At 36.4% G+C, this 230,686-nt stretch carries 215 protein-coding genes, 1 tRNA gene, 1 rRNA gene, 3 other RNA genes, 2 pseudogenes, 1 riboswitch and 2 other annotated features (1 of these 225 cut by a window edge); of the genes and pseudogenes, 116 read left to right on the plus strand and 106 right to left on the minus strand.

Annotated elements, in window-relative coordinates:
• Positions 1–558: a sequence feature (23S ribosomal RNA rRNA prediction is too short), on the plus strand; it begins 404 nt to the left of the window's first position.
• An 89-nt stretch (positions 559–647) separates the two neighbouring features.
• The 7 genes from rrf to BW724_RS23255 all read left to right on the plus strand — a co-directional run bounded on the left by rrf (position 648) and on the right by BW724_RS23255 (position 6,099).
• A 5S ribosomal RNA gene (gene rrf, locus BW724_RS11215) occupies positions 648–762 on the plus strand.
• Between the two features lie 810 nt (positions 763–1,572).
• Complete coding sequence (gene ltrA / locus BW724_RS11225) at positions 1,573–2,856, plus strand: group II intron reverse transcriptase/maturase (protein ID WP_088075149.1); 1,284 nt, start codon at positions 1,573–1,575, stop codon at positions 2,854–2,856.
• A gap of 352 nt (positions 2,857–3,208) precedes the next feature.
• The gene (locus tag BW724_RS11230) at positions 3,209–3,763 is read left to right on the plus strand and encodes a hypothetical protein (RefSeq protein WP_088075309.1); all 555 of its coding nucleotides are present in this window, start codon (positions 3,209–3,211) and stop codon (positions 3,761–3,763) included.
• A 136-nt stretch (positions 3,764–3,899) separates the two neighbouring features.
• Positions 3,900–4,847, plus strand: a complete 948-nt coding sequence (locus tag BW724_RS11235) for a M23 family metallopeptidase (protein WP_088075310.1) — start codon at positions 3,900–3,902, stop codon at positions 4,845–4,847.
• A gap of 46 nt (positions 4,848–4,893) precedes the next feature.
• Positions 4,894–5,451, plus strand: a complete 558-nt coding sequence (locus BW724_RS11240) for a bactofilin family protein (RefSeq protein WP_088075311.1) — start codon at positions 4,894–4,896, stop codon at positions 5,449–5,451.
• 180 nt (positions 5,452–5,631) lie between these two features.
• Entirely contained in the window at positions 5,632–5,883 is a 252-nt protein-coding gene (locus BW724_RS11245; protein ID WP_088075312.1) for a sigma-G-dependent sporulation-specific acid-soluble spore protein CsgA, read from the plus strand.
• Positions 5,884–5,946: 63 nt separating this feature from the next.
• The gene (locus BW724_RS23255) at positions 5,947–6,099 is read left to right on the plus strand and encodes a small, acid-soluble spore protein L (RefSeq protein ID WP_140354957.1); all 153 of its coding nucleotides are present in this window, start codon (positions 5,947–5,949) and stop codon (positions 6,097–6,099) included.
• A 49-nt stretch (positions 6,100–6,148) separates the two neighbouring features.
• On the opposite strand, the gene BW724_RS11250 is transcribed toward BW724_RS23255, so the two are convergent.
• Complete coding sequence (locus BW724_RS11250; RefSeq protein WP_176371384.1) at positions 6,149–6,814, minus strand: TerC family protein; 666 nt, start codon at positions 6,812–6,814, stop codon at positions 6,149–6,151.
• Positions 6,815–7,218: 404 nt separating this feature from the next.
• Here BW724_RS11250 and BW724_RS11255 point away from each other — a divergent pair, with 404 nt between their 5' ends.
• From BW724_RS11255 to BW724_RS11270, 5 genes are all read left to right on the plus strand, one after another.
• Positions 7,219–8,502 carry an IS110 family RNA-guided transposase gene (locus tag BW724_RS11255; RefSeq protein ID WP_088074732.1) on the plus strand — a complete coding sequence of 428 codons (1,284 nt, stop codon included), beginning with the start codon at positions 7,219–7,221 and terminating at the stop codon, positions 8,500–8,502.
• 399 nt (positions 8,503–8,901) lie between these two features.
• Positions 8,902–10,200 carry an aspartate aminotransferase type Ic gene (locus BW724_RS11260; protein WP_088075314.1) on the plus strand — a complete coding sequence of 433 codons (1,299 nt, stop codon included), beginning with the start codon at positions 8,902–8,904 and terminating at the stop codon, positions 10,198–10,200.
• Between the two features lie 163 nt (positions 10,201–10,363).
• Positions 10,364–10,501, plus strand: a complete 138-nt coding sequence (locus BW724_RS23620; RefSeq protein WP_088075315.1) for a hypothetical protein — start codon at positions 10,364–10,366, stop codon at positions 10,499–10,501.
• A 13-nt stretch (positions 10,502–10,514) separates the two neighbouring features.
• A complete protein-coding gene (locus BW724_RS23625; RefSeq protein WP_176371385.1) occupies positions 10,515–10,667 on the plus strand; it encodes a hypothetical protein in 153 nt (50 codons plus the stop codon).
• Between the two features lie 126 nt (positions 10,668–10,793).
• Positions 10,794–11,045, plus strand: a complete 252-nt coding sequence (locus BW724_RS11270) for a hypothetical protein (protein ID WP_088075316.1) — start codon at positions 10,794–10,796, stop codon at positions 11,043–11,045.
• Positions 11,046–11,100: 55 nt separating this feature from the next.
• On the opposite strand, the gene BW724_RS11275 is transcribed toward BW724_RS11270, so the two are convergent.
• A complete protein-coding gene (locus BW724_RS11275; protein WP_088075317.1) occupies positions 11,101–11,475 on the minus strand; it encodes a hypothetical protein in 375 nt (124 codons plus the stop codon).
• A 231-nt stretch (positions 11,476–11,706) separates the two neighbouring features.
• A complete protein-coding gene (locus BW724_RS11280; protein ID WP_205160367.1) occupies positions 11,707–12,153 on the minus strand; it encodes a hypothetical protein in 447 nt (148 codons plus the stop codon).
• 239 nt (positions 12,154–12,392) lie between these two features.
• On the opposite strand from BW724_RS11280, the gene BW724_RS11285 reads away from it, so the two are divergent.
• Positions 12,393–12,713, plus strand: coding sequence for a DUF5658 family protein (locus BW724_RS11285; protein WP_088075319.1), 321 nt, complete (start codon positions 12,393–12,395; stop codon positions 12,711–12,713).
• A gap of 178 nt (positions 12,714–12,891) precedes the next feature.
• Here the strand turns inward: BW724_RS11285 and BW724_RS11290 are convergent, their stop codons facing one another.
• Positions 12,892–13,338, minus strand: coding sequence for a DUF2512 family protein (locus BW724_RS11290; protein WP_088075320.1), 447 nt, complete (start codon positions 13,336–13,338; stop codon positions 12,892–12,894).
• Between the two features lie 265 nt (positions 13,339–13,603).
• Here BW724_RS11290 and BW724_RS11295 point away from each other — a divergent pair, with 265 nt between their 5' ends.
• The gene (locus BW724_RS11295) at positions 13,604–15,319 is read left to right on the plus strand and encodes a permease (RefSeq protein WP_088075321.1); all 1,716 of its coding nucleotides are present in this window, start codon (positions 13,604–13,606) and stop codon (positions 15,317–15,319) included.
• 112 nt (positions 15,320–15,431) lie between these two features.
• Here BW724_RS11295 and BW724_RS11300 read toward each other — a convergent pair whose 3' ends face one another.
• A complete protein-coding gene (locus tag BW724_RS11300) occupies positions 15,432–15,674 on the minus strand; it encodes a hypothetical protein (RefSeq protein ID WP_088075322.1) in 243 nt (80 codons plus the stop codon).
• Between the two features lie 147 nt (positions 15,675–15,821).
• Between BW724_RS11300 and BW724_RS11305 the strand changes: the two genes are divergently transcribed.
• From BW724_RS11305 to BW724_RS11320, 4 genes are all read left to right on the plus strand, one after another.
• A complete protein-coding gene (locus BW724_RS11305; RefSeq protein ID WP_088075323.1) occupies positions 15,822–16,079 on the plus strand; it encodes a hypothetical protein in 258 nt (85 codons plus the stop codon).
• Between the two features lie 91 nt (positions 16,080–16,170).
• Positions 16,171–16,914, plus strand: coding sequence for an HAD family hydrolase (locus BW724_RS11310; RefSeq protein WP_088075324.1), 744 nt, complete (start codon positions 16,171–16,173; stop codon positions 16,912–16,914).
• Between the two features lie 158 nt (positions 16,915–17,072).
• Entirely contained in the window at positions 17,073–17,831 is a 759-nt protein-coding gene (locus BW724_RS11315) for a hypothetical protein (protein ID WP_088075325.1), read from the plus strand.
• Positions 17,832–18,025: 194 nt separating this feature from the next.
• A complete protein-coding gene (locus tag BW724_RS11320; RefSeq protein WP_088075326.1) occupies positions 18,026–19,228 on the plus strand; it encodes a CynX/NimT family MFS transporter in 1,203 nt (400 codons plus the stop codon).
• Between the two features lie 53 nt (positions 19,229–19,281).
• Here BW724_RS11320 and BW724_RS11325 read toward each other — a convergent pair whose 3' ends face one another.
• The 4 genes from BW724_RS11325 to BW724_RS11340 all read right to left on the minus strand — a co-directional run bounded on the left by BW724_RS11325 (position 19,282) and on the right by BW724_RS11340 (position 22,942).
• Complete coding sequence (locus BW724_RS11325) at positions 19,282–20,151, minus strand: metallophosphoesterase (RefSeq protein WP_246596086.1); 870 nt, start codon at positions 20,149–20,151, stop codon at positions 19,282–19,284.
• Positions 20,152–20,239: 88 nt separating this feature from the next.
• Entirely contained in the window at positions 20,240–20,698 is a 459-nt protein-coding gene (locus tag BW724_RS11330; RefSeq protein WP_088075327.1) for a hypothetical protein, read from the minus strand.
• 121 nt (positions 20,699–20,819) lie between these two features.
• A complete protein-coding gene (locus BW724_RS11335; RefSeq protein WP_088075328.1) occupies positions 20,820–21,326 on the minus strand; it encodes a hypothetical protein in 507 nt (168 codons plus the stop codon).
• Between the two features lie 209 nt (positions 21,327–21,535).
• A complete protein-coding gene (locus tag BW724_RS11340) occupies positions 21,536–22,942 on the minus strand; it encodes a Na+/H+ antiporter NhaC family protein (protein WP_088075329.1) in 1,407 nt (468 codons plus the stop codon).
• Between the two features lie 405 nt (positions 22,943–23,347).
• Here BW724_RS11340 and BW724_RS11345 point away from each other — a divergent pair, with 405 nt between their 5' ends.
• The 11 genes from BW724_RS11345 to BW724_RS11395 all read left to right on the plus strand — a co-directional run bounded on the left by BW724_RS11345 (position 23,348) and on the right by BW724_RS11395 (position 37,806).
• Positions 23,348–25,714: a hypothetical protein gene (locus BW724_RS11345; RefSeq protein WP_088075330.1), complete on the plus strand. Its 2,367-nt coding sequence runs from the start codon at positions 23,348–23,350 to the stop codon at positions 25,712–25,714.
• Positions 25,711–26,643, plus strand: a complete 933-nt coding sequence (locus BW724_RS11350) for an ABC transporter ATP-binding protein (RefSeq protein ID WP_088075331.1) — start codon at positions 25,711–25,713, stop codon at positions 26,641–26,643. The genes BW724_RS11345 and BW724_RS11350 overlap by 4 nt, the downstream gene beginning before the upstream one ends.
• Positions 26,640–27,512, plus strand: coding sequence for an ABC transporter permease (locus BW724_RS11355; RefSeq protein WP_088075332.1), 873 nt, complete (start codon positions 26,640–26,642; stop codon positions 27,510–27,512). The genes BW724_RS11350 and BW724_RS11355 overlap by 4 nt, the downstream gene beginning before the upstream one ends.
• Positions 27,513–27,619: 107 nt before the next feature.
• On the plus strand, positions 27,620–29,179 hold the full coding sequence (locus BW724_RS11360) for a coiled-coil domain-containing protein (RefSeq protein ID WP_088075333.1): 1,560 nt from the start codon (positions 27,620–27,622) through the stop codon (positions 29,177–29,179).
• 2 nt (positions 29,180–29,181) lie between these two features.
• Positions 29,182–30,180, plus strand: a complete 999-nt coding sequence (locus tag BW724_RS11365) for an AAA family ATPase (protein ID WP_088075334.1) — start codon at positions 29,182–29,184, stop codon at positions 30,178–30,180.
• On the plus strand, positions 30,177–31,043 hold the full coding sequence (locus BW724_RS11370) for a DUF58 domain-containing protein (RefSeq protein ID WP_088075335.1): 867 nt from the start codon (positions 30,177–30,179) through the stop codon (positions 31,041–31,043). Before BW724_RS11365 ends, BW724_RS11370 begins: the two co-directional genes overlap by 4 nt.
• A 34-nt stretch (positions 31,044–31,077) precedes the next feature.
• Entirely contained in the window at positions 31,078–32,934 is a 1,857-nt protein-coding gene (locus tag BW724_RS11375) for a vWA domain-containing protein (RefSeq protein WP_176371386.1), read from the plus strand.
• Positions 32,918–35,752, plus strand: coding sequence for a VWA domain-containing protein (locus BW724_RS11380; protein ID WP_088075337.1), 2,835 nt, complete (start codon positions 32,918–32,920; stop codon positions 35,750–35,752). The genes BW724_RS11375 and BW724_RS11380 overlap by 17 nt, the downstream gene beginning before the upstream one ends.
• Before the next feature lie 37 nt (positions 35,753–35,789).
• On the plus strand, positions 35,790–36,896 hold the full coding sequence (locus tag BW724_RS11385; RefSeq protein WP_088075338.1) for an NAD(P)/FAD-dependent oxidoreductase: 1,107 nt from the start codon (positions 35,790–35,792) through the stop codon (positions 36,894–36,896).
• Between the two features lie 119 nt (positions 36,897–37,015).
• On the plus strand, positions 37,016–37,417 hold the full coding sequence (locus BW724_RS11390; RefSeq protein ID WP_088075339.1) for a hypothetical protein: 402 nt from the start codon (positions 37,016–37,018) through the stop codon (positions 37,415–37,417).
• Positions 37,418–37,482: 65 nt separating this feature from the next.
• Entirely contained in the window at positions 37,483–37,806 is a 324-nt protein-coding gene (locus BW724_RS11395; RefSeq protein WP_088075340.1) for a hypothetical protein, read from the plus strand.
• A gap of 452 nt (positions 37,807–38,258) precedes the next feature.
• On the opposite strand, the gene BW724_RS11400 is transcribed toward BW724_RS11395, so the two are convergent.
• The 3 genes from BW724_RS11400 to BW724_RS11410 are packed head-to-tail and all read right to left on the minus strand — an operon-like array spanning position 38,259 to position 40,676.
• Complete coding sequence (locus BW724_RS11400; RefSeq protein WP_088075341.1) at positions 38,259–39,026, minus strand: ABC transporter permease; 768 nt, start codon at positions 39,024–39,026, stop codon at positions 38,259–38,261.
• A gap of 1 nt (position 39,027) precedes the next feature.
• Complete coding sequence (locus BW724_RS11405) at positions 39,028–39,762, minus strand: ABC transporter ATP-binding protein (protein WP_088075342.1); 735 nt, start codon at positions 39,760–39,762, stop codon at positions 39,028–39,030.
• Positions 39,762–40,676 (minus strand): ABC transporter substrate-binding protein, encoded by a 915-nt coding sequence (locus BW724_RS11410; protein ID WP_088075343.1) that lies wholly within the window; start codon positions 40,674–40,676, stop codon positions 39,762–39,764. The genes BW724_RS11405 and BW724_RS11410 overlap by 1 nt, the downstream gene beginning before the upstream one ends.
• 209 nt (positions 40,677–40,885) lie before the next feature.
• Here BW724_RS11410 and BW724_RS11415 point away from each other — a divergent pair, with 209 nt between their 5' ends.
• From BW724_RS11415 to BW724_RS11455, 8 genes are all read left to right on the plus strand, one after another.
• Positions 40,886–41,848 carry a TRM11 family SAM-dependent methyltransferase gene (locus BW724_RS11415; RefSeq protein ID WP_235848949.1) on the plus strand — a complete coding sequence of 321 codons (963 nt, stop codon included), beginning with the start codon at positions 40,886–40,888 and terminating at the stop codon, positions 41,846–41,848.
• A gap of 132 nt (positions 41,849–41,980) precedes the next feature.
• Entirely contained in the window at positions 41,981–42,994 is a 1,014-nt protein-coding gene (locus tag BW724_RS11420; RefSeq protein ID WP_088075344.1) for a zinc-binding dehydrogenase, read from the plus strand.
• A 284-nt stretch (positions 42,995–43,278) separates the two neighbouring features.
• Positions 43,279–44,238, plus strand: a complete 960-nt coding sequence (locus BW724_RS11425) for a ribose-phosphate diphosphokinase (protein ID WP_088075345.1) — start codon at positions 43,279–43,281, stop codon at positions 44,236–44,238.
• A gap of 227 nt (positions 44,239–44,465) precedes the next feature.
• Entirely contained in the window at positions 44,466–45,686 is a 1,221-nt protein-coding gene (locus BW724_RS11430; RefSeq protein ID WP_088075346.1) for a site-specific integrase, read from the plus strand.
• Between the two features lie 2 nt (positions 45,687–45,688).
• Positions 45,689–46,039 carry a hypothetical protein gene (locus tag BW724_RS11435; protein ID WP_088075347.1) on the plus strand — a complete coding sequence of 117 codons (351 nt, stop codon included), beginning with the start codon at positions 45,689–45,691 and terminating at the stop codon, positions 46,037–46,039.
• Positions 46,040–46,158: 119 nt separating this feature from the next.
• Positions 46,159–47,655 (plus strand): spore germination protein, encoded by a 1,497-nt coding sequence (locus BW724_RS11440; RefSeq protein WP_088075348.1) that lies wholly within the window; start codon positions 46,159–46,161, stop codon positions 47,653–47,655.
• Positions 47,656–47,675: 20 nt separating this feature from the next.
• A complete protein-coding gene (locus BW724_RS11445; RefSeq protein WP_088075349.1) occupies positions 47,676–48,845 on the plus strand; it encodes a Ger(x)C family spore germination protein in 1,170 nt (389 codons plus the stop codon).
• A gap of 226 nt (positions 48,846–49,071) precedes the next feature.
• A complete protein-coding gene (locus tag BW724_RS11455) occupies positions 49,072–50,169 on the plus strand; it encodes a GerAB/ArcD/ProY family transporter (protein ID WP_088075351.1) in 1,098 nt (365 codons plus the stop codon).
• A gap of 107 nt (positions 50,170–50,276) precedes the next feature.
• Here the strand turns inward: BW724_RS11455 and BW724_RS11460 are convergent, their stop codons facing one another.
• Positions 50,277–50,828, minus strand: coding sequence for a hypothetical protein (locus BW724_RS11460; protein ID WP_088075352.1), 552 nt, complete (start codon positions 50,826–50,828; stop codon positions 50,277–50,279).
• Between the two features lie 219 nt (positions 50,829–51,047).
• Here BW724_RS11460 and BW724_RS11465 point away from each other — a divergent pair, with 219 nt between their 5' ends.
• From BW724_RS11465 to BW724_RS11480, 4 genes are all read left to right on the plus strand, one after another.
• Entirely contained in the window at positions 51,048–52,175 is a 1,128-nt protein-coding gene (locus BW724_RS11465) for a YeiH family protein (RefSeq protein ID WP_088075353.1), read from the plus strand.
• A 237-nt stretch (positions 52,176–52,412) separates the two neighbouring features.
• Complete coding sequence (locus BW724_RS11470; protein WP_088075354.1) at positions 52,413–53,651, plus strand: glycosyltransferase; 1,239 nt, start codon at positions 52,413–52,415, stop codon at positions 53,649–53,651.
• A 112-nt stretch (positions 53,652–53,763) separates the two neighbouring features.
• Positions 53,764–54,774 (plus strand): D-cysteate sulfo-lyase, encoded by a 1,011-nt coding sequence (locus tag BW724_RS11475; RefSeq protein ID WP_088075355.1) that lies wholly within the window; start codon positions 53,764–53,766, stop codon positions 54,772–54,774.
• A 96-nt stretch (positions 54,775–54,870) separates the two neighbouring features.
• Positions 54,871–55,326: a VOC family protein gene (locus BW724_RS11480; protein ID WP_088077866.1), complete on the plus strand. Its 456-nt coding sequence runs from the start codon at positions 54,871–54,873 to the stop codon at positions 55,324–55,326.
• A 102-nt stretch (positions 55,327–55,428) separates the two neighbouring features.
• Here the strand turns inward: BW724_RS11480 and BW724_RS11485 are convergent, their stop codons facing one another.
• The gene (locus BW724_RS11485; RefSeq protein WP_088075356.1) at positions 55,429–56,286 is read right to left on the minus strand and encodes a GNAT family N-acetyltransferase; all 858 of its coding nucleotides are present in this window, start codon (positions 56,284–56,286) and stop codon (positions 55,429–55,431) included.
• Between the two features lie 191 nt (positions 56,287–56,477).
• Between BW724_RS11485 and BW724_RS11490 the strand changes: the two genes are divergently transcribed.
• Both BW724_RS11490 and BW724_RS11495 read left to right on the plus strand, forming a co-directional pair.
• Positions 56,478–56,822 carry a toprim domain-containing protein gene (locus BW724_RS11490; RefSeq protein WP_235848950.1) on the plus strand — a complete coding sequence of 115 codons (345 nt, stop codon included), beginning with the start codon at positions 56,478–56,480 and terminating at the stop codon, positions 56,820–56,822.
• Between the two features lie 61 nt (positions 56,823–56,883).
• On the plus strand, positions 56,884–58,671 hold the full coding sequence (locus tag BW724_RS11495) for a glycerophosphoryl diester phosphodiesterase membrane domain-containing protein (protein WP_088075357.1): 1,788 nt from the start codon (positions 56,884–56,886) through the stop codon (positions 58,669–58,671).
• A 309-nt stretch (positions 58,672–58,980) separates the two neighbouring features.
• Here the strand turns inward: BW724_RS11495 and htpX are convergent, their stop codons facing one another.
• Positions 58,981–59,886, minus strand: a complete 906-nt coding sequence (gene htpX, locus BW724_RS11500) for a protease HtpX (protein WP_088075358.1) — start codon at positions 59,884–59,886, stop codon at positions 58,981–58,983.
• 254 nt (positions 59,887–60,140) lie between these two features.
• On the opposite strand from htpX, the gene BW724_RS11505 reads away from it, so the two are divergent.
• The 6 genes from BW724_RS11505 to BW724_RS11530 all read left to right on the plus strand — a co-directional run bounded on the left by BW724_RS11505 (position 60,141) and on the right by BW724_RS11530 (position 67,617).
• A complete protein-coding gene (locus tag BW724_RS11505; RefSeq protein ID WP_088074732.1) occupies positions 60,141–61,424 on the plus strand; it encodes an IS110 family RNA-guided transposase in 1,284 nt (427 codons plus the stop codon).
• Between the two features lie 397 nt (positions 61,425–61,821).
• The gene (locus BW724_RS11510) at positions 61,822–62,718 is read left to right on the plus strand and encodes an acetamidase/formamidase family protein (RefSeq protein ID WP_088075359.1); all 897 of its coding nucleotides are present in this window, start codon (positions 61,822–61,824) and stop codon (positions 62,716–62,718) included.
• A gap of 134 nt (positions 62,719–62,852) precedes the next feature.
• A complete protein-coding gene (locus BW724_RS11515) occupies positions 62,853–64,526 on the plus strand; it encodes a ribonuclease J (protein WP_088075360.1) in 1,674 nt (557 codons plus the stop codon).
• Positions 64,527–64,764: 238 nt separating this feature from the next.
• Positions 64,765–65,607 carry a DUF368 domain-containing protein gene (locus tag BW724_RS11520; protein WP_088075361.1) on the plus strand — a complete coding sequence of 281 codons (843 nt, stop codon included), beginning with the start codon at positions 64,765–64,767 and terminating at the stop codon, positions 65,605–65,607.
• 130 nt (positions 65,608–65,737) lie between these two features.
• Entirely contained in the window at positions 65,738–66,403 is a 666-nt protein-coding gene (locus tag BW724_RS11525; protein ID WP_088075362.1) for a ribonuclease H family protein, read from the plus strand.
• Between the two features lie 494 nt (positions 66,404–66,897).
• On the plus strand, positions 66,898–67,617 hold the full coding sequence (locus BW724_RS11530) for a hypothetical protein (RefSeq protein WP_088075363.1): 720 nt from the start codon (positions 66,898–66,900) through the stop codon (positions 67,615–67,617).
• Between the two features lie 118 nt (positions 67,618–67,735).
• On the opposite strand, the gene ffs is transcribed toward BW724_RS11530, so the two are convergent.
• An RNA gene (gene ffs / locus BW724_RS11535) (signal recognition particle sRNA large type) lies at positions 67,736–68,000 on the minus strand.
• A 215-nt stretch (positions 68,001–68,215) separates the two neighbouring features.
• Here ffs and BW724_RS11540 point away from each other — a divergent pair.
• Positions 68,216–68,986 (plus strand): hypothetical protein, encoded by a 771-nt coding sequence (locus BW724_RS11540; protein WP_088075364.1) that lies wholly within the window; start codon positions 68,216–68,218, stop codon positions 68,984–68,986.
• Positions 68,987–69,137: 151 nt separating this feature from the next.
• On the plus strand, positions 69,138–70,190 hold the full coding sequence (locus BW724_RS11545; protein WP_088075365.1) for an LLM class flavin-dependent oxidoreductase: 1,053 nt from the start codon (positions 69,138–69,140) through the stop codon (positions 70,188–70,190).
• A 101-nt stretch (positions 70,191–70,291) separates the two neighbouring features.
• Here BW724_RS11545 and BW724_RS11550 read toward each other — a convergent pair whose 3' ends face one another.
• Complete coding sequence (locus BW724_RS11550) at positions 70,292–70,591, minus strand: BC1872 family protein (RefSeq protein WP_088075366.1); 300 nt, start codon at positions 70,589–70,591, stop codon at positions 70,292–70,294.
• A gap of 662 nt (positions 70,592–71,253) precedes the next feature.
• Between BW724_RS11550 and BW724_RS11555 the strand changes: the two genes are divergently transcribed.
• The gene (locus BW724_RS11555) at positions 71,254–72,978 is read left to right on the plus strand and encodes an ABC transporter substrate-binding protein (RefSeq protein WP_088075367.1); all 1,725 of its coding nucleotides are present in this window, start codon (positions 71,254–71,256) and stop codon (positions 72,976–72,978) included.
• A 75-nt stretch (positions 72,979–73,053) separates the two neighbouring features.
• Here BW724_RS11555 and BW724_RS11560 read toward each other — a convergent pair whose 3' ends face one another.
• A complete protein-coding gene (locus BW724_RS11560) occupies positions 73,054–74,478 on the minus strand; it encodes a hypothetical protein (RefSeq protein ID WP_088075368.1) in 1,425 nt (474 codons plus the stop codon).
• A gap of 236 nt (positions 74,479–74,714) precedes the next feature.
• Between BW724_RS11560 and BW724_RS11565 the strand changes: the two genes are divergently transcribed.
• A complete protein-coding gene (locus tag BW724_RS11565; RefSeq protein ID WP_088075369.1) occupies positions 74,715–75,932 on the plus strand; it encodes a PcsB-like coiled-coil domain-containing protein in 1,218 nt (405 codons plus the stop codon).
• A gap of 81 nt (positions 75,933–76,013) precedes the next feature.
• On the opposite strand, the gene BW724_RS23630 is transcribed toward BW724_RS11565, so the two are convergent.
• Positions 76,014–76,190 carry a hypothetical protein gene (locus tag BW724_RS23630; RefSeq protein WP_176371387.1) on the minus strand — a complete coding sequence of 59 codons (177 nt, stop codon included), beginning with the start codon at positions 76,188–76,190 and terminating at the stop codon, positions 76,014–76,016.
• Between the two features lie 218 nt (positions 76,191–76,408).
• Between BW724_RS23630 and thiM the strand changes: the two genes are divergently transcribed.
• The gene (gene thiM, locus BW724_RS11570; RefSeq protein ID WP_417891425.1) at positions 76,409–77,224 is read left to right on the plus strand and encodes a hydroxyethylthiazole kinase; all 816 of its coding nucleotides are present in this window, start codon (positions 76,409–76,411) and stop codon (positions 77,222–77,224) included.
• A gap of 440 nt (positions 77,225–77,664) precedes the next feature.
• Here thiM and BW724_RS11575 read toward each other — a convergent pair whose 3' ends face one another.
• Entirely contained in the window at positions 77,665–78,291 is a 627-nt protein-coding gene (locus BW724_RS11575; protein WP_088075371.1) for an FMN-dependent NADH-azoreductase, read from the minus strand.
• A 283-nt stretch (positions 78,292–78,574) separates the two neighbouring features.
• Here BW724_RS11575 and BW724_RS11580 point away from each other — a divergent pair, with 283 nt between their 5' ends.
• Positions 78,575–79,384, plus strand: coding sequence for an SDR family oxidoreductase (locus BW724_RS11580; RefSeq protein ID WP_088075372.1), 810 nt, complete (start codon positions 78,575–78,577; stop codon positions 79,382–79,384).
• Between the two features lie 38 nt (positions 79,385–79,422).
• Here BW724_RS11580 and BW724_RS11585 read toward each other — a convergent pair whose 3' ends face one another.
• Positions 79,423–80,670, minus strand: a complete 1,248-nt coding sequence (locus tag BW724_RS11585) for a glutamate-5-semialdehyde dehydrogenase (RefSeq protein WP_088075373.1) — start codon at positions 80,668–80,670, stop codon at positions 79,423–79,425.
• The gene (gene proB / locus BW724_RS11590; RefSeq protein WP_088075374.1) at positions 80,670–81,788 is read right to left on the minus strand and encodes a glutamate 5-kinase; all 1,119 of its coding nucleotides are present in this window, start codon (positions 81,786–81,788) and stop codon (positions 80,670–80,672) included. The genes BW724_RS11585 and proB overlap by 1 nt, the downstream gene beginning before the upstream one ends.
• Before the next feature lie 70 nt (positions 81,789–81,858).
• Positions 81,859–82,060, minus strand: a binding site (T-box leader).
• Between the two features lie 176 nt (positions 82,061–82,236).
• Here proB and BW724_RS11595 point away from each other — a divergent pair.
• From BW724_RS11595 to BW724_RS11605, 3 genes are all read left to right on the plus strand, one after another.
• Positions 82,237–83,307: a branched-chain amino acid aminotransferase gene (locus tag BW724_RS11595; protein WP_088075375.1), complete on the plus strand. Its 1,071-nt coding sequence runs from the start codon at positions 82,237–82,239 to the stop codon at positions 83,305–83,307.
• Positions 83,308–83,454: 147 nt separating this feature from the next.
• Positions 83,455–84,708, plus strand: a complete 1,254-nt coding sequence (locus tag BW724_RS11600; RefSeq protein WP_235848951.1) for an MBL fold metallo-hydrolase — start codon at positions 83,455–83,457, stop codon at positions 84,706–84,708.
• A gap of 24 nt (positions 84,709–84,732) precedes the next feature.
• Positions 84,733–85,008 (plus strand): DUF3006 domain-containing protein, encoded by a 276-nt coding sequence (locus BW724_RS11605; RefSeq protein ID WP_088075376.1) that lies wholly within the window; start codon positions 84,733–84,735, stop codon positions 85,006–85,008.
• A 62-nt stretch (positions 85,009–85,070) separates the two neighbouring features.
• Here the strand turns inward: BW724_RS11605 and BW724_RS11610 are convergent, their stop codons facing one another.
• Positions 85,071–85,448, minus strand: a complete 378-nt coding sequence (locus BW724_RS11610) for a hypothetical protein (protein WP_088075377.1) — start codon at positions 85,446–85,448, stop codon at positions 85,071–85,073.
• Positions 85,449–86,101: 653 nt separating this feature from the next.
• Positions 86,102–87,586, minus strand: coding sequence for an alkaline phosphatase (locus BW724_RS11615; protein WP_235848952.1), 1,485 nt, complete (start codon positions 87,584–87,586; stop codon positions 86,102–86,104).
• 338 nt (positions 87,587–87,924) lie between these two features.
• Between BW724_RS11615 and BW724_RS11620 the strand changes: the two genes are divergently transcribed.
• Positions 87,925–89,340 (plus strand): MDR family MFS transporter, encoded by a 1,416-nt coding sequence (locus tag BW724_RS11620; protein ID WP_088075378.1) that lies wholly within the window; start codon positions 87,925–87,927, stop codon positions 89,338–89,340.
• A gap of 258 nt (positions 89,341–89,598) precedes the next feature.
• Here BW724_RS11620 and BW724_RS11625 read toward each other — a convergent pair whose 3' ends face one another.
• Entirely contained in the window at positions 89,599–90,324 is a 726-nt protein-coding gene (locus BW724_RS11625; protein WP_088075379.1) for a hypothetical protein, read from the minus strand.
• Positions 90,325–90,472: 148 nt separating this feature from the next.
• On the opposite strand from BW724_RS11625, the gene BW724_RS11630 reads away from it, so the two are divergent.
• The 3 genes and pseudogenes from BW724_RS11630 to speD all read left to right on the plus strand — a co-directional run bounded on the left by BW724_RS11630 (position 90,473) and on the right by speD (position 92,585).
• A complete protein-coding gene (locus BW724_RS11630; RefSeq protein ID WP_088075380.1) occupies positions 90,473–91,258 on the plus strand; it encodes an HAD family hydrolase in 786 nt (261 codons plus the stop codon).
• Positions 91,259–91,421: 163 nt separating this feature from the next.
• A pseudogene (locus BW724_RS11635) lies at positions 91,422–91,616 on the plus strand (ATP-binding cassette domain-containing protein); the annotation flags it as partial.
• A 156-nt stretch (positions 91,617–91,772) separates the two neighbouring features.
• Positions 91,773–92,585, plus strand: coding sequence for an adenosylmethionine decarboxylase (gene speD / locus BW724_RS11640; RefSeq protein ID WP_088075382.1), 813 nt, complete (start codon positions 91,773–91,775; stop codon positions 92,583–92,585).
• A 51-nt stretch (positions 92,586–92,636) separates the two neighbouring features.
• Here speD and BW724_RS11645 read toward each other — a convergent pair whose 3' ends face one another.
• Positions 92,637–92,885: a DNA alkylation repair protein gene (locus tag BW724_RS11645; protein WP_088075383.1), complete on the minus strand. Its 249-nt coding sequence runs from the start codon at positions 92,883–92,885 to the stop codon at positions 92,637–92,639.
• A gap of 169 nt (positions 92,886–93,054) precedes the next feature.
• Between BW724_RS11645 and BW724_RS11650 the strand changes: the two genes are divergently transcribed.
• The 9 genes from BW724_RS11650 (at position 93,055) to BW724_RS11690 (ending at position 103,026) form a co-directional block, all read left to right on the plus strand.
• The gene (locus tag BW724_RS11650; protein WP_088075384.1) at positions 93,055–95,163 is read left to right on the plus strand and encodes a S9 family peptidase; all 2,109 of its coding nucleotides are present in this window, start codon (positions 93,055–93,057) and stop codon (positions 95,161–95,163) included.
• Positions 95,164–95,546: 383 nt separating this feature from the next.
• Positions 95,547–96,395 carry a transporter substrate-binding domain-containing protein gene (locus tag BW724_RS11655; protein WP_088075385.1) on the plus strand — a complete coding sequence of 283 codons (849 nt, stop codon included), beginning with the start codon at positions 95,547–95,549 and terminating at the stop codon, positions 96,393–96,395.
• Between the two features lie 163 nt (positions 96,396–96,558).
• On the plus strand, positions 96,559–97,215 hold the full coding sequence (locus tag BW724_RS11660; protein WP_088077874.1) for an amino acid ABC transporter permease: 657 nt from the start codon (positions 96,559–96,561) through the stop codon (positions 97,213–97,215).
• Positions 97,212–97,934: an amino acid ABC transporter ATP-binding protein gene (locus BW724_RS11665; protein ID WP_088075386.1), complete on the plus strand. Its 723-nt coding sequence runs from the start codon at positions 97,212–97,214 to the stop codon at positions 97,932–97,934. Before BW724_RS11660 ends, BW724_RS11665 begins: the two co-directional genes overlap by 4 nt.
• Before the next feature lie 463 nt (positions 97,935–98,397).
• On the plus strand, positions 98,398–98,661 hold the full coding sequence (locus BW724_RS11670) for a stage VI sporulation protein F (RefSeq protein WP_088075387.1): 264 nt from the start codon (positions 98,398–98,400) through the stop codon (positions 98,659–98,661).
• 185 nt (positions 98,662–98,846) lie between these two features.
• Positions 98,847–99,302: a hypothetical protein gene (locus tag BW724_RS11675; protein ID WP_088075388.1), complete on the plus strand. Its 456-nt coding sequence runs from the start codon at positions 98,847–98,849 to the stop codon at positions 99,300–99,302.
• A 75-nt stretch (positions 99,303–99,377) separates the two neighbouring features.
• The gene (locus tag BW724_RS11680) at positions 99,378–99,734 is read left to right on the plus strand and encodes a YuzC family spore coat inner layer protein (protein ID WP_088075389.1); all 357 of its coding nucleotides are present in this window, start codon (positions 99,378–99,380) and stop codon (positions 99,732–99,734) included.
• 244 nt (positions 99,735–99,978) lie between these two features.
• Positions 99,979–101,445 carry an NADP-dependent isocitrate dehydrogenase gene (locus BW724_RS11685; protein ID WP_088075390.1) on the plus strand — a complete coding sequence of 489 codons (1,467 nt, stop codon included), beginning with the start codon at positions 99,979–99,981 and terminating at the stop codon, positions 101,443–101,445.
• A 222-nt stretch (positions 101,446–101,667) separates the two neighbouring features.
• Positions 101,668–103,026 carry a glycoside hydrolase domain-containing protein gene (locus BW724_RS11690; RefSeq protein WP_235848953.1) on the plus strand — a complete coding sequence of 453 codons (1,359 nt, stop codon included), beginning with the start codon at positions 101,668–101,670 and terminating at the stop codon, positions 103,024–103,026.
• A gap of 173 nt (positions 103,027–103,199) precedes the next feature.
• On the opposite strand, the gene BW724_RS11695 is transcribed toward BW724_RS11690, so the two are convergent.
• Entirely contained in the window at positions 103,200–103,469 is a 270-nt protein-coding gene (locus BW724_RS11695) for a hypothetical protein (protein ID WP_176371388.1), read from the minus strand.
• Between the two features lie 324 nt (positions 103,470–103,793).
• Here BW724_RS11695 and fabF point away from each other — a divergent pair, with 324 nt between their 5' ends.
• Positions 103,794–105,029, plus strand: coding sequence for a beta-ketoacyl-ACP synthase II (fabF, locus tag BW724_RS11700; RefSeq protein ID WP_088075391.1), 1,236 nt, complete (start codon positions 103,794–103,796; stop codon positions 105,027–105,029).
• Positions 105,030–105,130: 101 nt separating this feature from the next.
• Here the strand turns inward: fabF and BW724_RS11705 are convergent, their stop codons facing one another.
• Entirely contained in the window at positions 105,131–105,511 is a 381-nt protein-coding gene (locus BW724_RS11705) for a kinase-associated lipoprotein KapB (protein WP_088075392.1), read from the minus strand.
• Positions 105,512–105,720: 209 nt separating this feature from the next.
• On the opposite strand from BW724_RS11705, the gene BW724_RS11710 reads away from it, so the two are divergent.
• Both BW724_RS11710 and BW724_RS11715 read left to right on the plus strand, forming a co-directional pair.
• A complete protein-coding gene (locus BW724_RS11710) occupies positions 105,721–107,109 on the plus strand; it encodes a TldD/PmbA family protein (RefSeq protein ID WP_088075393.1) in 1,389 nt (462 codons plus the stop codon).
• 3 nt (positions 107,110–107,112) lie between these two features.
• A complete protein-coding gene (locus BW724_RS11715; protein WP_088075394.1) occupies positions 107,113–108,462 on the plus strand; it encodes a TldD/PmbA family protein in 1,350 nt (449 codons plus the stop codon).
• A gap of 71 nt (positions 108,463–108,533) precedes the next feature.
• On the opposite strand, the gene BW724_RS11720 is transcribed toward BW724_RS11715, so the two are convergent.
• Both BW724_RS11720 and uvsE read right to left on the minus strand, forming a co-directional pair.
• Positions 108,534–108,761: a group-specific protein gene (locus tag BW724_RS11720; protein WP_088075395.1), complete on the minus strand. Its 228-nt coding sequence runs from the start codon at positions 108,759–108,761 to the stop codon at positions 108,534–108,536.
• A 29-nt stretch (positions 108,762–108,790) separates the two neighbouring features.
• A complete protein-coding gene (gene uvsE, locus BW724_RS11725) occupies positions 108,791–109,672 on the minus strand; it encodes a UV DNA damage repair endonuclease UvsE (protein ID WP_088075396.1) in 882 nt (293 codons plus the stop codon).
• 159 nt (positions 109,673–109,831) lie between these two features.
• Here uvsE and BW724_RS11730 point away from each other — a divergent pair, with 159 nt between their 5' ends.
• Positions 109,832–111,202, plus strand: a complete 1,371-nt coding sequence (locus tag BW724_RS11730; RefSeq protein WP_088075397.1) for an MATE family efflux transporter — start codon at positions 109,832–109,834, stop codon at positions 111,200–111,202.
• A gap of 67 nt (positions 111,203–111,269) precedes the next feature.
• Positions 111,270–111,533: a hypothetical protein gene (locus BW724_RS11735; protein ID WP_088075398.1), complete on the plus strand. Its 264-nt coding sequence runs from the start codon at positions 111,270–111,272 to the stop codon at positions 111,531–111,533.
• Between the two features lie 74 nt (positions 111,534–111,607).
• On the opposite strand, the gene BW724_RS11740 is transcribed toward BW724_RS11735, so the two are convergent.
• From BW724_RS11740 to dapA, 3 genes are all read right to left on the minus strand, one after another.
• The gene (locus BW724_RS11740) at positions 111,608–112,174 is read right to left on the minus strand and encodes a GNAT family N-acetyltransferase (protein WP_088075399.1); all 567 of its coding nucleotides are present in this window, start codon (positions 112,172–112,174) and stop codon (positions 111,608–111,610) included.
• Positions 112,175–112,189: 15 nt separating this feature from the next.
• Positions 112,190–112,444, minus strand: a complete 255-nt coding sequence (locus tag BW724_RS11745; protein WP_088075400.1) for a hypothetical protein — start codon at positions 112,442–112,444, stop codon at positions 112,190–112,192.
• Between the two features lie 190 nt (positions 112,445–112,634).
• Positions 112,635–113,525: a 4-hydroxy-tetrahydrodipicolinate synthase gene (gene dapA, locus BW724_RS11750; RefSeq protein WP_176371389.1), complete on the minus strand. Its 891-nt coding sequence runs from the start codon at positions 113,523–113,525 to the stop codon at positions 112,635–112,637.
• Between the two features lie 159 nt (positions 113,526–113,684).
• Positions 113,685–113,879, minus strand: a riboswitch (Lysine riboswitch).
• 320 nt (positions 113,880–114,199) lie between these two features.
• Here dapA and BW724_RS11755 point away from each other — a divergent pair.
• From BW724_RS11755 to BW724_RS11780, 6 genes are all read left to right on the plus strand, one after another.
• Positions 114,200–114,835, plus strand: coding sequence for a YgjV family protein (locus tag BW724_RS11755; protein ID WP_088075402.1), 636 nt, complete (start codon positions 114,200–114,202; stop codon positions 114,833–114,835).
• Positions 114,836–115,127: 292 nt separating this feature from the next.
• A complete protein-coding gene (gene trpB, locus BW724_RS11760; protein WP_088075403.1) occupies positions 115,128–116,297 on the plus strand; it encodes a tryptophan synthase subunit beta in 1,170 nt (389 codons plus the stop codon).
• A 132-nt stretch (positions 116,298–116,429) separates the two neighbouring features.
• Complete coding sequence (locus BW724_RS11765) at positions 116,430–117,257, plus strand: PRD domain-containing protein (RefSeq protein ID WP_088075404.1); 828 nt, start codon at positions 116,430–116,432, stop codon at positions 117,255–117,257.
• Between the two features lie 197 nt (positions 117,258–117,454).
• Complete coding sequence (locus BW724_RS11770) at positions 117,455–118,831, plus strand: sucrose-specific PTS transporter subunit IIBC (protein WP_088075405.1); 1,377 nt, start codon at positions 117,455–117,457, stop codon at positions 118,829–118,831.
• A gap of 91 nt (positions 118,832–118,922) precedes the next feature.
• Positions 118,923–119,870, plus strand: coding sequence for an aminoimidazole riboside kinase (locus BW724_RS11775; RefSeq protein ID WP_088075406.1), 948 nt, complete (start codon positions 118,923–118,925; stop codon positions 119,868–119,870).
• Positions 119,871–119,881: 11 nt separating this feature from the next.
• Positions 119,882–121,330 (plus strand): glycoside hydrolase family 32 protein, encoded by a 1,449-nt coding sequence (locus BW724_RS11780; protein WP_088075407.1) that lies wholly within the window; start codon positions 119,882–119,884, stop codon positions 121,328–121,330.
• A 109-nt stretch (positions 121,331–121,439) separates the two neighbouring features.
• On the opposite strand, the gene gdhA is transcribed toward BW724_RS11780, so the two are convergent.
• Entirely contained in the window at positions 121,440–122,816 is a 1,377-nt protein-coding gene (gene gdhA / locus BW724_RS11785) for an NADP-specific glutamate dehydrogenase (protein WP_088075408.1), read from the minus strand.
• A 170-nt stretch (positions 122,817–122,986) separates the two neighbouring features.
• Here gdhA and BW724_RS11790 point away from each other — a divergent pair, with 170 nt between their 5' ends.
• The 9 genes and pseudogenes from BW724_RS11790 to xerS all read left to right on the plus strand — a co-directional run bounded on the left by BW724_RS11790 (position 122,987) and on the right by xerS (position 131,362).
• Positions 122,987–123,892: a glutamate biosynthesis transcriptional regulator GltC gene (locus tag BW724_RS11790; protein WP_088075409.1), complete on the plus strand. Its 906-nt coding sequence runs from the start codon at positions 122,987–122,989 to the stop codon at positions 123,890–123,892.
• A gap of 149 nt (positions 123,893–124,041) precedes the next feature.
• Positions 124,042–125,949: an asparagine synthase (glutamine-hydrolyzing) gene (asnB, locus tag BW724_RS11795; RefSeq protein ID WP_088075410.1), complete on the plus strand. Its 1,908-nt coding sequence runs from the start codon at positions 124,042–124,044 to the stop codon at positions 125,947–125,949.
• A gap of 156 nt (positions 125,950–126,105) precedes the next feature.
• Entirely contained in the window at positions 126,106–127,239 is a 1,134-nt protein-coding gene (locus BW724_RS11800; RefSeq protein ID WP_088075411.1) for a GAF domain-containing sensor histidine kinase, read from the plus strand.
• Positions 127,229–127,888, plus strand: a complete 660-nt coding sequence (locus BW724_RS11805; RefSeq protein ID WP_088075412.1) for a response regulator — start codon at positions 127,229–127,231, stop codon at positions 127,886–127,888. Before BW724_RS11800 ends, BW724_RS11805 begins: the two co-directional genes overlap by 11 nt.
• A 198-nt stretch (positions 127,889–128,086) precedes the next feature.
• Positions 128,087–128,608 carry an NADPH-dependent FMN reductase gene (locus tag BW724_RS11810; protein ID WP_088075413.1) on the plus strand — a complete coding sequence of 174 codons (522 nt, stop codon included), beginning with the start codon at positions 128,087–128,089 and terminating at the stop codon, positions 128,606–128,608.
• Positions 128,605–128,970, plus strand: a complete 366-nt coding sequence (locus BW724_RS11815; RefSeq protein WP_235848954.1) for a VOC family protein — start codon at positions 128,605–128,607, stop codon at positions 128,968–128,970. The genes BW724_RS11810 and BW724_RS11815 overlap by 4 nt, the downstream gene beginning before the upstream one ends.
• A gap of 100 nt (positions 128,971–129,070) precedes the next feature.
• Positions 129,071–129,539: pseudogene (locus tag BW724_RS11820) on the plus strand (VOC family protein).
• Positions 129,540–129,556: 17 nt separating this feature from the next.
• Positions 129,557–130,117 carry a Rossmann-fold NAD(P)-binding domain-containing protein gene (locus BW724_RS11825; RefSeq protein WP_088075414.1) on the plus strand — a complete coding sequence of 187 codons (561 nt, stop codon included), beginning with the start codon at positions 129,557–129,559 and terminating at the stop codon, positions 130,115–130,117.
• A gap of 159 nt (positions 130,118–130,276) precedes the next feature.
• Positions 130,277–131,362 (plus strand): tyrosine recombinase XerS, encoded by a 1,086-nt coding sequence (xerS, locus tag BW724_RS11830; RefSeq protein ID WP_246596135.1) that lies wholly within the window; start codon positions 130,277–130,279, stop codon positions 131,360–131,362.
• A 126-nt stretch (positions 131,363–131,488) separates the two neighbouring features.
• On the opposite strand, the gene BW724_RS11835 is transcribed toward xerS, so the two are convergent.
• The 8 genes from BW724_RS11835 to BW724_RS11870 all read right to left on the minus strand — a co-directional run bounded on the left by BW724_RS11835 (position 131,489) and on the right by BW724_RS11870 (position 143,146).
• A complete protein-coding gene (locus BW724_RS11835) occupies positions 131,489–132,625 on the minus strand; it encodes a Ger(x)C family spore germination protein (protein ID WP_088075415.1) in 1,137 nt (378 codons plus the stop codon).
• Positions 132,622–133,728, minus strand: coding sequence for a GerAB/ArcD/ProY family transporter (locus tag BW724_RS11840; RefSeq protein ID WP_176371391.1), 1,107 nt, complete (start codon positions 133,726–133,728; stop codon positions 132,622–132,624). Before BW724_RS11840 ends, BW724_RS11835 begins: the two co-directional genes overlap by 4 nt.
• A gap of 39 nt (positions 133,729–133,767) precedes the next feature.
• Complete coding sequence (locus BW724_RS11845; protein ID WP_088075417.1) at positions 133,768–135,240, minus strand: spore germination protein; 1,473 nt, start codon at positions 135,238–135,240, stop codon at positions 133,768–133,770.
• 231 nt (positions 135,241–135,471) lie between these two features.
• Positions 135,472–138,009 (minus strand): DNA topoisomerase IV subunit A, encoded by a 2,538-nt coding sequence (parC, locus tag BW724_RS11850; RefSeq protein WP_088075418.1) that lies wholly within the window; start codon positions 138,007–138,009, stop codon positions 135,472–135,474.
• Positions 138,010–138,012: 3 nt separating this feature from the next.
• Positions 138,013–139,983: a DNA topoisomerase IV subunit B gene (gene parE / locus BW724_RS11855; RefSeq protein WP_417891427.1), complete on the minus strand. Its 1,971-nt coding sequence runs from the start codon at positions 139,981–139,983 to the stop codon at positions 138,013–138,015.
• A 426-nt stretch (positions 139,984–140,409) separates the two neighbouring features.
• The gene (locus tag BW724_RS11860; RefSeq protein ID WP_088075420.1) at positions 140,410–140,817 is read right to left on the minus strand and encodes a CoA-binding protein; all 408 of its coding nucleotides are present in this window, start codon (positions 140,815–140,817) and stop codon (positions 140,410–140,412) included.
• A gap of 53 nt (positions 140,818–140,870) precedes the next feature.
• Complete coding sequence (locus tag BW724_RS11865; protein ID WP_088075421.1) at positions 140,871–141,290, minus strand: universal stress protein; 420 nt, start codon at positions 141,288–141,290, stop codon at positions 140,871–140,873.
• A gap of 341 nt (positions 141,291–141,631) precedes the next feature.
• Positions 141,632–143,146, minus strand: coding sequence for a carboxypeptidase M32 (locus BW724_RS11870; protein WP_088075422.1), 1,515 nt, complete (start codon positions 143,144–143,146; stop codon positions 141,632–141,634).
• Positions 143,147–143,305: 159 nt separating this feature from the next.
• Here BW724_RS11870 and BW724_RS11875 point away from each other — a divergent pair, with 159 nt between their 5' ends.
• Positions 143,306–143,614, plus strand: a complete 309-nt coding sequence (locus tag BW724_RS11875; protein ID WP_088075423.1) for an iron-sulfur cluster biosynthesis family protein — start codon at positions 143,306–143,308, stop codon at positions 143,612–143,614.
• Positions 143,615–143,651: 37 nt separating this feature from the next.
• Here BW724_RS11875 and moaA read toward each other — a convergent pair whose 3' ends face one another.
• The 12 genes from moaA to BW724_RS11935 form a co-directional block, all read right to left on the minus strand.
• Positions 143,652–144,659 (minus strand): GTP 3',8-cyclase MoaA, encoded by a 1,008-nt coding sequence (gene moaA, locus BW724_RS11880; RefSeq protein ID WP_088075424.1) that lies wholly within the window; start codon positions 144,657–144,659, stop codon positions 143,652–143,654.
• Positions 144,660–145,241: 582 nt separating this feature from the next.
• Positions 145,242–145,484 (minus strand): DUF2564 family protein, encoded by a 243-nt coding sequence (locus tag BW724_RS11885; protein ID WP_088075425.1) that lies wholly within the window; start codon positions 145,482–145,484, stop codon positions 145,242–145,244.
• Positions 145,485–145,581: 97 nt separating this feature from the next.
• The gene (locus BW724_RS11890) at positions 145,582–146,718 is read right to left on the minus strand and encodes a THUMP domain-containing class I SAM-dependent RNA methyltransferase (protein WP_088075426.1); all 1,137 of its coding nucleotides are present in this window, start codon (positions 146,716–146,718) and stop codon (positions 145,582–145,584) included.
• A gap of 142 nt (positions 146,719–146,860) precedes the next feature.
• Positions 146,861–147,257, minus strand: an RNA gene (gene rnpB, locus BW724_RS11895) — RNase P RNA component class B.
• A gap of 52 nt (positions 147,258–147,309) precedes the next feature.
• Positions 147,310–147,717: a reverse transcriptase-like protein gene (locus BW724_RS11900; protein WP_088075427.1), complete on the minus strand. Its 408-nt coding sequence runs from the start codon at positions 147,715–147,717 to the stop codon at positions 147,310–147,312.
• A 15-nt stretch (positions 147,718–147,732) separates the two neighbouring features.
• Entirely contained in the window at positions 147,733–148,059 is a 327-nt protein-coding gene (gene gpsB / locus BW724_RS11905; RefSeq protein WP_088075428.1) for a cell division regulator GpsB, read from the minus strand.
• 59 nt (positions 148,060–148,118) lie between these two features.
• A complete protein-coding gene (locus tag BW724_RS11910; protein WP_088075429.1) occupies positions 148,119–148,682 on the minus strand; it encodes an SLOG family protein in 564 nt (187 codons plus the stop codon).
• 82 nt (positions 148,683–148,764) lie between these two features.
• On the minus strand, positions 148,765–149,022 hold the full coding sequence (locus BW724_RS11915) for a CotD family spore coat protein (RefSeq protein WP_088075430.1): 258 nt from the start codon (positions 149,020–149,022) through the stop codon (positions 148,765–148,767).
• Between the two features lie 418 nt (positions 149,023–149,440).
• Positions 149,441–150,190 carry a 3'-5' exonuclease gene (locus tag BW724_RS11920; protein WP_088075431.1) on the minus strand — a complete coding sequence of 250 codons (750 nt, stop codon included), beginning with the start codon at positions 150,188–150,190 and terminating at the stop codon, positions 149,441–149,443.
• Between the two features lie 2 nt (positions 150,191–150,192).
• Positions 150,193–152,091, minus strand: coding sequence for a DUF294 nucleotidyltransferase-like domain-containing protein (locus BW724_RS11925; protein ID WP_176371392.1), 1,899 nt, complete (start codon positions 152,089–152,091; stop codon positions 150,193–150,195).
• Between the two features lie 38 nt (positions 152,092–152,129).
• Positions 152,130–153,467 (minus strand): ribonuclease H-like domain-containing protein, encoded by a 1,338-nt coding sequence (locus BW724_RS11930; RefSeq protein WP_088075433.1) that lies wholly within the window; start codon positions 153,465–153,467, stop codon positions 152,130–152,132.
• A 24-nt stretch (positions 153,468–153,491) separates the two neighbouring features.
• Complete coding sequence (locus BW724_RS11935) at positions 153,492–155,780, minus strand: DEAD/DEAH box helicase (protein ID WP_205160369.1); 2,289 nt, start codon at positions 155,778–155,780, stop codon at positions 153,492–153,494.
• Positions 155,781–156,043: 263 nt separating this feature from the next.
• Here BW724_RS11935 and pgeF point away from each other — a divergent pair, with 263 nt between their 5' ends.
• On the plus strand, positions 156,044–156,829 hold the full coding sequence (gene pgeF / locus BW724_RS11940) for a peptidoglycan editing factor PgeF (protein ID WP_088077880.1): 786 nt from the start codon (positions 156,044–156,046) through the stop codon (positions 156,827–156,829).
• A gap of 5 nt (positions 156,830–156,834) precedes the next feature.
• On the opposite strand, the gene BW724_RS11945 is transcribed toward pgeF, so the two are convergent.
• The 4 genes from BW724_RS11945 to BW724_RS23635 form a co-directional block, all read right to left on the minus strand.
• Positions 156,835–157,974 (minus strand): CapA family protein, encoded by a 1,140-nt coding sequence (locus tag BW724_RS11945; protein WP_088075435.1) that lies wholly within the window; start codon positions 157,972–157,974, stop codon positions 156,835–156,837.
• A gap of 173 nt (positions 157,975–158,147) precedes the next feature.
• Complete coding sequence (locus tag BW724_RS11950) at positions 158,148–159,008, minus strand: polysaccharide deacetylase family protein (RefSeq protein WP_088075436.1); 861 nt, start codon at positions 159,006–159,008, stop codon at positions 158,148–158,150.
• Positions 159,009–159,211: 203 nt separating this feature from the next.
• Positions 159,212–160,264 (minus strand): C40 family peptidase, encoded by a 1,053-nt coding sequence (locus BW724_RS11955; RefSeq protein WP_088075437.1) that lies wholly within the window; start codon positions 160,262–160,264, stop codon positions 159,212–159,214.
• 217 nt (positions 160,265–160,481) lie between these two features.
• Positions 160,482–160,652, minus strand: a complete 171-nt coding sequence (locus BW724_RS23635) for a hypothetical protein (RefSeq protein ID WP_176371393.1) — start codon at positions 160,650–160,652, stop codon at positions 160,482–160,484.
• A gap of 136 nt (positions 160,653–160,788) precedes the next feature.
• Here BW724_RS23635 and BW724_RS24270 point away from each other — a divergent pair, with 136 nt between their 5' ends.
• The 4 genes from BW724_RS24270 (at position 160,789) to BW724_RS11970 (ending at position 164,048) form a co-directional block, all read left to right on the plus strand.
• Positions 160,789–160,920: a hypothetical protein gene (locus BW724_RS24270; RefSeq protein ID WP_268876148.1), complete on the plus strand. Its 132-nt coding sequence runs from the start codon at positions 160,789–160,791 to the stop codon at positions 160,918–160,920.
• A gap of 124 nt (positions 160,921–161,044) precedes the next feature.
• Positions 161,045–161,217: non-coding RNA, 6S RNA (gene ssrS / locus BW724_RS11960), on the plus strand.
• Positions 161,218–161,497: 280 nt separating this feature from the next.
• The gene (locus BW724_RS11965; protein WP_088075438.1) at positions 161,498–162,769 is read left to right on the plus strand and encodes an L-lactate MFS transporter; all 1,272 of its coding nucleotides are present in this window, start codon (positions 161,498–161,500) and stop codon (positions 162,767–162,769) included.
• Between the two features lie 127 nt (positions 162,770–162,896).
• Positions 162,897–164,048, plus strand: a complete 1,152-nt coding sequence (locus BW724_RS11970) for an MFS transporter (protein WP_088075439.1) — start codon at positions 162,897–162,899, stop codon at positions 164,046–164,048.
• Here BW724_RS11970 and BW724_RS11975 read toward each other — a convergent pair.
• On the minus strand, positions 163,996–164,955 hold the full coding sequence (locus tag BW724_RS11975; RefSeq protein ID WP_088075440.1) for an alpha/beta hydrolase: 960 nt from the start codon (positions 164,953–164,955) through the stop codon (positions 163,996–163,998). The genes BW724_RS11970 and BW724_RS11975 overlap by 53 nt on opposite strands.
• A 65-nt stretch (positions 164,956–165,020) precedes the next feature.
• Positions 165,021–165,536 carry a type 1 glutamine amidotransferase domain-containing protein gene (locus BW724_RS11980; RefSeq protein ID WP_088075441.1) on the minus strand — a complete coding sequence of 172 codons (516 nt, stop codon included), beginning with the start codon at positions 165,534–165,536 and terminating at the stop codon, positions 165,021–165,023.
• A 256-nt stretch (positions 165,537–165,792) separates the two neighbouring features.
• Here BW724_RS11980 and BW724_RS11985 point away from each other — a divergent pair, with 256 nt between their 5' ends.
• The 3 genes from BW724_RS11985 (at position 165,793) to BW724_RS11995 (ending at position 170,802) form a co-directional block, all read left to right on the plus strand.
• Entirely contained in the window at positions 165,793–167,181 is a 1,389-nt protein-coding gene (locus BW724_RS11985) for a C40 family peptidase (RefSeq protein WP_088075442.1), read from the plus strand.
• A gap of 310 nt (positions 167,182–167,491) precedes the next feature.
• Complete coding sequence (locus BW724_RS11990; protein ID WP_088075443.1) at positions 167,492–168,505, plus strand: 2-oxoacid:acceptor oxidoreductase family protein; 1,014 nt, start codon at positions 167,492–167,494, stop codon at positions 168,503–168,505.
• Complete coding sequence (locus BW724_RS11995) at positions 168,505–170,802, plus strand: thiamine pyrophosphate-dependent enzyme (protein ID WP_088075444.1); 2,298 nt, start codon at positions 168,505–168,507, stop codon at positions 170,800–170,802. The genes BW724_RS11990 and BW724_RS11995 overlap by 1 nt, the downstream gene beginning before the upstream one ends.
• Positions 170,803–171,128: 326 nt before the next feature.
• Here BW724_RS11995 and BW724_RS12000 read toward each other — a convergent pair whose 3' ends face one another.
• Both BW724_RS12000 and yhfH read right to left on the minus strand, forming a co-directional pair.
• Complete coding sequence (locus BW724_RS12000) at positions 171,129–171,890, minus strand: DUF3891 family protein (protein WP_088075445.1); 762 nt, start codon at positions 171,888–171,890, stop codon at positions 171,129–171,131.
• A gap of 159 nt (positions 171,891–172,049) precedes the next feature.
• Positions 172,050–172,181 carry a protein YhfH gene (yhfH, locus tag BW724_RS12005; protein ID WP_088075446.1) on the minus strand — a complete coding sequence of 44 codons (132 nt, stop codon included), beginning with the start codon at positions 172,179–172,181 and terminating at the stop codon, positions 172,050–172,052.
• A gap of 377 nt (positions 172,182–172,558) precedes the next feature.
• Between yhfH and BW724_RS12010 the strand changes: the two genes are divergently transcribed.
• Entirely contained in the window at positions 172,559–172,738 is a 180-nt protein-coding gene (locus BW724_RS12010; RefSeq protein ID WP_088075447.1) for a hypothetical protein, read from the plus strand.
• Between the two features lie 92 nt (positions 172,739–172,830).
• Here the strand turns inward: BW724_RS12010 and BW724_RS12015 are convergent, their stop codons facing one another.
• Positions 172,831–173,646, minus strand: coding sequence for a peptidylprolyl isomerase (locus BW724_RS12015; protein ID WP_235848955.1), 816 nt, complete (start codon positions 173,644–173,646; stop codon positions 172,831–172,833).
• A 112-nt stretch (positions 173,647–173,758) separates the two neighbouring features.
• Between BW724_RS12015 and ric the strand changes: the two genes are divergently transcribed.
• Entirely contained in the window at positions 173,759–174,472 is a 714-nt protein-coding gene (gene ric, locus BW724_RS12020; RefSeq protein ID WP_088075448.1) for an iron-sulfur cluster repair di-iron protein, read from the plus strand.
• Between the two features lie 26 nt (positions 174,473–174,498).
• Here the strand turns inward: ric and BW724_RS12025 are convergent, their stop codons facing one another.
• Positions 174,499–175,443, minus strand: a complete 945-nt coding sequence (locus BW724_RS12025; RefSeq protein ID WP_088075449.1) for a DMT family transporter — start codon at positions 175,441–175,443, stop codon at positions 174,499–174,501.
• A 266-nt stretch (positions 175,444–175,709) separates the two neighbouring features.
• Between BW724_RS12025 and BW724_RS12030 the strand changes: the two genes are divergently transcribed.
• Positions 175,710–176,087, plus strand: coding sequence for a YhjD family protein (locus BW724_RS12030; protein ID WP_088075450.1), 378 nt, complete (start codon positions 175,710–175,712; stop codon positions 176,085–176,087).
• A 44-nt stretch (positions 176,088–176,131) separates the two neighbouring features.
• Here the strand turns inward: BW724_RS12030 and BW724_RS12035 are convergent, their stop codons facing one another.
• From BW724_RS12035 to BW724_RS12045, 3 genes are all read right to left on the minus strand, one after another.
• On the minus strand, positions 176,132–177,001 hold the full coding sequence (locus BW724_RS12035) for an amidohydrolase family protein (RefSeq protein ID WP_088075451.1): 870 nt from the start codon (positions 176,999–177,001) through the stop codon (positions 176,132–176,134).
• A complete protein-coding gene (locus BW724_RS12040) occupies positions 177,002–180,121 on the minus strand; it encodes a GNAT family N-acetyltransferase (RefSeq protein ID WP_088075452.1) in 3,120 nt (1,039 codons plus the stop codon). It lies immediately after the preceding gene.
• Positions 180,122–180,182: 61 nt separating this feature from the next.
• A complete protein-coding gene (locus BW724_RS12045) occupies positions 180,183–180,692 on the minus strand; it encodes a YwpF-like family protein (RefSeq protein WP_088075453.1) in 510 nt (169 codons plus the stop codon).
• A 245-nt stretch (positions 180,693–180,937) separates the two neighbouring features.
• Between BW724_RS12045 and BW724_RS12050 the strand changes: the two genes are divergently transcribed.
• Complete coding sequence (locus BW724_RS12050; protein WP_088075454.1) at positions 180,938–181,771, plus strand: hypothetical protein; 834 nt, start codon at positions 180,938–180,940, stop codon at positions 181,769–181,771.
• Between the two features lies 1 nt (position 181,772).
• Here the strand turns inward: BW724_RS12050 and BW724_RS12055 are convergent, their stop codons facing one another.
• The 16 genes from BW724_RS12055 to BW724_RS12130 all read right to left on the minus strand — a co-directional run bounded on the left by BW724_RS12055 (position 181,773) and on the right by BW724_RS12130 (position 197,401).
• Positions 181,773–182,456, minus strand: a complete 684-nt coding sequence (locus tag BW724_RS12055; protein ID WP_088075455.1) for a TVP38/TMEM64 family protein — start codon at positions 182,454–182,456, stop codon at positions 181,773–181,775.
• A gap of 163 nt (positions 182,457–182,619) precedes the next feature.
• Positions 182,620–184,305 (minus strand): methyl-accepting chemotaxis protein, encoded by a 1,686-nt coding sequence (locus tag BW724_RS12060; RefSeq protein WP_088075456.1) that lies wholly within the window; start codon positions 184,303–184,305, stop codon positions 182,620–182,622.
• 214 nt (positions 184,306–184,519) lie between these two features.
• Positions 184,520–185,698: an MFS transporter gene (locus BW724_RS12065; protein WP_235848956.1), complete on the minus strand. Its 1,179-nt coding sequence runs from the start codon at positions 185,696–185,698 to the stop codon at positions 184,520–184,522.
• Positions 185,699–186,555: 857 nt separating this feature from the next.
• A complete protein-coding gene (locus BW724_RS12070; protein ID WP_140354960.1) occupies positions 186,556–187,635 on the minus strand; it encodes a hypothetical protein in 1,080 nt (359 codons plus the stop codon).
• A gap of 292 nt (positions 187,636–187,927) precedes the next feature.
• Positions 187,928–188,809 carry a PHP domain-containing protein gene (locus BW724_RS12075; RefSeq protein ID WP_235848957.1) on the minus strand — a complete coding sequence of 294 codons (882 nt, stop codon included), beginning with the start codon at positions 188,807–188,809 and terminating at the stop codon, positions 187,928–187,930.
• Between the two features lie 13 nt (positions 188,810–188,822).
• Positions 188,823–189,647, minus strand: coding sequence for an ammonia-dependent NAD(+) synthetase (nadE, locus tag BW724_RS12080; RefSeq protein WP_088075458.1), 825 nt, complete (start codon positions 189,645–189,647; stop codon positions 188,823–188,825).
• The gene (locus BW724_RS12085; RefSeq protein WP_088075459.1) at positions 189,644–189,964 is read right to left on the minus strand and encodes a hypothetical protein; all 321 of its coding nucleotides are present in this window, start codon (positions 189,962–189,964) and stop codon (positions 189,644–189,646) included. The genes nadE and BW724_RS12085 overlap by 4 nt, the downstream gene beginning before the upstream one ends.
• A gap of 150 nt (positions 189,965–190,114) precedes the next feature.
• A complete protein-coding gene (gene tlp / locus BW724_RS12090; RefSeq protein WP_088075460.1) occupies positions 190,115–190,342 on the minus strand; it encodes a small acid-soluble spore protein Tlp in 228 nt (75 codons plus the stop codon).
• Positions 190,343–190,498: 156 nt separating this feature from the next.
• On the minus strand, positions 190,499–190,918 hold the full coding sequence (locus BW724_RS12095) for an acyl-CoA thioesterase (protein WP_088075461.1): 420 nt from the start codon (positions 190,916–190,918) through the stop codon (positions 190,499–190,501).
• Positions 190,919–190,927: 9 nt separating this feature from the next.
• On the minus strand, positions 190,928–193,303 hold the full coding sequence (locus BW724_RS12100) for an AAA family ATPase (protein WP_088075462.1): 2,376 nt from the start codon (positions 193,301–193,303) through the stop codon (positions 190,928–190,930).
• Positions 193,304–193,528: 225 nt separating this feature from the next.
• Complete coding sequence (locus tag BW724_RS12105; protein WP_088075463.1) at positions 193,529–193,753, minus strand: hypothetical protein; 225 nt, start codon at positions 193,751–193,753, stop codon at positions 193,529–193,531.
• A 101-nt stretch (positions 193,754–193,854) separates the two neighbouring features.
• Entirely contained in the window at positions 193,855–194,142 is a 288-nt protein-coding gene (locus tag BW724_RS12110) for a hypothetical protein (protein ID WP_088075464.1), read from the minus strand.
• 19 nt (positions 194,143–194,161) lie between these two features.
• On the minus strand, positions 194,162–194,344 hold the full coding sequence (locus tag BW724_RS12115; protein ID WP_088075465.1) for a hypothetical protein: 183 nt from the start codon (positions 194,342–194,344) through the stop codon (positions 194,162–194,164).
• 104 nt (positions 194,345–194,448) lie between these two features.
• On the minus strand, positions 194,449–194,829 hold the full coding sequence (locus tag BW724_RS12120; RefSeq protein ID WP_088075466.1) for a hypothetical protein: 381 nt from the start codon (positions 194,827–194,829) through the stop codon (positions 194,449–194,451).
• A gap of 74 nt (positions 194,830–194,903) precedes the next feature.
• Positions 194,904–196,214, minus strand: coding sequence for an MFS transporter (locus BW724_RS12125; protein ID WP_176371394.1), 1,311 nt, complete (start codon positions 196,212–196,214; stop codon positions 194,904–194,906).
• 59 nt (positions 196,215–196,273) lie between these two features.
• A complete protein-coding gene (locus BW724_RS12130; RefSeq protein WP_176371395.1) occupies positions 196,274–197,401 on the minus strand; it encodes a winged helix-turn-helix domain-containing protein in 1,128 nt (375 codons plus the stop codon).
• A gap of 179 nt (positions 197,402–197,580) precedes the next feature.
• On the opposite strand from BW724_RS12130, the gene BW724_RS24275 reads away from it, so the two are divergent.
• Together BW724_RS24275 and BW724_RS12135 are read left to right on the plus strand one after the other, a co-directional pair.
• A complete protein-coding gene (locus BW724_RS24275; protein WP_268876149.1) occupies positions 197,581–197,715 on the plus strand; it encodes a hypothetical protein in 135 nt (44 codons plus the stop codon).
• A gap of 143 nt (positions 197,716–197,858) precedes the next feature.
• Positions 197,859–198,353 carry a hypothetical protein gene (locus BW724_RS12135; protein WP_088075469.1) on the plus strand — a complete coding sequence of 165 codons (495 nt, stop codon included), beginning with the start codon at positions 197,859–197,861 and terminating at the stop codon, positions 198,351–198,353.
• Between the two features lie 187 nt (positions 198,354–198,540).
• Here BW724_RS12135 and BW724_RS12140 read toward each other — a convergent pair whose 3' ends face one another.
• A complete protein-coding gene (locus BW724_RS12140; RefSeq protein ID WP_235848958.1) occupies positions 198,541–199,500 on the minus strand; it encodes a DMT family transporter in 960 nt (319 codons plus the stop codon).
• A gap of 257 nt (positions 199,501–199,757) precedes the next feature.
• Positions 199,758–201,044: a glycosyl hydrolase family 18 protein gene (locus BW724_RS12145; RefSeq protein WP_088075470.1), complete on the minus strand. Its 1,287-nt coding sequence runs from the start codon at positions 201,042–201,044 to the stop codon at positions 199,758–199,760.
• Positions 201,045–201,212: 168 nt separating this feature from the next.
• On the opposite strand from BW724_RS12145, the gene BW724_RS12150 reads away from it, so the two are divergent.
• Complete coding sequence (locus BW724_RS12150) at positions 201,213–201,878, plus strand: TVP38/TMEM64 family protein (RefSeq protein ID WP_088075471.1); 666 nt, start codon at positions 201,213–201,215, stop codon at positions 201,876–201,878.
• A 25-nt stretch (positions 201,879–201,903) separates the two neighbouring features.
• Here BW724_RS12150 and BW724_RS12155 read toward each other — a convergent pair whose 3' ends face one another.
• The 7 genes from BW724_RS12155 to acnA all read right to left on the minus strand — a co-directional run bounded on the left by BW724_RS12155 (position 201,904) and on the right by acnA (position 208,362).
• Positions 201,904–202,383, minus strand: a complete 480-nt coding sequence (locus BW724_RS12155) for a VanZ family protein (RefSeq protein ID WP_235848959.1) — start codon at positions 202,381–202,383, stop codon at positions 201,904–201,906.
• Between the two features lie 146 nt (positions 202,384–202,529).
• Positions 202,530–202,679: an acid-soluble spore protein N gene (locus BW724_RS12160; protein WP_088075472.1), complete on the minus strand. Its 150-nt coding sequence runs from the start codon at positions 202,677–202,679 to the stop codon at positions 202,530–202,532.
• 66 nt (positions 202,680–202,745) lie between these two features.
• Positions 202,746–202,880, minus strand: coding sequence for an FbpB family small basic protein (locus BW724_RS12165; protein WP_088075473.1), 135 nt, complete (start codon positions 202,878–202,880; stop codon positions 202,746–202,748).
• A 76-nt stretch (positions 202,881–202,956) separates the two neighbouring features.
• A complete protein-coding gene (locus BW724_RS12170; protein WP_088075474.1) occupies positions 202,957–203,676 on the minus strand; it encodes a DUF421 domain-containing protein in 720 nt (239 codons plus the stop codon).
• Between the two features lie 198 nt (positions 203,677–203,874).
• Complete coding sequence (locus tag BW724_RS24280; protein ID WP_268876150.1) at positions 203,875–204,006, minus strand: hypothetical protein; 132 nt, start codon at positions 204,004–204,006, stop codon at positions 203,875–203,877.
• A 1,236-nt stretch (positions 204,007–205,242) separates the two neighbouring features.
• On the minus strand, positions 205,243–205,437 hold the full coding sequence (locus tag BW724_RS12175; protein WP_088075475.1) for a hypothetical protein: 195 nt from the start codon (positions 205,435–205,437) through the stop codon (positions 205,243–205,245).
• A gap of 201 nt (positions 205,438–205,638) precedes the next feature.
• Positions 205,639–208,362 carry an aconitate hydratase AcnA gene (acnA, locus tag BW724_RS12180; protein WP_088075476.1) on the minus strand — a complete coding sequence of 908 codons (2,724 nt, stop codon included), beginning with the start codon at positions 208,360–208,362 and terminating at the stop codon, positions 205,639–205,641.
• Positions 208,363–208,611: 249 nt separating this feature from the next.
• Between acnA and sspO the strand changes: the two genes are divergently transcribed.
• A complete protein-coding gene (sspO, locus tag BW724_RS12185; RefSeq protein ID WP_088075477.1) occupies positions 208,612–208,761 on the plus strand; it encodes a small acid-soluble spore protein O in 150 nt (49 codons plus the stop codon).
• Positions 208,762–209,249: 488 nt separating this feature from the next.
• Here the strand turns inward: sspO and BW724_RS12190 are convergent, their stop codons facing one another.
• Entirely contained in the window at positions 209,250–209,504 is a 255-nt protein-coding gene (locus BW724_RS12190; RefSeq protein ID WP_088075478.1) for a hypothetical protein, read from the minus strand.
• A gap of 129 nt (positions 209,505–209,633) precedes the next feature.
• Here BW724_RS12190 and BW724_RS12195 point away from each other — a divergent pair, with 129 nt between their 5' ends.
• On the plus strand, positions 209,634–209,771 hold the full coding sequence (locus BW724_RS12195; RefSeq protein WP_088075479.1) for a small acid-soluble spore protein P: 138 nt from the start codon (positions 209,634–209,636) through the stop codon (positions 209,769–209,771).
• A gap of 112 nt (positions 209,772–209,883) precedes the next feature.
• On the opposite strand, the gene selA is transcribed toward BW724_RS12195, so the two are convergent.
• From selA to BW724_RS24450, 3 genes are all read right to left on the minus strand, one after another.
• Entirely contained in the window at positions 209,884–211,341 is a 1,458-nt protein-coding gene (selA, locus tag BW724_RS12200) for an L-seryl-tRNA(Sec) selenium transferase (protein WP_088075480.1), read from the minus strand.
• Positions 211,342–211,668: 327 nt separating this feature from the next.
• Positions 211,669–211,806 carry a hypothetical protein gene (locus BW724_RS23640; protein WP_176371396.1) on the minus strand — a complete coding sequence of 46 codons (138 nt, stop codon included), beginning with the start codon at positions 211,804–211,806 and terminating at the stop codon, positions 211,669–211,671.
• A 259-nt stretch (positions 211,807–212,065) separates the two neighbouring features.
• Positions 212,066–212,302 carry an Rdx family protein gene (locus BW724_RS24450; protein ID WP_417891424.1) on the minus strand — a complete coding sequence of 79 codons (237 nt, stop codon included), beginning with the start codon at positions 212,300–212,302 and terminating at the stop codon, positions 212,066–212,068.
• Between the two features lie 153 nt (positions 212,303–212,455).
• Here BW724_RS24450 and selD point away from each other — a divergent pair, with 153 nt between their 5' ends.
• Positions 212,456–213,475: a selenide, water dikinase SelD gene (gene selD, locus BW724_RS12210; protein WP_417891426.1), complete on the plus strand. Its 1,020-nt coding sequence runs from the start codon at positions 212,456–212,458 to the stop codon at positions 213,473–213,475.
• 561 nt (positions 213,476–214,036) lie between these two features.
• Here selD and BW724_RS12215 read toward each other — a convergent pair.
• Entirely contained in the window at positions 214,037–215,458 is a 1,422-nt protein-coding gene (locus tag BW724_RS12215) for an amidase (protein ID WP_088075483.1), read from the minus strand.
• 310 nt (positions 215,459–215,768) lie between these two features.
• Here BW724_RS12215 and BW724_RS12220 point away from each other — a divergent pair, with 310 nt between their 5' ends.
• Positions 215,769–216,614, plus strand: a complete 846-nt coding sequence (locus BW724_RS12220; RefSeq protein ID WP_088075484.1) for an SDR family NAD(P)-dependent oxidoreductase — start codon at positions 215,769–215,771, stop codon at positions 216,612–216,614.
• Positions 216,611–218,143: an AMP-binding protein gene (locus BW724_RS12225; protein ID WP_235848960.1), complete on the plus strand. Its 1,533-nt coding sequence runs from the start codon at positions 216,611–216,613 to the stop codon at positions 218,141–218,143. Before BW724_RS12220 ends, BW724_RS12225 begins: the two co-directional genes overlap by 4 nt.
• 74 nt (positions 218,144–218,217) lie before the next feature.
• Here the strand turns inward: BW724_RS12225 and BW724_RS12230 are convergent, their stop codons facing one another.
• On the minus strand, positions 218,218–218,778 hold the full coding sequence (locus tag BW724_RS12230) for a sugar O-acetyltransferase (protein WP_088077894.1): 561 nt from the start codon (positions 218,776–218,778) through the stop codon (positions 218,218–218,220).
• Positions 218,779–218,917: 139 nt separating this feature from the next.
• On the opposite strand from BW724_RS12230, the gene BW724_RS12235 reads away from it, so the two are divergent.
• Positions 218,918–219,199, plus strand: coding sequence for a hypothetical protein (locus BW724_RS12235; RefSeq protein ID WP_088075485.1), 282 nt, complete (start codon positions 218,918–218,920; stop codon positions 219,197–219,199).
• 184 nt (positions 219,200–219,383) lie between these two features.
• On the opposite strand, the gene BW724_RS12240 is transcribed toward BW724_RS12235, so the two are convergent.
• The 5 genes from BW724_RS12240 to BW724_RS12260 form a co-directional block, all read right to left on the minus strand.
• Positions 219,384–220,328 (minus strand): SDR family NAD(P)-dependent oxidoreductase, encoded by a 945-nt coding sequence (locus BW724_RS12240; protein ID WP_088075486.1) that lies wholly within the window; start codon positions 220,326–220,328, stop codon positions 219,384–219,386.
• A 245-nt stretch (positions 220,329–220,573) separates the two neighbouring features.
• On the minus strand, positions 220,574–221,863 hold the full coding sequence (locus BW724_RS12245) for a histidine--tRNA ligase (RefSeq protein WP_088075487.1): 1,290 nt from the start codon (positions 221,861–221,863) through the stop codon (positions 220,574–220,576).
• Between the two features lie 330 nt (positions 221,864–222,193).
• Entirely contained in the window at positions 222,194–222,457 is a 264-nt protein-coding gene (locus tag BW724_RS12250) for a hypothetical protein (protein WP_088075488.1), read from the minus strand.
• A 277-nt stretch (positions 222,458–222,734) separates the two neighbouring features.
• The gene (selB, locus tag BW724_RS12255; protein ID WP_088075489.1) at positions 222,735–224,621 is read right to left on the minus strand and encodes a selenocysteine-specific translation elongation factor; all 1,887 of its coding nucleotides are present in this window, start codon (positions 224,619–224,621) and stop codon (positions 222,735–222,737) included.
• 164 nt (positions 224,622–224,785) lie between these two features.
• Entirely contained in the window at positions 224,786–225,193 is a 408-nt protein-coding gene (locus BW724_RS12260) for a DUF3942 family protein (RefSeq protein WP_088075490.1), read from the minus strand.
• Positions 225,194–225,410: 217 nt separating this feature from the next.
• On the opposite strand from BW724_RS12260, the gene BW724_RS23645 reads away from it, so the two are divergent.
• Positions 225,411–225,507 (plus strand) — tRNA-Sec (locus tag BW724_RS23645).
• Between the two features lie 118 nt (positions 225,508–225,625).
• On the opposite strand, the gene BW724_RS12265 is transcribed toward BW724_RS23645, so the two are convergent.
• Entirely contained in the window at positions 225,626–226,867 is a 1,242-nt protein-coding gene (locus BW724_RS12265; protein ID WP_176371397.1) for a tyrosine-type recombinase/integrase, read from the minus strand.
• 115 nt (positions 226,868–226,982) lie between these two features.
• On the minus strand, positions 226,983–227,171 hold the full coding sequence (locus BW724_RS12270) for a helix-turn-helix domain-containing protein (RefSeq protein WP_088075492.1): 189 nt from the start codon (positions 227,169–227,171) through the stop codon (positions 226,983–226,985).
• A gap of 353 nt (positions 227,172–227,524) precedes the next feature.
• On the opposite strand from BW724_RS12270, the gene BW724_RS12275 reads away from it, so the two are divergent.
• Together BW724_RS12275 and BW724_RS12280 are read left to right on the plus strand one after the other, a co-directional pair.
• Positions 227,525–228,184: a restriction endonuclease gene (locus BW724_RS12275; protein ID WP_088075493.1), complete on the plus strand. Its 660-nt coding sequence runs from the start codon at positions 227,525–227,527 to the stop codon at positions 228,182–228,184.
• A gap of 63 nt (positions 228,185–228,247) precedes the next feature.
• On the plus strand, positions 228,248–228,853 hold the full coding sequence (locus tag BW724_RS12280; RefSeq protein ID WP_088075494.1) for a hypothetical protein: 606 nt from the start codon (positions 228,248–228,250) through the stop codon (positions 228,851–228,853).
• Between the two features lie 452 nt (positions 228,854–229,305).
• On the opposite strand, the gene BW724_RS12285 is transcribed toward BW724_RS12280, so the two are convergent.
• Positions 229,306–230,406, minus strand: a complete 1,101-nt coding sequence (locus BW724_RS12285; RefSeq protein WP_088075495.1) for a hypothetical protein — start codon at positions 230,404–230,406, stop codon at positions 229,306–229,308.
• Between the last annotated feature and the right edge of the window lie 280 nt (positions 230,407–230,686).

Below are 230,686 nucleotides of genomic sequence, written 5' to 3' on the forward strand. Positions count from 1 at the left end.
CTTGACTGCGAGACATACAGGTCGAGCAGGGACGAAAGTCGGGCTTAGTGATCCGGCGGCACCGTATGGAAGGGCCGTCGCTCAACGGATAAAAGCTACCCTGGGGATAACAGGCTAATCTCCCCCAAGAGTCCACATCGACGGGGAGGTTTGGCACCTCGATGTCGGCTCGTCGCATCCTGGGGCTGAAGTAGGTCCCAAGGGTTGGGCTGTTCGCCCATTAAAGCGGCACGCGAGCTGGGTTCAGAACGTCGTGAGACAGTTCGGTCCCTATCCGTCGCAGGCGTAGGAAATTTGAGAGGAGCTGTCCTTAGTACGAGAGGACCGGGATGGACACACCGCTGGTGTACCAGTTGTTCCGCCAGGAGCATCGCTGGGTAGCTACGTGTGGAAGGGATAAGTGCTGAAAGCATCTAAGCATGAAGCCCCCCTCAAGATGAGATTTCCCATCACGTAAGTGAGTAAGATCCCTCAGAGATGATGAGGTTGATAGGTCTCGTGTGGAAGCATGGCGACATGTGTAGCTGAGAGATACTAATCGATCGAGGGCTTAACCAAAACTATTTTTAAAACTTCTGTAAGTCTTATCAATCCAATATGTTATCTAGTTTTGAGAGGACAATTTATTTTGTTTTATCTCAATCCAGTCCAGTGACGATAGCGGAGAGGTCACACCCGTTCCCATGCCGAACACGGTAGTTAAGCTCTCCAGCGCCGATGATAGTTGGGGTTTACCCCTGTGAAAGTAGGACGTTGCTGGGCAGATAAAGACATTCTCAATAGAGGGTGTTTTTTTTTGTGTTTTATACACCGAAAGGTGTATATATATGAAATGGAAATTTGTAAACGAGGGAATTGAGGAGCAAGAAGGTCGAGGAAACAAGGGAGAGAGACTCGGAATGGGCTAAGCCCATGAGAATCGATCGAGTGCAGTTGACGAAGAGATTCGTAGGTCATCGATTCCCGCAGTCCGAACACGGTATTTAAGCTCCAGCGCCGATGATAGTTGGGGTTCACCCCTGTGAAAGTAGGACGTTGCTGGGCAGATAAAGACATTCTCAATAGAGAGTGTCTTTTTTTGTTCGCCCAGCATGGGCGAACTCTAATGGGTGAAAGTCCCAAGTACGACCTTGTAGCGGTAAGTACACAGCTAAAAGCAAGGGTGTCCACGGTGACGTGGAATCTGAAGGAAGCTCGAGGCAAACCTCCGGTCTGACGAACAGAAATCATATAGGAGGCAACGTATGAGGACAAGACTGCAAAAGAAGTTAAAATCCAATAGCTACAATTATCATACGGTGTATATATGGCAGATAGGTGGAGGGAAAGAGTTCGCACCTTAGCTGGGGAGATCTCACTTGTCTACACCAAAACCTTGTAGTGATACAAGGCTGGATAGTGAGAAGTCAGCAGAAGCCGTAGTAGTGAAGATAGCTAACGAAAGTTAGAAGGAGCGAAGGGCTGAACAATTTTATCGTTATAGAACTCTCGATTGGAAGAGGAAATAGACCACTGGCATAAAAGCGGAAAAGTGGATACCGACTTTACGAGACAGAAAGGAAATAACAAAGCATGTATGAAAGAAAGCTACTCGACAGAATTTTGGACAGAGACAATCTCAATAGGGCATTCAAACAGGTGAAAAAGAACAAAGGTGCAGCTGGTGTAGATGGAATGACTGTTGAAGAATTAGGGGGTTATATGGCGTTAAATAAAGAGGAACTCATTTCTCAAATTCGCCAAAGAAAATATCAACCTTCCCCCGTATTAAGAGTGGAAATCCCTAAACCGAATGGAGGGGTTAGACTCTTAGGTATACCGACGGTCAAGGATAGGGTAATCCAACAAGCGCTAGCACAAATTCTCACACCTATATTTGATAAGAAGTTTAGTGAATATAGCTACGGATTTAGGCCTAAGCGATATGCCGAGATGGCTATTTTACAAACTTTAGAATATTTAAATGATGGTCATGACTGGATTGTGGATATAGACTTAGAACGTTTCTTTGACACGGTGAATCATGATAGGCTGATAAATCTTGTATCAAGAACAGTCGATGATGGTGATGTCATTTCACTCATTCGCAAATTCTTAGTAAGTGGTGTGCAAATCGAGGAAGATTACAAAGAAACAGTTATAGGAACTCCGCAAGGAGGAAACTTATCTCCACTACTTAGTAACATCATGCTTAACGAATTGGATATGGAACTTGAAAATCGCGGACTCCGCTTTGTTAGATATGCCGATGATTGCATTATCATGGTGAAAAGCGAGATGGCAGCGAAACGAGTAATGAGGTCAGTAACGAAGTTCATTAATGAAAAGTTAGGCTTGATCGTCAATACTACAAAGACCAAAGTCACAAGACCAAATGATCCTTCAATGAAGTTCTTAGGATTTGGCTTCTTCAAAGATTATCAAATGGGCATATACAAAGCGAAACCACACCAAAAGTCGGTAGAAAACTTCAAGTATAAACTAAAACAATTAACAAGAAAGAATTGGAGTATCGATACGAAGTATCAGGTTGAACGCATCAACCAAGTGATAAGAGGGTGGATTAATTACTTCAAGATTGGATATATGAAAAAGTTGTTAGGTGGAATAGACTCTCATACAAGAGTCAGACTGCGAATGTGCATCTGGAAGAAGTGGAAAACAGCTAAAAATCGCAGGAAAAACTTAATTAAATTGGGAATGAACAAATATAATGCCTACAAATATAGCCATACAAGTAAAGGGGTAACCCGTACAGCCTACTCTTGGATACTTACTACAACGATAACGAATAAGAGATTAGCCAAATTCGGACTAATCTCTTGTGTAGAACATTACAACAAAATACATGCTTAGTATAAAATTGAACCGCCGTATACGGATCCGTACGTACGGTGGTGTGAGAGGTCGGATAATCAACTAATGATTATCCTCCTACTCGATGTGTTTTATATGATGTGATGATTTTTTGTGTAAATTACTCGCTTTCACTTAAGGTATTAGTGCGACATCCACTCATTCATCGTAGTGTCTTCTTTGTCGCGGGCGGCTGGTAAGCCTTTGATCCTGCAGGAACGAGTGCTACTTCGTCGACTATGCAGCGGGTTGCACTACAAGGTTTTACTCGTAGAGGAAGAGACAGGTTTACCTTACGCAAAAATTACTGTTATAAGTAAAATTACAAATAGACTTTAATAGAGCTAAATAAATGAAGACTGAAACCTATGATAAATCTAATTTGAGTCCTCATTTTACAAGAATGGGGACTGAAACTCATGAGAACTCAAATTTGAGTCCGCATTTTACAAGAATGAGGACTGAAACTCATGAGAACTCAAATTTGAGTCCGCATTTTACAAGAATGAGGACTGAAACTTATAAGAATTCAAATTTGAGTCCGCATTTTCCAAGAATGGGGACTGAAACCCATGAGAACACAGATTTGAGTCTTCATTTTCCAAAAATGGAGACTGAACTCCATAAGAAACCAAATTTGAGTCTTCATTTTCCAAGAATGAAGACTGAAACCCATGAGAAATCAGATTTGAGTCTTAATTTTACAAGAATGAGGACTGAAACTCATGAGAACTCAGATTTGAGTCCGCATTTTCCAAGAATGAAGACTGAAACCTATGATAAATCTAATTTGAGTACTCATTTTACAAGAATGGGGACTGAAACTCATGAGTGGTTAGTAGCGTGTTTACTTCAGGGTGCAAACAAGCCATTTGCAAGCAATATCACATACGATTTCACAAATTAGGATATATACAGATTTATTTACTCTTGAAAACTAAAAAGTAGTAAAGTTGTCCGATCTTTATCATATTGTACTAGTAAAGGGTAACGAAATTTTCTCTACTTTTGAAAGGAGGGAATTCCCGTATAGGGAGTAGTACATGTTTAGGCAGAAAAAAAAGTGGAATGTAATCTATTTTTCAAGTCCGAAACAATCAGTTAGACAATTCCCCTTGACAAGACGGTTTATTATCCTTTCTTTTATCTGTTTATTTGCTACTGTGGCCTCAATAGCCGGGTATATTAATTCTAGTTTTGAAGAAAGAGAGCTAAAACAACTCCAATTATATAAAGAGATTGAATTGAAGGAAAAAGAGGTTGAAAAAGCCAATATCGAAATCCAACAAGCTTCTCAGGAAAATCAAACATTACAGGAAGAAATATTAAATGTTCAGCAAACAATTGAAGAATTTAAAGAGTTTGAAAAACATTTAAATGATCTCGAATTAGAACTAGAAGTTCCATCTGACTTAAATAATAGTGAGGGAAGTGGTGGACTAGCATTTCCACACGCTTATGATGAAGTACAAGATATATCTACACAACTTTTGCAAATGCAAGAGGAATTGCCAGAATTAATTAGTGCATTTGAAAATAGCATAAATCGCTTACAAGAGTATGAAAGGGAATTACGAAAAATACCAACTATTATGCCTACTAAAGAAGGACGAATATCCTCTAACTTTGGGAATCGAATAGACCCTTTTACACGTTCTAGCTCGTTTCATTCAGGTATTGATATTGCAGCTCCATTAAATACACCTATATTTGCAACAGCTGATGGTAAGGTAACTCAAGCAGGCTGGGACAATAATTATGGCCAACGTATAGTCATAAGACATAGTGACACATATGAAACTTTATATGCACACTTAAACAGGATAGACGTTAAGGTTGGTGATTGGATTGAAAAGGGAGATCAAATAGGTGGAATGGGAACGACTGGAAGAAGTACTGGTGTTCATCTGCATTATGAGATTATAAGAAATGGAGACCATGTTAATCCGTATCCTTACATGACATTCCATGAGAATGCAGCTACGGAATAAGATATATATAAGGAGGTGTAATTCCAGCAAGTTCGCTGGAATAACTATGTTTACAAAACAAAAAAACGAACGGAAGTTGAATCAAATTTCTACTGTAATTGGAGAAGAAACGATAGTAGAGGGTAGGATTCATATTGAATCCAGTATAAGAGTTGATGGTAAGGTCTATGGTGAGATTAGAAGTGCAGGGGACATAACAATTGGAAAAGAAGGACATGTTGAGAAAGCAGTGTCAGCTCGTAATTTATTTCTTGCCGGATCTTTAAAGGGCAATGCAAAAATTGATAACAAAATTCACATATATGATACTGGTCATCTAGATGGAATTGCTGAAATGGAAACAATTATTATTGATGAAAAGGGCCATTTCCAAGGCAAAAGTATCATGAAAAATACTCAAAAAGTTAAAGCAAATGTGATAGAGATAGAAAAAGATGCAGGTAGAGAGAAAAAGGAAAATCAATTTTTGAAAGAAAAACATAAAGATAACCATCATGAAAACGATAAAGAAAAATTAAAAGATATTGTCAAAGACTATTCATATGAAAAAGGAAGTAAAAAGGAAGTCGAGGTTATTAAGAATTATCAAGATCATTCTATGTAAATTAGCTAAACCAAGTAAGTATACAGATTTAAGTTTGGTAATTCAGATTATCCAATCTTAAATCTGTTTTTAATGTGATGTATTAAATAAGATAACTTTCCTATCCAATGTATTGTTTCCAATGACATATAACATCATATTAATGTTCGTTTACAATACTTTAGGAAAAGGTGATCTAAATTGGATAAAACATTAGGATATTTAAGGGAATCGCTCTCTAATCATATCGAATACGATGAGGTCTCAAGACAGATTTATGAAAAACTGGAGTCAAACGATTATAAAGGAGAAGGGGAATTTGTGAAAGATCTAAACACAGAAGAAACTGAAGTTTTAAACAAAATAATTAAAGATGAAATTGAATACGCGAAAGAGGAATTAGATGATAAACGTGCATTAGAATTAAATGAAGTGTATGAGCTTTTATTTTAAGGACTTCTATCTCCACATAAGAAAGGTATGGCTGGAAACATTATAGTGTAGGAGGTGAGATTAGTGGGTAAACAAAGGAGTACGAGAAGTCAAAATAGTAAAGTACCAGGTGCAAGAAGTGTGAACCCAATGGGGCAGTCACCAGGGGAGGAGCATGCTGGGGAAGTATATAGTCAAGGGCAAGAATCTGCTAAAAAAAGTAACACAAAAAGGTAAAACTAATAAGAAGGCTACTACACTCCTATCAATTTTGTAGTAGCCTAAGTTAAGCACGCACAATTTTATTGTTTATGATCCATGATCGCATTCCATTAATAAATATTATTCCTCCAACAGTAATTGATAACCAATTGTTCGTATCAATAGAAGATACTGCATTGTTTAATGATTCTACATATTGAATAATGAAAACATCAGTCAATATACTTTTTACTCCTGTAAAAGCAATGAATGATGCCGCTATTATATAAATCCATGGAAAGAAACTAATTAATTTAAATATTAAAGTTGAAAATATGAAGAGAACTAATAAACTACAAGCTATCCCAATTAAGATAATTAGATAAGTTTCTGATATGTCTGCAATTAATACAATACCATCAAATGATAAAAACAGGTCTAATAAAATGACTGCTCCAAATACTTTAAAAATGGACGGTAACTGTCTATCAAAATCAATTTGTTTCGTCGACATATTTATCGCAATGATCAATATGATTGTACCAATTAATATATCAATACCAGGCAGGTTATTAAGGCTATGTACAAAAGAGATATAGACTGTTCTGTTTATTGCCAAAATTGAACATAAGAACATTGCAATATATAAAGTAGGTTTACGTTTTAATATATATAAATAGATGATTATATTATCTAAATCGGTCAGTAGGCTAATAAAAAAAACTTTTAGTAATTCAAATATCATACACATCATCCTATTATTATTGTCTTATATATGGATATGCTTAAATACAGATAACTTGTCTAAATTATTTATTGATTAATACCTGTGTACTAAACCTCATTTCATACTTTTATGTTACAATATGTACTCAGGTGTAATTATTTCCACTAACACCTAATCATTCCTTAATCCCATTATGGAACTCAAAATTATGATATTAAGGCTAGATGCTAAAATTAATAAAATTGCCTTAAAATAGTGACAATTTTAATTCTTTTTGAGTTATGATGAAAAATAACAAGTAATCAATAGGAGCATTCCTGTAATAAAGAAATTTGAGGTTTGAAACAAAAAGAGCCCCTTGGTATGATACGAGGTGTCCGAAGCTGCAGCGCAAGGACCCTGAATTAGATACCCAAGGAGGACTCAAAATGAATTATACACAAAATCAGAAAATCTCTCAAATTACACCTAAAACTCTTATCATCGGCATTGATGTGGCAAAGGACAAACACGTTGCACGTGCTCAAGATGATCGAGGATTTGAATTTGGTAAACGCCTTATCTTTGATAATAGTTTTCACGGTTTCGTGACTCTACTAAGTTGGGCAGAGAGACATATGAAAAGCCATGATAAAAGTGACGTGATTTATGGTGTTGAGCCAACTGGCCACTTCTGGCTAAATCTAGCCTATTTCTTAAAGGCGCAAAGCATTGATATTGTCCTAGTCAATCCAATGCATGTCAAGAAGAGTAAAGAGCTTGATGATAATTCTCCGACCAAAAATGATACAAAGGACGCGCGCGTGATCGCGCAGTTAATTAAGGATGGCCGATACTCGGTACCGAATCTCCTAGAAGGCATTTATGCTGAACTAAGAGAAGGCGTCAAATTAAGAGATCAGCTCATCAAACAACTCATCACGATTGAAGGTCGGATCCAAAATCATATTCAGCGGTACTTCCCTGAATTCTTTAACGTATTTGGTGATTGGGAAGGAAAAGCGGCTCAATGTACGTTGAAGCTGTTTCCATTTCCGGAAGACATCTCTCAGATGACACCAGAAGAAGTCTTACAAAGTTGGAAGCCCTTTGTCCAAAGAGGGGTTGGCATTAAACGAGCAACTAAACTCGTGGAAACCGCACAAAAGAGCATTGGCATCACGGTCGGTTTAACCTTTGCCAAGCGTGAAATTCAAAGTCTTCTTGACCAACACGAACTCTTTAAAACCCAACTCAACGAGTTGGATGAGGAGTTAGAATTGTTGGTTATGACGATTCCTGGTGCCGAAGAAATGATCGCTATACCAGGGTTAGGACCCGTGACAGTCGCAACGTTCTTCGCTGAAGTCGGGGATATTAAAAATTACAACCACCCCCAACAACTCGTGAACTTAGCGGGCTTGTCTTTGAAGGAGCACAGTTCAGGTAAGTATAAAGGGCAGTCGAGGATTTGCAAGAGAGGCCGAAAACGACTACGCAAAGCATTATATTTAGCGATTCGACCGCTCGTTGCCCACAATCCAACATTCAAAACCCTGCATCATCATTATACTCATCGCCCTGAACGCCCACTGAAGAAACAGCAGTCATTGATTGCATTGTGTTGTAAATTACTACGCGTCTTATTTGTGATTGGACAGAAACAATGTCCTTTTGATCCAACGAAATTAACACAAGGATTGTCTAAATCTGAAAGACTTGAGGTAGCATAATCTAATTTAAAAGCAAAGCAAGAACTATAGTTAATGACAAATACCAATAGTGCAGAGTCGGAGCATATTTATTCCATACGGGCATAGACCCAGCATAGGAGCTTATCCGACCTCCACCTCGTGGATACGCAGGACGAAGGAATGTATGGAGAACCATCCGGAGAGACATGGGAGGGTGAGCGGCCGCGAGTGTCGTGGAGATTAGGAGCACGGTCATACTATTTTTTCCAAACTCATCCAGTTTGGACGTTAGGATGGCCTATTATCTGTAAATATTATTAAGCTCTACCACTCTCATCCAACGATTCTTTTGTCTTTACTATTGGTTGGTTTTAAAATCCTGAGATATCAGGAGCATTTAAGAGATATTTTTACTTTATAGAGGGAGGTTTAGTGTAAATGACAGATTTGAACGGATTAAATGCTAACCAATTAAAAGAGCTTCTAGATGATCTTCAGCAAAAATACTCTACTTATCAAAGCCAAAATTTAAATTTAAATATGGCTCGAGGTAAGCCAAGTCCAGAACAGTTGGACCTATCCAATAAGATGTTTGATATATTAACTTCTGAAGATGATCTAAAAGCAGAAGATGGTACTGATATCCGAAATTACGGTGGGCTAGATGGACTTCCAGAGGCAAAGCAATTCTTTGCTGATATTCTTGAAGTTAGTCCAAATGAAGTATTAATTGGTGGAAATTCAAGTTTAAATATGATGCATGACACTGTGATGAGAGCGATGTTTCACGGAGTAAATGCTGAATCGGAGCCATGGTCTAAGCTTCCTAAAGTTAAGTTCCTTTGCCCAAGCCCAGGGTATGATCGCCATTTTTCAGTCTGTGAAGTCTTCAACATTGAAATGATTGTTGTTGATATGAAAAATAATGGACCTGATATGGATATGGTGGAAAAACTTGTGAGTGAAGACGAGAGCATTAAAGGAATATGGTGTGTCCCAAAATATAGTAATCCAGATGGAATAACATATTCTGATGAGGTAGTAGATCGGCTGGCTAAAATGAATACTAAAGCAGATGACTTTAGAATATTCTGGGATGATGCCTACACGGTTCATCATTTAACGGAAAATCCAGACGTGTTAAAAAATATTATGGTCGAATGTAAAAAGGCAGGGAATGAAAACAGAGTTTACATGTTCAGTTCTACTTCTAAAATTACTTTTGCAGGAAGTGGAATAGGTGTGATGGCTACATCAGAGAACAATTTAAAACATATTAAGAAGTTACTTTCATTCCAAACAATTGGACCTGATAAAATAAATCAGATTCGTCATTTAAAGTTTTTTAAAAACCATGAAAACCTTAAGAAACATATGAAAAAGCATGCGGATATAATAAGACCTAAATTTGACTTAGTTTTATCTAAATTAGACTCTGAACTAGGTAGTAAAAATATAGCTGAATGGCATAATCCTAATGGTGGCTATTTTATCAGTTTAAATACACTTGATGGATGTGCAAAAAAAGTAGTAACAATGGCAAAGGAAGCTGGTGTAACACTCACTGGCGCGGGTGCGACTTTCCCTTATGGTAAAGACCCAAGAGATCGTAACATTCGCATTGCTCCAACATTCCCTTCTTTATCTGAGTTGGAAAAAGCTGTAGATATCCTTTGTCTTTGTGTGCAAATAGCTAGTGTTGAAAAACTTCTTGAAGCGAATACTGTTGAACAATAAAAAAGAGTGGTCCTTGCCAATTACTTGGTAAGGATCACTTTTTTTATTTTTATTAGGCTGCCATTACAATAGTCCTCATAATCATCATTATCAATAATTACCTCGTTTTTTTATTAAGTAAATTCATAAACTATATATGAATAAAAAAGGGGAGGAAATCAAATTGAGAAAGCGTCACGGACAGAAAAATGCAGCCTTAAACAACAATAAAACTCCAAAGGAAAGTCTTCCAGATGTGAGTGAAGAATATACAAGAAGTAACCATAATCGTCCAAAAACAGGTCCTGGATCTAAAGGTTAGGAGAGGGTTTTAAATGAGAAAAGAAGACAAAAAACGGATAATTGAGATTGAGAAAAGAGATATTAAGGAAGTAGAACATGAGTCAAAACACCCTGGTGAAAATGAATTCAGTTTACAGAATGAGTCTTACGCTTCCTGGGAAAATGAGTATGTCAACGAGTGTTAATTGCTAGTCGATTATTTTAGAAGAACTGTCGATTTAATTGACGGTTCTTTTTGTATAATATATAGACTTTTACAAATCATATAATGGACATACTATTTAATGAATACGAAAGGGGAGATATTAATAATGAAGTACGAGTCTTTACCATATTTTGAAAAGTTGGAAAGTCTATATGTATTATTGGAAACGAAACAAATGCTTCAAGATAAATTAACTAAGATTGATGTAACTGATCCAGGATATAAAGTTATTGAAGAGGACTTAAAGAAAATAGAACATGAGATGCTAGAGTATACAAACGGTCAATATATGGATAGCCAAAAGGTAAATCCTACACTTTTTAACCCTGCAGTATTTCAACAAATGGAGGGCGATTAAAGTATTGAACTTGTTGGTATTTAAAATATTGCCTAATTACTCTTATTAGACATTGTTATCTAATAATATGATATTTAAGCCATTGACCGTTCACTTTAACAATTAAAGAATTATCTTCATCAGTTGCTGTTGAAAAAACTTCGCTACCTTCTGGTAATAAATTTGCCATGCCATTCCTAATAGAATTTGGATTTCGGTATAATTCCTCAATCTCACCGATTTTTTCTGTTGCAAGTTCTTCTATGTTTTCTTCACTTTTGCGTTCACGTTCATACACGTAGTTATTAAAAATAATAATATCTGCAGCCCTATTTTCTTGTAAAATTGATTCAGCAAGGAGCATGTCCGATGTTACACCGTTGTCATCCATGAGACGACAACTGCTAAAAATTGATAAGAAGGCAATGAGAATTACAAGAAACTTTTTCAACAGAAATCTTCTCCTTCCTAAAAGGATCATCTATTTTATAAGACGATTAAGAAGGGCGTATAGTTTCATATATTTTAAATTTTCATAATATTTTCTAAGAAGTATTTTATTCATCTTTAAATTCTGTAAAGAAATATATAAAAATAATAAGAACTATACCTATAGCAAATGTTCCTTTTCTTGAAAATGTTATTGGAGGTATATCTGTTAAAGCCATAAGAAAATCACTCCTTATTTATACTCTCTAAATACCTTTGGGTCAATATTGAAAAATCTACATACAACTTCATGAAAATTGTCAAACTCTGAGACTATTTTAGGAATCTTAGGCTGCGTTCTTGCCGTTCCTAAAAGAGGTCCTCCACAATTTACTGTAAAGCCATTATGGGTTAATACAGTGCCTGTAATACGAAACTGATCTATAATTAATAATTTCGCAATGACAAGATTTATAGCATCAATAAATGTATTGACAATAGGATTATTAGTATTACTTTGAAGTCTACTGGAACCTGTGATTGGTCCTGCGAGTGTGACTCGAAATCCTCTAGGTGTAACAAAAACACCAATTATTGATAACTGTCCAAGAAAAATTAATATTGCTACTACAATTGCCAAACCTCTTTGTAGTTCAAAAATTTTTTTCTCCAATTTCTCTTTATCCTTTTTCTGCATCATCACCACACCCTCTGTTAATTAACATATTCGTAAACTGTTTTTATGTTTGTGCTTTTATATATATAACAATGGATATACCAATCTTGTCTTGCTGTTCACTGCAGCTCAATCCCTTTCAAACAGATTTTTATATGACAAAATAAGATATCCTTCGCTCTTGTATTCTCATGTCTTTATTGATATTCTTTTAAACGAACATTATGTTCTTAATAAAAAACAAACTATCGGACGTGATAATTATGGGGAGGATTAATGCTTTAATACTATTTTATATTATTGCAGTACTAAACATATTGGATATGATTTTCACAGGAATTGGTCTGCATTTTCGTTTTATTGAAGAAGGTAATATTTTGATGAGGATTGTGTGGGAAAATCATCCTTTATATTTTTACATATTGAAAACCACCTTATCTATAGCATTAATTCTTCTTGGTCATGTCATAAGAAACGTAAAGATTTCTAGGGTCACAAATGTTATTAGTGGAGGCGCATTACTCCTTTATATGAGTGTCATGTTCCTTCATTTATATGTCTATCTTCAATACTTGTATCGATGAGTATTACTGTTCTAAGAAAATAATTTTTTCCAACAAAAGAGGCAAGAAAAAAAGTGTTATATCATAAGAGTAATTGGAACACTCACTTCTGAAATTTACTCAAATATGACTGTGTTTTGTTTGAATTTTCATCTAAACACTTTATTTATTTCCTTGCCTCATTTGCTCTTAAAGGTTATTATTCATTATCATATTCGGTCCTTTTTATAGATGAATTCACGTCCATATCTTCTCCAAACTCTGTCTGATATCTCATGGTGTGTTGATTTTCAACTCTTTTCAGTTTTATTTTTCTTCCAATAACAAATTCATGGAACAGAGCCTCAATGAAGGTAATAAAAATTGTTGCAAATAGTGCAGCTTGTAGGCTAGTCACTGTCGGTATTGCAAAGAAGTAAAGTGCTATCCAGAGCCCTAGTGTATATAATCCAAAGTCTGCAGCCGAAGCGATCAAATTACCGAATTTTGGGAAAAGAAAAAAATCTCCTATTATATAAGCAGGAACAGTAACTAACAATGTAATCCATAAAATTGTTGCTGATGCCACATTAAAAATTGTTAATACTGATAAAGTGACTAGAGCGACGAGACTGTATTTAATGGCAAAAACTTTTATATGATTCATGACTAACCCCTTTCATATTTTCTTGTTTTTATTTTTTACTCTTCATTCGTTTTTATGAATGTCACATCAACCTATTTAATACATCATATAAATTTCATCAAACATCCCCAGTATATATTAAAATTCCAAGAATAATTTTGAACTTAAAAAAGGTTTTTCCTATTCCATATAGAATTTATAATATACGAAACTAAAGCGCTTTCGTAAAATGTTTGTATTTATTAAACTTTTATTTACTTTTTAAAATTTTACTTGGAGGAAAAAAATGAACACATATGAAAATTTTAAAGTAGCGATTTATTGTACAGCATCTTGTTTAGAAAGTAGCTTCGATCAAATCTCAGAAGAACTGGATTTCTTTAAAAAACATATAAATATAGGGAAGGTTTACGTTGAAAGCCATCGTGGAGATGTAACATTAAGCCTTGAAAGGTTACAAAAACTTAAGAAATTCTTCATAAAGCAAGATATTGTAGTAGCTGGAGGGATTACACCAACACTCGGGAAAGCATTCCGTCTTGGTTATAATAGGCATTTTGGAGGAATATGTTACACTGACGAAGCATCAAGACAGAAGTTCAAAGAAGTAGTGGAAACTACAGCGAAAGTTTTTGATGAGATAATTTTAGATGATTTTTTCTTTACTAATTGTGCCTGTGATGATTGTCTATCACAAAAAGGGCAGCGTTCATGGGAAGAATTCCGCATGGATCTCATGAAGGATGTCTCAGAAAACTTGGTTATAAAACCTGCAAAATCAATTAATCCAAATATTAAACTAGTCATTAAATACCCAAACTGGAATGAATCGTATTCCTCATCAGGCTACAATACATTGGAACAACCAAGTATATTTGACGGTTTGTACACTGGAACAGAGACACGAGACCCTGCTATTAGCCAACAACATATACCTAGATACGCATCTTACTCTTTATTAAGATGGATGGAAAACTTATTGCCAGGTAAAAATGGCGGTGGGTGGTTTGATAATCTAGACTGTACTTATATTGATTATTATCTTGAACAAGCAAATTTGACTGTTTTTGGGAAGGCAAAGGAGCTAACATTATTCTGTTATTCTTTATTAAAGGATAGTAATTATGTCCCTGCATTAGGATTTCAATTAAATAAACTAGATCAGACAGCAGGAGAATTAGGTAAACCTACCGGAATAAAAGTTTATCAACCACATTGTGGAAAAGGGGAAGACCATTTATATGATTATTTAGGAATGTTGGGAATTCCGTTTGACCTGACTCCTGAGTTTCCTACTAAAGCCAACAATCTATTGATTACAGAAAGTGCTTCGGAGGATCCAAAAATAATTGATAATATGAAAGCCTTCTTAACTAATGGTGGAAATATTATGATGACATCTGGTTTTGTTAATAAGATGGAAGGACGTGGTGTAGAAGATTTTACATCATTACGTTCCAGTGGAAAGAAGTTAGGTGTACAAGAGTTTGCTATTCAAACATCAAGTTGTACTTTTGATGAGTTTTCATATTCAAAAGAAAGGTTGACATTCCCAGTTTTCGACTATAGGACAAACAGCACATGGCAATCAATAGTTGCGTTTGACGGCCAAAATAATATACCAATCCTTATGTATGACAATTATAGTAAAGGGAGACTTTATACCCTTGTTGTTCCTGAAAATATGGCAGACCTCTGGAAACTACCAGAAAATGTAGTTACGAAGTTAAGACATATTTCTACAAGAGATATATTACCATATAAGATAGATGGCCCTGCAAACTTTGGTGTTTTTGCTTATGATAATCAAACATTTATCATGGAATCCTTTGATGTAAAAGCAGCAAAGTGGAAAATCCATCTCCCTGAAGGCAAAGTACTCCAAAAAATAGAAAAAAACGGATTTAAAAAGATAAATGCAAATGAGATATTAGATAATGGTACTAACATTTATGAAGTGAAATTAGCACCATTTACGTACCACACATATAAAGTTGAATAAATGAAATAAAGGTAGCAGCAGTGTAGATTACTATCACTGCTGCAGTTCCTTATGCTCGCTACACTATACTCGCTTTGCATGAAGGTCTCTGTTATTAAATCAACTTCAAAACCTAATCATTTTTTAATTCGTTTTGTAAAAAACCTGCAGGACCTATATTAGGCTCTACATCAACAATATAGATATTCTTTTTATTATTGACCCAAGATACATACGTCTCCCAAAAGGGGTGAGTGTTTGGAAAATATGCTCGAAGTTCTCCTACATTTTCACAAATACCAATGATAATACCTTTTGCAGCATAGCCAGTATCGCCTTGTTTATTAATAATGACTTTCTCTCCAATAGTATACATAAGATCACTCCAATAATTAAACTTCCAAGATATGTGTTACTTTTATTATGATACATTTAATACTATTTCGCCATAACAAAAAAATCAGGTGCTCTATTATACATATTGATGCCCGTTTAAATTATAAACACTGGGGAGGAGATAAAGATGGATAATTATGAGAAGGACGCTTACTTTGAAAGGAAGGATAAACTAATTAGACGGTTACCAGAACCTGAAAAGTCTGTTTATCGCTATTTCCGTGAGGCTGAAATAAATAACCTCCAAGAGCATGGTCGTCTAATCGTTAACGGTAAATCTCCAATAAAACAAACTGCTGACCACTTTATGATGGAAACACAAGATGTAAAAAAGATCTTATTAAGTGCTACTAATCAACTAAAGGAGCTCATGAATAAATATTAATTAAGCACATTTAATTTAGACAATTTCATTTACCATATGCTATAATTTGGAATATCAATTACATAAATATTTAAAAATGAGGTTATTATACATGGCAAAAGTTATTTTGTTTGACTTAGATGGTACATTACTTCCAATGGATACAGAGGCATTTGTAAAGAACTATTTAAAGGAACTTGCTCCAAAAGTCGCTCACTTAATGGACCCAAATGATTTTGTTAAAGCATTATTAGCTGGTACTGAAGCTATGTTTACAAACTTAGAGGCCGATAAGTCGAACGAAAAAGTGTTTGAAGAAAAGTTTTTATCACTAGTGAATGTGAAGAGAGATGAAATTTGGCCTATTCTTGATGAATTTTATAGTAAAACATTTCCTACTTTTTCGTATCTTTGTGAACCAACTGACATCGCTAGAAAAGTAGTGGAGGAGGCTATTGGTCAAGGCTTTCGAGTAGCTGTGGCAACTAATCCCGTCTTTCCTAAAGCGGCAATTTATCACCGTCTAAAGTGGGCAGGAATAGATGATTTACCATTTGAACTTGTAACTGTATATGAGGAAAGTATGTTTACTAAGCCTCATAAGGAGTATTATGAATATATAAGTAACCACCTAGGAGTAAAACCTGAAGAGTGCATCATGGTTGGGAATGATAAACAAGAAGATATGTCAGCTTCATTACTTGGAATGAAAACATTTCTAGTTGAAGGCTATGTCATTGATAGGGGAGAACCTCAATACAATATTGATGATAAAGGATCTCTCGAAGATTTGTACGAAAAGCTATCAAATGGCGAAAGTATTTTTAAACAAGAAATTTATAAACAGGACTCCTAATCAAGTTATAGAATATCGGCGTATGGTGAAACAGTTATATTATGTAGCTGTTTCTTTTTTTTTTTAATTCCTTTATTGTCAAAAACCAAGATAGGTACATATATTAATAGGGCATATGACGATATTTTACGAAAAAAATAGTATTGGGGTTTTGTAATATGAGGAATGTATTTTTCAAAGCAGTACCTGGCCTCTTTCGAAAGAAGAAGCATATAGAAACTGACAATCAAACAGTTTTTTACAACAATAAAGTAATGGATTCAATTAACAAGTTACAGCAGACTAATGGTCAAATTGTTGATAATATTTTAAGGTTAAATCGTTCGACTAACTACATTAGTAGTAAGACAACAGATCTTCATGAAATGATCAATGACGTAAAGTTTGAGCAGGAAGAGGAGTTAGCAAGGGTTTTTGAACATTTAGACGGCTTAACTGAAAAACAGTTAGATGAACTACAACAAGTTCATAAAGAATTAAATATGGTGCAGCAAAAACAGCAAGACAAATTTGTAAGAAATTTTAAAGAGATTGAAAATAGTCTAAAGCATTTTAAATCAAAACAGGAAACCAATAATATTGATATGAAAAATGAACATGAAATACTAATAGTATCTTTAGAGCGATTGTTTAATAGGATTGATGACCTACAAGAAAAGCATACAAGTGAAATGGAGCAAATAATTAATAAACTTGAAAAAACGCAACAGGGTATTGACGAACAAAGCGATATTCATCTTGAGCACAATAAGCTTAACGCAGATCTCTTATACAAGTTACGAGAACATCATTTTGAATTTGAATCTACTTCTACCAAAGAGCACGAGAATATTCAACATTTATTATCTGAATTAAGAAAGGAAGTTTCTTCACTTAAGAATGTTTTAACGAAGGATGAGTCCATCTTAAATAGATAAAGGACTAATGATATATGCAATAAAAGACTGTCAAGTAGTACAGTCTTTTTTATTGTTGTTCTTACATGTAGCTGAATAATTTTATATAATGATACGATAAACTGATCAATCATAGTATAATAGATATTTGTCGTATTCCAACACATTATCAGTGCATGTTACCACTCAATTTACATATTTAAGGAGTTTTATTTATGGTGACTTTAGCAAAAGAAAAAGACATATCAGCTAAAAAGATAGTCTTATTATTAGGTATTTTATTTGTTGCGTTTAATTTACGTCCAGCAATTACGTCTGTAGGTCCTCTAGTTGGGGAAATCAGATTTGACCTAGGTATTTCCAATAGTGAAGCGGGTCTAATAACAACATTACCATTATTATCCTTCGCTGTTTTCTCCCTAGTGGCTCCTAAGCTTGGTATAAGATTTGGTAATGAAATAATGATATTTGCTGGCCTAATTGCTTTATTAAGTGGAATTATGATACGTTCCACAGGGTTACTTTCAACATTATTTATAGGTACTGCATTAGTTGGAGTAGGTATAGCAATTTCAAATGTACTGCTTCCAAGTATAGTAAAGAATCATTATCCACATAAAATTGGTCTTATAACAGGAGTTTACACTACTTCCATGTCCACATTTGCTGCACTTGGGTCAGGTATTAGTTTTCCAATCTCTCAAGGGTTACAATTGGGCTGGAGGAATGCCCTTTTAGTGTGGAGTATTTTAGCTGTTATTGCTATCATTATTTGGATTCCTCAACTCAAATCAAATAAAAAAGTAGAAAATACCACAAAAGATATTAACTCTCGGTTAAATAATATTTGGCGTTCTCCTCTAGCTTGGCAGGTAACAATTTATATGGGGCTACAATCATTTCTTTTTTATTGTATGATCGCATGGTTACCTGAAATTCTAAGTGGCAGTATGTTGAGTATTTCTGCAGCAGGATGGATGATTTCAATTATGCAAATAGCTGGTCTCCCAATGACCTTTTTGACACCAGTTTTTGCAGACAGGTTTCGAGATCAACGTGGTATAGTCGTTTTTATAGGTGTACTATACATAATTGGGATCAGTAGTTTATTATTTTTGGAAAGTACTTTTACAATTATACTTGGTGTGATTTTTATTGGATTAGGGCAAGGAGCTTCTATCAGCTTGGCATTAACAATGATAGGGCTTAGGGCTGCATCTGGAAAAGAAGCTGCTGAACTATCTGGTATGGCACAATCAGTTGGATATGCTCTTGCAGCAATTGGGCCTGTTCTTATTGGTTATTTAATAGATTTAACAGGTAGTGGGATCGTTCCATTATACGTGTTCTGTGGAATTGCTGTTCTATTAGTAATTGCTGGGTTAGGCGCAGGAAGGAATAAAACAATATTTGTATAAGAACAGGGATGGGACAAAGCCGACATCTTCTTCATTTTTGTCCCATCTACTATTTATATCGCTTTATTTAGAATAACTTCATTTGGTAAAGGTGCTATAAACAATTCGTGTATGGTTATTTCAGGTCTGCTACCTACACGAATGTTAATACCTGTCTGACCAAGCCCCTCATTAATGTAAAACACTTTTCCTTCATGTTTTATAAGTCCTTTAATAAGGTTCAGTCGAACTAATTTTCCAAATTTCATTAAGTGATAAGGTTTTGGCCAACATATTTGACCACCATGAAAGTGGCCTGAAAGCATATAATCAAAATCATAGTCTTTCATTTGTAAGACAATGTTTGGATCATGAGTTAAAACTAGTCGATAAGCATTTGTTTGTGTGCCTTGATATGCCAACTGAACATTGTGCTTTTTTGAGTGATGATCATCAATACCAATTACTTGTAATTTATTCCCATTAATATTCAATATATGGTTTTCATTTTGCATCATAATGACATTATATTTGGTCAATGTTTTCCGAAGCAGTTGGAAGTTGCGCTGTCCCAGCTTATAATCGTGATTTCCGTAAACTGCATAAACACCATGTTTAGGTGCTAGCTTTTTAATAACATTTAAATATGATTCAAGCTTCGGTATACTTTTTGGTCGGTCAAGAAAATCGCCTGTAAGTGCAATCATATCAATATTTTCATATCGCAATTTGTTATAAAGTTGCTCTGGTGAAATGGAAATATGCTCTACATGCATATCAGATAATTGCAAGACACGGAGTGATTCTATGGATTTATCCTCTGAAGTATTGAGAATTGGAATAATAGTGTTGAGTTTTATTTCATGCGTGTTCTTATTTGCTTTATATAAAGAATAAAATGCGAGTACAAATAGAATGATAATGAATTTAAATAAGATTAACAATCTATCTCCCCCTTTTAGTAGGACTATATAAGTATAGGGAAATAATAGCTATATGTAAAATGCAAATAGTGGGAGGGGAGGATGGAGGCTAAATTAAAAATAGTGCACCAAATAATAGACCATTAGACCATAAAAAAGAATAATGAACTTTCTTTTTGGCAGAAGTGCTACTATCAGAAAATTTATGAACCATAGAATAAATAAAAATAAAATAAAGGAATAGAAAGAAACATAACGAGAAATATAATAAAATTCTCCATTCCTCAATCCACTCAAAACCTGGTCCCAATAATAAGAACAACATAAATTGAAAGATAGAAATAACCAATACAGCAAAGGAAATGGCAGGCATTTTATTCCAAACTTTTGATGAGAAAAAACGGTTATTTTTTTTAGTTTCAAGATAAGTAATTACATAGAAACACCCAATAATTACAGTCACAAAAAGAAATGGTAAAAGACCACTAGTAAATATAGTAACTTCAGATGAGCCTTGCGGTATAACAAAATATCTATGCCCTGAAAGTGATTCTACTAGTAACATCATGAGAACTAGTCCCATTACGCTGCATAATTGAAGAATGGAGTAGCGCGAAATAAACATATATTAATGATCCTTTCAATTTAAAATTTTCCTGATTTACTTTGATGTCAAACTCCTGTGAATATTAGTCTTTAAGCAATTGCAACGACTCAATACTCATATCTATTAATCTTGGAATATCGTCTATTTGATCTTCATTTATTTTCCTGTTAAAGTCTAGTGTTATTTTGTTCTTAACTTTATTTTGGTCATTCCAAATATACGAAAGCTCTTGGGATATAATTGCACTTCCATTCCATAGCTTATCTAACTTATTGTTAATAAGCCTACAAACATCTTCATCTTTAATCACGGTGTAATAAGAGATATAAATAGTGCAGCCTGAGCTATTAGGATCACCCAAAATCATTTCACTTGAAAAATCTTTCATAGTTGAGATGAGTTTTAATTCTGCCATAGGATATTCAGTGTTACCAAGTTCTTGAAACTGCATCACAAACTCCCTCGACATCACTGCTAAATCCACAATATCTTTACGACCAATCACTTTAATCCTCTTTGAAAAATCGCGGTCATATAGATTACCTTCAAGAACTACCTTTAAATTATCAAATATCGTTGGATCAAACATATGTACATTCCTTTCTAAAATGAAACAACAAGTTATTTTCTATATTTTGTTGGAACAAACGGAGGTTTATGAGGATAGTGTTTCTTCCTCTACAGCATATGCTTCGATGCTTATTCGCCGAGACAACTCTAAGCATTAGCTGAGAAGTAGCGCTTGTTCCTGTGGAGAAGGATGGCAGGGAAGGACCCTGCCGTGCGAAGCGATAAGCTTTAAAAAAGAAACGATACTCCCGTATATAATACAGTAGTGATTCCAGCTGCAATCAATGCTGGTTTTAGTTTAAACCTAGCATAGTCCATTACCTTTAAGTCTAAGATCTTAGCAATTGTATTCGTATCATCACTTAGTGGGGAAGCAAAGGCCCCAAATGAACCACTGGCAAAAACTGCTCCTATTATAATTGGAACGGATACATCAGTAACAGCTGTTAATGAAATACCTAAAGGCATCAGCATACCCCAGGTCCCCCAAGCAGAACCAATAAAATAAGAGATGGCTGAACCGAAGATAAATAACAATGGAACAATGAAAGATTCAGGAATCCAGTCCGTATGAGAAGTGACGAATTGCGAAAATCCAAGATCATCAGTTACGGAGGAGAGTCCCCATACAACAGATAGTAACACAATTACGGACATTAGGTCATTTCCGCCTTCAACAAAGCTAGCGATTAAATCCCCTAACTTAAACCGTTGAATTAAAAACAGTGCTATAGATATAAATACAGTGATGATTAATGCAACAACCATTGCTTGAAGTACATTTGCATTAATAAAAGCTTCAAAGAAAGTATATCCCTGTATGCTTCCGTCCCACCATGTCAAAAACAAAGTGAGACTAATTACTAAGATAATTGGAATGATTAAGTTCCAAGGCTTATTCGGTAAATCTTTTGATACGGCAGGATGACATTCATGCCAGTCTGCTTCATCTTCTGGGTCATCATCCATTTGCGTAGGGGCATCTGTATGGGATCGATGAAAAAAACTTAAATAGATACCAAGTAGTATGGTTACTATAGCAAAAAAATTAAAAGGGATACTTTGAATAAATAAAGAATATGGATCTGCATTACTTCCAACATTTTTAATGGAAATCTGAATTACAGATACCATATACCCGACAAAAGCAGTAGCAACAGGTATTAGTACAATTACTGGTGTCGCTGTCGTTTCTATTACAAAGCCCAATTCCTTCGTCGACATAGGCACTTTTTTCAAAAGTGCTTTCATAATAGGTGCGATCGTAACAAAACGGAAGGTAGGGGCGCTAAATGTACCAATGGTGGAGACGTATGTTAAGATAAGTGCCTGCTTTTTTGTCGTTATTCTTTCTGCTGCAGTTTCCACAAACCCCTTAATACCTCCACACATCTTAATCATACCAACAAGACCTGAAAAGGCATAAAGAAACACAACAATTTTAATGTTGTTTTCATCAATCAATGCTTGTACTACATAATAAAGCATTGTCTGTATTCCACCTATGATGGTTGGAGAAACAATATAGGATCCTACAACTAAACCTACGACTAATCCGGGCAAAACCTGTTTTGTATAAATTGCTATTGGTATGACAACTAAAAAAGGTAATACAGATAACCAACTTGCTTCCATAGGTGAATCCTCCTCAAACCAGACTATGTATAATACTGCTTTTTAGCTTGTGTGGGAGAAGTGAAATTTATGTAAAACACCATTAGGAAAATGAAACATTCTTCTTCCTATAAACGTCTTTAGTAGTAGACATAATTTAGAAAGTATCAAAGATTTTAAAACTTTCAACATTTTGTTTGTAAATTATGGTATTTTTAAGTATATTAGAATCCTTTATTAGCTATTTTTTATTTAGATTCTGTAAAAATTCGCACAATGAGTAATGAAGGTATTACTTACTTGGTAATTGAGTGTACGGAAGGGGAGAAATCTGCAGCGAGTTCAAGTACATCAAGTGTATTTTTACCGTAGCCTATATTAATTGATGTTAAGGAGATAGTAAAAATTTTAGAAAGCAGGGGGATTATGATAGATAAACGAATCAAACTAGTTCTTATTATATTAACTTTTATGTTTTTATTTCCGATTCACAATGGTTTTGCAGATAATACGGAACGCATTACAATAACAACCGAAATAGGTTTCAACAATACCGTAAAAAGATTTGAAGGATTCCCTATTACTGTTACTTTAAAAAATAATGGTGGGGATATTTCAGGAGATTTAGCTATCGTAGTAAATCCGAGTAATAATAGTAACAACGCAAACTTTTTAACGGAGGTACATTTGCCTGCCAACAGTGAGCAGACTATTCAATTGACCGTTCCAGGACACAGTGGCTTTTTCAACAATAATAGAGATGACCATATTTTATTTTATGAGGGTGGATGGAAGAACGGAAATCGAGTAAAGATGGACGGGGATACTAGAATTAATCCAGCTTTTATAAACCAAGAAGATGTTTTAGTAGGATTATTAACACCGTTTCCCGATGAATATCAATTCATTAGGAGCTTACGATCATCACATGGTTTTTCTATTACATCAGTTCCTATAGAAAACAATGAAATGCCAAAAGACCCAATAGGACTAAACATGTTTGAATACATCATCATTGATCAATTCTCTGTAGCAGAACATCTATCAAATGACCAACAAAACGCAATAAAATCATGGATATCTAGTGGGGGTACATTAATAGTAGCACCAGATATAGGCTTAGAACAAAAAATAGGTTCTTTAGAAGAATTAATGCCCATAGAGTCTTTTAGTAGAGAAGAAAAGTATTCAGGGGACTTTTTCCACAGTGAAGAAGAAATCTCTAATATAGAATTATCCATTGGTACTATGAAGGATAAATCAAGGGTTATGCAATCCACCGACGATGGTATTCCAGTAGTAGTGAGTAATACATACGGATCTGGCGAAGTTATTCAATTAGCATATTCACCGAGTTCATCAGCATTTACAGATTGGGAAGGTGCGAATGAATACTGGTTAAATACGTTTAGATCGACTACCCAAAACAGAATGTACCAGCAATCTATATATGACAGTTTAAGTTGGGGATTAGCACAAACAACTAACTTATTCCCTTCTTCATTTCTACCTTTTTCAATATTAGTATTAATATTTGCTATATATGTCATTATTATGATTCCTGCGATCTACCTTGTTTTACGAAAACTTGATAAGCGCGAATACTCCTGGTGGCTATTACCAGCAGTTTCCCTAGTCATATCATTAAGTATCTTTTGGTTTGGAGGAAAAGATAGAATAGCAAATCCACAAATTAATGAAATGACAGCTATAAAAGTAGATGAAGCAGGTTACGGTCAAGGCTATGGTAGTATTGCTTTACTTAGTAACAGAAGTGGTGATTACGAAATTAATGTGGAGGCAGAAGGTTTCTCAGCTTTTCCAATTGAACAGTACTACGGTGGGTACAATCAATCTACTGAAGCAACTGCAGCATTTAGAAATCAAGGAGATCAAGTTAATCTATTATATAAAGATGTGGAGTATTGGTCCATTCGGAATGCAACTGGGCCTATATACAATTTAGAAATTGGAGAATTACAAACTGATCTTAAACTAGAGGATAATGAGATAACAGGTACTATCACGAATACTTCAAAAATAGATTTTGAGGATCTTTTATTTATGTCTGGCCGTCAAGAATATTCTCTTGGAGAACTTTCATCTGGCGAAACGAAGAATGTTTCCTTTGAATTAAAAGCATCAATCTTATCAACACCTACAGTAAGCAGACACTATCATTATAATTATAATCAAAACTTAGAGGAACGTAGAAAAGAAGAACTATTTAGCACAATAAGTGAATTTAATTTATTTGATAGGGGGAAACCAGCGCTTATTGGCTTAACAAGGAACACTGTATTAGGCACATCTATCGTTGATTCAAATGCATTAATGAATAACTTTAATGCAATAGTATATTCAGTTAACATAGAAGAGACTTCTTCTGGTCCATTCACTTTAGAAACAGACGATTTAACACCTGAATTTCATGTGTTAGAATCTCAATCCCATTTTCTTGAATCTAATTTAGATTCAGGGGGCAGAGAGGTTTATGCAGGAGAAGGTATTTATGAGTTTATCTACTATTTACCAGATGATCTCTTTGGAGAAAAAGTAGAATACAATGAATTCCAAGTAACGATTCACCAGGGAGAAAGCTTCAATTATGAAATATATAATGTCCAAACAGAACAATATGATATGATTACAGATTCAAATATTTTCATGGAAAACAATGGGGAAATGTATGTTAGTTCAAATGGGGAAATGATTATTAAAGTAGAGAAATCCGAATTCCCTGAACAAATACCTGTTCCAGAAGTTTCCTTGAAAGGGGAGGTTAAAGAATGATAGAAACTGTAGGATTAACTAAAAAATATGGGTCATTTACAGCTCTAAAAGATCTTAACCTTTCCATTTCTGAAGGGACAGTTTATGGTTTTGTTGGTCAAAATGGGGCTGGTAAGTCTACAACATTTCAAATCATTGCGACACTATTAACCCCATCAAATGGAACTGCATATGTAGATGGAATTAATATCATGGAAGAGCCTGAAAAAGTGAGACGAATCATTGGATATATGCCTGACTTTTTTGGTGTGTATGATCAATTTAAAACGTCTGAGTACCTTGATTTTTACGGTGCTAGTTATGGATTATCAGTAAAGGAAAGATCAGAAATGATTCCACAGTTATTGGAATTAGTCAATTTGAGTAAAAAACATGATTCCTATGTAGATTTATTATCAAGGGGAATGAAGCAAAGGTTATGTTTAGCACGGTCACTTATCCATGATCCCAAAGTATTAATTTTAGATGAACCAGCATCAGGATTAGATCCAAGAGCAAGAATTGAAATGCGTGAAATTCTAAAAGAGCTTAAAACGATGGGTAAAACGATAATTATTTCATCCCATATATTACCTGAACTCGCAGAAATGTGTGATGAGATAGGAGTAATAGATAATGGTGAACTAGTTGCTACTGGATCTGTAAACGACATTCAGCTTAAGCTTCAAGAACAAAAAGTCTTAATCGTGAACGTTGCAAGGGATATGGATCGGACAATTCAGTTTTTAGAAGATGATCCTGATGTACTGAACATACAGAGAGGACCAAACGGAAGTATTCAATTTGGTTTTAAAGGATCTGAAGAAGACCAGGAATCACTCATAAAAAAAGCAGTGCATGCAAATATACCACTATTGACTATCAGGCAACTTGAAACAAACTTAGAAGATGTATTTATGGAAATAACGAAAGGAGTTGGAGAAGCGTGAAATCAATCATAATGAACCCTGTATTAAATAAAGAAATCAGATTGCGCTTTCGGTCTCCTAAGAGTTTTATTGGAATTGCAGCTTATTTAAGTATTCTAGGACTAATATCCCTTGGATTTATTGGATTAACATTAAATTATGATAATATGGGGGTTTTTCGACCTGAAGAGAGTCGTGGGATGTTTCTATTAATAAGCATGCTCCAGTTAGCATTAGTCATATTTATCACTCCTGGACTGACATCTGGGGTCATTAGTAGTGAGCGGGAAAGACAAACTTTACCGATTTTATTAACGACAGCACAGTCTTCCTTGTCAATCATAGTAGGTAAACTCCTATCTTCCCTATCTTATTTATTCTTAATTGTATTTGCATCTGCGCCGTTGTATATGATCGTTTTCTTATATGGTGGAATATCACCTTCAAATATAATTGCTAGTTTTGCCCTTTATATTTTCACTATGTTGGTGATTGGTAGCTTTGGTATTCTTGCTTCAACGTTAATAAGAAGAACGATTTTAGCAATGGTGACCACCTATAGTATTGCCTTTTTTATTACTGGTGGCATGGCAATCATTACTATAATGCTTACTAGCTTTAGTTATCAGTTTTATAGCCAAGGTAATGATTACATCTGGCCGTTCATAACAGCCTCCATTAATATACCAATTATGTTTTTCTCTTTATTTGAACCTAATATAGTAGATGAATTTAAAGATATGGCTGGGCTTGACCTCTCACCATGGTTTGTTTTCTTTAGCTTTTATATATTGATCATTACTGGTTGTTTAACTATTGCAATACGGAAGCTTCGTCCAAGAATGAAAGGTAAAGTAAAAAAACTCTCAAAGAAAGTAAGTAGCCTGTAGCGAGGAGACTCACCAGCCGTCCACGGAAAGGGAATGGTCTAAAACGAACACGAACACATGATTTGAAATTTCACGGTAGACTTAACTAAAAGGAGGGAGGAAGGCAGATGGAAGGAAAAAATCATTTTATTGATCTTATCAATGAACTAAAAAGAAAACTAATTAAGTCTTACACTCTGAATATGTTTCAATATGTGATTTTTTTCAGTATACTAGGTCTCTTTTTAGTAGCAATAGTCGCACGATTTGTCATTATCACAAGTTTTTCTTTCTGGTTGATGTTCATACAGTTTATCGTTTTATGTTCATTAGTATTTTATTGGTATAAGAAATTGCCATCAACAGAGAAAGCAGTTAAGATATATGATTCAATTGTTAAGGATAATCGCGTGCTTACTGCTTTCTCCTTTATGAAGGAGGATAATAAACTATCAACTTTACAAAGAGTTGATACCGTGGACAGGATGAAAAGGAGTAGAATTAAAGTTCTTACATTACAAAAAGTACAATTAAATTGGAAAACCTTAAGTTTGTCCTTTTTACTATTAGCTGGTACGATCATTTCCTTTACCTTTCCAAGTCAAAAGATGCTTGCTGCAACAGACATAAAAACGAATAAGAATCTAGTAAATGAATTGGTCGATAGGTTAAATGATGTGGAAGAGTTGGAAAACGAGAATGTGCAGTCTTTACTTGACCAACTTAATGAAGAGATAAAAGAAACAAATAATGCAAAGACCGCCCTAGAAGTCTTACAAGAAACAGAAGCATCATTAGAAAAGATGAAGCTTGAGCTTACTGAAAAAGAAGCAGCACTGCAGGAGATGATAGATCAACTGCATGATTCAGGCATGCATGATTTCGCAGACGCATTACTGGATTTAGAAGATGGAGAGAGTTTAGGTGAAGCTATGAAAAACATGATGTCTCTCTTAGAAAGCCAGTCTTCAGATGAAAAGGAAGCCATTCTTCAAACACTTGAACAGTTAATAAATGAAGATATTAATGGTGAGTTGACAGAAGAGCAACTTGCATTATTAATAGAAAAATTAGAGGAACTAATCCAAGCAAATTCTACTATGGAAGACTTGTTAAAACTACAACAAGAGATACAAGAGACCACAGTGTCTTTGAATAGAAACATGGCCAATGCAGGTCTTGAAAATAATCCTAATCTCTCTTTTGCTCCTCAAAGCAATCACTCTGAAAATCAGGGTGAAAAAGGAAATAATACGGATAATTCAAATGATAGTAATAATCAACAAAGTAATAGTGAAAACGGTGGTCCTAGTAACGGAAAAAGTGGGGAAGGAGAAGGAAATGGTATAGGTGAAACTGGTAGTCAGAGTCCTGGAAGTGTCGGAAATGGATCTGGTTCAGGTGGTGAGGGAGCTGGTTCAGGACAGGGAACTAGGGATTTAGTAACGATTCCAGATAGAATAAAAAGTGATAGTAATATGGAGATAGACGATGGAGATATCGGAGCAGGTGAAGGGTTAACGCAAGAGTCTGAGCTTGCACCAATTCTAAAAGGTTCCATGAGACCATACCAAGAAGTCATTGGTGAATATGAGAAAAGTTATCGTGAGAGTACTAACCGTCTTCAGCTTCCTAACCATTTAGAGGAGATGGTCAGGGATTACTTTAGTGAACTAAACCCGGAATAGGAGTGGAAATTGTGGAGGAAAATGAGTTTTGGGAAGCGCAAAATAGTCTTCAAAAAATAAAACAAGAAATTCAATCTTTTATCGTAGGACAGGAAGAAGCCCTGAATCAAATACTATGGTCAATGTTCGCAGGTGGACATGCTTTATTAGAAGGACTTCCTGGTGTGGGTAAAACGATGATGATTAAAACTATTTCAGATGCGATGAGTCTCACTTTTTCTAGAGTTCAATTCACACCTGATCTCATGCCAGCAGACATTACTGGTACAATGATGATCGAACCAGATGAAAACGGAAAACAACAGTTTGTCTTTCATCGTGGACCAGTTTTTTCAAACATAGTGCTTGCTGATGAAATAAATAGAGCTACCCCGAAAACACAGAGTGCGCTACTTGAAGCGATGGGTGAAAAGACAGTCACTGTAGTGGGTAAAACTGAACAGCTGCCTGAACCATTCATTGTACTAGCCACACAAAATCCAATTGATTTAGAAGGAACATATCCTCTTCCTGAAGCGCAGGTTGATAGATTCCTTTGTAAAATCAATATTACATATCCAACGAAAGAGGAATTAAGGACAATCATAGATCGGACAGTCACTAATAAAAAAGAATCGATTCTTCCAGTTATATCAAATTTAGATGTCATTCAGATACAAAAACTAGCATCAAACATTTTAGTTGCAGAGGAGATGCTTGATTTTGCCATCAATACCATTATGGCTACACACCCTGACAATGAGTTGGCACCTGACACTGTAAGGAAATACGTACGTTTTGGATCAGGACCACGTGGGTTGCAAAGCATGATAAAAGTTGCAAAAGTCCGTGCTCTAATGGAAGGTCGTTTTAACGTATCCATTGGAGACCTTAAACAAGTTGCACTTCCTGTTCTTCGTCATCGTATTTTTTTAAATTTTGAAGGTGAAGCATCTGGTATTACAACCGATTCATTGATAAATGATGTACTACAATCTATATCTGAGGAACAACCAGCATGACTTCCCTTTTACCAAATCAATTAAGATTGCAACTTACAAAGCTACAATGGCAAACCAGTAGTCAAAAGCGAGGTTCTCAAAATGGAAGACGCCGATCGTCTACTTATGGTAGTTCCCTAGACTTTTCAGATTTTCGCCCATACCAACTAGGGGATGACATAAGACAAATCGATTGGAACGTCTATGCTAGAACGCACAAGCATTATATAAAAAGATTTTTAGATGAACAGGAGTTATCCATTACTATTTTCATAGATTGTTCTATCTCTATGGGAAAGGAAAGAAAGAAATGGAAAATGGCCAAAGCTTTAGCAGCTATGGTAGCTTATATTGGACTAGCAAATGACGATAGAGTTTCCATTATTCCTGTCTCAAATGATAATTATCCATTTTTAAATAAGAAAGGAATGGTTTTTACACAAGAGATGCTTTCTCAAGTAGATACATACCAAGCTACAGAAGAGAAAGGTTTCTTTGAATTACTCGCCAGTTTCCGTCAATCTAAATCTAATCTAAGCTTTATTATTAGTGACTTTTTGGAGCCAATTGAAATAATTGTTGAAAAACTAAAACACATTCAAGTCAATCAGCATTTACGTATTATTCATTTACTTAGTGAGGAGGAATTACATCCTTCTTTTAATGGAGATGTAAATTTATTAGATGTAGAAAAAAAGTTAGCTCCTGTTCAAGTAAGTGTTAATAGACAAGTAATATATGCGTATAAAGAAAGATTAACTAAGCATTGTAAACAAATTGAAAAGCTATGTCATGAACGTGGCATGGAGTATATTAAACTTAGTACAGCCCAGTCTTTAGAAAGTATTTTATATCATAACATGAAACAAAGAGGTTGGTTGTAAAACATAGCCGATATGCATGAGAGTAGGTGAGAGAATGGGAATTTTATATCCAATATTTTTTAGTCTATCCATTTTCATTGGAGGACTAATTATCTTATACATGTTTCGAAAACAATATGAAAATTTGGAAGTTTCCACGAATCTACTTTGGGTGCAGATAATGAATGAGTGGAATGCAACGACTTGGTGGCGCAAACTTCAAAAGCAGCTTCTATTACTACTCCAAATCTTAATTTTTACACTATTAATTCTATCCCTTGTCCGTCCATATAATGTTACAGACAGAGTTGCAGGAGATCATGTAATCTTAATGATAGACACTTCAGCAACAATGGCTGTATTGATTAGTGAGTCTGAGGAACGAGAATTAAGCAGGTTCGATAAAGCAAAGTCAGATATACAGGAATTAATTACTAGTCTTCAACGTGGGCAGTCAGTCAGTATTATCACCATAGGAGACTCACCTAGTTTAGTTGTTAATAGGGAAACAGATTTGGATTCCATAAATAAAATTATCGAGGAGCTTGAATTGTCTTTTGAGCATCGTAATTACAACCGAGCTTTATCATTGGCTTACGCAATCAGTCAAGAAGATTCTGCAAGTATTCATGTTTATAGTGATCAGATAACAGAAGATGATCTTGGCCAATTTTATTGGAAACACCCCATACATGTTAATAACTATACTGGAGGAGAAAATAACATCTCCATAGTGACTTTTGGTATACAAGAAAATCACACTAACCAAGATCAGACTATATCTGCAATAGCTACGATAAAAAATCACAGTGATATTACTAAAGAAGTTAATTTTACGATTAACGGAGATGATGGAGAAACTAGTTTTGAAACTAACGTGGAAATAAATGCTGAAGATGAGGCTTACATAACAATAGATGACCTACCACAGTCTTCCTTTTATCACGCATACATTGATAGTAACGATTCGTTCTTATTGGATAATGATGCCTATGCCATTTCGAGCATTCGGCCAGATCCTACATTGTATTTGATTGGAGACATTAATCCATTTTTAGAACGTGTCCTTGTTTATTTAGACTATGCAATTGTTTATGGTGACGATATTAACAAAATGGATGATTTTGAGGACGATAGTATCGTGATTTTTTCTGGGGACCATGTCCCTATTATTGAAAGGCCAACCCTTATTTTGACTAATCATGGAAGTGAACCTAGTTCAGAAATAGAATGGGCTGATGTAAGATCAGATATTGCGATTAATGATTCTGAGCTATTCAACTTTGTTGATGTATCAGATCTTTTTATTAGTAGGGTAGGAACTCAAACTAAAATGGATGTAAGTAATTCATCGACCAATGTTTTGAAGGAGCAAATTATGTTAAGTGGAGATCTTCCTCTTATTGAGGAAGGTACTAACAATGGAAACTCATTTGTTCATGTGAAGTTCGATTTACAGGAATCAGATTGGCCCCTTCACCCAAGTTTCCCAATATTTATCTACAATACTTTAGAATCGTTAAGTGGACAAGCTACTCTAAATTTAGGGTATTTATTACCCGGTGAAGAACGTATGATAACAAACAACTTAACAGAAGGTACTTTACATATACAAAATCAGAATAATGTTGAAGTAGGCTACTATGAACCGAGCAAAGATGTATTTCGGGCCCCTAGGCAACCTGGGATATATTCCCTTGTAGACCATAACCAGCAGCACACTTATTTTGCAGTAACTATCGATGAGCGCGAAAAGGATACTCGGGGAATGAATTCCTTTTCTTTAACAGCAGATAATGAAGATGAATCCATTGGCACTACATACTATGAATGGTGGCCTTGGCTCCTTTTATTTGTAATTGTTTTACTAATAATTGAATGGGAGGTGTATCGTCGTGGTATTAGAATTTGAACGGCCTTTCACCTTACTACTATATATTCCTATCATACTTGTTCTTATTGTTTTCTATCAATCAAAACTACAGCTATCAAGAATAGAGCGCCGAGTCTTCATTATCTTTCGATTTCTAATATTCTCTTTATTAATCATTGCCCTATCTATGCCGAACCTTGTATTCAAAAGTGCAGAAGTACCAACTGTGTTCATCATAGATCGATCTGCTTCTATTCATGACATGGATCATGAGATGACACGTTTTATTAGGGAGGCCGTTTCTGAGAAAAATCCAGATGATCCATTTGCTATCGTTTCCATTGGTAAAGATGCACAAATTGAACGAATGATGAGCACGAATGCCAATTTCAATAGTAATTGGCTTACTATAAATACAGACTACACAAACATAGAGGCAGGATTGCAAATGGCATCAAGTTTACTTGGTGAAAGTGGTGCTGGGAGAGCTGTCCTTTTAAGTGATGGAAATGAAACAATTGGAAATGCACTCTTGCAAACAGAGCTGATGTTAAATCAAGGTATTACAGTGGATGTCGTACCCTTTTATAGTGAGAATGTTAAAGATGTTAGTATGGAAACTTTAAATGTTCCTAGCTTTATTTATGAGAGTGAAGAAGCACCCGTTTCATTAACTATTAATAGTACGGAAGATACAGATACAACTTTAAAAATAACATTAAATAATGAAACTATCATACAAGAAACAGTTGTGTTGAAGGAAGGGACAAATGCTTTCACGTATGTAATACCAATTCCTAGTAATGGTATGCAAACAATACGTGCAGAAGTAATGACAAATAATGATAGTATATTAGAAAATAACCAACTAACAACAGTAACCACTGTAGGAAATCAAGCGAGGGTTTTATTTGTCGAAGAGAGTGTGCAAGGACATAATGCTCTATTTGAAGCTCTTGATTCCACTGACCTAGAAATTGATCGTATTACTACTTCAATGTTACCAAGGGATTTAAATAGATACCTACACTACGATGCGATAATAGTTAATAATGTATCAAGTCATGATATTACCATTGATAAAATGAATTTAATCGAAACCGCAGTTAGAGATTTCGGTGTAGGTTTTATCATGACAGGTGGGGAAAATAGCTATGCTCTAGGTGGTTTTCGTGAAACTCCTATCGAGAATATACTCCCAGTTGAGATGGAAATAAAAAATGAAGAGGAGTTACCTTCAATAGGTATGGTCTTTGTAATTGATAGATCAGGTAGTATGCAAGGGGAACGATTAGAGTTAGCAAAGGAAGCAGCAATGCGATCTGTTGAACTCCTTCGTGAAGGGGATACTGTAGGTGTAATTGCTTTCGATGATCAAACGTGGCCTATTGTAGAAACAGAAGAAATGAAAGACACGAAACACGTAACTGAACAAATATCAGGGATTACTGCCGGTGGAGGAACAGATATCTACCCAGGGTTAGCAGAAGCTTACCATCAGCTTAGACAGCATGAGTTGCAACGGAGACATATCATATTATTAACGGATGGACAATCACCCGAAACAGGGAACTACCAAACATTAATAAGTGATGGTTTAGAAGAGAATATTACTTTATCAACGATTGCTGTTGGACAAGGTGCAGATCACTTTTTATTAGAAGTGTTGGCAGACTATGGGAATGGAAGGTTTTATTCTGTATATGATGAAACAACAATTCCTACTATACTATCTAGAGAAACGATGCTTTCTTCACGGACATACATAGAAGATAACCCGTTTTTTCCAAGCGTTGTTGCCTCCACTGACTGGTCGTCTAGATTTAATAATGGAGTTCCTCAAATGAATGGCTATATCGCAACGTCACCAAAATCTAGGGCAACTACTATTCTCCTTAGTGAAAGAGAAGATCCCGTCTTAAGCAGGTGGCAATATGGGTTAGGAAGAACAGTTGCCTGGACATCAGATGTGGAAGGAGTATGGGCAGGAGATTGGACTTTATGGGAAAATTGGGCGCCCTTATGGAACGATATCATTACATGGACTTTTCCAAATAATATACAAGAACCATTTGATATCACTCAGCGTCGTAACGGAGCGCAAAATACAATTATATTAAAGAGTCATGAGAATGAATCTCGACCATTAGATGCATTCGTTGTCAATGAGAGGGGAGCAGAATTGGACGCTACCATTCGTCTGACAGCTCCTGGAGAATATGAAGTTACTTTTAATGGTGATGAAGGAATGCATTATTTACAATTACTAGATCGAAATGAAGGCCATTTACCAATTTTTCAAACTGGAATTACTGTGGCTTATCCAGATGAATTCAGAATAAGAACTACAGATGAAAGTTTTCTTGAACGTATAGCTGAAGTGAGCGGTGGTTCTGTACTAGAAAACGGGTCTGAATCCTTTCGTCCCCTTATGGAGCAACCAGTTTCAAGACAAAATATCGCACCTATTCTCATCATCTTTGCTTTTCTATTACTATTTGCTGAAATCGTTGTTCGTAGATTTGGTATGAGTCTTTTTAGAAAACGTATCAGTACATCAAATAAAGTAGAAAAAGCAAACGACACTAAAAGTAAATATTTAAGTAACTTAAACAAGAGCATCAAAAGAAATAGACATTCAAACAGAAATGATCTCAAAGAAATAGAAAGATATGAATCAGAACAAACTATAGAAAAAAAGATAAAAGAATCTTCAAACTTTAATGGAGATGTTGAGAAAAAATCGAAGAGCAATAATGCAAACGATGATATTGAGAATCCTAAGCAAGATGTAAAAAGTAATACTCAAGATCGAATGAAGAGGTTACTTGAAGCGAAGAATAGGATGCGTCGATAATATATTTGACGATACCCATTATAGAAGGTGAAGTAGAATGGCAAAAAGTCACACGATCATTGGTGCAGGTATACTTGGGGCTTCCACAGCCTACCATTTGACAAAAAGAGGAGAAAAGGTAACGTTGATCGACCGTTTGGATTATGGGCAGGCAACGGACGCTGCCGCAGGAATAGTATGTCCATGGCTTACTCAACGAAGAAATAAAGCATGGTACAAATTAGCTAAAGAAGGGGCCAAATATTACCCCACCCTTATACAGGAACTAGAGGAACAAGGCGAAACCAATACTGGATATTCAAGAGTAGGGGCAATTAGCCTCCACACTGATGAAAAGAAACTAGAAAAGATGATGGAACGTGCCCTGAAAAGAAGAGAGGAAGCTCCTGAAATAGGGGAAATTACTCTGCTTCCTCCTAATGAAACGAATAAGATTTTTCCTGTCCTTTCAAGAGACTATTCATCTGTTCACGTGAGTGGAGGTGCTCGTGTTAATGGGAGAGGGGTAAGGAATGCACTCGTTCGTGCTGCAGTTAAAAACGGAGCAACGTTTATAAAAGGAGATGCGAAACTGGTTTTTGAAGAAACATCAGTGATAGGTGCTTCTGTAAATGGTCAAGTCTATGAAAGCGATCAAGTTATCGTAACGGCTGGGGCATGGGCAAGTAAACTATTAAAACCATTGAATTTGAACTTTGAGATAAAACCTCAAAAAGCTCAAATTATACACTTATTATTAAATGGAGTAGATACAAGTAATTGGCCAGTTGTTATGCCTCCAAATAATCAATACATACTCTCTTTTGGTGAAGGACGAGTTGTCATTGGAGCCACACATGAGGATGACCAAGGTTTCGACAATCGTATCACTGCTGGAGGCGTTCATGAGATTCTAGATAAAGCGTTATCTGTAGCACCAGGACTGAGTAATGCTAGTATAGAAGAGGTCCGAGTGGGGTTTCGTCCTGTTGCGCCTAATTTCTTACCCGTTTTTGGTACAATCCCACAATACAAAGGTTTAATTGTTGCTAATGGGTTAGGTGCTTCAGGACTTACTACGGGACCATTTTTAGGTTCGGAACTAGCAAAACTGGCTTGCTACGAGTCTACTGAGCTTAATATTGACGATTATAGTATTTCATAGTATTTCTAGCATATTTGACTAAATAGTCTAGACTAATTTTTAAGCATTTATATTTAATAACTGTGTTAATAGTGATAATATTAAATTTCATTAGTTAAAAAAAACGGTGGTGTTATGTAATGAATAAAGCAAAATTGCTCATTCGTATCTCAGCTATTTACGCAGTTATTGGTGTTTTTATTGGAAGTCACATGGCAGGAGCAGGTTCCCACTTATTCCGACCTATCCATACACATATACTAGTTGTAGGATGGCTTTCTTTATTTGCTTTTGGTATATTTTATGCTGTATTTAAAATCCCGAGAGAATCTAAGCTAGCTTCTTCCCAAGTCTGGACTGCTGTAGTAGGAAGCTTTGGATTGACAACTGGAATGTGGATGTACTATTTTAATCCAAGCTGGGCTCCCGAAGTATTGTCACTAATTTACTTTATTGTAGGGGGAACTATTTTAGTTATCAGCTTTTTCTTTTTCCTACTCATTACCTTTAAATTTGGCGAGTATCTTATTGATCGTAATTAAAATTAATACCTTTTAGAAAACTGTCCATACTATGAATAAACTTGTTTTAAAGGGGTTCGGTATGGATGAAACAACTTTTACGACTCATTACTGTTGCAATGCTAGTTCTCACCTTATTGGTAGTTATTAATGTAGGAAATGCTTCTGCTTCTTTATCAAAGGAAGAATTAGCTAATCCACTAGTTAATATGACGGAGTTGTCTTATTCTTATAACCAACTTGAAAGTAATGATGATGCAGATGCAGGAAATATTGAAGCCTATAATTATGAGGCAAATATGATTCAGGATAATGGTAGGCATATAGGAGCAGTGATGACACTTCTTATAACTGCTATTGCAGCTGTATTTGCCTACAGTATTTATCGGAGAAAAAAGCAAATGGAATAGTTTTTTATGAGCGGATGAGGCTGTCCCAAAAGTAAAAGTATTAATTGAAAAGACGAACAAAAGTCACTAAAGCGTAGCAAATATACGTAGTGCCTCTTCCTCTGCGAGCATGAGCTACGAAGTGTATCCGTCGAGGCAACTCGAAGCATATTCGTGAAGCAACGCTCGTTCCTGCGGGATGGAAGGCAGGGGTGAGACCCCACAGACGCAAAGCGTCGAGGAGGCTCACCAGCCGCCCGCGGTAAAGAAGACACTGCGAAGAATGAGCAGATGTCGCACTTATGCCTACGGTGAAAGCGAAGTATATTTGTAAAGCGAATTATAAGAAATTGACCTTTTTGTTTGTTCGGCTTTTCTAAGATTAATACACCTTTTGGGACATCCTCATCCGCTTTAATAAAATGCTCTAACCATGTAGTTACTTAAGTCTACCTGTTTTTAACGAATTTAATTTAGATTGTTTCTTTTTCTAATATGATCCATTTACATAGATGTTTTTCTAATAGATCAATGCCCTTAAAGATAAGTAGACCAAGTAAACTTATTGCTAAAATGCCCGCAAACATTTGTACATAATCCACTCTTGTCCAGCTATTCATAATAAAATATCCTATACCATATGTGGTAGCAAAATTTTCAGCAAAGAATAATACCGCAATACTAGTACCAATACTTATACGAATAGCTGTAAATAGCTTTGGAAGGACAGCTGGTAAAACGAGATGTTGATAGAGTTGAAACTTTGAAGCTCCTAGTGAACGAATAGAATAAAACCACTCTTTATTAAGCCCCTTTACACTATCCCTAGTTGTTACTAAGATTTGAAAAAAGATTATTATCGTAATAAGCATAATTTTAGACAAATTCCCAAGCCCAAAAAGTATCATTAGGACTGGCAAAAAAGCGATTTTAGGGATCGGGTACAGAAGGTAAATCATAGGTGAAAAATATTGATCTATTTTTTCATTAAGACCTAGGTATAAACCAATTGACACACCTAAAATTAAAGATATAATCCCAGCCACCAATATCCGATATAAGCTTGCAAACATGTGTAATAATAAATCCCTTTGTAGTAGTCGGAAAAACTCCATTATTGTCTCGATAGGAGATGGAATAATCGCTGTTTGTAACAGGTAATGAAAGATGTACCATAGTATGATGATGACAACAGTACCGTATATTCCTTTATGTTGAAGAAAAAAATTATTTAGCTTCATTTCAATCACTTACTTCCATTATGCGTCTCACTTCCATACATAGTTGGAAAAATCCTTCGTCAAAACGAAAATTTCGATCTCCAAAGTTTTTATTCTCAATAATATGCTTTATTGAACCTTCAGTTTTATCCATAATGACGATTTGTTGACCTAAAAAGACTGCTTCCTCAATATTATGAGTGACAAATACTATCGACATCTTTTTCTGCTGTTGAAGACTTAATACAAGGTTTTGAAGTGCTTCCCTCGTAATGGCGTCAAGAGCTGAAAATGGTTCATCCATCAAGAGTAAATCTGGCTGAATAGATAAAGCTCTTGCAATCGCAACTCTTTGCTTCTGTCCTCCACTTAACTGAACTGGAAATTTATCCTTAAGTTCCAATATGTCTAGTTCTTGTAAAATAGTAGTGACTGTATTATCAATTTCTTCCATAGAAATTGACCTTATTTTTAAACCGAGTATTGCATTTTCCCAAACTGTTTTCCAAGGGAAAAGGCCATAGTTTTGAAGTATAAGTCCTGTTTTTCTCCTATTTTCTTTTACAGGTTGTTCTCGAATGAAAATATCACCACTAGCTGGTTTTACAATACCTGCCAGACCATAAAGAAGGGTACTTTTACCACAGCCAGAGGGACCTATAATTGCGCAGCTAGAGTTTTCCTTAATATTTAAACTAATTTTATTTACGGCAGTGAAACTGCCATATTTTATTTCTAGATCTTTAATTTGAATCATTATTCAATAAAGGAGTTATCTACCATATCTTCATATTTTAAATTGATCTCAATCTCTTGGGTCTGCGCCACCCAATCAATTATTTTGGTCATGTAGCTTTCTGATGGGACTCTTGCTTTTTGAAAGTTTGGTAATGACATTAATTCTTTTATTTCAGGATTAAGTTCAATTTCTTTAATCAGTACTTCTCGTGCTTCAGAATCGTCTTCCATAATATTTTCAACCGCCATATTATAGCCCTGAATAAATAATTCAATAGCAGTTCCTTTTTCAGCTATTGCTTCAGGAGTAAACACCATTGCTTCTGGCATAAAACCTTCACCATCATCAGTGATAGTAATTAACTTATTTAATCCAGAAAACTCTCCCATAGACGCAACTGGTTCAGGAATAAAGGCTAGGTCTAATTGACCTGTATTCAACATTTCTAGTCGGGCAGGTATTTCTGCAATAAATATCTTTTCAATATCGTACTCTGTCGCTACATGAAAATCTGTTAAGTAGTTGGCAACACTAATTTCCATTGTTCCAACTTGAAGGATTTTGTCTAGATCAACGTTCTGACCTGCTAAAAATGTGAAGGTGCCGTCTGTACTCGTAACAATCTTAGTATCAAATCCATTATGTTGGTTGTTTACATATGCAATTAAATCTGTCATTGTCCCGTCCAGTTCTCCAGCTTGTAATGCGCTTTGTCTATTATTTGCATTTGTATAAATTTTTGCTTCTAATTCAAGTCCTAACTCTTCAAAATATCCTTTTTCTTGTGCAAGCAAAATAGGCGCACTATCAACAGCAGGCATTAATCCAATACTTAGAGATAAATTCTCTTTCTCCTGGCCAGAGCTTTCGTTTGAGCAAGCAGCAATTATAAAACTCGATAATAGTAGTACTACAATGATCATATTCTTCATGAGATTTTCCTCCTAGTTGTTTGGAACTTATTTCAATTTTTACAATTTATATATTACTAGTTAATAAGTTTCAAATCAATGTGAAATAGTGAACAAATTCGAATAATCGGTGAACATTATAAACTATTATGTTTCAATAGTTTATCTAGAAGTACTTTAGAATATATGTGGTAAAATGGGTAGATCTCAATGGTAAGGAATGAAAAATATTGACTACTATTCAAACGAAGCAAAGCGAATTTATATATATTTATTCTTGTTATGAAGAAGAAAAAGAACTGTGCTGGCTAGAGATGAGGGCCTTCTTTAATCAGGATACGACAGGGGCTCTTCTTAGAAGCGCCATTCAAATAGACCCAAGCAGAAGTCCTTTTGTTAAAGGGAGACTAAAAATTATTATAGAAGGTGCTTCACTAAAGGATCTCCTCGAACAATTAAAGGATATAAATGTAAATCAAAAACAAACCTTTAAAGTAATTTATGTAAAAAACCCTGACTTATTAAAATCAGAGGAAATGTCCTTTTCACAAAGACAAGCAATTGTTATGGATGTTGCTCTAAAAATAAATGGTAATGCAGATTTAGTTTCTCCTGACATCGTATTTGGTTTAATGAAAATAAAGGGAGGATGGGTGTTTGGTATATATAAAGAATCGACACCTATATGGCACAGACATCAGGAAAAGCCACATCACTATTCAACAGCACTTAATACTAGAGTTGCAAGGGCGGTTGTTAATATAGCTGTTCCAAATGTGAAGGGACTAAAGGTAATTGACCCATGTTGCGGTATTGGGACAGTTTTAATTGAAGGTCTTTCCATGGGGATTGATATTATTGGAAGTGATTTAAACCCTTTAGTCATGAAAGGGGCGAGGGGAAATATTGCCTATTTTGGTTATGAAACAGAGGTTCGAATTAAGGATATTAGGGATATAAAAGAAAGCTTTGATGTTGGAATTATCGATATGCCATATAATCTATGTTCCGTATTAAGTAGGAAAGATCAGCTTCAAATGCTTCAAAGTGCAAGGGCCTTTGCTAATAAAGTAGTTGTGATCACTGTGGAACCAATTGATGATCAATTAGTAGAAGCTGGATTTAAGATACAAGATCGATGTGTTGTCAAAAAAAGTAAAACATTTAGTCGGCAAATAATTGTTTGTCAATAAATGTGTTCACAAAAATGTGCGGGACCTGGTCCCGCACATTTTCAATATAGATAGACACAATTAAAATAATTAGATAAGGTTGAATTATCAACATAAATAATAGTTATAAATAGGACATAGAGGTGAACATGCATGAAAGCAATTGTAATTAAAGAAATTGGTGGATTAGAGAATCTTGAGTTTAAAGAAGTACCACAACCTGAAGCTGATCCAAGGGAAGTAGTCGTTCAGCTAAAATTTGCTGGGATGAACAGACGTGATGTATTTGTGAGGCAAGGACAATACCCAGGAGTTAAATATCCTTCTATCCCTGGGTCCGACGGTGCTGGGAATATATTCGCTATTGGGGAAGGGGTAACTGACTTTCAAATTGGAGACAGCGTTTTGATTAATCCTGCATTAAATTGGGGAGATAATCCTAGGTATCCAAGTAAAGAATTCTCCATTTTAGGGAATCCAGTAGATGGAACACATGCACAGTTTGTAAAAGTTCCTGTCGAAAATGTATATAAAAAACCAGACTTCTTATCATTAGAAGAAGCAGCCGCCATACCACTAGGAGCTTTAACTGCTTATCGTGCCCTTTTTACAAGAGGGAAATTACAAGCAGGTGAAAATGTAGTAATTCCTGGTATAGGTGGGGGTGTAGCTACTTTTCTACTACAAATGGCTGTTGCTAATGGCGCTAATGTATATGTTACATCAAGTGATGACAAGAAAATTGAAAAAGCAGTAAAACTCGGGGCAAAAGGTGGCGTAAATTATCGTACTTCTTCTAACTGGAGAAAAGAATTGAAATCCGTAATAGGAAATGGGGTCGACCTAAGTATTGATACCATTGGTGGAGATACGTTTAATGAGTTAGTTTCTTTAGCAAATCCCGGAAGCAGAATTGTTTCCTTTGGGGCAACTGCTGGAATTGTACCAAATTTATTAATGCCCATCGTCTTTTTAAAGCAACTTGATATTCTTGGAACAACTATGGGAACTCCAATTGAATTTAAAGAGATGCTCGAGTTTTATAAAAAGCATGAAATACATCCTGTTATCGATTCAGTTATTCCATTACAAGATATTGCAAAAGCCCATTCTTTAATGGAGGATGGAAAACAGTTTGGAAAAATTGTACTCAAGATACCAGAATAGGAGAATTGTTATTCTACAACAATGACATACTAAATAAGCTGATTTCCATCAGATAATTAGAAGTGGCAATGGTCAAGTACTCTGGGCAGTCGAGAACATACAATTAGAAATAAATCCTCCTTTTATTAGGGTGGTTTATTTTTATTTCATACAAATATCTACAAATTATTTTAAACTTTACGTACAACTGTTATAATTTATATGTATGTTTACTTTAATCAAGCAGTTAATAACAGAATACATATTTGTAGGTTATTTTAATTGATCTATTTGGAGGCGTCCGTATGTTAGGAAACAGAGATACATCTAATATGAAGATTTTTGCTTTAAACTCGAATAAACCCCTTGCAAATGAAATTGTACAACACCTTGGTATTGAATTGGGTAAAAGTTCAGTGAAACAATTTAGTGACGGTGAAATCCAAATGAATATTGAGGAAAGTATCCGAGGCTATGACGTTTATTTAATTCAAACCACTGCTCAACCAGGTAATGACTACTTAATGGAATTACTCATCATGATTGATGCATTAAAGCGTGCTTCTGTAAAGACTATAAATTGCGTAATTCCTTATTTTGGGTACTCTCGACAAGATCGAAAGGCAAGATCTCGAGAGCCAATCACAGCAAAATTAATTGCTAACCTTTTAGAAACTGCAGGGGCGCATAGAGTAATTACAGTTGATCTTCATGCACCTCAAGTTCAAGGTTTCTTTAATATTCCTGTGGACCAGCTTCTTGCAATCCCTACATTATCAGAATACTTTATTAAAAAAGAATTAAAAGATATTGTTGTTGTTGCACCTGAAAATAATGGGGTAGTCAGGGCAAGAAAGTTTGCTAATACTTTAGATGCTCCACTCGCATTGATTGATCGCAATCGTAGATCTAGCTCTAATTTCCACCAATCTACAGATATAATGGGGGAAGTAGCAGGAAAAACTGCAATCATTATTGATGACATGGTAGACACGGCACGAACGGTAACCTCTGCTGCAAAAGCACTAATTGAAAAGGGAGCAGTCGAAGTTTATGGTTGCTGTACTCACCCTGTATTGTCAGATCCCGCTGTAGAAAGAATACAGGAATCAGAAATAATTGAACTTGTTACAACAAATACATTGGATTTACCCGAAAGAAAACGAATTGATAAAATTACGACGTTATCTATTGCTAAGCCTTTAGCCGAAATGATTATGAAAGTACAAAATAATGAATCGGTTAGTACCTTATTTGATTCTTAAATTATTTTTGTTTGGCGTTCTTATAAAAGGACGCCATATTTTTATTTGTCTATACTTAATTTACAAATCTTGTGTTGGTAATAGCTTCAGTCCATTTGCTTTTCGCCGGAATAGCCGGAATAGATAATACTTCTTGTCCTTTTTAGCAGGAATATTGATGATCATGTTGAATTAGAGTAAGAAGTGAATGAAGTGAATTCCACTTGAGAATTGAGGGGGGAATGAGGATGAATGAAAAAGAGGATGTTCTACAAACAATTATTGATTTTACTGAAGGCATGATAATTAGAAGAAATACTGATGCTGATCGAACGTGGTATTACATTTTAAAGGGATTCTTTGAATATATACAAGAGGAGAACACAACAGGTTATCCTCACTATACCGAGAATACAATAAATTCATACTTAAATTACTTAGCTGAAAAAGAGAATAGTCCTTTCTTAGTAAATAGACAGAAAGATATTATAATTTCATTTTCAAAGTACATAAACAAATCAATAGATCCGGAAAAAATTAAGAATCCTAAGGTTACCATGGAAATCCCTTTATTAGTAGAAGAGGCTGATATTAATGACACAGAAAACTTACTATATCAACAAGTGAGTAGAATTAGGGACGAGGTAAAAAAAGTTAATCAGCCAACGTACGACTTGTTACCTACAATTCCTTACGAGAAATTTCGAGATGGTATGCGTAATTACTTAATTTTTCGCTTGATTATTGAGACAGGAGTAGATGACAAGGATATACTGCAATTAAACATAGATTCTTTGTATGATAATTCAATTCGTCTAAATAATAAAAAGATACCATTACAGCCTTATACCATAGAATTGTTGAAAGAATATATTTCTTTTCGCAAGGAATATGACAAATGGATTTTTGAGCAAAAACTTATTCAAGATGTAAATTTTGCAGGAAAAAGGATTAATGAATTAGTTACCGACGATGAGATGAAACATTTTTTTACCCTTACTCTGCAAGAAAAGTTGGGTGAAATTGAAGATCAATTGACAAAACAATTAATGATTGAAGAAAATATTCAAGAATTAGAAGATATAGACGACGAAAAGTTGGAAAAGGAAATCGAAGCATTGGAGACAGATGCTGACCACATAGCAGCAAAAATAAATGAGATGAAAAAAATAATCGTCTTTGAAAGAAAAATAGCTGATTATGAATTTAATGATGCACTATTTATAATTAATAATTTGCGAGTTACAAGTAATTTCATAACTGAAACGATGAAAAAGGAAGCCTTCCCTATTCCACTTTTACAAAACACAGCCTATAAAAGGTGGGAAGATGCTGGACTAAAAGCGACAAGAATCAAAAAGACTTACATAAGTTCAGACAATATTGAAAAAGACAACGAGGAACACAAAAGGATATTAGAATCAGGATTTGTGCTTCCAAAACGTTCTTTCGAATATAGAGGAGAATGAATATGGAAAATCCACATTATGTAGCATTAACGATTGCAATTGGAATATTAATTCTTGGTGAACTACTACTTTGGCGGTTTCCTAAAAAACCATTTATAAAATATATCCCAAGTATTCTTGGAATGATAGGAAGTATTGTATTTGCTGTTATAACCTATCAAAGAATTCCACTGTTCGGAGATTATATTCATTATTTATTTTTTTCTGTCGTCCTTTTCTGTTTATCTGGAATTATCTCTGTCATCATGTCTGCAAGAAAGCCATTTAAGTTTTTACTGAACAAAACTGAAGGGCAACATGATGAGGAGGTAGGTAATGAAAATGAAGAAGATGAGAACACATTACATTCATAATTAAAATAAATACTTCAAAACATGTGCTATTTAAAATTGCACATGTTTTTTGTCGTTGGATAGCCAAGGCAAATATTGGGTACGTTAACAATTAATGATGATGTTATGGAGTGTAGATTATGAGCAAAGAACACACGAAAGAAAATAAGTTACTTTCAATTAATTTAAATGAAAACATTAACTTACTGAAAAAACAACTGAGCAAAAGCTCTGATATAACATTCCGTAAACTTCATATTGGAAACCAAAGTGGTTATTTAATTTTTGTTAATGGTCTGATTGATACAAATGGAATACAAGTTCATGCCTTACAACAACTGATGGAGTATGAAGGTTCTTCCTTGTCACCTGAGCAGATTGAAGAAAAAATCATCTCAATTTCTGAAATCTCGCTCGTTTCTACAATAGAAGAATCTATTGGTAATATTCTAGATGGAAACGCCATATTTCTTGTTGAATATTTGAATAAAGCATTTGTGTTAGATGCAAAATCCTTTGAAACACGCTCCATTTCTGAACCAGAGACAGAGTCAAGTATACGTGGACCTAGGGAAGGGTTTAACGAGAATTTAGGTACAAGTTTATCTTTATTACGTAGAAAAATAAGGTCCAAGAATTTAAAAGTGTTAAATAAAAAGATAGGAGAAGAAACCCAAACTAATGTGGCTATTGCATATATGGAGGGGATCGTTAATGATGACCTCGTAATAGAAGTAGAGAAAAGACTGGATGATATTAATATAGATGGAATATTAGAAAGTGGGTATATAGAAGAATTAATAGAAGACAATCCGTCCAGTCCTTTTCCACAAATCCAAACAACTGAACGTCCTGATACAGTTGCAGCTAATCTACTAGAGGGTAGAGTTTCTATTCATGTTGATGGAACACCTTTTGCTCTTATTGTTCCAGTTACATTTTGGCAAATGCTTCAAGCAAGTGAAGATTATTACGAGCGGTTTTATATAAGTACATTTCTACGCTGGATTAGGTTAATCTTTTTATTTATAGCATTATTTTTACCCGCTCTCTATATTGCCTTAACTACTTTTCATCATGAAATGCTCCCTACAAATCTGATTTACAGTTTTGCAGCTGCTCGGGAAGCTATACCCTTCCCTGCTCTAGTTGAGGCATTAATTATGGAAATTTCATTTGAAGCACTCAGAGAAGCTGGAGTGAGGCTACCAAAAACAATAGGACAAGCTGTTAGTATTTTAGGGGCACTTGTAATTGGAACCGCCGCAGTAGAAGCAGGAATTGTATCTGCTCCTATGGTAATAGTTGTATCCATGACTGGGATTGCCTCTTTCACTATACCAAGGTTTACTATGGCAATAACTATTCGACTCTTAAGATTTCCTTTAATGATATTGGCTTCGATTTTCGGCTTATTTGGTATCGTTGTTGGCTTTGTCATTATATCCATCCACCTTATGAAACTAAGATCTTTTGGTATTCCATATTTAACACCAGTATCACCACTTTCTGTTGGAGAGCTAAAAGATGTTTTCATCCGTATGCCATGGTGGTCTATGCGAAATAGACCACAACATGTTGTTGGTGGGAACTTAAGGCGTGAGGAAAATAACCTCGCACCAGAAGCAAAAAAATAATCTGATGGAGTGTAAACTCGATGAGAAAAGTTTTAATGTATTTTTTAATTGTTAATGCCACGCTGGTTCATACTGCTTGTTGGGACAGGGTAGAATTAAATGATATTGCTCTAGTATCAGGAACTTCCGTCGATTTGATTGGTGATAAGGAATATCAAATCGGACTTCTTATACCTTTACCTAGTCAGCTTGGAGGAGCAGGTAGTGAAGGTGGAGGGGGAGGAACAGCTGGTGATCAAGCTTTCTATGTTGATTCTGAAACTGGAAGGACAAATCGGGAAGCGTTGAATAGGCTGCAAAATCGTATGTCAAGGACGATATCATTAGGTCATAGAAGAATTGTAATTGTTGGTCAAGAGCTTGCTAAGAATGGAATAAGTAACTCGCTAGATACGATTACAAGACAACGAGAATCGAGATTATCAACGTTACTTCTCATTGCTAGGGGAGAGGCAATCGACGTTCTAAATGCTTCGCCACACTTGGAGCAGTTTTCCAGTGAAGCTGTGCGTGAACTATCAGTTCGTTATTATTGGCAATCTGCTAGAGACTTCTATTATGAATTATATTTAGAAGGTAAAGACCCATTTATCCCGATAGCTGACATAGTAAAAAATAAAAATAACGCACCTGAATTTCAAAGTGAACAAATTGAAATACGTGCAGTCGGGATTTTCAAGGACGATAAATTAAATTATATTACAAATGAGGATCAAAGTTTAGGTGTCTTATGTATTAATGAAAGAATGGCTGGAAATGAAGTAATCATACCAATTACTGATGAAGATCAGCTTTCAGCAGAAGTATTAGAGCAAAGCACCTCTATTGATTATACAATTGAAAATGATCGACCAAAATTTGAAGTCACAGTGGAGGCAAGTGGCTCAGTCATTGAGAATGAGGCGAATCTTAACTTAGAAAACCCTGATGCTTTACAACAAGTAGAAGAAAAGATGAATGAGCAAATTGAAACATGGGTTCTTTCTGTAATTGAAAAAAATTTAGAAAATAGTATTGATACTTTCGGGTTTGGAGCTTTAGTTTCAAGAAAAGAACCAAAGTTGTGGGACAAGTGGAGGAAAGACTGGAGAGATATGCTTCCAAATTTGGACGTAGAAATCACAATTGATGGTCGTCTTCAAACTCCAGGATTTGTAGGACAATCTATTGGTAGGGAAAGTGAGGATTAACAACGATTATGCTTGAATTAGTCTTTATCTGGGGCATTTTAATAATATCTGTTTTTATTGCTAGAAAACAGTTGAAGGAGAATAAAAAGGAAGCAATTGTTTTTTTGCTTTGTTGCGCTTTTACTGGAGGACTGTCCATTTCATTTTTATTTGATCATTTACTTTATAGCTACGTAGATTTCCTTCAATATACATTCGGGAGGTTATCAAAGTTGGTGATTGGTTCATGAAGTATCATATATCAAATCTCCAGATTTCAGCATTAGTAGGGAACTATATCATAGCAGCAACCTTAATTACTGTCCCTCAAGCATTTATTGACTACGCTATGCAAAATACCTGGTTAGTTCCGCTCAATTTATTTCTGTTTAGCGTTATCTTTGTTAATTTTTTTCTAATAGGCTTTAAAAAGCTGAATCCATCCACTCAGATATGGGATAAAGATCTTTTATCAAGAGCAATATCATTTTTATTACTAATATTATTAGTACATATTATGGTTAGGGATTTAAGGATTATATCAGGGTTTACAAAAGAAGTCTTAATACCCATGACACCTCAATTTATTATCACCATGGTATTTATTTTTACTATTATGTATTTAGCTTGGTCTGGGATTGAAGTTATTGCTCGTTTTACAGAGCTATATTTTCTTTATTTTATTATTGTAGTTCTTTTTATACCATTTTCTTTGATAACGGAATTTGAATTTTCTAAATTCGAGCCAGTTCTTAGTTTTTCAGCTTTTCCTTCGATTTTTCAAGCATCTTATATCGGTTTTGCATGGGTTGGTGAAATCATTGTCTTTATCCTTGTTATCTCTATGGTTAAACCTATAAAGAATACAAAAAAGTCACTTATAATAGGAATTGGAGTTAGTATGTTTTTATTAACTTTACTTATCCTAGGTCAGGTTGGAGTATTGGGTGCAGAGCTAGTTAGGTATTTTATGTACCCTACATATTCTCTTATCCAGCAAATAAGATTGACAGAGTTTATGGATAGGTTAGATTTAGTCTTAGTTGCATTTTATTATCCTACGATATTTGCAAAATTGGCTTTTTCCCTGTATGGGATTAAAAGATGTGTTGAAATTCTATTTAATATAAAGACAAATCTGATCATCCTTCCGATTGGATTAACAATAGCCATTCTCTCTATCATGTTTTTTGAGAATAGAATCGAAAAGTTTAATTTCGAAGTGATCACCTGGTCTTCCCTTGGTTTATTTTTAGAAATGACAATTGCTTTGATGTTTGTTCTGTTAGTATATAAACGGAGAAAAAAAGATAAACCTTCATCAGAAAACCAAAATGTTGGCTAATCACATTGTCGCACTTGTACCTTGCGTGAAAGCGAGTACCTGTATCAAAAAATCAACATCAAGGTTTAACATAGCCAAATAATAATACCATTATCAAGGGTGACCTTTTATAGCACATAGTAGATCAATTTCGTAGTAAAATAAAAACTAATTGCTAATAAAAATGATATTTTGAAATTATCTCTTGCTGCAAAAAGATAGGAGACAATAAACATACTAAAAGATATAAAGGAATAGGCGAAATCTGTCATCCACAAATGTAATGACACATTATAATATTGGAAAACCATTGAAGTGATAAGAAGTATATTCGAATAGAACAAAACTGCTCCTAGCTTTTCAGTGTAATAAGACAAACTATTTTTATCAATGACTTTTGTCGCAATCCAGTTCATTAAAAGAATAACTGCACATAGTGGTAATAGATAAGAAACAGTAACTTTTATACTTTCAGTTAATTGAATGACGTACCATGGGTCTTCACTCATATGTAACAAACCTTGTAAAAGGGAATGTATAAAGATGAGACATACTAAAGAAATGATATTTATCAATCCAAAATGATGATAGCCCCGAAATTCCTTAGTAATGATGGTATCAGGGTTTTTTAAAAGCTGAAATGTATAATTCATAAAGCTGTGTTTGTTTTCTTCCGTCATCTTATATCTCCTCAATTCTCTAGCAATTCTTTTTATTACTAGATTTATATACTCGCAGAACTATTTTTATTCTTGAATTTTCATTAATCTATTAAATTATATATTGACCGTAATTTTATTATGTAAACTACTGCAATTTTACTTTGTTCGAACTTATTAAGTGGTTAGTATATAATAGGGCAGTGGTATACAACACATTCATACATCTCGGAGGATACAATGACTAAATTTATAAAAATAATTCCTGGTTTTTTACTTTGTATATTCATTATGATTAGCTCATTATATATTGCTGATAGGCTAGGTGCGATCGTTAATCAATTTCAAGGCTTACCAGCAAGTGCATCCAGCCCTATTTCATCTATATTTATTGCTATTATTTTAGGTTTGTTAATTAGAAACCTTATTGGCTTAAAGGAACAATTTACACATGGTGTAACTTTTTCATTGAAGATAATTTTGAAATTAGGAATCGTCCTTCTTGGTATTCGTTTAAGCTTTTATGATGTTATTACTTTAGGGGCATGGGGGATTCCAATTATACTTACTTGTGTCATTGCAGGGTTAACAATCACCTTATGGATTACAGAAAAATTGAAGCAGTCACACCGATTAGGTACATTAACTGCAGTTGGAACAGGAATTTGTGGAGTAACTGCAATCGTTGGAACAGCACCAGGAATAAAGGCTAACGATGAAGAAATTGCATATGCCATAGGAAACATTACGATCTTCGGTATTTTAGCAATGTTTATTTATCCCCATTTAGCCTACTTTATTTTTAATAATGATCCGATAAGAATTGGTTTATTTTTAGGTACTTCCATTCATGAGACTGCTCAAGTTGCTGGTGCCGCATTAATTTATGATCAAATTTATAACATGCCACAAGTAGTAGATATTGCTACAATAACAAAATTAACTAGAAACTCTTTACTAATTGCCGTAGTGCCAATAATGTCCTATTACTATTTAAATAAAAAGAATGAGAGTAGAGGGGAGAAACATAATACTCCTACATGGTACAAATTGATTCCCTTATTCGTGGTTGGTTTTATTGCAATGGCAATTGTAAGAACTATTGGAGATAATGGAGTTACGGAACATGGTCTGGCCTTTGGGTTATTTGAATATGAGCAATGGACAAATATTTGGACTAACATAAATACATTAGGGTCAAAATATATGTTGGGAATAGCAATGGCTGGTGTAGGGTTATCTACAAATTTAAGTGTTTTTAAAGGAGTAGGTGCAAAGCCTTTTTATATAGGCATGGCAGCAGCATTAACCGTTACTGTTGTCAGTCTAATCATGGTCTTCTTGCTTGGTGGTTTAATAAAAATGTAAGGGAAGAGTACCGAAGGGAAGGAAATCATTCCATTTCGGTACTTTTTACACTCTTGCGTTCTATATATATAACAAAATGGCCGAAATCAGTTCTTTATACCTAGTTGTTTTTTGTTGAATATGGTTGATTTAGGTAATAATACGAGGTTTAATAGTAAATAGAGTTATAACGTGCGATATATAGTACATTTGATTAATGAAGCGATTTTCATTCTATTTACAAAGGAGTTCAGCCATATGAATATCTTATATGTAACGGAAATGGTTCCATTTCACTGTGGAAATAATGAACAGGTAAGGGCGTACTATCAAATTCGAGCATTATTAGAAGAAGGTTGCACAGTGGATTGTATTTTTTTCCATGAAAATTTTATCTATGTTTTATCTGGTATGGAAGTTCTTTGCCGTTCTTTTAATCAAAAAAATATTAAAATTTTTACTCGGCAAAATATCAACAAAAATTATTTCACGAGTATTATAAAGGGATTTCCAGGATCAATTGCGAAATTTACCGCTCCTGAACTAAATGATATTATTCGAGATATGTTAAAAAAACACCCATATGATGTCATTCAAATACAGAGTAAAATAGCCCATAATCTTTCCGTTACAGACGGATACCCCAAAGTAGTGATAGATTATATCGGATCTGAGAGTCTAAAATTAAATAGGCAGCTCGGCAACACGAATAGTGTAATAAAAAAATATTGGTTAAAAGAAAAGGTCCGTAGAATGACTTTACATGAAACTCGGTTAGGGAAAATATATCCAATTGGCATTGTACAGTCTGAAAAGGATCGTAAGCAATTCCATAATCATAACACTTTAAAGGTTATACCTAATATTAAGTACTTTCCACCTAGGTTAAAACGCGCGGTTAAGAAAGAAGCACTCATCTTTACAGGTATGATGAATAAGGTGGAAAACATTGAAGCCGCTAAAAGACTTGTTAATCATATTTTTGTACCCTTAAAAGAAACATACCAGTCATTAGAATGCTGGATCGTTGGTGGGGAACCTTCAGATGAAGTACTTGCACTAAATAATATAGAAGGTGTATCTGTAACAGGTTCAGTAGAAGATTTATCGCAACACATTAGAAACAGTAGCGTATATATAGCACCGCAAACATTCGGTAATGAAGCGCAGCAGCATCTAATCGAAGCAGCTACACAAGTAGTTCCAATCATACTCACGGAAGAAATGAACAGTATGATTGGCTTTACACATCAGAAAGAAGCACTAATTGCTATTACTGATAGTGACTTTAAAGAAAAAATTAAAGACGTACTAGAGGATAGTTATTTAAGAAACAGACTGTCTAGAAACGCAAAAAAATATATTAAGCAAAGACATTCAAATGAATCAGTACTTCGATTACTTATGCATACGTATCTGTCACAACATAGTGATGACGAAACATCATTGAGCATACACTCCAACCTAGATGAGGCGAGAAAAGAGGTTGGGAAATAACATTAGATTATTCTTTTGTCCAACTCTATATTTACTTTTTAATTCATGACAATCTCTGATAGAATGTCATTAATTAAAACTCTTCACTACAATACGAGAGGGGACAAATAAATTGAAAATAGATCAATTTCCAAGAAATAAATACTCAACGCTACCTACACCAATTGAAAAAGCTAGTAATCTTTCAAAGAATATGGGTGGTCCAAATATTTTTATCAAACGAGACGATCTTCTTGGGTTAGCTGAGGGAGGAAATAAAACTAGAAAATTAGAATTTCTTATTGCTGATGCTCAAGCTAAGGGAGCAGATACAATTATAACTGCAGGGGGAATCCAATCCAATCATTGTCGATTAACACTAGCTGCATGTATAAAAGAAAATCTAAAGTGTATTTTAATCCTTGAAGAAAACAAAGATGATCTCTACCATACAAAAAACAATGGGAACTTTCTTCTTTACCATCTTATAAACCCTGAGTCAGTCAAAATAGTTAAAAATGGTACGGATGTTTATGAAGAGATGGAAAGAGTAGCTAACCAAGTGAAATCAGAAGGTGGATCGCCTTATGTTATTCCTGTAGGTGGATCAAATGTAATTGGTGCTACAGGATATGTTGCATGTGCACAAGAGATAATACAGCAATCGAAGGACATTGATGTACAATTTGATTATGTTATATGTGCTAGTGGTAGTGCAGGCATGCAAGCTGGCTTACTCACTGGTTTTTTAGGAGAAAATAGTAGTACGAAAGTAATTGGCATAAATGTAAGTCGAGGAAAAGTGGAACAAGAAGAAAATGTTCTAGATTTAACTAGGGCAACAGCTAAACACTTGTCGTTTATAGATAAAATCTCAAAGGATAATGTACGTTGCTTCGATTCTTATGTAGGTCCTGGGTATGCCCTTCCTACAAAGGGTATGAAAGAAGCAGTTCGTTTATTAGCAAATACAGAGGGAATTCTTCTTGACCCCGTATATACGGGAAAAACAATGGCTGGCTTAATTAATCTTATACGGCAAGGATTTTTCAATGACGAAGATAATATATTATTTTTACATTCTGGTGGAACACCTGCTTTGTACGCTTACACACCATTTTTCTATGAAGAAGATCATTCCTGAAAATAGATTTTGTGGATCTAGTTAACAGGAAAATGGCAAATTTTATCGAATAGTTAATTATGATACATAATATAGAGAGAAATGGGTGAAGCAAAGTTGGAAAAGAACATACTCGGTAACAATATTATTGCTCAGATAGGTATATTAGTTCATGATATTGAAAAAACGGCACAAGTGTATGCAGACTTTTTTGGAATTGATAAACCGGAAATTAGTATGACTGATCCTTTAGATAAAGCAGGGACAGAATATAAGGGTGAAGCTACTGAAGCACGGGCTAAATTAGCTTTCTTTGATATGGGTTCTCTGCAACTTGAGTTAATTGAACCAGATAATCATCCAAGTACTTGGAGAGAACACTTGGATAAGCATGGGGAAGGACCACACCATATTGCCTTTTTTGTAGAAGGAATGCAAGAAAAGGTTGCCTTGCTAGAAAGTAACTCTATGCCACTCATGCAAAAAGCAGAATATACAGGTGGCCGATATGCTTATATGGACACCTTCAAAGATTTAAAAGTGATGATAGAGTTACTTGAAAATGACAAATAAATAGAACATTGAATTAATCTTGATTAGACCCATAAGAGTGAGAGAATTAAAAATTATGCATTAAAAACGAGACCTTTTCACATAGTGAATTTGTCTCGTTTTTTATTGTCTTTCAATTCCGTACAACATCCATGGTGAAGGAAGTTCGAAATTATGATCCTTCGGAAGCGATTCCACTTCTTCCTTTTTTATATCCAGCCAAATGTAACAATTCCCTACAACTTGATCCTTTAGCTGTCTATATTCTAAAGAGATTGTTTCCCAAAGACCCTTTTGTGTGGAGAAGTCGCTCCAAGGATAGATTGCATGAAGGTAATGGTCTTTCTTTTGATCATACTTTGTAATAACAATACGGGTTTTTGTTTCATTTTCATAGAAAGACCATTTATCAATTAACTCATCTTTAAACAAATTTTCCGATGAAGGTAAAGGATAATAGCATTCGTAAGGAAAGAGAGCCTTCGGTTTTATAAATGCCTCGTCCAACCAATACTTCTTCCTATCTAAGCAAGTGACTGGCCTCCAGACCTTCGAACCTGTTTCTAATACCGAAACATCTGTCGTTAAAGCACCATGTAAAGTTGTATAGTTATGTAAGCCAAGTTTTTCAACAACTCGTCTAGCCGGAATGTTATGCTCTTGTGTATTAGCTCCTATCCACCTGATTTGCTCCATTTTAAATGCTTCATCCATTACAGCACTTAATAGATCTGTTGCTAAATTATTCCCCCTAAATCGTATGTCACTTCGTAAGCGGCCTAACATGGCGTAATTTCCTGCAAATATTGAAAAACCTCCCATTGTAACCATCTGATTATCAATGAAAATGCCGTATAAACGATGAGTATCGCCAGTTAACCTCTCAAATATCCTAGCCACATAATCGTCTTCAATTCCTGTATCCATTGCTAAAAAATATGTAATATCTTCATTAGTCAATTGTCTAAATTCTTTATTCATTAATATATTCCTCCACATTGTTCTACATTTAATCAAAAGATTAAACATCAATTATTACATAGCCAACAACTGAACAAGCATATATATTACGAAAACTTGTGGGTAAAGTTAAGAAGGTTGTTAGTAAGTTAATTTTCCTTCATAATTAATATACTCTCATTTTTAATTGACATATGTAAAGGATGATGGCTATGACAGTTATTGAAAAAGTCTTAATCGTTGAGGGAACAAATGATCGAAAACGGGTTAGAAAAGTTTTAGATGAACCAATAGATATCATTTGCACATATGGAACTTTAAGTGAAGAAAAGCTTGAAACCTTGATTTTACCGATTGAAGATAAAGAGGTATATGTATTCGTTGATGCAGACGATGCTGGTGAATTATTAAGGAAACAAATTAAGAGGGAACTTCCAAATGCCATTCATTTACATACTCAAAAAGGCTATGGACAAGTAGAAACCACTCCATTGGATTACTTGACACAAATTCTCGGAGCCCATTTTAAAGTTAAAGAACCTAACGGACTCATTTAAGTTTTAAAATTGTTGATTTAAGGTATAATCAATTATCCACTCTATTTTACAAGGTGATCACATGTATAGATTATTAAAAAACAGTCTCATTGATTTTAAATATTCATATAAAAAATACCTGTCTTTTACAATTCTGTATATGCTTCTTACAAGTATCATTTTTGTGCCTATTATTTCCTATCTCTTTAACCGAGTTTTAAAAGGAGTAGGTACTGGTTCGCTTCTCAACGCAGAGGTTTATCAAATTGGTCTTACATATTCAGGAATTCTTGGGATGCTTGCCATAAGTTTCTTAGCTGTATTAGTCCTCTTTATTGAATTTGGAGTTATGATTTCTATTGCACAAAAAAGATTTTTCAACAGAGATCTCTACGTTGCTGAAGCATTCGTTACAACACTTAGTAAAACACCGAAGCTACTTGGATTTGGATTAGTTTACTTAGTGCTTATTTTATTACTAATCATACCTTTTCTTGATATATCATCATTACCTGCCCTTCTTGATATAAATGTACCAATCATACTTAATACTTTCTATTATGAGCAAGCATATTTATTTGTTGTTCTATATGTTTTCTTCATTTCTATTGCCATTTACTTCTTAATTAGATGGATTTTCACTTTACATTACATATTCTTAGAAAATAAAACGATATGGCAAGCAATGAAAGCAAGCTTAAATCTTACAAAGTCTAATAGACTAAAAATCATTGTAAAGGTATTGTTGGTAAATCTCCTTCTTTACTTATTTGGTATGATATTTTTGTCTGTTGTATCCCTCATTCCTAATATCACTAATAACATCTTTTTAGGAAGTATGATTGAAGATTATTTAATCACTTTTTCTAGTTACATGATGATTATATTTACTATGTTGTTAATTCCAATCAATGTCATTATCATTACAAGACTTTTCTTTCGATATAAGAAAAAACAAGGTGATGCTATTGAAGACCAATTGCATACGGTTGGAAATAAACGATTAAATCATATAGAAAGTAAAATAACACATTTTTTCAATAAAAGAAGGTTCCTATTAGGAGCATTATTCCTAGTTTACATTACTGGTATTGTCATCATTAACTATAGTGTCAACGATAATATCGTTTATTTAAAATGGAATGTCCAAGTAGCTGCACATAGGGGTGATTTGATGCATGCACCAGAAAACTCAATTAGCAGTATTCGATCTGCCATTGAAAAAGGGGTGGATGCTGTAGAAATTGATGTGATGCTCACAGAAGACCTTGAAATCATTCTAAATCATGATGAAGATCTTGAAAGGGTTGCCGGGATTCAAAGGAGAGTCGCTGATATGACGTATGATGAAATTAGAGAAGTGGATATAGGAAAGCATTTCTCTGAAGAATTTATCGGAGAGGGGACCCCCACCCTAGAAGAAGCAATACTGGAAGTGAAAGATGAGAACGTAAATTTAATTATCGATATAAAGGTTATTGATACAAGTTTAAACGATATTTTTGCCGCTAAAATCATCGATCTTATAGAAAAATATGAAATAGAAGATATCTCATATGTCCAAGCTTTTAATTACAATATACTACAGGAAATTCGAAAAATTAACAGTGATATAAAAATCGGCCAGATACTTTACTTATCAGCTGGGGATTTATCATCACTAGATGTGGATTTTTATACGATCCGACAAACAATGCTGTCTGAACGCTTCATAGAAAATGCGAAAAGCTTAGACCGTGAAGTTTGGGTTTGGACGGTAAATATTGAACGTAATATAAGAGAAGTTCTAAAATACGATATTAATGGGATTATTACAGATTATCCTGAAAGAGTTCAAAATGTAATTGGTATTGATTTCACGCAAGAATAAATACGTATATATTCAAGTTAATAACAACCTAACCTACTCCAACCGCAAGATTGAAAAAAAACCACTTTCATAAGGTTTATTTAGTATTTTTTAAAAACGAGAACTTAAGTAAGAACAGTGTTGATATGACAGAAACCTGCAAGACTCCTGTGGTAAAAGCAAGAGCTGAAGATCCCGCTGGACGTTTTTCCTGAGGAAGCTGAAGCCTTGCCTGCGAAAAGCGAGCTCGTGGATGTCATATAAACACCTCTCATCACGGATTCAAGACATAAAAAAACTGTCCAATAAATTGGACAGTTTTTTTATATGTTATCGTTGCTCTAACCTTTTAATTCGTTCGTCTAAATCAGGGTGTGAAGAGAAGAGCTTTGCAACTCCACCTTTACCACTAATTTTCATCGTTTGAATTGCTGCATCGTCTTGACGCTGACTATCAACATGGGCACGGTTCACATGAGCTTTCAATGAGCGTAGAGCGTGTGCCATTTTATCACGACCAGCAAGATCTGCTCCACCACGATCAGCATGGAATTCTCTATAACGCGAAAAGCTCATGACTACAATACTTCCAAGAATCGAGAATAGAATCTGGAAGATAATAATTGCTGCAAAACGGACAATCCATTGCATTTCAGAACGAACAAGTCGCGAAACAAGGATCGCAACAATACGTGAAAAGAATACAACAAATGTATTAACAACACCTTGTAGAAGTGTCATCGTAACCATATCGCCGTTGGCAACGTGAGCAACCTCATGGGCAATAACACCTTCAACCGCATCGTCGTCCATCACATTTAATAAACCAGCAGATACAGCTACTAATGAGCGTTTTTTAGAAGGTCCTGTGGCAAATGCGTTTACCTCGGGTGAATTGTAAATACCAACCTCAGGCATGTGCGTTAAACCAGCTGCTCTTGATAATCTGTGTACTTTTTCAACAATGTTTTTCTCTTGAGATGAAAGAGGACCATTAGGATCTAACACTTTCACTTTCATCATTGTTTTTGCAATCCACCTTGACATTGCCAATGATATAAAGGACCCTGTAAAACCAACAAGGATACTAAATACAGCTAGGGATACGAGACCATTTCCTTGAAGATCGAAGGATCGGCCAAGATCTGTAAATTGGGTTATGATTGACCAAACAATCACAATCGTTGTCATCACTAAAATGTTTGTTAATAAAAAGAATAATACTCTTTTCCCCATCATACGCCTCCATTTTAAAAAAAGATAATAATATAATAACATGTCCACTGTGCAAAAAGATAGAAACAACAACAAATATATGGTGAAGGAATTAATACATGCAACACCGAATGGATGATTAGAATAAATTTATAGGAGCATTCCTGTAATAAAGAAATTTGAGGTTTGAAACAAAAAGAGCCCCTTGGTATGATACGAGGTGTCCGAAGCTGCAGCGCAAGGACCCTGAATTAGATACCCAAGGAGGACTCAAAATGAATTATACACAAAATCAGAAAATCTCTCAAATTACACCTAAAACTCTTATCATCGGCATTGATGTGGCAAAGGACAAACACGTTGCACGTGCTCAAGATGATCGAGGATTTGAATTTGGTAAACGCCTTATCTTTGATAATAGTTTTCACGGTTTCGTGACTCTACTAAGTTGGGCAGAGAGACATATGAAAAGCCATGATAAAAGTGACGTGATTTATGGTGTTGAGCCAACTGGCCACTTCTGGCTAAATCTAGCCTATTTCTTAAAGGCGCAAAGCATTGATATTGTCCTAGTCAATCCAATGCATGTCAAGAAGAGTAAAGAGCTTGATGATAATTCTCCGACCAAAAATGATACAAAGGACGCGCGCGTGATCGCGCAGTTAATTAAGGATGGCCGATACTCGGTACCGAATCTCCTAGAAGGCATTTATGCTGAACTAAGAGAAGGCGTCAAATTAAGAGATCAGCTCATCAAACAACTCATCACGATTGAAGGTCGGATCCAAAATCATATTCAGCGGTACTTCCCTGAATTCTTTAACGTATTTGGTGATTGGGAAGGAAAAGCGGCTCAATGTACGTTGAAGCTGTTTCCATTTCCGGAAGACATCTCTCAGATGACACCAGAAGAAGTCTTACAAAGTTGGAAGCCCTTTGTCCAAAGAGGGGTTGGCATTAAACGAGCAACTAAACTCGTGGAAACCGCACAAAAGAGCATTGGCATCACGGTCGGTTTAACCTTTGCCAAGCGTGAAATTCAAAGTCTTCTTGACCAACACGAACTCTTTAAAACCCAACTCAACGAGTTGGATGAGGAGTTAGAATTGTTGGTTATGACGATTCCTGGTGCCGAAGAAATGATCGCTATACCAGGGTTAGGACCCGTGACAGTCGCAACGTTCTTCGCTGAAGTCGGGGATATTAAAAATTACAACCACCCCCAACAACTCGTGAACTTAGCGGGCTTGTCTTTGAAGGAGCACAGTTCAGGTAAGTATAAAGGGCAGTCGAGGATTTGCAAGAGAGGCCGAAAACGACTACGCAAAGCATTATATTTAGCGATTCGACCGCTCGTTGCCCACAATCCAACATTCAAAACCCTGCATCATCATTATACTCATCGCCCTGAACGCCCACTGAAGAAACAGCAGTCATTGATTGCATTGTGTTGTAAATTACTACGCGTCTTATTTGTGATTGGACAGAAACAATGTCCTTTTGATCCAACGAAATTAACACAAGGATTGTCTAAATCTGAAAGACTTGAGGTAGCATAATCTAATTTAAAAGCAAAGCAAGAACTATAGTTAATGACAAATACCAATAGTGCAGAGTCGGAGCATATTTATTCCATACGGGCATAGACCCAGCATAGGAGCTTATCCGACCTCCACCTCGTGGATACGCAGGACGAAGGAATGTATGGAGAACCATCCGGAGAGACATGGGAGGGTGAGCGGCCGCGAGTGTCGTGGAGATTAGGAGCACGGTCATACTATTTTTTCCAAACTCATCCAGTTTGGACGTTAGGATGGCCTATTATCTGTAAATATTATTAAGCTCTACCACTCTCATCCAACGATTCTTTTGTCTTTACTATTGGTTGGTTTTAAAATCCTGAGATATCAGGAGCATTTAAGAGATATTTTTACTTTATAGAGGGAGGAATGGAAATTGGAAACTTTAACTCGCGAAAAAATATTTTATGAATTCTCTAAAGATAACAAGCCTGTAAAAATGGTCAAGTCTGGAACAACAGTAGCAATAGATACATATGATTGCTTTACAAACCAAATACAATCGGACAGAACAGAAATTAATACAATTGACTGGAACCATGTAAATCCTGCTACAGGTCCTATTTATGTAGAAAATGCAAATCCTGGGGATATCTTAAAGGTAAAAATTGAAAAACTTGAAATTGGAGATCAAGGTGTAATGGTAGTTGGGCCCGACCTTGGTGTAATGGGGCATCGCATAACAGAAATGCAAAAGAAAATCATCCCTATAGAAAACGGGAAAGCTATTTTTGATGAAATCGAAATCCCCTTAAATCCGATGATTGGTGTCATTGGTGTTGCTCCTAAAGGAAACGGTGTTAATTGTGGTACACCTGGAGAGCACGGTGGCAACATGGATAATAAAATGGTCGAAGAAGGGGCAACTTTATACTTCCCTGTGTTCGTAGATGGGGCTTTATTTGGATTAGGTGATTTCCATGCTGCAATGGGGGATGGGGAAGTAAGTGTCTCGGGTATTGAAGTGCCAGGAAAAGCTACTGTAACATTTGAAGTAATTAAGGGCGATACATTGAATCATCCAATGCTAGAAAACAACGCAGTCTATACTCAAATAGCTTCAGCTAAAACATTGGACGATGCTGCTAAAATAGCAACAGAAGAAATGGTAGATAGGATTGTAGCAAAATCAGATAAAACCATAGAAGAAGTGACGATGTTAATGAGTGCCGTTGGTCAGGTAGAAGTATGTCAGATTGTAGATCCACTCATAACTGCTAGGTTTGTGGTTCCAAAATGGGTATTAGAAAAGCTAGATATCAAACTTATTTAAAGATGTATAATAAAAACCTGTCTTCAAATTTGGACAGGTTTAATTGTTTTGCCTAGATAACGTTATTCCTACTGATAGTAATAGCTTGAAACGTACATAATAAATATTAGCAATTTATTACTGGAGGGATTACCGTGAGTAGGCAAGATTCTGGATTATCCATTTTTGCTTTAGGTGGCTTACATGAAGTTGGCAAAAATATGTATGTTATTCAATATGAGGATGAGATCATTGTCATTGATTGTGGTAACAAATTTCCTGACGAGTCTCTATTAGGCATTGATTTAATAATCCCTGACATTACTTATTTAGTCGAAAACAAGGATAAGATTAAAGCTCTCATTTTAACACACGGACACGAAGATCATATTGGTGCTATACCATTTTTCCTAAAAAAACTGAATGTCCCAGTGTATGCAACACGATTTACATTAGGTCTTATTGAATTAAAACTAAAAGAACATAAAATGCTTAGGGAAACGGAGTTACATGAAATAACGACTACCTCAGAAATAACCTTTTCTAGTATGAAAATTGATTTCTTTAAAGTGACACATAGTATCCCTGATTGCTTAGGTCTATCTATTAATACTCCAGAAGGTAGAATAGTGCACACAGGGGATTTCAAGTTTGATTTCACACCGGCTAATAATGAGCAATCTGATATTCATAAAATGGCTCAAATTGGAAAAGAGGGAGTTCTACTCCTTTTATCAGAAAGTACTAATGCAGAACGACCAGGCTCTACGCCGACGGAACAAATGGTAGGTGCAAATGTAGAGGAAGCTTTTAGAAAAGCAGAACAAAAAATAATTTTTTCAACATTCGCCTCAAACATTAGTAGAGTACAACAAGTTGTGAATGCAGCACAAAAGACTGGTAGGAAACTAGCTTTACTTGGTAGAAGTATGGTTAATGTTGTATCTGTTGCAATGGAAAGGGGCTACTTGGACGTCCCAGAGGGCATGCTGATTGAACAAGAACAAATAAGTGAGCTTACACCTGAAAACGTAGCTATTTTATGTACAGGAAGTCAAGGCGAACCATTAGCTGCATTATCTAGACTCTCAACAGGTAATTTTCGTGGAGTGGAAGTATTAGCTGGAGATACAGTAATTTTAGCAGCGGGACCTATTCCAGGTAATGAAAAAGCTGTAACAAGAATTGTTGATAATTTACTCTCCATTGGAGCAAATGTGATCTACGGAACTGGCAGTTCATCTGGAATGCACGTGTCAGGTCATGGTTACCAAGAGGATCTAAAGATGATGCTCACGTTAATGAAGCCTAAATATTTCATTCCTATTCATGGGGAGTACAGAATGCTGCACCACCACCGCCAACTAGCTGAATCGGTAGGAGTAGAAAAAGGTAAAACATTCCTATTAAACAACGGTGATGTGGTAGATATAAACAAAGGGGAAGCACGACAAACAAGAAAAGTGGATGCAGGTAATACGTATGTTGATGGTGTAGGTGTAGGTGAAGTAGGGGATATTGTATTACGGGATAGAAAGCAGTTATCTGAAGATGGAATGTTAATCATTATTTTATCAATGAGTAAATCTAAAAAAGAGCTTGCTTCAAAACCAGATACGATTTCGAGAGGATTTGTTTATATGAAGGAATCAGAAAAACTTCTTAATGATGTTAACAGCCTTATTAGTAAAACAGTTAATGAACTTCCTGAGAATAGTAAGAATGAATGGGGAACCATCAAAAAGCACATAAAACGCACTGTCGGTCAATATTTATTTAACCATACAAAGAAAAAGCCGATGATTTTACCATTTATTATTGAAGTCTAAAGCACCAATGTACACGAGCGTGGGGCAGTATAGGAATGTCAATTAGAAGTTGTGCTCTTAGACTTCTATTGACATTTCAATGTGCCCCGTAGTGAATAGGACGCTGTAGTTAGATGACTATTTATCAACATTTATTCAAATTTTGAAAGAATTTAATTCTTAAACACAACTAAAAAGTGGAATAGTTTCTTCAAAGAAAATAGTATTAAATGATTAATCTATATAAAAGGTGTTGTTTATGATAAGAACAGTATTAAAAGGTATGTTAATTGGCATTACAGAAACGGTCCCTGGTGTCAGTGGAAGTACGATCGCAATGATTCTAGGAGTCTATGAAAAATTAGTATATTCTTTGAGTTTATTAACCACAAAACATCGTAGAGAGGCTTACCCTTTTTTAATTAAATTAGGTATGGGAATGACACTCGGTTTTGTTATGTTTCTTTATGTCATTCGTTTCTTATTAGAAACCTATAGAACACCAACTTTAATGTTTTTTGCAGGAATTATTGTTGGATTTATACCCTACCTTGTTAAAGAAGCTACGATTCAAGGTAATGTAAGTTTCAAACTCAAGCATTTCCTTATCATCATTATCTTTATAGCCATCGTTGCTATGGGACAATTTATTGGTGGTAATAGAGAAATTGATGTATCAAATTTACATTTTTCGAATTATATCTTTTTATTTTTTTCTGGTATTTTAGCTAGTACGGCATTAGTTTTACCAGGCATAAGTGGTGCACTCATCTTAACAATACTTGGAATTTATGAAATTGCAGCTTCTTCCATTTTTCATCTTAATTTCTCTATTATTATTCCAATAGGTTTAGGAGTTGTAGTGGGGATTCTTCTAACTAGTAAACTAGTGAGATACTTATTAAATGAATATACCATGGAAACCTATTCAGCAATGATTGGTCTAGTAACTGGTTCTATTATAGCTATTGTTAGTGAACTAGAGACAAATGTAAGTAGTATGGTTTTAACTGTATCTGCACTCACTTTTCTTGTTGGAATATTCTTTGTCACATTCATAATGAATATAAGGAGAAACAAAGAAGGCCGTATAAACCGTTAAAAAGAAAACCGAAATCTGAAATAGGGTGTTCATGATGGCACCCTATTTTCTCTATAAAATAGTATGATACTAATTCATTTAAGAAAGAATGAATCATACAGAACATTTATAGTTTTTAGGAGGTGGTTAGATGAAAGTTTGGATTGAGTTTACATACAAAACTCCAAAGGGCTTGGAATCAAAATTTAGTTCTGATGTATTGTCAGCAGAACTGGCCCTATCTATTGCTAACGATATTCAGAAGACTGGGAGATTAAAAAACATACATTTTGTAGATACAAAAGAAACGACATGGTCTATGAAAGAATTAAACAAATTATTATCAGCAGTAGAAACGGAACCCCACAATATCACAATGTATTTTGATGGAGGATTTGATAATGAGACATTTGAATCAGGGTTAGGGTGTGCAATTTATTATGAAAAAAACGGCAAGGCCCTTCGTTTAAGGATAAATCAGAAAACAAATAATTTGGATAATAATAATGAAGCGGAATATGCTGCTTTGTATTTTGGGCTTATACAATTAGAGAATCTTGGGGTGCATCACTTACCTGTACAATTTATAGGAGATTCCCAGGTTGTGATTAATCAATTACTAGGGGAATGGCCTTGTATGGAAGAGGTGCTAAATAAATGGGCTGATCGAGTAGAAGATAAAATGAAACAATTAGGTATTAGTCCTGAATACGAATTAGTTTCTAGAAAAAAGAATCAAGAAGCAGATCAATTAGCATCTCAAGCCTTGAATAACATAGAAATTGAAAGCACTATTGAACTTGAACAAAAAAATTAAAAGTACAACTCCGAAATGTTCATATATTCACATTTTAAATAAGAAAGTTTCTTCACAGAAAATTCTAACAAATTTGTATGCTTCCATTATTAATGCTGATATAATATAAATGGGGAGAGTTCATTAATTAAATGGACTCTAAGGATACAAAATAATAAGCTGAGGGGGATTTCACATGAACTTGGGGAGTTGTGTAGTCTGTTGTGAAGTAATCAGTTTTGAGAGCGTTGCCAAAGTGAAAAACGGTGGAAGGTGTAAAACTTGTGGGAAAGCTGTTTGTGCAACATGTGTTTCATCATTTAGTTTAAGCCCAATGGACTCAAATATTAATTGTGAAGTATGCGAATCAACAAGTTAAGTGAAAGTAAGATGTAAGCTAGCTGTTTGCACAGCTAGCTTTTTTAATATCTACCGTTTTCAACACAACAAATGATGCTTATCAGTTATCATATTGGGGAAATAGAATACTATGATTCGTTAAAGGAGCTGATACATTGCCATTTGGGGCATTCCTCATCGGTATAGCATTCATTGTTATTCATTTACTAGCAAATAAATTAATTCCAGCAAATAAAATAAAACAAGTACAATGGTTCTCATTTTCCGGAGGCCTTGCAGTATCTTATGTATTTGTATACGTACTCCCATCTTTACATAGGGAACAAATGAAAATTGAAGAATTTAGTAATCAGCTTGCAATGGAATCAGAACTATATTTTATTGGGCTAATAGGTGTTTTAATATTTTATGGAGTACAAAAGCTCGCTAGAAAAAGACGGTCAATGACTCCTAATGGTGGCTGGGTATTCTGGCTCCAGCTTTTATTTTTTGCTATATACAATATGTTAATTGCATACATTGTTGTTTCATCTAGAGTAACTGGTGTACAAGCTGTCTTTTACGGTATAGCTATTGGAATGCATTTCATTGCTATTGCTCATGATTTATGGAGAGAAAACTCCTATATATATAATCGAATAGGTAGATATATATTGGCAACTGGAATTATCTGCGGTTGGATCATGGGGTTGTTGCTGAGTTTAAGCCATGTACAGCAATCAATTATATTTGCTTTCATATCTGGTGCCATGATATTAAATGTTTTAAAATATGAACTTCCCTCAGATCAAGAATCCCATTTCCCTACTTTTGCATTTGGGGTCGTTTCCTATACTATCTTGACCTTGTCTCTTAAATTCTTTTTTGAATGGTAATTCATAAGAAGTAACAAGAACGTATTTCTATAATAACACGATGTTTAATCAACTAATTTATTCCATATACAAAAATAAAAGCATGAGAACGTTACACTCTCATGCTTAAATATGTAAACCGCAAACCTATATACGAGATGGTTATCCATGCGTTTTCTTTATATTCGACTCAGTAAAAGCTACCTCTTGTACAAGAACAAATCCAACTTATGGCTGCTTCCTTCCGGATCTGACCCGTTCGTAGGTTTTTCTTCACAAAAGACTTTTTCCTCAACACCGAAACAAAAGAACTGACCACACATAACGATACCTTCTATAGGAATTCGACCCTGCTATAGCGGATTGCAGGTTACAAGGTGCCGCTATCTCCCCGTTTATTGCGGTTTTAATCACTTGAATAATTATATTTTACTATGAATAGGTTTAATCAGTAAATGTAAAGAGTATGGTAGCACTGGATATTAATAGAAATCACATAATAATTGAAGTAAAACTCTATTTTTTGACGCAGCTGTACATTAATAGATATCTTAAATCAGCATCTATTATAGTATATGTTAGAATAGTAATAATAAGAGTGATGGGAGGACTAGAATGAATGATTAATCGATCCATGTTTACAGTAAAACGGAAAGCTAGACGATATAAGAAATGGTTAGAAAAAATAACAATATATCCATATCCATATGAAGTATCAGGTAGAAACTATTACTTAATTGATTATGTAAAATTAAACCAAACAATTGGTGGGGCAATTATGTCAGATCAAGAGGAACACCACCAAGATGTTAAAAAAGCACATAGAAACTTATACCTTTTTTATAGATTACACGAGAAAATACTAGAAGGAAAAGTCCGAGCCTCAGTTAAGTTGGAATTTTTCCGTATTCCGTTAAAGAGAATGGATGAAACTCCTGATCCAAAATGGAAAGCGCCATATAAAGTAATTAACAGACTACTAGACTTACAGCTCCTATACAGAAAAACGTATGATGATTTTTGGGAACATATTTCTGAGATAAAAGAGAAAAAACTCCCACTAAAAGATGAAGAACTAGAGTTAGCCATTAATACAGCAGCTAAATTAGAGACAATTCAATATCACGTTGTATGCGAACTAGCCAACAATATGGACGTGCTGAAACAATGGAAGCAATTAATGCAGGAAAAAAAGATGTGGGATGAAATGAAAAAAGAACAGCAAGTATTTTATACACAACTTATGCAAAACGAAGAATTTATGATGGAAGAAGCAAAAAAAGCTAAAAGCGATAACTTTGATAAAGCATTTAAGCTTAATAAAGAAGCAATGACTATATATATGAGTAAGGAACAAAAATCTGATTATGAGGTACTACGTTACCCATAAATTTTAATGACCAACTGTCTAGCTCTTAGGCAGTTGTTTTATTTAGTATATAAGCAAAATATTATACTATTCTCTACAGGTTGTTTATCATTAAATTGGGACAAAATTCATAGTAAACATGATAATGACCATGTGAAAGGATGATACATAAATGGAAATTGGAATTAGTACGTTTGTTGAAACAACTCCTGATCCAAAGACAGGACAAGTCGTTAGTCATTCACAAAGAATAAGGGAAGTAGTAGAAGAAATCGTACTTGCTGATCAAGTTGGTTTAGATGTATTTGGGGTCGGTGAACATCATCGAAATGATTTTGCAGCATCTTCACCCGCAGTCATTTTGGCCGCAGCAGCTTCCAAAACAAAAAGAATCAGATTAACGAGTGCGGTTACAGTCCTTTCATCAGCGGATCCAGTACGAGTTTTTCAAGACTTCTCAACAGTTGATGCCATTTCAAATGGGCGTGCTGAAATTATGGCAGGAAGGGGATCATTCATTGAATCCTTTCCATTGTTCGGATATGATCTGAAGGATTATAATGAATTATTTGAAGAAAAACTCCAATTATTGTTAAAAATCCGCGCTTCAGAAATTATCTCTTGGGAAGGTAAACATCGACCATCCATTGATAATTTAGGAGTTTATCCTCGACCAGTTCAAGAACCTTTACCAGTATGGATAGGAAGTGGAGGGAACTCTGAGTCAGTTATAAGAGCTGGTATATTAGGATTACCTCTAGTACTTGCAATAATAGGTGGGAGTCCACAACAGTTTGAGCCACTTGTTAGACTATATAAAAGAGCAGCACAGCAAGCTGGTCATGATGTTTCAAAATTACCTGTTGCGTCTCACTCCCATGGGTTTATTGCAGAAACTACAGAAGTAGCAGCAGATAAATTTTTTCCATCAACACAGTATGTAATGAATAAATTAGGTCGTGAACGTGGTTGGGGGCACTATGATAGATCCAGCTTTGATCATGCAAGAAGTTTTGAAGGTGCTCTTTATGTAGGGGATATAGACACTGTTGCAAAGAAGATCATTCATTTAAGAAAAACTGTAGGTATTACAAGATTTATGCTCCATGTACCAGTTGGTTCTATGCCACATGAAGATGTTATGAACGCTATTAACTTACTTGGAAAAGAAGTAGCACCAATTGTAAAAGAAGAGATATCGAAATGGGAAGCTGAAAAGTTATAAATATTAACGGCATCGAATAAGTAAGTTAAAAGATATAGAACATACAATGAAGCCTGTAGTGTCATGGACATACAGGCTTCATTGATTTAATTAAACAAATTTTAGATCCATTCCTCTGGGACTGGATTGTTTTCTGCAATGGCATACGCTGCATTTGTAATTGCTTTCGGAAGTGTTTCTCCTTTGGCACAAAAACTATTAAAACAAACTTCATTATCCTCATTTTGAGTATATTTAAATCCAAATCTCTCAAATCTAGCTACAATCAGATTAGCGTGTTCTATATTTTCCTCTGGGTTGAAGTTTTCTATAAAAACTCCATTTTCACTGTCATACCAACGATTATAGCTATTCAATTTCCAACCTAAGACACGTCGAGCGATTATTTCAATTTTCTCCATAAAATACAATCCCCTCTACTTGTATGTCTATTTATATATTATTTTACCATAGAAAACAAATGGTTTATGCTTACAATAAAAATTAAATATACAGTATAGGGGAATCTGATTAACCGTGGAAGAGAAGTATTGGAAGTAAAAAAAATTTCAAACATAATCAGCATATCACATAATTTTTACAACTTTCACAATAAAAGGTATTGTATAGTAAAAAAGACTGTATTATAATATTACCATACTAGTTAATTTATCTGAGTAGTCTGTTTAATTGATTAGTTCATTTATTAAACAAAGTTTAAATGTTTTCTAGTTTAATATTTTGTAACTTTTAATACATAAAAACACCGATGCATTCACGCAATACAACTCCTATTATATCAACAAGAAACAAACCACAAATCAGATCTAATAAAAAACTCAAATTTAAATCCCATTACTAAATACCATATTATTTTTTGTCAAGACATTGTAAACGTTATCATTTGTAATATACCTAGCATAAAAAAACTTAAAATAAATAACAACGTTTGAAATGTTTATTTTGAGGAGGTGATGTTATTACATAAAACTGCTCTCAATCAAGATTTCGTGAAGTAGAAAGAATAGTTATGTCAACGAGAATAACTACAATTACACTTCAAAATGATGAAAGGGGTAGTCAAATGTTGAAGAGAAAAAATTGGTTTTTACTTTTAATCTTGTCACTAATTTTAGTTTTTGCTGCTTGTTCCTCTGATGACGAAACAGCTTCAGATCCAGAAGAAGAAGACCCACCTGCATCTGATGATGGTGGAGAAGTTGATGAATCTGATGATGGTGACAGTACTACAGAAATTGATACAACACCAGTTACTTATCACTACTTTAATGCAGGTAGTCCAGGAAATGATACTGACACAAACGAAACACGGATTGGTGCAGAAATGGAAGAAAAGACTGGTGTGAATTTTAGAATAGAGCACCTTGTTGGTGATTTAAACCAAAGAATTGGTGTTATGGTTGCAAGTGGAGATTATCCAGATGTAATTGCTCCAGATGATGCTATCGATGTCATTTTAGATGCAGAAGCTTTTATTCCACTTGATGATTTACTAGAGGAACATGGACCAAATTTATTAGAAGCATACGAGGACTATCTTGATATGTTTAGAATGGATGATGGGCATATTTACTATCTTCCTTTCGGTCCAACAGTCAACGAGTTTATTCCAAACCCAGAAATTGACCAAGGTGCATTTTGGATTCAACGTTCCATCCTAAAGGAAAATGGTTATCCTGAAATAAGGACACTAGATGAGTACTTCGATATCATTTTGGATTATGCTGCTGAAAATCCTGAGATTGATGGAATGTCAACAGTTCCATTCACTGGCTTAACTTATGACTGGAGGTTCTTTGCATTTTCTAATGTTCCAAATCACTTAGCAGGTTATCCAAATGATGGTGGAGTAATGATTGATATGGATACTCACGAGGCAACTGTATATGCAGATTCTGAGTATGCATATGATTACTTGAAAAAATTAAATGGATTAAATGCAGATGGCCACCTAGACCAAGAAATGTTCGTTATGAACTATGATGAATATTTAGCAAAACTTTCTTCAGGACGTGTATTAGGTTTCTTTGACTATGGTTGGCAAGTGGAGAACGCTCTTAATGCATTAGAGGACGCTGGTGACCCTGACCGAGAATTTGTACCACTTCCTATAGTATTTGATGGAGTAGACACAGATCAATACCTTGACCCACCAGCATTTACAACAAATCGAGGTGTTGGTATTACTGTAAATGCAGAAAATCCTGAACGAATTATTCAATATTGGGATGAAATGATTAAGGAAGAAAACCAAAAGATAGTCATGTGGGGCTATGAAGGTGAACACTACGAAGTTGATGATGAGGGACGTTTTTACCGTACAGAAGACCAAATTGTAGAAACATCAAGAACAGAAGTTAGGGATGAACTAGGTATGTCCTACTTTGAGTGGTACTGGCCACGAATTAATGGTACTTTTGATGATGGGAATGCTGTAGAACCTAGAAGACAACCTGAGGTTTTTTATGCCGCTCTATCTGATGAGGACCAAGAGTTCTTAGAAGCATATAATGCAGAAACTTTTGCAGAGCTCTTTGATGAGCCAGAGGACCGCCCATGGTTCCCGGCATGGAGTGCCAATATAGAGCAAGGTTCTCCTATTCAAATCTTTGAAGAACAAGCTGAAGAACTACAGAAACGTCACTATCCACGTATTGTATTAGCAGATCCTAACGAATTCGATGATGAATGGGAGGCATTTGTTAATGCATACAGACAACTTGATGTGGACTCTTATGAAGAATTCTTTACAGATGTAGCTCAATCTCGAGTCGCTGGAGAATGGTAAATATTAAGTTCTAAAACAAGAAAAGCTATGACGCCACTATTGTGGGTGTCATAGCTTTTCTATTTTCACAGTAGCCTAAAAAATAAGCAGAGCGGATATAGTTGCAACGAAAAGGCCTATAATGACTGGAATAAAGCTTTTTCTTACTAAATCCAGCACTGATATTTTTGCAAAACCTGCAATAGCAATGATTGGTGACCAAGCAACAAGCGTTCCACCACCAACCCAAATTGCTCCGATTTGGCCAATTGAGGCAAGGGTTTCAGGTTGAATTCCAATGGAAGTGGATAGAGCTTCTGATAAAGAGCCAATTAAAGGTAACGCGGAAAAGCCAGACCCATCAAGACCTGAAATCATACCTAAAGCAAGAATACCAAAGGCAGTGATAATGACGCTGTCTGGTATTGCAGTTTGACTCGCTTCAACTAAGTCAAATAGGAAGGCTGGTGCATTTTCCGCATCAGTTCCAAATACTTGCGCTGATAGCTCACCGCTCCCAATAAAGAAGAACCCAGCAACAGGTATGACGAGACCCATTACTTTAAATGCAAATACAAAACCATTTACTATATGGTCACTTACTTCCTGCAGTGTTGATTTGTAGTTTCGGAATAAGGAAATCATGAGTATTAGTATCACGGCTGAACCGCCAACTAAGGAGGCGCCTGCACCATCTTCTATAGAAGGAATAAACTCTGAAAATGTTGCAATAACCACATAGGTGACAATTACTAAGAAAACTGAAGGGACAAGAAATGCAAATACCTTACTAAATTTCCCTTTAATAACTTTTGATTCGTCCGTATTTAACTTCATCTCTTGATCTCCACTATTTTCCCAATCAGTTAAATTACTTTCCGCAGGTCCTTTAATGGACTTTCTAATCATAAAATAGGCAACCGTTAACGAGGTAATCCCTGCAATAAGTGATAAAATTAAAGTCTGTTCTCCTATCACGTTTGCATCAATGCTACTGCTTGATGCTGTAAGTCCTGGTGCTACCTTAAGCACAAAGTCAGATGATAAGGCCATCCCATGACCAGCTAAGGAAATAGCAATAGCTGCCCCAATTGGGGGAAGACCGGCTTTAATAGCAACAGGAATTAATAATGCTCCAATTAGTGGAACTGATGGGGCTGGCCAGAAGAAAAGTGATAAAAAATATGTTACTGCAACAAGAATCCAAAATGATAAATATCCATTTTTCATCACTTTCTGAAACGGCAACACCATTTGTTCATCAGCACCTATAGATTTAATGGAACGAAGAAGTGCTGTCATGATAGCAATAATTAAAAAAATATCAAACAGCTCTGTAGCTGCAGTTAAACTTGCATTAAATATTGCGTGTATTCCAGCCAAAAATGACTCATTATATGCCCACGCAACGAGAAAGCTCATGACTATAGCTGGAACAACAACATTCTGTCTAAAGAGCATGGTAATTATAATTAAGCAAATACCGGCTAAGTATAGCCAATGCGCCATAGTTAGTTCCATAAACAAACTCCTTTTATTACAGAATTGTAGAAACCAATTTCATACTATGCTCTTATTAGGTTTACGTGTAAATATTATTCCTGAAGATAAACTTCAACCTTTAGGACTGTTAATAATCATTCTAGTTTGTTACATGAAAATAATATTTCTATTACAATGCTGAGATATTTGTCTGATAAGGTAGATAGTAGTCATTTTGTAAAAGAAAAAACTATTTTCTCTTAGGGGGAAGAAGTGTGATTAAGAAGTTTATGATTTTAGTATTCTTCATTACATCGTTCCATATATTCATAGGGGGCACAACCCATGCTACTGATTCGTTGAAAAATGAAGAAGAAAAAATTCAGCACGAACGACAACATTTAAAAAGAGAACTATCGGAAGCTGAATTATCTTTAATAGAGTTGACCCAGAAAATTAATGAACATAATAATGAGATTGAGGATTTGAATGATGAAATCTTAAATAATGAAGATAAAATAATCGAAACTGAAGAGGAAATTTCTCAAAATGAATTGAAGATAAAAGAATTAAAAGATGATATTGAGTCTCTTCAGTTAGATATTGATCAACGGATTGATTTGCTTAAAGATAGGGCCGTTTCCTATCAAAGAAATGGAATTGATAGTGTATCTTATATGGAAGTTATCCTAGGAGCAGAAAGTTTTGGAGATTTTATCAGCAGAATTATAACGATTACAAAAATTGCGCAAGCAGACAATAACTTTATTGAACAAACGGAAATAGCTTATCAAGAGTTAGAAACTATCAAAGCTGACTACGAGACTACCATCAAAAATCTCGAAACTCAGAAAGAACAACTTGAAATGATACATCAAGAGATTAATGACCAAAAGGACAAGCTTGTTTCCTTAAGGGATGAACTAAAGCAAAAAGAAAAAGATCAGAAATTATTTATTTCAAGATTAGTAGAGGAAGAAAAAGAATTAGCATCCAAGGAAGATGATATTCGAAAACGAATTGAAGAAGAAGTTAGGTTGAGAGAAGAAGCTCAACGAGAATTAGAACGTCAGGCTGCTGAAGAAGCCCGACGCGAGGAAGCACGTCGTGCAGAGGAAGCTGCACGAAAGGAAGCGGAAAAAACTAACTCTAGGAACAATAATGAAGATTCAAGTAATAACGATAATAAATCTGAATCAGATGCTTCTTGGCAAACTTTTGAAGCCACTGCATATACTGCATACTGTGAAGGTTGTACTGGAGTTACAAGATTAGGAATCGATTTAAGGTCTAATCCTAACGCTAAGGTAATTGCAGTGGATCCAAGTGTAATCCCATTAGGAAAACGTGTTGAGATTAGGGGACATGGCACCTTTCTTGCAGCAGATATAGGATCCGCAATTATTGGAAATAAAATCGATATATTTATGCCTAACCAATCGGATGCATTATCATTCGGTAGAAGAAACGTACAATTGAGAGTCTTAGATTGATAGATGACCTGCCTTTATAAAAAGGCAGGTTTATTTATAACCATTTTGGTGCAGATGACCAAGGCGCTTGTGCATTTCTTATTAGGTTTGTAAAAATAATGTAATCATATAAATGATGATTAGTAAGAAACCAGCAACAAGGTAAATTACACCTAATCTTTTTTTATTCTTAAAAAGGGAAAAGATCCCTAGCCCACCAAATAACCCTGCAATAATAAACAGCCCAATTCCTAGAAAAACAATCATCATTTCATTCATATTCATGTCTCCTTTAAATAAAAACGATAGTATAATTATTTTAGTATAAAAACTAGTTTTATGATATTAAATAGTATTCTATCTTTAACTAGTTGATTATAAAATGTTTTTGTTTTTGAACAAGATGTGATCTCGGGAAAAAAACGTGGGTTCATGAATCATTAGCTTCTTTAATGAAAAATTGCTACTATAATCCTATAAATATAATTTGTTAAAGGATGATCAATATGGAAAGTAAAACTGTAGAATTACGAAATTTAGTAAAGAATAACTCACCTTTAGTTCATAACATAACAAATGTCGTCGTAACCAACTTTACCGCTAATGGTTTATATGCTATTGGAGCTTCTCCTGTTATGGCTTATGCCAAGGAGGAGGTTGGAGATATGGCTAGTATTTCACAAGCGCTTGTTTTAAACATTGGTACTCTAACTTCAACTGAAGTAGAAGCTATGTTTATTGCTGGTGAATCAGCAAACAAACACGGAGTCCCTATTATTTTAGACCCTGTTGGAGTAGGTGCAACTCCTTATAGAACTCAAACTGCGAAAGAATTATTGAATAGGTTATCTATACAGGTAGTTAGGGGAAATGCCGCTGAAATTGCAAACCTTATTGATGAACAGGTTCAAATGCATGGAGTTGATTCGAAGGTTGAAATAAATAATCTTGCGGACCTTGCTAAAAAAGCAGCAAATAAGCTAAACACTATCATTGTTATGACAGGTAAAACTGACTTAATAACAAATGGAGAGATATTATTTGAGGTCAGGAATGGGCACCCAATGCTAACAAAGGTTACTGGAACAGGTTGTTTGTTGTCATCTGTTGTTGCAGCTTTTTGTTCTCAGTCCGATGACAAAACAACTGCATGTGCAGCTGCTGTTTCATTTTATGGTATCGCAGCAGAGAAGGCTATTGAGGTAAATCAAAGTAAAGGACCTGGTCATTTTCAAATGAATTTTATTGATCAGCTATACAATATAACAGATGAAACAATTGTGAACAACATAAAAATTAAGCAAACGCAGTAATTGATAATAAGTAAGACTTTGTACGTTATTAACAAACAATGTACAAAGTCTTTTTTTGGCTACAGTGAAAATTTTGTTGGAACAAATTACGGTTTGTTCACTTTACGTACATACTACTACTTAGTTCACTTCGGTTAAGCATAATGATTTGTAATGTATTCACTCAAGTAAATCCAGTATAAAATTAATATTGAAAATATACAGAAAATTAAATATAATTGTATTATTATATTAGTAAAGGGGATATTATATGGAAGATTCTAAGTTAATCACGCACTACGACGGAAGAGATTTATATGCTGTAAATTTTAAAGTAAATAAATCAAAAGAAATCATTATCACACCTAAAAAAGTAGGGAAAATACATAACTGTCAATATCCATATTTCCAATTTATAGTATAACAAAAATGCTGTCCTTAGATGGACAGCATTTTTACAATTAAAATTTCTTAGCTAATTCTGCTGCACTTTGTAATCCCTTAGCAATGATATCATCAGCTTGGTCAGGATATTGATTATGTCCTTCAATGATTACTTTACTAATGTCTTCAACACCCCAGAAACTTAACATCGCATTTACAAAGTTCACTGCCATTTCAGCTGAAGCAGCTGGTCCCTCTGAATAAACCCCACCTCGTGCATTGAGGAGAACTACTCTTTTATCATTTAATAATCCAACTGGACCTTCTGCAGTATAACGGAAAGTTTTACCGGCTTGTGCAAGATAGTCCAAATAAGTGTGCAATACTGCTGGAACAGTAAAGTTCCATAAAGGAAATGCGAAAACAATTTTATCAGCACTTAAAAATTGATTTAAATATTTATTAACTAGTGTAGTTGCTTCTTCTTCAGCAGGAGTAAGCTCCATACCATTTGCTGATTTATACATGCCATTAATCATATCTGTATTATAATAAGGCAGATTTTCTTCAAACAGATCAAGTTCTGTTATGTCATCTTCAGGATGAGTCTCCTTATAATTTGTAAGAAAAGTGTGATATAGCTTCACACTAACTGCCTGTTCGATTGGGCGTGAATTTGCCTTAATAAATAGTACCTTTGCCATTTGATATTACCTCCAAGTATAAGATATAAGGTTGTTATAGCAACCTTTTAGTTTCTTTTAAGTATTCAAAGTATATATTCAAAGCAATATAGTTGCTATACATACTAAATACAGATGCTAGTATAAAATATTAAAGGAAGGAATGTCAAACCTTTTACTTTAAAATTGTATACTTCTATTTTAACCAAGCATATATATTAATTACGTTTCAAGGCAGTGGTAAATCATGTTATCCTATTGTTGTTGATGGAGCCATCTTTAAATAGTCCAAGGAGATGACAAAATGAAAGAAAAACCTGTTGTAGTAATTACTGGAGCAAGTAGGGGAATTGGTGAAAACACTGCACATTTTTTTGCAAGCCGAGGATATATAGTAATTGGAACTGGGAGAGATCTTAAGAAATTAAAGGAAGTAGAAAGTCGATTAAATAGAGAATCCAATGAGCATAAAACGTTAACAATGGACGTTACTAATCCTACTGAAATAGAGGAAGTAATTGACTTTATTATAAACTTTTATGGGCGTATTGATGTTTGGATAAATAATGCAGGAGCATTTAAGGCTATTGGTCCTACTTGGGAAGTAGATCCTGAAGACTGGAAAAATGATGTTAATACAAACCTATTTGGAACATTTAACTGTATACATAAGATTGTACCCGTAATGCTGGCCCAAGGAGTTGGTACAATTATAAATGTAGTAGGCGGGGGAACAATAGGCTCATTTAAGTATGGAAACGGATATGGCACTTCTAAAACTGCAGTAGCGAGGTTTTCTGAAAACCTTGCATTAGAGTTGGAAAATACACCATTAAAAGTTTTTGTCCTCCATCCTGGTTTAAATGATACGGACATGACTAGATACCAAAGGGAAACAGAAGTCGGTAAAACATATTTAAGCCACATGGAAGGTTTATTTGAAAAAGGGGTTCATGTAAAACCAGAAGTAGCGCCCACATGGTTATACGACCTGGCATCAGGTACATTCGATGATTATATTGGACGGATTGTATCAGTAACTGATGATAGAGAAGAGCTATTAAAGCAAAATGTTAGTGAAAGTGATGCATACCGTTTAAGATTAAAAAAATAAAAACCCACTACAATTATAGGCAGTGGGGGGAGGGACCACTATTTCGTTTGGCCCTCTCCATATATTAGATATTTTGTTGAAGTGAGTGCTTCTAACCCCATAGGTCCACGAGCGTGTAACTTTTGGGTGCTTATACCTATTTCAGCTCCGAAACCAAACTCAAAGCCATCTGTAAATCGGGTCGACGCATTGTGATATACTGCTGCCGCATCTACATAGGTCATGAACTGTTTCACATTCTCCTCTGACCTTGAAATAATTGATTCAGAATGCTTCGTACCATATCTTTTAATATGGTTAATGGCTTCATCTACACTTGAAACAATTTTTACAGCTAATATTAAATCTAAATACTCCATATTCCAATCTTCTTCAGTAGCTGGAACAATACGCTTATCTAATTCAGTTGCTGAGTGATCTCCCTTTAGTGTCACACGATGATTCACTAAATGCTCCACAAGGTCTGTTAAATGAGATTTCGCCCAATCTTTATGCACAATTACCGTTTCAGCAGCATTGCACACCGAAGGCCGCTGTGTTTTTGCATTTGTTACGACCTCAATGGCCATATTTTTGTCCGCAGTGTTATCAATGAAAACATGACAATTCCCAACACCTGTTTCAATCACAGGTACAGATGCTTTTTCCATAACTGATTTGATCAGATTCGCTCCGCCACGTGGAATAAGGACGTCTAAATATTCGTTTAGTGTAAATAATTTTTCAGCTGTCTCTCGACTTGTATCTTCTAGAAGTTGAACAGCGTCTTTTGGAATCTTGGTTTTTTCCAGCGCTTTATGAATCACTTTAACTAACGCTTTATTTGAATGCGAAGCAGAAGAACTTCCCCTTAGTAAAACCGCGTTTCCTGTCTTTAAACATAGGCTTGCTGCATCGATTGTTACATTTGGTCTAGCTTCGTAAATCATACCAATAACGCCTAAAGGTACTCGTACTTTATTTAATTTCAACCCATTAGGCCTTGTAGTTTCAGAAATTACCTCTCCAATTGGATCTTTGAGCTCAGTTAATTGAGTTAATGCTTCGCTCATATCTTTTATACGAGCTTCTGTTAACTTTAACCTGTCTAAAAGCGCTTCTGGAAAACCTTTTTCACTAGCTGCTAGTAGATCTTTCTTGTTTTCTTCTAAAATGTAAGACATTTCACTCAACAATTCCTTAGCAACAGCAAGAAGTGCATCGTTTTTATCAGCTGATGAAGTTGCTCCAAGCACACCTGTTAAGTCTTTTAGTAGCGCTGCTTTTGTCACTAGTTCAACACTCATTATTTATCATCTCCCACAAAAGTAATCCAATGATCTCGATGAATAGCCTCAGCAATAGAACTCTCTAAAATTTGCTTTACTTCTTGGCTATCCAATCCTTTAATTGCTTTTAATTGTTCAGAAGAATAATTTACTTGACCTTTTCCTATCACTTTTCCTTTCTGATTTACAACCTCAACCACATCTCCAGAAAGAAAATCCCCGTACACCTCATTAATACCAACTGGAAGAAGGCTCTTCCCTTTTTCTAAAACTGCAGTAATAGCTCCATTATCTATAACAATTTTTCCATTAGAATTGGAGTGAAAGGCTATCCACTGCTTTTTACTTTTAATTACCTTTTGTGTTGAACGACCAATGTAAGTACCATCACCTAGGCCATTCAGTATATCGAGTAGCTTTTGTTCACTAGATCCGGTTCCAATAAAGATTGTATTAACGCCTAATGAACTTGCTGTTTTAGCCGCTTCAATTTTAGAGCGCATCCCGCCAGTTCCCAACTTAGAAGTAGTAGCATGAATCTTTTTTAATAAACTATCTGGTATGTTAGGTAAGTATGTGTACCTCTTTGCCAATGGATTTTTTCTAGGATCTTCATCGTATAGGCCATTGATATCCGTTAATATTATTAAGTGGTCTGCGTGAATTAATCCGCTTACTAATGCAGAAAGCATATCGTTATCCCCAAAAGTTAATTCTTCAATAGAGGTAGAGTCATTCTCATTAATAATTGGAATTACATTTCTTTTTAATAGCTCTGTTAAGGTAGCATACGCATTTCTGTATTGTGCTTCATTACTAAAATCTCCACGTGTTAAAAGCAGTTGGGCCACATCAATTCCATGCTGTGAAAATACCTCACCATAACCTTGCATTAATAAGACCTGTCCTATGGCAGCAGCAGCTTGCTTCCCAGCAATTTTTACAGGTCTAGAAGGATATCCAAGCTTAGTAAATCCTGCAGCAACAGCTCCTGATGAAATTAAAATAACTTCATGACCTTCTTTTTTAAGTTTGGCGATAGCATTGGTATGTTCGCGGAGCTTTTTCATAGAAAGTCCACCAACATCGTTCGTAAGAGAACTACTACCTATTTTCACAACTATCCGCTGTTTCATGTTTTACTCCCTCTCTTTATAACACACTTTAAAGTGATAAACTGTTTGCAAATAAAAAAAACCCTCCTTATAAAAGGACGGAAATATCCGCGGTACCACCTTTGTTGGTAAAATAACCCACTTTCTCCCAATAACGTAGGGATAACGGTTAGCTTTATCACTAACAGCTCATGGGCAGGTTCATTAGAGTTTATACAAGGGAACTTTCAGCCAATGGATCCCACTCTCTCATGTACAACGAACTAATTACTAACCCCAATCATAGCATTACATAATATAAGTTTTAATCATTATCCAAAATCCTAACATAAAAGTCAAGAGTTCATTTATAAAAATATTATGATAATTTCATAATATACCTTGTAATTTTCTTCATAAAAATTTAGAATAGTCAAAACAGAAGTTTTTAACACGTTAAACGAGCAAAGGGGAAGTTGAGGGAGATAAGATGAATAAAGACAACATTACAATTGTGAAAACAACAAACGGAAAAGCAAAGCCAAGTGAAAACGCTTTAGGGTTTGGGAAGTATTTTACGGATCATATGTTTGTATTGGACTACGATATTGATAATGGCTGGCATAGTCCACGTGTTGTGCCTTATGAACCGATTACCTTAGATCCTGCTGCAATGGTATTTCATTACGGACAGACAGTATTTGAAGGATTAAAGGCTTACTACGGGACAAATGGTAAAACAATGCTATTTAGACCTGAAAAGAACGTTGAAAGGCTAAATCGTTCATGCAACAGGTTAAGTATCCCTGAAATAGATGAAGAGCTTTTCCTTAAAGGACTAAAGACATTAATTGCTGTTGAGAAAGAATGGATTCCTAAGGAAGATGGAACGTCACTCTATATTCGACCATTTATATTACCAACAGAGACTAATCTTCGTGTAGCGCCTGCGAATTCATATAAGTTTATCATCATTTTATCGCCGGTTGGAGCTTATTATGCAGAAGGCATTCATCCAGTTGCGATCAATGTGGAGAAGGAATATACAAGGGCAGTATTAGGAGGAACAGGTACTGCAAAGACAGCTGGAAATTACTGTGCAGGGTATAAAGCACAAAAGAAAGCTAGTGAGCAAGGTGCTGCACAAGTTTTATGGTTAGATGGTGTGGAGAAAAAATATATTGAAGAAGTAGGTAGCATGAATATTTTCTTTAAAATCAACGGTGAAGTAGTTACGCCTGAGCTTAATGGTAGTATTTTAGAAGGAATTACTAGAATGTCTATCATTGAATTGTTGAAAAAATGGGGTATTCCTGTGACAGAAAAGAAAATTTCGTTTGAAGAGTTTGTGCAGGCTTATGAAGATGGCATAGTTGAAGAAGTATTTGGAACAGGAACTGCAGCTGTTATCTCACCTGTTGGGGAATTTAGATTCCAAGATAAAATTATGATTATTAACAATAGGGAAACAGGAGAACTTTCTAAAAAGCTATATGATACTATTACTGGTATTCAAACTGGAAAAATGGAAGATGAATTAAATTGGACTATTGAGGTTTAAGCACTTCAAGCCAATTAAATGAATATTTTAGAATTCCCTTTTCAATCATAGTATGAGATGATATTTTTTCATACTGATTAAGAAACAGGGAATTTTTTATTTACTCCAATGAAAAAGTTTTAATTTGAAAGGAGTAAGAACGTACATATGTTTTTGAAAAATAAAATAATCTATTTAGTATTAGTTATTTTAGCTTCCTTTGTACTATTTTCAGCATGTGGAGAGGCTGGTTCTGAGGTTATACCTCAGGAGGAAGAAAAAATCGACAATAATATATCAGTGGATATTGATGAAGAAGATGAAATAGTAACAAATGAGACAGAGACGATCACGTACGATGAGTCCGATGTCGAATCTATTGATGTTAATGGAGTTATGGAAGTCCACTTCATAGATGTTGGACAAGGGGATGCAACATTATTTCTAGGCCCCGATTTCACCATTTTAGTTGATGCAGGCAGGCATGAAAGAAATGATGTTGTTCCTTATTTGAAAAATCACGGTGTTTCCAATATCGATTTACTAATAGGGACGCACCCACATGCCGATCATATAGGACAGATGGATAAAGTAATAGAAAACTTTGATGTAGCTGAAGTTTGGATGTCAGGAGACGAACATACATCACAGACATTTGAAAGAGTATTAGATGCCATATTAGCTAGTGAAGCAGAATACTACGAACCAAGAGCAGGAGAGACCTTCCATTTTAACTCAGCCCTCGTAGAAGTATTGCATCCCGAAATGTTAACAGGGGACCTTAATGACGGTAGTGTCTCCCTTCGCTTTGTTTATGGTGATGTGAAATTCATATTAACCGGTGATGTAGAGCATAGTGAAAGGGATATTATTAATCGAGGATATGACCTAGAAGCAGATTTTTTCCAACTTGGACACCATGGATCCAGCACATCTAATACACAAGCTTTTTTAGATGCGATTAAACCAGATGTAGCTATATATAGTGCAGGTGCAAATAACAGTTACGGGCATCCACATGTAGAAGTGGTTAACAGATTAAAAAATATGGATATTCTCTTGTATGGTACGGATATCCATGGATCGATCATCGTAAAAACTGATGGTCAATCATATACAATTCATACGGAAAGAAACGGTACAATTCAAGCTGATCATAATGATAATGAACAAGGTGAATCTAAACAAGACAATGTAGAAGAAACGAGAAGGTCTAATAATTCTTCTACAGTTGATTGTATAGATATCAATAATGCTTCTCTGGAACAATTGACTGCTATTACACATATCGGTGATGCAAGGGCAGCAGAGTTAATTGAATTACGTCCTTTCCAATCAATAAATAAATTAACAAGAATTACTGGAATAGGGTCTGGTAGACTAAATGATATAAAAGAAGAAGGCTTAGCATGTGTAAATTAAACCTATAAACAGGTGGTGATTTGAATGAAAAAGATAAAAGCTGTCGTTGACCGAATTGTAGATGGAAAACATGTTGTTTTATTAATAGGAGACGAAGAAGAAGAAAAGGTCGTTCCTTTAAATAAGTTCCCAGATGAAATAAAAGAAGGAACATGGTTAATTATTGATTTTAGTGATACTAATAAGGATATTATTCAAAAAATTAGTATAGATCAAAGGGAAACAGACACTAGAAAACAACGAATTAAAAGCAAGATGGAGTTATTAAGAGAAAGATCAACTAAAGGAAGGAATGACTAATTCAATCGAATATATACTCAATTATTTAGCGTCTCACACGATTGTGAGACGCTATAATTTTTTTACCAACTTCGATATGGTTGTATAGACTGTCTAGGATGCTGATTTCGTTGAGGAGTTCCAAAGTAGTTTGGTTGCTGTCCCCACGGTTGTTGGTAATTATGCCAGTTTTGTTGAGGTGGCTGCATACCCCATTGTTGGTATGTTGTTGGATTCACCCAGGTATTTTGTTGTGGCTGCCAATTTGACGGTGGCGAATGTTGTACCCATGGAGATTGCTGTTGCCACGGTGATTGTGTTTGTTGTTGTCCTGTTAATTGTTGCCATAAAGTTGGTCTCGGCGGTTGTTGCCCCTGTATCTGAGTGCCACCGAATAATTGCTGAAGTGGATTTTGTCCACTAAGAAGCCCAATCGCCATTGTCCCTAATGGTCCAAACATCGAATTCTCCTTTCTAACATAAAAGTTCCGTTCCGAAAAAATTTAGTCTATCGTACGAAACTAAAATCTGTGCATTTATCTTAATTTAAGTTATAGTATGTTATTTAATAAGCACTGTATAAACTGTTAACCAAGTATGGAAGATTCTATAGCCCAAATGAATAACTCAAGGGAATATTATTAAATTTATGTGTCTGACATCATTCACAATGCCTTTGGGGCTAGACCCATTACATAGCGCTATTCAGGAACCATTTGAAGATAAATAACTGTAATACAGTGTGCTTCAAGTTGATGTGGAAAAGGTAAATATTATTGTAAAAAATAAAAGTAATTAATGAATGAAACATTTATAATTTGCACATCATATTTATTGAAGAGGACATAAGCGTCTTCTTCAAAGATACAGGGAAATGGGTTTCGAACGTCATGATTACCTTGAGGGGTGGTTAGCTTGAACAAGTAACAAGCAATAAACGCTTTAAGGGAAAAAACGATCGAAAATGAGGTGTTTACAGCAGATAAACATCGATACGACCCCAGAGTATTTGTATCATAAAAAAGGTGGCCATTACGGTCACCTTTTTTTACCTTTCAGAAAAAAGCCCACAGATGACTAAAATCGTCAACTGTGGGCTTTTTTGTGTTAAGGATTAATCATTTTCTCCCAATGTAAACTCATAACCACTTATTTCTGCAATCATTCTTGGGATTTCAATATTATCAAGTACACCTTCAAACCTTTCCGCTCCTACACCAATTGAAAATACAGGAACCATGTTTCCAGTGTGGCCACCAGTATCACTTTCTTCTCGAATTTGCCGGTCAATTACACCTGCTCGATAGTGATAGGCAATGATACTTCCAATTTCCCATCCAACTTCATGCTCTAAAATAAGACGACCTTCAGGATCATCAGCATCCCAAACATTTTCTTGAAATTCTCTGACCTCTTCATCAGAGATATCTATATTTGCATATTCAGCAAAAACTTCTTTAATACTTTCTTCAGTATAATTCCCAGTACCTTCGTCTATTTCCAATTGCTGCGCCATGTACTCTGGAGAAACCCCAACTGCTTTGAGGGCATCAATATTCATTTCTTCCGTTGCTGCAACACCCATCGTTTCATGATCTGCTAAAACAAGTACCAATGTTTCTCCATCGTCTTCTGCCCAATTTACAGCATATTCTACTGCATGATCAAATTCAACAGTTTCTCTCCAAATACCACCAAAGTCGGCGGCGTGAGAGATATGATCAATTCTTGCACCCTCAATCATTAAGAAGAATCCATCTTCATCTAGAGAGGCTCTCTCAATCGCTTTCTCAGTCATTTCAACTAAAGTCGGCTCTTCACTGTTATTAACTTCACGATCTCCAACATAGTTCATGAAGGAAGGGTGAAATAGTCCAAGGAGTTTTGTATCCTCGTTAGCTTCATAAGCTATTAGTTCGTCCCTTGTCTCTACAAGTTCATAGCCTGCTTCCAGGAAATCCTCAATTAAATCGTTACCATCCTGCCTATCAGGTTCAAAATTTCTGCGACCACCACCAAGTGCAATATCATATTGTCCTTCAAATATTTGTCTAGCAATTTCATCTTGACCTGCGCGACTTTCAACTTTAGCTACAAATCCTGCTGGTGTAGCATCTGTCACAGTATTCGTTGATACAATACCTACTGTTTTCCCTTGTTCTTGAAATATATCAAGTACACTTGTAAGTTCTTCACCATCTGGAGAAACACCTAGCATACCATTGTTTGTTTTTTCACCGTTTGCTAATGCAGTACCAGCTGCAGCTGAATCAGTTACCATGTTATCTGCCGAATAGGTACGAGATAATGCTACGTTTGGCAATGTTTCCATAAATAATTCTCCATTTTTACCATGTTCGAACAAGCGAGCAACTTCCATTTGTCCAACACCCATGCCATCACCAATCATCACAATGACATTCTTTGGTGTTGTACTATTCGTATCTGCTTGTTCTTCACCAGCAGGTGCCTCTTCCTCTTGTTGTGGATCGCTTTGATTTTCATCTTGTGGTGGTTCTTCAGTATCCTCAGCACATGCAATCATCCCCATACTAAAGCAAAACCATAGTAAAAGAATTAATATTCGTTTAAGAGCCATTAGAAATCCTCCTAATTTATGTATTTCTTTTAGGTTGTTTTAAAGAATAATTAATATACTTATTTTTTGGATAGTCTGATTTAGAGAGAGTAGAACAGATGGAATGCTTTCATATAACTATAGGGTTTATTGAAGAAAGTAAACATTTATCATATAGAGTATTGTATGACATTTTAATTTTAGAAATAATAAAAACTATACTATAACTGAATCAATTACATAAATGACAAAGTTAATGAAAAGGAGTACAATTGAAAAAGTGTATATTAGTTAAGTGGGCGTACAACTCTTTGTACGGTCCTATTTTTTCGTAACAAAATAGAAATGGGGAATGGGGAATGACTTCGACTTCTCAGGATTTTAACAGAAAATTAATTGTAACCCTGTTACTTTCAGGTACATTTATTGCCATTTTAAACCAAACTTTAATGATTACAGCAATACCACCAATTATGCATGAGATGAATATTACTCCAAATACTGCACAGTGGTTAACGACCGTATTTATGTTAGTCAACGGAATTATGATTCCGATTAGTGCATTTTTCATCGAGAAGTATACAACAAGACAATTATTTATGACTGCTATGGGATTATTTACACTCGGTACAGTGATTGGGGCACTTGCACCTAACTTTGAAGTACTTCTTTTAGCTCGGATTATTCAATCTGCAGGTGCTGGTATCTTATTGCCCCTTATGCAGACAGTGTTTCTCATGATTTTTCCTGTTAATAAAAGGGGAGCAGCAATGGGATTAGTTGGATTAGTCATTTCATTTGCTCCAGCGATCGGTCCAGCTTTATCAGGGTGGATTCTTATTAACTATTCATGGCGTGTACTTTTTATCTTTATCTTACCGATTGCTATTTTAGCGATTATTGTTTCATATTTTAAACTAGTAAATGTTACCGACCTAAAAAATCCTAAGGTGGATGTCCCATCGATAATTATGTCGTCCTTTGGGTTCGGTGGTCTACTATATGGATTTACGTCAGCAGGTAATAATGGTTGGGGAAGCATCATTACAATAGTTACTATTGGTATCGGAGTTATTTCACTTACTCTTTTCATTCTTCGCCAACTTAGGATGGAAAAGCCAATGCTTGAGTTCCGCGTATTCAAATATAAGGTTTTCGCAATAGCAACAATACTAGGAATGATTGGCTTTTTAGGCCTTATTGGACTAGAGACTCTTATACCTTTATATATGCAAAATATGCGAGGTTTTACGCCAATGGAAGCAGGTTTAGCAATCCTGCCTGGAGCCCTAGTATCTGGCTTCATGTCACCTATTACAGGTCGTATTTTTGATAAAGTAGGGGCAAAATGGCTCTCTATTATAGGATTAATCATTATGACCTTATCTAGTTTACCTTTTTCATTTTTAAGTACAAATACATCCTTTACATTCATAGCAGTAATGTTTGCGTTGAGGATGTTTGGATTTTCAATGGTGATGATGCCAGTGACGACTGCAGGTTTAAACCAATTACCACGTAGGCTGATTCCTCATGGAGCTGCAATGAATAATACAATGCGCCAAGTATCAGCTTCCATTGGTACTGCCATTCTTGTAACTGTTATGACAACAACAGCACTTACAGCTGAAAACAGTGGAACGATCCCTAATCCAGATATATTTGGGGCTAATATAGCCTTCGCTATCATAACAGGATTGTCTTTCCTCGGTATTTTTATGGCTTTTTCCATTACAAAAACATCACCTGAAGAAGAAGTAACAGAAAACTCTTAATTAAAATCGAGCTGGGACACAAATATTGTCCCAGCTCGATTTTTTAAAGGGAAAGTCTTTCGCATTTCAATTGTAATAGCAAAAAAAGTGATTATATCGAATACATGTCTAGCTCCAGCGCCTATCGGCCCAAGAAACTTCCCTCACCTCGTTTACGATAAGTCAACATCAACTCCCTCCGTTCGTTGTGTTTCCTTTATCTCACTCGGCTCAGTCCAGTTTTTGTGGCCGATGACCAAGGCGCTTACGCTTTTCTTACTACCACTGAAAAAAGAATTTTAAGGACATGGTGATAGAAGTGTATGCCACCACTCCTATTGCAAAGGTTGGGAAATGAGCTTCGCCATCAGGGGGAAGTTCATATTTTAAGACATTTAGGATCATTGCACCTGAAATAAAAGCAAAAACAATCGATTGTAACAGTGGACTAAGTTGTACCAACATTCCAGTAATCCAACCAGCGATAATACCTAGTACCAATACATACCGACCAATTTGGTTATACATTACCCCATATTCTCTCCAAAGATCATGGGCAATTGCGATAAAATGAAGTCCTATTGCAAGTCCATAGAAGACTGCCTGGATTCCTGCAACATCTGATGATACAGTAATATAGGCCACTAGCATGTTGTAAATTGCAAAAAATATAATTTGCATAAAGAAGAGTGTCGTATGTTTTTTAGGATCGCCTTTCCTGTCTACTTTCCTAACAAACTTTTGGATGCCATAAAAAATTAGAACCCCGATCAAACCAATAAAATATAATTCTGACTCCATCGTTAAATAATCTGTATATTTTTTTACAATAACCTGTTCTTTGTGAAGAGAGGGTAAGACATATACGAATACATAGGATACTGCCAAGCCTCCTGAAAAGGAAAACCAGCGTAAACGTTTCATTCGATTTGACGGTAGTACTTGGTTTGCTGCTAAATGAATGATAATAAATGCAAGACCCATGATAAATGCATCTAGTGACATAATACAAACTCCTTTCTTATAAATCTGTACTTATGTTTGCCTAAAATTTAGTGAGTCAACCTTTTAAAAACTATTTACTTCGACACTTATTCCATGTAATCTGATATTTATATACAAAAATTTCAGAAAATCGTGAGGAGAAAAAGAAATGATAAAAGCTGTTTTTTTTGACTTGGACGATACGTTACTATGGGATCAAAAAAGTGTGAAGGATGCTTTTAATAAAACTTGTAAGGTTGCACAAGTAAAATATCAAGTGGATCCTGAACAATTGGAGGAAGCTGTTCGTACTGAAGCAAAGGGATTATATGCTTCCTATGAAACATATGACTTTACTAAAATGATTGGGATAAATCCTTTTGAGGGATTATGGGGGAATTTTTTAGATGAAGAAGAAAACTTCAGAAAAATGAAACAAATCGTCCCTACATACAGGAAAGAGGCATGGACTAGAGGCTTAAAAGCTCTAGGCATCGATGATTCAGCATTTGGTGCAGAGTTGGCTGAGCGTTTCCCTATTGAACGTCGCAATAGTCCTCATGTATACGAAGAGTCATTCGAAGTTTTAGATAAATTAAAAGGTAGGTATAATCTTTTATTACTTACAAATGGTTCACCTGATCTTCAAAACACGAAGTTGGATATAACACCTGAACTTGTACCATACTTTGATCATATCCTTATTTCAGGGGCCTTCGGAAAAGGAAAGCCCGATCCTGCTATTTTTGAGCATGCATTATCTTTAGTTTCTCTTAATAAAGATGAAGTGTTAATGGTAGGTGACAACTTAATGACTGATATCCTAGGTGCTTCACGTGTAGGTATGAAATCTGTTTGGATCAACCGACATGGACAAGTGGCTACGGAGGTAAAGCCAACATATGAGATAAAACATCTCAATGAGCTGTTTCCTATATTAAATAATTTGTCCTAAGAACAGTGTCATAAACACCTGTAACTCTACAGGTGTTTTTTTTATTTTTTATAATCAGTTGTAACACTTTCTACCTTTTAATACTTTTTTAATAATTTTGTAAGTGAGTATTAAGTATTTTCACCCATACTATTGGAAATAAATATTCGAGGTGATAATTGTTATGGAACAGAGTAAACCAATCTTGCAAATAAAAAATATAAAAAAGAACATTGGTAAAACAACGATCATTCACGGGATTTCCCTAGAACTATACAAGGGAGAAGTGTTCGGGTTTTTAGGTCCAAATGGTGCTGGTAAAACTACTACAATTCGCATGATGGTAGGTTTAATGAAAATAACTGAAGGAGAAGTGATTTACACATTGTTAAATACTTCGATTGATAGTTTTTAAACAAATAATAAGGGGAAAGGAAACAAATAATATATGTGTAAAAATGGACTCAAATTGGAACAACTAAAATGAATATAAACACTTGTTTACATATATAATATACAAAGGTGGGTTTGAATAATGGATTTAACGCCTCAGCAAGTTGTTGAGCTTCATGAATTCAATAATTTAACTAAATCTTTAAGCTTTAATATGTACGATATTTGTTATACGAAAACAAAGGAAGAACGTGAATCATATATTGAATACATTGATGAACAGTATAATGCTGATCGCCTTACAAAAATCTTAACAAATGTTTCAGATATTATTGGTGCACATGTTTTAAATGTGTCCAAGCAGGATTTTGTACCACAAGGTGCTAGTGTTACTCTTCTAGTTTCTGAAGGGCCAATTGTTGAAGTACCAAATGAAATATTGGCTGAATCACCTGGACCTTTACCACAATCAGTAACGGTACACCTTGATAAAAGTCATATTACTGTTCATACATATCCAGAATATCATCCAGATGGTGGGATTAGTACATTTAGGGCTGATATTGATGTCTCGACTTGTGGAGAGATATCTCCATTAAAGGCATTAAATTACTTAATACACTCCTTTGATACTGATATTATGACGATGGACTACCGCGTAAGGGGCTTTACCCGTGCAAAGGATGGACATAAGCTATTTATTGATCATAATATAAATTCCATTCAAAATTATATTCCTGAAGAAGTAAAAAACCAGTACGACATGATTGATGTCAACATTTATCCTGAAAATATTTTTCATACGAAATGCCGATTAAAGAATTTTGACATTAATAATTATTTATTTGGTTATTCAAAGGATAAATTAAGCGATGAGGAAGAAAAGGAGATAACAGAACGTCTTCAATTGGAAATGGATGAAATATACTATGGTCGAAATATAAAACGTGATTAAAAAACTAGACAATAATTAAAAAATGAGGCTGGGACATCTGAGTCCTAGCCTCTATTTTTGATAATTTTCCGCAAACTTTACAAATGAATGTTCGTCTTCCACTAATCCGCATGAACCACATTGCACTTTATTTTCAGGCCCATTATACGCCACGTGAAAGGGATCCAGATTGTCATTTGTAAATTCATTTACTACTTCACCAGTTTGAGGGTGGAGCTTCACTGGGGTTGCAACTTGTTTAATGACATTAAAACGAGAACGATTTGTTTTACAGTTAGGACATAAATAAGGTTTTGTCATAAGTACACCTCCAAACTTTATTATTCCTAAATTAGAAAAATATATTTATAAGCCTACTTTAAATAAAGTTCATGCTTTTTACATAGGATAAATTTGTTGAAGACAGACTACATTAAACGGCAGATACTTTAGATTTAAAAATTTTTTAAGAGATTGGGGAGAAGGTTTTTTGAGCAAAAGAGCGTTAAGTGTAGAGGATTTCTATCGTTTTAAAGCACCTGGTGATGTAAAAATATCATCAGATAAAACTAAAATCGTATATGTCGTACAAGAAGTTGATAAAGAAAACGATGAATTTAAAACGAATATCTTTATGAAAAACATCATAACTAAGGCCACATACCAATTAACATATTCAGGTAAAGATAGTGAGCCAAGTTTTTCACCAGATGGGAAAAAAATTGCTTTTGTTTCTTCCAGGGGGAATAAAAGTCAAATCTGGATACTTCCCCTTGATGGAGGGGAAGCTTGGTGTTTAAAAACAAATGAAGCCGTTGCTGCTCCACTACTATGGACACCTGACGGGGAGAAAATTATTTATTCCGCTACTATTTTCCCTCATGATGAAGTTGTTTGGAGCCCTTATCCTGGTGCTCCTAAAAGTGATGCAAAGCGTCTAAAGAAACTTGCAGATCAATTACATGAGGAAGCAAAACCAAATGACGAAGATAATAAAAAAGAGAATCAAGTAAAGGTCATCACTAGATTTGGATATCGTTTTGATGGGCAAGGTTATTTCGGACAAAATCGAACTCATATTTTCATCACCCCCGTCAAAGGGGCGCCCCAACAACACCAAAAATCTGTAGGGCAGCAAGTCACATTCGGTGATTTCGATCATGCAGGACCTGCATTATCTCCTGACGGTAATTTCCTTTTAGTAAGCTCTAGGCGTACAAAGGAAGCAGATCATGAGCAAAAGGTTGATATATGGATCTTTGATATGATAACAAAAAAGCATTATCTATTATACGTTTCAAAAGGTCCTAGTAGTATGCCAATCTGGTCCCCATGCGGAAATTTCATTGCCTTTACTGGACACGATAACAGGGAGGGAGCGTCTACCACAACAGATTTATGGATTCTTAAAGTGGATTCCTTCATAGAAACAATAAAAACTTACGGGGAGGCAAAACCTTTAACAACAGAAGATGCAAAAAATGCTACAAGAAAGCTTGATCGCCCCATTGGAGGTACTGGAACAGACATTGGATATAAAGGTGGAAAAATAGTTTGCTGGGATGGACAAAATATTTTTTTCCTTATCACAGATAGGGGAGCAGGTCATTTATATTCAATAAACGTACATGATTTTCATGTTAAACCTGTTATCCAAGATGAAAACCAATCAATATCTGGTTTTGACGTCAGAGATGGTTGTATTGCTTATACATTAAGTTCTCCTGAGCGCCCTCAGGAATTGTTCATTTATGAAAAAAATCGGAACTTACAATTGACTACAGTAAATGACAATTTAATTGGTGAGCTCCAACTAGCATCTTGGAAGAAACACCAATATACAAGTAATGACGGGGTGAAACTCGATGGATGGCTAATGTACCCACCAAAATATGATCGTAAGAAAAAGCATCCCCTTGTTTTATTGATACACGGTGGGCCACATGCATCTTTTGGTCCAACATTTATGTTTCTGTCACAACTTTTCGCTGCCAATGGTTATCTCGTTTTCTATTCCAACCCTCGAGGAAGCGAGACGTACGGTCAAGAGTTTGCTTCCTATATTGATACAAACTGGGGAGACCAGGATTACCATGATATTATGGAAGGTGTGGACTCCGTTATTAAGGAAGAAGCTATAGATGAAACTAATATGTTTGTACATGGTTGGTCGTATGGCGGATATATGTCCTCGTGGATTGCGACACAAACAGATCGATTTAAGGCCATATGTACTGGAGCAAGCGTCACCAACATGGTGAGTGGATATGGCACTTCAGACATTACACTGGCAGATGAGTATGAATATGGAGGCACACCTTGGAAGGGTCATACCCATCTAATGAAACATTCTCCGATAAATTATGTAGAAACAGTTAAAACCCCTGTAATGTTAATGCATGGAGAAAATGATTTACGAGTTTCACCTTCACAAACAGAAGAATTTTATATAGCACTAAAAAGACTTGGTAAAGAAGCCGTCATGATCCGTTACCCTGATGAATACCACTCATTATCAAGGCCAATTCACCAAGTAGATCGCTTTACAAGACTTGTTACATGGTTTAATTATTATCGTGATATGAGGAAACACACCTAAAATTCTGGGTGTGTTTTTAAAGTTTACATAAGATTCGGAATTTAAAAACTTTAATATTTTAGTAAAATATTTTTAGCGTTAATCAAAACAACTAAAATTGCTTATCAAAGCCTTGCTATATCAACGTTATATGACAATCATAAAAATTCATAAAATAATGACACCTTCAAGTATTAGGGAGTATTCATTCATATATGTGAGAAATACAGCCTATTTTTGAGGCGACACAGTCTTGCCACAATATAACTAAGTGAATAGTAAAATATACTAATATACCGAATTTGTAGATATTTTGATTAAACGATAAGGTATTAACTGTGCGAAAAACAGTTTTCCAAAATAATAAAAACGAGAAAACTTATAACTAACAGGGGGTAAATATTTTGAAAATCTTTAAAGAGAAATATTCAGGAAAGTTTAAAAGTACAGTAACTGCAATACTAGCAACATCTGCATTACTTTTCATGGTAGGTTGTGGAGAATCAGATGAAGCACAAGCAGAACAAAACGCTACAGGAGGAAATGATACTGAAGAAAATGCTGCTGTTGAGGAAGAAGCTCAAGAAATCAGTGTTGCAGTTGTACAAGATTATCCTCCATTTGAATATATGGAAGATGGAGAACTAACTGGATTTGATGTAGATATTATTGAAGCAATTGCAGCAGAAGAAAATCTAATTGTAAATTGGGAGATTATGCGTTTTGATGCCATTATTCCAGCATTACAAGCAGACCAAATGGATGCTGCAGTATCTGCCATTGCAATCCGTGAAGACAGAGCTGAAGTAGTAGATTTTAGTAACCCTTACTTTGAGTCTGGCTTATCACTAGTTGTACCTACTGACAGCCATATTAATAGTTTAGAAGATTTAGAAGGTGCAACAATTGTTGCGAAGCAAGGTACATCTAGCTTGGAACTAGCAAATGAATTAGCCGAAGAGTACAACGGTGACGTAAGAATTTTCCAAGAAGATGCGATTATGTATATGGAAATTACATCTGGTAATGCAGACGCGGTAATTAATGACTACCCAAGTGCGGCTTATAAAATCGCTACTGATGGAGAAGATTCAGACATCCGTATTGTTGGTGACAGAATGACTGGTGAAGATTATGGAATTGTTGTTTCCAAGGGTGCTGATGGTTTAGTTGAGATAATGAATAGCGGTCTTTCTAAGTTATTTGAGACTGGCAAGTACGATGATATATATGATCAGTATTTTGGTGAATAAGTTTAGATAAGTGTACAAAGTGTGTTACTGTCACGTTTTGTGACAGTAGCTCCATCATTTACGCAATAATAAACTTTTTGCTAAAAAAGGTGTGACTGAACATCATACGGTCACACCTTTTTTTGTAAAAATAGGAGGGGAACAACACGACATGTTAGAGGCAATTACAGACACATTTGAAGTGATGCGTGATGCCATGCCAGTCCTCATGAAAGGGCTGCAGATGACAGTTCTCATCACAATCATTTCTTTACTCATTGCATTAGTTATTGGATTGGTATTTGGACTATTTAGTATTTCAAAAAACAAAGTGTTAAGGGCAATTTCCACGGTGTATGTAAATATAATTAGAGGGACACCAATACTTGTACAAATTTTATATATATACATTGGTATTCCAGCTGTTACAGATCTACGCTTTTCTGCCTTCGCAGCCGGTGTAATTGTAATCAGTATTAATGCGGGTGCTTATCTAGTAGAAATCTTCCGTGCTGGAATCAATTCCATTGATAAAGGACAAATGGAAGCAGGAAGGACACTTGGTTTTTCCTATGGTGAAACGATGAGAATCATCATTCTTCCTCAAGCTATTAAGCGAATGTTACCTGCATTTGTGAACCAGTTCATCGTTAGTATTAAAGATACTTCTCTTCTATCAGTAATTGGGATAGGTGAATTATTAATGTCCGGACAATCTATATATTCGGCTAACTTCAAGGCTTTTGAAATATTAACTTTAGTAGGGATTTTATATTTCATTATTATCTATACCCTTACTTTATTCTCACGATGGTTGGAAAGGAGAATGGATGTTTCATGATAAAAATTGAAAACTTAAAAAAGTCTTTTGGTAAATTAGAAGTTTTAAAAGATATTAATGTAAAGGTTGAACCACAAGAGGTAGTTTGTGTGATCGGTCCATCTGGTTCAGGAAAAAGTACGTTTTTAAGGTGTATTAATCGTCTAGAAGAACCAACAGGTGGGGCAATATTTATAGAAGACACAAATATTACAGATCCAAAAAATAATATAAATAAAATGCGCCAAAAACTAGGAATGGTCTTCCAGCAATTCAACCTTTTCCCCCATATGACTGTTCTTAATAATATCACTGCCGCTCCTAAACGATTAAAAGGGATATCGGAAGAGGACGCAAATAAAATTGGGATGCAATTGTTAGAAAAAGTAGGCCTAGAAGATAAAGCAAAGGTCTATCCTGATAATCTTTCGGGGGGACAAAAACAGCGAGCTGCCATAGCAAGGGCCCTTGCTATGGAACCAAACATTATGTTGTTTGATGAGCCTACTTCTGCACTTGATCCTGAGATGGTAGGAGATGTGTTGGAAGTAATGAAGGATTTAGCTAAAGAAGGGATGACAATGGTAATCGTTACACATGAAATGGGCTTCGCACGAGAAGTAGCGGACCGAGTCATATTTATGGATGGGGGATACATTGTAGAAGAGGGAGATCCTGAGCAAATCTTTGATAACCCTCAACATGAAAGAACTAAGGCGTTTTTATCTAAAGTACTATAGTTGTTTTAGCCTCAAAAGGAGTGTACATACATTACCTTTTGAGGTTTTTCTTATTTCCTGAGGAAGCGCATGAAAAGACATATGTCCCTCTAAAACAACTAATTATGATCATTTTTCAAACTATATAAGAATAGAGGACAAAGGTAAACTCAAATTGAACTGTTATTTTATAAATTTAAACGATTGTTTAAAAATGCCGGTATGGAAAGGGAATGCAGTGAAACGAACACAAGATTAGTATTTTCACGGTAGCTAATTAAAAGTAATGACAGAAGTATCAATTTTTATTTTTTTATTGAAGAAGCCTAACCATCAATCCGAAAGAAGCATACATGTATTATAAGTAGCTGTGTTTTGACTCTGTTGGCTTAAGTTGTTGAAATATAGGAATATTACAGAGTCTTAAATATAACATGCTAGTTTTTTATTAATATATCGGAGGGTGGAAGGAGGTTTTGTTCATATGAGTAACGATAATCTCTTCAAAAATATTGAACAGAAATCAGGCGTAGATATGAAGGCAGTATTTAAACTAGCAGACGAGATTAAAGGAGCTAACTTCCAAGATGAAGCAACAATCAGAGATATTATTAAACGTGTTGCTGCATTAGCTAACAGACCAGTATCTAAGGAAAAAGAAGATGAATTAGTTAACGCTATTCTAAATAACCCACAATCTATTAACTTTAATAATCTTTCAAAGATGATTAACAAAAATAAAAAATAAATCTACGTTTAAGAAACACACCAAAATGATCTTGTTTTGGTGTGTTTCATTTTCTTATATTTGCTGCCATGGAAATGAATTTATATTTATTTTACTTATTAAGCACTTGGGAAGATTTCCACAATATTATTTTGTATACTATTGAAGTCGGTACACTTAAATACATAGGAAAAGGAGAGGGATCGATGAATCCAATTTATTTGTATTTATTAGCTAGTTTCATTGCAGTTTTTGGTCTACTTATTAGTTTTAAAAAGATGGTAAGCATCATGGAAGACAAGCTTGAAAAGGGAGAAAGTGTAACAAAGTCCTCTTTTCAAAAGGAATACAATAAGTTTTTCATCACGGCTCCAATGATTGAGTTCATTCCAATATTGCTGATTGTATTCAGTTTTATTCAAATGGAAGAATGGGCACCTCAAATAACACAAAATGACGTTATTCTACCAATGATCTTGATCATCATTATACTCTTATTTGGAGTATTAAATGTATTTTTAATTCGAAGGAGAATTGTTTCAATTAGTAATATTGACAGCGCCTCAAAGAATTTCATTAATACAACGACATTCATGGGGATTTCATTGATCAGTTCAATTCCTGCTCTATCTATAATAGGTTTAATCCTACACATATCATAAAACTCTCCTCCAATTATCACTTCTATTGCCTAATTGACATAAGCTATAGAAGTGTAATTAAAGGAGGAAAGCGGTTTGGATTATCAACAATTTTTTTGGTACGACCCACACCATACTCGAGAACAAGAAGCAATTTACCCTCCAATAGAAACCAAGTATTTTGAAGAATCACTAGATGCATACGGCTCACTGCTGGAACATGGAAAAATAGTACTTGAATCACTATCATCATCTAAAGAAAAGATGTCCTCGTTAATGGACGCCGCACAAGAAGGAAAAGATGAAGAAGTGGACAAAATAATAAAGTCAACTGGTGTACCAACGATTGTAAATACGTCGTACACTCCAACTGGCGTTACCTTCACTCTATATGCAGATGCAGAAACAGTAACAAACTGTTGTACATTGACAATGTACTTAAGATGGGGGTAATAGAAAAAGCAATTCATAAGTTAATGAATTGCTTTTTTATTTATTACATACAAAAAGTGTTAAAAATTATGAAAGTTCTAATTAATTGACATTGTGAAAACTTTAAGTTAAGGTTTTTTATGGTAATTTATATCACCGTATTAATATATAAAATTCAAGGCAGCATGATTAACCATTTAAAGTAGAATAAGCTATTCAATCATCTATCTTACGCTTTTACAACAAAGAATTGGAGTTGATATGTATGTCTAAAAAACGTGCTATTACAGTTGCAAAAGGGGACGGAATTGGTCCTGAAATTATGGATTCCACACTTAAGATATTACAAGCTGCAGGCGCTGAAATTGACCCGGAATTTATTGACATTGGTGAAAAAGTATATCTTTCTGGTCAATCATCAGGTATTGAAGATGATGCCTGGGAATCCCTTCGTAGAACTAAAGTATTTTTAAAAGCCCCAATTACTACCCCACAAGGTGGCGGTTATAAAAGTCTAAATGTAACCATTCGTAAATCTCTCGGTCTATATGCAAATGTACGACCTAACATTTCCTATGATCCATTCGTAAAAACCAAGCACCCAGATATGGACCTTGTTATCATTCGGGAAAATGAGGAAGACCTATACGCTGGTATAGAGCATCAACAAACCCCTGAAGTAGTCCAATGCTTAAAACTCATAACTAGACCAGGTTCTGAAAAGATTATTCGATACGCATTTGAATACGCTAGAAAAAATAACCGAAAAAAAGTTACGTGCTTTTCTAAAGATAATATTATGAAATTAACGGATGGGCTTTTCCATAAAGTATTTAATGAAATTGCTTCAGAATACCCTGATATTGAAACCGAACATTGGATTATCGATATTGGGATTGCAAAGATTGCAGATACACCTCAGGATTTCGATGTGATCGTTATGCCAAACTTATATGGTGATATTGCGTCTGATGTTGCGGCACAAATCACAGGTAGTGTAGGGCTTGCAGGTTCTGCAAACATTGGGGACCAATGTGCCATGTTCGAAGCAATACACGGAAGCGCTCCTGATATAGCAGGTAAAGGTATTGCCAACCCTTCCGGATTAATCAATGGCGCCATTATGATGCTTGTACACATTGGTCAGCCTGAAGTTGCAGGAAAAATTCATAATGCCTGGTTAAAAACGTTAGAAGATGGTATCTATACAGGTGACATTGCTAAAGGGGCTAAGTCTGTCAATACGAAGGAGTTCACAGAAGCAGTTATCGATAGGTTAGGGCAAAAGCCTACGACTGTAACTCCTATTACCTATAACAAGGAAGCGGCTCAGGAAGACAGTAATTCCTATGTCATTCCACCACTTGTAAAAGACCGTCCAAAGCCAGACGTTGTAAGAACACTAGATGGAGTTGACGTTTTCTTATGTAATAACGAGCTAACTGCTGATGAAGTAGGAGCGAAGCTGGAAGAAGTTGCAGGACCAGAATTTGATTTTGTAGTGATGACGAACCGTGGGGTAAAAGTATACCCAGGTGGTTTTCCAGAAACATTTACGACTGACCACTGGAGATGTCGATTCAATTTAAGTGAGCAGAATACAAACCCTAAAAACAAACAGATTAGACAATTGCTCGAAAGGGTTGAAAATGCTGGGCTTGACTGGATTAAAATTGAGAACCTATACCGCTTCAATGGTGAACTAGGTTATTCCCTTGGGCAAGGTCAATAACTACTCTAAAATATACAGAAGCATGTCAGGATATTTTAATCCGAACATGCTTCTTTTCATGTGATCATCTTTAATTAGCGTTCATATTAATCAAACGTTTGTTTAAATAATCGTCCTATTATTTTAATAAAAATAATCAAATAGCCTAAACACGCAACAGTCATTCACATTCTTCCTTGTAGATACGTATTATGTGACAGTAGCTACAAGGAGGGATAAGAAGTGACTAACGAAAATAGAATGTTACCATATATCTTTTCTTTCGTAATGATAATATTTACTGCTTTCACATTCTACATTTTTGGAAGCATGGATAGTAGCGAGCCTGCAACTGCAAGCTCTGATGGAAGTGAAAGTGAAGTGACGGAAAACAATGATTTAGTTACAGAAGATGAAACGGAAGATAGTGAAAATACATCTTCAAGTGACTCTTCAAATGAAATAAACAACACCATTAACAATGAGATTAATGTTGAGAATGGGAATATTGAGAATACAATTGAAAATGAGGTAAATGGAAACAATGGCCAAATCGATAACCAAATCGATAATAACATTGATGGAGTAAACGGTGAAATAAGCAATGCAATTGAAAACTCCATTAATGGGGATAACGCACAAATTGATAATCATATTGAAAATAATATTACAAATAGTTCTAACAATTCTATTGACAATAGTGTTACAAATAACATTGACGTCGATGTGGATGTAAATATTACTAACAATATAACAAACGTAATAGAAAGTGAAGCAGGAGAAGAAGCGCCAGTAGAGGAAAATGGGAATGGAACGGAAGAAGATGAAAACGGTAATGGTGAAGATGAAAATGGAAAAGATACAGAGACTAATGGCAATGGAGAAGAAAACGGTAACGGTGAAAATATTAATGGCCAGGAGAATGGTGAGGCTACCAATGGCGCATCTGAAGAAACAGTTTGGGGAATTGACTCTGCAAGCTTAACAACAGAGGAAATGTTAGCCTGTGTTCGTGATAACTTTGGTGATCCTGAAGTTTGGGCCCGTTACTTAGGAGATAAAGATGGAGTTTCTTACGGACTAACTGATGAAGAAGTAGAACTATTACACGAAAACGACATTGATATTATGGTCATCTGGAACCACTTTGAAGATGCAACTGGCTATGAAAAAGGTCAAAGTGAGGCTGAGGATGCAATTGAAATGGCAAGAGATTTTGGAATTCCAGAAGGAGTGGCAATTTTCGCAAATGTTGAACCTATCTATCCAATCGATGCTGGTTTCCTATTAGGTTGGTATGACACGATGGAAGAGTCAGAGTATGAATCTGGGGTGTACGGTATTTTCCATCCTGATCGCGATCTATATGTGGCATATGAGGAAGCCGCTGAAGAAAATTCAGCTTTATTAGAGAACAATTATGTTTGGACTTCATCACCAAACCACGGGATCACTACAGAAGAAAATGCACCTGAGTATAACCCACAAGCACCAGAAGGGTCGCTAATTGCAGGCTGGCAGTATGGCATTGATGCAGAAACATGTAATATTGATACAAATCACTTTGATAGTAACGTATTTGACGTATTATGGTCAGAATAATGAGAGATTCAGAGTTTAGTTAATTTATAGGTAAAGGGTGTCCAAAAACTTGTGACACCCTCTTTATTTTTTCGATAATCATATTCCTAATTGAAGAGATTGCACATGAAAAAATAGGCTGTTGAAGATTTTCAGCAGCCTAGGTTTGTTCTATTATAGACAAACTCATTCTATTAGTTTTGGTTGTATATGATTTCTTTAGATTTTCTTTTAACTTTTCTTAATGACTTTTTAATAAACACCTTTACATCGAATCGGGATTTAATTAATTCATATGATTTCTCAAATTCTTGCCCATTACACGGATATTGATCACCATTTGTATCAGTAATGAGGTAATCCCCCGGGTTTCCAACGACAGATCCTTCTGCTGTATCAATTGTCATAGGGCGAGTTATTTTCACTGCTTCTACGACAATAGGTTTTCTCCTATACTTAGGCATTCGCTTCACTCCTCAAATAATATTTATCCATATTTTTACTAGCCGTATAAATGAATTTACTTCATTTTATTCAAAAAGTGGGATAAGTGTGCCCTTCACTAGATAGATAGACAACTCTTATCTCCTAATCTAACGTGAAAACAGAGATTGTGTAAATTAATCCGCTACAGGCTACCCACTTTCATGCAAGGTACAAGTGCACATCTGCTCATTTGCTTCTAATTTAAATCACAGTATAAATATTTTAAATTATCTGGAAATACTGTATAGTTGTTATTATGACCAACTCACATAAAAACATCTGGACAAAAGGGGCGATGGAGAATGAGAAGAAGAGTCGTAGTAACAGGTATGGGAACAGTAAATCCACTTGGTAATAATACCGAAACAACTTGGATGAATGCAAAAGCTGGAGTATCAGGGATAGCTCCATTAACTTCCGCTGACTCTGATCTATTTAATGTCAAAGTAGCCGGAGAGGTAAAGGACTTTTCTCCAAACGAGTTTATAGATTTTAAAGAGGCTAGGAGAATGGCTAGATTTACGCACTTTGCTATTGCTGCAACAAAAATGGCCTTAAGTGATGCAAATGTACATATAAATGAAAATGTAGATCCATATCGTACTGGAGTTTGGATTGGTTCTGGAATTGGTGGATTAGATACATTTGAAGAACAGCATAAAAAGTTTTTAAAGAAGGGACCAAAACGTGTAAGTCCTTTTACAATTCCAATGTTTATACCTGATATGGCATCTGGTCGCGTTTCTATTGAAGTTGGTGCAAAGGGTGTGAATAACTGTTCTGTAACGGCTTGTGCATCTGGAGCAAATTCAATTGGGGATGCTTGCCGTGTCATACAGTATGGGGATGCCGATATAATGATTGCAGGGGGAGCAGAGGCAGCCATTACGGAAATGACAATAGCTGGTTTCTCAAACATGACTGCTTTATCTACTAATCCAGATCCAAAGAGTGCCAGTAGACCTTTTGATAAAAATAGGGATGGGTTTGTTATTGCTGAGGGGGCAAGTATTCTCATCTTAGAAGAATTGGAGCATGCCCTTGCACGTGGAGCAAATATTTATGCTGAAGTAATTGGGTACGGTGCAACTGGTGATGCCCACCACATTACAACTCCTGCACCAGATGGAGAAGGGGCTCAAAGGGCAATGAAGTTAGCATTAAAGGATGCTGACATTTCAGCAGATTCCGTCGACTATATTAATGCACATGGCACTTCCACTCTTTACAATGATTTATATGAGACAATTGCGATTAAAAAGGTGTTTGGAAGTCATGCATATCAATTATCTGTCAGTTCGACTAAATCAATGACTGGACATTTGCTAGGGGCAGCTGGTGCACTGGAAGCATTTTTTTCAATTATGTCTATTCAAGATAGTGTAATACCACCTACGATTAATTACGAAACTCCTGATGACAACATAGACTTAGATTATGTTCCAAATGAAGCTAAGGAAATGGAAGTTACCGTTGCTTTATCTAATTCTCTAGGTTTTGGCGGGCATAATGTATGTTTAGCATTTCGGAAATATTAAGTGAGCTTACAACGATAGAAAGACCGATTTGTATTATACAAAACGGTCTTTCTAGTCTAGATTATTCCTATTGTCACAGTCAGTATATATATGGCATGAACTTATTTAAAGTAGTCTGCCTCTAATGACCGTAGCTTCTCCAACGCCATGTGCGACCAATCGCTGTTTTCTTGCTCTAAAGTAGCAATTTCATCATCTAGTGCACTTCTTAAGGACGCTTTATAGTCTGGTAAATCCCCTTCATACTTTTTCACATAAGGGGCTGGAATGTTTGTTTGCTCACGATATGCCAAAGCTCGGCGTTCATGAAAGAAGGGAACATCAGCAGATTTAGGTTGGTGAAGGTCTCCTTGCTTTGGGTGCTTCATTACAGCGAGCACTCTCATAAGGTACCTATCACGTTTTAATTCAGTAATTTCCCCTATATATTTTCCTGTCTTATAAATCCCTGTTACGATATCACCTATTTCGAAACTTTCCATATACAAAAACTCCTTTGTGTACCCATATTTTTTTATAGTTTATCATATGTCCTTTATTAATTTGAAAACTTTGCTTTGTAGGATTCAGAATAAAGAATCTTAATAAAACATTCATAACATTTATTTTTACTCTCGAAATATTCTCAACTTTCCTTTATTATTAAGGATAAGTATTTTTTACCAAATGATACATTTTGAGGAGGAAGAATATGCTTCAACAATCGATTATTGAAGATTTAATCCATGCTTCTTTAAGCACAGGTGGCGATTTTGCCGAAATTTTTGTGGAGGATAAGTTCAATTCAAATATTTCCCTAGTTGGAGGGAAAATAGAAAACAGTGTGTCTGGACGAGATTATGGTATTGGTATACGTATCTTTCAAGGACTAAACAGTGTTTATGCCTACACAAATGAGCACGATAGGGAAAAACTTTTAGCGATAGCAGCACAAGCAGCTAAAGCTATTAAAGGGGGTCCTACTAATATAACCCTTGATTTTACACGCAAGTCTTTTCAAACGAGGCATCCTATTTTAAAGTACCCACGTCATGTTCCTAAAACGGAAAAAGTCGAGGTAATTAAAAACGTTTATGATATTGCTAAAAATTATGACGAGCAAATATCTCAAGTATCAGTTAGTTACCTAGATGAAGATCAGAAAGTGTTAATTGCGAACTCCGAAGGTAAATTTGTAGAAGATCAACGTGTTCGCTCAAGATTAGGGATTCAGGCAGTAGCCACAAAGGGGACTGAAATGCAGACCGGTTTTTATGGTCCAGGTGCACATAAAGGTTTTGAATTCTTCGATCAGATAGATTTAAACCATTACGGCTCAGAAGCTGCAAGAATCGCTGTGACCATGTTACATGCTGATGAATGCCCAAGTGGCCAATTCCCAGTGATTATTGATAATGAATTTGGTGGGGTAATATTCCATGAAGCTTGTGGTCACGGATTGGAAGCTGCAGCGGTTGCGAAGAAAAACTCAGTTTTCGCTGATCGTATTGGAGAAAAGGTTGCACCTGACATTGTCACCTACATTGATGACGGAACATTAGCAAATGAGTGGGGCTCTGCCAATGTGGACGATGAAGGGGAAGAAGCAAGAAAGAATGTTTTAATAGAAAATGGAATTCTTAAAGGTTACTTAATAGATAAACTAGGTGCGAGACGAATGGGAACAGAATCCACAGGTTCTAGTCGTCGAGAATCATATAAATATGCTCCAACTTCAAGAATGACAAACACTTTTATTGCTTCTGGTAAATCGACACCTGAAGAGATTATCGCAAATACCGAATATGGTATTTATGCCAAATACATGGGTGGCGGCTCAGTGAATCCCGCTACTGGAGACTACAATTTCGCTATCAATGAAGGATATATTGTTCGTGACGGAAAAATTGCAGAACCTGTTCGTGGAGCGACTCTCATTGGAAATGGTCCAAAGACGTTACAAAAGGTAGATATGGTTGGAAACAATTTAGCCCATGGCCAAGGTATGTGTGGAGCCTCGAGCGGTTCTATCCCAGCGAATGTTGGCCAGCCAACAATCCGCGTGAGTGAAATAACTGTCGGTGGAAGAAAGGAGCAATAATTCATGGATATTATTCAATTTAAAGATAAATTGTTTGAGCAAGGAAAGCAAATGGGTTTTTTAGACATGGAAGTGTATTATCAAAAGAATGGTAAGTTTAGTACGAAAATTTACAAAGGGGAAGTGGATGATTACAGCATCGCCAATGACGGTGGTATTTCTCTTCGAGGTATTTATAAAGGACAAATGGGATATGCCTATGCAGAAAAAATAGACGCTGATTCAATACAATTACTATTGGACGAAGCAATAGATAATGCTAACATTCTAGATTCAGAAGATCAAGAAACCATTTTTGAAGGATCGCCATCTTATGAAAAACTAGATTTATACTCTGAGAAACTTGATCTATTGTCTTCAGAAGAAAAAATAGATTTAGCTAAGCAGTTAGAAAACGAATGCTTTTCCCTTAGTGATAAGGTTGACAGTGTGAATTATTGCGTTTTTCAAGAATTAAATTCAGAAAGAATGATTGCAAACACAAAAGGTCTTGAAGTTTCTGAAAAGGGAAATGTAGCTTATATCTTCGTCTCTGTTGTTGTTAAAGAAGGGGAAGACATAAAGAATGCCTCTAAATTAACACTCACTAGGGATTTATCAAGTTTTGAACCTGCCCTTGTCGCGAAAGAAGTTGTAAATGAGGCATTAAGTCAACTAGGAGCAGATAGTATTGAGAGTAAAAAATATCCAATCATACTAAAAAATAAAGCAGCGGCATCTTTATTACAAGTTTTCTCTTCTTCTTTTTCTGCGGAGAATGTCCAAAAAGGAAAATCAAGGTTGCAAGGGAAATTAGGAAGAGAAATTGCGAATGAAATTATTACCATTGTTGATGATCCGCATAAAGAAGATGGCTTTGCAAGCCGTTCCTTTGATAGTGAAGGTGTGGCAACGAAGCGCATAGAGGTCGTGTCTAAAGGTGTACTTAACACGTTTATGCATAATTTAAAGACAGCTAAAAAAGATAATGTAACATCTACAGGTCATGGAAGTAAGGGATCCTATAAAGGGACTATTCAACTATCCCCAACCAATATGTTCATTGAACCTGGTGAAACTAGCTATGATGATTTAGTAAAAGGGGAGAGGGAGGCAATTGTTGTTACTGACCTTCAAGGCCTCCATTCTGGTGCAAACCCTATAAACGGTGATTTCTCTTTAGCTGCCAATGGTTATTTAGTTAGAGACGGTAAAATTGATCGTCCCGTGAACCAAATTACTGTTGCAGGTAACTTCTTTACAATACTTGAACAAGTAGAGACAGTTGGAGCCGATTTGGAGTTTACTCTATCAAATGGATATATCGGTTCCCCAAGCTTAAAAATTAAAAGCCTTAGCATTGGTGGAAAATAAGTAAGATAGTTAATAAAAAGAGTTTATGAGAACTTAGACCTCCTCATAAACTCTTTTTCATTGAGATAAACTTATGCTCCTATTACCTTAACGATGGACCTGTTACGTTCCGCCCTTTCATCACTAGACGCCAAATCATATTTTTTCAGTAGGTGAAAAATCTCATTTAATTCATCTTGCGTGACACTATCAGCTAAGAATGAGTTTAAATCATCGTACATCTTTTCTGGAAGGTGTTCTCGTTGCTGATTTAATTTATCTTTAACGTCCTCAACTGAATGATCAATATTACACCCCATAATTAATTCGTCCTTTCATACCGTAAGTATTATTTTTCTGCAAAAACTTCCTGTTGTATACGCAATACAGCTTGCTCCTTTAATTTAGCCTCAACCATCACGTCTACATTTTTACCATCAAGTATTTTTAGTAATCTGTTGAAATCCTGCTTGAAAACAAAATCATGATGACTACGATCCCTCTCATGTGTTTTCCCTGAGCTGATATGCATTTTAGGAATTAATGGTGCAGGCCACGATGCGAACACTCGCTCCAACATTGGTTCTAGTGCTTGTCCATTATTATGACAAAGGTGATGATGGATATCAAAGCATATGGGCACACCACATTCTTGATGTATATCGAGAACATCGTGCAAGGCATAGGTCTTATCATCATTCTCAAGGCGGAGCTTCTCTTTAATACTTGTTGACAACAATTTGTAGTTTTTCACATAACGTTTCTTTGCTTGATCCATGTCTCCATATTGTCCACCACCATGGATAATCATATCTGTCCCGCCCACAAGATTAAGTAATCTGTCATGGTACTCAAGATCCAAGAAGGACCTTTCCAACACTTCTTCCCGTGGGGTACTTAAAACAGTAAATTGTCCAGGGTGCATCGATAATCTTATATCATGTTTTTCCTTGTAAGCTTTTATTTTGTCAGTTAATAAAAGAATATCGTTATCAAGCCACCACTCCCAATCCATTTTATAGTGACTCCCTAACGGAACTAATTCAGTACTCATCCGATAAAATAAAATATCGTGTTTTACATTCCATTTAAGTGCCTCATAGACATTGATTAAATTATTTAAGGTTAACTCCTTTATGATATCAGAACCTTTGTTTTCATATGTAGCTAATCGGCACGTTCGAAACTTCGTTGGCATTGTAGTATTGATACAGGCATATCCTAATCGCATTAAATTCTTCCCCTTAATGTTAAGTCATGTATTTTTTTCAACAAACAAGTCGGAATTGTCATCTAAAATCAGCTACTTTAATTTTTTCTATTATAGTAATATAAAAGAATCGATTAATTAATACACTATTTTGTTTAGTTTTGTATGAGGGAGAATCTAATGGAAAAACCAGATATAAAAAAGATATCAATTATTGCTATTACTTGGCCTATTTTTATTGAGTCACTTTTACACATGTCGTTAAGAACTGCTGATACTTTAATGCTCAGTCAAGTTTCCGATGAAGCTGTAGCATCGGTTGGTGTTGCGAATCAGTTAATTATGTTTATGTTCTTTTTATTTCAATTTATATCTACAGGTGCAGCAGTGGTCATTGCACAGTATCTTGGAGCTAAAAAATATAACGATATAAAGCTACTGACAGGCAATGCCATACTAATTAACTTACTATTTGGTATCCTTGTTGCTTCAACTATTATGATCTTTTCACGTCAATTGCTAGGTTTCTTCTCACTAGAACCTGAATTGTTTGAACAGGCTAATACATTTCTACTTATCGTTGGTGGAGCTCTTATTTTCCAAGCTGTAAGTGTTACAATGTCTGCTATTATTCAAACCCATGGATATACAAAGGAAACAATGTTCGTTACCTTTGGTATGAATATTCTAAATATAACTGGTAATTATTTATTCATTTTTGGTGCATTCGGTTTTCCTCAATGGGGAGTACCTGGTGTGGCTATCTCTACAGCAGTAAGTCAGTTTCTTGCTATGATTGCTTACGCATTGGTGCTTTATTATCGTGTGAATTTAAAAGTCGAGTGGAAGGAGTATTTCACCTTCCAAAAGGAACGAATTATGAAGATCTTACGTATCGGTGTTCCTTCCTCCATATCAATGATATCTTATTCAAGTAGTCAAATTGTAACTACAGGGTTTATTACATTACTAGGAACCCAGATGCTCGCAACGAGAATTTATTCGTTAAATATTCTATTTCTTGTAATGATTCTTGGTATTTCTTTAGGTAGAGGTTCACAAATCGTAATAGGTCATCTTATAGGGGCAGGGAAGATGGAAGAAGCCTATAAACAGGGCTTAAGGAGCGGTAGATGGAGCATTATTATTGCACTCGGTGTCACGGTCATTGTTACAACATTTAGTAAACCTTTACTAGGTCTGTTCACAAGTGATGCTGAAATTATTTCAATGGGAGTCATTCTTTTATTATTAGGTTTCTTACTAGAGCCAGGAAGATGTCTCAATTTAGTTTACGGAGCAATACTTAACGGAGCTGGAGATGCACGGTTCGTCATGATTGAATCCGTTGCTGTCATGTGGCTATTTAGTGTCCCCCTATACTATATATTAGGGATTCACTTAGGATATGGTCTTATAGGAATATGGATTGCATTCATAGCAGACGAATGGGCGAGAGGGCTGTTTGTATATTTCCGTTGGCGAAGTAATGCTTGGAGGAAAAAGGCAATTGTGAAACAAGAAGACAAGGAAATGGAAAAATTAGCTTAATATACATGTTTTCATTTATTGAGGGAATACTAATCACTAATAAAACTCGGTAAAGGAGTAACATGAGATGTTAATTGAAAATGGAACAGAGTACGATATATCTGAAGAGGTAAAGAAGAATTTCTTTTTCAGTGATATGCTAATTATTTCAGGAAAAAATGGAAATACCATTCGTTTTAAATTAAGTAATGGAAAAGGGTATGGTTCGATGCCGTTGCAACATATGGAATATATGATCCGTAAAGGGCATATTTCAGAAAGGCTTAGTAACCGACAGTTAAGAGAGGAAATAAAGCAGGGGAAAGGTCAACATGAAGATCAAATTGGATAGATTTAAAAACCTTTTCTTTAGGTATGAGGAAGCCTACACAGCTAGAGTAGGCTTCCTATAACTGTATATCCGAACTAGTTATAACTATATTCTTTTCTTAATAAAGAATAGAGTCGAACATCTGTGTAAACGCCATTTAATAATTGGTGTTCACGAAGTCTCCCATCCTCTTTAAAACCAAATGCTCTCATTATATTTATTGCTTTTAGATTTTCGGTATTCGTTCCGGCACAAACCTTATTTAGTCCTAGTGTAACGAAACCAAAGTGTAGAAGTGCATCAAGACCTTCCTTACCATAGCCATTTCCCCACATATCACTAGATAAGTTACCTCCAATTTCGGCATGCTTAGAGGCACGATCCCAGTGCTTAAAACCACAAGTACCAATAATACGTTTTTCAGCTACAAGTTCTACACCCCAGTTTATATGATCAGATCTTTTATTAAATTCTTTAGAGCGCTCAATTAATTGAATAGCATCGTCCATACTTTTAATCGGCTCACTGTAGTCAAACCCCATGACTTCTGGATCTTTATAAATCCGGAAAATATCATGAGCGTCTTTGTTTCTGAGTTCACGAAAAAATAAATTTTTTGACCCGAATTCCAGGGTAGGAGAATTGTCTCTACTAGAACTCATGGAATTACATTCCTATTAATAATAAGCTCTTCTTCTAAAGCCTGCGATACCAATTAAGGGAATAGCTACTAAAGCACCAACTGCTAATGGGAAAAAGAATAGTCCTGGTCCGTGACTATCTCTAGGTGGTGCGCTCTGTTCACGAATATAAACATTCTCACTATCCACCTTTTCAATTTTACCAACATATACTTTTCCATGTTTATCAGTTATCTCCACATCTTGCCCCATATGATCACAACACATTTTATAATAGTAATCTACTGACATGTTCACATCACCCTTTTCTAGAATTTAGTAATAGGGGAAACTCAACAGTATGTGTTCCTCCTTATAGTCAAGATATGGATATTTTGATTAGTTGCTATAGTCCAACTGCCTGTTTTAATCAAACTAAGCAGATGACTATACTAAAAAAAGCGCTTAAGAACAATTGCGTTCTAAAGCGCTTTGATAATCGTTAAACTACTTTTGACAGTAGCTTTGTTTGTAAAGTATTGTAGAGGTTCTGCATGTCTTCCTTTGTTAGGGGAACTAACGGTAATCGAACAGATCCTACGTCCAATCCAGCCATGCCTAACGCTGCTTTTACAGGAGTTGGGTTTGGAGCAGAGAACAATACTTTCATCATTGGTAACAAATCACGATGAAGGGAAGCGGCGTATGCTGTATTTCCATTTTGATGTGCTTCAATCATATTTTTCAACTCATTACCGATGATATGGGAAGCAACTGATACAACACCATGTCCTCCAATAGATAATAGTGGTAATGTTAGGCTGTCGTCTCCACTATAAACTAAAAAGTCATCTGGCGTATTTTCAATAATACTCGCCATAGCTTCGAGGTCACCACTAGCTTCTTTTGTACAAACAATGTTATTGATTTTTGCAAGACGTATCGTTGTTTCTACTGACATATTAACAGCTGACCGTCCAGGAATATTATATAACATAACAGGAAGTTCAGTTGAGTCTGCAATTGTTGAGAAATGCTTATAAAGACCTTCCTGATTTGGTTTATTATAATATGGTGTAACAAGCATAATTCCGTCTACACCGACTTTTTCTGCAGCTTGCGTTAATTGTACTGATTCTTTTGTACTGTTAGATCCTGTTCCAGCAATAACAGGTACACGACCATCTACCACTTTTACGACGTATTCAAACAAAGAAACCTTTTCCTCAGTAGTTAAGGTTGGAGATTCACCTGTAGTCCCACCTATAACAAGTGCGTCTGATCCATTACTAATCAAATAATCCACCAGCGTCTTCGTTGCTTGAAAATTAATTTCTTCTTCCTGATCAAACGGCGTTACCATTGCAGTAATTAACTTTCCAAAATTCATCATAAACACCTCTATTCAACAGTTTTTGTTCGCCTTCTTGACGATATCAAGTTCTTGAATAGAGCTAAATCTCAAAAATCAACCGTGAGCTAGCATTAACAAACAAAAATGCAACAACGAGGGTATCGTTGTTGCATGGAATAATAGTCACGATTCATTCCAGCGTGAGATAGCCCTCCATATAGTCTTTTTATGCAAGAGACCATATGACAGTTCTGCATTTATTAAATAACAGACCCAGCAACAAGCCCATGAGTAGACCGTTACTTCGGCATATCCCCCTTTCCACATTCCTTTTAACGGACCCCATTATCCTATAGAATGTGTACTAATGGTCAATGCACCTCTAAACTCACTTCAAATATTATTGAAGTCAAGAATATGAACTTTGTCTACACCTTAACAGAAATAATGGGTTATTGCAATACTCTGAAGGTTTTTCAGAATATATAGTTTTAAATCTGGGTTTTTATATTTGCTCGTTATAAGTATAGGTTGTACCAAGACTTAAACAACATAAGAAACAAATAATGGACGCTTATAATTAAGAGATAATGAGAGAAAACTAAACGTTGTCAGGGATAATTTTGGATTAATATATTAGAAAATGTTAGCATAGGTAAGTGGTTGTATTCGACAAAATTGGACTATGTTTATATTAGAAAGGGATGGAGAAAGTGACAATTAATTGGTTAGAATGGTTAGGATATTTAGCATCGCTTATTGTATTAATATCACTATTAATGAGTTCTATAATAAAGTTAAGATGGATTAATTTAATCGGTTCCAGTATCTTTTCTTTGTATGGGTTTTTAATAGGGGCCTTGCCAGTTGGATTCATGAATCTTGGTATTGCAATCATCAATGTATATTACCTATACAAAATTTATCAGTATAAGGAGTATTTCAAATTACTTCCTATAGATGCAGGTTCACAGTATTTCACACATTTTCTAACTTTCTATAAAGAGGAATTGGAAAAATACGGAAACAAAACCTCTTTTGATATGAAAGACTATGAGGTGAGCTTTTACATTTTAAGAAATATGGTGCCAGCAGGGGTTTTTATTGCATCAAAACATAATGAAAATACGTTAGAAATAGAGCTTGATTTTGCCATACCTGAATATCGTGATTTCAAAATAGGAAACTATATATACGACCACAGTAAACACTTCTTTACGGAAAAAGGATATAATACCTTAGTAAGTTACACCACCAATGAAAAGCAGATGAATTATTTGAAAAAAATAGGATTTAGTGAGCAAAAGGACGGTAGGGGAAACCTCTATTTTAAGAAAGAATTAAATTAACTTGTTATGAGGCTGGATATAATTCGAGTGATTAACTGGAAATCCGAACATTATTTAACTTTGGAGAAGTATTTTTTTACGAATCCTATGTTCGGTTTTCTCATGTGTTAAACACTTTTGTCCAAGCCTTTTTATTTTGTAACTAACATGGTTTATTATATTGACAAATCCCATTCATAGCAGATAAAATTACGATTAAGTAAATCTTTCCTGCATTAAAGTGCTATGGTAAGTTTTTGCTTAAGCTGAGATTAGAAAGACGAGACGAGAAAAGATGAGGAGAGTGGAGAAAATGAATGAAACAACAGTTCAAAACAAAGGTTATTTTGGTGAGTTTGGAGGAAGTTATGTTCCACCAGAATTACAGGAAGTATTAGATGGACTAGCAGAGCAATTTGAAAAGTACAAAAACGATGAAGCATTCAACGAAGAGTACAAATATTACTTAAAGGAATTTGTGGGGAGAGAAAACCCTCTTACCTTTGCAAAACATCTGACAGAGGAATTCGGTGGTGCGAAAATTTACTTGAAACGAGAAGATTTGAACCACACTGGAGCCCACAAAATAAATAATGTCATTGGTCAAATTTTATTAGCTAAAAGAATGGGTGCAAAAAGAATTATTGCAGAGACTGGGGCTGGTCAGCACGGAGTCGCTACGGCTACTGCATGCTCTATGTTTGGTATGGAATGCATTATATATATGGGGAAATTAGACACAGAGAGGCAAGCTTTAAACGTATTTCGTATGGAACTACTAGGAGCTAAAGTAGTCTCTGTAGATAAAGGACAGGGTAGATTAAAGGACGCAGTTGATGAGGCGTTAGGTGACCTAGTTCAAAATTATAAAAATACCTTTTATTTACTAGGTTCAGCAGTTGGACCACACCCATACCCATCAATGGTAAAACATTTTCAATCTGTTATTAGTGAAGAATCTAAACGACAGATTTTAGAAAAGGAAGGACGCCTCCCAGATGCAGTTATTGCTGTAACAGGTGGGGGAAGTAATGCTATTGGATCATTTGCCCATTATATTGATGAGCCTTCCGTTCGATTAATTGGTATAGAGCCTGATCAAGCAGCAACTTTAACGAAGGGGACTCCAACCGTTATTCACGGTTTTAAATGTCTTTGTCTTTTAGATGAAGAGGGCAATCCTCAGCCGACATATTCGATTGCTGCAGGACTTGATTATCCAGGTATTGGACCAGAGCATAGTCATCTTAAAACAAGTGGTCGGGCAGAATATTATACTGTAACAAAAGATGAAGTATTAGATGCCTTTAAGCTACTATCGAGGAAAGAGGGAATTATTCCAGCATTGGAAAGTGCACACACTGTTGCATACGCGAAGAAACTCGCTCCAACATTAGATAAGGACCAGATAATTATTTTAAACATATCTGGACGGGGCGATAAAGACGTTCAACAAGTTTTTGAAATGCTAAATTCAAAATAATTTACTACTCCGAGGGTACAGTTTAACATGTGCCACTCGGAGTATTTATTTTGCTTACCATTTGCATTCAAGCAGTACAAATGATTTAATTATTTCCATATTAGAATTTATATTAGTTATTATAGAGGGGCTATCTCAATGCGTATTTCTCGAATATTAAATAACAACGCCATCGTTGTCATACACGGGGAACAGGAAAAAATTGTGATGGGAAGCGGAATTGCTTTTCAAAAAAGTAAAAATGACATCGTTCCTCAATCAAAGATTGAAAAAGTCTTTGTATTACATGAACATACATCTGAAAAATTTCAACAACTACTTTCTACATTACCAGAAAAACATATTGAATTAGCTGAATTAATAATTGATTATGCAGAAGGTTATCTAGAGGAACCATTGCATGATCATATACACATTGCGTTAACAGACCATTTGTCCTTTGCAATTGAAAGAATCGAACAAGGATTTACCATTCAAAATAAATTAACAAATGAAATAAAACTGCTTTATCATAGAGAATTTCAAATTGGTCTTTGGGCAAGAAAATTAATAAATGAAACAATCAACATAGAAATTCCTTTAGATGAAGTTGCTCATATCGCTCTCCATATTCACACTGCTAAAATAGGTGGAAAATCAATGTCTGAATCAATGGAAAAAGCTTCAATCATCCGTGATTTTATTGAGCTAGTTGAAAGACATCTAAACATAAAGGTGAATGAATCTAGTATTAATTATCAAAGGTTAATTACCCATTTACGCTTCGCATTAAATCGAATGGCTGAGGGAAGTGATTTTGACCCAATTGACCCAGATATGCATCAGCTCATAAAAGAAAAGTATAGTTCTGTTTACGAAATATCAGAAGCAATAGCATCAAAACTTAATGAAGACTATAAAATAAATTTCCCATCATCAGAAATTGCTTATATAACATTGCATCTACAAAGATTAATTTAAAAAATAAGTTTAATATTGACGTGAGCGCTTTCATCTTGTAAAATTGTTTTTATTGAAAAATAGCATATTGTAGGATTGTTACTGATCATGCAGGCAAGACCTAAAATGTATAAAGTTCCATGGAATAGGACTACCTATTACTATGTAAACTTTGTATATTTTAGGTCTTTTTATGCTTTTAAGGAGGATATTATAATATGAATCATGTTGAAATTGCAGAAAAATTAGTAGAATTACTTGGAGGTAGCGGTAACGTCGTTAGTGCAACCCATTGTGCTACAAGGCTTCGGCTCGTTATTGATAATGAAGATCTAGTAAAAAAAGAAGAAATTGACGACTTAGATGGTGTAAAGGGTGCCTTCTTTAGTTCAGGACAATTCCAAATTATATTTGGAACTGGCACAGTTAATAAAGTATTTACTCACTTTGGACCATTAGTTGGAGCTACGTTGGAAGAAGAGGATTCTAATAAAAAGGAATCTCACAGCGATGCAGCGAAAAAGAAAATGAATCCATTTGCACGATTTGCTCGTACTTTATCTAATATATTCGTTCCTATTATTCCAGCAATTGTAGCTGCAGGTATGCTCATGGGGCTACTTGGAATGATGAATACGTATAACTGGGTCGATCCTGAAAGTGGACTCTTTGTTTTATTAGACATGTTTTCATCTGCATCTTTTATTATTTTACCAATATTAATTGGATTTAGTGCTGCGAAGGAATTTGGTGGTAATCCGTTTTTAGGTGCTGTAATAGGTGGAATTATGACACATCCACTCCTTTTAAATCCTTGGGGGTTATCGGATGCACAACCAGAGGTTCTTGATTTCCTCGGATTTGGAGTTGAGCTTTTAGGTTATCAAGGAACAGTTATACCTGTTTTATTAACTGTATATGCAATGTCACATATTGAAAAATCATTAAGGAAAGTTATCCCTAATATCGTTGATTTACTATTAACGCCATTCCTAACAGTCATTCTTACTGGCTTTGTTGCCATGCTAGTAGTTGGTCCATTAGGACGTGCCTTAGGTAATGGGATTACGGCAGCACTTGATTTTGTTTATAATACTGCTGGACCATTAGCTGGATTAATTTTTGGTGGGCTTTATTCTACTATCGTATTAACCGGTGTACATCACAGTTTCCATGCTATAGAAGCCGAATTATTAGTAAGTGTAGGAGGTAATTTCTTATTACCAATTTGGGCAATGGCCAATGTGGCACAAGGTGGTGCTACATTAGCAGTATTCTTCAAGACAAAAAACAATAAAGTAAAAGGTATTGCTTTACCAGCAGCAGTTTCTGCATTTTTAGGTATAACGGAACCTGCCATCTTTGGGGTAAACTTAAGATACCGACGACCATTTATTGGTGCAGCCATTGGGGGAGCACTAGGAGGGTTTTACGTTGTATTTACACAGGTAATGGCAAATGGAATCGGTCTAACAGGTGTTCCTATGTTCGCCATTGCAAAAGATCCGCTTAACTATGGTATTGCGTTTCTTATTGCAATCGTAGGAGCATTCGTTGCAACATTATTATTAGGATGGAAAGAAGAAGGTAAATAAATCAAATTATATTATCCCTTACTAGTCTTATGACTAGTAAGGAGTATTTATATAGGGCTCAATAAGTAAATGAACGAGGAGGGTAAAAGATATGAAAAAAGGAATTATATCATTAGGAGAATCATTAATTGACTTTATCCCACTAGACAACGAGAACATCAATTATCAAAAAAGTCCAGGTGGTGCTCCTGCTAACGTCGCCGTTGGTGTAGCTAAGTTAGGCGCTAGATCAACTTTTTTAGGTAGAGTTGGGGACGATGTTTTAGGTAAATTTTTAGTGGAGACACTAGATACCTTTGGAGTAAAAACAAATCAAATGTTTTTAACAAAGGATATAAAAACTGGCGTGGTGTTTGTTACGAATGGAGATGATGGAGAGAGAAGCTTTGAATTCTTTATAAATCCGAGCGCTGACCGCTTTCTAAAAGTAGATGATATTGATGAACATGACTTTCTAAATCACAAGATCGTACATTTCGGATCAATCTCTATGATAAGTAATCCCGCTAAAGAAGCAACCATACATGCTGTGAAAATTGCAAAACAGAATGGTATGCTCATCTCATATGATCCAAATTTAAGACTAGGTCTTTGGCCATCTGAACAACAAGCTCGTGAAACTATTTCAACTATGCTGTGTGAAGTAGATTTCCTTAAAATCTCAGAAGAGGAATTAACATTTATTACAGGGGAAACTGAGGTCAATAAAGGAATGGAAGCATTAAAAGAGTATAGTATCCCTTTGACTATTATTACACTTGGTGCTGAAGGATGTTATGTTTATACTTCCGAAGGGGAGAAGCATGTCCCTGCAATGTCTGTGAAAGCCGTCGATACAACAGGTGCTGGTGATGCTTTTGTCTCAGGTATGCTATATCAACTAAACGAATATGCTGGGGACATTGATGATATCCCGCTTATTACAACTGTAAATATGGCTAGGTTTGCTTCAGTTTCTGGTGCTCTTGCTGCTTCAACGAAGGGGGCTATGACTGCTTTACCAACATTAAAGGAAGTAGAAAAACATCTACAAAATTAGAGGTGTCTATATTGGACTTGGATAAACAATTAAAGAAAAGAGTAAATGACGAGATCAAGGGTAATAAAAATAAAGTCGAAAAAGATCCATTTCGGTTACATTACCATATCATGCCACCAGTTGGGCTACTCAATGATCCAAATGGTTTTATATGGTGGAAAGGTCAGTATCACCTCTTTTATCAATGGATGCCATTTAAAACTGGTCATGGTGCAAAGTTTTGGGGACATTATAGCTCTACTGATCTGATACATTGGAAACATGAAGAATTGGCACTAGCTCCATCTGATTGGTACGATAAAAATGGATGTTATTCTGGAAGTGCCATTGATTTTGAAGGGAAATTACATCTCCTTTATACAGGAAACGTAAAGGATGAAAGTGGCAATCGTGAAACTTATCAGTGTCTAGCAGTATCTGAGAACGGGATTAACTTTGAAAAAAAAGGACCTATATTAAATTTACCATCTCAATACACTGCACATTTTCGTGATCCAAAGGTATGGGAACAAGATGATAAATACTTTATGGTTATTGGTGCACAAACCAAAGAATTAAAGGGTGCTGTTGCCTTGTTTTCATCAAATAATTTAACTGACTGGACTCATGAAGGAATGATAGCAGGTGGGGGAGAGGGGAAGTTAAAAAACTTTGGTTATATGTTTGAGTGTCCTGATTTATTTCATTTAAATGGTCATGATGTTCTAATTTTTTCTCCGCAGGGAATAGAGGCTTGTGAGATGAAGTATAACAATGTATATCAATCGGGATATGTCATCGGAAAGTTTGACTCAAAAAATTGTGTTTATACTCATGGAGACTTTGAAGAATTAGACCGCGGTTTCGATTTTTATGCCCCTCAAACCACTATTGATAATGATGGTCGAAGGATCTTAATTGCTTGGATGAGTGTTCCAGACCAAAATGAACAGGACCACCCTACAACAGAATATAAATGGCTACACAACATGACTATTCCTCGTGAACTGTCAATAGTTGAAGGTAGAGTTCGTCAGAAACCAGCAATAGAACTAAAAGAACTACGTCAAAATTTTTCAGAAGGATATGTCAAGTTAGATAAAGAATCCAAGGCTATCAACTTTAGCGAAGGGGAGACTTTGGAATTACAACTAGATGACGTTGATATTCCGAATGGTATGCTCGAATTAACTTTATATGGAAATGCTAGATTACTCTATTCTAATGAACACTCTGTTTTTACAATGGAACGGAAAAGTTATGTTGATGGTACGATTGAAAAACGTCAATGTAAACTTGATAAACTACATTCCTTAACTATATTTATTGATACATCATCTATTGAAGTATTTGTAAACGATGGTGAGGAGTCGTTTACAATGCGTTTTTATCCATACAAAAATGACAAGGTCATTCAGGTTGGTTCTACAGAAAAATGTCAATTTAAGTACCAAGTCTGGAACTTAAAAAAAGTATTTTGAATGGAAGAACAGCACATGCTTCCCCCTATGGAAACGGGATTGGTTTATAATATCATCACATATCATCACAAAAAACATCCGCTACTCAAAGGTAACGGATGTATTTTATTTAGATAACACCTTGTGTAATCATCGCATCTGCAACTTTTATGAATCCTGCAGCATTAGCTCCAACAACTAAATTACCAGGCATTTCACATTCTTCGGCAGCTGCAACACTGTCACGATAGATGTTTTTCATAATTACTTTTAACTTATTATCAACTTCTTCAAATGTCCAAGAAAGTCTTGCACTATTTTGGGCCATTTCTAATGCAGAAACTGCAACTCCACCAGCATTAGCTGCTTTAGCAGGACCAAAAAGGACTTTATTGTCTAAAAAGACATCAATAGCTTCTAATGTTGAAGGCATATTTGCACCTTCACCAACAGCTTTAACACCATTAGATACTAAAACTTTAGCAGCCATTTCATCAATTTCATTTTGCGTTGCACAAGGAAGAGCAACATCACAAGGAATAGACCAAATTCCTGAGCAACCTTCAAAATAAAGTGCTCCTGGGTGATCCTTCACATACTCACTAATACGCTTCTTCTCTACTTCTTTAAGGCGCTTAACTGAATCAAGATCAATACCATTTTTGTCATATACATAGCCACCTGAATCACTACATGCTACAACTTTAGCACCTAATTCCATTGCTTTTTCCATGGCATATATAGAAACATTACCTGATCCTGATACAACCACTGTGCTTCCATTTAAGCTTAAATCTTGATCTTTTAGCATTTCATCTACAAAATAGACAGTACCATACCCAGTTGCTTCTTTACGGGCAAGACTACCACCATAGCCAACACCTTTTCCAGTGAGAACACCGGCTTCATATGCACCACGAAGCCTCTTATATTGGCCGAACATATACCCAATTTCCTTAGCACCTACACCAATGTCACCAGCTGGTACATCTTTATCAGGACCAATATAATTACTTAGCTCGGTCATGAAGCTTTGCGTAAATCTCATGATTTCAGCATCAGATTTACCTTTTGGATCGAAATCTGATCCACCTTTACCACCACCAATTGGTTGGCCAGTTAAGGAATTTTTAAAAATCTGTTCAAATCCAAGAAACTTTATAATACTAGCGTTTACAGAAGGGTGGAAACGTAAACCACCTTTATAAGGCCCAATTGCACTGTTAAACTGTACACGATATCCTCGATTCACTTTTACATTACCTTGATCATCTACCCAAGGTACTCTAAAAGAGATCAGTCTTTCAGGCTCAACGATTCTTTCTAAAATAGCTTCCTTTATATAGATAGGATTCTTTGCTAAAACTGGTACTAAAGAGTCGAATACTTCTTTGACAGCCTGTAAAAATTCAGTTTCATGGGAATTACGTTGTTTTACCGTTTCATACACTTGATTGACGTATTCTCTTGCAACTTCTAGTTCAGTAACTTTTTCAACAGTTTTCATATTCCCCAGCCCCCTCAGCCGAAATTGTTATTATATCAATAATAAAAAATAATACAATTGTTAGATTTTCTACTATGTAGTATTTTATAATTATATAAACGATCTAATCAATATCAATTATAGATAAAATTAATGCAGAAATTAGATCAATCCTTGAAAGGTGGCATATTATGGAACTAAGACAGCTCCAATATTTCATAGAAGTTGCTAATAGGGAACACGTAACAGACGCTGCTGATGCTCTTCACGTAGCACAATCTGCTGTAAGCAGACAAATATCAAATCTTGAAAATGAATTGGGAGTTGATCTATTTATCCGTGAGGGGAGAAGGGTAAAATTAACTCCTATTGGTAAAATCTTTCTCGAAAGAATTGAACAAGCAATGAATGTAATAAATGATGCAACCAGGGAGGTAGAGGAATACTTAGATCCAGAAAAAGGAACAATTCGTATCGCATATCCAATCAGTTTAGCGGCTTACACTCTACCTACAGCTATATACGCCTTTCGCATGCAATATCCAGATGCAAAATTTTATTTAAAGCAGGCCCTTTACGGCGAGTTAATCGATGGCGTCATAAAAGGGGACTTTAATATGGCATTAATTGCACCTGTTCCAATGGAAGAGAAAAAAATTAAAAGAAAGATCCTCTTTACGGAGGAAGTGGTAGCATTATTACCTATTCATCACCCATTAGCCAATAAATCTCAGTTAAGCTTAAGAGATCTCAAAGATGATCCATTTGTTATGCTTCCAGACGGATTTAAATTTAGACAAATTGTAATAAAAGCCTGTAATAAACTTGGTTTTCAACCAGATGTAGCGTTTGAAGGGGACGACATTGATGCCTTAAAGGGACTTGTGTCTGCTGGGCTTGGTGTAACATTAATGCCAGATGTTACGTTAGTAGATAGTTTGCCAAGAGCTACAGTAAAAATTCCGTTAATTGAACCAACCGTAACAAGAACAGTTGGTGTCATCACACCGAGCGACAGAGAATTACTTCCAACAGAAGAATTATTTTATGAATTCCTTCAGGAGTTCTTTTCTAGGTTAAGTTATTTTAAAGATTAGCAAACACAAACAACATTTCATTTTTATTAAGGTAATTTTGAAACCTATCAAAAAAAGCCTTCGTCTTATTACTGAAATTAGTAGTAAAACGAAGGTTTTTTATTTTCCCTGTACAGCAATTACTAATTTTAAAAAGGAGCAAAGCTATTATGTGTGGAATTAACAGTTATTTAAGTTTTAGCAATCAGAGTATAAATCCGACCATACTACAACAGATGTCAGATAATATGATACATAGAGGACCAGATGATGAAGGATTTTGGATAGAGAAAACAATTGGAATGAGTTTTCGGAGATTATCAATCATAGACACGGAAGGAGCACAACAACCGATATTGAATGAAAATGAAACAATAGTAATGATATGTAATGGTGAAATTTACAATTACCGTGTGCTTCGTAATGAATTAGAAGCTAAAGGACATCACTTTAAAACAGACGGAGATACTGAAACCATCATTCATTTATATGAAGAATATGGTATAGATTGTGTTCACCATTTACGAGGGATGTTTTCTTTTATATTATGGGATAAGAAGACTAATACCTTGTTCGGAGCACGAGATCATTTCGGAATAAAGCCTTTCTATTATTTATTTGATGAGCAAAAATTAATCTGCTCTTCAGAACTAAAAAGTATTTTAAAAGTAAGTAATCAATCCCATTCACTTGATCCTCAAAGTCTAGTACATTATTTAACCTATCAATATGTTCCTGAACCTAGAACTATGGTAAATGGTATAAATAAACTATTACCAGGTCACAGGTTGATATGTAGAAACCAATCTCTCAAAATCGAAAGATATTGGGAACCGACTTTTCAACCAAAGGAACAAGATGTTGAGGTGGTGAAGGAAAAAATTCTTACAACACTACAAGAGTCTGTAAAACTTCATATGCAAAGCGATGTAACGTTAGGTAGCTTCTTATCTAGTGGAATCGATTCAACTGCCATAGCTGCAATCATGCGGAAAGAAACGAAATTCCATACGTTTTCAGTTGGTTTTGAAGGAGAACAGAACGAATGTACTGTTTCTAGGAAAACTGCTGAAATACTTGACACTTATCATCATGAATGGATCATTAAAGAAGATGAGTATTTTGAAGCTGTTAATTCTAGTGTTTGGGCACAAGATGACCCAGTTGCAGATCCTTCTGCTGTTGCCTTGAATTTGCTATCCCAATTAGCCTCTGAACATGTAAAAGTTGTTTTATCGGGGGAAGGGGCAGATGAACTGTTTGGAGGTTATCGAATATATCAGGAACCATTTGCAATACGCCACATTCAATTGATGCCAGAGATTGTAAAAAATATTCTTCACCAAACCATAAAGCACTTCCCGAAGTTTTATGGTAAAAACTATATAATACGTGCCACAACTCCGATAGAGAAACGCTTTATCGGAAATGCGAAAATCTTTACTGACGATATGGTTGAGATTCTTAATGATAATAAAATGCAATATCAATATGTTGATGCATTTGAATGGGCTGAGCAGTATTATAACCGTGTAAAAGAACACGACGATATTACCAAAATGCAGTTTATAGATTTAAGCTTATGGCTTCCAGGTAACATTCTTGCCAAAGGAGACAAGATGTCTATGGCTCATTCTTTAGAATTACGTGTACCTTTTTTAGACAAAAAAGTATTTGAAGTCGCAAGTCAAATTCCAACTGAATATCGTGTTAATCGAAACAGAACAAAAAAAATAATGAGAGATGCTTTACAAGGGATTGTTCCAGAACACGTGTTAAACAGACCGAAATTAGGATTCCCAGTTCCATTAAGGCAATGGTTACGGGGATTACGTGGAGAAGAATGCCTTGATGTAATCAAATCTAGCGGTTTAGATCAGTACATAAATATAGACTATGTAGATGCGTTGTTCAGACAGCATCAAACTGGTAAAATCGATCATTCAAGAAAAATATGGAGCTTATATACTCTATCTCAATGGAAAGTTATGTTCTTAGACAGATATCAATCCTCAATTTTTGAACAAGAAATTCAAAAAAATGTAGTTTATGATGGTCATGCCGAATTATATGCTTAATAAAGAGGGGTGAGACTAAAACTACGACTTTTGTCGTAGTTTTTTTGCTTCTAAAAAAGGATTTCCTCTATTTACACTTTTCATATAATGTATATGAATGGTTTCATGTATGATAAAAATATAAATCTATTTTGAAAATTGTGGAGGTTACCCATCGTGAATCGTAACGAAGAGTTGTTTCTGATTAAATCCATTGCAGAGTTATTAAATAAAGAAACAAAGATGGAGGAAATGCTACAAGAAGTATTAAATCTTCTTTTAGAGCTTAGTAATCTACAAACTGGTTGGATATTTTTATTTGATGAACAACATGATTTCCAACTTGTTGCTTATGCGCATTTACCTGAAGCCTTAGAGTATAAAAAGAGAAAACACCTATGTGAAGGAGGATGCCGTTGTATTGATAGGTGTCTCGGAGGAAAACTTTTGAAAGCTACGAATATCATTGAATGTGAGCGCATCGAGTATGCTATTAATGAAAAACGGGGTAATCATGAAGGAATTATCAGACACGCTTCTGTTCCCATTAAGTCAGGTGACCATTTGTATGGTTTATTAAATGTTGCTTCTCCACACAAACTCCAATTTAATCATGATGAACTTCACATTTTAGAATCTGTTGCTTTTCAAATAGGAACAGCATGTGCAAGAATTCGATTATCTGAGCAAGAGAAAACGATGCACATATTAGAAGAGAGGAATCGACTTGCAAGAGACCTTCATGACTCAGTAAACCAAAACTTATTTTCTATCATGTATACTGCAAAAGGCACAAAAGGAATCTCAGATAACCTAGATATCCATGAATCTTTAGACGAAATTTATAACCTTTCCAAAGAGTCTTTAGCAGAAATGAAGGACTTAATATGGCAACTACGTTCAGATTACATAAAAGAGGGGCTTAAAAGGAGATTTGAGAGATATGGTAAGAAACTTAAATTATCTGTTACCTGTCACTTTTATGAAGAAAAATTACCTGGGTATTTAGAAACCACGATATGGAAAATTGGTCAGGAAGCATTGAATAATGTGTCAAAACATGCAAATGCCTCTAAAGTATTCATAAATTTAACAGTAGATACACAATCCCCGTACGTTACCTTCGTAGTTGAAGATAATGGGTGTGGTTTTATAGTTGATCAAGCATCAACTGGTTTTGGTCTTACAAGTATGAGAGAGAGAGCTAATTTAATAGACGGGAATTGCTACATTACAAGCAAGCTTAATAAGGGAACAACTGTTTCTGTACATATCCCCTTGAGAAAGGAAGGTAATACGATTGGAAACTAACAAAAACATAAAGATACTAATAGCTGATGATCACCATGTTGTAAGGAAAGGACTTACTTTTTTCTTTGCGAATGAAGAGACTGTCGAAGTTATTGCAGAAGCAAAAAACGGCATCGAAGTAATAGAAGCAATGGAGCGTGGCACTCCAATCGACGTTATTCTCATGGATTTGTCTATGCCAATAATTGATGGAGTGGAAGCAACCAAAAGACTGAAGGAACGATTTCCATCTATTAAAATACTCGTTCTTACAAGTTTTGAAGATCAAGAACATGTTATATCCGCAATTCGTGCAGGAGCTGACGGTTATTGTTTAAAAGATACAGAACCTGAGAACTTAATAGAAGCTATCATACGAGTTTATAAGGGTAATAAAAATATTGATCCTAAGGTAGCTAATCACCTTTTTGAACATGTAAATAAGGAAGAAGCAGATGATATAAAAGCACTAAAAGATTTAACAAAAAGGGAAAGGGAAGTATTAAAGGAAATAGGAAAAGGTAAAAGTAATCAGTGTATAGCCGAGTCACTTTATATATCTGAAAAAACGGTTAAAACACATATTACAAATTTATTATCAAAACTACCAGTAAATGATCGTACGCAAGCTGCTTTGTTTGCAGTCAAACATAAAGTTATAGAAGATTAAGCTTTATTATTACTTCACCTTAACCAGCAAATGAATTCCATTCAGGCTGGTCTTTTTTTATATTAAATATCTAAGACTATTGTCTGAGAATAATTCATCATAGTAACTAATTTTTTTCAAACTCACCTCCGATTTGATCATTTGAACAAATGTTTAAAATGTAAGTATCAAAAGAAAATCAAAAAGGAGAGATGAGTGATGAATCAATTAGTCATAAGCGGATCACCAAGAAATGCAAGTGTATCAAGTCATGTTGGAAAGTGGCTAGAAAAGGAATATCAGATCAGACATATAGACTTATCTGATCAAAGACTTCCAATCTTTGATGGGGAGGAAGAGACCATTGATCGCCCTGAAGTTAAAAAGTATTTAAAAACTATTATTGAAGCTGATGCACTTATAATTATTACACCAGAATATCACGGTGCAATGAGCGGTGCATTAAAAAATGCTTTGGATTATACTAGCTCTGACCATTTTGTTGATAAACCAGTTTTAATCATTTCCATTGCAGGTGGAGGAAAAGGAGGAATTAATGCTTTAAACAATTTGAGAACAGTTTTAAGGTCTCTGTATGCAGAAGTATATTCCAGGCAAATGGTTATAGATGCGCCTAATTTAAATCAGGCAGAAACATGGGCTAAACTATCTGATTTAGTTCAAATGTTTAGTCAAAAAAATAAACTGGAATGGATACCAAGGGAGGTGATGGGCTTATGATACAAGGTATTTTCGAAACACATGTGCATGTCAGAGATTTAGAAGCGGCAAACGAATTTTATGAAAACCAACTTGGTTTGAAGAAAGTGCTCACATTAACAGATCGTAAGGTAATCTTTTTTGAGTTTCCAAATCAATCACAAATATTTGGTATCTGGGAAAAAACAGAGGAAGAGTGGACACGAAGTCATTTTGCTTTTGAAGTTAATGTATCTAGGTTAAAAAGCGGGATAACTTGGCTCAACAACAAAGGAATAGAAGCTGTAGAGTCGTTTGGATTAGAACCACTTGAGCCCATCGTTCATACTTGGGTTCCTATGGCCAGTATTTATTTCAAAGATCCAGATGGAAATTCTTTATAATTTGCTGCGCGCTTACCAGGAAATGCTGATAGAACGCCCGATATTCTTTACTTAAGCGATTGGGAGCGTAACAGGAAAATAGAAGGGGAGGGGATATAACATGATTGAAGGATTATATGAAGTGCATTTACCTGTAGAGAGTATAGACATATCAATCCCATTTTATAAAAAGTTAGGGTTAGAGTTAGCATGGAAAGATGAAGATACAGCATTTTTCTGGATTGAGAAGGGGAAGTCTTGGTTAGGATTATGGGAAGGAAAGCAGTACAAAATCCCTTATCACCCTTCGATTAGACATATCGCTTTTCGAACAACATATAAAAATTAAAAAAAAATCAATAGCTAGATTAGAATCATTGAATATTGAGCCTATATCTTTTGGAAGAAGAACATCTACAGATCCTTTTATACGTCCATATCAAGGGAATGCATCTGTCTATTTTGAAGACCCAGATGGAAACAGTTTAGAATTAATGTGTTATATAGACGTTCCAAATGAAGGTCAAGAAATGACTGAGAAGTATTCAATTGAGGAATGGGAGAAAATTACTTTCAAAAATGATAGGTAGGGGGAAGGAGGTAGTTCATGAATCTTGGAAACGTAATTATATTAGGTGGGACTGGCATGCTAGCAAGAGCCTCTGGTTGGATTTCAACTCATGCTGAAAATACAATCATATATGGAAGAGATAAAAGAAGGTTAAAACAAATAGAAAACATGTATGATGAACATGGACTTTTCACAAGAGAGTTAGACTATACTAAAACATCGTCTTTAATAAAGGAAATATCTGATGCACATAGACAATATGGTTCAATCAATCTAATAGTAGCATGGATTCATAGCACTGCACCCAATGCGATACCAACTATAATCAAAGAAGTAAGCAAATTCCAACAACAGGAACGTTGGAGTCTGCTGATTATTAAAGGTAGCAGCAGTGACTTATCAAGTATTATAAAAACTGAAAATATAATTCCTAGAAATTGCGATCTTAAAGAAGTGCAATTAGGTTTCTACTATGATGGTTTAACATCCAGGTGGTTAACACACGAAGAAATTTCTAATGGTATTATTGAAGTCATTAAGTATGATTTAAAAAGAAAGGTCGTCGGTACATTAGAGCCTTGGGATAAACGTCCATAAATCATTTATATAAGATGAGGGAGAAGTGACTGCACGAAATTTTTCAGAAATTCATCTTCTTTCTCATTGTCATATTATTACGTAAAATATAAATTTGACGTAATAAACATTGAAAATTAAATCTAGTTGGTATAAAATAACATTAACGAGGTGATTATATTGTCCAATAACACACAGCAACAACATTATTTAAAACTACAACAATTACTCAAAGATTTGCCATGGTACGTTGAAGAATACATTAACCACAAACGTAGAAAGCTATCAGCAGCATCATTATTAAATTACGCTCATGATTTTAAGATTTTCTTCCAATGGCTCGTAACTGAAAGCTTACATAAAGGTGAAATGAAAAATACCCCTCTCGAGTTGTTGGAATCCCTAACAATACAAGAAGCTGAAAGTTTTCTCAGTTTCCTAGAATACGAGATGAACAATAAAGAAGTAACTGTTAATAGAAAGTTATCAGCATTAAAATCATTATTCAACTACTTACAAAACATCGCAGAAACACGTGATTTGAAACCATACATACAACGAAATGTCATGGCAAAAATCGAGTTTAATGAACTTAAAGAAAGTATGGAAACTATCGCTAATAAAATGGAAGGTAAAATACTCTTAGGTGACGAGTATGAAAAATTTAGGCAGTTTATTGCACATGATTATGGCCACCTATTTAAGGATAATAAGAAAAAGTATAACTTCCACTTGTTAAATAAAGAACGGGACACAGCGATTGTATCGCTAATTTTAGGCTCAGGCCTACGGCTCTCAGAGGTTGTGAATTTAAATTTAGACGACATTGATCACAGTAAGTTCACTGCAAGAGTGATTAGAAAAGGAAACAAAGAACAATATGTTTACTTCAGTAAACTAGCAATGGATGACTTACAAGCATATTTGCGTATTCGAGAAGCTCGTTATAAGGTTGATAAGTCAAATAAAGCCCTGTTCATAGCTGCTGCAATGGGCCCAAAAGGAAAACCGCGGAGATTAACTGCTAGATCTATAGAAAAGTTAATCGAAAAATACGCTTTAGCATTCGGTAAACCTTCATTGTCAGTCCATAAATTAAGACATTCCTTTGCAACCAGGTATCATGCAGAAGTTAATGATGTACCTAAATTAAGAAGGCAACTAGGTCATTCCTCTATACAAACGACGATGATTTATACGCACATTAGTAATGATGATTTAAAGCATGCTGTTGATAAAATGGATATACCCAAAGACGAAAATTAAAGTTTTTGGGATTTTCTTTTTTAGCACTAGTTTACATAATATAGTTTATCGGAACTAATAATAAAATAAAAGATTCCATCTCAATTGAAAAGAATACTTCAAGTTTTGAGACGGAATCTGAATTTTTTATCTGCCTAGTTTCTTTTTTTCTAGTACGCTCCGTTGTCCTGTTTGTTCTACTTCTATTTCAACATTTACAGTTACATTTGAATCTACCCACCCTGTTTCCTCCCAATCTAAAGTTTTATAAAACTCATAATTTTTTGCCCAGATTTCATGTCCAATTAACCATGGTTCCACATTGATATCTTTCATTTTTTGTATAGTTCTTTCGGTTTCTTCCTTTATCTCCTCCTCAAGCTTCTCTTGTATTTTATTTAAATGGTCTTTTGTTGTTCTAAAATCATGCTCTGACAAATGGACAATTTCGGCCTTACCACTAATATCTAAAGTTAGGTCTACTGGATTTGTTTTCTCATAATTAATGTCAACAGTTGAACCTACCCTTGCTGAAACTGTAACCTCATGCCCTTCTTGATCAAATGCTACGTTATAATTCATATTTTCTAATATACGATGCTTAATAAGTTCACTTTTTCCAGCCTCTGAACCAGTTAACTCACCTACTAATTTACCTTTATGAAAAACGGCCATATCTTCTATTACAATGTTGACGTCATTATATGCAAAAGGTAAAGTAGCTGCATTAAAAACCATATTCATATCTCTTCGAAATTCAAATAATTTTACCTCCCTTGATCTAGAAAGCTTTTGATCTGCATTAAAAAAACGATCTAGATAAAGGCTAGGTAAAGAAATCAACGGTGACTCCTGATCTAAAAAATCATTTACCTCATTCCTACTCCTAACCACAACTAAATATACTTGGTTTGCTAAAGGAGCTCTACGATCTAATAAATCTAAAACTTCATATACCCCAGATCTAGCCAAATTTTCCCCAATCACTACGGCTTTTAGGTGACCAAAAAATAAAACAGTTGGTGTATATGCTTCAATATTAGAAATAGCTTCCCAAAGAGTCTCCCCTTTTCCAGATATTGTTTCAAACTCACTCGCACTCAATCCGCCACCTTCTTGCGGTGTAATAACTGGTACTTGCATGGTGATAATAAAATCATCTGTTTTCTGATCTTTATCAATCCCCATTCCTAAAATCATCGTTCGCTGATCAATTTCTCTTGAATCTGTAGTACAAGACGTACAGAGTATCAATGCTATTATCACTAAACCAAACTTTTTCATGTCTCCCCTACTCCTTTTTTCTTACGGAATTTCAAATAGAGTAATATAAGAAAAGGAACCATTAAGGAAACAGAAAGCATGTTTAAATTATACGGTCTCCAATCAAAACTTGTAATACTAGGAGTTATTAGCATTAATATTACAATAATCGAAGAAACAAGAGTGATATAGATCCACTCTCTTTTTGGTTTTACAGGCACGATTTGTTTACATAAAGTAGCAGTAAACCAGATAAATATTAATCCTATTTTAAAAAATGACATCACCCATACAGTTAAGAAAAATAAGTCTAGACGCTCAAATAATCCAGTTGGTGACGTAGTAGTCTGCATTAAAGCGGTAACTGGTGATAAGAGTGTTAATGCCTGATCATAACCAAAAACCCCTAGTGTAGTAATACATATTAGTACGTACGTTGCCATGATAGAAAGTAAACTAATGATGATAGGTTTAAATACTTTCACATCTTTTTTCACCAGAGGTAAGAATGCAAAAACCGTCACAATACCACCATATCTTGTAACTTCCGATAATGAGCTTTTCATAAACGTTAGTACATCTACACCCAAGTAAGGAGGAATATTTACCCAACGAAAATCCTCTGAGAACAAAAATCCTATGAGCGTAATAACTAAAAGTATCTCATGAAAATAAATGACGACGATCATTCTTGAAATGGCATGGATACCGTAAAGTGCAGAAGCACCAACTGTAATCAAAAAGGCTATTCCGATTATCCACTGTTCCGTATCCTGCATCATATAAGTTTGAACTATAATTATTAAGCTCTTAACAATAAAGAGTAAGCTGTACAGACAGCTACCAATAAAATATAAAATAACAGGGTAGTAAATCCATGATTTACTATTTTTTTTTAAGAGACTAAACATATCTCTCTCTTGATGTTTGTCCACTACTTTTTTCCACAAGAAAATTAGTAAAAGATAAGGAATTACTGCCGCCATTACTTTAAAATAAGCACTACGAATCTCCTCCTGTGAAATATACGGAAGAAACATGAAGCCAATTGTAACAGCTGAACAATAAGTAAAGGTAAATAGCTCTACACTTCCTAATTGGGAGTATTTATTTTGAATATTCATTGTTATCATCCTATTCATGACAAGTTTAAGAGCACAACCTTACCTTTTTGGAAGAAAAAATGTCTTGAAGCGCTTGCCGTCAAATGGCGCAAATGGATACATATAAGGTTTGTTCATGGAATCTAGTTTGCATAGATGAATTAATAAAAATCCTACAGCTAGTGTTAGTCCGTATAGTCCGAGCAGTGTCGAAACACCTACTAGAAGGTACCGGATGATACGCCATGACGACACAAATTCCCAGCTAGGCATGGTGAATAATGCAATGGCAGTAAACGCAATGACTATAACCATCGTATGGCTGACAATCCCAGCTTCAACAGCTGCAGTACCTATGACTAAACCGCCAACAATACCTATCGTTTGTCCGACGAAACTAGGTAATCTAATACTGGCTTCAATAAGTACATCTAAAGCAAACATCATTAAAAAGGCTTCAGCTGTAGCTGGTAATGGAATTTGCACCCTAGATTGAGCTACGCTAATAGTAAGTGTGGTAGGTATTAGTTCAGGTTGAAATGCAACTAGTGCTACATATAGTGCCGGTAAAATTGTTCCTATAAATAAACTCGCAAGCCTTAATAAGCGAATAAATAGTAAATTCCATTTTACAAGAAAAAAATGGTCCTCACTCGTTTCTATTAAATCCATTAAGGTTACTGGTGTAACCACGCAAAAAGTAGAATTATCTATAAATAAGGCTACTTTACCTTGTATTAGAGAAAGTGCAACTAAATCTGGCCGTTCAGACATTGTTGCTTGCGGAAAAATAGAGTTTGGGTGTTTTGAAATATATTTTGTTAGTTGACCTATGGAGAGTAAATGCTCTTTATGATAGGAATTCAATAGTTGATCTAAGTGATCAAGTACTTCTGGTTGACAATACTGGTCTAAATAAACGGCAGCTACTTGTGTTTTACTAACTACTCCTATTTCATAACCTTTCGATTTCAGTCGCGGGTCCTTAATAAACTGACGCATAATACCAACATTTTTGCGACTGTCTTCTATAAAACCAAATTTGGCGCCATATACTTGATATTCCGTTGTAGGATCCCCAGGCGTACGATCTTGCTTTTCTGCTAAATAAACAATGATTGGGTCCAATTGATCCACATGTAAAAGAATATTTCCGTCTAAGATACTTTCGACTGCCATCTTCCAGTCAGTAACGAATTCATACTTAGTAACAGTAAGAATACTTCCAAGATGTTCTGTATTATTAATATAATCGACATGTTGAAGGAGTGGCTTTATGACGCTCTCTTCAAGCTGTGGTTGACTAATTAATGCTGAAAAGTAGCATATGTACACGGATCTGCCTGTTAAAAGATGAAAATCCCTTTCAGAGAAATCAAAGCTCTCAGAAAAGATTTCATTGCATTTTTGCTTTACTGAGATCGTTGATCTAGGTAGGTGATCATGAATATTTGTATGTGTCGATAAATATTCTTCAAAAGAAAGCTCATTTATTGGGTCTCCCTGCTTTCTTTTCATTAATTTACTAAACATGCCTTCACCTCCCTCACATGTTTTTATTATGGAATTTTTAGCAAAAGTTATGCAGTAGTTTAACTTTTAGTAAGATCATGTGAAATAAACTTTTGGATATATATATATCTTGTTTACATAATAAAAGTATGGTAACTAAGTGTTAAAACTTTCGGGGACCAGGTCCCCGAAAGTTTTGTGAACATAAAAAAACCTTAGTGGTCTTCCCACTAAGGTTTTCGTTATTTGATCCTAGAACAATGTTGGTTGTCCATCATCATCTAGATTTTTTTTTTTTGATTCCACATCAACAGTTTTTTTCATATTATCTTGTGTTGGAGAAGACGAGCTATCATTGCCTTCCTCCTCTTCACCTTTTTCCACCCAAACTTCTTTTACATCACCTGTGTCTTCTGTATCAAAGATAAATGATCCATTTGTATAACGATCATTATACCTTACATCTTTAACATCTATCGAATCTATTGCCCCATTTTCTACTTGAACCCATACTTTATCATTGTTTTCAACTGGAACAAGTGCGGCAACACGATGTGGCTGTCGCTTCAACTCTTTTAACATAACTAGGCCACGCTTCGCACGACTTGTTTTTTCAAAAATACTTAGTTTCATCTTTTTAAATGCTGCTCGCTGCGTTACTAAGAATAAACTAGGTAAACCCTTTTCCTTCATAAATGCAAAGCAGCTAACAACATAATCATCTTGCTTCAAATTAATAGATTTAACACCAGCAGTTCGCTGCCCAGTAATGCTTACTTCTTCCTCCGAATACCACAATCCGTATCCATTTCTAGTTGCAACAAAGAGATCTGTCATACCATCTGTTAGGGATACGTAGACAACTTCATCATCCTTTTTCAATTTAACAGCCATCAACGCCTTTGAGTTTCTTTGTGCTTTATACTCAGAGAGTACAGACCTTTTAACCATTCCATTTTTCGTTGCAAACAATAAGTACTTATCATCTGAAAATTCTTTTATTGGAATAGCAGTAATAATGGTATCATCATTATCCATGGAAACGATATTAGCTACATGCTGGCCACTGTCTTTCCAACGTATTTCTGGTAATTGATGGACTGGAATAAATAAGAATGAACCTTTCTTTGTAAACAATAATAAGGTATCAGTTGTATTCATTTCTATAGACGACAGAAGTCTGTCCGTTTCCTTCATACCTGGATTATCACCATTTGAAGCACTATATGAACGCATACTTGAGCGCTTTACATAACCTTCTTTTGTAACAGTGACCATGACATCTTCAGAAGGAATAACAACCTCTAGATTTATCTTTAAGTCTTCAATTTCATTTTCAATTTTCGTTCGACGAGGATTATTAAATGTCTTTTTAATAATTTTCATCTCACGTTTTATTTCACTAATGAGGTTTTTTTCACTAGCTAATATGCTTTCTAGCGCTTCAATTTGTTTCTTTAGTTCGTCTGCCTCTTCTTGAAGAGTTGTAATATCCGTATTCGTTAAGCGATATAGCTGTAACATCACAATTGCTTCAGCTTGAGGTTCACTAAACTGAAATTTCTGTTGTAGGTGGTTTTTCGCATCTCTTTTATCCTTTGAAGCCCTAATCGTTTCAATGACCTCATCTAAAATTGAGATTGCCTTCATAAGCCCTTCAACAATATGCGCACGTTCCTTTGCCTTAGTTAAGTCAAATTTGGTGCGACGTGTCACTACATCCTTTTGATGGTCAATATAAGAAGAAAGCATCTGTTTTAAGCCCATTAACTTAGGTGTCTTATTGGAGATTGCCACCATATTAAAATTATATGATACTTGTAAATCTGTATTTTTATATAGATAGTGAAGGATTCCTTGTCCATCTGCATCTTTCTTCAGCTCGATGACAATTCTTAAACCAGTACGGTCAGTATCGTCACGCACCTCTGCAATTCCATCTACTTTTTTATCAATGCGGAGCTCGTCCATTTTTTTAACTAGATTCGCTTTATTAACTTCATAAGGGATTTCAGTTATAATGATTTGCTGTTTGCCACCGCGCAATTCTGCAAACTCTGCTTTTCCGCGTAAAACAATCTTTCCTTTTCCCGTCTCATAAGCCTTCTTTAAGCCTTCAACCCCCTGGATAATCCCTCCAGTTGGAAAGTCAGGTCCTTTAATATGTTTCATGAGGTCATCAACTGAGCACTCTGGGTTTTCCATATGGAAAATGGCAGCATCAATTACTTCTCCCAACTGGTGCGGGGGAATATCTGTTGCATAACCACTTGAAATGCCAGTAGATCCATTTACAAGCAAATTAGGATATCTTGCTGGTAAAACAACAGGTTCCTCTAATGAATCATCAAAGTTGAGCATAAAATCAACTGTATTTTTCTCAATATCACTTAATAATTCAGAAGATATCGCTGACAGCCTCGCCTCCGTATAACGCATTGCTGCAGGGGGGTCACCGTCAATAGAACCATTATTCCCATGCATTTGTATCAGCATTTGGCGCATTTTCCAATCTTGACTCATTCGAATCATTGCATCATATACGGAAGAATCACCATGTGGGTGATAGTTACCGATTACGTTACCAACTGTTTTAGCGGATTTTCGAAACGGCTTATCTGAAGTATTTCGGTCCATATGCATGGCATACAAAATTCTCCGTTGTACTGGTTTAAGACCATCTCTCGCATCTGGTAACGCACGGTCTTGTATAATGTATTTACTATAGCGTCCGAACCTGTCCCCAATAACATCCTCTAAAGGCAGGTCTAAATAACCTTTTTCCTGCAAGGATTACTCCTCCTCTGTGACTAGCATATTTTGATTATCTAGTATATTCGTTTCTTCATTCAAACCAAATTCAACATTTCTCTCAATCCATTTTCTTCGAGGTTCAACTTTATCGCCCATTAAGGTGGCTACCCTTCTTTCAGCCCTAGCAATATCATCAATTCGTACCCTTACTAATGTCCTAGTATCAGGGTCCATGGTTGTTTCCCAAAGTTGAGTAGCATCCATCTCACCGAGTCCTTTATATCGTTGAATGATGTACCCTTTCCCTATCTTCTTAATTGCATCTTGTAAGCCTTCCTCATCCCAGGCATATTCAATTTTCTCTTTTTTCCCAGAACCTTTACTTACTTTATACAGAGGTGGAAGGGCAATATACACACGACCTGCCTCCACAAGTGGTCTCATATAACGATAAAAGAAAGTTAATAAAAGGACTTGAATATGAGCGCCATCCGTATCTGCATCTGTCATAATGACAATTTTGTCGTAGTTAATACTTTCTATATCAAAATCAGCACCAACATCTCCTCCGATAGCATAGATGATGGTCCGAATCTCTTCATTTTTCATAATATCAGCAAGCTTTGCCTTTTCCGTATTAATTACTTTTCCTCGTAATGGCAGAACCGCTTGGAATTTACGGTCACGCCCCTGCTTTGCTGATCCACCTGCAGAATCTCCCTCCACTAAATATAATTCATTACGTTGAGGGTTTCTTGACTGTGCTGGTGTTAATTTACCACTAAGCATGGCATCTTTTCGTTTGTTCTTCTTCCCGCTACGGGCATCTTCCCTTGCCTTTCTTGCTGCTTCTCTCGCCTGTGAAGCTTTGATCGCTTTACGTATTAAAGTATTGCTAACATCAGGATTTTCCTCTAGAAAGAAACTTAATTTTTCTGAAACGATGCTATCCACAGCAGAACGTGCCTGTGTCGTACCTAGTTTCCCTTTTGTTTGTCCTTCAAATTGTAGTTTATCTTCTGGTACCCTAACTGAAACGATTGCCGTAAAACCTTCACGTATATCATTTCCATCAAGATTCTTATCCTTTTCTTTTAAAAGTTGCAGTTTCCTAGCGTGTTCATTCACAATACGTGTAACTGCAGTCTTTGCACCTAATTCGTGTGTTCCGCCATCTCTCGTACGCACGTTATTTACAAAGGAAAGCATGTTCTCTGTAAAGGCGTCATTGTACTGGAATGCAAAATCCACTTCTATTCCGTCATGTTCCCCTTCAAAGGATACAACGGGATGAAGAGTTTCTTTTTCTTCGTTTAAATATTGTACGAATGCTTCCAAACCTGTTTCAAACTGAAACACTTCATGATCATTATCTTTGTCATCACGAAGGTCTTTGAGCTCGATTTTAAGCCCTTTTAGCAAAAACGCCGCTTCTCTTAATCGTTCAGCTAATGTATCGAAATGATATTGGGTTGTACTAAATATCGTACTATCCGGTTTGAAATGTACAGTCGTACCTGTTTTCCTCGTCTTACCGATCTTTTCAAGCGTAGTGACAGGATTTCCGCCTTTCTCAAATCGCTGACGATAAATAGTTCCATCACGATGAATGGTTACTTCTAACCATTCAGATAGTGCATTTACTACAGATGCACCTACACCGTGTAATCCTCCACTAGTCTTGTAACCGCCTTGGCCGAATTTTCCTCCTGCATGAAGCACGGTTAAGATAACTTCTGGCGTAGGTTTCCCTGTACGGTGCATTCCTGTTGGATAACCACGTCCGTTGTCTTTCACGCTTATACTATCATCTTTATGTATGGTGACTAGTATTTCGTCTCCATACCCAGCTAAAGCTTCATCCACAGAGTTGTCAACGATTTCGTACACTAAGTGGTGAAGACCTCTATGATCCGTACTACCTATATACATACCAGGACGCTTTCGAACTGCTTCTAAGCCTTCAAGGACTTGAATGGCGTCATCATTATAATTAAAATTCTCATTCATGGACAATTATTACTTCCCCTTTCTAAAAAACCGAACCATAAAACTAATATATAACATAACACAAGAACCGGTGTCTTTCGATTAATTATATGAAATAAATATATTGACTTAGCTAAATGTTAAGTCGAATGACTCATGATGTAGTTTATTTACAGATAAAAGATGTGTCAGTACTCATTACGATATAGAATAATTGCTCCTTTTGTCAATTGCATTTTTTATGTGAACAAGCAATAAATTCTTAGAAACTAACTATAAGCATTTATCACAAGAAAGAGTTTTAACGAAAAGTACCACGTGTTCTATATTTAAATCATACTATCTTTATGTATTTTGTCATGTGCTATGGAAGTATCATCTAGGACTTTCTAATTGAATCAGTAAATGTTTGTAAAAATTAAACAACCGGCGCAGGGCCGGTTGTCCTTACTTCGTTAGAGCGTGTTCTACTTTAATACATCGATCCATAATTACGGTCATACCGGCATTTTTTGCAATTTCTGCTGCTTCTTCATTAAATAGGCCTTGTTGTGCCCAAAAAACTTTTGCCTCTACAGATTCGGCTTCTCTTGCAACCTCAGGTAAGAATTCACTACGTCTAAATACATTTATAATGTCAACTGGTTGAGTCAATTCTTTTAAGGTTGGAACTGCTTTGACTCCCAAAACTTCTGTTACAGTTGGATTAATTGGAATGATTTCATACCCTGCGTCCTGCATCGCCGCAGACACCTGATAAGAGGTGCGTTCTGGATTGTCTGATAACCCAACAACAGCAATTATTTTCGCCTCTTTCAAAATTCCTTTGATTTCTTCTCTACTTGGATTTTCCATTATTATTAACTCCCTACTTTCATTGAATTTTTCTATATCAATTACTCTCTCCATTACTTAACAATTAAAACTGGACAGTTTACCCGTTTTGCAACTTTGTGAGAGACACTTCCTAAAACCATTTGTTGAAGTGGGTTCAAGCCTCGGCTACCAATTATAACAATATCATACTCCCCATTATTTGCTTCCCGAACGATTGTTGGTCCAGGATCCCCGTATATGTGTATTGCCTTTATAGACAAGCCTTCTTGACTTATTGTTTTTTCGATTTCTGCTGTTTTAATTTTTAACTCTTCTGGTACCTCTCTCACTTTTACATCATCGATTATTTCCTTTCTGCCTGGAATATCATCAACAACGTGAATAAATGTAATTATTGCTTCTTTTGTTTTCTTTGCTATATAAATTGCTCGCTCCATCGCACGAATGGAATGATTAGAGCCGTCAGCAGCCAAAAGTATATTTTTATACATGATGGACCCCCTCTTTGAAAGCGCTTATAATATTATAATTCTATTATAAATTGCACAATCCTTTTTTATCTATAGTTAATCTTGCTTTAAATATATTTTTCTATCGTGATTGATAAAAAATTGTATTGACATTCACTACAGTACATTCCCTTTTACTATAGACATTAACCCAAAATAAATAAGAACACTCGTTCTTAACTCCTATAATTATTTTATTATATATCAACTAAGTTATACTTGTACGGTACGTGAAAAATTAAACTAGGTGTTGCTTTTGATAATAAATGTTTGCTCACAAAAAAAGCTGACCCTATAAGTCTTTGGATCAGCTCTAGATTTATTTAAGAAAGTTTATACACTTCTCTGTACTTCTCTTTTAAGTAATTAATTAAATGGGTTGGATTTATCCCTTCACCAGTCGTGTCCTTTAATATTTCTAACGGTTCTTTGCTTTTTCCATATTGATGAACGTTCTCGGTTAGCCATTCCTTAATCGGTGCTAAATTCCCTTCACGTAATAGTTCCTCAAAATTAGGTATGTCCTTATCCATAGCTGTCTTCAGCTGCGCTGCATACACGTATCCTAATGCGTAAGATGGGAAATAACCGAAGGATCCACCTGACCAGTGAACGTCCTGTAGTACCCCTTCAGCATCTGTTGAAGGACGTATACCAAGGAACTCCTCCATCTTATCATTCCAAGCCTCTGGGAGGTCCTTTACCTCAATGTCGCCATTAATAAGCCCTTTCTCTAACTCGTATCTTAAGATGATATGAAGAGAATAGGTCATCTCATCTGCTTCAATACGAATAAATGATGGGCCTGCAACATTAATTCCACGATAGTACGTATCTAAATCTATGCCTGCAAATTGTTGTGGGGAATAGCTTTTCAATAGGTCATAATTCTTCTCCCAGAAAGCTCGGTTTCTTCCAACGAAGTTTTCCCAGAAGAGTGATTGGGATTCATGTATCCCCATCGATGTACCAGAGCAAAGTGGTGTACCCACATATTTTAGGTCAACGTTTTGTTCATAAAGGGCGTGCCCACCTTCATGAATAGTGCCAAAGACGGCTGTACGGAAATCATTCTCATCATACTTTGTTGTTACTCGTACATCCCCGGGGTTTAACCCAATTGCGAACGGGTGTACTGTCGTATCTAGACGACCAGCTTGAAAGTCATATTGCATACTCTTTAAGATATCTTTACTAAGGGCTTCCTGATGTTTCTGTGGGAAGTTGTGAAATAAGAATTCTGTCTGCGGCTGATTCTTTGCTTCAGTCACTTCTTTCACCAGTGGAACAATTTCATCTCGCAATTTTCCAAATACGTTATCAATAATGTCCACAGTTAGTCCAGGTTCATATTCATCCAACAAAGTATTATACTTGTTGCCTTCATATCCAACCCATTCTACATATTTTCGATTATAAGCAACAATTTCTTCCAAATAAGGTTGAAATGATTTAAAATCATTTTTTTCTTTTGCCTCTGCCCATGCTGATTCTGCCTTTGCAGTTAAAACAACGAATTTTGAATATTCCTCTTCAGGTACATTCGTTAGTTTTGTATATTCCTTTTTACACTCTAAGAGCGTTCCTTTCGTAACATCACCTAACTGTTGAAAAATTGAGTCTTCTGATAAATCTTCAATAAAGCTTTTCATCGTATCAGATGTTTTCATTCGGAAGACTTCTGAAGATAGAGTACCAAGGACTTCTGAACGTTGCTCTACCCCTTTTCTAGGTGCACCTGTACGTAAATCCCAAGCCATGAGTCCAATAGCTTCACCATAATTGCTCATCTTTTTCACATAATCACGGAACGCTTGTTCCTTCGCTTCTACTGACATATAAAATCCCCCTTGCAATATGTATTGAGAGCCAGTCTCGTAAAGATTACTAAGTTACATTTTATATTATAACATTCCCACTCTTCTTAAAACATGTGTGTGCCTTTACGTCCCCTCCTTTTCCTGTCTATAATTAAGACATGAAAGGATGACTATTACATGGAGTTAACGATTACAAATTCAGCTGTACAGTTTTATAAAAATGAAATGAATCTAAAAAACGGAGATACTGTCACACTATTTGTTAGGGTTGGTGGTGTTGGATCAGGAGGATTTTCTGCAGGGATTGTTATAGGGACGCCTGTAGTTCCTTATTTCAATTATGATAAAAGTGGAATTAGTTTTTGTGTGACGGAAGAAGATGTGTGGTATTTTAACGATATGACAATCGATTATAATAAGGATATGGAAGAAGTTGTGTTCCAAAATCCAAAGATCGGTGACGTTGTAAACCCAAATGATATGTAAAAAGGCTGGGATCATGGAGTCCCAGCCTTTTATTGATTTATCCACCAATGTGGGACATTTCAATTTTTTTAATCTCTTTTTTATCTGTATGACTTAACCGTTCTTCTGAGTATTTATCTTCACGATTCGTCCATATTTCTTTAATTTTTGTAATCATTTCTTCATCACTTGCTCCTGCACGTAAGAAATCACGTAAATTATGGCCTTTTGAAGCAAATAAACAAGTGACTAGATTCCCATCTGCAGATAAACGTGCTCTTGAGCAAGTGGAGCAAAAAGCATCTGTGACAGAGGAAATGATCCCAATTTCATTGTCATTATCCTTATATTTATACCTATCTGCCACTTCACCTAAATAGTTTGGATCAACTGGTTCTATTGGAAGTTCTTTGTTGATAATAGAGAAGATCTCTTTCTTACTCACAACATGATCTAATTTCCAACCATTTGTGTTTCCTACATCCATATATTCTATATACCTTAATATCACTCCCTTATCTTTAAAGAACCTTGCCATTGGGAGGATGTCCTCTTCGTTCATACCTCGTTTCACAACCATGTTTATCTTTACCTGCAAGTCAGCCTTAAGGGCAGAATTAATTCCATCTAAAACGGACTGGACACCGATATTTCTTCCATTTATATATTTAAACTTCTCATCATTTAAAGAGTCTAAACTAATCGTGACTCGCTCAAGCCCTGCTTTCTTTAGTGACTTAGCTTGTGATGGTAGTAAAGATCCGTTTGTAGTCATAGCAATGTCATTTATGCCTTCAATCTCCTTAATCATTGAGATTAAGTGGACAAGGTTTTGACGCATGAGTGGTTCCCCACCAGTTATGCGAACCTTTTCTATTCCAGCAGCTTTTACAAACAGCTTAGTCATATATGCTAATTCCTCAAGAGTAAGGATTTCCGTCTTCGGCATAAACTTAAAATCTTTATCAAAGATCTCCGGCGGCATACAGTAGCGGCACCGAAAATTACAGCGGTCTGTTACAGAAATCCGTAAATCTCTTAAAGGTCTCCCCAATTTATCTTTCATGCTAAATCCCCCTAGTGTTTCTATTATAAAGGGTATAATTTATGTAACACAAGGGTGATAGCGAATGTTCGTAAATTAGTAACAATATCACTTTAATTATAGTGTTTTATTTAAAATCTTTGTAAACCATTGATGATGATGATAAATAGAAATGAGGCTGGGACATATCTAAAGTGTTTAACTGAAATTGCGAACAATAATAACTTTTGCGGAGGAAATATACGAAGTGCCTCTTCCTCTACGAGCATATGCTACGAAGCGTATCCGTCGAGGCAACTCGAAGCATATTCGTGATGCATCGCTCGTTCCTGCGGGATTAAAGGCAAGGGTGAGACCCCGCAGTGACGAGCGTTTACATCATGGATTAACTGCGAGTTGTTTCGACGCATGTTACTCCAGAGAATATCTTTTAGAGGAAGAAACACATCAAAAGAGGCTCACCAGCCGCCCGCGGTAAAGAAGACACTGCGAAGAATGAGCAGATGTCGCTCTTATGCCTGCGGTGAAAGCGAGTATATTTCCGTAGCGAATGTTCGGATTTCCCATATGTTAAAACACTTTTGTCCCAGCCTCTTCAAAATATTAATGCTTTGCTTCATGCACTTGATGTTCTAACTTTTCAATCAATCCTGAGCAATATGAAATAAATTCATCATCCATATGTTGATCTATTCCCATTTGTAACATAGACTTAGCATCGTTGATGGCACTCGTTGCATCCTCCAACTGATCCGGGTCCATGCTCATTGTTGCAGCCCCTACAGTTTTTTGAGCCGCTTTAACGGACATTTCAAGTTGATGTTTATCGTCAAATGGTTCAGACATATTAAGATTCCTCCCATACTATAGTCAGATGGCTATATGATTCATCTATACTATTTGCAACTAAAGTCTAAACCATACACTTTCAAAAGGGATTTTCCTATTTTTTTGGCGGCCTTTTTCCCCAGAATTGATAAAAGTCTGTACGTAAGTTTCCATTATACAGTTTTCTCTTTTTTGTGGCCTTTGCACCATATAGTTTTTCAAAATACTCATTTGAAGTAATAAAATACGCAGACCACGTTTCAAGGGGACGGAACGTTCTGCCCATTTCACGATATAAGTTTTCTACATATGATTTCTCATTCATTCTCTCACCGTATGGTGGATTCCCAACAATGACACCAAATTCATCTTTTGTAGTAAAATCCTTTACCTGCATCTGCTTGAACTTAATTTGATCAGGAAATCCTGCTTCCATAGCGTTATTATTAGCTAACTCAATCATTTTATGGTCGATATCTGAACCAAAAATATGGAGGGGTTGATCATATTTTGCTAAATCCTCCGCTTCCTCCAATGCACGATCATGCCATTCCTGTTGATACCACTCCCAAGCTTCAAAAGCAAATTCTCGATTAATACCAGGTGCTATGTTTTGTCCAATCATAGCAGCTTCAATAGGCAGTGTCCCTGAACCACAGAATGGATCTACAAATGGACGATCTGGATGCCAATTAGTTAATTTAATCATGGCCGCTGCTAGAGTTTCCTTTAAAGGTGCTTCATTATGTAAGTACCGATACCCACGTTTATGTAAGCCTGTACCGCTTGTGTCAATGGTGAGTGTTGCTACGTCCTTTAATAGAGCAACTTCGATACGCATTAAGGCTCCTTTTTCTTCGAACCAGCTTACACGATGCGTTTGCTTTAAGCTCTCCACAACAGCTTTTTTTACAATTGCCTGTGAATCAGAGATAGAAAACAACTTCGATTTTACTGATCTCCCGATAACAGGAAACTCAGCATCAACAGATATGTAATCTGACCAAGGAAGTGCTTTTGTTTTTTCAAACAGTTCTTCAAAGCTATACGCCTCAAATTGTCCTACAACTAACTTAATTCTATCTGCAGAACGCAACCACAAATTCGCACGGGAAATACCTGATGGATCTGCCTCAAAAATAACTTTACCATTTTCAACTTTTACGTTTTGATATCCTAAAGCCTTAACTTCATCTGCAACAATGGATTCTAAACCCATAGCAGCAGTTGCAATTAATGTAACTGAATTCACTACTAGTTCACCCTTTCATCTTACTTTGTACTATTATGACCTATCTCTGTGACATGATCAATTATGAATAAGAAAAAACTCTACGATACGTGAAATATCGTAGAGTCATAAGTAAATGTTATAGTTGACGACGCCATTCATGTTTTGTAAGCCATGTTCTGTACCATCGTACTGCAAACGGCTGTCAAACCTCGTACTCCGGCAGCAATCATCTGTCTACAGACAAGTGTGTCTGTTCCCCATTCCGTTCAGTTCCTTCCTGGGGATGCCCCTACCTAATTTTGGGTTTCTCGCTCGTGGGGTTTACCTCGTTCCACTCTCGTCATTTCTGACCAGACTACGTCACTGTGGCACTTTCAAAGTATTCACACCATATGAAGCCAAAAGACTACACTTAGGTGTTTTCCCTGCCGTTAGCCCAGTAAAACCAGACTACCCTAGCTTATGACTTCGCTAGGCACGAACACTACAGTCATCTCAGACTGTGCGAGCATGGACTTTCCTCTACTTCTAAAAAGAAGCAGCGATTACTCAAACATGTATGGTTGTCTTAAGCGACAATAATTATCTTACCACACAGAAAATAGCGATTCAAGTTCCTTTTTTTTCCTTAGACCTTTGAATCGCTCGTCTCGCTAATTGATCAGCTTCTTTATTTTGTTTACTTGGTATCCATTTAACAAAAACATGGTCAAAATGCTTATCTATTAAATTCAATGCTTGGTCCAATAAATGTCGATAAGTTGATTTTTTTACATACCGCCTATCTAAAGCATCATCAAGAATTTGAGAGTCTGTACGTATAGATAATATTCCAAACTCATAATCCTTACAAATCTTTAGTGCTTCAATTAATGCTTGGAACTCTGCTTCATGATTTGACATGATGTCCAAAGGAACGGCATATCGCAGTAGTTCACCTTTATTTTTTATGAAAATACCAGCACCTGATGGACCAGGATCTCCTGCACTAGCACCATCAATATAGACTTCAATCAAGGTCTTCTCCCCTTCTTAATCTTGAAGTTTACTACCAAATACGTGCTTTTCCAAGTTTGAGAGACGTCTTAAAATGTCATAGTTTGTATTCCCTTGTGTTGGTGCAGCAGTTTGGGCTTGTGGCTGACGTTTAGAGTGCTCTGTTAATGTGACAGCTTCTTTCTTTAAACGTTCTACTTCTTTTTCTAACCAATTCACACGTGTTTCAAAAGCATCGTAATCCTTAATGATCTGATCTAAAAATTGATCCACTTCTTCTTGATTATATCCTCGAAGTCCTGTTTTAAAATCTTTCTCTAAAATATCTTTTTGTGTTAAACGGCTAATTCGTTTCTGACTCAAGTAAGTTCACCTCTATTAATCCATCTTTTATTTTATTTTTTCAAAAACGTGTACGCTTGTCAATTCCAAAGGTTTTCTTCCTGTGCTTCTCGAATCACATCATCAATTTCATCAGGTGTTAAATAAAAAATTGGATATCCAGTAGCCTCTTCCCTCTTCTTTGCATACGTTAAGTAGTAATTGGGTGAGCCTTCTGTATTTTCATCGTATAGTACTAAAAACGCATCACTTTTATCGATAATAAATTGATTCTTTTGTCGAAGCTGGGAGGAGTGCTCATACTTTCTCTTTGATATATAATCATTATAATCGCTTTGTCCCCATATGTATGCATATAATTGTTTGACTGGATCACCCCACCTTTCTTCTTGCTCGTAAAATGGTGCCAATGTGGCTACTTTCAATTCAGGATACTCTTCCTTTAGCTGTATAGCTGCTTCAGCAGCCCAAAGTTCTACTCCTGGCTGACCACTTGTTATGATCCATTCTACACCGAAATCATCTATGAGGGATTTAATCTTTTTTTTGATCGCATATTTAAGATAATCCAATTGGTCATGCTTTTCATTATATATGCCAAGCTCGTGTGGTTTATAACCTGATACGGCTAATACTGAGTACAATATTTTCTACCTCCATGTCTCAAAAAGGTTGAAGCGAACCAGCTTTAAGCAGCTGGTTCGCTTAATCACATTCAAACTTCAATTAGCAACCACGGCGAGGTGGGCAAATAAAGTCTTGGCAAGTCGTACGGCAAACCGTTGACTCTGTATGAGGGAAACTATGATAGTATCTCCAGTTATTATTCACTACATTTGTTGTGTGGCTAGGGTGAACGACAGGTACTACATGATCAACATCAAACTGTCTCACTGATTGACGAGTAGGTGCCACTCTTTGTGGGTAATATTGTGCTGCTCTTGGCGCTGGGCCAGCAGGTACTCCTGGTCGTGGACTAAACATAATGTTATTTCCTCCTTTATTTTTTGATTCAATAACAAACTATGTAACCACGACTAAAAAGTACTAGTGTATGTACCTAATTTTGCCGTCCAATTTTAATAATACTCGTACTGTAAAGGTTTTGTATGTATGTAACCTCGTCGAAGGACCATTCCAACAACGAGTATATGACTTGTCTACTATTGAAAGACCCAAAAAGTCATTCCGATAATAACAAAAAATGAAATTAAAAATAGTCTAGCCATTTCCCTTCACCCTCTCCAGATATTCGACTTTATTTTAAAGGGAAAGACAAAGATATACAAGATGATTTTCTTACCATTTCCCTTTATCTACAGGCTTCGTCAAAATAACGGAGTTTTCTGTCTATTTTATCGAATGTAGGCTGTTTTTGCGCTTACCGAGGAAATAATTTTTATTAGAATAGTGTTCGCCGCTGCTTCATGGACTTTGTTGCTTTTTTCCAATCTGAATATGTATGTATACCATGCTTTTTAAGTTCAAATACGAATTTTTGAAAAAGCATTGCTGTCATCTCCGCATCATCTAGTGCATGATGCCTATTTCTTTTTTGTATATTAAACTTTTTAATTAATTCATCTAAGTTTAAACCTTCATACGATAAAACTTGCGCCATCTCATATGAATCAATATATTTTGGGGCATATCCCTTAAACCCCCATCGTTCAGCCTCCACCTTTAAGAAATGAACATCGAAACTTGCTGGGTGAGCTACAAGAACAGTTCCTAATGAAAAGGAAAGAAACTTCGAGAATACTTGTGGAAAAGAGGCGCCTTTCTTCCACGTTTCATAATCAATCCCTGTTAATTTTACAATTTCAGATGAAGGTGGCTCAAGTGACTGAATGACCTCATAGTAATGCTCTGGATACTTTACTTTTTTCATATTTATTTTCTTTGCACCTATTGAAATAATTTCATCTCCAATAAGGGGATAAAAACCAGTTGTCTCTAGGTCAAATACTGTAAAGGTTAACTCGTCTAATGGGGTATTTTCAAGATCTTCCATAGCTTTTTGTTGACCAAATTTAGTAATCACCTCTTGCTGTATATCTTTATTTTCCTTCTTCCAGCGCAAACGTTCATTTTTCTTCTGATGATACTCAAGAAGAAAATATTTTAAAACCTTTAGCAGTGAAATTGTCATCCCTATATCCCCCGGTTTCTTGCATAACTCAATTCACAGAATTGCTGTATTCGTTTTGCAACCGATAAAGCTTCTTTTAGTTTCTTCCTATCATCCTTTGGTAGATCAATTAAGTTAATTTCATTAGATAACTGGTGATGGCTTCTAATCTGAGATAGGTTTTTACGAATGCGAATTTGTGATAGGAAATCGAAAGCAAACATAGCATTTCTTGCATCACGATGGTGAAACACTTCCATTTTTTCTAGTGTTTGGAGACGTTTTAATGTACTAACATCTTGAATTCCGTATTTAATGGCAAAGATTCTTACACCATTAACAATTTGCATCAAAGCAGATTTTTTTAAGTCAAGATGCTTCTTCCGTCCCTTTATACTTATTAGTTGTGGAACCCGAAAACGGATCGTATCCTTCACTAACATAAATTGCAATACTTTCCCTTTCTGAATATAACTTGTAATCCTATTCCTAAGAGTATTAGCTAAATCAAAATCTCCATATATCGGTCGGTAGTCACAAAATATGGTGAAATCACGAACCTCCTGAGCATCAGTTTCCTTTACCCATCTTTTAACCTCTTCCTCCCAGCTATCAATACTGCGAATCCACTTCTTCTCCCCAGCCATAATTCCACCTGTACATTTAGGAAAACCTGACTCCTCAAGATATTCATTAATTCTTTTCCCTAAGACAAGAAAATAATTAAGTACGTCACTTGAATTTGGTAAATGTTCATAACTACCAAGGATAAAGCCGTTGTCCTGATCCGTACTGAATGTTTGTTCTTTACGACCTTGACTTCCCATAACAATAAAACAGAAATTGACTGGAGGTCCTCCAAATCCTTCCTGCTTCATTTCTTGTAATGCAAACTCTATTATCTTCCGATGGATATGGTCATTAAAATTAGAGATGATTTCGCATACCTCAATTGCTGGTGCTCCTTCGTCTAATAGGGACTCAATAAATTCTATAAAGCTTTTATTTTCTTTTGGTGAAAACTTTGCAATCACCTCCATACTAGTTGCCTGTTGCAATTTATTCGTTAAATTTAAAAACTTGGAGTTCTGAAGCTGCAAAAAGGATTCTGCTGTTAAAACCCCAACGACATGATCATGATTTAAAACTGGAATGAGGGCCACTTTTTCAAGTTGGAAGAATGGTAACACTTCATAGCAAAAGGCATCTTCATGTACCACGGGGTTCTTGTTTTCAATCCATTGGTCTGCTTTATCATTTCCACGATTCTTCAACAACGCTTCTATCACTTGATTGGTTGTTAAGACTCCTGAAAAATCTTTATTTTGATCCCAGACCACTAATCCAGGACTCCCTATTTCAGCCATTGTACGTGCGCACTCAATAATGGACCTTTCCCTCTGTACGGCAGGAACCGATTCCATAATAGAGCGCACACGCATGCGATAAAGAGGAATATTCTCCGCTTCAAACGATCCACCTCTTTTAATCTCATTATAAAGAGATTTCATTCGCTCCCCTATTTCATTCAAGACCACTTGAGAGAATTGTTTATTTTCAGTCATCACTTTTAAGAACGTATCTTTGCAGAATTTGATCGTCTCACACTGCTCTAAAGCCTGAACAGAAAAAACCATACTTCCCCTTGCCAATAAGATTAATGTCCCAACTAAATCTCCTGGATAATAAAATCTAACGGAATATTGCTCCCCATTTTCCCGATGTAATATATTCTTCGCAAGACCTGATAAGAGAAAGTGAATCTCCACTTCCTCCTCATTATCATGGAACAAGAATTCATTGGCCTGAAACACCTTTCTTGTGGCGCTCTTTGTAATCAATTTGAAATCCCTATCTGTAAGCAAATGAAAGGGAGAAGTCTGACGAATCAATTGATAATCTGAACTAATCATTCCACTCATGGAAAACACCCTTTCTATGAAAGGCTTTTTAATCATGATCATATTTTTTGTTTTAAACGAATCATTCTTTTTTCAATATCTGCGATGGTTCGCTGGTTAGGGCCTGTTAAACGCGTTCCTCTTTTAAGGGCTGCATGGGCTTCTTTTGCGTAAAAGTAAGCTCTATTTACATCTTTATCATGATGCTCCTCAATTTTCGCCAACTCAATCAAAGACTGGACATGGGGAATTGCACTCATTTTCATACATGATAGAAACGAATCCTTTGCTTCCATAACATTCCCTAGTTTTTTCAAGAGAACTCCTAGACGGAAAAAGGCTTCACTAGAGCCGTTTCTATCGAACATGGTACCTTTCTCATAATGTAGTTTCGCAAGGTCTAGACTTCCTGTTTGCTCAAACCATCGACCAATTTGAATATGTTCATTTGCTGTCATTTCGTCATTGCTTTTATGAAATAAACGGTTTGATATTGCAATATATAAATCTATAAGTGAACGAACATCTTGATCATTATGTTCAATAATTCCCTCCAAATGTTTAGGGTCCTTGTCATGGAGATAGTCATAATATAGCAGCGGTGCCATGCTTCCTGGCGTATCGTTTACGCGTTTTATTCCTAGCTTTTCCTGTTCCACAATAGACAGTCGGCAAGAAGGGAGTTCATGCTTCCACAATCTCCTTGCTGCATGAAGTAAATCAATATGTCCGAAAGCTGGTAATCTCGGGACTAGATTTCGAACAAACGCGTGACGCGACTTCACTTGAGGCCAGTCGAATGCCTTTCCGTTATAGCTTACGAGATAATCATCCTCGCGAAAGTCCATTAAAAACCCGTGCATAAAAGCGGCTTCGGAGGCAGGATCTCCTAACAAATGCTGAACCACCTCAATACCATTGTCTAACACTCGTGCATACCCTATCAAAAAGATCGTGTTACCTGCCCCAGTAGATAAACCTGTTGTTTCTGTATCAAAAAACAGCATTCGTGATAGTGGCACGTCTTTATTTGATAAAGGGTGTGTAATGTTGCTACACTCCCAGCGCTGAGAAATCTCTTCTAAACTCTCACGAACATTCATTAGCCCCGTAGAGGAAAATGCATAGAGTTTTCTTCGCTGATAAGCCACTTGACCTTCGAAATGGTATGGAAAAAACTCTAGTTTCTTCCACTTCACTATCAAATCATTATCCAATTCATGTTCTGTCTTAGACATAGATTCATCTAAGTCTATTCCTTTGTTTTGTTTTACATCTATTTGTTCCTTCTGAGATTTCATTTCTGCCTGAATCTGTTTCACATGAACACTATCTTTATTTTCTTTTTCCAGGTTCATATGTCCTTTCATTCGTTGCAGCTTTGATTTTAGATTCATACTTACACCAACCTCTAACTTCTCTTAAATACAACTCCCTAATAAACGTTTCACTGCTTGCTTCATATTCCGTTCAGAAAAGGCGCCAATTCCAATACACGAAGGACAACCCCCTTCACACGGACAAGACTGGATATAATCCCTCGCTTCTTGTATGATTACACCCATTTGCTTATAGACACTTTCGCTCAGGCCAATTCCTCCTGGATATCGGTCATATAGAAACACCGTTGGCTTTTCCGAATGTATTGCCTTCACTTCAGGTACTGCATGAAGGTCGCTTTTGTCGCACATGACCCTAACGCAGGCTACATGCTGTACCACATGAGCAACCCCGAGTAAGAGCTGCTCTATCTCGTTCTGATCAATTCCATCTAATTGATCCCGATGGAATGATAGGGCAATTCCGTTTGTATGGAGCTCCTGCTCGGGAAGATGGATAGGACCTGCTCCAATATTTTCAAAGGTCTCAAGCTTTATTTTTTTAAAAATCGTTGCCATCGCTGTAACCATCATGTCCCCGTACTCCAACAACCCATCACCTATATGTTTCTCTTTATCTATCTCTAACACCTTCAAATTTACGGCTAAATTTGCGTCCGTATAATATTCCACATCCACCTCACGAACAAAAGCCTTCTTTTCCTCCCAATCAAGATACTCCACTTGGAATTGTATCCCTTCATGGATATATATTGCTTCATCATGCAAGAGAGTCATGGCACTAAAAGTATCCATCTCTCCAATGACACGATGGCTCTCCACTTGTGATTGGTCAATGATTACCACATTTTCTTGCGCTGCCGAACGTAAGCTAATGTTATGAGCTGGGAATGCGTCATTCATCCAAAACCATTTATTTCGCTGTTCATGAAGGACCCTTTCTTCTGCTAGATACTCTAGGATTTCCTCCACATTAACATCGTCAAAGTCACCACCACGTTCAAATGGCAATTCATAGGCTGCACATTTAAGGTGGTCCACCAAAATAATGAGATTGTCTTTATTAATTCTTGCTGTCTCAGGTGATCCTTCAAAGAAAAACTCAGGATGCTGGAAAATGTACTGATCGATGGGACTAGAGTTTGCCACCATGATTACGACAGATTCATCTTTCCTACGGCCAGCACGTCCTGCCTGCTGCCAGCTTGAGGCAACAGAACCTGGATAACCGTTCATTACACAAACTTGAAGCTGTCCAATATCAACGCCAAGCTCAAGGGCGTTCGTACTAACCACACCAATCGTTTCTCCATTTCGTAAGCTGCTTTCTATTTCTCGTCGTTGTTTCGGTAAGTACCCTCCACGATATCCGCGAATTGATTTCCTTTGTAGTTCATTCTTCACTAGCTCCTGCAAATGACTTAAGATAATTTCGACGCTTACCCTACTCCTTGAAAAAACAATTGTCTGTATTTTTTCTTTTAAAAACGTAGCCGCGATTTCATTAACGACTCGCATAGCTTTTTTGCGAATATTTAACTGTTTGTTAACAATTGGAGGATTATATAAAACAAAGTGTTTCTTTCCCTTTGGAGCACCATTATTATTGATGAGCTCCATCGGTTCCCCAGTTAATTCTTCACTTAACTCCTTTGGGTTTGCTATGGTAGCAGAAGTACAAATAAAAGTAGGGTCACTCCCATAGTAATGACAAATCCTCTTTAACCGTCTGATGACGTTCCCCACGTGAGAGCCGAATACACCACGGTAAGTGTGTAGTTCATCTATCACAATGGTTTCCAAGTTTTCAAACAAGGAAATCCACTTTGTATGGTGTGGCAAAATTGCAGAATGAAGCATATCCGGATTAGTAATCACAACATGTCCTGCTTTACGAACGATTTGTCGAATATTTGCAGGTGTATCTCCGTCATATGTATAGCTGTTTATTTTTACATCGAGGGCATCAATAAACTCATTCATATCTGCTTTTTGGTCCTGAGACAACGCCTTCGTTGGAAAAAGATACAACGCCCTAGAATCTTTATTGTTTAATATTCGTTGAACTACAGGAAGGTTATAGCATAACGTTTTTCCTGAAGCTGTTGGTGTGACAGCAACTATATTTTTCCCAGCCATGACAGACTCGAAGGAACTGGCTTGATGCGTATATAGCTCCTTTATTCCCCGTTTCTCCAAAGCTTCTTTAATTTTTTTATCCATCAATGTAGGAAAAGGAGCATATTTTGCAGGCTCTTCCTTTATTTCGTGCCAATGGGCAACATGCTCATCTTTTCTTAATTCCCCAATTAATTCTGTTAACGACCTTTTTCCGAACACGATACTCCCTCCAGTCTTTGCTAGTTTCATTATAGCGAATATACGTTTGCCTGACAAAACCTTTTATTTACATTAGTCCATGTCACAGTAGCTAATTTGTTCTATAGCTATGTAGGACGATAAAATGACAGACACATATGATAAAATAAGAAAACAATATATTTACTTTTTCAGTTACTTCGCTTGCTACAGTCTCATCAATTTCCTTCATTTTATCAGGGGAACGAAACAAATATTAAGGGGATGATCATTTGACATCAACAGACATCTTTAAACAACAATCAGATCAACTTATGTTCATTAAAAGTTGGAATAAGAAGGACCCTTCTATTGTAGCGGGAATGACAACTAAGAATGGTGGATTCAGTACGGACACCTTCTCATCATTTAATCTTGGGCTTCATGTAAATGATAATCAACAAAATGTTATAAAAAACCGGGAAAAACTAGCTTCCCTATTAAGTTTTCCAACTAGTAATTGGGCGTGTGGTGAGCAAGTACACGATAATAAAATTATGGAAATTACAAAAGCACATACAGGCATGGGAGTCTATGATTACAAGGAAAGCCTAAAGGGAGTCGATGGTTTTTATACGAAGGATCCTAATATCCTTTTGACCACTTGTTATGCTGACTGTGTCCCTTTATTTTTTATGGAACCAAAAAGGAATTTGCTCGGGATTGCCCATGCAGGTTGGAAAGGGACAGTGAAAAATATAGGGGGAGAAATGATTAGGGTTTGGGTGGAAAAAGAGGGAGTTGCTCTAGAAGACATTTATGCTGTAATCGGTCCTTCTATTGGGGGGTGTTGCTACGTTGTGGATGATTATGTTATAGATTTTGTAAGAGAAGTGAGCCCATCTCCTAATGTAGTATATAGTGAAGTGGAAAAAGGACAATACAGTTTAAATCTTAAAGAATTAAATAAACAACTATTACAACAAGCTGGGCTTGTTTCGGAAAAAATCGAAGTAACTAAATACTGTACCAGCTGTGATCATTCAATTTTTTTCTCTCATCGGCGTGACAATGGTAACACAGGGAGAATGTTGAGCTTTATCGGGCGAAAAGAAGGTTAACTCCCTTATCGCCCTACTATTTCATATCCATTAATATCTACGTCAAACGACAGACGCTCAAGTTTTTCTAGTAGATCGTTCTCATCTTGATCTGATAATGGAATAATTTGATCTTGATAAATAAAATATGGTTTAAAAGACATAAAGATTTCCCCATCATCAATGGTTAATGTCAATAGCCCTGTTTCAGCCGTATTTCCTGTTACGTAATCAGGAAATAAAAAATTACCTAAAGAGTATGCTACAGGCACACCTTCATAATATTCAAACCCTTGGAGCCAGTGGGGGTGATGACCGACAATGGCATCAACTCCTGCTTCCACTATTTTTTTCACATAGTACTTTTGATATTCTTGTGGGATATCTGTCCGCTCAATCCCCCAATGTATATATAAGATTAAGTAATCTGTGCCTTCTTTCTCTCTCTTTACCATTTCTACTAGTTTGTCTAAATCATAAGCACCTGCAACCCCCGCTTCAGTTGTTTCATCAAAGGTATACCAGCTAACAGCAGGTACAAAGCGAGAGGCTCCCATAATATTAATTTTCTTCTCATTTATGACGTAGGATTGGGACCTGAATGCAGCATCCTCATCTTTTCCTGCACCAATATAGTCTATCCCATAGTCCGTTAAAGCTTCCATTGTATCTAATAATCCTTCTTCACCATAATCCAGGGCGTGATTATTTCCCAATGAAACTAAATCAAATCCTGCATTCACTAGTCCCTCTAGATGCTCAGGTTTAGATTTAAAATTAAATAGTTGATTGCGATCTTTATAACTGTCATCCCTAGTTGTTACAGCTGTTTCTAAATTCGCCACAGCCAAATCCGCTTGTTGAATATTGTCTGTTACAAATTTGAATGGATAGTCTGGGCCTTCTCTGTCCATCGTATCCTTTACGGACATATCCATCATTAAATCACCAACAAAAATAATTTCAACTTGACCTTGCTTTCTGCTCCAAGTGCCTTCGTTTTTAAATGTAAGGCCATTTGTCCTTACATTTAGTTTCCCGATAGGTTCTGGTTCTTCTGTGTAGCCAGAATCTATTCCTACTAGATTGCCAACGACAACTATGATTGCACCGAGAATAATGCAGAGAGTAATAAATATTAGGACCTTAAATATTCCCTTCTCCATGAAATCACCTCGTACTTTCCACTAATGGCTATTCTCGATGGAGAAGAAATATTCAAGTTTTATTAATCTAATCAAAAAACGAGTATTCCTCGAATACTCGTTGCTGTTGGCTATTACCTATTGACAGAACAGCAGGCTGGGAACTTGTCCCAGCCTGCCCCTCTATTACCAAGTTATTGTTGAAACGGTATATTTAACAAGTCTGGAACTGTTACAAATTCCAATCCTTGTGCTTGTAGTTCAGGAATAATCTGGTGTAGCGATTCAATGGTGTTTGTGCGGTCACCTTCCCAAGTAGCACCGTCATGCATTAAAATAATTGACCCTGGCTGTGTATTGCTTAGTACATTATAAGCAATTTCTTCTGGTGGATCCTCACGCCAGTCTAGAGAATCAACAGACCAACCAACAACGGTATAATTCATCTCCGCTAACTTCTCAACTAACTCATTATAAAGAAAACCGTATGGCGCTCGAAAAAGCTTCGTTCTAAATCCAAGCATCTCTGCAATAATATCTTCTGTTTGGTTTACTTCTCTCTCAAGAGTAGCCACATCTCCTTCTTCTACTAGGTTCGGATGCCAATATGAATGGTTACCAATGACATGTCCTTCCTCTTGGATTCTATTAACAATGTCTGGGTAGGCCTCCACCCTTGCCCCCATGACAAAAAATGTAGCTGGAACATTATACTCATTTAATACATCTAAAACTTGATTTGTAAATCTTGGATCAGGTCCATCATCAAAAGTGAGAGCGATTCTATTATCAGTAGCTGCCCCTTGAAGAACAACCGTATCTGGATATCTTCTCTGTAAAACTATATTAGAGACTGGTAGCTGCTCTCGCCCTCCTAGCTCAGGTCCCCCCTCTAGTTCTGGTGGTTCTTCCTCCTGCTGTCGATCCTTTCCCCACCACCATTCAGGTTCCAATAGCTTATCTTCGTTCGCCTCAACATTCAGAGCTCCTGCTGCAGCTAACATGCTAATGAAAACAAAACCACTTAAGAAAAATTTCATTAAGACACTTTTCATTTTTTTCAACTCCTTCATTATATTTAGATTTTAGAAAGCACTATTATTTTTATATTTAAACTAGTTTTTATGCGGCAAAAATAGTTTTGTTATAAGAAAAGGGGACGCAACTGTGGTCTAACTTACGGTAGTAGAGGAATTACAACACAAAAACGCCCATCTCTCATTGATAGATGGACGTTTTATTTGGTTTAATTTGTTATTTAGTCAATAACGCGTTTAGCAAAAAGATAATTATTTTGCCAGTAGCCAATATCTAAGAAATTCTCTGCAATGTGTACACCTCGAGAAGACGAGGCATGAATCATATCACCATTCCCCATATAAATTCCTAAATGTCCAACACGGCCATCCGAGTATAAATCTGGGGTTGAAAAGAAAACTAAATCTCCTGGTTGTAGGTCAGACACGGCAACGTGCGTCCCAACTGCCGCTTGCTGTCTCGAATTCCTTGGTAAAGAAATGCCATGCTTCCCGTAAACAAATTGTGTATATGACGAACAATCAAATAAATTTGGGGCCTCATGATAAGTTGCACCGAATTTGTATCCTGCACCAATGTATTTTTTCGCCTCTTCAATAATTGCAGCCGCAACGTCCTTCGCAGGTGCTGGATTATAGTCTCCAACCGGCTTTTCTTCCTTTATCGGCTCCATTTCCTTTGCCCCTTCCCATGAAGGTAGCTTTAAAATTTGGCCTGGATAAATAAGATTAGAGCCCAATTCATTCTTAGCTTTAATTGCTTGTACAGTTGTATGGTGAGCTTGAGCGATTGCCCACAAAGTATCACCACGCTGTACACGATATTTCGTTGCAGGCTTCTCCACTTGAATAGAGCCATTTTCTGGTTTGAAATAAATGAAGGCGTTAAATAAAGCACTTGCTGCATCTAGAGAAACATAACCTGTTTCCTCAATCCAACGTGGCGGTTCCACATTAATATATTCGTCTCCCCTTCTAGCACGAGTGCCTCCCATTGTGAGACGTACAGCAGTAGAACCATCTGTAAGTTCATACGTTTTTGTAGGTGATTCGAACCTGATATCATTATAGCCAAGAATTTTTGACAAATAGATAACTGGCAAATAGTATGTACCGTCCAGTTTAATTGGATCGATACCATCGACCATCTCGCCGTTAATTGCAACCCCTGCTGTTGGCACTTTTTCATATGCATGACCTATACTTAGGGGAGTAAACAAAAGTACAAAAACGAATAAGCAAGTTACAATTGATTTGATTCGATGCTTTTTCATCCTAATCCTCCTAGTTATTCCATTATCAAAATACAATGGATAGCATGTGAAAAAGTTGGTTCAATTATTCTTTCCTATTTAAAAAACTAAGCTCGGAGGATTGAAATCAGTGGGTTAATATCATGGGTGCAAATAATCCTTTCGCAAGCATTTATATTAAGTAAAATGAAAAGATATAAAGTAAAGAGAGTGCCCAAATGGACACTCCATATTAAAACTATTCTTTTCTTATGTCCCGCTCAATGATTTCATTTCGTTCCTCTCCATCTGCTAATTCCTCTGAGAATTCATGATCTTGTTTAGCTTTGTTAGTAACGAATTTTGAAGTTTTTAGTGTACCTGTTTTTAAATTTAAATTTGGTGCAGCTTCCTCGTTCCATTTACCCATGTGCCACTTCCTCCTATCCAGGAGAGATGTTAACCGCTCTCCTTCGTGTTAGTATGTCCCAATATTTTTACCAGAATGAATGTACAGTTCTTGCAAAAAATATAATGAAATCTTAAATAAAAGGAGAAGGAAACCAATGCCTTATCGTGATAAAAAGCAATATAAAGTTACTAGCGGGTCAGTAAAAAATAGTGGAGTAAAAGCTACGTATGAGTATACAACAGGCAATGAAATAAATAGAAAGAATAAAGGGAAGCAAAACAATTAATGAATGATTTCTAAACAAACATCTATCTCTAAAATGTTATTGTTAATTTTAAGTTCCATAACCTGTAGTTTCCATTGTTTTTACCTTATAACCGATGTTATATTGAAATAGAAATACAACAACTCACATCCTACGATGCTCGTGAGCTCTAAATGTCTTAAACCGATACTGATTTTATGGGAATTTTATATTCTGACTTGGACAACATGCCCTCTGGGACGTTGGAAGAATCAGTGCAAATACCCACCTGCGAGAGTGCGGGATTTAAGACAATGGGCAACGACAAAGTGGGAGTATATATTGAAGCAAACCGCATCTTTATTTATAAGATGCGGATTTTTTATATTTTAAAAGCTACCGTGAAAATATGTTTTGTTGGAAATTATCTAACAGCTTTACTCCTTATTGAAGACCTTAATTAAAAAAATTAACGATAAAAGTTCATTAAATGTCCACGGTTATACACTATTAACATTTGTGAAATATTGTACAATTTAAGAAGAGTTAATTTCATATTTTGTTTAGAAAGTAGATATATCAACCAGAAAGTACTTTCATTAAAAAGGAGAAATAAAAAATGGAAAAAACAAAAAACCGTTGGCTAATTGCTTTATCTGCAGTGGGAATTCATATATCCATCGGGTCAGTGTACGCCTGGAGCGTTTTCACCAATCCTCTCACTGAGCAATTTAACTGGGAATTATCCGATGTACAATTAACATTTAGTATTGCAATTTTATTTTTAGGTTTATCCGCTGCATTTTTAGGACATTTTGTTGAAAAATATGGACCTAGAGCGTCCGGAATTTTATCCGCCTGCTTCTTCGGTGTCGGGATTGCCGGATCAGGTTTAGCTGTATTAGCAGAAAATATTTATTTACTTTATTTATTCTATGGTGTATTTGGTGGTATCGGTTTAGGTGTCGGTTACATCACGCCTGTATCTACCCTCGTTAAATGGTTCCCTGATAGAAGAGGCCTAGCAACCGGTCTTGCGATTATGGGGTTTGGATTCGCAGCAATGATTAGTAGTCCAGTCATAAACTCTCTAATTAACTCTATTGGATTAATGTACACTTTCTTTATTTTAGGTTCCGTTTACTTTGTTGTAATTATGGCATCAGCACAATATTTAGCTCCACCTAAAGCAGGTTGGGTACCTGCAGGATTTGAGAAGAAAGCTAATGATAGCAAAAAACCAGTAAAGAAAGACTTAGCACAATTAATGGCTAACGAAGCAATTAAAACGAAGAGATTCTGGTATTTATGGATTATGCTTTTCATCAATATCACATGTGGTATTGCCGTAATATCCGTAGCATCTCCTATGGCACAAGAGTTTGTAGGTATGAGTGCTGCTGCGGCGGCGACAATGGTTGGAGTAATTGGAGTATTTAATGGTGCTGGTCGTATTGCGTGGGCTTCCTTCTCTGATTACATTGGTAGAACGAACACGTACACTGCATTTTTCGCAATTCAAATTGCAGCATACTTTATGCTACCAAGTATTACGCACGTGGTTATATTTCAAATTGTCTTATTCTTAGCAATCACATGTTACGGTGGAGGATTCGCTGTTATCCCTGCTTACATCAGTGATATGTTCGGAACAAAGCAATTAAGTGCTATTCACGGATATATGTTAACAGCATGGGCTGCTGCTGGTCTAGTTGGTCCAATTCTAACAGCTTGGTTACGTGAAACAACTGGAAGTTATGAGAGTATGTTATACGTATTCTCCGCAATGTTTATCGTAGCATTTATTACAACATTCCTAGTCCGTCTTGATGTAAAGAGAGTTCAGAAGAAACAAGACAACGAATCTACTGAGAAATCAATGGCTAGCTAACAATTAATTAATAATTTAATATCATTGAGAAGGGTGCCCTAAAAGCTTAGCTTTTAGGGGCACCCCTTCTTTAATTGCCTTTCAATATTAATACGTAGTATGATTTAAAAAGAGAGGTTGTGAGATCATGCTCATTTTTTTATACACATTAATTATCGTAGCTTTTTTAGATACATTCATCCAACTACCAGTCATATCACCATATGCCCAATCCCTAGGGGCATCTAACATGCTAACTGGTATGATCATTGCAATATATTCCTTGGCGAACATGGTTGGTAACGCCATTTCTGGACATTGGATTGATAGATATGGCCGTAAGAGAATACTTAGCTTTGGTATGTTTTTTGTTGCCATTACATTACTCCTTTATCCATTTGCAAATACAGGTTGGGAGTTATTTTTCACTCGATTAATTCATGGATTAGCTGGTGGGGCTTTGATCCCTGCAGCCTTTGCCTATTTAGGAGATCTATCTCCATCTAAACGAAGGGGTAAATCAATGGCTTTTACTGGGGCATGTATTGGAACAGCTGCCATCATCGGGCCTGCCCTTGGGGGGATGATTTCTGCTCGTTTTTCCATTGATACGGTTTTTATTTTTGTTGCCGTTCTGTTTTTTGTTACAGCCATCAGCTCTGCCCTAATACTTAAAGAATCGTTTAAGCCAGCAGAGAGGAAGGAAGTTAGCATTCATGATTTTAAACACTTATTGAAAAACCCCCTTATGCTTCAAGCAGCAATAAGCGGATTTTCCTTAATGGTTAGTATGGGTGTTCTCACCTACTCACTTCCTTTAAAAATGGAAGCGTTAGGCTGGAGTTCAAGTGTTACTGGCATTTTAATTAGTACCTTTGGAATTATTGCAATCATTATTTTTATTACACCATTAAATCGATGGTTTGATCGGTTAAGCCCCCAGACATTCATTATCTGGGGATTAGGATGTGTTTCTCTTTCCTTATTTAGCTTAAGTTTATTTGATCATATCGCTTTCATTACAACCATTATGATCGTTTATGGAATTGGATTTTCATTTATCTTCCCTTCTATGAATCGTATCGTAGTAGAAATTTCTAGAAAATCAGATCGCGGGAAAGCTTTTGGCATCTTTTATGCCTCCTTTTCCCTCGGTGTCGTATTCGGATCATTCATGGCAGGTGTCGTGCATGACGGTATGGGTTATCCATTAATAATAGGTGCTATATTTTTGTTTTTCATGCTCATTATATTCTCTTTTCTTGTGAGACGCACTCCCACTTCCTTAATACAGCACTAATTTGTTTATGGACTAGCTCCCTTATTTCCGTTCTTTCATTTAATAGCTGGTGCCGTCCCTTTTCAAACAGTGCAATTTGGATAGAAGGACATTTTTCAAGATAAAATGCTATGTTTCTTCGCCAATCTAATGTAGTGTCTCTCGTACCTTGCATATAATAAACTGGCATATCACAGTCTGGGCATTCATTAATATCAGCCTGCCACTCATGCATCGCCCTTACCCAGGCAGATTTTAATACTTTTACTTGAAGAGGGTCCTTCATAACAAACTTCCGATACATTCGATCATTAGAGTTTTTTTTGAAGGCCCTTTTCTTTTGTGAAAAAACTTTTCCTATCATTAAAAGAAAGCCCTTAAATAAAGTCCATTGAAAAGGGTGGAACAAAGGAGCAACGAGAATTAATCCATCTAAACTGATTTTTTTCTCAGAGGATGCGTGAAATAATAACGCAGCACCCGTACTATGCCCCAATCCATAAATAGATGTTTTACACAGATTCTCTATGGAACGAAAACCTTCTTTTACGGCGATTAAGTAATCCTCAAAACTAGATACGACCCCTTCTTCTCCTTCAGAAAACCCATGCCCTGGGAGATCTACTGTAACAACTTGATAATTCTTCCTCATTAAGTCGTTTACTGTTCTACTTAAACCACCACTATGGTCTAAATAACCATGGACAAAGTAAACGGTAGCAGTTGGATTTTCTTGAAGGAAAAACTGTAAAAATATCTTTTTTCCATTTGCATCAATAAACCCGCACCTATACTCATGTAAATATTGAATATCAAAACGGTAATACTGCAAATAAGATTGAACATCTTTATTAGAGTAATGGGGATTAATTTCGTCCAGTTGTACGGATTGCTTCATTCCTTCAATCCAGCTTGGTTCCTTCTCCATGCGTTCCTCCCCTTTTAAGTATAAAAAATCATTCCATGGTCGATGACCAAGACACTTGCAATTTACTATTTATACAAAGCTTTTACTAAGGCTTTACCGTATGGAGGTAAATCAGGCGGACGGCGACTAGATACAATATGACCATCAGTTACAACAGCTTCATTCACCCAAATTGCCCCTGCATTTTCCATGTCATCCTTAATTCCTGGTGTGCTTGTCACTTTCACATCTTTTAAAATATCAGCAGATATTAACACCCAACCTGCATGGCATATTTGCCCAATTAACTTTTTCTGTGAGTTCATATACTTCACCATTTCAAGTACTTCTTTGTACCGACGTAATTTATCAGGTGCCCACCCCCCTGGTATTAAAATGCCGTCATATTCTTCAATATTGATTTGATCATAAGAATAGTCCGTTTTTACTGGTACACCATACTTCCCAACATATTCAGCTTCTCCTTCTTTACCAGCAATATGAGAAATAATTCCTTCCTCCTGCAACCTATAATGGGGGTAAAGTAATTCAAGATCCTCAAACTCATGATCTACGACCGTTAACACTTTCTTTTCACTCATTATGTTTCACCCTTTCTACTTCAATGATAACATCCATTTATACTGTTCCCGAAATATTTACTAGTCAATCCATCCTTGTTTTTGTATATCTGTTCTAAAAGTAAAGAACGTACATAGGATAGTTTCAGCAGGATTTTCTAAGAGTATTTTGTGTGCCTTAAGAAGCGCATTATCTTCCTGTTTGTAGTCTGTAGTAAAAGTTTTTGATTAAACCCTCTTTCAAACTATAAAAGGAGGATCGACTAGGAGGTATAACATGAAAAATTGGAAAGACCACAAGGGGAAAATGCTTGTCGGCTCCGTTGCAGCTGTTGCTATCGCCCCTGTTCTGACAAGTCAGTCACATCAATCTCTGGAGACACCATCGGAATTTTTCCAAAAGCCTCTGTCGGATTCCGTTCAGTCGCAAGTTAATCCATATTCACAGAATGTTATGATGCTTCAGACACATCATCATATAACTAATAAAAAAGTGAATGGTACAGAACTAAAGCAATCTAGTAATTTAAATGAACGTGAATCTGTTGATTTGACGAAAGACGTTCCTCCCCTACGATTAGTAGAGGAGAAATCGGAGGAGAGTTTGCTTGCTTCTGAAACAGTAGGATCTGTTTGGCCAGAAGACACTATACTAATGATTGGAGACGAAAGTACAAAAGTCGAAACAGTTCAAACCTACTTAAAGGAACTAGGTTATTATGTCGGTGATCTAGATGGTATATACGGAGCTAAAACAAAGGAAGCAGTAAAACATTATCAACGGGAAAATGGATTATCTATTGACGGTGTTGTAGGTACTGATATGGTAAGTCACCTCATTGGAACGAAGCATATTGTATCTGACACGACACAACCTGATCATTTTAATGAAATATATCAACCTGAACAATTATCCCATTCTGTCTATATTTCTCAACAATCTTCTTTGGAAAAAAGTAAAAAGGATAAGGAAAAGAGATCTTATTTTCAAAAAGGAGATAAACATAATAATATAAAAGTATTACAGGATAAACTACAGAAAGCTGGGTATTACCACGGTCCTAAAGATGGTATTTATGGATATGGTACAGAACAGGCCGTTATATTACTTCAACAAGATCAAGGTCTTTCCATTGATGGCTTAGCTGGAAAAGAAGTATTTGATTTTCTTAAATCAAGTAATCTAACTGAAATTGCTGAATCACGGGCGAGAGCCTTAGCAGCTGCAGAGGAAAGTGCCACTACGACGAGCTCACAAAACGATGAAAGTGAGACAACAAGTTCAAAGGAACCTGCTGGTAAAAGTGATTCTTTTGTTGAAAATATTATTGCAAAGGGAGAACAATTAATTGGAACTCCTTATGTATGGGGCGGTACCTCTCCTTCTGGTTTTGACTGTAGTGGTTTTCTTGTATATTTATATAATCAAAGCGGAAAAGATTTACCTAGATCCGTCTCAGATATTTGGAATGTAACATCATCAGTTTCAAAACCTCAGAGGGGCGACTTTGTATTTTTTGAAACATATAAAAAAGGACCGTCACATGCTGGCATTTATTTAGGTGACGGGGCATTTATCCATACTGGTACATCAAGTGGCGTGACGATCTCCTACCTCCATGAGTCGTATTGGGATAATCGCTACCTTGGTGCAAGAAGACATTAATAAATAATAAACTACTGTGCACCCACTCCAATTTGGGTGCACTTTTTGTTTTTTTAAACAAACTGAGACATAATTATGCATAATCCTCTGTGTGTATCACTCTGTATCATATTTATAATTGATTCTGTATTATAGTAACCCCTGCCATAAACCCTTCTAAAATCAAGACTTCATCTCATTTCCATATTGTGTATCAGTTTTTATAAAAATTAATTTCTTAAAAAGTGATTTTAATCACTACATAATTTCACCAATTTATTTATAATGCCCATAGGGAGTTATGCAACATTTTAATTGAGGGGGATATGACATGTCAATTTTGCCTAAAAAGAACGAACTAGGTTTCTTTGAAATTCGTCTTGAATCAATCGGCGGACTTGGGGCTAACCTAGCTGGAAAAATGTTAGCTGAAGCAGGGGTCCTGGGACTAGGTTTAAACGGTTCCAACTTTTCATCTTACGGTTCCGAAAAGAAAGGCTCGCCAGTAAAGTCATTTGTAAGATATTGTGATGCTGACACTGAAATTAGAGATCACTCTCCAATAGAGCAGCCTCACGTCATTGGAGTATTCCATGAGGCACTTTATAAAATGGTAGATGTTGTAAGCGGTTTAAGTGCAGATGGAATTGTTCTCGTCAATACCAAACGTGATTTTGACGAGGTAAAAGAAGATTTAAAGTTAGAATACGGGACACTTGCAACTGTAGATGCACTTAAAATTGCATACCAGGAGAAAACAAAGGTAAATACAGCTATGCTAGGTGCCCTTTATCGCGTTTTAGACTTCTTAGATCCTGAAGAAATGAAAAAAGTAATTAGAAGAACTTTCGAGAAAAAATATCCACATCTAGTGGAACCTAATATCCGTACTTTCGAGCGAGGCTACGAAGAAGTAATATTTAAAACATACGAAGCTCCTGCAGATGCTAAAAGTAAGCAATTTACTAGAGTACAGCCGAAGCTTGGTTATGAAACACAACCTATCGGTGGTGTGATCACTGCACAAGGGAACAGTATTTTCAAAGATTTATCTGGATCGCGTATAGGATTCCTACCTGAATATAAAGCTGATTCGTGTATCCATTGTGCTGCGTGTGACACAGTATGTCCTGACTACTGCTTTGTTTGGGAAGAAGGGGAAGACAAACGGGGACGAAAGCAGATGTTCCTGAAAGGGATTGATTATCAATACTGTAAAGGCTGCTTAAAATGCGTCGATGCATGCCCAACTGACGCATTAGCAGATATGGAAGAAACAATTGGATATGCTGATAAAAATCGGGTGAAGCACAACTTTCCGCTTGTAACAGGAGGGGTTCAATAATGGCGATGGCAGAAGATAAATTAGTTAAAATGAAGCAAGGTGCTGAACAAGTTTCAACCTTTGAATCAGGTAATGAAATGGCTGCTATGGCTGCAGCACAGATTAATTACCACATAATGGGGTATTTCCCTATTACTCCTTCAACAGAGGTTGCACAATACTTAGACTTAATGAAGTCAAAAGGACTTCATGACATAGAATTAATTGCTGCAGATGGTGAACATGGGTCTGCTGGTATATGCTTCGGTGCCGCAACTACAGGGGCTAGAGTTTTCAATGCAACTAGTGCCAACGGCTTGTTATATATGATCGAGCAATTACCCGTTCAATCTGGACTTCGTTTTCCAATGGTAATGAACCTTGTTACACGTGCAGTTAGTGGCCCACTTGATATCCGTGGAGACCATTCTGATCTTTATTACGCATTAAATACTGGCTGGGTAATCTTATCTGCTCGCACACCACAAGCTGTTTATGATATGAACATTATGGCATTAAAGCTTTCCGAGCATAAGGATGTTCGTCTACCAGTTATCGTCGCTTATGATGGATTCTACACTTCCCATCAAAAACGTAAGGTCGATTACTTTAAAGAGCGTGATGTTGTTCAGGAGTTTGTTGGGGAAGCCCCTAAAGGCTATACGACGTCCATAGATAAAGATAACCCAACAACGATAGGTGCTCACATGAATGGTGATGACTTAATGAACAACAGTTATCAGCAATCCGAAGCTCTCTATCGCGCGTATGATGTATACAATGAAATCCGTAAAGACTACGAAGAAATTTCAGGACGAAGCTACGATATTCTTGATCAATACATGATGGAAGATGCAGAAGTTGCCCTTTTCCTATTAAACTCTGCTGCGGAATCTTCTAAAGATGTTGTGGACCGTCTTCGTTCAAAAGGTGTTAAAGCTGGTGTGATTAGTCCTAATATTATTCGACCATTCCCTGCTGAAGACATCCGGAAAGCATTGAAAAACGTTAAAGCAGTTCTCATTGGAGAACGTGCAGATTCATACGGTGGAAATGGTGCAAACTTAACGCACGAAGTAAAAAGTGCATTACAAGATGATAAAGAGAATCAAACGATTGTATTAAGCCGTGTATTCGGTTTAGGTGGTAAGGATTTCTATGCAGACGACGCCGAAAACTTTTTCCAAATGGCTATGGATGCTGCCGAAATGGGTTATGCTGTGAAGCCGTTTGATTATTACGGTCATACACCTGGTGATCCTGAAAAGGCATTCCAGCAAGTGTTAGAACCTCAAACACGTGATACGTACAAAACGGGATTAATTAAAGTAACTGAGGATGAAGAGTCTGGAAAGTTGAAAGTTCGCACCCCTCCTCTACGCCAATTGACACATAAGCCTAAACGCTTTGCTTCTGGTCATGGGGCTTGTCCAGGTTGCGGAATCTTCCCAGGTCTAGAGTTATTCTTTAAAGGTATTGAAGGAGATGCTGTCATACTGTTACACACTGGATGTGGTTACGTAGTAACGTCTGCATATCCATACAGCTCTCATAAGCAACCATTTATTCATAACCTATTCCAAAACGGCCCTGCAACCTTATCTGGAACGTTAGAAGCATTCTTTGAAATGAAAGAGCGTGGCGAAGTTGATATTGATGATGACTTCACTTTCGTTATGATTACTGGTGACGGTGGTATGGACATTGGTATGGGATCTGCTATCGGTACTGCACTAAGAAACCATAAGATGATAATCTTAGAGTATGATAATGAAGGATATATGAACACCGGTTCTCAAATGTCCTACTCTACTCCAATTGGACATATGACAAGTACTACTTCCGTTGGTAAAGAACAGTCTGGTAAAGCGTTCCACCATAAGGATACTGCTCAAATCATGGCTGCGACTAACATTCCTTATGTATTTACTGGTACAGAAGCTTTCCCTCAAGATTTGGTGAAAAAAGCTGCTAAAGCCCAGTGGTACGCGCAAAATGTTGGCCTTGTATACGGAAAAATCCTAATTACTTGTCCATTAAACTGGAAATCAAATGACCGTGATGGAGAAGCGATTATGAAAGCAGCTGTTGATTCTTGCTTCTTCCCATTATATGAAGTGGAACGTGGAGAAACGAACATCACGTACAATCCAGAATCTAAAAAGAAGCGCATTGAGCTAGCTGAATGGTTAAAGTATATGGGTAAAACGAAGCACATGCTTAAAGAAGAAAACAAACATCTCCTAGTGGACTTCGAAAACGAAGTAGAAAAGCGTTGGAGAACATTAAAAGTAAAACACGAAACACCTTATGTTTAAAGAAAAGCGCAAGCGCCTATGGGCACGAGCGTAGGGCAGTGGAGGAATGACAACTAGAAGTCGCGCCTTATCGACTTCTGTTGTCATTTCGAAGTGCCCCGCAGCGAGTAGGCGCTGGAGCTAGACAAAGAAAAGCGCAAGCGCCTATTGGCACGAGCGTAGATAGGGAAGGAAAGAGGCTGTCCCAAAAGTAAAAGTATTAATTGAAAAGACGAACAAAAATCACTAAAGCGAAGTATATTTGTGAAGCGATTTATAAGAAATAGTGACCTTTTTGTTTGTTCGGCTTTTCTAAGATTAATACACCTTTGGGGACAGCCTCTATTTTAACAATAGGTTACTGAATGATATTCGGTTTTTGTTTCCTCTAAAATCTTTTTAAAGGGTGCAATATTTAATGCCAGTGTGCTCTTTTTTACTTTTTTGTATGGAATAGCAACTTCAATATGTTCTGAAAAAGGAAATGGTGTTAATCGAACCTCATGCTTTGACTCCCACTTCCCCATTAAAGGGATATGATTAAGTGGCTCCAGCCGCTGAGGAAAGCCTTCCTTAAACCAGTCTATCTCCCTTTCCTTCTCCACTCCCCATTCATTCATACAAATATAAAGGGAAAGATTATCACATAATTGTAGCAAGTCAAAATGAAACTTTAAATGCTCTTTTTTTATTCTAGTATCTTGTAGTAGATATCCTTGCCGTCTCTCCTCCTCACTTTTAAACACTTTACCTTGTGGGTCTAACTTCCCGCTAAAAAAGCTTGCATAATGTTTACTAATTAACAATGCTGCATATGGATCTTGGTTCTCCATCCAGTTTACCCCAATAGAATACGCATTAATTTTCTCCTCCAAAGGGTATTCTATAAAGGAGGCTGGTATCTTTCCCTCCTCCAAAATTAACGGCTTATTATTATCTAATTCCTGCCAGCAACGATCATGGTGCGCAATGGCATAGTTCACAGAGTTGCGAAAATTATGACCAATAAAATATGTATCTTTCCATGCTTTTGAAAGTTTTCCAGAGATGACTGCATGATCGTGCTGCTTGATAAAAATATACTCACTGTCCGTTTCCCTTACAATCATTGGTCTCCCCCTAAAATAATATCTATAATCAATTATTTCTACTTTTATTTAATTATCCCTTTTCTTATAAATGCTAAATATCTTTATCTGTGCAAAGAGTATAAAAAAACCCACTCACGAAATACTATGTGAATGGGTTTTTCTGAATTTAAATTTATTTCAGCGGATTTCGCCTTCGCAATCATCACAGTGATGCGAATAACAATCTGCCATTTCTTCAATTGTTTCTCCACATTTCTTACATTCTTTTGCTGGTAGATTTTTAAAGAACTCTGTGCTTGACATGATCATTTTGAAATTCCCCCCCATTCCTTAAAGTACACTTTAATTGTAATATAACAATAGTTTTAAAACAACAAGCTATAGTAAAACAAAATGAACATTATGTGAAAACTTTCACAGGTTTTCTTCTCTTGTTTTGCACTATTTCTACTATTTTTATGTTATTAACCTCCTTTTTGTGTTAAACAGTGAATTACTATCTCATTTTATTATATAACAGATTTGTTTAATTATCCTGAAAATTTTGTAGATTTTTTTGTCTTTATATGTAAAATTTACTAAATTAGCGAGATAAACACGCATTTCATATAGCTGATATTTGCGGATAAGTTAATTCCACACTATAATAAGTAGAGTAAATAATGTAAGGAAAGTTGGGGGATAGAATGAAGCTTAAACATGCATTTACAGCTCTATTGACTTTATTATTCCTGTTTACGCCTGTTGCTATTGGGGTAGCAGCTGGAGAAGAAAATGGGAACGGATCATCATTAATGAATGGGCCCTTTATTATTTTGGCATTCGCCACATTAGTTTTAATGATTTATTACACAGTTCGAGACTAAAAGAATACATAAAAAATCAGAGGGAGTTATTAATTATCCCCTCTGATTTTTTTATGGCTCTGTCACAAAAATCAACTCTAATAATAGATCCACTATCGAATAACCTCTATGGATTCAATAATGACATCTTCTCTAGGGCGGTCTTGTGGATTTGTTTCCACTTCAGCAATGGCATCTACAACATTCATTCCTTCTACCACATGCCCAAAGACTGTATGTCCGAAGTCCAAGAACGGTGTGCCTCCATTATCTAAATAGAATTCCCTTGTTTTTTCAGGAAAGTCAAAGCCACGATCAGCTGCAATATCGTCCAGCATCTTCTCATTTACCCTTGTTTCATTTGCATGGACGATAAAAAATTGACTTCCGTTCGTATTCGGGCCTCTATTAGCCATAGATAAAGCGCCTCTAAAATGTCCTAACGCTGGTGTAAATTCATCTTCAAAATTCTCACCGTAAATGCTTTCACCGCCTGTACCAGTTCCATTAGGGTCTCCCCCTTGGATCATAAAGTTCTCAATAACGCGGTGAAAAATAACGCCATCATAATACCCTTCCTCACCATGTGTTAAGAAGTTCTCCACAGCTTTCGGCGCATATTCTGGGAATAACTTCAAATGAATCTCACCCATATTGGTGTGAATGATCGCTTCTGCTTCGTTTTCCCCTATCCCATCTTCATATTGAGGATAAACGGAGGGCTCTTCTGTTAGATCGATTTGTGCACTTTCCTCTTCTACTGGGACGTCCTCCTCCACTTCCTCTTGTTCTGTATCCTCTTGAACTACGCCATCGTCTTCAGAACCAGCAGAGGCACTGTCGCCTCCATCTTCCTCATTCGCTTGTCCACAACCAGCTGCTAATGAAAACAGCATGACCAAACTTAACAACATGAACCATTTTTTCACAATATAACACTCCTCATATCTGATCTTCTTGCGTTGCCATCGTGAGCCATATCACCGACAAAAAATTTGATAAAGCTTATGATAAAGATAACTTACCATAGGAGGAATCAAGATGACAAATAATAATTTTATTTTAAATCGTGACGCAATCGTTCGTGAGGTCGTCCTCAACATCCCACGTTCTGATGAGTTATTCAAAAAACATAAAATTGATTTTTGCTGCGGAGGTAATCGTCCCCTCCATGAAGCAATAACAGAACTAGGATTAGAAGAGTCCCCTGTTTTAGAAGCACTTGAAACATTGCAGAATGAAGCAAGCAATATACAAGTTTCTGATCTACAAGACTGGACAAATTTATCGTACTCTTCCCTAATTGATCATATTGTCCATCGCCATCACGGCTATTTGGTGGAAGAGTTACCTGATTTAAGTGCGTATGTAACAAAGATCTTCCGTGTTCATGGAACAGACCACCCTGAGCTTGGAGAACTTCATCGACTATTCCATCAGCTAAAAATGGAGTTGGAGCAACATATGATGAAGGAAGAGCAAATTATATTTCCTGCTATCCGACATTTTGAGGCTACAAACGATGATCATGACAAGTCCATTGCCGTGAGTCGCATTCATGAATTAGAAGCAGAGCATGATGAAGCTGGTTCCTTGTTAAAACAAATTCGTGAAGTTACTTCTGACTTTGTTTTACCTCCAGGAGCATGCACTACTTACCGCATGACTTTCCAACGTCTAGAGGCATTAGAGTCAGATATGTTCCAACACGTACATTTAGAAAACAACATTATGTTCCCAAGATTAGAAGCTTAAAAAACAAGCCCCTTTCAGCCTAGTTATTAGCTGATTTTAAGGGGCTTTTTATTTTGGATATTTTCCTCTATAGGAGAGGGAACATCTTTTTTCACGGCTAATAAAACAATCATGAGGAGGATACAAGCTGTACCAACCCATTGGAAAATTCCAAAGGGTGCCTTTAACCAAAAAACGGTTGTGAATACTGCTGCCAATGGCTCAGTACTCCCTAAAAGGCTTGCTTCTTTTGCGAGAAGGCTCTGTAAGCTTTCTATATAAAACCAGAACGCAAGCATTGTACCAAAGATGATAACAAATACTATGTATGCATAAGCTTCTCCTGTTAAGGAGGTTAAGTCAATTTGCCAAGGTGGATGGACGAAACTTAACGCAATACTACCGATAACCATCGCCCAACCAACAATAACTAGGGAATCGTATTGCTTAAGTAAAGGGATAGCATATAAGGTATAAAATGCTAAAGAAACCCCAGACAAAACACCCCAAATGATTGCGGGGATCGGTACAGACAATTGTGAAATTGAACCATTTGTTAATAAGAAAAAGCACCCTACTAAAGCTAGGAAAACTGTCAACACATCTATTCGTGTTAGGACAGCTTGTTTTCGGAAAATTAAGTAGACGATTATCATAACTGGAGCTAAATATTGCAATAGTGTTGCTACTGCGGCATTCCCATGGTTAATAGAAGCCATGTAAGTGTATTGAACCGCAAGCATGCCGAGTAAGCCAAAAATAATTAATTGAATGGCTACCCTTTTCTTTTTCCAAACATGAAATACTTGTGTTCGATTCTTCAGAAAAAATTGTATGGTTAAGAGGAAAATGCCAGCTATAAGCAACCTCGTCGTCACAAGCCAGTTTACGTCGATGTCAAACTCATGAAAAAGTCTGCTTGAAACGGTGCCACCTATTCCCCAAAACATCGCTCCTACCATGACTAGAATGATACCTTTTTGTCTATTCATCATTGATTCTCCACTCTTTAAAATAGGTTTTGTTGGAACGATTTTTCTCACTCGTGCAATTTTAATTGTATAAGGTTTACTCTGAAATAGGTTATTTTGCAAAATAGATATTTTAATTTCCCTTGACTATCCTTTAGAAATTAGTAAAATATAATTATAAGAACTAACGTTCGTATAAAAGGGTTGGCGTGAACATATGTCAACGAGGTAACTGTCTCTCCCTAAATTAAAAGAATGATCTAATTTCATGTAAAGGAGTGTGGATGATGGCCAAACTCACCGCTGAAGAAGAACACATAACCGAGTCATACATCCTATTTGAGTTGACCCGAAAAGTGCTCGAGAAGGACCTTTCACGCATGAATCAAGCACCTTTGAAACTAAAGGACCCTTATATTCACTTAGTAGAAAAGACGCTCCAACAATTAAGTAAAGATCTATATACAACAAAAGCAAAAATGAAACAGCTTGGATTGAAAGTACAGTTAAACGATCATGATGACACGTTTTCCGAGTACTCCATTTTTTTCAGGGGCTATGTGTTGACTGCAAAATATTTAAATGCCCACTTAAGAAATCAAGTAAGCCACCAGATTGAAGGCTTATTTACTGGGGACCGCTCCAAAGAGCATCCATTTCACTAAGAAAATGGGTGCTCCTCAAGGCCTCGACCCTCCAGTCTAATCATCTAGTTCGAATCTAGATTTAAATATGGTTTAATCTTTGGGAAAACTCGTACAGCCGTATTAAAAAATACGTCTTCCCAAGCCGATTTAGGAATATATTCCTTGATAAAGGCTATATATGGCCCAATCTGCACTAGTGGCCAGTCTGTTCCAAACATCAGTTTTTCATAATGATCACAAAAAGCAAGGGCATGCTTCATATGATCGAAAAAATGAGGTGTGTTTCTGATACGCGTGACACTATCACTATCTCCAACGATCAATCCAGATAAGTCAGCAAACATATTCCTGTTTTTATATACAACCTCCGCTGCATCGAGCATCCACGGATCACCAAAATGGGCCATAACAAAGGTTATATCTCGGTGCTGTACCGCTACCTCGTCTAATGTCAATGGGTGAGCGTATTTAAGAAGACCCCTTTCAGAATACGTATCCCCCGTGTGAAAAACGACAGGCACTTGATAGGATTTAGCTAATTCATAAACAGGATCATACACTTTATCATAAGCATAAAAAGGATAATAGCCTAGATATATTTTTATCCCAACCGCATGAGGCTTCTGAAGGGAATTCTCCAATTTCTCAAGTTCTTCCTTACCTAGTCGGTATGGATTAATCCCAACGCAGGTCACGATTTTCTCAGTTTTTTCAGCCATATCAAGCCCCATTGGACTAGGGGGAGCAGAGTCAGGAAACCCCTCCCCCTCTACTTCTTCCATCAATCCCATCCCAATGCTTAAGACAACATTATTCTCTTCCATTTCATTTAAAAGTCCTTGGAAAGAGTAATCTATATGGGAAAGCTTGTTTGCCGTCTCGTGAAAAGAATGGATATTTGATAAATGAATATGAGCGTCAATAATTTTCACTTATGAATCCCCCTCTTTTTTTACAGTAAAACGTAGGGAGCGGAGGCTCTCATAATCGTCAAGACTGTACGCTGCTTCTGATAAAACAATAAAGTGTGGAGCACGTATTTCAAACTCCCCCGTTTTCGTATAAGCAGGTACATCTGCACCAGCTAGAACAACATCTTTATTCATATATAATTCTGTCTCACCACTAGAAGGTAGAAAATGTAGCGAGTGAGATGAAGCCTTCCTCTCAAAGCGAACATCCTTCAAATCGTAAAGCTCCACTTCATGATCGTGATGCGTAAACTCACGGGATTCTTCCCCTCCTATAACAGCGGTGACATTACCAATACTAGCTTCACCAGGATGAATATTTACAATACAATGCTCCATCGCACCGTAAAAGTGGTGTCCTGTCTCCTGTTCAATCCCAGTAAAGACCGCAACGACCGGTAAGCCAGGCCTTGTTACAGCAAACTGATGATAAGTTAAACCTTTATATAACTCATGGTCATTGACCTTCACTGTTATTTGGATTCCTGTCCACTCTTGCTCAAATTGATCCCTCACCTTTACAAATGAAACAGTTGCTGGAAACTCCCTCATCTTTCTTTGAGACACCTTCTCAAGGACGAAGGAAATCCCACCAATCCATGGATTCCACCAGGACTTCGGTTCAGGTGTTGGAAAGGAGGAATGTAGCCATTCACTTCCACCTGCTACGAGAGAATAGAGCCCTGGGTAAAACTGCGGTGCCGCCTTAAAACTAATGAATCCATTATCTACTTCGTATACATTTTGCCCTTCCACTGTCACTTCTTTTGTTTTCACTTCTTTTGAGGTTTGAAAAACGAGACAGCGTTTTTCAACATGCTGAGCAGATAACGTTCCCTGAACCGCAACTGGTGTAATAGGCTGACCCGGAGGAATAGGTACTTTCACATCCCACCCATCCCAATTAACGGTACTATCTTTCACTATTTTAGAAACAACTTCCGTTTCATTAATGAGCACAGATAAGTTTACTTCTGAGTCTCTTTGATGCTTAGTTTTAAAAGTCAGTGTTGCTTCTCCCCCTGGATTATCTATAATAGGGGTACCACTTTTTACATGGAAAGACATGGGCTCTTTCTTAATCCATTTTTCCTTTGCTTTCCCCGCTCCAGCAAAGGCACGAACATCATCTACATTAGCAAAAATCTGTTGCCCAAACCACACTTTGCCAGAGGAAACGCTCTCCTTTGGATCAATTTGGTCCCAATGTTTTTCAAAATATTGAATATGCCAGTGCCTGAAATGAATTGACATATCCTTTTCCCAAATGAACGCCGTCGAAACCCCATCCTGCTCAGAGAAAAACCAGTTCTCAGATACCTTCTTCTCCTCCCACACATTCACAACGCTATTCAAAGAACCTTTCACATACATCACGTCCCCATCATAAGGAACATAACTTTTAATAAAAGGAAACATGAAGGAATGAGTTAAGGAAAGAGGAGCACTTAAATCACCGTTATTGGAAATGATATACTCTTGACTCATTAGCCCATCACCTGATAGCGCAATGATTCGATCTAGTGAAACTCCAGGATAATGCCTAGATTCATAGGTAAGCTTCAGTTCCAACGAACCATCGTGTTCAACATATGTAACATGCGACGCCTTTTTACTAGCAAATTCCTCAGAAAACGGTTTTCCAAGTTTCGGATAAAAAAATTGAAAACTACTTTTTTGAGAGCGTCCTCGTTCATATAACAAGGAATTATCCTCTTTTTTCACAGCCACATGAGTCATTCCACTAAATAGGTGATAATAATTTCGACATTCTCCATATAAACGACAGCCTAGTGTATTGAATGGAAAGGTTACTTCCTGATCAAATTCAATTACTTCCCCGTCTGCTAGTTTCACAGACATATTCACGGTCTCATGATAAAACGAGGCATACTTAAGTAAGTAGGGAATGTCAATGGTTGCCTTCTCCTGCTCTTTTAAGGACACTTCCCATGATGTTTGTGTAAATGTCACAGCTTCTGTATTCGTCATGGAAAAACGTAATACTGCTGCTTGACGGAACTGATTCTCTAGCTCCAGGAAAGCTGTTTCCTCTCTTCCAACAACACTAAACTTCTGTTGGACCCTACCTTGGCATTTCACAGGTGGCTTCGGTAAAACACCCATTTTAAAGTCTATTTCTTGCCCGTCTATTACTAACGTTGCACAAACAGAAGGGTGTGTTTTCCTAGAATTTTGTTCCGATTTGGTTGATTGAACATAAAATTGTCCTTCGATTACTTCCTCATGCGCCACTTCACAAGCTTCAGTCATTGAAAATTCGATATTACGATGATTGACACCATTCACTTGAAGAGAAATGGGATTATCCCCATGATTTATCACTCGAAAACGAACAGGATAAGATTTACCGTACACACTTCCATGGTCATCCAATTCCATTTCAATGAAGTAGTTTTCCGTTTCCACTGCACAGATTCCCCTACTTGTCTTCTCTACTTTGACCTTTAAAAAGCGATTTTCTTTTTTCCAGTGGTAATCATAAAACTCAAAGTCCCCATCCTTTTTACCATCAGGTTCAGTAACGATTTCCCTTACACTATCTTCATACCAGTCTGCATGCTGAAAAAAGCTTTTTAGTAAAGGGGCATTTATTATTTGCGGTAGAAAATTCATTAAATGGACAGAGTCCTCCCGTTTTTCCCAGAAGAAACCACATTTTTTATATAGGGGAACAGCTTTCGTGTTTCCAGGCCATGTATATAAGTCTAATCTCGGCCAATCACGGTTAATCGTTTCCTTTACCGCTTCCAATACTAGTTTTTTTCCCACTTTCTTACCGTGATAATCTGATCTCACGTTTAAAAGGGGAATATACAAAGCTCCTTCGTCATCCTTATATTCGGAGAATCCACAATAACCTACCACCTCTTCTCCATCTAAAGCGAGAAAGGTCTTTAAATTAGTAGAATTGGACTCTTCATTTAGGATCTGTTCTTCTGTTCGTACTTCGGAATGTCCACCCCAACCGTCCCTGCTTTGATTCCACATATCTGCCACTGACTTCGCATATTTCGGTTCATAATTTACAATAACAAATTTAGTTTTTTCAATCGGCATTCTCCATTTCCCCTCTCATCAAATAAAAAGAACGCCCCTTGCGTAGAGACGTTCCGCTAATCTAAGATGATTCTGAATCATAGTACCCTTTTTGTTTCACTTGTTTGTATGCGTTGGATAATATCCCCTGAATTGCTTGGCCGCGATCTTTCTTTCGGCGCTTGAACTCCTGAAATAGCGCTTCTCCTTCATATCCTTCATCAATTAAGTTTTTAAGGAGCATATCTGATAAATCATCCTTTTTCACAACAAGAGTACCATCTAAATGGATACTGACATTGTCATGTAGGTCCCTAATTCCCTTCACATCACATACAAGGGTTGCAGGATCATTCGTTTTTCTCGTGATCGTAACCTCGGCCATAAACTGCTGCTCATTTTGAAGGTAGTCTTCAAAGAATGATTTCCAGTCTGGTGTAACCACCGCATCTATCAACCAGTTTTTTCGTGCTTCCTCTTTATTAATAATCAATCCATCTACCAAAGGAATATCTTTTCCACGATTCTCACTGCTATGGTTCTGTTCATCATCGAACAGAACGGCTAATGAACATAATTTAAAAGTTTTCATAAGCGACACCCCTAACGCTCTCAATCTACATACTATTATCTTACAATTCGCCATAATAGAAAGAAAGTCCTTTTTTTACATTACTCCATGGTTAAATTTAATACTTGATGAACACTTTCACACAAGGCCCAATATACGACATAGATTCCCTCACTCTTAACAGTGTTTCCTTTCCGCAGGCAACATCTCAGGTTATAATTAGAATATGTAGAAAATGATAAAACATTAGAAAAGGGCGAATGATTGTGGAACAGAAAAAAACAGCGTACATAGCATCAGTCGACCAAAAGGTTTTTCCAAAATCAATTCAACCTGTCTACCACCTAGGACACTCTATCCCAAATCCAAATAAAAAGGAGCTCCCTTGTCACTGGGACTCAATCGTATACTTGTTCCAAAACTACGATGAACTAATCATTATAGGTAATCTTCTCCCAAATGATCGGATGCTACAAGGAAGTTTAACTCATTATACAGAAATGATCTTATCCTTATTCTACGAGGCGTCCATCTGTTTTCATAAAGATGTATTTGTATGCTTAAATGGGCAAAAAACGATACCTTTACATGAAATCGTCAAAGGAAAATTGCCAGAAATTGCTAAGCAATTATGTGATGATGGCATGACTATGTCAGCATCGCAAAATACAGTGATGTCGGTTCAGAAAATAAGCGTATACAACGACTTATCAGCGTCTCAATGGGCGTTACAGTATTTTAAATGGCTGAAGCGGTTCACAGTGGGATTGATTGAGGTAAAAGTAAGTGGGGAGAACTATCCATTTTGTATAAAAGGATTCAACAATCACCCACTACTTTCCTTGAAAAAAAATAACGAGTTTAATCTAGACGAAGTAGCAGAGATCATTATTCAAGGTGGATTCCTTAATAAGGAAAGGCACCTCCTAACCCCTGCTGGACGTTTTTGGTTTGTTAAAAGAGGAGACTATTTATATACAGCACTTGTTCATTTTAAGCCAGCACTTCCTTGGCTTTCATATCGGTTGACACAAGGTTGGATTCATGGTGTTGTCATGCAGCGGTTCTCTAAATGGGTAACTAAGCAAAAAAGTCACTAAGTTAAGAGTCTCCGGCATATTTCCGACTTTTTGTCTGGAAAAATTGAATGCTATAATAACCAGCAACGGCAATACAATAAATAATATAGCCAATCAAGTATGGTAGAAAGTAAGAATCACTTATCCACAAAGGTGCTGCTAACAGGCTTAAAATCCATACCATGGAGATATTCCCCAAAATGGTAGACCAGAAATATTGGAGGCTTGTTACTGGACTCAATGCTGCTGCAATTGAAATGAGATTACTTGGCATTACTGGTATACTTCTCAAAACAACAATAACGAGGACACCATATTTATGAATCCATCCGAGAATCTTATTGAGTGTTTTTTCACGTTTCCCCCAAAACCGATCCACCCACTTACTACTTAAAGTATCCGTTAACCAGTAACAGACAAGTGCCCCAATTATTGCTCCAATGAGGCTAAACAAAAATCCCCAAGTTAATCCAAAAGAAACAAAATGCAATAAAATGATGATAAGGATAGGAAATAAGGTGACGACTCCTTGAATGATCATTAAAGGTAAAGTGACCCACAGAAGGCCATATCCAAGTTCATCTAGAAGAGCTCCTGATGTAAAGTACTCTATGTCTTGTTCCATAAAGATTTTTATTACATCCCAATCTATAAATATAATAAATAGTATGAATCCTACTATTAAGAGGACTCCAAATTTTTTCATGACATCACCTATGCTCTGTATTTTAAGATATTAGGTATTATATAATACTTATTATATCGGAGACTAAGATGGAAAGGAAACACTAAATGCCAAATCACTTATATAGCAATTTGGCATTTTTTCTGACTACATCATGACCGTTGATGTCTAGTTCTTTTGGTCATTAAATAATGAACTTTTTAACCTCTTGTTTTAGTTCTTCTGCCAAGTGATTCAGTTGTTCAGCACTTGCAGAAATTTCTTGAATGGACGACAATTGCTCATCAGTTCCTGACTGTACTTGCGTAAATCGTGAAGAAGTTTCTCCTGCCGTAGTAGCCATTTCCTCCACAGACGCATTTACTTGTTCTGCACTTGCAGACATTTCCTCTGATATTGCAGAAACCTCTTGAATTTGTGTGGAGACTTGCTGTATAGATTCACTAATACGGTGGAAAGCTTCTCCTGCCTTATTAACAGTGGATATACCTGTTTTTACTTCATCAGATCCTTCATTCATGTGATGAACTGCTTGATCCGTTTCCTGCTGAATCTCTTGAATAACACTTCCTATGTCCATAGCAGATTTTCTAGATTCTTCTGCAAGCTTTCGAACTTCATCTGCTACAACAGCAAAACCTTTTCCGTGCTCCCCAGCTCTTGCAGCCTCTATTGCAGCATTTAAAGCAAGTAAGTTCGTCTGCTCTGAGATATTAGTAATGATTTCTACGATAGAGCCAATGGATTTTGATTTCATGCCAAGCTCGTTCATTACACTAGACATTTTCATAACAGAAGTTGAAATGGATTCCATTTGTGATATTACTTGTTGAATATCTCCATTCCCTTGTTCTGTTTCCACTGTAGCCTCTTGTGCTGTTTCAGCCACAACTTGAGAAGACATTGCAATTCGCTGGATTCCTTGGGTCATTTCCTCCATTGCCATTGCACTATCCTTGGACGTCTGCACTGTGTTCAAAGCACTTGCTGCAACTTCCTCAGTAGTTTTAGCAATTTCAAAAGTAGATTGGGAGGTCGTTTCAGAGTTTTGCGAAAGCTGTTTGGACGCTGCTGCAACCTTGTTACTTGTGTCCATTGTCCTTTGAAGTAAGAATCGTAGATTTTCAACCATCTCGTTTACGGACGATGTTAGTTGGCCTATTTCATCTTTAGACTTTGTTTTTATCTCATCTCCGCTGAAATTACCTTTGGCTACTTCTTGTATTTTATTCACAACTACTAGAATTGGAGTAACTATTTGTCTTGCTACGAAGAATGCCACGAAAATACCAATGACAAGGCCCACAGTTGCAGCAACGATATTAATAACACGTACAGCTTCACCTTGAGCAATAAGGTTTTCTCCAACATTAGTAATCGCTTGGCGCTCCGATATCGCTAACTCCCTAAAACCTTGTTGGACGGTTTCAGCTATTGGATCGAGCTGATATCGAACTGTTACAAAAGCAGTCCCTGCCCCATGCTCCAAGTAAGAAGGGAACACCCTGCTGATCGTCAGATGATTCCAGTAGCCACTTCTTTCTACGAAATGAGCCACTTCTTCATCCTCCGGGTAAAAAGCAAGTAGTGTCTCTCCAAGTACTTCACTTTCTTCAGCCATTTGAATGAAGTTTTCTCGGTATTCGTCATCTCCACTCAATAAATAGGCACGGATGTTTGCCATTCGATCTGCCATATTGTAGGCCATTTCATCACTGGCAGAAACCCTGGCAATCTCCTCAGTTACAATTCCTTCTACATTTTCATTAACAACTGACAGGTTGTATAAAGAAAAAGCGGACATGGTAACAGTAATAAGAAGTATAATTGCAAACCCTAATAAAATTTTTAACCTTAAGCTTCTTCTCATTACATAACCCCTTTATGTATTTATTTTCCCCATATTCTGAAAAAAGGACTAAGACAAATATATCATTATTTTATAAATTATTGACATGTTTTGACTCAATAAGATGTTTTTCGCATAATAAAAAGGACAAGAGTCCTAGCTCCTGCCCTTTGATTTCTCTTTTTCAGTAATGCTACCGTGAAAATACACATGATGTAATTACCTAAAGGCTACTCTAAGTCATACTTGGTTCTTCTTCCTTTTTACCGTCTTCACTTCGATTATAATAAATTCGGTATAGGAAGGAGCCAATTACCCCAACAAGGCTTAGTCCAGTCATCACAACATATAATGTTCGTGGTGAAAAGAATTCAATAATGTTCCCCCCAAGGATAGAACCAATAACACCTGCCACACCAAAGAATACAGAGATAAATAATAAGTGGCCTGTTGATTCTAGTTCCTCAGGAATTAGTTTAGAGACAAATTGAAATGCTGTTAAATAGAAAACTCCAAAGCTAAATCCGTGTAAAACTTGGAATGCCAAAACAAAATTCGGATCTGGTACTAAAGACATTAACACCCAACGAATGGTATATAGAATAGCAGCAAGATGAATTAAGGTTAATGGTTTGAACTTCTTTAACCAATATAGACTAAATGCAAAAACAAACGCCTCTGTTATAACCCCAATAAACCATGCCCACCCTACATAAGATTCACTACCGCCAATGGCAACTATATATAGTCCAAGGAAGGAGTCATTCATCCTATGGGTTAAGCTAATTGTTAAAATCATCCCTAAGAATAATGCTAACTTTCCATTTTTAGCAAGTTTCAAAGCATTAACTAATTGTACTGGTTTCCTTGAAGGTGTACTATCAGGTGCCAATGAACAAAATAACAATGCAAGTATAATAAAACCCGCATAAACATAATAGATGTTTGTGATACCAAAATAAGCTAGTAAGTATCCTCCAACTAGTGAGGAAATACCAAACCCTAGTGAGCCCCACATTCTAATGCTACCAAACGATACTCTTTTTTCCATTGAGACTTTATGGGCAAGGCTATCACCAAGCCCCCCAACAGGAGACGTAAATAAGTAAAAAATAACCATGATGGCAACTAAGAGTATAAACTCCGTCATCTGGAACAGAAAAAAGCCGCTTACTAAAGCGCTTATAAGGCAAAGGAGAAGTATTCTCTTTACTGTTTTCCACTTATCACTCATAAATCCCCAAAAGGGTTGTGCAATGATGGAGGCTGCTGGACCTATTGCCAATAGTGCACCAATTTGTGAGCCAGATAATCCTTCATGCTGGAAATATAATGGCATATAGCTAATTAAAATTGTCATGGAAGAGTGGAAGAAAAATAGAAAACCTTTTAATTTCCAAACTGATGATTTCACGCTGGATCTATCCTTTCAAGTCGTACCATAAGTTTGAGTTATGTTAGTTTACATAATATTATTATAGTAACTTATATATTCAATTACACTTTTAACACTTTTTTTGAAAACATAAGGGTCATTATACCACAAAGGAAATTAATCAGATAGACTTTTCCATGGTAAATTTCGAGACACGAAGAAAACTCTGATCCCTATTTAAGCACAGAAAGAAATTTTAATAGTTTTCTTTTTTTTCATAGAACAATTATAAGAATTTATAACTCGTTACATTAATAGTATCCAGAATCCGTGATAAAAATAATTCTCCCTTTGTATTAAATATAAAAAATCTTTCGATTTAACCATGTAGTGCAAATACTCGAATCCGTTATTGGTGGACGCTTTCCGCGGGCACGGCCTCAGCCGCCAACATTTAAGATTATTTACCTAGCATTTTCAATTAACTCATTATAAATTATAGATTTTAAGCTTGCGAAAAAATGTCACTTTTGTAAGGTTTATTTGGTATTTTCTAAAAACAAGAACTTAATAAGAACAGTGTTGATATGACAGGAACCTGCGAGACTCCTGCAGGAAAAGCAAGAGCTGAAGATCCCGCAGGGTGCTTTTCCCGAGGAAGCTGAAGCCTTGCCCGCGGAAATCGAGCTGGTGGTTGGCATATCCACAGCACTTATCAAGGATTCAGGAGTATCACATTTTTACAATTCCTTGGAAGATTATTGAGGGATCTGTACATTTGTTTATCTAACTTCTATATGAAAAATAACCACACCTACGATTATTAGTAATAGACTAATAATCGTAGGTGTGGCTTAAATCCATTTTATTTCACATTAAAATGACCGCCTAAAGAATTATATATACTTCTTTACTAGACGAATTGTTTCATCCACAACATTTTTATACTCTTCTTCTACTGTAGCGTCACTGTAAATTTTGTGGACTAACTCTCCTATTTCGTCTGCCCGCTGTAGATGCTGTGTACCTTTTTTCATAATTTCTTTGTATTGTCTTGAAATTTCTTCTAACCGATCACTATATTTCTCTTCAATACTTGGATCAATACAGCGCTCATACATATCCACGATTTCGTCGCCCTCTCGTGTTGCATCTATTACATGAGGTGCTGTTCCATCCAAGATTGCCTTGTTCAATGCAGGAATGACAACCATGTCAATACTATCTGGGTCTAGGGCGCAAGGGTAATAATCAACAGATAAGAATCTCTTTTCTGCTTCCCAACCGATCTTTCGCATGAGTGTTGACTTCCCGCTACCTGATCTCCCCTTAATAATTAACCTGTGATCTAAATCCTCTGTTATTGAATCAATAAAATTAATCGGGCCATATGAGGTACCTGCTCCAAAAAAGTGTCTAGAAGTTTTTGGGTTCTCTTCTCCTTGAATCGATTCCGTAAACCAATTGGTTATAATTTCATTTGCTACTTTATCTGCTTCACTAAAGTCCATCGCACTTAAATAGATTGCCTCTTTTTGTTCATGGACAGCTACACCATTCCCGAAGCAAGCTGTAGCTAACTTCCTCTGTTTATCCATTTCTTCATTTAATTGTACTAATTTTACTTTGTTTTTTCGAAGATCAGTAGAATTTAAACAATTGTTTAAATTGATGCAACCATCTGTTACAGTCGATAATCTGCTTGATAAGGATAATGGACTATTGTCCGCGATCAAGAGTAGCTCAGATGCAGGCAAATATAAGCTCTCCATTATCTCTCCATTATCTGGATGCATATTCACTTCGACAGTTACATTCTCTTTCTTTAAGAATGCTAATACTTCAGCTAAAAGCTTACCGCGTGCCTTATCACTACTACCTTTAATTACATATACTTTCGTATTCTCTTTCCAATAATCACTTAGTAAGCTATGAAAGCCTTGACTTGTATGGGCATGCATAAAATATTTTTTCACCGAAAGCTCCCCTCCTTCGCTCTCCATTTAATTTATTCCACCTTTGCCTATTTTGTGAATAAAAATGATGGCGGTATAAGGGGCATGAGTTGACCGAAAAACTAGGGGAATTGGACTAAATCTACCAAGGCCTACACTTTGGTCCGCAGTTCTGGTTCATCTCTCACGCTATTCTTGGTCGCATTCTTTAGAGATATGGAAAAAATTTACGCTTAATCAATACATATAGAAACTTATTATAATGAAAGTGGACGGTTCTCCCGTTTTATAAACGGGAGAACCGTCCCTACGTTCACAATCTCTTGAGCAGTTTTTCAGCTTCATAGAATGGTAATTTAGTTTGGCCGATTTGTTCTCCTTCACGGCCGAATGACTCATGATGGAAATCGGAACCACCTGTTTTTAACACGAAAGCTCCCCTTGCTTCTTCTGCCTTTACAGCCAAGGTCAAAAATCGCTGTACAGCTTGTTCATCATGATCCCTATGATACACTTCGATGCCATCTAATCCATCTTCTGTTAACCATTTATAAATGGAATTATCCAACTCATAAAAAATAGGGTGGGCAACCACTGCGACTCCGCCCGCTTGATGTATGAGTTCAATAGCTTCTTTCGGGCTCATGTCCTTTTCTTTTGGAACATAGCAAGGCTTATTTTGACCTAAATAAAGGTCAAAGGCTTCCTTCACGGTTTTCACATAGCCTTTATCCACTAACACTTTCGCTAAATGAGGCCTAGAGTATGTGTCACCTTTGGCATATTTTTTGACCTCTTCAAAATCTACATCTAGATTGTGCTGTTGGCAATGGTCTATCATTTTTTCCATTCTGCCTATTCGCATATTTTGGTGAAATTCCAACGTTTGCAATAACATCTCATCAGCAGGATTTATTCCATAGCCAAGAATGTCTACCCCTGTACCAGTAACATCTCTCGTTGATAACTCTATACCTGGGATGAATTCCATTTTATGCTGTTTAGCAACTTCCTTTGCCCTTTCTAGACCCTTTGTTGTGTCATGGTCAGTAAGAGATACGATATGAAGACCTGCAGCTGCACATTTTCTCATCAAATCTTCAGGGGGATAACCCCCATCTGACATGGTAGAATGCATATGTAAATCCGCTTTTTTACCATCGCGCTTTGGCCCTATATCCATTACTTTATCCATTGAATTTCCTCCATTATTTCCACCACTGGTCATAAAGTGTAACAGGAAGTTGTCGTTTATGTTCTGTCATCAGATAACGTCGCTCGACATTTGCCTTCACGTCTGGATCTACAGTTTTCCCTTCGAGATAATCATCAATTTGATCATACGTCATACCTAAAGAATCTTCGTCAGGCTTAGATGGCACATCATCTTCCAAATCTGCTGTAGGGATTTTTGTAAAAATAAAGTCTGGTGCACCTAATTCTTTGAGTAATTCCTTCCCTTGTCGCTTATTTAAGCCAAAGATCGGAGCGATATCACAGGCACCATCACCAAACTTCGTGTAAAAACCTGTAACTGCTTCAGCAGCATGATCCGTTCCAACAACAAGACAGCCAAAATGAGCTCCAATTTCATATTGCGCCTTCATTCTCTCCCTCGCCTTTGTATTGCCTTTCACGAAATCAGAAAGTTCCTGCCCAGTTGCCTGTTTAAATTGATCATAGGCAGCGTCCACTGCAGGTTGAATATTTACCGTTAAGCGATGATATGGTTTAATAAAATCCATTGCCTTTTGGGCATCGTCTTCATCTGCTTGAACACCATAAGGGAGACGGACTGCATAGAAAGTATACTTATTTGCTCCCTCTTCTTTATTTAACTCCTCCATAGCTAGTTGAATTAAGCGACCAGCTAGAGTGGAATCTTGTCCACCAGAGATCCCAAGTACGTAGCCATTCGTCCCAGTTTTTTTTACATAATCCTTTAACAACTGTTTACGTGCTGTTATTTCCTCCACTACATTGATCGCAGGCTTTACTTGTAGAGCTGAAATAATTTTTTGTTGTAATGTCATATTCCTTTGCCTTCCCTTCTTTTTTCTAGCTTAAGAAGTTGATTATATAAACCTTCCTTCTTTAATATTTCCCTCTGCCACTCCCCTAACAAATCAAAATGGGGAAAATGATCCCTGTCATGGATCCATTCAGGCTTCAAGCCATATTGCTTACCCCATGTATATAAACGATCTTTGTTACTGCACGCCACCTTTGTCACTGTATATGTATTCGGAAATCTATCATCTAGCCAATAGTGGGTTAAAAAAGCGATTTCACCATTGTTGGCTTTCTCCTTCCAGTCACGAAGGTCTTCTTTAGTAATACCAAACGCCATAATATGTACTCCCTTCACACTTCTTATTTAACTAGAAATTTAGAAGTGATTCAACTGAAAACCCATGATATGTAAAATAATCTCCCATATTTTTTGTGAAATTCCAAATAAAAAAAGGTAAGAACATGGTAAGCTCCTACCTTCTTTTAATTATACGCGGCCGTTTTCTCTGTCCTGTTTTTCGTCTGCAATTTCAGCTTTGAAGCTTTCAATGCTTTCTTGACGACGGTGATTCTTGTCTTCGATCGCCTGTTTATCAGCTGCAGATAAATGCTCATTATGCATCGTTTCTTCAGCTGCTTCCATATTTCCCTTCGTATTCTCCACCATTTTTTCTAAACGCTCCACATTGTTTTTACGATTATCTGGTTTAGCCATGTAAAAACCTCCTTTTTCGAAATATACAAAAATAGTTTGTACTTAAAAGGAGGTTTTATGCTTTTATTAATCACCATCATTTGTCCTGAACTATAAAAATTTGCGTTGGTGTTCGCTACAGTCCATTCGCTTTCCAAGGGCGGCTGGTGACCTTTTCTAACTTTTCTTATTTGCATCGTAAACTTTATGCCAATCAGGAAAATGCTTTTTGATTGACACAGGTCGAAATGTTTCCTTATTGACTAATACATGCTCACTCGTGCCTGTTAAGCACGTTTCACCTGCACTGTTATAGATTTCGTAGCCGTACGTTACGCGTATGCCATTATATTTCTCAATCCATGTTTCAATCATGACCTTTTCACCGTATTTGGCAGGAGATTTATAGTTCATTTGTAGACTGGTTACAGGGGATAAAATTCCCTCTTTCTCCATATCGGCGTACTTAAATCCTAAATCCTCAATTAACTTCGTACGTCCAATTTCACACCAAACTAAGTAATTCGCATGATAAACAACACCCATTTGATCCGTTTCTGCATATCTTACTGGAATCATTTCAGATGAGACGAGCACGATACCACCTCACTTAAGAATTAAAAAGTCGTCCTTTTTCAATTTCGTGATTGCCTCATCATTTCCCTTCTTTTCTGAGTTCATTATTCGGTAGGCTTGGCGTTGAATAGCCTCCTCAGCCAGATCCTTCATTGCCCTAGCATTCCCTGTTGGTTTATTTTGTTGGAAAACTTGTCTTAATGAATCTAACGTGTCCGCTCCTACCTCATATCCAAATTGAGAAATGTAGAACTGAAGAATCTGAATTAATTCTTCCGTTGCATACGATGGGAAATGTATCGTCTTTTTAAATCTAGAAGTAAGTCCTGGATTACTTTTCATAAGAATATTCATGTTATCGGAATACCCTGCAAGAATAACAACAAGGTTTTCGTTATGTTTCGTCATTTCTTCAACCAAGGTATCAATGGCTTCTTTCCCGAAATCTTGATTACTGGATACGAGTGAATACGCCTCATCAATAAAAAGGACACCGCCAAGGGCCTCTTTTATTTTCTTTTTTGTTTTTAATGCCGTCTGACCTACGTAGCCTGCAACTAAGTCACTTCGTCCAGCGACGACTAAATGTCCTCTCTTAAGTAAATCAAGTTCATATAGGATTCTCCCATATATCTTGGCAACTGTTGTTTTCCCAGTGCCTGGTTCCCCTGTAAAAATAGCGTGTAATTGAATCGGCACAGTTGGGAAACCTTTCTGTTCACGTAGCTTTTGGACTTCCACAAAGGAGGCTAGCATTTTCACTTGCTCCTTTACTTCCTTGAGACCAATAAGTTCATTTAGCTCTTCTTCAGCAGATTTACCAATTGTTTTTGAAGGGGAGGAATCTTTATAAAATGCTTCATGATCTAAAAGAGTAAAGTCCTTCGCTGTATACTCTTTTCCTTGTGCAACGGATGCCCCTTTTTTAAAGATAGCATCAAGAACAATATTTTTAACCGTTCTCGCGTTTCCAAAGGTTTCGTCTACCCGTTCTTGTTCTATACGATTACGTAATTCCCTAACCCCTTCTTCAGTGATTGTAAAGTCGTTTTCTAGTGCTACTTGCTCCCCAATATCAAGGAGTTCTTCTACTGTATAATCAGGAAGATAAATGTGATTGCTTTCTGGAAAACGGCTCCTTAGACCAGGGTTGCTCCAAAGAAAATTTCGCATTTCCTCTGGGTACCCAGCTAAGATGACTGCAAATTTCCCAGCATATTCACCACTCGTCATGGCCGAAACTAGTGTATCAATGGCAGCCTGACCATAATCGCTTCCACTAGCCCCATCTCGCTTCAAGCTGTAAGCTTCATCGATGAACAGAACTCCTCCTACAGCATTTGCAATGACATTCATCGTTTTCTCTTCCGTTTGTCCAACATAAGCACCGACCAGTTGGGAGCGGTCCACTTCTATTATTTCCTGACGTGGTAAAACACCAAGCTCATGATAAATCTTAGCTAAAAGTCGCGCTAGCTCTGTCTTCCCAGTCCCTGGATTTCCCGTCAAGATCATGTTAAGACTTTGTTCATTCTGTAAATGATAGCCTCGCTTTTTCCGTTCCTGCTCATAAACGAGGTAATGATAATACTGCTGTACTTTGGCCTTAACCTCACTTAACCCTATCATCGCGTTAAGCTTCTTTAACGGGTTATCTTCTTCATCTCTAATCGATTGAACCCAACTATCCCATTTTTCAGCTAGCTCTATTGCTTCCTTGATTGTTTCTTGGAAAACAAGGTGTTTTTCCTTAGAAAAATATATTCCACTAATCGTTTCTTTATATTCCCGAGCAGCCCTCATACTACTAGCGGTTAGATCCCTAAGCTGCAGTAATATCTGTTCCCCGTCATCAGCCTTATCTTGAAAATTAGTTTCGTTAGTTAACATTGCCGCCTTTTTAAGCCGCTGAATCTTTCTAACTGTTTTATCTGTACTTTCGAAGATCTCTTCCATTTTAACAACAATATCCTCGATAGCCTTTTTCTTACCTTGGCTATGATCCGTTTCCCTGATCCTTGGTAGTGACTCACTTAAGGTCGTATCATTTGAAGCAAATCGCTTTAGGGACAACGGATAGACCTCCAATATGACCTTGGCCACATAGTTCTCCTCATTTGCAAGATCCCAGGCTTCTGAGAGGCGTCCTTCTACCTTCTCATCTACTGACTGCGTCCTTGAAAACCGAGCTACTGCAGCCATAGCTAATAAAATTCCTTTTACTTGGTTAAATTCCTGGAATGCTTTTTCATCTTCAATCTGTGTAAGACATCGAACAACATCTGCTTCACGAAGGGTTGAAAATGGCTGGTTTATCCACTTATCAACCTTTCCTTTTATTTGTATTCCATTGTTTATCTTGCCTTGATTTATTTGATTCCTTGCGTTTAAATTATTTTCATCCATCTTTGATCCCCGCTTCCTTATCCAGTTATTTTATCATTTTAGGGGATTAGTGAAAAATATTATGAAATGCTTTTGATTTTTAACCATTAGTACGGTCTCGAGGGATTCATTTCATTAATAGTGGGCTTGTCCGTTACAGGGGCAGGATGAGGAGTGTTGAAAAGGATGATGAGGAGTATCATTAGTGAATGGCGTAGCGGGGGTGAGATGGGGTAGGGGGAAAATTTATAACCGAATCGTGCGGATGTAATGACGTATTTCTTTCAAATAGACCGCCTTTTCATCAACAGTTTCGTCCCCTATACTCCTTCGTTTCATTTCGTCATGAATTAATTGAAGCTCTTCTTTGAGCCCATCTACACGAAAACCTTTTTCAATATAGGACCTCACCCATAAATAATAATTAATTAGCTCATGATCTAGAAGCTCTCTGTAATCTTTCGTTGCCATAATTCGCACCCCTCCTCTAATTCTATTTTACTAATATATTCATTAGGGAGAAGGATTGTGCATGCATCATTATTGAAAACACTAGTCTTGACTTGCATCCATTAGCTAGCTACTCTATTTTTTATACGGAAAATGTAAATTGTTAGAATGATAGAAATAAGAATGGACGCGGTAAAAAACGGATTGATCCACCAAGGACCACTGTTTGCAACGCCAAAACTAACCTCATTTGACAACGCACCTGCTTGCTCATAGGCGCTAGCTATATCAGGTACATTTCTAATGGTTAATACGTAACCAGAAACGACTTGAGAAGCTAAAAAGATAATATTTAGTAATAGTAATGACACGGAAAAAATTGTGGCTACTTGAATCGTTTTCTTTTTCATCGAATCACTCCTTATGTTATTATGCTTTCCCCTTAACTACACTCAATATCTCTGAAATTCCCATTGCAATACAAGCATTCAGCATACCAAACACAGTCCAAAGTAACGTCAATCCCTCATACTCTGTGACAAAATTCATTACAAAGAAAATGAAACAAAATGCAAAAACGATTAGTCCAAAAATAAATAAAAATCTCTCCAAATTAATTCCTCCATTAAATCCTAAATCTAAGTTAGTCTTAGTCTAACATAATTAGCCAAATATCTTAAACGATCAAAAACAAGAACCAATCATCCATTAATCATCTAACCTTCTAACAAAGCAATATATAAAATGTCAACCTCATCTACAGTTGCAATAATTGTAAAATGGGAATCAGTTTGTTCTTCCGTTGTAGAATACAGTGGTGTTCCAATTGGGAGAACAGTAGAAGTGAAATCTTTGAATCTCTTCGACTTATCTGTTGTTTCCTTTATTTCTCCTAGCACGTTCCCTTTTTCAGAGTGATCTAATTGATAGTATGGCAAATCACTTGCATTTGAAAACACGATCCCATCATAGACAAAGATATCTGCATCAGGATTATTTTCTAATATTTCCTTTGATGTCGGGTTCTCTATAGCGCCACTTCCACATGCAGCAGCTAAGAGGACAAAACATACTAGAAACAATAAATTCTTATGCACGAAATGACCTCCCTCTTTAAGTTCTCTACAACTTACGACGTTTTAAGCCCAAAACAGTTACAATAATTAATCTATTATCCAACCTCAACTGCTTTAGAAGGGGTTTCACGCCCTTTAGACTCTACTGTGTTTTTGGTTGACCATAATTTTTTCTGAAACAAAATTCCAATGCATCCAATAGCAACAACTACAAGACCTATTAATTTAAAGACTGTAAATACGTTCACCCACTGTACTAGGGCTCCTCCTAATATTGGTGCACTTAGTAGAATGAAGCCTGAGAGTGAATTATACATCCCAGACATTTGTCCAACCTTCCCTTCCGGACTCTCTTTCTGTAAGATATAGCTATGAATGACGCTAAATATCCCCACACCAACACCAACTAGAAGAGAAGCGCTAATAGGCCATACCACTGGTGCCCCTGTTGCCATCATTCCATTTAATGTAAACCCTATACCAATGAACAGAACAGAACCTCCCAAATACCAACCGTAGCTCTTTACTTCCTTCATTTTATTTAGAAAGAAAATAATAAGAACAGCACCAATTCCTGTTGAAGACATGGCCCAACCTAGAATGGACGGTTGGCTTGGATATACTTCCCGAAATAATACGGCATATTGTACATCAACTAATTGGATAGCTGTAAAAGCTAGTAATGTGAAGAGAAAACTTGAAAGTAATATTTTCTTCTGAAACAATAATTGCCAGCCTTCCCGCCATGTTTTCCAAATAGAATCGGAGGTGTTCTCTCCTTCCTCTTCCAGTGAAACAGTACTGTCGTCCACATGACGAACGGTCATTAATAATACTACTGAAATTAGAAGTGCGCTGACATAAACTAGGAAACTTATTTTAGGGGAAAAAGCAGCTGCTAAGGAGGCACCAAGGAATGGGCCAATAATCTTCGAAAGTTGATTTACCGTGCCATTTAACGTCACTGCTTTCATGATTAAATCTGGTGCTACGATCTTTTGAATGATTGCCTGCTGTGCTGGAAAATGAACAATTGTACATGTGGACCTTAATAAAAGAACTATTAAAGCGAACCAAGGAGTCCCTACAAAGAACAACATTAATGTAAAAATTGCTGTAAGGAGATCTGCACATAGCATGATTTTTACTTTATTATACCTATCTACATATATACCTGCTATCTGGCTAAATAGAGCATGAGGGAATGCATACACGACTGGAACCAAGGCGATAACCCATGGTTCAACTTGCCAAACATAACTAAATAATAGGATAACAGCCATCATGTCAAAAAAACGACCAAATGTTGAAATCCCATATGAGGCAAACAGTTTTACAAAAGTTATATTCTTCCAAATACTACTGTTTTCGATCGTGGCATTTCTAAAATTATCTTGTGGATTCACATTCATCACCTTACCTTATTGTTTTGATAAAAGTATAGGTGATGAATGTCAGAGCAATATCAGAGGAAGTTCTGAATATGTTCCATAATCTTTCTTTTTAATTTAAGGAGATTCGTTTGTTTATAATAGTACTTTTTTTCTTTATCATAGAAAGCAGCGATATTTTTATCCGCTTTAGCTTTTGGCAATAACGTATCAAGAATGCTATAAATAAATAAAAAGTAATAAGAATGACCAGAATCATTGATGATTGATCTACCGTTTTCTATCCACTCTTTCGCCTGCTCCGTATCCCCAGTGGCCATAATCAATAACCCTTTGATCACATGAAGGGCGCCTAACTCTCGCTGGTACGGGAGGTCTTTAAGAAGAATTTCAAGCATATCAATTTCTGCTTCCGCCTTCTCCATTTCATTATTATAAAAATGGACGATACTCTTCATTATTTTAAGCAAGGGATAAAAACCATGTTTTTCATCAGATCTAATATACGCTAGTCCTTTTTTAACCATTTTCATCGCTTCGGCTGGCTTGTCTATTTTCAAATACAGCATAGGAAGACCACCGTACTGGACATCCATTTCCTCTTTTTCCACTAAAACTTTGCTCTTGACCACTTTCTCATATGTAGAAATAACTTTTTTGGGGTCCTGCTCAACTTGAGCATACAAGTAAAGTGGAATAAATTTGTTATCATGTGAACTGATACTATTTAATAAATGCTCAAACTCACTCTGTAGCAAATGAAGGGTAGCTTGATGATCAGCTTTAAGGGAAAAACCAAGTTCTTTATTTGTTAATAATGCTTTTAGTGCTTTCCCATGACCATATTTGTAATACATATTAAATAGCTGATTTGCCTGATTTGATAATTCTTCAGGAATAGGTAATGCTGCCTCTATTTGGGGCTCCTCTTGTACTTCAAGGAGATAACCATAGCCTTTTACTGTTTTAATAGTCATTGTATGAGTAAAAGGGGAAAGTTTTTTTCGTAAACGATAGACATGATCGTCTACTGTCCTGTCTGTCGGTTCTTCCATTGACCAGACAGCATTCAATAATTCCTCCCTAGAAAATACTCGACCTTTATTTTTATATAAATAGGAAAGTAGTAAGTATTCCTTCCTAAGCAGTTTTACCTTTTCTTCTCCATCTGTAACGGAATAGTCTTCTAAAGAGAATAACATTGCCGTCCCCTCCATCATTAGAACATTCTATCATCTTAATTATAATAGCAACGGCGCTTATTTCCACATGGTTAGAGTTTAAATTATGAGGAAAAATAGAAATAACAGGATTGACATTAGGATGTAAAAAATGTTTGGAATTTAATTTTAGTAATTCTTCTTTTTTAGGGTGTGAAAGTATGGACGAGTCTATATTAAGTGAAAATGAGTTGATAGCTAAAAACCATTTGGAAGAAAAAGGGTGTGAGATTGTCTCAAATATGGGCGAATCATCATGGCTTCTGGAACTTGAATTTTTTGCACCAAAGAGGTAATTATTTCATACCGACATTCCTTTTGTGTGCGGCTTAATACTAGGCACTTTTGAAAATTAGTTTAGTGTTCAAGTAAGTGTATTTTTTGTTAACATATACTAATGATATAATGAACTATTAAATTAGAATTATTTGGAGGAACTATGCTTACATTTGATCAAAAACTTGCAATTATCGAGTCTTTCCCAGAATTAGAACGCCGCGATGTATCGCTAAATCGTGTTAATTTTCATTATGTGAGAGGCGACAGTGATAAAAAAAATGTCGTATACCATTTGCATCCAAACGGAAATGGGTTTGTTTATGCTGCAAAACTTAAAGTGCCTAAAAAAGATCCTAAAGGGATGGTTAATATCCGTGATTTTTCAGAAGAAGAATTACGTTCGATCATTGAAAGTTCAATTAACTCACTACAATCAAACGAAGTTAGTGAAGTAGTGGAAACTCGTCAGGATATTGATGAAATATGGATGGACAAAGAAGGACATAAGCTTACTATTATTATTGAAGATGACATGTGGAACGTCTATGCAGGTGAACTTCTAGACGGAACGTTTCTATCGTATAATGAAGCGAAGCAATATTTACTTGAAGAAGGATTTAAGCCGAAGCGGAAGTTTGATAAAAAAATGAATTAATCAATATTATTTACAAAAAAGAGAGCGCCTGCAATGTGACCATCTCTTCCGCCCTTACTCATTTATTAGAATGACTATATTAAACTAACGAAGACTTTTACTTAAATCATTATATACACACTTTTAAAGGGACGACAGCTTCGTCCCTTTTTTCATTCAATCTAGTTTATTTATGCGACTAAAACAGTTAAGATGTTTGTTCCTTGACTGACGAATTTCCACTGTTCAATTTATCCGACTTAAGTTTTCCCAAACGTCCCTTCTTCGCTCGAGTTCCAACTGTCACACCTGTCAGTACAAGAATGGCTCCTAGGATATGGATCGGCAACAGTGGTTCACCTAATAAAACGATAGCCAAGATGACCGCAGATAATGGCATGAAGTTAATAAAAATCGATGCTTTCCCTGCTCCGATCATTTTGATTCCTTGGTAGTACATGATAAAGCTGACCACGGAAACGATTACGCTCATATGTAAGATGGATCCCCATGTTAATGCACTTGCTGACGTCACCTGTTCCCATGTTAGGTCCATGACAGCAAAGGGCATAAGCATTAGAGTGCCAAACACAACAGCATAAGTTGTGCTTACTAAGGAACTGAAGGTTTGTAGAACAACTTTGCCTATGACGCTATATAATGCCCAACAAATTAATGCAATAAATAACACGAAGTCTATTGGTTCAAAACCAGTTCGAACGACTCCCATGAAGTTCCCTTCCGTAATAATAACTGCTGCTCCACTTAAAGCTAATGCAAGACCAATTATATTTCTTCTCGTGATTTTTTCCTTTAAAAATAGGGCGGACATTACAATGATAAGTACCGGATTAGATGCAATAAATAAAGAACTCTTTACAATAGGTGCTTCTCGTGCTGCGATAAAGAAGCAGATATTGTACAGTGCAATACCCGTGAGTCCCAGTAATGCAAAACGTAACCAATCTTTTCCACTAGGACGTGGGCGGTCCTTCTCTCTTATCCACATCAGAGGTAGGAGAATGATCGCTGCGAAGAAAAATCGAAAGAATGCTACCGTAATAGGTGAAAAATCTTGTGTTGCATAATTTCCTGCAATAAAAGCGCTTCCCCAGCTACTTGTTGCAAGGGCGAGCATAACATAGACGAGCCATGGATACTTTGACAATTTTGTCCCACCGACCTTTGCATTTTGTTTCTTATTGTTTCGTTATACGAAATAATACACGATTAGGCCGGAATTTACTAGTATTTTTTATTGAAATGGAGGACTCATTACACTCGGTACTTGGTTCAGTCTCAATTCTAAGGAAATACAAGACTCATATAAGTGCGAAAACTTGTTTCAGTCTCAAAAAGGGTACCATCAAAAGTTATACTTGTTGATGGTACCATTCCTGTCTAACTATTTAGTTCATTTTTTCATTAAAACTTTCTGATATCAAACTGGTCGTTTAATAAGAGCCAATTTTGAGTAAATGGTAAGCCTAGTTTCCAGTAGCTAATCCCCCTTAAACCCAGTTCTTTAATCAAATCAAATTTAGCCTGAATACTTCTAGCATCTTCAAACCAGACGACATGCTCTGCACCTGCATCATCAACATACTCGAAGAACGGTGCCTGCGACTCTGAATCGTATTGTATCGGTACATTTTGTTGGAACGCTAACTCTACTGCGCGATTAGGGCTCAACGCTTTTGCATAGTCCCCACCAGGTTCGAATGGAAGAGTCCAGTCATATCCATATAAATTTTGCCCCATCATAATTTTTTCCCCTGGCATTTCTGTAAGGGCGTACTCAATGACTTCCCTCACTGGACCTATCGGCGAAACTGCCATCGGAGGCCCTCCACTATATCCCCACTCATATGTCATTAAAACAACGAAATCAACAATTTCTCCATGTGCACGATAATCATGAGCTTCATACCACTGACCAGGCTGATCAGCACTCGTTTTCGGTGCAAGGGCTGTTGATATCAACAATCCTTCTGCTTTTAACCTGTCTGCCGCTTTTCGCAAAAATTGATTATACGGCTCTTTATCTTCTACTCTTAAATATTCAAAGTCAAAGTGTACATCACGGTAACCAACCTCATTGGTAATTCGTACGATTTCATTAAGCAACGTATCTTGAGCTGCCTCATTGTTTAAAACAGCAGCCCCTACTTCTTCACTAAAGGCACCTTCTTCTAAATTTGTAATTGTCATCATCAAACCTGCGTTGTTTGCTTCAGCAATTTCCGCAAAAGCGTTCAATGGCGGTGCGGACATTGTCCCATCTCGATTCAATTGATAACTGAAAGGAGCGAGATATGTTAAGTATGGCGCCCTTGCACGTGCGGAAGCATCTAACGCTTCTGAGACTGTTCCTCCAATGGGCTCGACATAGGCGTTAGACTCTAACGTTGTTTTTGGCCGCTGAGGAATGTAGAGCCTAGTCCCTACCTGGAGAGGTGCTTCCAAAGCAATTTGATTAACGCGTGCCAATTCTTGAGCGGGAACACCAAGCCGTTGACCAATACTATATATGCTGTCCCCTTCCCTTACCCAATAAAAGGAGCCAACGATTGGAATCACCAAACTCTGTCCGACAGAAACACGACTGGCATCTGGCAATTCATTAGCCTGAACAATCTCATCTGCAGTTGTCGAATAGGCTTGTGCGATTCCAAATATTGTCTGACCTTCTTGAACCACATGTATTTGCATAATTCCACCCCTTATACGGATTCATCGTTGTATCTTACTCATTGGGGGAATGTCCCGTGAATACAGTGGGGTAATTTTTCCACATTGATTTAAACCTATTGCATGTACACCTTTCTCAATATTGTTGTATAATCAATATTGTTACTATTTTAAAGGAGTTTTTTAAATATGCTTCGTAAAACGCTTGTATTATTAGGTGCAGTTGGAATCGTACTTTTCTTATTTTTTTACCATGAATCCCTTCTTCAGTGGGTTCAGAGTACAGAAAACGATTATGTCGTTTTGACAACTATCATCGCTACCCTAATGTCATTATTTCCCGTTATTCCATATCCTTTAGTCGGTGGAGTGGTTGGTGCAGCATATGGACCAGTGCTAGGAGCATTCGTTATCTGGATGGGGTCCACATTCGCTTCAATTATCTTCTTTTCCATGGTACGATACGGAGGTTTTCATAAACTCGGTTCAAAGATTTTATTAAAGTATGCAGCGACAAAAAAAGTAACACTGTTATTTGAACGTAATGCATTCTTATCCATTACAATCTTAAGAATGATTCCAGTCATTCCATCGATCTTAATAAATGCTTACGCAGCCTTAAGTCGTGTTTCATTTCTATCCTACGCAGTTGCGTCTGGATTGGGTAAAATACCTGCTATGACACTCTTTGCACTAGTTGGACACACGATCGTGACAAATCCAATAGAAATCGTTTATATGATTGTCATTTACGGAATTTTTCTAGCCATCATTTACACAGGCTACAGATTATGGACGAAAAATATCGAAGCGAAAACAGTCATAAACAAAGAAAAGCATCCATCACAAGTGTGATTGGACGCTTGCTTTTTAACCAGCTTTACTTTGTTACCGCACGGACGAAACGGTAGAAAAGAACACCTAATAGTGCACCAGTTGTGTTCAAAATAATATCATCGATGTTAGCAACACGATTAGTGAAAACAAATTGATTCACTTCAATCATAAATGAAAAAACCATTCCTAAAAACACTACTGGCATAATTCTAACCGCTTTGTTGGATTTTTTAAAGTATTCAACGGTAAGCGGTAATAGTATGCCAAAGGGAATAAACATGATGATATTTCCGTAGATGATTGTAAAAATCATTTGCGGGCTTCCATACTGGTGAATTGTCCTTATACTGAGCAGTGGATCTAAATTATAATTTCGTCCACCTGGTCCCATTTCTCCTAGTGAAGCACCGTAATTCCAGGCAAAGAAAGTAACATAAATAACCATTGACAGATAAATAAATAGAAGCAGTGGCGCTAATGGATACCTTACCTTCTCTTTACTTTTTTTCTCTTTATTCCCCAACGTTCTGACACCCCGAATCTCCTTAATATAAGATAGTTTTATTATCGTACGTATGATGGAATTTGACAAGCTATAGTTAACAATTAATGATTGCAAAAATAAAATGGGTGTCCGTATAGAGACACCCATTCCCAACGCATTTATCATTAATGATTTTTACCTTTTGTGGGAACGTAATCTGGATTTTCATTCCCCTTCATGTTCATCTTTTTACCTTTGTTTGAATCACTCTTACGTGGTTGTGTACCAAGTTTATTTGGACGAAACTGCTGAAAATCTTTAAAGTCGGAAGCCATGCTTCTCCCCCCTTCCCTCTGTAGTTATAATATTTCCTGAGAGAAGGTAACTATTCTAGGAAAGACTTAGGATGGCAACCTGCTTTGATGCTTTTTCTCAAGCTTTTTTTCGATTCGTTCCATCTCTTGTGGATCTTGAAGTAAAGCTTGTTTATTTTCTTGAATTAATTCTTCAAAGCGCATTTTTTTCTTAGCCTTCATCAGCATTCACCTCATTGTTATTTACTTTCCAGTATGAACCAAAGGTGAACCAATCTATACATGACTTATACAAATTTTATACAGATTGTCTTGTTTTCATTGGACTGATAAAGACTTTTTCCGTATCATCGACTGTCATTAAGAATACTTCCTTCGCATCATTATACCCATAATTACTCAATGTATTTTTCAACCAAGTTAAATCAGCAAATTTTCTTAGATTAGCATGAATAATTCGTCCGTCCTGTATGACAACCTTAGGGTAACCTTTCGTATCAGGGTTTTGTCCCATATCTGTAGGCGTTAAAGCATCGAACTTCGACTTTTTAATTACACTGATTTGACCGTTAGATTCTAAGATGGCGTAATCAACTTCAGATAAATCAATTGCACTCTGTATACGCAAATCCATTAATAATGCTTCAACTGTAACTTTTGCTTTTCTCATTTCTTCATGCAGTATTTTTCCCTTTTCTACCAATATCAAAGGTTCATCTTCAATAACACGACGAAACCTTGGTAATTTAAGGGCGTAATAGGATAAAAATAAGTGAAGTCCCCCTATTAATGAAGCTGCAGCTAATGGCCCTCCGAGTTCTGTGCTTCCATCTGCCAATGGTTCCCCAACTACATCACCTATGATTACTCCGAAAAGGAAGTCGATGGGGCTCACTGCCATCATAGATCTTTGACCAAGAATTTTGATCAGTAAAAAGACATAGACATAAACGATGACCGCACGTATCAGAAACCCATATATGGGTAATTCCTCTGCACCCGTCCAAAATTCAAACAATGTCTCCACCTACTTTAAGTATTCTTATTGCTGATAATCCCTTTGGTCAGAATGAATCGGTATTATCGTTACTCAAAATGTTGAGCATACTCGGATTTGAGAGGTTAGTCACAGATACTTGGTTTGTATTAGAGCTAACCTAGAACTCCGATATTATCAATGATTACTAACCTCTGTGCCAAAGGGATACTTTCTGTCTTATTTATTTCGCATCTTCTTTGCTTCATATTCTGCAAAAGTCTCTAATTCAGAAGCATGGTTCTCTTTTCCTTGCTTCTTTTTGTTTTCATTTCTTTGTGCATTTGCATTTCCTTTCTTCTGTCTACCCACGTTCATCATCCTTTCAATAGCTGTTATTATCTCTGTTAGGTGACATTTCCATTGGTGTCCTTATATTTTGTGGTATACCCCTACTGGAAGTAGCGGGCAAAATCCGTGAACTTGCAGGTTGCTAATTGCTTTGTTAGTCACGGTTTGTCCGCTGAATGGTAGTGATATTAGAACTAATTTAGATTGTTCAACTAACAGAGCTTTTTATTAAACCAATATTAGTATGTGTTGGTAACCCGTTTCTATGTAGGCTGGAAAAAAAGGAAAAAAGGTGGTCACGTGATGATGTTTTATCTGACACAAGATGTTTCATTGATCGAAACTGTCGTGTTGCAAAGCTCGTTATGGGTAATTAAACTTGGTTTATTTGACCGATGCTGTGAAATCCGCGTGTAGAACCCCGAATCTGGCCTGTAGAACAGCAAAACCCGCGCGTAGAACCGCTGCTCCCGTTTCAAAATGTGGCATCGGCGTGAACAACCTTGAATCTGGCGCGTAGAACAGCGAAACCCGCGCGTAAAACCGCAAAATCGGCGCGTAGAACAGCAAAACCCGCGCGTAGGACTGCAAAATCGGCGCGTGGAACCACTGCTCCCGTTTCAAAATGTGAAATCGGCGTGAACAACCTTGAATCTGGCCTGTAGAACAGCGAAACCCGCGCGTGGAACCACCGCTCCCGTTTCAAAATGTGACATCGGCGTGAACAACCTTGAATCTGGCGCGTAGAAGAGCGAAACCCGCGCGTAAAACCGCAAAATCGGCGCGTAGAACCACAAAACCCGCGCGTAAAACCGCAAAATCGGCGCGTAGATCCACCGATCCCGCTTCAAAATGTGACATCGGCGTGAACAACCGTGAATCTGGCCTGTAGAACAGCGAAGCCCGCGCGTGGAACCACCGCTCCCGTGTCAAAATGTGACATCGGCGTGAACAACCGTGAATCTGGCCTGTAGAACAGCGAAGCCCGCGCGTGGAACCACCGCTCCCGTGTCAAAATGTGACATCGGCGTGAACAACCGTGAATCTGGCCTGTAGAACAGCGAAGCCCGCGCGTGGAACCACCGCTCCCGTGTCAAAATGTGACATCGGCGTGAACAACCGTGAATCTGGCCTGTAGAACAGCGAAGCCCGCGCGTGGAACCACCGCTCCCGTGTCAAAATGTGACATCGGCGTGAACAACCGTGAATCTGGCCTGTAGAACAGCGAAGCCCGCGCGTGGAACCACCGCTCCCGTTTCAAAATGTGACATCGGCGTGAACAACCTTGAATCTGGCGCGTAGAACAGCGAAACCCGCGCGTAAAACTGCAAAATCGGCGCGTGGAACCACCGCTCCCGTTTCAAAATGTGACATCGGCGTGAACAACCTTGATTCTGGCGCGTAGAACAGCGAAACCCGCGCGTAAAACTGCAAAATCGGCGCGTAGATCACCGTACACTCCCTCCCAAAGGGATATTAAACTCGAATTATACGACCGTAGCACCGACGCAACCTCTACAAAGTGAAATAAACTCTACTTTATAATGCATTCACCAAGTCAATTCTTTTAAGCAACCCGTCCAAAAGCTCACAACAAAAAAAGCCCACAAAAAGTGTGGGCTTTCTTTTCATTTAATTAAACCAATTTTCACATTAATTTTTAGCTTCAGCTAATGCGTTTCGAAGGACCATTTGTAAAATACCGCCATGACGATAGTAGTCAATCTCCACTTCACTATCAAAGCGAGCTAATACTTCAAAAGTTGTTTTCTTACCTGATTCAGGATCAGTTGCAACAACAGTAACGTGCTCTCTTGGCTTAATATCATTTGTAATTTGTACATCAAACTCTTCTTTACCTGTTAATCCTAGTGTATCAGCGTTTTCTCCATCTTTAAATTGTAGTGGAAGAACACCCATTAACACAAGGTTGCTTCGGTGAATTCTTTCGAAGCTAGCTGCAATAACTGTTTTAATACCTAGAAGGTTCGTACCTTTTGCTGCCCAGTCACGGGAGCTTCCCATACCGTAGTCGTTACCAGCAAGGACAACAAGACCAGTGCCTTGTTCTTTATATTTCATACAAGCATCATAAATAGCCATTACTTCTCCATTTGGCCAGTAAGTAGTGTATCCACCCTCTGTACCTGGAGCAAGTTGGTTTTTGATTCTGATGTTTGCAAAAGTACCACGCATCATTACTTCATGGTTACCACGGCGAGAACCATAAGAGTTAAACTCGATTGGTTTCAAGCCTTTTTCCATTAGATACTTCCCTGCTGGGCTATCTTTCGCAATAGAACCAGCTGGTGAAATATGGTCAGTTGTAACAGAGTCACCAAGCTTTGCAACAGCGCGCAGACCAGTAAGTTCTTCCACGTCTTTTGGCTCTGGAGAAAGGTCTTCAAAGAATGGTGGGTTCTGAATGTACGTAGAATCTGAATCCCAAGAATAGAGATCCTCATCTGTAGTTTCTAGATTATTCCACTCTTCATTGTCGTCAAATACACGCTCATATTCTTTCTTAAATAGCTCAGGTGTAACAGCTTTTTCCATAGCTGCTTGAATTTCTGCATGGCTAGGCCAGATGTCTTTAAAGAAGACATCATTTCCGTCTTTATCTTGACCGATTGGGTCTTTATATACATCAATATCCACTGTACCCGCTAATGCATAAGCAACAACTAGCGGTGGTGAAGCTAAGTAGTTTGCTTTCACTAATGGGTGAATACGACCTTCAAAGTTACGGTTACCACTTAGTACAGAAGCAACAGTTAAATCATTTTCAGCAATCGCTGCTTCAATTTCCTCTGGTAATGGACCACTGTTACCGATACAAGTCGTACAACCATAACCAACAAGGTTAAAACCTAATTGATCAAGATAAGTAGTAAGGCCTGCACCATCTAAGTATCCTGTAACTACTTTAGATCCTGGAGCTAAACTTGTTTTTACATACTCAGGAACTTCGAGTCCTTTTTCCACAGCATTTTTCGCAACGAGACCAGCACCAACCATAACATGAGGGTTAGATGTGTTCGTACAACTCGTAATTGCCGCGATAGTGACAGCACCTGTTTTTAACTTAGACTCTTTACCATTTGGGTGCTTCACTGTAACTTCTTTATTAACCTCATCTGAAGATAATCCAAAGCCTTGGTTACCAACAGGTGCAGTTAATGCTTTTCTCCACTCATCTTTCATTGAAGAAAGTGGAATTAAGTCTTGTGGACGTTTTGGTCCAGAAAGGTTTGGTTCGATTGCTGACAGATCCACTTCAACTACATCAGTAAATGTCGGCTCATCTTCACCTGGAGTATAGAACATTCCGTTTGCTTTACAGTATTTCTCTACTAGGGTCACAAGCTCTTCGCTTCGACCTGTAAAACGTAGGTAATTTAATGTTTCATCGTCTACTGGGAAGAATCCACAAGTAGCCCCGTATTCAGGTGCCATATTAGCAATCGTCGCACGGTCAGCTAGTGTCATTTCAGCAAGTCCTGGACCGAAGTACTCCACAAACTTACCTACTACCTTCTTCTCACGTAAAACTTGAGTTACTTTTAATGCTAAGTCTGTAGCTGTTGCGCCCTCAGGCATAGCTCCAACGAGTCTTACACCAATAACCTCTGGTACTGGGAAGTAAGATGGCTGCTTCAACATTCCAGCTTCTGCCTCAATTCCACCAACACCCCATCCTAATACACCAAGACCATTAATCATAGTAGTATGGGAATCTGTACCAACTAGGGAGTCTGGAAATGCTATAAGTTCACCATCTTTTTCTTCATGTTGTACAACATTCGCCAAGTACTCTAAGTTAACTTGGTGAACGATACCAGTTGCAGGTGGAACAGCACGGTAGTTATCAAAAGACTTTTGTGCCCAGCTTAAAAACTTGTATCTTTCTTCGTTTCTCTTAAACTCTAATTCCATATTGCGAAGGAGCGAGTTTGCTGCCCCAAATTCATCAACCTGTACAGAGTGGTCTACTACAAGATCCACTGGAATCGCAGGATTAATCTCATTAGGATCGCCACCGAAATCTGCCATAGCTTTCCTTAGTGAAGCTAAATCAACGACAGCAGGCACCCCTGTGAAGTCCTGTAGAATGACACGGGATGGCTTAAATGGTACATCAATTGATTTTACGTCATCAGTTCCCCATTTTGCTAGATTTTCAACATGCTCTTCCTTAATTACTTTGCCATCATATTGACGCAATACTGATTCCAATAATACCTTGATGGAATATGGTAGTTTCGCTACGTTAGCAACTCCTGCTTCGTCAATGGCTTTCAGATCATAATAGCTATACGTTTTCCCATTTGCTTCAAACGACCGTTTAGAATTGTAAAGTTGTTTTTCTTTAGACATATGTAATATTCCCTCCTTCAAACTCTATCATATAACACATATTCAAAATTGTCTAAAACCTTTATTCGGAAATTTGTCAAAATTTATATTCGCACCATAATTTTAAATGTGATATAATACAGCGCTTTAAAAAGGACAATGCGCAAGGATAGTGTCCTCCATTTTGACGGCACTTTGTATTTTAATACAAAAAAGTATTTTTATAAATTATTATGCATTGAACACACTAACATTTGGAGGTGTTCAATCATGACAAAAAGTAGAGCAAACCACATTCGACCTGGCATGAACGATGCAAAGGCGCAAGGAAAAGGTGCTGGTTATCAGGAAGGAAATGGCAACGAGCCACTTTCTGCCGAAGAACGTCAATTCAATAAAAAAACAAAGAAGCGACAGTAGTAAGAAAAGCGCAGGCGCCTTGGTCATCGGCCACAAAAACTGCCTCTTCCTCTACTAGTAAAGCTCTGTAGCGTATCCGTCGAGGCAACTCGAAGCATATTCGTGATGTAAACGCTCGTTGGAGGAGCTAATTCGAAGAAGCTATCGTGAGATAAAGGAAACACAACGAACGGAGTGAGTTGATGTTGACTTATCGTAGACGAGTTGAAGGAAGTTTCTTGGGCCGATAGGCGCTGAAGCTAGACAAAGAAAAGCGCAGGCGCCTTGGTCATCGGCCACAAAAACTGGACTGAGCCGAGTGAGATAAAGGAAACACAACGAACGGAGTGAGTTGATGTTGACTTATCGTAGACGAGGTGAAGGAAGTTTCTTGGGCCGATAGGCGCTGAAGCTAGACAATGAAAAGCGCATGCGCCTTGGTAGTCGGCCACAAAAACTGGACAGAAAGAAGCCTTGATCCATTTGATCAAGGCTTTCACTTCACTCATCTATTCCATTAATTCTTGTTTATATCTTTCAATTTCCCTCGAGTACATTTCCAACTGCTTTCGCTGATGTTCTGAAGCATTCATATGTGCTTTTTGAATGACTTGTATTGCTTCGTCTAATTCTTGTTCAGCAATCTTAAACTGGTGACCATAGTCTGAATCTTCTGGATGTAAATTCTCAAATGCCTCCTGAAACTGAACGTACGCCTGCTGTGCAGCTTCGAATCCTTGACGTTTATTCTTATGATATGGCATGGTTCTCCCCCTTATCTTAAATACAATCAATTATATTGTTTATCACTAGATGGTGTTTATGCATGCCATGTTTTGCTCGAATGAAATTACTATTAGGCGGTAAAAATAAAAGTCGAGGGGGAATACAAAATGACTGAAAAAAACACACATAAGGATCAACGAAGAAACTCACCAAAAAATCAAAGAAGTGGCCAACCTGAGCCTTTATCTGGTTCGAAAAAAGTGAAAAAACGTAATCAAGTCCCTCAAACGGATGCAGAAGGTTAATCAGGATTGCATCGTAAATTACCGGACGATACAACTTCGTCCGGTAATTTTTGTATTTGACTTGATTCATGAATTAGTACACAAACATAAAAACTTATCTGACGTGCTAAAATTAAGCTTTCCCTACTTCGATTATATTTTTTACAAGCAATGAAATTTCGTCTTCAGCAATTGTTCGGAAATCAATAAAAACGTGCTCCCCTTTCACACGGCAAATGACCGGGATTTTCAATGTTCGTAACAACTTCTCCAAACCGTTGGGGCTATAGTCTAACTTCGATAAAGTAATCCCCACTGTTGGCCTTTCTACAGTTGGCATTGTACCTCCCCCGATCAAAGAGGTTTCCTTTATTTTTCCAACAGTAATGGATTCGGTCCCAAGAGCTCCAAACAACTTCTCCAATTCCCCTAAGAAATTGTCCACCTTCCTTTCAATTTCCTCTTCCGTCTGGAGAATGTCACGGACAGTTGGATTTTCCTTTTCAACCTCATTACTGTATACAAAGGTATGTAAAGTTGCTTCTAGTGCTGCAAGGGTCATTTTATCTACACGCAACACTCTTGCTAACGGGTGCTTTTTTAATCGGTCAATCAACGCTTTTTTACCAACAATAATACCTGCTTGTGGACCTCCAAGTAATTTATCTCCACTAAAGGAAATGATATCTGCACCTGATTGCAGTGATTCTTTGACCACTGGCTCCTCGCCAATTCCATCATGGCGGAAAGGATATAAAGATCCGCTTCCTAAATCTTCATATACTATGATGTTTTCGCCATTCCCGTTGGAGTTGGTATTGGCAATTTCCTTTAATTCACCTGAAGATACCTCTTTCGTAAAGCCTACTGTCTTAAAATTACTCGTATGCACTTTCATCAACATACCAGTCTGTTCCGTAATGGCATCCTTATAATCATAAGCGTGTGTCTTGTTCGTCGTCCCAACTTCAATCAAAGTAGCGTCACTCTCTTCCATAATAGTGGAAACGCGAAAGGAACCACCAATTTCCACCAACTCCCCCCTTGAAACAATTACTTCCTTCCCACGACAAAGACCACGGAGAATAAGGTAAACAGCGGCCGCATTGTTATTCACAACCATCGCCGCTTCGCCACCTGTTGCTTTCAGAAGTAAATCCTGCAAAATATCATGCCTCGAGCCACGCTCACCTGCGTCAATATTATACTCCAATGTGCTATAATGCTTGGCAGTTTCTACAACACGTTCGACTGCAAGTTCACTTAATCGTGCCCTACCAATATTCGTATGGAGTACAGTTCCCGTACCATTGATTACGCGTTGTAGCTTGAAAGGTCGGTATGATTTCATATCCTTTATTATTTTTTGAAAAATGTTTTGCTGTAGTTCTTCCTTGGTCACTCCTTCAAATGAAGATGGCTTGTCCAGAATATCTGAACGCAACTCTTCTAAATGCTGTTGCACCCATTCCTTTATGACGTCCTTTGGAATGTGTTGGCCGCCGATCCCCTCATATTGGCCTTCTATACACTTGTCCATCTCTTCCATAATTGTATGTACTGCAGGTAATTGCCGCATTGGGTTTGACATTCTTTATCGCTCCAGTTCGTAAATCTATATTTTTCCATAAATAATACCAGGCATTTCGGTCATCATATATAGTGAAGAGGGAGTCAATCGATTCTTTCTTCAAAATGAGAAGATACAGTTTGAAAAGGGTTTCGACGTAATAAACCTTGAGGGGTGGTTCGCTTGTACTTGTAACAAGCAATAAACGCATCAAGGAAAAAAAACGATCGAAAAATGAGGTGTTTCCGAAAGACAAACATCGCCAGTACCCCAGACGGTCTGTATCACTCTAGGAAAAAGGTGGTCCTATTCGGCCACCTTTTTTCCGTTCTACTCATATTATGTTGCTTATTCTCCAGTTCCAAACGTATCTCGTTCTTTTCTGACTCTCTCCGTTTCTTTATTTTCCTTATAAACACTTAGGAAATAAAAAGCTAGTCCAATTCCTATACCGACCCCTGCACCCTTCCAAAACTTACTTTTCAATGTTCCCCACTCCCCTTATAAAATGAAATAATGAAAATGAAAATTTTTCCTCTATACTTATTATACAAAATTTACAAGCTAAGTTAAAAAGGATTTCAATGTTAGTTCTGTTTTCTTTAGATACAATAACAGCCATTCTCCATGTAAAAAAAGAGAATGGCTGTTACACTACCAGTGGCCAATGTTATTTGATGATTCCTTTGGCCATCATATATTTTTAAGGTTTCATAAGTTCCTGTCCTGATGTTATATATTTGTACTAAAGTGACTCCATCTTTTTAATAATCTCTTGTGTGTCAGGGAATTCTCCCTTTTCTAACTTCGAATAAATTTTTTCCCCATTCACGGTCACTTCAAAAGCTCCCCCTGAACTGGCGATTAAATTCAAATTCTCAATATTAGCTCGGAAATGATTAAATAGTTCTTCTGCGAAACTCGCAGCTTTTGGCGCGTAGTTTCACTGCTGGCAAAACTCGACTGAAATTTTGTAACTCATAGAACATACCCCTTTTCCATGAAAATTTTGTTAAATATACAATTACATTTTATAATAGTGTTTGTGATGATTCAAAAATCATGCTTAGATGGAATGTAGGAGGTGCTACGGATGGAAGGACAAGGGAAAGAACAGGAATTTAGACTTACAGCCATGTCATCAAAAGCTGGCTGAGGATGCAAAATTGGTCCTAGTGACCTAGCGCAGGTGCTGCGTCATTTACCTCAAACATCGAAAAATGAAAGACTCCTTGTTGGACACGATACTTCTGATGATGGAGGAGTATACAAGCTAACTGATGAAATCGCCTTGATTCAAACCGTTGATTACTTCACACCGATTGTTGATGATCCATATATGTTCGGACAAATTGCGGCAGCAAATGCCTTAAGTGATGTTTACGCCATGGGCGGAGAACCGACAACCGTTTTAAATATCGTGGGATTCCCAATTAAGAAACTACCACATGAAATGCTAGCAGAGATTTTAAAGGGTGCTGCAGATAAAGTGGACGAGGCTGGTGCTGTGATTGCTGGTGGGCACTCCATCGATGATGCGGAACCAAAATTTGGACTTAGCGTAACAGGCGTCGTTCATCCAGACCGTATATTTAAAAACGTAGGCGCACAGCCCGGTGATAAATTAGTACTTACAAAGCCTATCGGCGTAGGTATTTTAACGACGGGCATCAAGCGGGATAAAACTTCAAAGGAGCAAGCTGCATTGGTAACGAAAACGATGGCCGCTTTAAATCGAACAGCTTGTGAAGCACTTAAAGACTTCTCCCCTAACGCTGTTACTGATGTCACTGGCTTCGGCCTTATGGGGCACGGTTTTGAAATGGCCAAAGGTAGTGATGTAAGCTTTAAAATAAGTCTTTCTGATGTTCCTATGCTCGATGGAACGAAGGAATTGGCTGAGCAAGGCGTTGTTCCTGGTGGATCCAAATCGAATCATAAATGGCTTGAAAATGTAGTAGAATACGGGGAATCCGTTAGTGATGTAGATCAGCTTATTCTATGCGATGCTATCACCTCTGGCGGCCTTCTTGTTAGTTTACCTGAAACTGATTCCATACGGTACGTGAAATATCTAGAAGAGCTTGGTATTTCTGAAGCAAAGATTATTGGAAGTGTCGTGGAGAAGCGGGAAAAAGCAATTTATGTTGATTAAATGAGTTTGATTTTTGTTTGAAGTTTCATTTAAGTTTATTCATTTGTAGGCGATTGCCGGCTTATCGAACGCGAGTTTTGGCTTTTTAGCTAATCTCGCGTGCGATTGCTAGCTTATCGAACGCGAGTTTTTGCTTTTTAGCTATTTTCGCGTGCGATTGCTGGCTTATCGAACGCGAGTTTTGGCTTTTTAGCTAATTTCGTGTGCGATTGCTGGCCTATCGAACGCGAGTTTTGGCTTTTTAGCTATTTTCACGTGCGATTGCTACCTTATCGAACGCGAGTTTCGGCTTTTTAGCTATTTTCACGTGCGATTGCCGGCTTATCGCACGTGAGTTTTGGCTTTTTAGCTATTTTCGCGTTCGTTCACACCTCAATCAAGCGTGAGTTCTTCCTTTTTCCCACTTTTCGAGACCGTTGGACCAGCCACCTCTATCTATTTAACCTCTCCCCAACCAGTTGCCTGTTCACTCATATCTATAAACTAAGTCACACATCGATTGGATGCATATCATCATCTGACTCATTTCCGGCATATTCAATAAGACTAAATTAGTTTTTATCAAGATTGAAAGAAAAGCTCTGGTGCCTGCCAGCCTTCCATTCTTTCTTCTAAGAATTCTGCCACTAATAAGGCGATATCCTCCCGCCAATGCTTCGCAACTACTTGTACTCCGATTGGTAAACCGTCATCAGACTGGCCACCTCGAAAGACAACAGAGGGAAATCCTAACCAGTTATATGGACGGGTGTAGTTAAAGGAATGCTCTGTGGTTGGATCTAGAGATGAACCATGTGGGATGGCTGGACCTGCACAAACGGGACATATGATGACATCATATTGTGATAAATCTTGAATCAGTTTACTTCGAAGAACATCAACTTTCGTATTCAAAAGAAATAGTTCACTTGCGGACATATATTTATTACTTTTGTCAATATCAAGGCGATCTAGCCAAGTATCTATAAGATTGACATCATCAAAAGAAAGATCTTTATTAGAATAGATCTCTTGCATGACTGGAATGGTGTCATTGAAATGATCTTTAATAACAGAATTTAAACTATAAAACTCATTTAACATCTCTGGAAAATACTCCTCTACGTCTATTCCTTCTTCTTCCAAAAGATTAACAGCCTTCTCGATCACTCCCACTGTTTCTGGTGTAGGCGGATATAATTGATTATTTGTGTAAATAGCTATTTTCATTGACTCCATAGTTTTTTGTCCGACTGAGGAAGGTATAAAGGTACATGTGGGATCCTTTGAATCTGTTCCCTCAATAATTGCAAGGGAAGTCCTTAGGTCTTTCACATACCTAGCAAGTGGTCCAACTTCATTGGAAAAACCTAATCCTGGTGGAATATGCCCTGTTTCTGGCACTCTTCCCCTCGTTGGTTTTAACCCAGCAATTCCGCAATAGTGACTTGGAAGTCGAATGCTCCCCGATGCATCGCTACCAATTCCAAGGGGGGAACCACCAGCTGCAATAATCGCAGCTTCCCCACCTGAGCTCCCACCTGGAGTTTTTGTTAAATCATATGGATTATTTGTGCGACCGAAAATATTATTATTGCTCTCAAAAGTCATACATAACTCTGGCAAATTGGTTTTGCCAAGAATGATTGCACCTGCATCACGTAAACGAGCAACAACTGTTGCATCCACCTTTGGCATATATGCAGACCGTGATTCTACTCCATATGTAGTAATGTAATCTTTTGTATCAATTGCATCCTTGATCGTTACAGGAACACCATGAAGTTCTCCCCTAATGACACCATTTTCTAAATCCTCGTCAGCTTTTTGCGCTAATTGCAAGGCATGCTCACGGTTATATTGAACTACTGCATTTATGTATGGATTAACCCTTTCAATTTGATCAAGATAAGCTTCTACTACTTCAACAGACGTCAATATTTTATTACGAATCATTAATGCCAATTCCGTTGCAGACATAGTACATATTTCTGAAAAATTCATATCCCTCTCCCCCAAAGTTAACTTTTATTTATCTCTCATTATAAGAGTCACATATCCTTTTCATCTTTATGTAAAAGTATATCATTAACTTTGATTGAAAATTATGTATATTTATAACATTTACTTAAACGAGCTAATTATATATGATCGTCACGATACAATGCAGGAAGATCTCATATAATTAGAGAATTTAACTATATAGAATAGATAATTAATAGATTCTAGTTCTGCTAATAACTTAAATTCAACTATGTCTATAGCAGCTGACATTACCAAAAGACATAACACTACTTGTGAAATAGGTGGATATATGAAAAAATATCGTTTACTCGAATCATGCTTATTTTTACCTACTTATTTAAATAAAAGAAAGTTAAACCGACAACTAGAAGGGAAATCAATTCTCATTACTGGTGCGAGTTCAGGGATTGGTAAGGAACTCACATATGAGTTGGCTGATATTTCTTGTAATTTAATTGTAGTTGCGAGACGGAGAGACATGCTTGCACAGATAAAAAAGGAATTAAAAGGAAAAAAAGCTAACGTATATATCTTTCAAGCTGACTTAAGAAATGAGGGGGAAAGAGAAACTTTCCTTACTTTTTTACATGAGCTTCCAAATGGGGCAAATAGCATTGATATTGTTGTAAGTAATGCAGGGCTTTCCATTAGAAGGTCCATCTTCCACTCATTAGATCGCTATCATGATTTTACCCGAACGATGGCCATTAATTATTTCGCACCAGTCCACATACTCCTATCACTTCTTCCCCACCTCAAGAAAAATTGTGGGCAAATTATTAATATATCGACAGTGAACGCCTTACTGGCACCTGTCCCTGATTTCGCCGCCTATCAAGCATCCAAGTCTGCACTGGACATGTGGCTTAGATCTGCTTCGACAGAGCTTAAGGAGGCCGGAATTAATGTAACTTCTATCTATCTACCTTTAGTAAGAACACCTATGATTGAACCTACTACTGCTTATGGTAAAATGCCGGCCATGTCCCCTAAACATGTAGCAAGAATTATCTGTAAATCTATGTACACTAAGAAAAAGAGGTACAAACCATGGTGGCTTATTTTTGGCCAAGTAGTTTCTATTTTTACAAATAGCTTTAGCAGTGTGTTTACTAAAGGAGGAAAGTCAGAATGAACATATTTAAATTGCTATATGTTTTACATAACATTCATCTACTTTCCCCAATCAGCTTATACCGATTGGTTGTCGCTATTTATAACAACGGTCTAAATATCATGACACTACTTCATTTTTCAAAAATGAAGTATGAGGACAAGATTGCCTTCATTGATGACGAGGAATCACTTACATATAAACAGCTTTATAATCAATCTATGAAGCTTGCAATTAAAATGAAGGAAAAATACCATCTGAAAAAAGGACAAAAGGTCGGTTTCGTGTGCAAAAATCACGCAACACTCATGAAAGCTATCTTTGCTGTTTCTAGAATAGGGGCAGATGTATATTTATTAAATGGGGAAACAAGTCAAACACAATTTAATCAACTCATTCAGCGCCATGACTTCCATCTTCTCATTCATGACCATGAATTTCTAGATTTGATTGAACGATCCGATTACAATAATGCTACACTCTGTTCCTATCAAGATCAATTACCAGACATCAACATTCACCAGGCCGAAATCACTATTGATAAAGAGAGCTTACAAAGAAGTTCCACTAGTAAGCTTGTTCTTCAAACAAGCGGTACGACAGGCGTTTCAAAAGATGCGGCTCATAAACCATCATTGTTTAACTATTTAAATCCATTTATCACATTTATTCAAAGACTAAAGATATTAAATTATAAAAATGCTTATATTGCGACTCCCATTAATCATGGATATGGAATCGCTGTTTTGCTATTATTTATTCCATTAGGGAAAAAAATAGTTGTTAGTAAGGGATTTAATGCAAACAATGCTTGCAGAATTATACGGCAGAATCAAGTGGAAGTGGTGACAGTTGTTCCAAAAATGTTGCAAGATATACTTCAATCGAACCCTGATGACTTAAGATCCCTCTCCTGCATTGCTTCTGGTGGTGCGAGGCTTCCTGTAAAGCTTGTAGAGCGCACCTATGAAAAACTCGGGTTGGTTCTCTATAACTTGTATGGAACTTCCGAAGCAGGTTTAAATTTTATAGCCACGCCAGAAGATCTAAAGATCGCCCCTACTACAATTGGCAAAAAAATAGATGGCCTACAAATCAAAGTTATAGCTGATGACATGAATGAGGTAGAAAATGGCGTCGGACAGTTATGTGTAAAAAATGATTGGTCAATTACGAACCGAGGTAACCAGTGGATAAAAACTGGAGACTTAGGCTATCGAGATGAAAAAGGTCTCTATTATTTATGTGGTCGAACCGATGACATGGTTATTTCAGGTGGTGAAAATGTGTATCCTATTGAAGTGGAGCAGGAGTTAATGAAACACCCTGCCATTACGGATGTAGCTGTCATTGGTATTCATGATGAACAGTTTGGCCAAAGGCTTAAAGCGTTTGTAGTCCTTGTAGAAAATGCTACTCTAAGTGAGGAGGAACTTCTACAGTGGTTACGCGAAAGAGTTGCTCGATTCCAAATACCAAAGGAAATAAAGTTTATTGATAATATGCCGTATTCCTCTTTAGGAAAACTGGATAAAAAACAGCTACAATGAGTGAGTTTGTAGCTGTTTTTAGAATAACTATTTATGCGTAAACTTATCTATGATACTTATGTAATTCTAGGAAACTACACCTCAATTTTTTTAATTACTCTTGCAGGATTGCCACCAACGACTACATTTTCTGGAACATCCTTCACGACGACTGCTCCTGACGCAATCACAGCATTGTCCCCTATCGTTATCCCTGGATTTATAATGGCACCGCCACCGATCCACACATTATTTCCAATCGATATTGGTTTGGCAAACTCCCTGCCTGAGTTTCTTTCAGTTGGATGAAGGGGGTGTGTTGCAGTGTAAATTTGTACATTAGGCGCAAGCATGCAATTGTCACCAATTCGAACTTCACTGACATCTAAAATGGTACAGTCAAAATTCGCAAAAAAGTTTTCCCCTACATGAGTATTATAGCCATAATCAAATCTTATATTTGGCTCCATAAATACTGTTTTTCCAGACGAACCTAAAAGCTCTTTTAATATCCCTTCCCGCTTATCCCCTTCTGTTTCAAGTGTTGCATTGTACATTCTTACTAGTCTTCTCGCATTTTCTCGATCCTTCATCAAAACAAGATCTGCAGGGTTATACATTTCCCCAGCAATCATTTTTTCTTTTTCTGTTTTTATGATAATCGCCTCCATCTACTATCAAGCCCTCGTCTATACCATTGTAATATACATAATATCCTTTAAAAAATAATGGGAACCATTTTGATATTTAATACGTATATTTAGTTAAATATGTTTAAAACAAAGGAGGATAAATGTGAAACACAAAGATTATCTGCTATCCGCAGTGTTATTTGGTTTCATGGGATACTTATGGGTCCTGTTCACGAATCATGTATTCCATATTTCTGATCAAATAAGCTTTGGCACCTTTGCAAGTATCATTTTGTTTATAATTGGATTCCTTCTATTTGGATCTATAATAAAAAGATTATCACCACTTAATCACTTCAAGTTAAACCATCCCGTTAATTTAGTTGGATTTGCTTCTTTGTTAATAGTCGTCGCTATTAACTTAACTGCGTTTCAGTCCTTTTAATTAAATCAAGATTAAGTTACATTCATTGAAGAATGTGGAGAAACTGTCTGTACCTGTTATGGTCTCAGACAGTTTTTTGTTTAAAAAACGATTACGGACTTTATTCAATGTTTTTTCAAAAATTCATTAGACATTAGGAAAAAACAGACCTCAAACTGCTCAAAGTGCTTTCCATACAGGCCTCCTACATATCCTTCGAAACTTCCAAGCACATTTCCCACAATTTATCTTGATTTTCTTTTTTATCTGCATAATTTGGATAAAATATGTTACTAGTTAATTGCTTTATTTGCAATCCAATACCAGGATTATCTTTTGAGCTTATCATGATTTCTTTTTTATCATTAATGTTTCGACCAGTAGTATTATTCCATTCACGAGAGGTACATAAGTAATAGTATATATCAGCCATTTTACTTGCAGGAGGAAAGAATAAATTTTGCATTCTTGCAACCAATCTCCAGCCGGGGGATACTTTCTTTAGGGTATCCTTTGACATTTTTGCACCGTTAATTTGGAGAGCATTTACCTTTATCCCATGCTCACTATATTCATCAGCCATTTTAAAGGTAAGCATAACAAGGGCCATTTTCGAGTGAGAATACATTTTATAAACGCTAAACCCCTTCGTATCGTCCATTTCTCCAATTAACTTGTCAAAATCAATCTTACGTTTTTCATCAAAAAAATGTTTTACAATATTACTTGAAGCATGAAGAATTCTAGGATCGTTTGACTTCTTAAGGTGTTCAAGTAAGGATTCAGTCATAACGAAAGGACCAAAAGTATTGGTGGCAAAGGTAAGCTCTAAGTTATCTGGGCTCAGTTTGAATTTCGAACCATGATTGAAATAAGCTGCATTGTGTATCAAAATGTCCAACCGATTGTATTTCTCTTTAAACTCCGAACAGAATTGACGAATCGATGCAAAGGAGCTGATATCGAGCTCCATCAGATCCACGTTATCATTATTCGTTTCCTTCATCATTTCCTGTTGAACAACCTTACTTTTTTCAAGGTTTCTACAGGCCATAATTACTACATGGCCTTCTTTAGCAAAGATATAAGTTGCTGCTCTTCCAATCCCTGAATTTGCACCTGTAATAATGACAATTTTTTCATCACCCATTATGACTATCCCCTTTACCACTTTATACAATCCCCTACAATTAGAAAACCTTGGCATCTGAATCAATAATACATGGTCGATTTTCCCAAGCGATTCTACCATTTCATTAAAGACAATCATCTATATTATTTAAATTGAGGATAGCAAAATTCCTATCAGGAAAACCTCAAGATTTCAACTATCTTGTGAACAATTGAATTCGCCCTAAAACCTCCAGATAATTACAAGGAAATTAACTTACCAGCCTAACCTTTCTGAAATGGAAACGACTCTATTTTTTCCTCACCAGAAAACATATCTTTGATTTTAATCTCATTATTTTCCACTTCATACTCCCCAATAATAATGACGTTACGATACCCTTCTTTGTTTGCTTTATCTAATGCTTTTCCAATTTTTTTATTACTCATTTCATATTCAACCTTAAAACCTTTATTCCTATAAGCATTTGCAACAAGTAAAGATTCCTTTTGTGTCCCTAAAGGAACAATATAATAATCGACGTTTGGATTTTCGTTTACTTCTTTCTTAGACATACTTATTGCTGTATAAATGACATCTAACCCGAAAGAGATTCCTACAGTAGAAAAAGTATCGTTAGTTCCGATAAGACCTCCGATTGCATTGTCATATCTTCCCCCACTTCCAATGCTTGACTTTACAGATTCGTTTGACAGAAATATTTCATAGATCGTCCCAGTATAAATCTCTAATCCCCTTGCCAAAAATGGGTTAAATACACATTCCTTACTTACACCAAGATAGTTTAAATAGGATTCTAACTCCCTTAATTCCTCCAAGCCTTGCTTTACTAGTTCATCTTGTTCTGAAAAAGATTCAAAGTAATCAAACCTTGTATTTTCTTTATCGGTTAAAAATTGTTTTACCCTATTGATCGTATCATCTGATAGATCTTGTTCCTTCAGCTCAGATAAAACTGCATCAACCCCAACCTTTTCCAACTTATCTAGTACGAGAACAACTTTATTAATCTTCTCTTCTTCTGTACCAAACACTTTAAGCATTCCAGTTAATAATTTTCGATTGTTATATTGAATGGTCACCTTTAACTCAAGCTTACGAAATGCATCTAATGCCATGACCATTAATTCTGCTTCTGCAATTTGGGACTCGACTCCTACAATATCTACATCACATTGGGTGAATTCTCGAAATCTTCCCGTCTTAATTGGTCCATCTCGAAATACTTTTCCAATTTCATATCTTTTAAAAGGCATTCTCAGTGTCGGATTCATTGCAACTACTTTCGCAAACGGAATGGTAAGATCATATCGTAAAGCTAAATCGCGATCTCCCCTATCCGTTAACGTGTACATCTCTTCTAGTATCTCAGCCCCACCACCGTATTTCGAAGCAAGTAATTCTGTGTAGTTTAAGATTGGCGTTTCTAGTGGTTTGCATCCGTATTGAATGAATACATCTTCTAGCTTTCTTCTAATATCTCTTCTAACGACTTCTGCATTTGGTAAAAAATCTTGTGTTCCTTTTACATTTTGATAATCCATCTTCTTCATTTTCTTAACCTCCAGTTTTTTATAAAAATAAAAAACCGCACCTGATTTATGTGTGTAACTAAATCAAATACGGTTTAATGATAAATAGCCTTCCTATTTTGATTTTTTTCAAAAAAATCGTTTAGCAAGGCTACTTGATATGATGATGTAATTGGAAAAACGGACTATCAAGTCTACATGAACCCATTTCTCTCACCTCTAATTTCCATTTAATGTATCACATCATGTTTTAGATATCAATAGATTTCTGGCCCACAAGCCCTATTTTTTAACTTGATAGTGTTGTATAGATAAGTTCCCAAAATTGATAAAACAAATAAAATGAACAACCTAAATATAAATACCATCTAAGTCTCTTCTTTCTGTAATTGCTGTATGTACTTGCCCCAAACCAAAGCCAAAATAGATTAAAATTAATGCACTAATGATCTCAATTGCATCTAGTCCAAGCATTCCTAAGATAATAGTGGAAATAAATGCAAAAACTAATAAGGTGGCAAGTATTCTATTTCCTGAGTGCCTAAAATCAATAGCTTTATCGAAAGCTTCTGCTTCTTGTTTAGCCGCTTCAATTTGCTGTTTATTATATTGCATTTATCTTACCTCCCACCTCTTCCTACGCGACATTTAGTAAAAGGTTTCACCATTTCTTATAGAAAAAGTAATGAAGTGGAATAAAGCTTGTGAACAGGGTTGTAAGACAATGCTATAGTGCCCGAAGCTAACTGGGCTCGGGCTCGTCGGGTACTGTTTCTTCATGATAGTGCCAGATGCAATCAAATTAAAGTGTATTTTTTATCATATGTAAAAAGGCTAGGACAAAAGAAATATTCGCCCTAGCCATCTAATTTTAATGTTATTTTTCCATTCCCTACTTCTGCCACACCCGCTCGTTCCCGTCACGTTTTGTCAGACCTAGTTTATCAAGGTGCTCCATAAATGGTACCAAGTATTTTCTACTTAAGCCTAATACACTTTTTGCGTCTTGAAGGGTGAAACGAGTATCTGTCTTTTCAAATAATTGTTTAACACCTTGATCAAAGGCTTCCTTTGTCATCACAAGCTTTTCATCTAACTCTACTGCTCGGTCAGACCGAATTAGGAAATGACGCAACTCCTCTTGCAAGTCTTTAGGAATTCCTGCATCAACAGCAACCTCTTCATACGCAGCAACCTCAAGACCTTGTTTCTTAAGCGTTTCTTCCAGTTGCTCCATACGCTTTGACCATTGTTTTGGAAAACTCGGTTGGAATTGTGACAGTGCGATATACTGTCCGTTCTTTACGAAATCCTGACCACCTGTTACTACATCTATGACCAAATCAGCCAACTGCTTACCATAAGACGTTAATGATTGCCTTATTTCTGCTTTATTTTTACCCTCACGTAGAGGATACGCTTCGTGAAATTCAGAGAGATCCTCCCTAATCAGCTCCACCATTTCATCAAATACAGAAGTTAGGAGGAAATAATCGCCTAGCTTCATAACTTTTTCATCAGCTTCAAGTTTTGAAAGCAACAAGACACCTTCATCATTATCCATTGCAGCTTCCTTCAGTAATTCATACTGTTTCAAACCCTTTTCTTTTTTGAGAATGTCAATAATTCTTTCTGATGGAGTCCCTTCTTTTTTACGGGCAAGCATATCTACGGTCGCTTGACCAAATTTATATTTTTCTCCATGGGGATCTATGACCTCGCCGCCACCAATTGTTTCAGCTGGAGTAGGGCGCCGCACAATAAAGCGGTCTCCCCGCTTCGTAACCACTGGACTGTCGAGTCTCAGCTGGCACAACACATTTTTTCCATCCGTTAATTCATTACGGTCAAAAAAAACAATCTTGCCATACACTTCCGCTGTTCCAAGATGGAGCTTAATATAGCCCCGTTGCTTTAATGGATGATCGAGGTTCTCCACCGTATCAAGGGAAATATCAATCGTATCCGTAGTGCTGTAGTATTGGGTAGAAACAAGGACATCGCCACGCTTCATTTCATGCTTCGAAATACCACCTAAATTTATAGCTACACGTTGACCTGCACGAGCAGAGGTCTGTGGTTCATGATGAACTTGCATTTGCCTAGACCGCACCTTTCTCCCTTGAGGAAGCAATTCAAGTACATCACCTTCGTTTACCATTCCCTCATAAACCGTTCCTCGAACAACAGTACCTTGTCCGTGTACGGTAAAGACTTGATCGATTGGTAGACGAAAGGCCCCAGTCGCGTCCCGCATCGGAACATCCTTTAAGTATGCTTTTATTTTTTCCTTTAATTCTGGAATACCTTTTTTCGAGAGGCTGTCCACAAAAAGCAAGTCGGAACCTTCGAAAAATGTGCCTTCCACCTGTTCATAAATATCAGCTTCGATAAGTTCGATCATGTCGTCTTCCACTTGATCCATTTTTGTTACTACAATGAGTCCCTTATGTATTCCTAGAAGGTTTAAAATATCAAGATGTTCCACTGTCTGAGGCATAACCCCTTCGTCTGCTGCAACCACCAGTAAAACGAGGTCAATGCCAGCCACCCCAGCTATCATCTGCCTTATAAATTTCTCGTGTCCTGGCACATCAATGATGGAGACATGAGATTCATCATCTAATTTTAAGGGAGCATATCCCAACTCAATGGAAATGGCCCGCTCCTTTTCCTCTTTTAATCGATCTGTATCTATGTTTGTGAGTGCCTTTGTTAGGGTCGTTTTTCCATGGTCAATATGACCTGCCATGCCTATTGTATAAAAAAGCTCAGCCATGAGTTGTCTCCTCCTAAAAAACAAATAAAATAAGTTCAGCCACTTTATGTACAGGTATATTTTAACACAAAACATTCGGGGACCAGGTCCCCGAATGTTTTGTGAACAGAAGAAAAGTGTCACAGAGGAAATTACGCTCTATGACACTTGAAAATCAAACTAAACTATAATGAAAGAAGCTCTTTAAAGACTTCATTCAAGTAATTATCTATCGTATTAATCCTGAACGTTTCATTTGTTTTCGTACTGTATAACTCGCCGTTCCGCACTGCCAATAAATCTAATTCTAAACTCTCATCATTCTCAAACTTAACGACAGAAATAGTATTTTTTTCCCCAGACGTATTGTCCGTATTGGTTTGAAATCGTAGCTCTACTCCCCCCATCTTAATATAGCTACGGGAAGTCGATGCATTGCATTGATAAGATGCATCCTTCACATTACCAATCTTCTGCCTCAACTCCGTGAAATAACCTGCAATATCCGTACTCCAAATTTTTATAACCTCGTCATCTGGAATTCGATTCAAATAAGCCTTTGCCCGCTGAGAAAACTTTTCCTTATAATCCACTATCACACCCCCACCCAAATTAAGTAAAAAGTAAGTATAAATTCTGTTACCTTATTTATATTCCTATACTCGTCTCGTTATAATAGAATCTTTTACCTACTTTTTTATAAATTATGAATCAAAGGATAAATATGGGGTTCTGGAAAGTGATTACAGAGAATCCCTTCACTTGTCATGTAGTTATTATGAAGATATAATGTATGAATATAATCTATATGGGGCCGGATGTGTAACTGGTGTTTGCCGAGGTCTTCAAAACCTTTTGGGAGGCGCGTGACGTCTCCGCTGGGTTCGATTCCCAGACGGTCCCGCCAACCCTTGATACATAAGGCTTTTTGTTGGTTATGCTTGGTAGGTAGTAGGTTGTAGCAAACCCACAATTTATGCTTGAGTGCCGTTGGAGTGCCATAGGAGTGCCATTTTTGTTTTTTTCTATTCATTATCAAATGCTGAATCGAATATGTCAGCAGCACTATCCTGCAAAGATGGAATTACGTGAGAATAAAGATCCAGAGTAATTCCGATTTTAGAATGACCTAATCTTTCTGAAACAATTTTCGGATGGACATTTGCTTGAAGCAAAATGGTAGCATGCGAATGCCTCATGTCGTGAAAACGACTGTCTGGTAATTCCGCCTTCTTGACTGCTTTTTTGTACGCTAATCGTAATTCAGAAGGATGAACGTAGTTTCCAGCCGAATTAAAAAATACTAAGTTATTTGGATTAAAAGATTTTCCTAAAACCTTTTTTTGATGATCACTTTTCCTTTTATGTTCTTCAAGAAAGTTTATTAAATTCTTCCCCATGACAATATGACGCTCTTGTCCATTTTTGGTAGTATATTTAATTTTTACTCCTACTTTGCGAACGTCATAGGCCGTTTTACAAATAAAGAGCTTTTTATTCTTAAAGTCCACATCTTCCCATGTGAGAGCCCTTAATTCACCTAATCTCGCTCCAGTATAGGCAGCTGAATAAATAATGGGACCATAAACTTCATTAGATACAGCGTGATTTAGAAGTAATTCTAACTCACCAGACGTATACGTTATAATTTTTAGTTTCTGAACTTTTGGCGGCTTTACCTTTTTAACTACATTCTTCTCGACAAATTCGAGATCTACTGCATCTGAAAGTGCCTTTGACAACACACGATGATGATGTTTAACCGATTGTGCAGATAGTAGACCATCATCCTCTTCCGAATCCAACATATTTTCTGTTCTTACCTTCCTTGTATAATAATCCTGAATATCTCTAGGCTTTAATTTACTGAGTAAAATATCCCCTAATGCTGGTTTTATATGAACCCGGATCATTCGCTCATATCCAAGAAAAGTATTATACGCCGTATTGGTCTCAACATAAGTCTTTAACCAATAGTCCAAATAATCTCCCAATTTTATCTCTTCATTATCCTCTGATTCAGTTGATTTGTTTGAATCATTTGAAGCTACTTCATCATTAGCTACAGCTGTTACGTTAGATTCCGTTTTCTCAGGTTCGTTATTATATAGATCCGCTATTGCCGCAGTCATTGCTTTGCGCGCCTCGGTTCTATTTTTAAACCCTCTTCTTACGATTCGCTTCCTTTTACCAGTTTCATCTTTTCCTAATTCAATTGTAAATAGGAAGTAATTTTTCTTTTTATCTTCTCGTACATTGCCAGTCATTATCGTTCCTCCTACTTTAATAATTGACTGGGCCTCGTACATGACACTATATATATTATACTAAACTATTTTATTTAGATAAATATAGTAATATATGGCCCAGTCAGTTTGTTGTTCATTTATTTGTAATCCCTTCAAACCATTGCTCAAATGATTTTTTTGAAATTAATATCCTTGCTCCAATACGGACAATGCGAAAGTTTTGAGAATGTACTAACTCATACGCTTTCACCCTGCTAATACCCAAAATTTTCTCCACATCACGTACCGTCAAAACTTCTGGATAATCTATTAATCTACGCATTTTGCACCTCCTGCTGATTATTGAAATTTATTTCTACCTAATTTAGGAGCTTAAGAACTACCACATTAGTTGAACTATCTTAAGATAATATTGAGAAAAGTAGTAATGTAAATCTTAAGGGCTAGGCTAATACTATTCTTCTCGTTACTACCTTATCGGCACAGACTGTCAAAATTCGCATGGCAAAAAGACAAAAACTTTATTCCATTTCTGCTTGATTATGGAAGGTGATATACAGATTGTATTTTAAAAGAAAATGTCCCCTTTTAAATCATTCCAAGACTTTAGTTAAGGTATTTTTTGTCAATGCTTGTCCATACTAAGGTTAAACTATTATAAAAAGGGAAAATGTTATGGCTAAAAGAAGAAGTTCACGCAAGAAAAAGAAAAAATTTTCAATTGAACGTTTAATTTATTTTTCTATTGTTGCCTTTGCAGTTATTGATACGATACAAGAGGAATATCCAGGACTTCTTTCATTACTTGTTAGTTGGACTGTGATCGTATTAATAATTGTAGGTATTAGCTACATATTGTATAAAAATGGTGGTTACAGACTAAGCTTTGCAAGTAATCGCTTAAAAACATCGTTGATAAATGAAGTTGATTCTATGGATGGTCTTGAATTCGAACATTTCTTGAAACCTCTGTTTGAAGCGAAAGGTTTCCATGCAAAAGTAACTCAGGGATCCGGAGATTTTGGAGCTGACCTCAAATTAACAAAACAAGGGAGAACAACAGTAGTACAAGCTAAACGCTATTCCAATAGTATTGGTGTATCAGCTATTCAACAAGTAGTATCTGCGAAAGCAGTGTATAAAGCACAAGATGCTATCGTTGTAACGAATCAGTTTTATACTCCAGCTGCAAAGAAACTTGCTAAAGTTAACCGTGTAAAATTAATTGATAGAAACGAATTAAAGGATATGATTACTGACTATCACTCCACCAGCAGTTCAACTGTGTTATGTCGAATATTAAATCCGTTTGGATTGCGACTAGACCGTGATTAAATTAGATAACAAATTAGAATAACAAACCTCCTAAAATAATATCTTCTCTTAGGAGGTGTTTTTTTGTATAAATTATTTAATAAACAAAGGTACAATAAACAAAGTGACCTTGTTAAGAAATATGGAAACTACTTTACTGTTGATGTTGGAATTCAAGAAATTAACCCTAAAGACATTACTGGTCTATCTTTACCCGAGAAAATTATCAAGAAAGATAATAAAATGAAAGCATTACGCAAATCAGTTTTAGAAATAGGTTGGTTAGATAAATTTCCACAGACATTATGCTTAGAAAGATTGCCTACCGGAAAATATACTGTTTCTTCTGGGGGAAATCATCGTAGTTATTTAGCTAACGAGTTAGGATTAGAAAGAATTGAAGCATTTATTTCTATTATTGTTCCTGAAAACATGCTTATAAAAGGTATGGGAGAAATAGAGGAACTTTTCGAAGAACAAACGCTTGTATCTAAAGAAGCGAAGAAAATAGGTGATTGGTTAAATTCTAAAGGTATCCACGCTGAAAATTACAAAAAGGAAAATGAATTGTTTGATAGTTTATGTAATCGAGAGCGAGAAATTTTTAAAGAAATTGACGATATTGTATATAAAGTGGCGAAAGAAAATAATTTAATTAAAGCTAGTGATCGTTATGACCGTTGCTTTTGACGGTCTTTTATTTGTATTTGTTTAAAAGAAGACTTTCATATAAGATACGATACTACAATTAACTCTTCTACACACCTTCATAAGTTTTCTCTATATCCTTTTTAATTAGTAAACAAATATACAATCCTAGCTTTACCAAATCACTTAGTTTGATAAATATCCTTAATCAAGTAGAGATGGTTTCAATGCCAAGTTTCCAATTTGGCAATATAGGTAGGAAAAGACAATAGAAATTAAGCCAACAATGAGTACTGTTTCTATATACAGTCGAGTGTGTTGACTGAGTTAAAGTGATTGCTCCAGTAGGAATAAGTTAACATCAACTTCAATCAATCCTTAATAAAAAAGCACCATGGATCTTAAATCACGGAGAGCTTTTAGTGAAATAGAAGAAAGATCAAATCCTAATAAAAAAGCCACTCTCTAGAGCAGCCTAAAAATAATAATATCTCTTATTTTTGAAGTATCTTGCCGGCTTGATAATAAAAGAACATTTGATTCCCATTAATCGTAGAAGCTTTATCTCTATAATCTTTATAGGTTTTTACTGCCTCAGTACTTATTGATAAAACTGTAGCAATCATAGTTTCAGTTAAACCTATAAATTCTGCTGTTGGTGATACTGCCATACCAAACAAAGAAGGTACTGTTAACTTACTAGTTGCCACTCTATAAGATAACTCTTTTAAATAAATATTAGACTCACATTGTTCTTCAATTTCCAATACTGCTGGCTCTACCTCTTCCCTATACAATCGCTCAACCTCGTATAGAAAGTCATCACTCCATTGTTCATTGTTTATATTTTTAGAATATTTAAACATAGCTGACCTAAACCTAATTAGTTCTCTATTCAATTCCTTCCTTATATCTAAAACCTCACCTATCGTAGCTTTTTCGAAACAAGGTAGTCTTTGCATGGTATCAGCAGTAAACCCAGTATGCTTCATTTTCTCTGTAGTTGATCTATAGTTTTTAATTAGTCCCATCCCAAAGAAACTTCCAATTAATTTACTAACATGCTGATCATAAAGTGGGTAGGTATTGCCTTCTAGGGCGGAACTAGTTACTGACTCCATGAATTCATTTAGTACTTGCTCAAAATAATTTCCGTCATTTGGAGTATAGGTTTCTAACTCTAATACACCATTTTCTATAATATTTTTAATTTGCTCAAACCCAGAATCATAAATTATTTTATTTGCAATCTCTTCGACTTTAGGTTTTGTGATGACAAATCCTTGACGGTACTTTTTCCTTAATGCTATTTCTTGTTTTGACAAAACTCTTTTACTTAAAATCTTATAGTATCTATCCATCAAATGAAAAAGGGTTTCATCTGATTGTCTCATCATTTCCCGATAAAAATACGCTTGATACTTTTCAGACATTTCACTCATTTTATCAAGACTAGCAATCATGGAAACACCAGGACTAGCAAGTTTCACATTGTCAGCATAAACCAAACCAACCTTAACTAGACTTATATCTTTTGCAATGCTTAAATTTGTATTTGGTTGAGTACTAACAGTAATAGAGAAAGCTTTTTTCACTTGTCATCACCACACTTTTTTTTAATTCTATCATATAATGAGAATTTCTCACATAATAAAAAGAACCTCATGAAGGATGCTACTGTAATCCTGAAAAGGGTATTAAATTATTTTTATTTCTTCTCTATCCCCCCCTCCTTCAACGTACCAAATCTCTATAATCTGCAACCTCCACAAGAATAACTTTAATTCCCTTTTTATCTATCATCTCAGTCGGCACAAGCAAGAATTACAACCTACCGCAGTATTAGGAAGGTAGTCCATTTACCTTAAAAAATTT

This window comes from Litchfieldia alkalitelluris (genome assembly GCF_002153425.1).
Classification (GTDB): Bacteria; Bacillota; Bacilli; order Bacillales; family Salisediminibacteriaceae; genus Evansella; species Evansella alkalicola.

Bases quoted from the DNA above. Each gene is read 5' to 3' on its own strand.
- BW724_RS11630 (WP_088075380.1), top strand. From the start codon at position 90,473: ATGATAAAAGCTGTTTTTTTTGACTTGGACGATACGTTACTATGGGAT.
- BW724_RS11255 (WP_088074732.1), top strand. From the start codon at position 7,219: ATGAATTATACACAAAATCAGAAAATCTCTCAAATTACACCTAAAACT.
- BW724_RS11395 (WP_088075340.1), top strand. From the start codon at position 37,483: ATGAAACAACTTTTACGACTCATTACTGTTGCAATGCTAGTTCTCACC.
- BW724_RS11620 (WP_088075378.1), top strand. From the start codon at position 87,925: ATGACTTCGACTTCTCAGGATTTTAACAGAAAATTAATTGTAACCCTG.
- BW724_RS11525 (WP_088075362.1), top strand. From the start codon at position 65,738: ATGAAAGTTTGGATTGAGTTTACATACAAAACTCCAAAGGGCTTGGAA.
- BW724_RS11405 (WP_088075342.1), bottom strand. From the start codon at position 39,762: ATGATTCAAATTAAAGATCTAGAAATAAAATATGGCAGTTTCACTGCC.
- BW724_RS11870 (WP_088075422.1), bottom strand. From the start codon at position 143,146: ATGTCAGTAGAAGCGAAGGAACAAGCGTTCCGTGATTATGTGAAAAAG.
- BW724_RS11605 (WP_088075376.1), top strand. From the start codon at position 84,733: ATGAAAAAGATAAAAGCTGTCGTTGACCGAATTGTAGATGGAAAACAT.
- BW724_RS11290 (WP_088075320.1), bottom strand. From the start codon at position 13,338: ATGAATCATATAAAAGTTTTTGCCATTAAATACAGTCTCGTCGCTCTA.
- BW724_RS11465 (WP_088075353.1), top strand. From the start codon at position 51,048: ATGACTAAATTTATAAAAATAATTCCTGGTTTTTTACTTTGTATATTC.
- BW724_RS11970 (WP_088075439.1), top strand. From the start codon at position 162,897: ATGCTCATTTTTTTATACACATTAATTATCGTAGCTTTTTTAGATACA.
- BW724_RS11740 (WP_088075399.1), bottom strand. From the start codon at position 112,174: ATGAGTTCTAGTAGAGACAATTCTCCTACCCTGGAATTCGGGTCAAAA.
- sspO (WP_088075477.1), top strand. From the start codon at position 208,612: ATGACAAAAAGTAGAGCAAACCACATTCGACCTGGCATGAACGATGCA.
- BW724_RS11340 (WP_088075329.1), bottom strand. From the start codon at position 22,942: ATGGAAGCAAGTTGGTTATCTGTATTACCTTTTTTAGTTGTCATACCA.
- BW724_RS12245 (WP_088075487.1), bottom strand. From the start codon at position 221,863: ATGAAGAAGATGGATTATCAAAATGTAAAAGGAACACAAGATTTTTTA.
- BW724_RS11585 (WP_088075373.1), bottom strand. From the start codon at position 80,670: ATGAGTGTTGAACTAGTGACAAAAGCAGCGCTACTAAAAGACTTAACA.
- BW724_RS12225 (WP_235848960.1), top strand. From the start codon at position 216,611: ATGAACATATTTAAATTGCTATATGTTTTACATAACATTCATCTACTT.
- BW724_RS11580 (WP_088075372.1), top strand. From the start codon at position 78,575: ATGAAAGAAAAACCTGTTGTAGTAATTACTGGAGCAAGTAGGGGAATT.
- selB (WP_088075489.1), bottom strand. From the start codon at position 224,621: ATGGCTGAGCTTTTTTATACAATAGGCATGGCAGGTCATATTGACCAT.
- BW724_RS11965 (WP_088075438.1), top strand. From the start codon at position 161,498: ATGGAAAAAACAAAAAACCGTTGGCTAATTGCTTTATCTGCAGTGGGA.
- BW724_RS23635 (WP_176371393.1), bottom strand. From the start codon at position 160,652: ATGGGTAAATGGAACGAGGAAGCTGCACCAAATTTAAATTTAAAAACA.
- fabF (WP_088075391.1), top strand. From the start codon at position 103,794: ATGAGAAGAAGAGTCGTAGTAACAGGTATGGGAACAGTAAATCCACTT.
- BW724_RS11775 (WP_088075406.1), top strand. From the start codon at position 118,923: ATGAAAAAAGGAATTATATCATTAGGAGAATCATTAATTGACTTTATC.
- BW724_RS11925 (WP_176371392.1), bottom strand. From the start codon at position 152,091: ATGAGTGGAATGATTAGTTCAGATTATCAATTGATTCGTCAGACTTCT.
- BW724_RS11305 (WP_088075323.1), top strand. From the start codon at position 15,822: ATGGATAATTATGAGAAGGACGCTTACTTTGAAAGGAAGGATAAACTA.
- BW724_RS12190 (WP_088075478.1), bottom strand. From the start codon at position 209,504: ATGCCATATCATAAGAATAAACGTCAAGGATTCGAAGCTGCACAGCAG.
- BW724_RS23625 (WP_176371385.1), top strand. From the start codon at position 10,515: ATGAGAAAAGAAGACAAAAAACGGATAATTGAGATTGAGAAAAGAGAT.
- BW724_RS12075 (WP_235848957.1), bottom strand. From the start codon at position 188,809: ATGGATAAAGTAATGGATATAGGGCCAAAGCGCGATGGTAAAAAAGCG.
- BW724_RS11260 (WP_088075314.1), top strand. From the start codon at position 8,902: ATGACAGATTTGAACGGATTAAATGCTAACCAATTAAAAGAGCTTCTA.
- BW724_RS11945 (WP_088075435.1), bottom strand. From the start codon at position 157,974: ATGGAGAAGGGAATATTTAAGGTCCTAATATTTATTACTCTCTGCATT.
- BW724_RS11545 (WP_088075365.1), top strand. From the start codon at position 69,138: ATGGAAATTGGAATTAGTACGTTTGTTGAAACAACTCCTGATCCAAAG.
- BW724_RS11860 (WP_088075420.1), bottom strand. From the start codon at position 140,817: ATGGAAAATCCAAGTAGAGAAGAAATCAAAGGAATTTTGAAAGAGGCG.
- BW724_RS11310 (WP_088075324.1), top strand. From the start codon at position 16,171: ATGGCAAAAGTTATTTTGTTTGACTTAGATGGTACATTACTTCCAATG.
- BW724_RS11645 (WP_088075383.1), bottom strand. From the start codon at position 92,885: ATGACAAAACCTTATTTATGTCCTAACTGTAAAACAAATCGTTCTCGT.
- BW724_RS11865 (WP_088075421.1), bottom strand. From the start codon at position 141,290: ATGTATAAAAATATACTTTTGGCTGCTGACGGCTCTAATCATTCCATT.
- BW724_RS11230 (WP_088075309.1), top strand. From the start codon at position 3,209: ATGAAGACTGAAACCTATGATAAATCTAATTTGAGTCCTCATTTTACA.
- BW724_RS11430 (WP_088075346.1), top strand. From the start codon at position 44,466: ATGAATGAAAAAGAGGATGTTCTACAAACAATTATTGATTTTACTGAA.
- BW724_RS11440 (WP_088075348.1), top strand. From the start codon at position 46,159: ATGAGCAAAGAACACACGAAAGAAAATAAGTTACTTTCAATTAATTTA.
- BW724_RS11295 (WP_088075321.1), top strand. From the start codon at position 13,604: ATGAACACATATGAAAATTTTAAAGTAGCGATTTATTGTACAGCATCT.
- BW724_RS12160 (WP_088075472.1), bottom strand. From the start codon at position 202,679: ATGGCTTCCGACTTTAAAGATTTTCAGCAGTTTCGTCCAAATAAACTT.
- BW724_RS11995 (WP_088075444.1), top strand. From the start codon at position 168,505: ATGGCGATGGCAGAAGATAAATTAGTTAAAATGAAGCAAGGTGCTGAA.
- BW724_RS11345 (WP_088075330.1), top strand. From the start codon at position 23,348: ATGATAGATAAACGAATCAAACTAGTTCTTATTATATTAACTTTTATG.
- BW724_RS11665 (WP_088075386.1), top strand. From the start codon at position 97,212: ATGATAAAAATTGAAAACTTAAAAAAGTCTTTTGGTAAATTAGAAGTT.
- htpX (WP_088075358.1), bottom strand. From the start codon at position 59,886: ATGGGGAAAAGAGTATTATTCTTTTTATTAACAAACATTTTAGTGATG.
- BW724_RS11505 (WP_088074732.1), top strand. From the start codon at position 60,141: ATGAATTATACACAAAATCAGAAAATCTCTCAAATTACACCTAAAACT.
- BW724_RS11270 (WP_088075316.1), top strand. From the start codon at position 10,794: ATGAAGTACGAGTCTTTACCATATTTTGAAAAGTTGGAAAGTCTATAT.
- BW724_RS11370 (WP_088075335.1), top strand. From the start codon at position 30,177: ATGACTTCCCTTTTACCAAATCAATTAAGATTGCAACTTACAAAGCTA.
- BW724_RS12195 (WP_088075479.1), top strand. From the start codon at position 209,634: ATGACTGAAAAAAACACACATAAGGATCAACGAAGAAACTCACCAAAA.
- pgeF (WP_088077880.1), top strand. From the start codon at position 156,044: ATGTTCATTAAAAGTTGGAATAAGAAGGACCCTTCTATTGTAGCGGGA.
- BW724_RS11980 (WP_088075441.1), bottom strand. From the start codon at position 165,536: ATGAGTGAAAAGAAAGTGTTAACGGTCGTAGATCATGAGTTTGAGGAT.
- BW724_RS11410 (WP_088075343.1), bottom strand. From the start codon at position 40,676: ATGAAGAATATGATCATTGTAGTACTACTATTATCGAGTTTTATAATT.
- BW724_RS11240 (WP_088075311.1), top strand. From the start codon at position 4,894: ATGTTTACAAAACAAAAAAACGAACGGAAGTTGAATCAAATTTCTACT.
- BW724_RS11710 (WP_088075393.1), top strand. From the start codon at position 105,721: ATGCTTCAACAATCGATTATTGAAGATTTAATCCATGCTTCTTTAAGC.
- moaA (WP_088075424.1), bottom strand. From the start codon at position 144,659: ATGAAAGATAAATTGGGGAGACCTTTAAGAGATTTACGGATTTCTGTA.
- BW724_RS11460 (WP_088075352.1), bottom strand. From the start codon at position 50,828: ATGACGGAAGAAAACAAACACAGCTTTATGAATTATACATTTCAGCTT.
- BW724_RS11375 (WP_176371386.1), top strand. From the start codon at position 31,078: ATGGGAATTTTATATCCAATATTTTTTAGTCTATCCATTTTCATTGGA.
- BW724_RS11560 (WP_088075368.1), bottom strand. From the start codon at position 74,478: ATGGAACTAACTATGGCGCATTGGCTATACTTAGCCGGTATTTGCTTA.
- BW724_RS11445 (WP_088075349.1), top strand. From the start codon at position 47,676: ATGAGAAAAGTTTTAATGTATTTTTTAATTGTTAATGCCACGCTGGTT.
- BW724_RS12250 (WP_088075488.1), bottom strand. From the start codon at position 222,457: ATGCAATATAATAAACAGCAAATTGAAGCGGCTAAACAAGAAGCAGAA.
- BW724_RS12045 (WP_088075453.1), bottom strand. From the start codon at position 180,692: ATGAAAACTTTTAAATTATGTTCATTAGCCGTTCTGTTCGATGATGAA.
- BW724_RS11915 (WP_088075430.1), bottom strand. From the start codon at position 149,022: ATGTTTAGTCCACGACCAGGAGTACCTGCTGGCCCAGCGCCAAGAGCA.
- BW724_RS12030 (WP_088075450.1), top strand. From the start codon at position 175,710: ATGGCCAAACTCACCGCTGAAGAAGAACACATAACCGAGTCATACATC.
- ric (WP_088075448.1), top strand. From the start codon at position 173,759: ATGACAAATAATAATTTTATTTTAAATCGTGACGCAATCGTTCGTGAG.
- BW724_RS11300 (WP_088075322.1), bottom strand. From the start codon at position 15,674: ATGTATACTATTGGAGAGAAAGTCATTATTAATAAACAAGGCGATACT.
- BW724_RS11930 (WP_088075433.1), bottom strand. From the start codon at position 153,467: ATGAATCTAAAATCAAAGCTGCAACGAATGAAAGGACATATGAACCTG.
- BW724_RS11555 (WP_088075367.1), top strand. From the start codon at position 71,254: ATGTTGAAGAGAAAAAATTGGTTTTTACTTTTAATCTTGTCACTAATT.
- BW724_RS11735 (WP_088075398.1), top strand. From the start codon at position 111,270: ATGTTAATTGAAAATGGAACAGAGTACGATATATCTGAAGAGGTAAAG.
- BW724_RS11455 (WP_088075351.1), top strand. From the start codon at position 49,072: ATGAAGTATCATATATCAAATCTCCAGATTTCAGCATTAGTAGGGAAC.
- BW724_RS11715 (WP_088075394.1), top strand. From the start codon at position 107,113: ATGGATATTATTCAATTTAAAGATAAATTGTTTGAGCAAGGAAAGCAA.
- BW724_RS12085 (WP_088075459.1), bottom strand. From the start codon at position 189,964: ATGGCGTTTGGTATTACTAAAGAAGACCTTCGTGACTGGAAGGAGAAA.
- BW724_RS12275 (WP_088075493.1), top strand. From the start codon at position 227,525: ATGGCTAAAAGAAGAAGTTCACGCAAGAAAAAGAAAAAATTTTCAATT.
- BW724_RS12145 (WP_088075470.1), bottom strand. From the start codon at position 201,044: ATGCAAATACATGTGGTTCAAGAAGGTCAGACAATATTTGGAATCGCA.
- BW724_RS12110 (WP_088075464.1), bottom strand. From the start codon at position 194,142: ATGAAAAAGAAAACGATTCAAGTAGCCACAATTTTTTCCGTGTCATTA.
- BW724_RS11950 (WP_088075436.1), bottom strand. From the start codon at position 159,008: ATGAAAAGTGTCTTAATGAAATTTTTCTTAAGTGGTTTTGTTTTCATT.
- BW724_RS12220 (WP_088075484.1), top strand. From the start codon at position 215,769: ATGAAAAAATATCGTTTACTCGAATCATGCTTATTTTTACCTACTTAT.
- parE (WP_417891427.1), bottom strand. From the start codon at position 139,983: ATGAATGAGAATTTTAATTATAATGATGACGCCATTCAAGTCCTTGAA.
- BW724_RS11625 (WP_088075379.1), bottom strand. From the start codon at position 90,324: ATGTCACTAGATGCATTTATCATGGGTCTTGCATTTATTATCATTCAT.
- BW724_RS11330 (WP_088075327.1), bottom strand. From the start codon at position 20,698: ATGATGTTACTAGTAGAATCACTTTCAGGGCATAGATATTTTGTTATA.
- BW724_RS23630 (WP_176371387.1), bottom strand. From the start codon at position 76,190: ATGAATGAAATGATGATTGTTTTTCTAGGAATTGGGCTGTTTATTATT.
- BW724_RS11675 (WP_088075388.1), top strand. From the start codon at position 98,847: ATGAATCCAATTTATTTGTATTTATTAGCTAGTTTCATTGCAGTTTTT.
- BW724_RS11825 (WP_088075414.1), top strand. From the start codon at position 129,557: ATGAATCTTGGAAACGTAATTATATTAGGTGGGACTGGCATGCTAGCA.
- BW724_RS12000 (WP_088075445.1), bottom strand. From the start codon at position 171,890: ATGATTGTAAGGGAAACGGACAGTGAGTATATTTTTATCAAGCAGCAC.
- BW724_RS11990 (WP_088075443.1), top strand. From the start codon at position 167,492: ATGTCAATTTTGCCTAAAAAGAACGAACTAGGTTTCTTTGAAATTCGT.
- BW724_RS11470 (WP_088075354.1), top strand. From the start codon at position 52,413: ATGAATATCTTATATGTAACGGAAATGGTTCCATTTCACTGTGGAAAT.
- gdhA (WP_088075408.1), bottom strand. From the start codon at position 122,816: ATGAAAACTGTTGAAAAAGTTACTGAACTAGAAGTTGCAAGAGAATAC.
- BW724_RS11595 (WP_088075375.1), top strand. From the start codon at position 82,237: ATGAATAAAGACAACATTACAATTGTGAAAACAACAAACGGAAAAGCA.
- BW724_RS11835 (WP_088075415.1), bottom strand. From the start codon at position 132,625: ATGAAAAAGTTTGGTTTAGTGATAATAGCATTGATACTCTGTACGTCT.
- BW724_RS12040 (WP_088075452.1), bottom strand. From the start codon at position 180,121: ATGCCGATTGAAAAAACTAAATTTGTTATTGTAAATTATGAACCGAAA.
- BW724_RS11685 (WP_088075390.1), top strand. From the start codon at position 99,979: ATGTCTAAAAAACGTGCTATTACAGTTGCAAAAGGGGACGGAATTGGT.
- BW724_RS11425 (WP_088075345.1), top strand. From the start codon at position 43,279: ATGTTAGGAAACAGAGATACATCTAATATGAAGATTTTTGCTTTAAAC.
- BW724_RS11485 (WP_088075356.1), bottom strand. From the start codon at position 56,286: ATGAATAAAGAATTTAGACAATTGACTAATGAAGATATTACATATTTT.
- BW724_RS11320 (WP_088075326.1), top strand. From the start codon at position 18,026: ATGGTGACTTTAGCAAAAGAAAAAGACATATCAGCTAAAAAGATAGTC.
- yhfH (WP_088075446.1), bottom strand. From the start codon at position 172,181: ATGATCATGTCAAGCACAGAGTTCTTTAAAAATCTACCAGCAAAAGAA.
- nadE (WP_088075458.1), bottom strand. From the start codon at position 189,647: ATGACATTACAACAAAAAATTATTTCAGCTCTACAAGTAAAGCCTGCG.
- BW724_RS11885 (WP_088075425.1), bottom strand. From the start codon at position 145,484: ATGTCTGAACCATTTGACGATAAACATCAACTTGAAATGTCCGTTAAA.
- BW724_RS12215 (WP_088075483.1), bottom strand. From the start codon at position 215,458: ATGAATTTTTCAGAAATATGTACTATGTCTGCAACGGAATTGGCATTA.
- proB (WP_088075374.1), bottom strand. From the start codon at position 81,788: ATGAAACAGCGGATAGTTGTGAAAATAGGTAGTAGTTCTCTTACGAAC.
- BW724_RS24275 (WP_268876149.1), top strand. From the start codon at position 197,581: ATGGACGAGTCTATATTAAGTGAAAATGAGTTGATAGCTAAAAACCAT.
- BW724_RS11745 (WP_088075400.1), bottom strand. From the start codon at position 112,444: ATGTCAGTAGATTACTATTATAAAATGTGTTGTGATCATATGGGGCAA.
- asnB (WP_088075410.1), top strand. From the start codon at position 124,042: ATGTGTGGAATTAACAGTTATTTAAGTTTTAGCAATCAGAGTATAAAT.
- BW724_RS12055 (WP_088075455.1), bottom strand. From the start codon at position 182,456: ATGAAAAAATTTGGAGTCCTCTTAATAGTAGGATTCATACTATTTATT.
- BW724_RS12010 (WP_088075447.1), top strand. From the start codon at position 172,559: ATGAAGCTTAAACATGCATTTACAGCTCTATTGACTTTATTATTCCTG.
- BW724_RS11435 (WP_088075347.1), top strand. From the start codon at position 45,689: ATGGAAAATCCACATTATGTAGCATTAACGATTGCAATTGGAATATTA.
- BW724_RS11350 (WP_088075331.1), top strand. From the start codon at position 25,711: ATGATAGAAACTGTAGGATTAACTAAAAAATATGGGTCATTTACAGCT.
- BW724_RS11935 (WP_205160369.1), bottom strand. From the start codon at position 155,780: ATGAAACTAGCAAAGACTGGAGGGAGTATCGTGTTCGGAAAAAGGTCG.
- BW724_RS12135 (WP_088075469.1), top strand. From the start codon at position 197,859: ATGCTTACATTTGATCAAAAACTTGCAATTATCGAGTCTTTCCCAGAA.
- BW724_RS11575 (WP_088075371.1), bottom strand. From the start codon at position 78,291: ATGGCAAAGGTACTATTTATTAAGGCAAATTCACGCCCAATCGAACAG.
- BW724_RS11360 (WP_088075333.1), top strand. From the start codon at position 27,620: ATGGAAGGAAAAAATCATTTTATTGATCTTATCAATGAACTAAAAAGA.
- BW724_RS11335 (WP_088075328.1), bottom strand. From the start codon at position 21,326: ATGTTTGATCCAACGATATTTGATAATTTAAAGGTAGTTCTTGAAGGT.
- BW724_RS11280 (WP_205160367.1), bottom strand. From the start codon at position 12,153: ATGATGCAGAAAAAGGATAAAGAGAAATTGGAGAAAAAAATTTTTGAA.
- tlp (WP_088075460.1), bottom strand. From the start codon at position 190,342: ATGGCTAAACCAGATAATCGTAAAAACAATGTGGAGCGTTTAGAAAAA.
- BW724_RS12105 (WP_088075463.1), bottom strand. From the start codon at position 193,753: ATGGCAACGAAAGATTACAGAGAGCTTCTAGATCATGAGCTAATTAAT.
- BW724_RS11975 (WP_088075440.1), bottom strand. From the start codon at position 164,955: ATGGAGAAGGAACCAAGCTGGATTGAAGGAATGAAGCAATCCGTACAA.
- BW724_RS12150 (WP_088075471.1), top strand. From the start codon at position 201,213: ATGCTTCGTAAAACGCTTGTATTATTAGGTGCAGTTGGAATCGTACTT.
- BW724_RS11770 (WP_088075405.1), top strand. From the start codon at position 117,455: ATGAATCATGTTGAAATTGCAGAAAAATTAGTAGAATTACTTGGAGGT.
- selA (WP_088075480.1), bottom strand. From the start codon at position 211,341: ATGTCAAACCCAATGCGGCAATTACCTGCAGTACATACAATTATGGAA.
- BW724_RS12130 (WP_176371395.1), bottom strand. From the start codon at position 197,401: ATGTTATTCTCTTTAGAAGACTATTCCGTTACAGATGGAGAAGAAAAG.
- BW724_RS11920 (WP_088075431.1), bottom strand. From the start codon at position 150,190: ATGACAATTTCACTGCTAAAGGTTTTAAAATATTTTCTTCTTGAGTAT.
- BW724_RS11705 (WP_088075392.1), bottom strand. From the start codon at position 105,511: ATGGAAAGTTTCGAAATAGGTGATATCGTAACAGGGATTTATAAGACA.
- BW724_RS11610 (WP_088075377.1), bottom strand. From the start codon at position 85,448: ATGTTTGGACCATTAGGGACAATGGCGATTGGGCTTCTTAGTGGACAA.
- BW724_RS11495 (WP_088075357.1), top strand. From the start codon at position 56,884: ATGTATAGATTATTAAAAAACAGTCTCATTGATTTTAAATATTCATAT.
- acnA (WP_088075476.1), bottom strand. From the start codon at position 208,362: ATGTCTAAAGAAAAACAACTTTACAATTCTAAACGGTCGTTTGAAGCA.
- BW724_RS11250 (WP_176371384.1), bottom strand. From the start codon at position 6,814: ATGTGTATGATATTTGAATTACTAAAAGTTTTTTTTATTAGCCTACTG.
- BW724_RS11790 (WP_088075409.1), top strand. From the start codon at position 122,987: ATGGAACTAAGACAGCTCCAATATTTCATAGAAGTTGCTAATAGGGAA.
- BW724_RS11385 (WP_088075338.1), top strand. From the start codon at position 35,790: ATGGCAAAAAGTCACACGATCATTGGTGCAGGTATACTTGGGGCTTCC.
- BW724_RS11600 (WP_235848951.1), top strand. From the start codon at position 83,455: ATGTTTTTGAAAAATAAAATAATCTATTTAGTATTAGTTATTTTAGCT.
- BW724_RS11390 (WP_088075339.1), top strand. From the start codon at position 37,016: ATGAATAAAGCAAAATTGCTCATTCGTATCTCAGCTATTTACGCAGTT.
- BW724_RS11875 (WP_088075423.1), top strand. From the start codon at position 143,306: ATGGAGTTAACGATTACAAATTCAGCTGTACAGTTTTATAAAAATGAA.
- BW724_RS11520 (WP_088075361.1), top strand. From the start codon at position 64,765: ATGATAAGAACAGTATTAAAAGGTATGTTAATTGGCATTACAGAAACG.
- BW724_RS11845 (WP_088075417.1), bottom strand. From the start codon at position 135,240: ATGTTTAGTAAATTAATGAAAAGAAAGCAGGGAGACCCAATAAATGAG.
- BW724_RS11955 (WP_088075437.1), bottom strand. From the start codon at position 160,264: ATGAAAAAGCATCGAATCAAATCAATTGTAACTTGCTTATTCGTTTTT.
- BW724_RS12265 (WP_176371397.1), bottom strand. From the start codon at position 226,867: ATGACTGGCAATGTACGAGAAGATAAAAAGAAAAATTACTTCCTATTT.
- BW724_RS11235 (WP_088075310.1), top strand. From the start codon at position 3,900: ATGTTTAGGCAGAAAAAAAAGTGGAATGTAATCTATTTTTCAAGTCCG.
- BW724_RS11840 (WP_176371391.1), bottom strand. From the start codon at position 133,728: ATGAATATTCAAAATAAATACTCCCAATTAGGAAGTGTAGAGCTATTT.
- trpB (WP_088075403.1), top strand. From the start codon at position 115,128: ATGAATGAAACAACAGTTCAAAACAAAGGTTATTTTGGTGAGTTTGGA.
- uvsE (WP_088075396.1), bottom strand. From the start codon at position 109,672: ATGCGATTAGGATATGCCTGTATCAATACTACAATGCCAACGAAGTTT.
- BW724_RS12100 (WP_088075462.1), bottom strand. From the start codon at position 193,303: ATGGATGAAAATAATTTAAACGCAAGGAATCAAATAAATCAAGGCAAG.
- ltrA (WP_088075149.1), top strand. From the start codon at position 1,573: ATGTATGAAAGAAAGCTACTCGACAGAATTTTGGACAGAGACAATCTC.
- BW724_RS11670 (WP_088075387.1), top strand. From the start codon at position 98,398: ATGAGTAACGATAATCTCTTCAAAAATATTGAACAGAAATCAGGCGTA.
- BW724_RS11490 (WP_235848950.1), top strand. From the start codon at position 56,478: ATGACAGTTATTGAAAAAGTCTTAATCGTTGAGGGAACAAATGATCGA.
- BW724_RS11810 (WP_088075413.1), top strand. From the start codon at position 128,087: ATGAATCAATTAGTCATAAGCGGATCACCAAGAAATGCAAGTGTATCA.
- BW724_RS12060 (WP_088075456.1), bottom strand. From the start codon at position 184,305: ATGAGAAGAAGCTTAAGGTTAAAAATTTTATTAGGGTTTGCAATTATA.
- BW724_RS12240 (WP_088075486.1), bottom strand. From the start codon at position 220,328: ATGGGTGATGAAAAAATTGTCATTATTACAGGTGCAAATTCAGGGATT.
- BW724_RS24270 (WP_268876148.1), top strand. From the start codon at position 160,789: ATGCCTTATCGTGATAAAAAGCAATATAAAGTTACTAGCGGGTCAGTA.
- BW724_RS12270 (WP_088075492.1), bottom strand. From the start codon at position 227,171: ATGCGTAGATTAATAGATTATCCAGAAGTTTTGACGGTACGTGATGTG.
- BW724_RS11400 (WP_088075341.1), bottom strand. From the start codon at position 39,026: ATGAAGCTAAATAATTTTTTTCTTCAACATAAAGGAATATACGGTACT.
- speD (WP_088075382.1), top strand. From the start codon at position 91,773: ATGGATTTAACGCCTCAGCAAGTTGTTGAGCTTCATGAATTCAATAAT.
- BW724_RS11615 (WP_235848952.1), bottom strand. From the start codon at position 87,586: ATGGCTCTTAAACGAATATTAATTCTTTTACTATGGTTTTGCTTTAGT.
- dapA (WP_176371389.1), bottom strand. From the start codon at position 113,525: ATGATGAATTTTGGAAAGTTAATTACTGCAATGGTAACGCCGTTTGAT.
- BW724_RS11815 (WP_235848954.1), top strand. From the start codon at position 128,605: ATGATACAAGGTATTTTCGAAACACATGTGCATGTCAGAGATTTAGAA.
- BW724_RS11540 (WP_088075364.1), top strand. From the start codon at position 68,216: ATGATTAATCGATCCATGTTTACAGTAAAACGGAAAGCTAGACGATAT.
- BW724_RS11285 (WP_088075319.1), top strand. From the start codon at position 12,393: ATGGGGAGGATTAATGCTTTAATACTATTTTATATTATTGCAGTACTA.
- BW724_RS12165 (WP_088075473.1), bottom strand. From the start codon at position 202,880: ATGAAGGCTAAGAAAAAAATGCGCTTTGAAGAATTAATTCAAGAAAAT.
- thiM (WP_417891425.1), top strand. From the start codon at position 76,409: ATGATCAATATGGAAAGTAAAACTGTAGAATTACGAAATTTAGTAAAG.
- BW724_RS11550 (WP_088075366.1), bottom strand. From the start codon at position 70,591: ATGGAGAAAATTGAAATAATCGCTCGACGTGTCTTAGGTTGGAAATTG.
- BW724_RS12025 (WP_088075449.1), bottom strand. From the start codon at position 175,443: ATGAATAGACAAAAAGGTATCATTCTAGTCATGGTAGGAGCGATGTTT.
- BW724_RS11695 (WP_176371388.1), bottom strand. From the start codon at position 103,469: ATGCCTAAGTATAGGAGAAAACCTATTGTCGTAGAAGCAGTGAAAATA.
- BW724_RS11985 (WP_088075442.1), top strand. From the start codon at position 165,793: ATGAAAAATTGGAAAGACCACAAGGGGAAAATGCTTGTCGGCTCCGTT.
- BW724_RS11315 (WP_088075325.1), top strand. From the start codon at position 17,073: ATGAGGAATGTATTTTTCAAAGCAGTACCTGGCCTCTTTCGAAAGAAG.
- BW724_RS11420 (WP_088075344.1), top strand. From the start codon at position 41,981: ATGAAAGCAATTGTAATTAAAGAAATTGGTGGATTAGAGAATCTTGAG.
- BW724_RS11730 (WP_088075397.1), top strand. From the start codon at position 109,832: ATGGAAAAACCAGATATAAAAAAGATATCAATTATTGCTATTACTTGG.
- BW724_RS11720 (WP_088075395.1), bottom strand. From the start codon at position 108,761: ATGGGGTGTAATATTGATCATTCAGTTGAGGACGTTAAAGATAAATTA.